Source organism: Streptomyces sp. NPDC048603, from assembly GCF_043199475.1.
Classification (GTDB): domain Bacteria; phylum Actinomycetota; class Actinomycetes; order Streptomycetales; family Streptomycetaceae; genus Streptomyces.
Genome location: NZ_JBICVY010000002.1, coordinates 55,907 through 279,909 on the forward strand (window position 1 = coordinate 55,907; position 224,003 = coordinate 279,909).

General features: G+C 72.6%; 201 protein-coding genes, 1 tRNA gene, 2 pseudogenes and 2 riboswitches (1 of these 206 cut by a window edge). Of the genes and pseudogenes, 112 read left to right on the forward strand and 92 right to left on the reverse strand.

All coding sequences use genetic code 11. The features are described 5' to 3' along the window. The first annotated feature begins 123 nt into the window (after positions 1-123). Positions 124-522, forward strand: a complete 399-nt coding sequence (locus ACGFQ9_RS03975) for a hypothetical protein (RefSeq protein ID WP_393570928.1) — start codon at positions 124-126, stop codon at positions 520-522. 19 nt (positions 523-541) lie between these two features. On the opposite strand, the gene ACGFQ9_RS03980 is transcribed toward ACGFQ9_RS03975, so the two are convergent. Continuing rightward, the gene (locus tag ACGFQ9_RS03980; protein ID WP_393570930.1) at positions 542-2,821 is read right to left on the reverse strand and encodes an MMPL family transporter; all 2,280 of its coding nucleotides are present in this window, start codon (positions 2,819-2,821) and stop codon (positions 542-544) included. 175 nt (positions 2,822-2,996) lie between these two features. On the opposite strand from ACGFQ9_RS03980, the gene ACGFQ9_RS03985 reads away from it, so the two are divergent. The 7 genes from ACGFQ9_RS03985 (at position 2,997) to ACGFQ9_RS04015 (ending at position 9,880) form a co-directional block, all read left to right on the forward strand. After that, complete coding sequence (locus tag ACGFQ9_RS03985) at positions 2,997-4,169, forward strand: sensor histidine kinase (RefSeq protein WP_393570932.1); 1,173 nt, start codon at positions 2,997-2,999, stop codon at positions 4,167-4,169. After that, positions 4,144-4,806, forward strand: a complete 663-nt coding sequence (locus tag ACGFQ9_RS03990) for a response regulator (protein WP_393570934.1) — start codon at positions 4,144-4,146, stop codon at positions 4,804-4,806. The genes ACGFQ9_RS03985 and ACGFQ9_RS03990 overlap by 26 nt, the downstream gene beginning before the upstream one ends. A 135-nt stretch (positions 4,807-4,941) precedes the next feature. Next, positions 4,942-5,769 carry an inositol monophosphatase family protein gene (locus tag ACGFQ9_RS03995; protein WP_393570936.1) on the forward strand — a complete coding sequence of 276 codons (828 nt, stop codon included), beginning with the start codon at positions 4,942-4,944 and terminating at the stop codon, positions 5,767-5,769. 79 nt (positions 5,770-5,848) lie between these two features. Beyond that, a complete protein-coding gene (locus ACGFQ9_RS04000) occupies positions 5,849-7,267 on the forward strand; it encodes a phytoene desaturase family protein (RefSeq protein WP_393570938.1) in 1,419 nt (472 codons plus the stop codon). A gap of 16 nt (positions 7,268-7,283) precedes the next feature. Then, positions 7,284-7,796 (forward strand): O-acetyl-ADP-ribose deacetylase, encoded by a 513-nt coding sequence (locus ACGFQ9_RS04005; RefSeq protein ID WP_393570940.1) that lies wholly within the window; start codon positions 7,284-7,286, stop codon positions 7,794-7,796. A 124-nt stretch (positions 7,797-7,920) separates the two neighbouring features. Then, the gene (locus ACGFQ9_RS04010; protein ID WP_393570942.1) at positions 7,921-8,736 is read left to right on the forward strand and encodes a DUF427 domain-containing protein; all 816 of its coding nucleotides are present in this window, start codon (positions 7,921-7,923) and stop codon (positions 8,734-8,736) included. 136 nt (positions 8,737-8,872) lie between these two features. Further along, a complete protein-coding gene (locus ACGFQ9_RS04015) occupies positions 8,873-9,880 on the forward strand; it encodes a MerR family transcriptional regulator (RefSeq protein ID WP_393570944.1) in 1,008 nt (335 codons plus the stop codon). A 4-nt stretch (positions 9,881-9,884) separates the two neighbouring features. On the opposite strand, the gene ACGFQ9_RS04020 is transcribed toward ACGFQ9_RS04015, so the two are convergent. The 7 genes from ACGFQ9_RS04020 to ACGFQ9_RS04050 all read right to left on the reverse strand — a co-directional run bounded on the left by ACGFQ9_RS04020 (position 9,885) and on the right by ACGFQ9_RS04050 (position 17,911). Continuing rightward, a complete protein-coding gene (locus ACGFQ9_RS04020) occupies positions 9,885-10,733 on the reverse strand; it encodes a DUF1295 domain-containing protein (RefSeq protein WP_393570946.1) in 849 nt (282 codons plus the stop codon). Further along, positions 10,730-12,154: a class I SAM-dependent methyltransferase gene (locus ACGFQ9_RS04025; RefSeq protein ID WP_393570948.1), complete on the reverse strand. Its 1,425-nt coding sequence runs from the start codon at positions 12,152-12,154 to the stop codon at positions 10,730-10,732. The genes ACGFQ9_RS04020 and ACGFQ9_RS04025 overlap by 4 nt, the downstream gene beginning before the upstream one ends. After that, positions 12,151-12,900 carry a DUF1365 domain-containing protein gene (locus tag ACGFQ9_RS04030; RefSeq protein ID WP_393570950.1) on the reverse strand — a complete coding sequence of 250 codons (750 nt, stop codon included), beginning with the start codon at positions 12,898-12,900 and terminating at the stop codon, positions 12,151-12,153. Before ACGFQ9_RS04030 ends, ACGFQ9_RS04025 begins: the two co-directional genes overlap by 4 nt. Beyond that, positions 12,897-14,192 (reverse strand): NAD(P)/FAD-dependent oxidoreductase, encoded by a 1,296-nt coding sequence (locus ACGFQ9_RS04035; protein ID WP_393570952.1) that lies wholly within the window; start codon positions 14,190-14,192, stop codon positions 12,897-12,899. The genes ACGFQ9_RS04030 and ACGFQ9_RS04035 overlap by 4 nt, the downstream gene beginning before the upstream one ends. Next, positions 14,189-14,785, reverse strand: a complete 597-nt coding sequence (locus ACGFQ9_RS04040) for an RNA polymerase sigma factor (protein ID WP_393570954.1) — start codon at positions 14,783-14,785, stop codon at positions 14,189-14,191. Before ACGFQ9_RS04040 ends, ACGFQ9_RS04035 begins: the two co-directional genes overlap by 4 nt. Positions 14,786-14,953: 168 nt before the next feature. Continuing rightward, a complete protein-coding gene (locus ACGFQ9_RS04045; RefSeq protein WP_393570956.1) occupies positions 14,954-16,327 on the reverse strand; it encodes a cryptochrome/photolyase family protein in 1,374 nt (457 codons plus the stop codon). Between the two features lie 78 nt (positions 16,328-16,405). Continuing rightward, the gene (locus ACGFQ9_RS04050; RefSeq protein WP_393570958.1) at positions 16,406-17,911 is read right to left on the reverse strand and encodes an SDR family oxidoreductase; all 1,506 of its coding nucleotides are present in this window, start codon (positions 17,909-17,911) and stop codon (positions 16,406-16,408) included. A 268-nt stretch (positions 17,912-18,179) separates the two neighbouring features. Here ACGFQ9_RS04050 and ACGFQ9_RS04055 point away from each other — a divergent pair, with 268 nt between their 5' ends. From ACGFQ9_RS04055 to ACGFQ9_RS04075, 5 genes are all read left to right on the forward strand, one after another. Then, positions 18,180-19,175, forward strand: coding sequence for a polyprenyl synthetase family protein (locus tag ACGFQ9_RS04055; protein WP_393571834.1), 996 nt, complete (start codon positions 18,180-18,182; stop codon positions 19,173-19,175). Positions 19,176-19,303: 128 nt separating this feature from the next. Beyond that, positions 19,304-19,942: a toxin gene (locus tag ACGFQ9_RS04060; RefSeq protein ID WP_393570960.1), complete on the forward strand. Its 639-nt coding sequence runs from the start codon at positions 19,304-19,306 to the stop codon at positions 19,940-19,942. Next, a complete protein-coding gene (locus ACGFQ9_RS04065; protein WP_393570962.1) occupies positions 19,939-21,150 on the forward strand; it encodes an MAB_1171c family putative transporter in 1,212 nt (403 codons plus the stop codon). Before ACGFQ9_RS04060 ends, ACGFQ9_RS04065 begins: the two co-directional genes overlap by 4 nt. Further along, complete coding sequence (locus ACGFQ9_RS04070; RefSeq protein ID WP_393570964.1) at positions 21,144-22,094, forward strand: DNA-binding protein; 951 nt, start codon at positions 21,144-21,146, stop codon at positions 22,092-22,094. Before ACGFQ9_RS04065 ends, ACGFQ9_RS04070 begins: the two co-directional genes overlap by 7 nt. 12 nt (positions 22,095-22,106) lie before the next feature. Next, on the forward strand, positions 22,107-22,589 hold the full coding sequence (locus ACGFQ9_RS04075) for a DUF3574 domain-containing protein (RefSeq protein WP_393570966.1): 483 nt from the start codon (positions 22,107-22,109) through the stop codon (positions 22,587-22,589). Here the strand turns inward: ACGFQ9_RS04075 and ACGFQ9_RS04080 are convergent. Further along, a complete protein-coding gene (locus ACGFQ9_RS04080; RefSeq protein ID WP_393570968.1) occupies positions 22,523-23,563 on the reverse strand; it encodes a GlxA family transcriptional regulator in 1,041 nt (346 codons plus the stop codon). The genes ACGFQ9_RS04075 and ACGFQ9_RS04080 overlap by 67 nt on opposite strands. A 113-nt stretch (positions 23,564-23,676) precedes the next feature. Between ACGFQ9_RS04080 and ACGFQ9_RS04085 the strand changes: the two genes are divergently transcribed. Continuing rightward, complete coding sequence (locus ACGFQ9_RS04085; RefSeq protein WP_393570970.1) at positions 23,677-24,276, forward strand: cysteine hydrolase family protein; 600 nt, start codon at positions 23,677-23,679, stop codon at positions 24,274-24,276. On the opposite strand, the gene ACGFQ9_RS04090 is transcribed toward ACGFQ9_RS04085, so the two are convergent. Then, positions 24,249-24,491 (reverse strand): hypothetical protein, encoded by a 243-nt coding sequence (locus ACGFQ9_RS04090; protein ID WP_393570972.1) that lies wholly within the window; start codon positions 24,489-24,491, stop codon positions 24,249-24,251. The genes ACGFQ9_RS04085 and ACGFQ9_RS04090 overlap by 28 nt on opposite strands. Here ACGFQ9_RS04090 and ACGFQ9_RS04095 point away from each other — a divergent pair. Next, the gene (locus ACGFQ9_RS04095; protein ID WP_393570974.1) at positions 24,490-24,795 is read left to right on the forward strand and encodes a chorismate mutase; all 306 of its coding nucleotides are present in this window, start codon (positions 24,490-24,492) and stop codon (positions 24,793-24,795) included. The genes ACGFQ9_RS04090 and ACGFQ9_RS04095 overlap by 2 nt on opposite strands. Positions 24,796-24,877: 82 nt before the next feature. Here ACGFQ9_RS04095 and ACGFQ9_RS04100 read toward each other — a convergent pair whose 3' ends face one another. Next, complete coding sequence (locus tag ACGFQ9_RS04100) at positions 24,878-26,026, reverse strand: glycerate kinase (RefSeq protein WP_393570976.1); 1,149 nt, start codon at positions 26,024-26,026, stop codon at positions 24,878-24,880. A 331-nt stretch (positions 26,027-26,357) separates the two neighbouring features. Here ACGFQ9_RS04100 and ACGFQ9_RS04105 point away from each other — a divergent pair, with 331 nt between their 5' ends. Both ACGFQ9_RS04105 and ACGFQ9_RS04110 read left to right on the forward strand, forming a co-directional pair. Beyond that, on the forward strand, positions 26,358-26,873 hold the full coding sequence (locus ACGFQ9_RS04105) for an NUDIX domain-containing protein (protein ID WP_393570978.1): 516 nt from the start codon (positions 26,358-26,360) through the stop codon (positions 26,871-26,873). A 46-nt stretch (positions 26,874-26,919) separates the two neighbouring features. Then, positions 26,920-27,348, forward strand: a complete 429-nt coding sequence (locus ACGFQ9_RS04110; protein ID WP_393570980.1) for a hypothetical protein — start codon at positions 26,920-26,922, stop codon at positions 27,346-27,348. A 41-nt stretch (positions 27,349-27,389) separates the two neighbouring features. Here the strand turns inward: ACGFQ9_RS04110 and ACGFQ9_RS04115 are convergent, their stop codons facing one another. Further along, positions 27,390-27,905 carry a methylated-DNA--[protein]-cysteine S-methyltransferase gene (locus tag ACGFQ9_RS04115; protein WP_393570982.1) on the reverse strand — a complete coding sequence of 172 codons (516 nt, stop codon included), beginning with the start codon at positions 27,903-27,905 and terminating at the stop codon, positions 27,390-27,392. Between the two features lie 44 nt (positions 27,906-27,949). Next, positions 27,950-29,437 (reverse strand): AlkA N-terminal domain-containing protein, encoded by a 1,488-nt coding sequence (locus tag ACGFQ9_RS04120; RefSeq protein WP_393570984.1) that lies wholly within the window; start codon positions 29,435-29,437, stop codon positions 27,950-27,952. Between the two features lie 156 nt (positions 29,438-29,593). Between ACGFQ9_RS04120 and ACGFQ9_RS04125 the strand changes: the two genes are divergently transcribed. Then, positions 29,594-30,367, forward strand: coding sequence for a YqjF family protein (locus ACGFQ9_RS04125; RefSeq protein WP_393570986.1), 774 nt, complete (start codon positions 29,594-29,596; stop codon positions 30,365-30,367). Positions 30,368-30,434: 67 nt separating this feature from the next. On the opposite strand, the gene pssA is transcribed toward ACGFQ9_RS04125, so the two are convergent. From pssA to ACGFQ9_RS04170, 9 genes are all read right to left on the reverse strand, one after another. Further along, positions 30,435-31,322, reverse strand: coding sequence for a CDP-diacylglycerol--serine O-phosphatidyltransferase (gene pssA / locus ACGFQ9_RS04130; protein WP_393570987.1), 888 nt, complete (start codon positions 31,320-31,322; stop codon positions 30,435-30,437). Then, positions 31,309-31,965 (reverse strand): phosphatidylserine decarboxylase, encoded by a 657-nt coding sequence (locus ACGFQ9_RS04135; RefSeq protein ID WP_365102566.1) that lies wholly within the window; start codon positions 31,963-31,965, stop codon positions 31,309-31,311. Before ACGFQ9_RS04135 ends, pssA begins: the two co-directional genes overlap by 14 nt. A gap of 177 nt (positions 31,966-32,142) precedes the next feature. Then, positions 32,143-33,348 (reverse strand): acyl-CoA dehydrogenase family protein, encoded by a 1,206-nt coding sequence (locus tag ACGFQ9_RS04140; RefSeq protein ID WP_365102569.1) that lies wholly within the window; start codon positions 33,346-33,348, stop codon positions 32,143-32,145. 2 nt (positions 33,349-33,350) lie between these two features. Next, entirely contained in the window at positions 33,351-33,863 is a 513-nt protein-coding gene (locus ACGFQ9_RS04145; protein ID WP_136212900.1) for a MaoC family dehydratase, read from the reverse strand. A 3-nt stretch (positions 33,864-33,866) separates the two neighbouring features. Then, complete coding sequence (locus tag ACGFQ9_RS04150; protein ID WP_393570990.1) at positions 33,867-34,841, reverse strand: HpcH/HpaI aldolase/citrate lyase family protein; 975 nt, start codon at positions 34,839-34,841, stop codon at positions 33,867-33,869. Next, the gene (locus ACGFQ9_RS04155; protein ID WP_393570991.1) at positions 34,838-36,898 is read right to left on the reverse strand and encodes a protein meaA; all 2,061 of its coding nucleotides are present in this window, start codon (positions 36,896-36,898) and stop codon (positions 34,838-34,840) included. Before ACGFQ9_RS04155 ends, ACGFQ9_RS04150 begins: the two co-directional genes overlap by 4 nt. 42 nt (positions 36,899-36,940) lie before the next feature. After that, a complete protein-coding gene (gene ccrA, locus ACGFQ9_RS04160; protein WP_393570993.1) occupies positions 36,941-38,278 on the reverse strand; it encodes a crotonyl-CoA carboxylase/reductase in 1,338 nt (445 codons plus the stop codon). A 553-nt stretch (positions 38,279-38,831) separates the two neighbouring features. Next, positions 38,832-39,683 (reverse strand): TetR family transcriptional regulator, encoded by an 852-nt coding sequence (locus ACGFQ9_RS04165; protein WP_393570995.1) that lies wholly within the window; start codon positions 39,681-39,683, stop codon positions 38,832-38,834. A gap of 178 nt (positions 39,684-39,861) precedes the next feature. Further along, the gene (locus ACGFQ9_RS04170; protein ID WP_393570997.1) at positions 39,862-41,679 is read right to left on the reverse strand and encodes a 3-hydroxyacyl-CoA dehydrogenase family protein; all 1,818 of its coding nucleotides are present in this window, start codon (positions 41,677-41,679) and stop codon (positions 39,862-39,864) included. Positions 41,680-42,678: 999 nt separating this feature from the next. Here ACGFQ9_RS04170 and ACGFQ9_RS04175 point away from each other — a divergent pair. From ACGFQ9_RS04175 to ACGFQ9_RS04185, 3 genes are all read left to right on the forward strand, one after another. Next, positions 42,679-43,230: a HEAT repeat domain-containing protein gene (locus tag ACGFQ9_RS04175; RefSeq protein WP_393570999.1), complete on the forward strand. Its 552-nt coding sequence runs from the start codon at positions 42,679-42,681 to the stop codon at positions 43,228-43,230. Positions 43,231-43,390: 160 nt separating this feature from the next. Beyond that, positions 43,391-43,672, forward strand: coding sequence for a pyrimidine/purine nucleoside phosphorylase (locus tag ACGFQ9_RS04180; protein ID WP_393571001.1), 282 nt, complete (start codon positions 43,391-43,393; stop codon positions 43,670-43,672). 62 nt (positions 43,673-43,734) lie between these two features. Then, complete coding sequence (locus tag ACGFQ9_RS04185) at positions 43,735-44,232, forward strand: hypothetical protein (RefSeq protein WP_393571003.1); 498 nt, start codon at positions 43,735-43,737, stop codon at positions 44,230-44,232. 66 nt (positions 44,233-44,298) lie between these two features. On the opposite strand, the gene ACGFQ9_RS04190 is transcribed toward ACGFQ9_RS04185, so the two are convergent. Both ACGFQ9_RS04190 and ACGFQ9_RS04195 read right to left on the reverse strand, forming a co-directional pair. Next, positions 44,299-47,577 carry a DNRLRE domain-containing protein gene (locus ACGFQ9_RS04190; protein ID WP_393571836.1) on the reverse strand — a complete coding sequence of 1,093 codons (3,279 nt, stop codon included), beginning with the start codon at positions 47,575-47,577 and terminating at the stop codon, positions 44,299-44,301. A 265-nt stretch (positions 47,578-47,842) separates the two neighbouring features. Continuing rightward, a complete protein-coding gene (locus ACGFQ9_RS04195; protein WP_393571005.1) occupies positions 47,843-48,478 on the reverse strand; it encodes a GNAT family N-acetyltransferase in 636 nt (211 codons plus the stop codon). 34 nt (positions 48,479-48,512) lie between these two features. On the opposite strand from ACGFQ9_RS04195, the gene ACGFQ9_RS04200 reads away from it, so the two are divergent. Further along, positions 48,513-49,274 carry a hypothetical protein gene (locus ACGFQ9_RS04200; protein WP_393571007.1) on the forward strand — a complete coding sequence of 254 codons (762 nt, stop codon included), beginning with the start codon at positions 48,513-48,515 and terminating at the stop codon, positions 49,272-49,274. A gap of 1 nt (position 49,275) precedes the next feature. Here the strand turns inward: ACGFQ9_RS04200 and ACGFQ9_RS04205 are convergent, their stop codons facing one another. The 4 genes from ACGFQ9_RS04205 to ACGFQ9_RS04220 all read right to left on the reverse strand — a co-directional run bounded on the left by ACGFQ9_RS04205 (position 49,276) and on the right by ACGFQ9_RS04220 (position 54,172). Further along, on the reverse strand, positions 49,276-51,294 hold the full coding sequence (locus tag ACGFQ9_RS04205; RefSeq protein WP_393571009.1) for a prolyl oligopeptidase family serine peptidase: 2,019 nt from the start codon (positions 51,292-51,294) through the stop codon (positions 49,276-49,278). Further along, positions 51,294-52,703: a M20/M25/M40 family metallo-hydrolase gene (locus tag ACGFQ9_RS04210; RefSeq protein WP_393571837.1), complete on the reverse strand. Its 1,410-nt coding sequence runs from the start codon at positions 52,701-52,703 to the stop codon at positions 51,294-51,296. Before ACGFQ9_RS04210 ends, ACGFQ9_RS04205 begins: the two co-directional genes overlap by 1 nt. A 1-nt stretch (position 52,704) precedes the next feature. Further along, complete coding sequence (locus tag ACGFQ9_RS04215; protein WP_393571011.1) at positions 52,705-53,538, reverse strand: M55 family metallopeptidase; 834 nt, start codon at positions 53,536-53,538, stop codon at positions 52,705-52,707. A 184-nt stretch (positions 53,539-53,722) separates the two neighbouring features. Beyond that, positions 53,723-54,172, reverse strand: a complete 450-nt coding sequence (locus tag ACGFQ9_RS04220; protein ID WP_393571013.1) for an SRPBCC family protein — start codon at positions 54,170-54,172, stop codon at positions 53,723-53,725. 288 nt (positions 54,173-54,460) lie between these two features. On the opposite strand from ACGFQ9_RS04220, the gene ACGFQ9_RS04225 reads away from it, so the two are divergent. The 7 genes from ACGFQ9_RS04225 to ACGFQ9_RS04255 all read left to right on the forward strand — a co-directional run bounded on the left by ACGFQ9_RS04225 (position 54,461) and on the right by ACGFQ9_RS04255 (position 61,863). Continuing rightward, positions 54,461-54,730: a hypothetical protein gene (locus ACGFQ9_RS04225; RefSeq protein WP_393571015.1), complete on the forward strand. Its 270-nt coding sequence runs from the start codon at positions 54,461-54,463 to the stop codon at positions 54,728-54,730. Between the two features lie 109 nt (positions 54,731-54,839). After that, positions 54,840-56,414 (forward strand): alpha/beta hydrolase, encoded by a 1,575-nt coding sequence (locus ACGFQ9_RS04230; protein WP_393571017.1) that lies wholly within the window; start codon positions 54,840-54,842, stop codon positions 56,412-56,414. Positions 56,415-56,493: 79 nt separating this feature from the next. Continuing rightward, complete coding sequence (locus ACGFQ9_RS04235; protein WP_393571019.1) at positions 56,494-56,904, forward strand: RidA family protein; 411 nt, start codon at positions 56,494-56,496, stop codon at positions 56,902-56,904. Between the two features lie 491 nt (positions 56,905-57,395). Continuing rightward, a complete protein-coding gene (locus ACGFQ9_RS04240) occupies positions 57,396-58,313 on the forward strand; it encodes an arginase family protein (RefSeq protein ID WP_393571021.1) in 918 nt (305 codons plus the stop codon). 63 nt (positions 58,314-58,376) lie between these two features. Continuing rightward, positions 58,377-60,338: a DUF5107 domain-containing protein gene (locus ACGFQ9_RS04245; RefSeq protein ID WP_393571022.1), complete on the forward strand. Its 1,962-nt coding sequence runs from the start codon at positions 58,377-58,379 to the stop codon at positions 60,336-60,338. Positions 60,339-60,482: 144 nt separating this feature from the next. After that, positions 60,483-61,052 (forward strand): PadR family transcriptional regulator, encoded by a 570-nt coding sequence (locus ACGFQ9_RS04250; RefSeq protein ID WP_393571024.1) that lies wholly within the window; start codon positions 60,483-60,485, stop codon positions 61,050-61,052. Beyond that, a complete protein-coding gene (locus ACGFQ9_RS04255; protein WP_393571026.1) occupies positions 61,039-61,863 on the forward strand; it encodes an SGNH/GDSL hydrolase family protein in 825 nt (274 codons plus the stop codon). Before ACGFQ9_RS04250 ends, ACGFQ9_RS04255 begins: the two co-directional genes overlap by 14 nt. Before the next feature lie 82 nt (positions 61,864-61,945). Here the strand turns inward: ACGFQ9_RS04255 and ACGFQ9_RS04260 are convergent, their stop codons facing one another. Then, positions 61,946-62,776 carry a methyltransferase domain-containing protein gene (locus ACGFQ9_RS04260; protein WP_393571028.1) on the reverse strand — a complete coding sequence of 277 codons (831 nt, stop codon included), beginning with the start codon at positions 62,774-62,776 and terminating at the stop codon, positions 61,946-61,948. Positions 62,777-62,990: 214 nt separating this feature from the next. On the opposite strand from ACGFQ9_RS04260, the gene ACGFQ9_RS04265 reads away from it, so the two are divergent. The 3 genes from ACGFQ9_RS04265 to ACGFQ9_RS04275 all read left to right on the forward strand — a co-directional run bounded on the left by ACGFQ9_RS04265 (position 62,991) and on the right by ACGFQ9_RS04275 (position 66,269). Further along, on the forward strand, positions 62,991-63,575 hold the full coding sequence (locus ACGFQ9_RS04265; RefSeq protein WP_393571030.1) for a TIGR03086 family metal-binding protein: 585 nt from the start codon (positions 62,991-62,993) through the stop codon (positions 63,573-63,575). A gap of 173 nt (positions 63,576-63,748) precedes the next feature. Next, entirely contained in the window at positions 63,749-64,996 is a 1,248-nt protein-coding gene (locus ACGFQ9_RS04270) for an aminotransferase class I/II-fold pyridoxal phosphate-dependent enzyme (protein ID WP_393571032.1), read from the forward strand. A gap of 82 nt (positions 64,997-65,078) precedes the next feature. Continuing rightward, on the forward strand, positions 65,079-66,269 hold the full coding sequence (locus tag ACGFQ9_RS04275) for an MBL fold metallo-hydrolase (protein ID WP_393571034.1): 1,191 nt from the start codon (positions 65,079-65,081) through the stop codon (positions 66,267-66,269). A gap of 7 nt (positions 66,270-66,276) precedes the next feature. Here the strand turns inward: ACGFQ9_RS04275 and ACGFQ9_RS04280 are convergent, their stop codons facing one another. The 3 genes from ACGFQ9_RS04280 to ACGFQ9_RS04290 all read right to left on the reverse strand — a co-directional run bounded on the left by ACGFQ9_RS04280 (position 66,277) and on the right by ACGFQ9_RS04290 (position 68,805). Continuing rightward, a complete protein-coding gene (locus ACGFQ9_RS04280) occupies positions 66,277-67,059 on the reverse strand; it encodes a hypothetical protein (protein ID WP_393571035.1) in 783 nt (260 codons plus the stop codon). Between the two features lie 82 nt (positions 67,060-67,141). Beyond that, entirely contained in the window at positions 67,142-67,747 is a 606-nt protein-coding gene (locus ACGFQ9_RS04285; RefSeq protein WP_393571839.1) for an NAD(P)H oxidoreductase, read from the reverse strand. 47 nt (positions 67,748-67,794) lie between these two features. Then, complete coding sequence (locus ACGFQ9_RS04290) at positions 67,795-68,805, reverse strand: NADP-dependent oxidoreductase (RefSeq protein ID WP_393571037.1); 1,011 nt, start codon at positions 68,803-68,805, stop codon at positions 67,795-67,797. 223 nt (positions 68,806-69,028) lie between these two features. Between ACGFQ9_RS04290 and ACGFQ9_RS04295 the strand changes: the two genes are divergently transcribed. From ACGFQ9_RS04295 to ACGFQ9_RS04310, 4 genes are all read left to right on the forward strand, one after another. Next, positions 69,029-72,523 (forward strand): BTAD domain-containing putative transcriptional regulator, encoded by a 3,495-nt coding sequence (locus tag ACGFQ9_RS04295; protein WP_393571039.1) that lies wholly within the window; start codon positions 69,029-69,031, stop codon positions 72,521-72,523. 109 nt (positions 72,524-72,632) lie between these two features. Beyond that, positions 72,633-73,328 (forward strand): VanZ family protein, encoded by a 696-nt coding sequence (locus ACGFQ9_RS04300; protein WP_393571041.1) that lies wholly within the window; start codon positions 72,633-72,635, stop codon positions 73,326-73,328. Between the two features lie 9 nt (positions 73,329-73,337). Then, entirely contained in the window at positions 73,338-74,033 is a 696-nt protein-coding gene (locus ACGFQ9_RS04305) for a response regulator transcription factor (RefSeq protein WP_393571042.1), read from the forward strand. Beyond that, positions 74,026-75,105 carry a sensor histidine kinase gene (locus ACGFQ9_RS04310; protein ID WP_393571044.1) on the forward strand — a complete coding sequence of 360 codons (1,080 nt, stop codon included), beginning with the start codon at positions 74,026-74,028 and terminating at the stop codon, positions 75,103-75,105. The genes ACGFQ9_RS04305 and ACGFQ9_RS04310 overlap by 8 nt, the downstream gene beginning before the upstream one ends. A 35-nt stretch (positions 75,106-75,140) precedes the next feature. On the opposite strand, the gene ACGFQ9_RS04315 is transcribed toward ACGFQ9_RS04310, so the two are convergent. Next, positions 75,141-75,764: a DedA family protein gene (locus ACGFQ9_RS04315; protein ID WP_393571046.1), complete on the reverse strand. Its 624-nt coding sequence runs from the start codon at positions 75,762-75,764 to the stop codon at positions 75,141-75,143. A gap of 33 nt (positions 75,765-75,797) precedes the next feature. Further along, the gene (locus tag ACGFQ9_RS04320; protein WP_393571048.1) at positions 75,798-76,574 is read right to left on the reverse strand and encodes an MBL fold metallo-hydrolase; all 777 of its coding nucleotides are present in this window, start codon (positions 76,572-76,574) and stop codon (positions 75,798-75,800) included. A 157-nt stretch (positions 76,575-76,731) separates the two neighbouring features. On the opposite strand from ACGFQ9_RS04320, the gene ACGFQ9_RS04325 reads away from it, so the two are divergent. From ACGFQ9_RS04325 to ACGFQ9_RS04345, 5 genes are all read left to right on the forward strand, one after another. Then, positions 76,732-77,136, forward strand: a complete 405-nt coding sequence (locus ACGFQ9_RS04325) for a hypothetical protein (RefSeq protein WP_393571050.1) — start codon at positions 76,732-76,734, stop codon at positions 77,134-77,136. Between the two features lie 173 nt (positions 77,137-77,309). Beyond that, positions 77,310-79,442 carry a phage holin family protein gene (locus ACGFQ9_RS04330; RefSeq protein WP_393571052.1) on the forward strand — a complete coding sequence of 711 codons (2,133 nt, stop codon included), beginning with the start codon at positions 77,310-77,312 and terminating at the stop codon, positions 79,440-79,442. 75 nt (positions 79,443-79,517) lie between these two features. Beyond that, positions 79,518-80,930 carry an amino acid permease gene (locus ACGFQ9_RS04335; protein WP_393571054.1) on the forward strand — a complete coding sequence of 471 codons (1,413 nt, stop codon included), beginning with the start codon at positions 79,518-79,520 and terminating at the stop codon, positions 80,928-80,930. Positions 80,931-81,041: 111 nt separating this feature from the next. Further along, positions 81,042-82,103, forward strand: coding sequence for an ATP-binding protein (locus ACGFQ9_RS04340; RefSeq protein WP_393571056.1), 1,062 nt, complete (start codon positions 81,042-81,044; stop codon positions 82,101-82,103). Further along, the gene (locus tag ACGFQ9_RS04345) at positions 82,100-83,935 is read left to right on the forward strand and encodes a hypothetical protein (RefSeq protein ID WP_393571058.1); all 1,836 of its coding nucleotides are present in this window, start codon (positions 82,100-82,102) and stop codon (positions 83,933-83,935) included. Before ACGFQ9_RS04340 ends, ACGFQ9_RS04345 begins: the two co-directional genes overlap by 4 nt. Here ACGFQ9_RS04345 and ACGFQ9_RS04350 read toward each other — a convergent pair. Continuing rightward, positions 83,932-85,521, reverse strand: a complete 1,590-nt coding sequence (locus ACGFQ9_RS04350) for an RNA polymerase sigma factor (protein WP_393571060.1) — start codon at positions 85,519-85,521, stop codon at positions 83,932-83,934. The two genes, ACGFQ9_RS04345 and ACGFQ9_RS04350, sit on opposite strands and share 4 nt — an antisense overlap. 367 nt (positions 85,522-85,888) lie before the next feature. After that, positions 85,889-85,982, forward strand: a riboswitch (ZMP/ZTP riboswitch). A gap of 57 nt (positions 85,983-86,039) precedes the next feature. Between ACGFQ9_RS04350 and ACGFQ9_RS04355 the strand changes: the two genes are divergently transcribed. Both ACGFQ9_RS04355 and ACGFQ9_RS04360 read left to right on the forward strand, forming a co-directional pair. Continuing rightward, positions 86,040-86,900, forward strand: a complete 861-nt coding sequence (locus ACGFQ9_RS04355; RefSeq protein ID WP_393571062.1) for a bifunctional 5,10-methylenetetrahydrofolate dehydrogenase/5,10-methenyltetrahydrofolate cyclohydrolase — start codon at positions 86,040-86,042, stop codon at positions 86,898-86,900. Positions 86,901-86,988: 88 nt separating this feature from the next. Continuing rightward, positions 86,989-87,747: a 4'-phosphopantetheinyl transferase family protein gene (locus ACGFQ9_RS04360; RefSeq protein WP_393571064.1), complete on the forward strand. Its 759-nt coding sequence runs from the start codon at positions 86,989-86,991 to the stop codon at positions 87,745-87,747. Here the strand turns inward: ACGFQ9_RS04360 and sbnA are convergent. Continuing rightward, positions 87,690-88,673: a 2,3-diaminopropionate biosynthesis protein SbnA gene (gene sbnA, locus ACGFQ9_RS04365; protein WP_393571840.1), complete on the reverse strand. Its 984-nt coding sequence runs from the start codon at positions 88,671-88,673 to the stop codon at positions 87,690-87,692. The genes ACGFQ9_RS04360 and sbnA overlap by 58 nt on opposite strands. 432 nt (positions 88,674-89,105) lie before the next feature. On the opposite strand from sbnA, the gene ACGFQ9_RS04370 reads away from it, so the two are divergent. Genes ACGFQ9_RS04370 through sbnB form a run of 4 tightly spaced genes read left to right on the forward strand, consistent with a single transcriptional unit; the run spans position 89,106 to position 96,210 of the window. Then, positions 89,106-91,649, forward strand: a complete 2,544-nt coding sequence (locus ACGFQ9_RS04370; RefSeq protein ID WP_393571066.1) for a Pls/PosA family non-ribosomal peptide synthetase — start codon at positions 89,106-89,108, stop codon at positions 91,647-91,649. A gap of 38 nt (positions 91,650-91,687) precedes the next feature. Further along, the gene (locus ACGFQ9_RS04375) at positions 91,688-94,114 is read left to right on the forward strand and encodes an amino acid adenylation domain-containing protein (RefSeq protein ID WP_393571068.1); all 2,427 of its coding nucleotides are present in this window, start codon (positions 91,688-91,690) and stop codon (positions 94,112-94,114) included. A 21-nt stretch (positions 94,115-94,135) separates the two neighbouring features. Continuing rightward, a complete protein-coding gene (locus tag ACGFQ9_RS04380; RefSeq protein ID WP_393571070.1) occupies positions 94,136-95,161 on the forward strand; it encodes a TauD/TfdA family dioxygenase in 1,026 nt (341 codons plus the stop codon). Next, a complete protein-coding gene (sbnB, locus tag ACGFQ9_RS04385) occupies positions 95,158-96,210 on the forward strand; it encodes a 2,3-diaminopropionate biosynthesis protein SbnB (RefSeq protein WP_393571072.1) in 1,053 nt (350 codons plus the stop codon). The genes ACGFQ9_RS04380 and sbnB overlap by 4 nt, the downstream gene beginning before the upstream one ends. Positions 96,211-96,421: 211 nt before the next feature. On the opposite strand, the gene ACGFQ9_RS04390 is transcribed toward sbnB, so the two are convergent. After that, positions 96,422-96,958 (reverse strand): hypothetical protein, encoded by a 537-nt coding sequence (locus tag ACGFQ9_RS04390; RefSeq protein ID WP_393571074.1) that lies wholly within the window; start codon positions 96,956-96,958, stop codon positions 96,422-96,424. 747 nt (positions 96,959-97,705) lie between these two features. Between ACGFQ9_RS04390 and ACGFQ9_RS04395 the strand changes: the two genes are divergently transcribed. Next, on the forward strand, positions 97,706-98,122 hold the full coding sequence (locus ACGFQ9_RS04395; protein ID WP_393571076.1) for a hypothetical protein: 417 nt from the start codon (positions 97,706-97,708) through the stop codon (positions 98,120-98,122). Here ACGFQ9_RS04395 and ACGFQ9_RS04400 read toward each other — a convergent pair. Together ACGFQ9_RS04400 and ACGFQ9_RS04405 are read right to left on the reverse strand one after the other, a co-directional pair. After that, a complete protein-coding gene (locus ACGFQ9_RS04400) occupies positions 98,108-98,911 on the reverse strand; it encodes a helix-turn-helix domain-containing protein (RefSeq protein ID WP_393571077.1) in 804 nt (267 codons plus the stop codon). The two genes, ACGFQ9_RS04395 and ACGFQ9_RS04400, sit on opposite strands and share 15 nt — an antisense overlap. Positions 98,912-98,945: 34 nt before the next feature. Then, entirely contained in the window at positions 98,946-100,760 is a 1,815-nt protein-coding gene (locus ACGFQ9_RS04405) for an FAD-dependent oxidoreductase (RefSeq protein ID WP_393571079.1), read from the reverse strand. Between the two features lie 184 nt (positions 100,761-100,944). Here ACGFQ9_RS04405 and ACGFQ9_RS04410 point away from each other — a divergent pair, with 184 nt between their 5' ends. Together ACGFQ9_RS04410 and ACGFQ9_RS04415 are read left to right on the forward strand one after the other, a co-directional pair. After that, complete coding sequence (locus tag ACGFQ9_RS04410; protein ID WP_393571081.1) at positions 100,945-101,250, forward strand: 4a-hydroxytetrahydrobiopterin dehydratase; 306 nt, start codon at positions 100,945-100,947, stop codon at positions 101,248-101,250. Further along, positions 101,250-102,041 carry a class I SAM-dependent methyltransferase gene (locus ACGFQ9_RS04415; RefSeq protein WP_393571083.1) on the forward strand — a complete coding sequence of 264 codons (792 nt, stop codon included), beginning with the start codon at positions 101,250-101,252 and terminating at the stop codon, positions 102,039-102,041. Before ACGFQ9_RS04410 ends, ACGFQ9_RS04415 begins: the two co-directional genes overlap by 1 nt. Before the next feature lie 10 nt (positions 102,042-102,051). Here the strand turns inward: ACGFQ9_RS04415 and ACGFQ9_RS04420 are convergent, their stop codons facing one another. Continuing rightward, entirely contained in the window at positions 102,052-102,957 is a 906-nt protein-coding gene (locus tag ACGFQ9_RS04420; RefSeq protein ID WP_393571085.1) for an MBL fold metallo-hydrolase, read from the reverse strand. Positions 102,958-103,078: 121 nt separating this feature from the next. On the opposite strand from ACGFQ9_RS04420, the gene ACGFQ9_RS04425 reads away from it, so the two are divergent. Continuing rightward, a complete protein-coding gene (locus tag ACGFQ9_RS04425) occupies positions 103,079-104,014 on the forward strand; it encodes an AraC family transcriptional regulator (protein WP_393571087.1) in 936 nt (311 codons plus the stop codon). 79 nt (positions 104,015-104,093) lie between these two features. Here ACGFQ9_RS04425 and ACGFQ9_RS04430 read toward each other — a convergent pair whose 3' ends face one another. From ACGFQ9_RS04430 to ACGFQ9_RS04455, 6 genes are all read right to left on the reverse strand, one after another. Continuing rightward, the gene (locus ACGFQ9_RS04430; RefSeq protein WP_393571090.1) at positions 104,094-104,531 is read right to left on the reverse strand and encodes an RICIN domain-containing protein; all 438 of its coding nucleotides are present in this window, start codon (positions 104,529-104,531) and stop codon (positions 104,094-104,096) included. 14 nt (positions 104,532-104,545) lie between these two features. Next, a complete protein-coding gene (locus ACGFQ9_RS04435) occupies positions 104,546-105,352 on the reverse strand; it encodes an aldo/keto reductase (protein WP_393571842.1) in 807 nt (268 codons plus the stop codon). Positions 105,353-105,512: 160 nt separating this feature from the next. Next, on the reverse strand, positions 105,513-106,271 hold the full coding sequence (locus tag ACGFQ9_RS04440) for an ABC transporter ATP-binding protein (protein ID WP_393571092.1): 759 nt from the start codon (positions 106,269-106,271) through the stop codon (positions 105,513-105,515). Next, the gene (locus ACGFQ9_RS04445; RefSeq protein ID WP_393571094.1) at positions 106,268-109,459 is read right to left on the reverse strand and encodes an ATP-binding cassette domain-containing protein; all 3,192 of its coding nucleotides are present in this window, start codon (positions 109,457-109,459) and stop codon (positions 106,268-106,270) included. The genes ACGFQ9_RS04440 and ACGFQ9_RS04445 overlap by 4 nt, the downstream gene beginning before the upstream one ends. Positions 109,460-109,477: 18 nt before the next feature. After that, complete coding sequence (locus ACGFQ9_RS04450) at positions 109,478-110,749, reverse strand: ABC transporter substrate-binding protein (protein WP_393571096.1); 1,272 nt, start codon at positions 110,747-110,749, stop codon at positions 109,478-109,480. A gap of 145 nt (positions 110,750-110,894) precedes the next feature. Continuing rightward, positions 110,895-112,754, reverse strand: coding sequence for an AMP-dependent synthetase/ligase (locus tag ACGFQ9_RS04455; RefSeq protein ID WP_393571098.1), 1,860 nt, complete (start codon positions 112,752-112,754; stop codon positions 110,895-110,897). A gap of 287 nt (positions 112,755-113,041) precedes the next feature. Between ACGFQ9_RS04455 and ACGFQ9_RS04460 the strand changes: the two genes are divergently transcribed. After that, a complete protein-coding gene (locus ACGFQ9_RS04460) occupies positions 113,042-113,740 on the forward strand; it encodes a hypothetical protein (protein ID WP_393571100.1) in 699 nt (232 codons plus the stop codon). A gap of 306 nt (positions 113,741-114,046) precedes the next feature. On the opposite strand, the gene ACGFQ9_RS04465 is transcribed toward ACGFQ9_RS04460, so the two are convergent. Beyond that, the gene (locus ACGFQ9_RS04465) at positions 114,047-114,919 is read right to left on the reverse strand and encodes a LysR substrate-binding domain-containing protein (RefSeq protein ID WP_393571102.1); all 873 of its coding nucleotides are present in this window, start codon (positions 114,917-114,919) and stop codon (positions 114,047-114,049) included. A 246-nt stretch (positions 114,920-115,165) separates the two neighbouring features. Here ACGFQ9_RS04465 and ACGFQ9_RS04470 point away from each other — a divergent pair, with 246 nt between their 5' ends. The 3 genes from ACGFQ9_RS04470 (at position 115,166) to ACGFQ9_RS04480 (ending at position 117,493) form a co-directional block, all read left to right on the forward strand. Beyond that, entirely contained in the window at positions 115,166-116,206 is a 1,041-nt protein-coding gene (locus tag ACGFQ9_RS04470) for a bile acid:sodium symporter family protein (RefSeq protein WP_393571104.1), read from the forward strand. Continuing rightward, positions 116,206-116,640 (forward strand): (2Fe-2S) ferredoxin domain-containing protein, encoded by a 435-nt coding sequence (locus ACGFQ9_RS04475; RefSeq protein WP_393571105.1) that lies wholly within the window; start codon positions 116,206-116,208, stop codon positions 116,638-116,640. The genes ACGFQ9_RS04470 and ACGFQ9_RS04475 overlap by 1 nt, the downstream gene beginning before the upstream one ends. A gap of 325 nt (positions 116,641-116,965) precedes the next feature. After that, on the forward strand, positions 116,966-117,493 hold the full coding sequence (locus ACGFQ9_RS04480; RefSeq protein WP_393571106.1) for a hypothetical protein: 528 nt from the start codon (positions 116,966-116,968) through the stop codon (positions 117,491-117,493). 27 nt (positions 117,494-117,520) lie between these two features. Here ACGFQ9_RS04480 and fdhD read toward each other — a convergent pair whose 3' ends face one another. Continuing rightward, on the reverse strand, positions 117,521-118,372 hold the full coding sequence (gene fdhD, locus ACGFQ9_RS04485; protein ID WP_393571844.1) for a formate dehydrogenase accessory sulfurtransferase FdhD: 852 nt from the start codon (positions 118,370-118,372) through the stop codon (positions 117,521-117,523). Between the two features lie 238 nt (positions 118,373-118,610). Here fdhD and ACGFQ9_RS04490 point away from each other — a divergent pair, with 238 nt between their 5' ends. Continuing rightward, positions 118,611-119,561 carry a beta-ketoacyl-ACP synthase III gene (locus tag ACGFQ9_RS04490; RefSeq protein WP_393571108.1) on the forward strand — a complete coding sequence of 317 codons (951 nt, stop codon included), beginning with the start codon at positions 118,611-118,613 and terminating at the stop codon, positions 119,559-119,561. Positions 119,562-119,681: 120 nt separating this feature from the next. Here the strand turns inward: ACGFQ9_RS04490 and ACGFQ9_RS04495 are convergent, their stop codons facing one another. Beyond that, positions 119,682-120,857, reverse strand: a complete 1,176-nt coding sequence (locus ACGFQ9_RS04495; protein ID WP_393571109.1) for a low temperature requirement protein A — start codon at positions 120,855-120,857, stop codon at positions 119,682-119,684. 238 nt (positions 120,858-121,095) lie between these two features. Between ACGFQ9_RS04495 and ACGFQ9_RS04500 the strand changes: the two genes are divergently transcribed. Then, positions 121,096-121,183 (forward strand) — tRNA-Leu (locus tag ACGFQ9_RS04500). A gap of 79 nt (positions 121,184-121,262) precedes the next feature. On the opposite strand, the gene ACGFQ9_RS04505 is transcribed toward ACGFQ9_RS04500, so the two are convergent. The 3 genes and pseudogenes from ACGFQ9_RS04505 to ACGFQ9_RS04515 form a co-directional block, all read right to left on the reverse strand. Next, positions 121,263-122,063, reverse strand: coding sequence for a class I SAM-dependent methyltransferase (locus tag ACGFQ9_RS04505; RefSeq protein ID WP_393571111.1), 801 nt, complete (start codon positions 122,061-122,063; stop codon positions 121,263-121,265). A 423-nt stretch (positions 122,064-122,486) separates the two neighbouring features. Then, positions 122,487-123,230 (reverse strand): annotated as a pseudogene (locus ACGFQ9_RS04510) (IclR family transcriptional regulator C-terminal domain-containing protein); the annotation flags it as partial. An 899-nt stretch (positions 123,231-124,129) separates the two neighbouring features. Further along, on the reverse strand, positions 124,130-124,675 hold the full coding sequence (locus ACGFQ9_RS04515) for an RNA polymerase sigma factor (protein WP_393571113.1): 546 nt from the start codon (positions 124,673-124,675) through the stop codon (positions 124,130-124,132). A gap of 304 nt (positions 124,676-124,979) precedes the next feature. On the opposite strand from ACGFQ9_RS04515, the gene metG reads away from it, so the two are divergent. Then, the gene (metG, locus tag ACGFQ9_RS04520; RefSeq protein ID WP_393571115.1) at positions 124,980-126,695 is read left to right on the forward strand and encodes a methionine--tRNA ligase; all 1,716 of its coding nucleotides are present in this window, start codon (positions 124,980-124,982) and stop codon (positions 126,693-126,695) included. Between the two features lie 213 nt (positions 126,696-126,908). Next, complete coding sequence (locus tag ACGFQ9_RS04525; RefSeq protein ID WP_393571116.1) at positions 126,909-128,420, forward strand: hypothetical protein; 1,512 nt, start codon at positions 126,909-126,911, stop codon at positions 128,418-128,420. Here the strand turns inward: ACGFQ9_RS04525 and ACGFQ9_RS04530 are convergent. The 3 genes and pseudogenes from ACGFQ9_RS04530 to ACGFQ9_RS04540 all read right to left on the reverse strand — a co-directional run. After that, a pseudogene (locus ACGFQ9_RS04530) lies at positions 128,375-129,055 on the reverse strand (DUF4232 domain-containing protein); the annotation flags it as partial. The gene ACGFQ9_RS04525 and the pseudogene ACGFQ9_RS04530 sit on opposite strands and share 46 nt — an antisense overlap. A gap of 83 nt (positions 129,056-129,138) precedes the next feature. Further along, positions 129,139-129,822: a response regulator gene (locus tag ACGFQ9_RS04535; protein ID WP_393571117.1), complete on the reverse strand. Its 684-nt coding sequence runs from the start codon at positions 129,820-129,822 to the stop codon at positions 129,139-129,141. Next, positions 129,810-131,096, reverse strand: coding sequence for a sensor histidine kinase (locus ACGFQ9_RS04540; protein WP_393571119.1), 1,287 nt, complete (start codon positions 131,094-131,096; stop codon positions 129,810-129,812). Before ACGFQ9_RS04540 ends, ACGFQ9_RS04535 begins: the two co-directional genes overlap by 13 nt. Before the next feature lie 105 nt (positions 131,097-131,201). On the opposite strand from ACGFQ9_RS04540, the gene ACGFQ9_RS04545 reads away from it, so the two are divergent. From ACGFQ9_RS04545 to ACGFQ9_RS04555, 3 genes are all read left to right on the forward strand, one after another. After that, positions 131,202-131,621: a DoxX family protein gene (locus ACGFQ9_RS04545; protein WP_393571121.1), complete on the forward strand. Its 420-nt coding sequence runs from the start codon at positions 131,202-131,204 to the stop codon at positions 131,619-131,621. 119 nt (positions 131,622-131,740) lie between these two features. After that, positions 131,741-132,898 (forward strand): hypothetical protein, encoded by a 1,158-nt coding sequence (locus tag ACGFQ9_RS04550; protein ID WP_393571123.1) that lies wholly within the window; start codon positions 131,741-131,743, stop codon positions 132,896-132,898. A 52-nt stretch (positions 132,899-132,950) separates the two neighbouring features. After that, positions 132,951-133,724, forward strand: coding sequence for a hypothetical protein (locus tag ACGFQ9_RS04555; protein WP_393571125.1), 774 nt, complete (start codon positions 132,951-132,953; stop codon positions 133,722-133,724). A gap of 79 nt (positions 133,725-133,803) precedes the next feature. On the opposite strand, the gene ACGFQ9_RS04560 is transcribed toward ACGFQ9_RS04555, so the two are convergent. The 4 genes from ACGFQ9_RS04560 to ACGFQ9_RS04575 form a co-directional block, all read right to left on the reverse strand. After that, positions 133,804-135,243: an NAD(P)/FAD-dependent oxidoreductase gene (locus ACGFQ9_RS04560; protein ID WP_393571127.1), complete on the reverse strand. Its 1,440-nt coding sequence runs from the start codon at positions 135,241-135,243 to the stop codon at positions 133,804-133,806. Then, on the reverse strand, positions 135,240-136,433 hold the full coding sequence (locus tag ACGFQ9_RS04565; protein WP_393571129.1) for an MAB_1171c family putative transporter: 1,194 nt from the start codon (positions 136,431-136,433) through the stop codon (positions 135,240-135,242). The genes ACGFQ9_RS04560 and ACGFQ9_RS04565 overlap by 4 nt, the downstream gene beginning before the upstream one ends. A gap of 88 nt (positions 136,434-136,521) precedes the next feature. Next, entirely contained in the window at positions 136,522-137,079 is a 558-nt protein-coding gene (locus tag ACGFQ9_RS04570; protein ID WP_393571131.1) for a toxin-antitoxin system, toxin component, read from the reverse strand. 65 nt (positions 137,080-137,144) lie between these two features. Then, complete coding sequence (locus ACGFQ9_RS04575; protein ID WP_393571133.1) at positions 137,145-137,822, reverse strand: helix-turn-helix domain-containing protein; 678 nt, start codon at positions 137,820-137,822, stop codon at positions 137,145-137,147. A gap of 236 nt (positions 137,823-138,058) precedes the next feature. On the opposite strand from ACGFQ9_RS04575, the gene ACGFQ9_RS04580 reads away from it, so the two are divergent. From ACGFQ9_RS04580 to ACGFQ9_RS04595, 4 genes are all read left to right on the forward strand, one after another. Next, positions 138,059-139,042 carry a helix-turn-helix domain-containing protein gene (locus ACGFQ9_RS04580; RefSeq protein ID WP_393571135.1) on the forward strand — a complete coding sequence of 328 codons (984 nt, stop codon included), beginning with the start codon at positions 138,059-138,061 and terminating at the stop codon, positions 139,040-139,042. 115 nt (positions 139,043-139,157) lie between these two features. After that, the gene (locus tag ACGFQ9_RS04585; RefSeq protein WP_393571137.1) at positions 139,158-140,510 is read left to right on the forward strand and encodes a 6-phospho-beta-glucosidase; all 1,353 of its coding nucleotides are present in this window, start codon (positions 139,158-139,160) and stop codon (positions 140,508-140,510) included. Positions 140,511-140,618: 108 nt separating this feature from the next. Continuing rightward, entirely contained in the window at positions 140,619-141,293 is a 675-nt protein-coding gene (locus ACGFQ9_RS04590; RefSeq protein ID WP_393571139.1) for a GPP34 family phosphoprotein, read from the forward strand. Positions 141,294-141,320: 27 nt separating this feature from the next. Continuing rightward, positions 141,321-141,794, forward strand: a complete 474-nt coding sequence (locus ACGFQ9_RS04595) for a hypothetical protein (protein ID WP_393571140.1) — start codon at positions 141,321-141,323, stop codon at positions 141,792-141,794. Between the two features lie 14 nt (positions 141,795-141,808). On the opposite strand, the gene ACGFQ9_RS04600 is transcribed toward ACGFQ9_RS04595, so the two are convergent. The 4 genes from ACGFQ9_RS04600 to ACGFQ9_RS04615 are packed head-to-tail and all read right to left on the reverse strand — an operon-like array spanning position 141,809 to position 143,812. Next, positions 141,809-142,297: an NUDIX hydrolase gene (locus ACGFQ9_RS04600; RefSeq protein WP_393571142.1), complete on the reverse strand. Its 489-nt coding sequence runs from the start codon at positions 142,295-142,297 to the stop codon at positions 141,809-141,811. After that, a complete protein-coding gene (locus ACGFQ9_RS04605; protein WP_393571143.1) occupies positions 142,294-142,947 on the reverse strand; it encodes a cupin domain-containing protein in 654 nt (217 codons plus the stop codon). The genes ACGFQ9_RS04600 and ACGFQ9_RS04605 overlap by 4 nt, the downstream gene beginning before the upstream one ends. Before the next feature lie 52 nt (positions 142,948-142,999). After that, positions 143,000-143,299, reverse strand: a complete 300-nt coding sequence (locus ACGFQ9_RS04610) for an SHOCT domain-containing protein (protein ID WP_393571145.1) — start codon at positions 143,297-143,299, stop codon at positions 143,000-143,002. A 57-nt stretch (positions 143,300-143,356) separates the two neighbouring features. After that, positions 143,357-143,812 (reverse strand): DUF6325 family protein, encoded by a 456-nt coding sequence (locus ACGFQ9_RS04615; protein ID WP_393571146.1) that lies wholly within the window; start codon positions 143,810-143,812, stop codon positions 143,357-143,359. Positions 143,813-144,057: 245 nt separating this feature from the next. Here ACGFQ9_RS04615 and ACGFQ9_RS04620 point away from each other — a divergent pair, with 245 nt between their 5' ends. The 3 genes from ACGFQ9_RS04620 (at position 144,058) to ACGFQ9_RS04630 (ending at position 147,192) form a co-directional block, all read left to right on the forward strand. Beyond that, the gene (locus ACGFQ9_RS04620) at positions 144,058-144,897 is read left to right on the forward strand and encodes a class II glutamine amidotransferase (RefSeq protein WP_393571148.1); all 840 of its coding nucleotides are present in this window, start codon (positions 144,058-144,060) and stop codon (positions 144,895-144,897) included. A gap of 41 nt (positions 144,898-144,938) precedes the next feature. After that, complete coding sequence (locus ACGFQ9_RS04625) at positions 144,939-145,589, forward strand: HdeD family acid-resistance protein (protein WP_393571150.1); 651 nt, start codon at positions 144,939-144,941, stop codon at positions 145,587-145,589. Positions 145,590-145,752: 163 nt separating this feature from the next. Next, the gene (locus tag ACGFQ9_RS04630; protein WP_393571151.1) at positions 145,753-147,192 is read left to right on the forward strand and encodes an NAD(P)-binding protein; all 1,440 of its coding nucleotides are present in this window, start codon (positions 145,753-145,755) and stop codon (positions 147,190-147,192) included. Here the strand turns inward: ACGFQ9_RS04630 and ACGFQ9_RS04635 are convergent. Next, positions 147,179-148,150: a helix-turn-helix domain-containing protein gene (locus ACGFQ9_RS04635; RefSeq protein WP_393571846.1), complete on the reverse strand. Its 972-nt coding sequence runs from the start codon at positions 148,148-148,150 to the stop codon at positions 147,179-147,181. The genes ACGFQ9_RS04630 and ACGFQ9_RS04635 overlap by 14 nt on opposite strands. Before the next feature lie 220 nt (positions 148,151-148,370). On the opposite strand from ACGFQ9_RS04635, the gene ACGFQ9_RS04640 reads away from it, so the two are divergent. Continuing rightward, complete coding sequence (locus ACGFQ9_RS04640) at positions 148,371-149,438, forward strand: saccharopine dehydrogenase NADP-binding domain-containing protein (RefSeq protein WP_393571153.1); 1,068 nt, start codon at positions 148,371-148,373, stop codon at positions 149,436-149,438. 32 nt (positions 149,439-149,470) lie between these two features. Here ACGFQ9_RS04640 and ACGFQ9_RS04645 read toward each other — a convergent pair whose 3' ends face one another. Continuing rightward, positions 149,471-150,586, reverse strand: coding sequence for an ATP-dependent DNA ligase (locus ACGFQ9_RS04645; protein ID WP_393571155.1), 1,116 nt, complete (start codon positions 150,584-150,586; stop codon positions 149,471-149,473). Positions 150,587-150,661: 75 nt separating this feature from the next. Here ACGFQ9_RS04645 and ligD point away from each other — a divergent pair, with 75 nt between their 5' ends. Further along, positions 150,662-151,687, forward strand: coding sequence for a non-homologous end-joining DNA ligase (gene ligD, locus ACGFQ9_RS04650; protein ID WP_393571157.1), 1,026 nt, complete (start codon positions 150,662-150,664; stop codon positions 151,685-151,687). Between the two features lie 143 nt (positions 151,688-151,830). Continuing rightward, the gene (locus ACGFQ9_RS04655; RefSeq protein WP_393571159.1) at positions 151,831-152,760 is read left to right on the forward strand and encodes an alpha/beta hydrolase; all 930 of its coding nucleotides are present in this window, start codon (positions 151,831-151,833) and stop codon (positions 152,758-152,760) included. Between the two features lie 49 nt (positions 152,761-152,809). Here ACGFQ9_RS04655 and ACGFQ9_RS04660 read toward each other — a convergent pair whose 3' ends face one another. Then, complete coding sequence (locus ACGFQ9_RS04660) at positions 152,810-153,502, reverse strand: TetR/AcrR family transcriptional regulator (protein ID WP_393571160.1); 693 nt, start codon at positions 153,500-153,502, stop codon at positions 152,810-152,812. Between the two features lie 117 nt (positions 153,503-153,619). On the opposite strand from ACGFQ9_RS04660, the gene ACGFQ9_RS04665 reads away from it, so the two are divergent. Together ACGFQ9_RS04665 and ACGFQ9_RS04670 are read left to right on the forward strand one after the other, a co-directional pair. Beyond that, positions 153,620-154,426, forward strand: coding sequence for a VOC family protein (locus ACGFQ9_RS04665; protein ID WP_393571162.1), 807 nt, complete (start codon positions 153,620-153,622; stop codon positions 154,424-154,426). A gap of 59 nt (positions 154,427-154,485) precedes the next feature. Then, complete coding sequence (locus ACGFQ9_RS04670) at positions 154,486-154,740, forward strand: WhiB family transcriptional regulator (RefSeq protein ID WP_393571164.1); 255 nt, start codon at positions 154,486-154,488, stop codon at positions 154,738-154,740. 13 nt (positions 154,741-154,753) lie between these two features. Here the strand turns inward: ACGFQ9_RS04670 and ACGFQ9_RS04675 are convergent, their stop codons facing one another. The 5 genes from ACGFQ9_RS04675 to ACGFQ9_RS04695 all read right to left on the reverse strand — a co-directional run bounded on the left by ACGFQ9_RS04675 (position 154,754) and on the right by ACGFQ9_RS04695 (position 158,528). Next, complete coding sequence (locus ACGFQ9_RS04675) at positions 154,754-155,371, reverse strand: hypothetical protein (RefSeq protein ID WP_393571165.1); 618 nt, start codon at positions 155,369-155,371, stop codon at positions 154,754-154,756. Next, positions 155,368-155,988, reverse strand: a complete 621-nt coding sequence (locus ACGFQ9_RS04680; RefSeq protein WP_393571167.1) for a hypothetical protein — start codon at positions 155,986-155,988, stop codon at positions 155,368-155,370. Before ACGFQ9_RS04680 ends, ACGFQ9_RS04675 begins: the two co-directional genes overlap by 4 nt. Next, on the reverse strand, positions 155,985-157,139 hold the full coding sequence (locus tag ACGFQ9_RS04685) for a hypothetical protein (protein WP_393571169.1): 1,155 nt from the start codon (positions 157,137-157,139) through the stop codon (positions 155,985-155,987). The genes ACGFQ9_RS04680 and ACGFQ9_RS04685 overlap by 4 nt, the downstream gene beginning before the upstream one ends. Next, a complete protein-coding gene (locus ACGFQ9_RS04690) occupies positions 157,132-157,467 on the reverse strand; it encodes a hypothetical protein (protein WP_393571171.1) in 336 nt (111 codons plus the stop codon). The genes ACGFQ9_RS04685 and ACGFQ9_RS04690 overlap by 8 nt, the downstream gene beginning before the upstream one ends. Before the next feature lie 89 nt (positions 157,468-157,556). Next, entirely contained in the window at positions 157,557-158,528 is a 972-nt protein-coding gene (locus ACGFQ9_RS04695; protein WP_393571173.1) for an acyl-ACP desaturase, read from the reverse strand. Positions 158,529-159,003: 475 nt separating this feature from the next. Between ACGFQ9_RS04695 and ACGFQ9_RS04700 the strand changes: the two genes are divergently transcribed. After that, entirely contained in the window at positions 159,004-159,240 is a 237-nt protein-coding gene (locus ACGFQ9_RS04700; protein WP_393571174.1) for a hypothetical protein, read from the forward strand. 80 nt (positions 159,241-159,320) lie between these two features. On the opposite strand, the gene ACGFQ9_RS04705 is transcribed toward ACGFQ9_RS04700, so the two are convergent. Both ACGFQ9_RS04705 and ACGFQ9_RS04710 read right to left on the reverse strand, forming a co-directional pair. Beyond that, complete coding sequence (locus ACGFQ9_RS04705; RefSeq protein WP_393571176.1) at positions 159,321-160,976, reverse strand: ABC-F family ATP-binding cassette domain-containing protein; 1,656 nt, start codon at positions 160,974-160,976, stop codon at positions 159,321-159,323. Positions 160,977-161,234: 258 nt separating this feature from the next. Continuing rightward, positions 161,235-161,651 carry an SsgA family sporulation/cell division regulator gene (locus ACGFQ9_RS04710; RefSeq protein ID WP_393571177.1) on the reverse strand — a complete coding sequence of 139 codons (417 nt, stop codon included), beginning with the start codon at positions 161,649-161,651 and terminating at the stop codon, positions 161,235-161,237. 540 nt (positions 161,652-162,191) lie between these two features. Here ACGFQ9_RS04710 and ACGFQ9_RS04715 point away from each other — a divergent pair. After that, the gene (locus ACGFQ9_RS04715) at positions 162,192-163,241 is read left to right on the forward strand and encodes a WD40/YVTN/BNR-like repeat-containing protein (protein WP_393571848.1); all 1,050 of its coding nucleotides are present in this window, start codon (positions 162,192-162,194) and stop codon (positions 163,239-163,241) included. A 616-nt stretch (positions 163,242-163,857) separates the two neighbouring features. On the opposite strand, the gene ACGFQ9_RS04720 is transcribed toward ACGFQ9_RS04715, so the two are convergent. Further along, on the reverse strand, positions 163,858-164,640 hold the full coding sequence (locus tag ACGFQ9_RS04720; protein ID WP_393571179.1) for a hypothetical protein: 783 nt from the start codon (positions 164,638-164,640) through the stop codon (positions 163,858-163,860). A 309-nt stretch (positions 164,641-164,949) separates the two neighbouring features. On the opposite strand from ACGFQ9_RS04720, the gene ACGFQ9_RS04725 reads away from it, so the two are divergent. Beyond that, a complete protein-coding gene (locus ACGFQ9_RS04725; RefSeq protein ID WP_393571181.1) occupies positions 164,950-166,062 on the forward strand; it encodes a nitrous oxide reductase family maturation protein NosD in 1,113 nt (370 codons plus the stop codon). A gap of 522 nt (positions 166,063-166,584) precedes the next feature. Here ACGFQ9_RS04725 and ACGFQ9_RS04730 read toward each other — a convergent pair. Next, positions 166,585-166,884, reverse strand: coding sequence for a YciI family protein (locus tag ACGFQ9_RS04730; RefSeq protein ID WP_393571182.1), 300 nt, complete (start codon positions 166,882-166,884; stop codon positions 166,585-166,587). Positions 166,885-166,910: 26 nt separating this feature from the next. Between ACGFQ9_RS04730 and nfi the strand changes: the two genes are divergently transcribed. Next, complete coding sequence (gene nfi, locus ACGFQ9_RS04735; protein ID WP_393571184.1) at positions 166,911-167,588, forward strand: deoxyribonuclease V; 678 nt, start codon at positions 166,911-166,913, stop codon at positions 167,586-167,588. A 42-nt stretch (positions 167,589-167,630) separates the two neighbouring features. Here nfi and ACGFQ9_RS04740 read toward each other — a convergent pair whose 3' ends face one another. Beyond that, on the reverse strand, positions 167,631-168,881 hold the full coding sequence (locus ACGFQ9_RS04740) for a saccharopine dehydrogenase family protein (protein WP_393571185.1): 1,251 nt from the start codon (positions 168,879-168,881) through the stop codon (positions 167,631-167,633). 95 nt (positions 168,882-168,976) lie between these two features. Between ACGFQ9_RS04740 and ACGFQ9_RS04745 the strand changes: the two genes are divergently transcribed. Continuing rightward, the gene (locus tag ACGFQ9_RS04745; RefSeq protein WP_393571187.1) at positions 168,977-169,372 is read left to right on the forward strand and encodes an MmcQ/YjbR family DNA-binding protein; all 396 of its coding nucleotides are present in this window, start codon (positions 168,977-168,979) and stop codon (positions 169,370-169,372) included. Here the strand turns inward: ACGFQ9_RS04745 and ACGFQ9_RS04750 are convergent. Then, on the reverse strand, positions 169,366-170,613 hold the full coding sequence (locus ACGFQ9_RS04750; RefSeq protein ID WP_393571189.1) for an FAD-dependent monooxygenase: 1,248 nt from the start codon (positions 170,611-170,613) through the stop codon (positions 169,366-169,368). The genes ACGFQ9_RS04745 and ACGFQ9_RS04750 overlap by 7 nt on opposite strands. A gap of 314 nt (positions 170,614-170,927) precedes the next feature. On the opposite strand from ACGFQ9_RS04750, the gene ACGFQ9_RS04755 reads away from it, so the two are divergent. The 5 genes from ACGFQ9_RS04755 to ACGFQ9_RS04775 are packed head-to-tail and all read left to right on the forward strand — an operon-like array spanning position 170,928 to position 177,683. Next, on the forward strand, positions 170,928-172,049 hold the full coding sequence (locus tag ACGFQ9_RS04755; protein ID WP_393571191.1) for a CaiB/BaiF CoA transferase family protein: 1,122 nt from the start codon (positions 170,928-170,930) through the stop codon (positions 172,047-172,049). Continuing rightward, complete coding sequence (locus ACGFQ9_RS04760) at positions 172,049-173,074, forward strand: LLM class F420-dependent oxidoreductase (protein WP_393571193.1); 1,026 nt, start codon at positions 172,049-172,051, stop codon at positions 173,072-173,074. Before ACGFQ9_RS04755 ends, ACGFQ9_RS04760 begins: the two co-directional genes overlap by 1 nt. Before the next feature lie 14 nt (positions 173,075-173,088). Then, positions 173,089-174,231, forward strand: a complete 1,143-nt coding sequence (locus ACGFQ9_RS04765; protein ID WP_393571195.1) for an acyl-CoA dehydrogenase family protein — start codon at positions 173,089-173,091, stop codon at positions 174,229-174,231. Positions 174,232-174,252: 21 nt separating this feature from the next. Next, on the forward strand, positions 174,253-175,467 hold the full coding sequence (locus ACGFQ9_RS04770) for an acetyl-CoA C-acetyltransferase (RefSeq protein WP_393571196.1): 1,215 nt from the start codon (positions 174,253-174,255) through the stop codon (positions 175,465-175,467). 47 nt (positions 175,468-175,514) lie between these two features. Then, positions 175,515-177,683: a 3-hydroxyacyl-CoA dehydrogenase NAD-binding domain-containing protein gene (locus ACGFQ9_RS04775; RefSeq protein ID WP_393571198.1), complete on the forward strand. Its 2,169-nt coding sequence runs from the start codon at positions 175,515-175,517 to the stop codon at positions 177,681-177,683. A gap of 83 nt (positions 177,684-177,766) precedes the next feature. On the opposite strand, the gene ACGFQ9_RS04780 is transcribed toward ACGFQ9_RS04775, so the two are convergent. Further along, on the reverse strand, positions 177,767-178,024 hold the full coding sequence (locus tag ACGFQ9_RS04780; protein ID WP_393571200.1) for a hypothetical protein: 258 nt from the start codon (positions 178,022-178,024) through the stop codon (positions 177,767-177,769). A gap of 309 nt (positions 178,025-178,333) precedes the next feature. Between ACGFQ9_RS04780 and ACGFQ9_RS04785 the strand changes: the two genes are divergently transcribed. Both ACGFQ9_RS04785 and ACGFQ9_RS04790 read left to right on the forward strand, forming a co-directional pair. Next, the gene (locus ACGFQ9_RS04785) at positions 178,334-179,239 is read left to right on the forward strand and encodes a hypothetical protein (RefSeq protein ID WP_393571202.1); all 906 of its coding nucleotides are present in this window, start codon (positions 178,334-178,336) and stop codon (positions 179,237-179,239) included. 34 nt (positions 179,240-179,273) lie between these two features. Next, positions 179,274-179,858, forward strand: coding sequence for a YceI family protein (locus ACGFQ9_RS04790; RefSeq protein ID WP_393571204.1), 585 nt, complete (start codon positions 179,274-179,276; stop codon positions 179,856-179,858). 80 nt (positions 179,859-179,938) lie between these two features. On the opposite strand, the gene ACGFQ9_RS04795 is transcribed toward ACGFQ9_RS04790, so the two are convergent. Further along, the gene (locus ACGFQ9_RS04795) at positions 179,939-180,676 is read right to left on the reverse strand and encodes a MerR family transcriptional regulator (protein ID WP_393571205.1); all 738 of its coding nucleotides are present in this window, start codon (positions 180,674-180,676) and stop codon (positions 179,939-179,941) included. Positions 180,677-180,767: 91 nt separating this feature from the next. Here ACGFQ9_RS04795 and ACGFQ9_RS04800 point away from each other — a divergent pair, with 91 nt between their 5' ends. Next, positions 180,768-182,606: an AMP-dependent synthetase/ligase gene (locus ACGFQ9_RS04800; RefSeq protein WP_393571207.1), complete on the forward strand. Its 1,839-nt coding sequence runs from the start codon at positions 180,768-180,770 to the stop codon at positions 182,604-182,606. Positions 182,607-182,744: 138 nt separating this feature from the next. Here ACGFQ9_RS04800 and ACGFQ9_RS04805 read toward each other — a convergent pair whose 3' ends face one another. Both ACGFQ9_RS04805 and sph read right to left on the reverse strand, forming a co-directional pair. Further along, the gene (locus tag ACGFQ9_RS04805; RefSeq protein ID WP_393571208.1) at positions 182,745-183,533 is read right to left on the reverse strand and encodes an aminotransferase class IV; all 789 of its coding nucleotides are present in this window, start codon (positions 183,531-183,533) and stop codon (positions 182,745-182,747) included. A gap of 79 nt (positions 183,534-183,612) precedes the next feature. Further along, complete coding sequence (sph, locus tag ACGFQ9_RS04810; RefSeq protein WP_393571210.1) at positions 183,613-184,596, reverse strand: sphingomyelin phosphodiesterase; 984 nt, start codon at positions 184,594-184,596, stop codon at positions 183,613-183,615. A gap of 142 nt (positions 184,597-184,738) precedes the next feature. Between sph and ACGFQ9_RS04815 the strand changes: the two genes are divergently transcribed. After that, positions 184,739-185,626, forward strand: coding sequence for an oxygenase MpaB family protein (locus tag ACGFQ9_RS04815; protein ID WP_393571850.1), 888 nt, complete (start codon positions 184,739-184,741; stop codon positions 185,624-185,626). Positions 185,627-185,668: 42 nt separating this feature from the next. On the opposite strand, the gene ACGFQ9_RS04820 is transcribed toward ACGFQ9_RS04815, so the two are convergent. Beyond that, positions 185,669-187,213 carry a M1 family metallopeptidase gene (locus tag ACGFQ9_RS04820; protein ID WP_393571852.1) on the reverse strand — a complete coding sequence of 515 codons (1,545 nt, stop codon included), beginning with the start codon at positions 187,211-187,213 and terminating at the stop codon, positions 185,669-185,671. Positions 187,214-187,778: 565 nt separating this feature from the next. After that, on the reverse strand, positions 187,779-187,985 hold the full coding sequence (locus tag ACGFQ9_RS04825) for a hypothetical protein (RefSeq protein ID WP_393571212.1): 207 nt from the start codon (positions 187,983-187,985) through the stop codon (positions 187,779-187,781). A gap of 315 nt (positions 187,986-188,300) precedes the next feature. Between ACGFQ9_RS04825 and ACGFQ9_RS04830 the strand changes: the two genes are divergently transcribed. Continuing rightward, complete coding sequence (locus tag ACGFQ9_RS04830) at positions 188,301-188,804, forward strand: NUDIX domain-containing protein (RefSeq protein WP_393571214.1); 504 nt, start codon at positions 188,301-188,303, stop codon at positions 188,802-188,804. A 118-nt stretch (positions 188,805-188,922) separates the two neighbouring features. Here ACGFQ9_RS04830 and ACGFQ9_RS04835 read toward each other — a convergent pair whose 3' ends face one another. After that, positions 188,923-189,393, reverse strand: coding sequence for a flavodoxin family protein (locus tag ACGFQ9_RS04835; RefSeq protein ID WP_393571853.1), 471 nt, complete (start codon positions 189,391-189,393; stop codon positions 188,923-188,925). Positions 189,394-189,595: 202 nt separating this feature from the next. Between ACGFQ9_RS04835 and ACGFQ9_RS04840 the strand changes: the two genes are divergently transcribed. The 4 genes from ACGFQ9_RS04840 to ACGFQ9_RS04855 all read left to right on the forward strand — a co-directional run bounded on the left by ACGFQ9_RS04840 (position 189,596) and on the right by ACGFQ9_RS04855 (position 194,515). Next, positions 189,596-190,459, forward strand: coding sequence for a hypothetical protein (locus ACGFQ9_RS04840; protein WP_393571216.1), 864 nt, complete (start codon positions 189,596-189,598; stop codon positions 190,457-190,459). Between the two features lie 138 nt (positions 190,460-190,597). Then, positions 190,598-193,060, forward strand: a complete 2,463-nt coding sequence (locus tag ACGFQ9_RS04845) for a Tex family protein (protein WP_393571218.1) — start codon at positions 190,598-190,600, stop codon at positions 193,058-193,060. A 124-nt stretch (positions 193,061-193,184) separates the two neighbouring features. Continuing rightward, positions 193,185-194,000, forward strand: a complete 816-nt coding sequence (locus tag ACGFQ9_RS04850) for an SDR family NAD(P)-dependent oxidoreductase (protein ID WP_393571220.1) — start codon at positions 193,185-193,187, stop codon at positions 193,998-194,000. 29 nt (positions 194,001-194,029) lie between these two features. After that, positions 194,030-194,515: an NUDIX hydrolase gene (locus tag ACGFQ9_RS04855; protein ID WP_393571222.1), complete on the forward strand. Its 486-nt coding sequence runs from the start codon at positions 194,030-194,032 to the stop codon at positions 194,513-194,515. 147 nt (positions 194,516-194,662) lie between these two features. Here the strand turns inward: ACGFQ9_RS04855 and ACGFQ9_RS04860 are convergent, their stop codons facing one another. The 4 genes from ACGFQ9_RS04860 to ACGFQ9_RS04875 form a co-directional block, all read right to left on the reverse strand. Beyond that, positions 194,663-195,256 carry a hypothetical protein gene (locus ACGFQ9_RS04860; protein WP_393571224.1) on the reverse strand — a complete coding sequence of 198 codons (594 nt, stop codon included), beginning with the start codon at positions 195,254-195,256 and terminating at the stop codon, positions 194,663-194,665. After that, positions 195,253-196,449, reverse strand: a complete 1,197-nt coding sequence (locus tag ACGFQ9_RS04865; RefSeq protein ID WP_393571226.1) for a hypothetical protein — start codon at positions 196,447-196,449, stop codon at positions 195,253-195,255. Before ACGFQ9_RS04865 ends, ACGFQ9_RS04860 begins: the two co-directional genes overlap by 4 nt. A gap of 2 nt (positions 196,450-196,451) precedes the next feature. Continuing rightward, positions 196,452-197,198 (reverse strand): ATP-binding cassette domain-containing protein, encoded by a 747-nt coding sequence (locus tag ACGFQ9_RS04870; RefSeq protein WP_393571227.1) that lies wholly within the window; start codon positions 197,196-197,198, stop codon positions 196,452-196,454. Positions 197,199-197,350: 152 nt separating this feature from the next. Then, positions 197,351-198,988, reverse strand: a complete 1,638-nt coding sequence (locus ACGFQ9_RS04875; protein WP_393571229.1) for an ABC-F family ATP-binding cassette domain-containing protein — start codon at positions 198,986-198,988, stop codon at positions 197,351-197,353. Positions 198,989-199,095: 107 nt separating this feature from the next. On the opposite strand from ACGFQ9_RS04875, the gene ACGFQ9_RS04880 reads away from it, so the two are divergent. Further along, positions 199,096-200,121, forward strand: coding sequence for a GlxA family transcriptional regulator (locus tag ACGFQ9_RS04880; RefSeq protein WP_393571231.1), 1,026 nt, complete (start codon positions 199,096-199,098; stop codon positions 200,119-200,121). 109 nt (positions 200,122-200,230) lie between these two features. Continuing rightward, entirely contained in the window at positions 200,231-200,866 is a 636-nt protein-coding gene (locus ACGFQ9_RS04885) for a DJ-1/PfpI family protein (protein ID WP_393571233.1), read from the forward strand. On the opposite strand, the gene ACGFQ9_RS04890 is transcribed toward ACGFQ9_RS04885, so the two are convergent. Then, on the reverse strand, positions 200,853-201,614 hold the full coding sequence (locus tag ACGFQ9_RS04890) for an enoyl-CoA hydratase/isomerase family protein (RefSeq protein WP_393571235.1): 762 nt from the start codon (positions 201,612-201,614) through the stop codon (positions 200,853-200,855). The genes ACGFQ9_RS04885 and ACGFQ9_RS04890 overlap by 14 nt on opposite strands. Before the next feature lie 196 nt (positions 201,615-201,810). Between ACGFQ9_RS04890 and ACGFQ9_RS04895 the strand changes: the two genes are divergently transcribed. Then, positions 201,811-202,416 carry an HdeD family acid-resistance protein gene (locus ACGFQ9_RS04895; RefSeq protein ID WP_393571855.1) on the forward strand — a complete coding sequence of 202 codons (606 nt, stop codon included), beginning with the start codon at positions 201,811-201,813 and terminating at the stop codon, positions 202,414-202,416. Between the two features lie 94 nt (positions 202,417-202,510). Continuing rightward, on the forward strand, positions 202,511-203,005 hold the full coding sequence (locus tag ACGFQ9_RS04900; protein ID WP_393571237.1) for an ATP-binding protein: 495 nt from the start codon (positions 202,511-202,513) through the stop codon (positions 203,003-203,005). Positions 203,006-203,030: 25 nt separating this feature from the next. Here ACGFQ9_RS04900 and idi read toward each other — a convergent pair whose 3' ends face one another. Together idi and ACGFQ9_RS04910 are read right to left on the reverse strand one after the other, a co-directional pair. Then, positions 203,031-203,630, reverse strand: a complete 600-nt coding sequence (idi, locus tag ACGFQ9_RS04905) for an isopentenyl-diphosphate Delta-isomerase (protein ID WP_393571239.1) — start codon at positions 203,628-203,630, stop codon at positions 203,031-203,033. Between the two features lie 183 nt (positions 203,631-203,813). Beyond that, the gene (locus ACGFQ9_RS04910) at positions 203,814-205,067 is read right to left on the reverse strand and encodes a GNAT family N-acetyltransferase (RefSeq protein ID WP_393571857.1); all 1,254 of its coding nucleotides are present in this window, start codon (positions 205,065-205,067) and stop codon (positions 203,814-203,816) included. Positions 205,068-205,532: 465 nt separating this feature from the next. On the opposite strand from ACGFQ9_RS04910, the gene ACGFQ9_RS04915 reads away from it, so the two are divergent. The 15 genes from ACGFQ9_RS04915 to ACGFQ9_RS04985 all read left to right on the forward strand — a co-directional run bounded on the left by ACGFQ9_RS04915 (position 205,533) and on the right by ACGFQ9_RS04985 (position 222,933). After that, entirely contained in the window at positions 205,533-207,365 is a 1,833-nt protein-coding gene (locus tag ACGFQ9_RS04915) for a DUF5941 domain-containing protein (RefSeq protein WP_393571241.1), read from the forward strand. Continuing rightward, positions 207,362-208,114: a sugar phosphate nucleotidyltransferase gene (locus ACGFQ9_RS04920; protein ID WP_393571243.1), complete on the forward strand. Its 753-nt coding sequence runs from the start codon at positions 207,362-207,364 to the stop codon at positions 208,112-208,114. The genes ACGFQ9_RS04915 and ACGFQ9_RS04920 overlap by 4 nt, the downstream gene beginning before the upstream one ends. Beyond that, positions 208,102-209,163, forward strand: coding sequence for an iron-containing alcohol dehydrogenase family protein (locus ACGFQ9_RS04925; protein WP_393571244.1), 1,062 nt, complete (start codon positions 208,102-208,104; stop codon positions 209,161-209,163). Before ACGFQ9_RS04920 ends, ACGFQ9_RS04925 begins: the two co-directional genes overlap by 13 nt. Continuing rightward, positions 209,141-209,920, forward strand: a complete 780-nt coding sequence (locus ACGFQ9_RS04930; protein WP_393571246.1) for a CDP-alcohol phosphatidyltransferase family protein — start codon at positions 209,141-209,143, stop codon at positions 209,918-209,920. Before ACGFQ9_RS04925 ends, ACGFQ9_RS04930 begins: the two co-directional genes overlap by 23 nt. Positions 209,921-209,955: 35 nt before the next feature. After that, positions 209,956-210,801 (forward strand): glycosyltransferase family 2 protein, encoded by an 846-nt coding sequence (locus ACGFQ9_RS04935; protein ID WP_393571859.1) that lies wholly within the window; start codon positions 209,956-209,958, stop codon positions 210,799-210,801. 116 nt (positions 210,802-210,917) lie between these two features. Next, the gene (locus ACGFQ9_RS04940) at positions 210,918-211,847 is read left to right on the forward strand and encodes an ABC transporter permease (RefSeq protein WP_393571248.1); all 930 of its coding nucleotides are present in this window, start codon (positions 210,918-210,920) and stop codon (positions 211,845-211,847) included. Further along, the gene (locus ACGFQ9_RS04945) at positions 211,840-212,619 is read left to right on the forward strand and encodes an ABC transporter ATP-binding protein (protein WP_393571250.1); all 780 of its coding nucleotides are present in this window, start codon (positions 211,840-211,842) and stop codon (positions 212,617-212,619) included. Before ACGFQ9_RS04940 ends, ACGFQ9_RS04945 begins: the two co-directional genes overlap by 8 nt. A 315-nt stretch (positions 212,620-212,934) precedes the next feature. After that, entirely contained in the window at positions 212,935-213,903 is a 969-nt protein-coding gene (gene hpnC / locus ACGFQ9_RS04950) for a squalene synthase HpnC (protein ID WP_393571861.1), read from the forward strand. Continuing rightward, the gene (gene hpnD, locus ACGFQ9_RS04955) at positions 213,900-214,850 is read left to right on the forward strand and encodes a presqualene diphosphate synthase HpnD (RefSeq protein WP_393571252.1); all 951 of its coding nucleotides are present in this window, start codon (positions 213,900-213,902) and stop codon (positions 214,848-214,850) included. The genes hpnC and hpnD overlap by 4 nt, the downstream gene beginning before the upstream one ends. Before the next feature lie 31 nt (positions 214,851-214,881). Continuing rightward, positions 214,882-216,255 carry a hydroxysqualene dehydroxylase HpnE gene (hpnE, locus tag ACGFQ9_RS04960; protein WP_393571254.1) on the forward strand — a complete coding sequence of 458 codons (1,374 nt, stop codon included), beginning with the start codon at positions 214,882-214,884 and terminating at the stop codon, positions 216,253-216,255. Further along, positions 216,252-217,394, forward strand: a complete 1,143-nt coding sequence (locus ACGFQ9_RS04965) for a polyprenyl synthetase family protein (RefSeq protein WP_393571256.1) — start codon at positions 216,252-216,254, stop codon at positions 217,392-217,394. Before hpnE ends, ACGFQ9_RS04965 begins: the two co-directional genes overlap by 4 nt. A 115-nt stretch (positions 217,395-217,509) precedes the next feature. Next, positions 217,510-219,777: a squalene--hopene cyclase gene (gene shc, locus ACGFQ9_RS04970; RefSeq protein ID WP_393571258.1), complete on the forward strand. Its 2,268-nt coding sequence runs from the start codon at positions 217,510-217,512 to the stop codon at positions 219,775-219,777. Beyond that, positions 219,777-220,511 carry a 1-hydroxy-2-methyl-2-butenyl 4-diphosphate reductase gene (locus ACGFQ9_RS04975; protein ID WP_393571260.1) on the forward strand — a complete coding sequence of 245 codons (735 nt, stop codon included), beginning with the start codon at positions 219,777-219,779 and terminating at the stop codon, positions 220,509-220,511. The genes shc and ACGFQ9_RS04975 overlap by 1 nt, the downstream gene beginning before the upstream one ends. A 5-nt stretch (positions 220,512-220,516) precedes the next feature. Next, a complete protein-coding gene (gene hpnH, locus ACGFQ9_RS04980) occupies positions 220,517-221,545 on the forward strand; it encodes an adenosyl-hopene transferase HpnH (RefSeq protein ID WP_393571262.1) in 1,029 nt (342 codons plus the stop codon). Then, positions 221,542-222,933: an aspartate aminotransferase family protein gene (locus ACGFQ9_RS04985; RefSeq protein WP_393571264.1), complete on the forward strand. Its 1,392-nt coding sequence runs from the start codon at positions 221,542-221,544 to the stop codon at positions 222,931-222,933. Before hpnH ends, ACGFQ9_RS04985 begins: the two co-directional genes overlap by 4 nt. A 39-nt stretch (positions 222,934-222,972) precedes the next feature. Here the strand turns inward: ACGFQ9_RS04985 and ACGFQ9_RS04990 are convergent, their stop codons facing one another. Beyond that, a complete protein-coding gene (locus ACGFQ9_RS04990) occupies positions 222,973-223,779 on the reverse strand; it encodes a tyrosine-protein phosphatase (RefSeq protein ID WP_393571266.1) in 807 nt (268 codons plus the stop codon). Positions 223,780-223,996: 217 nt separating this feature from the next. Continuing rightward, positions 223,997-224,003, forward strand: a riboswitch (cyclic di-AMP (ydaO/yuaA leader); it runs 189 nt beyond the window's last position.

Consider the following 224,003-nt stretch of genomic DNA (forward strand, 5'->3'; position numbering starts at 1 on the left):
TGGAGGCTTCCGTCCCGCCGGAGTGATCTCCGTGCACCGAACGGCCCCCGTGCGCGCGGGTTGTGTGCGAGGCTCTCCCCGGTGCCGCCCGCCACGGTGACGCGGGCGCCGGAGGGGGCAGGAATGCTGGTGACCATCGGGGTCGCGGATCCCGAAGAGGCCGACGTGCTGCGGGACTTCTACCGGTGGCTGCAACAGGAGGAAGTCCCGCCCGGCGAGGTCCGCCTCGTCGGCGAGCGCACCCCCGGGGCCATGGGAGGCGGCCTGGAGGTCGTCAACGTGGCGCTGACCCACTCCCTGTCCCTGGCCAACCTCGCGCTCGTCTACGCCGGCTGGCGCCGCGCCCGCCGGCCCCGCGGCGCGCTCACCTTCACCCGGGCTTCCGACGGCCTGTCGGTGACCGTGGAGGAGGGCTCGGAGGAAGCCGTACGGGTGACCCTCCAGGCCCTGGCCGACGTCGACCGGGACGGGGACCGCGACGGGAGCGGGAACAGGGGAAGGGTCGCGCCGGGGGCGGCCTAGGACGCGTATCGGAGTTGAGTCAACGGTCAACCAGCCGTGGACGAGGGGTCTCACCCGTGGATTCCGCGTCGGCGTCGTCGGTGTCGTCGGTGCCGACCGGGCCGCGGGGAAGCATCCGGTCCAGCCACTTCGGCAGCCACCAGTTGGTCCGGCCGAGGAGTGTCATGGTCGCCGGTACCAGCACCATGCGTACGACCGTGGCGTCGATGAAGATCGCGGTGGCCAGGCCGAGCCCGAACATCTTGGTGGAGGGGTCCTCGGCGACGGCGAAGGACAGGAAGACCGCCACCATGATGAGGGCGGCCGAGGTGATGATCCGGGCGGTGCGTGAGACGCCCTCGACGATCGCCGTGCCGTTGTCGCCGGTGCGCAGGTACTCCTCGCGTACGCGGGAGAGGAGGAACACCTCGTAGTCCATCGACAGGCCGAACAGGATGGCGAAGAGGAACATCGGGATGAACGACACGATCGGAACCGTCGCTTCCAGCCCGATGAGTGCGCCTCCCCAGCCCCACTGGAAGACCGCGACCATGATGCCGTAGGCCGCGCCGATGCTCAGCAGGTTCAGCAGTACCGCCTTGAGCGGTACGAGTACCGAGCGGAAGACCAGCATCAGCAGCAGGAACGACATCGCCAGCACGGCGGCGACGAACGCCGGCAGACGCTGGCTGGTGCGTTGGCCCACATCGGACAGGCTCGCGGCGGCGCCGCCGACGTGGGCCCTGGCCGGGCCGTGCCCGACCGCCGTGGGCAGCACGTCGGTGCGCAGCCGGGCGATGGTGTCGGCCGTGGCCTTGTCCTGAGGGCTGGTGGTCGGGAACACCACGAGGGTCGCGATGCCGGTGGCCTGATCGATGTGCGTCGGCGCGACGGATGCGATGCCCGGATCCGCCGCGACCGTTGCGGCGAGTCGGTCCAGCACTCCCGGATCACCGGCGGGGGCCACGGCGATGACGAGGGGACCGTTGGTGCCCGGGCCGAACCCCTCGGCGACGAGGTCGTAGGCCCGGCGCTCGGTACGGCTGTGGGGCAGTGAGCCGTCGTCGGGCAGGCCGACGCGCAGGCCGAGCACGGGCAGCGTCGCGGTCAGCAGCAGCCCCGCCGCGCCGATCGCGTACAGCACCGGGTGCCGGCTGACGTGCCCGATCCAGCGCCGCCAACCGGCCGCGGGAGCGGCGCCCGCCACCGTGTCCCGCCGCCGTGCGAGTCGGCCCGGCTTCCCGGTCTGCAGAGCCCGGCCGATCCGGCCGGCCCGGGCCAGGCGCGGGCCGGCGGCGCCGAGGAAGGCCGGCAGCAGCGTCACCGAGGCGAGCACCATCGTCAGGACGACGATCGAGACGGCAACCCCGCCCACCGTCATGAACGGCACGTTCGCGACCGCCAGGCCGAGGATCGACACGACGACGACTACGCCGGCGAAGACCACGGGCCTCCCCGCCGTGGCCACCGCTCGCCCCGCCGCCTCGCGGGGATCGAGCCCGCGCGCGAGGTACTCCCGGTGCCTGGCGAGCACGAACAGCGCGTAGTCGATGCCCACTCCGAGCCCGACCATGCTGCCCAGGACGGGGGCGAAGGCCGGGACGTCCGTCACCCCCGCCAGTACCGTCATCGTGGCAACTCCGATGGTCAGCCCGAAGACCGCCATGCCGATCGGCAGCGCGGCGGCGACGAGCGAACCGAACGCCAGGAACAGGATCGCGGCCGCGGCGAGGATGCCGATCAGCTCGCTCACGCCGCCGTCGGGGTCGGAGAAGGCGTAGAAGAGGCTCCCGCCCATCTCGATGCGCAGGGGCAGTTCGGCGCGCAGCCGGTCGCCGAGATCGACGAGGGCGTCGAGGTCTTCGGCCGACAGCCGGCTCTGGTCGGGATACTGCACCCGGACGACTGCGATCCGCCCGTCGGCCGAGACAAGGCCGCCGCGCACGGCGGTGTCCCCGCGTGCGTCGAGTGCCCCCGCCGGGTCGCTCGTGCCGAGCACGTGCGGCAGCCGCTTCACCTCGGTCTGCAGCCGCGTGAGAGCGGTGCGCGCGCTGCCGTGGTCGAAGAACGTCGCACCGCCGTCGAGGGGGGTGACGACCACTTGGGCGGTCATCCCCTCCTGGCCGGTGCCGGCCCGCTCGATCAGTTCCGCGGCCCGTTGGGAGTCCAGCCCCGGAGCGGTCATCGAGTCCGCGGTCCGCCCGCCGAAGGCGATCGCGGCGAGGACGGCAAGCGTGGCGGCGATCAGCCATGCCGCGATCACCCGCCAGGGATGGCGGGCGGCGCTTGCGCCCAGGCGCAACAGGGCTTTCGAGAGCATCGGGTCCTCCAACCACCTCGCCGGCCGTCCTTGTACGGCCGCCGATGTCGAGGCTCGTCGCCACGGCGCTCTGCGGCATCGGCTCGCGGGCCGCGGATCCGTCGGCCCCGGGGCGGAGTGACGAACCGTCCTTTCGGCCGATGCGCGGCACGCCGCGGTCCCTAGGCTGAGAACCGTGCTCCGAGACGACCTGCGAACCCTGTGGACCGAAGCCCGTCCGCCCGACGCGCCCGCCCGGGTGCGGCGGGACTGGGCGCTGCTCGCCGCGAGCCTTGCCGGTGTGGCGCTGGAGGCCACCCTGCGCGAGAACGTCGTGTGGCGGCCGGTGGCGGTGGTGTTCGCCGTATGGCTGTGCCTGCTGCCCCTGTGGCGCCGGACCCGCCCGCTGGCGACGGTGACGCTGGCATTCGGCTCGGTGATCCTGCTTCAGGTGGCCTCGCTCGTCGCCGCTGCGCGCGAGCCCGTCGGCCTGTACACCGGCGCGCTCGTGCTCGTGCTGGTGTACGCGCTGCCCCGGTGGGGATCGGGACGCGAGATCGTGCTGGGCGGCGCGGTGATCCTCGTGGCCGGCGCGCTGTGTTCCGTCACGGACGAGACCCCGTTCGTCGAGAACCTCGTGGGCTTCGCCTTCCTGCTGCTGCCCGGCGTGGTCGGGGCTGCCGTGCGGTTCCGGGTGACCGCTCGCGAGCGGCAGTTGGAGCAGGTGCGCTCCCGCGAGCGCGAGCAGCTCGCCCGGGAACTGCACGACACGGTGGCCCACCACGTGTCGGCCATGGTGATCATCGCCCAGGCGGGCCGGGTGCTCGCGGGCGCCGACCCGTCCGCCGCCGTCGAGGCACTGGAGGGGGTCGAGGAGGAAGGGGCGCGCACGCTGGAGGAAATGCGCGCCATGGTCGCCACGCTGCGCGACCGGGGGGTCGGCGCCGAGCTGGCGCCCCCTGCCGGAGTCGCGGATCTGGAGCGCCTGGTGCGCACCCCGGGTGGTCGCCTCAGGGTCGACCTGGGGCTCGACGGCGAACTGGAGGCGCTGCCCCCGGCCGTGGACGCGGCCGTCTACCGGATCGTGCAGGAGTCGGTGACCAACGCGCTGCGCCATGCGGTCGACGCGACCGAGCTCGTCGTGCGGGTCGCCGCGGAACGGCACACGGTACGGGTGAGCGTGCGCGACAACGGCCGGCGCACCGGCCGGGGTCGCGACGGATACGGACTTACCGGACTGCGCGAGCGTGCGACCCTGCTCGGCGGCACACTACGAGCCGGCCCGGTTACCGACCGGGGCTGGCATGTCGAAGCCGAACTGCCGAGAGCGAGGAGCGAGAGCGGTGTCCATTCGCGTCCTCGTCGCTGACGACCAGACGATCATCCGCACCGGGTTGCGGATCATACTGAACGCCCAGCCCGGCATCGAGGTGGTCGGCGAGGCCGCCGACGGGCGGGAAGCGGTACGTCTGGCCCGCGAACTACGCCCCGACGTCTGCCTGTTCGACATCCGCATGCCCGTACTCGACGGACTCGAGGCCACCCGGCTGATCGCCGGCCCGGGCGTCACCGACCCGCTGGCCGTGGTCGTCATCACCACGTTCGACCTCGACGAGTACGTCTACGGCTCACTGCGTGCCGGCGCCCGCGGATTCCTCCTCAAGGACACGGGACCGGACCTTCTGGCCCAGGCCGTACGGTCGGCGTCCGACGGTGAGGCGCTCATCGCGCCCAGCGTCACCGTCCGTCTGCTCCAGGCATTCGCAGACCTGCCCGCCGGCCGGCCCGTGGCCCAGCCGGTCTCCCCCGTCACCGCCCGCGAGGAGCAGGTGCTCCTTGCCGTCGCCCGCGGGCTGACCAACACCGAGATCGCCGATGCACTGCACATCAGCCTCAGCACGGTGAAGACGCATCTGGCCAGCCTGATGGCCAAACTCGGCGCCCGCAACCGCGTCGAGATCGCGATGTGGGCCTACGAAACGCGCCGCATCCTCCCCGGAACCTGAGCCGGGTGCCGGGCCCTGTCCCATGAGTCCCCGCCCGGACATGATGGCCGGCCCGAGGCCTGAAGGTGACGGTCTTCACCCCCCGTCCACCCGGGCCGGTGGGGAATGTCGGCCCGGCATGGTGAGATGGACGGCATGATCGATGAGTTTCTGGCACACCAGCTGTCCGATGTCGAGGAGGCCGTCCGCGAGGCCGCGGCGGTCGAGATCATGCCGAGGTTCCGGCAGCTCGCCGAGCACGAGGTGGACGAGAAGAGCGGTCCCCACGACCTGGTGACCATCGCCGACCGCAGTGCCGAGGAACACCTCACGGCCTCCCTCACCAAGCTGCTGCCCGGCTCGGTGGTGGTCGGCGAGGAGGCCGTGCACGCCGACCCCGCCGTCTACGGGGCCCTGCGCGAGGACGCCCCCGTATGGATCGTGGACCCGGTCGACGGCACCCGCCAGTTCGTGAACGGGGAGCCGGCCTTCTGCACCCTGGTGGCGCTCGCGCAGCGCGGCGAGATCCTCGCCTCCTGGACGTACGCGCCCGCGCTGGAGGTCATGGCCACGGCTGTGCGCGGGCAGGGGGCGTACGTGAACGGGGAGGCCATCCGCAGCGGATCCCCCGAGCCGGGCGCCGAGTTGCGGGTCGCCATGGCGCACCCCCTCTACACCAGCGAACATGACAAGAACGTGCTGTCCCGGCTGGACGTCCCCGGAGTGGCCGCCCGGCCCTGCGGCTCGGCCGGTCTGGAGTACCTGAGGGTGGCCCGCGGCGAGGTCGACGCACTGGCCTTCACCTGGCCCTCGGCCTGGGACCACGCGGCCGGACTGCTGCTGGTCGCCGAGGCGGGCGGGGCCCAGACCACGGTGGCGGACGAGCCCTTCCGGGTCGACCGGGACAACGCCCTGCCGTTCAGCGTGGCCCGGGACGAGCCCACCGCGCGGCGCATCATCGGCCTGCTTCGGGGCGAGCGGTAATACCCTGCGGTATGCACCGCGGCCATACCCTGGAGGGCCGGTTCGGCCGCGCAGCCGAAGGAGACGAAGGAGGCGCAAGGTGCCGTCGATTCTCGATGCAGTCGTCGTGGGGGCGGGGCCCAACGGGCTGACGGCCGCCGTCGAACTGGCCCGGCGGGGCTTCTCGGTACAGGTCTTCGAGGCCGCCGACACCGTCGGCGGCGGCGCCCGTACGCAGGAACTGACCCTGCCGGGCTTCCGCCATGACCCCTGTTCGGCGGTGCACCCCCTCGGCATCGGCTCGCCCGTCTTCTCCACCATGCCGCTCGGCCGGTACGGCCTGGAGTGGCTGCACCCGCCGCTGCCCATGGCGCACCCCTTCGACGACGGCACGGCCGCGGTGCTGTCCCGTTCCGTCGCCGAGACCGCGGCCTCGTTCGGGCCGCGCGACGCCGGGGTCTACCGCCGCCTCGTGGCCCCCTTCCACGGCCGGTGGGACACCCTGGTCAGGGACTTCATGTCGCTGCCGTCCACCGCCCTGCCCCGGGACCCGGTCACCCTCGCCCGGTTCGGGCTGGCCGGTCTGCCGCCCGCCACCTGGCTGCTGAACCGCTTCCACGAGGACCGGGCCCGCTCCCTCTTCGCCGGGCTCGTCGCCCACGTCATCAGCCCGCTCGGCGGTATCGCCACCGGCGCCGTCGGCCTGGTCTTCGCCCTGGCCGCGCACGCCAACGGCTGGCCGATGCCGCGCGGCGGATCGCAGGCCGTCCCCGACGCCCTGACGGCCTACCTGAAGGACCTCGGAGGCATCGTCCACACCGGCTTCGAGGTCAAACGTCTGGATGACCTCCCGCCGGCCCGCGCCTACGTCTTCGACACCTCGCCCACCGCGCTGGCCAGGATCGCCGGGCTCGGACAGGCGTACCGCGGCTACCGGTACGGCGCCGCCGCCTTCAAGATCGACTACGCCCTGTCCGGTCCCGTCCCGTGGACCGCCACCGAGGCGCGCCGGGCCGGCACCGTGCAGATCGGCCCGCACACCCGGGACATCGACGCCGCCCTGCAGCTCGCGACCTCCGGCCGCGCCCCCCGCAACCCCTTCCTGATCACCGCCCAGCCCAGCCTGGTCGACCCCTCGCGGGCCCCCGAGGGCAAGCACGTCTTCTGGGCGTACGGCCACGTCCCGCACGGCTGGGACGGGGACCTCACCGAGGCGATCGAACGCCAGCTGGAGCGCTTCGCCCCCGGATTCCGCGACCTGGTGCTGGCCCGGGCCACCGCCGGCCCGCCCGAACTCGCGGCCCGCAACCCCAACTACGTCGGCGGCGACATCGCCTGCGGCGCCGCCTCCGGCCTCCAGCTCCTGCTGCGCCCGAAGCTCACCGCGTTCCCGTACGCGACGGCACACCCGGCCGTGTTCATCTGCTCCTCCGCCACCCCGCCGGGCCCCGGAGTGCACGGTATGTCGGGGCACAATGCGGCCAAGGCCGTCTGGCGCCGGCTCAGGTCGGCGCGCTGAACCGAAGGAGACCCCGATGGTCCGGATCACCCTCGTCCAGGGGGACATCACCGAGCAGCAGGCGGACGCGATCGTCAACGCCGCCAACTCCTCCCTCCTCGGTGGCGGCGGGGTCGACGGGGCCATCCACCGCCGCGGCGGCCCGGAGATCCTGGAGGCGTGCCGGGCCCTGCGCGCCTCGCAGTACGGCAAGGGCCTGCCCACCGGCCAGGCCGTCGCCACCACGGCCGGCCGGCTGCACGCCGACCACGTGATCCATACCGTCGGGCCGGTCTGGTCCCGCGAGGAGGACCGCAGTGCGCTCCTCGCCTCCTGCTACCGCGAATCGCTCCGCGTCGCCGCAGATCTGGGCGCCCGGTCGGTCGCCTTCCCCGCCATCTCCACCGGCATCTACGGCTGGCCGATGGACGACGGAGCCCGCATCGCCGTCGAAACGGTCCGCACGGCCTCCGCCGCTCCGGTGGCGGAGGTCCGCTTCGTGCTCTTCGACGACACGGCCTACGAGGCGTTCTCCCGCCAGGTCGCCTGACCGCCGCCCCATCCGTTCCCTCCCCGTCGACTTCCTCCGCATCCGTTTCCTCCGCTCCGGCCGAAGAGGAGATGAGCGGGGAACGGACCGGGCGGGGCGGGGCAGGGCGGGGCGAGGAGGACGGATGACGGACCGCAGCCGGTGGGAGCCGGCGCCCGACGGCGGGAAGCCGGAGAGACGCACCTGCACCCACCTCGACCTGCCGGCGGACCCGGCCGACGCGCTCCGCACGCCCGCCGATGCCTGCCGGCCGTGCCTGCTCCGCGGCTGGAGCTGGGTGCGGCTGCGCCGGTGCCTGACGTGCGGGCACATCGGCTGCTGCGACAGCTCGCGCGGCCGTCACGCGTACGCCCACCACGTGTCGAGCGGCCATCCCGTCGTGGTCTCGCTCGCCCCCGACGAGGACTGGGCCTGGTGCTACCCGGACGGAACCTTCCTGGTCCGGACGGGCCAAGAGGAGGGCCCGCAGGCAGTGGAATCGGTGTGGGACTACCCGCGCCCGCCCCGGATCGACCCCGATACCCGGCACGTGGTGGTGCGGCACGGGGGAGTGGTCCTCGCCGACTCCCGCCGCTGCCTGCGGGTGCTGGAGACCAGCCATCCGCCGGGGTTCTACGTTCCGCGCGCGGACGTGCGCACCGGGCTCCTGTCCCCGTCGCGGCACCGCACCGTCTGCGAGTGGAAGGGCACGGCCACCTACTGGGACCTGAGGGGGTCCCCCGGCCGTCCACCCGTGCCCGGGGCCGCGTGGAGCTATGAGGCACCGGCCCCCGGCTACGAGCCGATCGCCGGCCACCTCGCCTTCCACCCCGATCGTGTGGACGCGTGCACGGTCGACGGAGAGCCGGTCAGGGCACAGCCGGGAGGCTTCTACGGTGGCTGGATCACCGGGGAGATCACCGGGCCGTTCAAGGGCGCGCCCGGGACCTCCGGCTGGTGACGGGGGCGCGTCACGCATCCGGGAGCGGCCCGTTGACCGAAGAGCGGGCGGAGCCCGTCCGGAGGAAGCGGTCGCCCGTCCCGGGCCCTTCCCCGTCCGCGCAACGCGCAACGTCCGTGCTCGTCAAGGTGGTGACATGACTGATACGCCGTACCGCATCACGACCGGGGCCGTGGCCAGACGGCTCGGGGTCTCGCCCTCCACGCTCAGGTCCTGGGAGCGGAGGTACGGCATCGGCCCGGCGGCGCGGGAGGACGGACGGCACCGCCGGTGGGCCCCCGCCGACATCGCGATGCTGGAGGACATGTGCCGGCTCACCACCTCCGGTGTGCCCCCGGCCGAGGCGGCCGGCGTGGCACTGGCCCGCGCCGGCCGGCCTGCCGCGGCGGGTACCGCACCGGCAGCCCCCTCGGGCCGCCCGCGACCGGCCCGAGGCCCGGGATCGGGCAACGGGCTGCTGCTCGGCGACGTACGCCACGAGTTCCGGGGCCTGGCCCGGGCCGCCGTACGCCTGGACAGTCCCACCATGGACGAGCTGCTGGCGGAGATGGTCGCCGCACACGGACTGGTGACCGCCTGGGAGGAGGTGATGGCGCCGACCCTGCACGCGGTGGGCCGCAAGTGGGAATCCTCCGAGGACCGTTACGTCGAGGTGGAGCACCTGCTGTCCTGGCACATCTCCACGGCCCTGCGGCGGCTCGTCGGCGACGCCCCGCCCGGCGGGCGGGAGACCGCTCCGGTGCTGCTGGCCTGCGTTCCCGGGGAACAGCACACCCTCCCCCTGGAAGCGCTCGCCGCCGGCCTCGCCGAAAGCGGTACGCCGACGCGCATGCTGGGTGCCGCGGTCCCGCCCGAGGCCCTGAACGCGGCGGTGCGGCGGCTGGGCCCCTCCGCCGTCGTCCTCTGGTCCCAGTCGCGCGACACCGCCAGCCACGCGCTGGCCCGCCACGTCGTGGACACCCGCTTCGGGGTCAAGGGCGCCCGGACCCGGCCGCTGGTGCTGCTGGCGGGCCCCGGCTGGGGCACCCGGGCCCTCGCCCGGGGGATGCTCCGCCCCGGCGGGCTGCGCGAGGCCCTCGACGTCCTCGCCCGCCACTGCGCCGCACCGCCCGGGGCCGGACCGGCCCCGGGGCGAGCCGGCTGAGCGTTCACCGGGTCCCGTCGGAGGGCCTGGCGGAGGGCCCGGCGGAGGAGGGGCCCCGGCGTGGCGGCCGGGGCAGGAACCCGCTGGTGCGGGCCTTGTAGTCGGCGTAGCCGGGGCGGCCCGCCATATGGGCCTCCAGGAGCCGCTTTCCGCTTCCCCAGACCAGCAGTCCGGTCATCACCAGCGGCGAGACGAGGGTGAGGGCCGCGGTCGCCCACGTCGCGCACGCCGTCAGGTACAGGCCCCACCAGACGAGGAAATCGCCGAAGTAGTTGGGGTGCCGGGTCCAGGCCCAGAGCCCGCGGTCCATGATCCGCCCCCGGTTCGCGGGGTCGGACCTGAACCGCGCGAGCTGGTGGTCGCCCACTGCCTCGAACCCCACACCCACGGCCCACAGCCCGAGGCCGAGCACCAGCAGGGCGTCGACACCGGCGGTCAGGTACGCCGCGGCCTGCACCGGCAGCGAGACGAGCCACACCAGCGCGCCCTGGAGCAGGTAGACCTTGCGCAGCGCGTACCGGGCCGGGCTGCCCGGAGCACGCGCGAGCATCCTGGCGTAGCGGGGGTCCTCGCCGTGGCCGCGGGCGCGGCGGGCGATGTGCAGCGCCAGCCGCAGCCCCCACACACAGGTGGCCAGGGTGACGGCGAGCCTGCGGACGTCGTCCCCCTGGCCCGCGGACAGGACCCAGCCGACCAGGGCGACGGCTGCGAACGCGATGCCCCAGGCGATGTCGACGATCCGGTGGACCCCCTTGCGGAGGGCGACCGCGAAGGTGGCCAGCATCACCGCGAGGGCCGCTCCGGCCGAGGCGGCCAGATTGACCGCGAACGCGCTCCAGCTGATCGTGGTCATCGCGGACCTCCCGCTGCGGGGCCGTCGGCGACCAGCCGGAGCTGGCGCACGTCCAGGTACCGGGAGCGGAATCCCGCCTCGGAGTAGGCCAGGTACAGCTCCCACATGCGCCGGAACACCCGGTCGAAGCCGAGGGCGGCGACCGCTGCGGACTCCCGGAGGAACTTCTCCCGCCACAGCCGGAGGGTCTCGGCGTAGTGGTCGCCGTAGCCGGTGTCGTCGGTGATGCGCAGACCGGCCGCGGCGCTCTCGCGGGCGATGGCCTCCCGGGACGGGATGAGCCCGCCGGGGAAGACGTATTTGCCGATCCAGGTGTGCGTGCGGGCCGTGGCCCTCATCCGCTCGTGCGGCATGGTGATGGCCTGCAGGGCCACGCTGCCGCCCGGCGCCAGCAGCCGGCGCAGCGCAGCGAAGTACGCCGGCCAGTACTCGGCACCGACCGCCTCGATCATCTCCACGCTGACGACCGCGTCGAACCGGCCCTCGATCCGGCGGTAGTCGCGCAGCTCGACGGTCACCCGGTCGGACACCCCCGCGGCGGCGATCCGCCGCACGGCCAGGTCGCGCTGCTCCTCGGAGAGGGTGACGGTCAGGACGTCCGCGCCCCGGTGCGCGGCGCGGACGGCCAGTTCGCCCCAGCCGGTGCCGATCTCCAGCAGGCGCGTCCCCGGGCCAGCCCCGGCCAGGTCCAGGATCCGGTCGATCTTGCGGTGCTGGGCGGCCGTGAGGTCCTCCGGCGTGGCGGGGAGCGTGTCGAAGACGGCCGAGGAGTAGGTCAGGCCGGGGTCGAGGAAGAGGGCGAACAGGTCGTTGGACAGGTCGTAGTGGCGGTGGACGTTGTCGCGGGCCCCGGCGGGGGTGTTGCGCTCGCGGGCGGGGCGCCGGTGCACCCAGGCACCGCGGAGCCGGCGCAGCGGCGCCGGTACGAGGCCGTCGACGTGGGAGGCGAGGACGGTGAGGGCCGCCACGAGGTCGTCGGCGTCCCACTCGCCGGCCATGTACGACTCGCCGAAGCCGATCAGGCCGTCCGCGCCGATCCGGCGGTGGAACGCGGCCGGGGCGTGCAGGGTCAGGCTCGGGGGTGGGAAGGCCGGAGCACGACGGCCGGCAGGTCCGGCGGGTCCGGTGGGTCCGGTGGGTCCGGTGGGTCCGGTGGGTCCGGGGATGATGCCGCCGGCCGTCCCGGAGTGCCGTACGCGCAACGGGAGGCCGCCCAGGGCGTGTCCGACGACCCGCCGGGCGACGGCCGTCCGCAAGGCCGAGGCGCGCGGGAGGCGGGCGACATCGGGCCAGCGCACCGGGTCGACGGCCGCATCGACAGCCGGATCGACGGCTGCCTCGACGGCCCGGCCGATGGTGGAGCCGATGGCGGGTGCCACGGCCGGGCCGGCGGCGGGGACGGGCGGCGGGGAGGCGGTCACAACATGCCCTCTCGGGTCGGGGGAGCGGGCCGGGGCCGGACGGGCAGCCCCTTGAGGTACAGGCGGATGCCGTGCCACCGGATGCCGAGGGTGACGGCGAGCGTGGACCACGGGTGCCCCAGCGCTACCCGGAGCAGGGAACCCGCCCGGGCCGGCCGGCGCCCGCCGCGGACCGTCGCGGTCAGGGGCCGGGTGCCGTCGTCCCGGCGGAGCTGCACGGTCAGGTCGAGCCGGTCGCCGGGCAGCGGCAGCCGCATCCGGTAGGAGCCCCGGACGTCGAAGAACGGCGATACGTAGAACTCCTTGGCCACGTCGGCCCGTCCGTCCGGGTCGGGCCGGAGCAGGTAGCAGTGCCGTTCGCCGTAGGTGTTGTGCACCTCGGCCACGACACACACCGGGCGGCCGGTGCGGTCGTGGCACCAGAACAGGGTCAGGGGGTTGAACACGTGGCCGAACACGCGGGCGTGGGCGAGCATCAGCGCCCGGCCGCCGGCGTCCGTCACCCCCCGGGCGGCCAGGAACGCGTCCAGGCCGGCCCGGAGGCTGGGCGCCCCGCCGCCGAAGTGGTCCCGGGCCTCGAAACGGGCGAGCGGCCGCAGTGCGCGGGGCAGCCGCGGCAGGTCGTCGACGTCGACCAGCCACAGGTAGGTCCGCCGGCGCAGCGCGTGGCGCACGGGGTGGACGCGGACGTGGACGACCTCACAGGGATAGAGCGAGGGGACCGGGGCCGTGGGAGGAGAGATCACCAGCGCACCCCCAGGGACCGGGCCGCTTCGACGCCGGAGCGGCAGCCGTCCTCGTGGAACCCCCAGCCGTGGTAGGCGCCGGCGAACGCCGTCACGGACGAGGCGAGGCGGGAGAGTTCGTGCTGGGCGGCGACGGACCGGCGGGTGTGGACGGGGTGTTCGTACACCATGCGGGCGAGGACCGTGCTCTCGTCGATGAGGCCGTCGCCGGGGTTGAGGGTGACGATGTGGGGTTCGTCCGTGTCGAGCCGCTGGAGACGGTTCATGTCATAGCTGACCTGCACGGATCCGGGACGTGCCGTGCAGGCCGGGATCCGGTGGTTCCAGCAGGCCCGGGCGTGCGGCGAGACGGGGAGCACGGACAGGTCCCGGTGGAGCACGGTCGGGTTGCGGGAGTACGTGAACGCTCCCAGGAGCCTGCGCTCGTCGGGGGTGGGGTCGGCGAGGATGCGCAGCGCCTGGTCGGGGTGGACGGCGATGACCACCGCCGCGTGCTCGGTGGTGTCGCCGTCGCCGGTGGTCACGCGGGCGCGGTCCGCCCCGCGCACGACCGCCCGCACGGGGGTCGCCGTACGGACCGCGGAGAGTCCCTTGGCGGCCTTCTCGACGTAGGAGGCGGAACCGCCGGTGACCGTCTTCCACTGCGGGGATCCGGTGACGGACAGCAGGCCGTGGTGGTCGAGGAACCGGAAGAGGTACGCCGCGGGGGAGCCGAGCGCGGCGTCCGCGGCGCACGACCAGACCGCGGAGACCAGCGGGACGGCGAAGTGCCCCGTGAAGTACGGGGTGAATCCCCCGCGTTCCAGGAAGGTGCCGAGGGTGGCGGTGTCGTCGCCGGAGGCGAGCAGCCGGCGGGCGGCCCGGTGGAAGCGCGGGACCTCGGCGAGCATCCGCAGGTGCCGGCCGCGCAGCAGGTTGCCGCCGCCGAGGAGGCCGCGCGGGCCGCGGGCACCGGCGTACTCCAGGCCGCAGCCGTCGCAGCGGACGGACATGCTCATCTCCGCGTCCCGGGTGACCACACCCAGCTCGCGGAAGAGGCGCAGCAGATGCGGATAGGTGCGTTCGTTGTGGACGATGAAGCCGGTGTCGACCCGGACGGTGCGGCCCGCGCGGCCGGCCGGTTCGTGGGTGTGGGCATGGCCGCCGAGCCGCTCGTCCGCCTCGTACAGGACCACGTCGTACCTGCGGGACAGCACGTGGGCGGCGGTCAGGCCGGCGACGCCCGATCCCACCACGCCGACGCTGGGCCGGTTCGGCCGGTTCGGCCGGTTCGGCCGGTCAAGCCGGTTCATGACGTCCCCCTCGTGCTCGGGGCGAGGCGTACGCGCAGCCGCAGCAGCCCGCGGCGGCAGTGGGCCTTCACGGTGCCCAGCGGCATGCCGGTCCGCCGTGCGATCTGCACCTGCGTCAGGTCGCCGAAGTAGGCGAGTTCCAGGACGTCCCGCTGCGCCCGTGGCAGCCGCTCCAGTTCGTTCGTGACCACGACCCGGTCGAGGAGCCGGTCGGGGTCACCGCCCGGGGCCGCGGGGATCCGCGCTCCGTCGGTGGCCGCGGCCACGAGTTCCAGCCTGCGGGTACGGTCGGACAGCGCGTCGGCGATCTTGTACCGGGCGATGCCGACCAGCCAGGCCCCCACCGGTCCCCGGTCGGGGCGGTAGCCGGTGCGGCCCCGCCAGGCGGCCAGGAACACCTGCTGGGTGACGTCCTCGGCCTCCAGGCGGTCCCCGATGGTGCGGCTCGCCAGCGCGTGGACGAGCCTGCCCCAGCGCAGGTAGGCCAGCTCCAGACAGCGTTCGTCACCGGCTGCGAGCCCGGCACCGATCTCCTCGTCGGTCGCCTCGCCCGGGGACGGCAGGACCGCGCCCGCCGATCGCGCTTCCGTCATGACGATTCCTCCTCATGCCCGGGGCGGGGTGCGCCCGGCCCTCTCAGCCTCCGCCGGGCGAAATCGTCATTTCAAGTCGCATCGTTTGTGCATAGGTTTGCCCTGAGGCGCTGCGAGGGGCAGTGCGGCCGGGGGAGGCCGGGGGGCGGCCGGGTGCCGGGCGGTGGCTCAGTCCCGGCCGCGCGCGTGCCGGAAGCGTTCCAGGCCCTCGGCGAGCGTGACGATCGGGTCGGGATAGTCCCGGGAGGCGAGCTCCAGGCCGCCGAGCCGCCACGGCTCGTGCACGAACGGAGGCTCCAGACCCTCCAGTTCGGGAACCCAGCGGCGGACGTAGCGTCCGGCGGGGTCGTACTTCCGGGCCTGCAGAACGGGGTTGAGGACCCGGTTCGGCCGGGTGTCGGTGCCCGTGCCCGCCACCCACTGCCAGTTCAGCTGGTTGTTGGCGACGTCGGCGTCGACGAGATGGTCGAGGAAGTGGCGGGCACCCTCCCGCCAGTCGATGTAGAGCGTCTTGGTGAGGAACGACGCCACGAGCAGCCGGCCCCGGTTGTGCATCCAGCCCTCGTGGAGGAGCTGACGCATGGCGGCGTCCACCACGGGATATCCGGTGCGGCCCTCCTTCCACGCCCGCAGGTCCGCCTCGGCCTGCTTCCCGCGCCGCCAGCGGTCCTGCCGCGGCCGGTAGTCCGCCCAGGCCACCGCCGGCCGGGCGCTGAGCACCTGGTGGTGGAAGTCCCGCCAGCACAGCTGGCGCAGGAAGGCCTCCGCGCCCGGGCCGCCCCGCGACCGGGCGCGGTACGCGGCCTCGGTCGCCGACACGGCCCCGAAGTGCAGGTACGGGGAGAGGCGGGAGGTGGCGTCGGCCGCGAGATCGTCGTGCACGTCCTCGTAGGAGTCGGCATGGCGGGACAGCCAGGAGGTGAGCCTGCGGCGACCGGCCCGCTCGCCGCCGGTCACCAGCGCCTCCGCGGTGCCGGCGACACCCGCCCGGGAGGGGACCTCCTCGGACCGGACACCGTCGGGCAGGGACACCGCGCGCGGGGCCGCCAGCGGAGCGCGCAGCGGCCGCGCCGCCCACCGCCGGTGGTACGGGGTGAACACGGCGAAGTGGTCGGAGCCGGCGGGCGTGACCTCCCCGGGCGGAACCGCGGTGAGCACCCCCTCGTGGACGTAGAGGCGGCGACCCTCGGATTCCAGCGCGTGGCGCAGCCGCTGCTCCCGGTCGTGGGCGAAGGCGCTGTACCCGGCCGACATGTGCACCTCGTCGGCGTCGGCGGCGCGCGCCACGGCGCAGACCTCCGCGACCGTGTCGCCGTGCCGCACCACGAGCCGGCCTCCCCGCTCCCGCAGCGCGGTGTCGAGGTCGGTCAGGCAGTCGGCGAGGAAGGCGAGCCGGTTCGGGGCGGCGAAGCCGGCCCGGTCGATGGCCGGGTCGCGTACGAACAGCGGTACGACCCGGGGCGATGACGCCAGCGCCGCCCGCAGCGGCGGATGGTCGTGGAGGCGGAGGTCCGAGGTGAACAGGACGACCGAGACGTTCACGGAGCCACTCCGGGGGTCGGGCACCGCCGCGTGTTGCTTCGGTGCGGGCGTTGTGCGGGGTTTCGGCCCGTCGGGCCGTCACGGATGCATCCGTTCCGCGGTCTGGGCGATCCTGCGGGCCATCCCGCCGAACACGACGGAGTGGAAGGGCGCCACGCTCCACCAGTAGAGGTGCCCGGCCAGGCCGTGGGGATGGAACAGGGCCCGCTGCCGGTAGCGCGCACCGCCGTTCCCGTCGCTCTCTGCGCGCATCTCCAGCCAGGCCAGTCCCGGCAGCCGCATCTCGGCGCGCAGCCTGAGCATCCGGCCCCTCTCGATCTCCTCCACCCGCCAGAAGTCCAGGGCGTCGCCGACCCTGAGCCGGGACGCGTCGCGACGACCCCGGCGCAGGCCCACCCCGCCGGCGAACCGGTCCAGCCAGCCGCGTACCGCCCAGGCGAGCGGGAACGAGTACCAGCCGTTCTCACCGCCGACCCCCTCGATGACGCGCCACAGGGCGGCGGGGCCGGCGGCGACCTCCTGTTCCCGCTCGTCGGTGTAGAGGCTGCCGCCGGCCCAGTCGGGGTCGGTGGGCAGGGGGTCGCTGGGGGCTCCGGGCAGGGAGGCCGAGGACCACCGGGTGACCACCTGGGCGTCGCGTACGCGCTGCAGGGCGAGGGCGAGGGCCTCGTCGAAGGGGAGGGGCGTGCCGGGCGGGTCGGGCACGTGGGCGGCGATGTCGTGCCCGTCGCACACCACCTCGCACCGCAGCGACTCGGCCAGCGGGCGGGCGAGCGCGGCGGGCACGGGGGTGACCAGGCCGATCCAGTGGCTGGACAGGCGCGGGGTCAGCATGGGCACGGGCAGGATCAGACGACGGGGCAGGCGGGCGACGGCGGCGTAGCGCTCCATCATCTGCCGGTAGGTGAGGACGTCGGGCCCGCCGATGTCGAAGGCCCGGCTGACCTCCGAGGGCATACGGGCGCTGCCGACGAGGTAGCGCAGGACGTCGCGGACGGCGATCGGCTGGACCCGGGTGCCGACCCAGCTCGGGGTCACCATGACGGGCAGGCGTTCGGTGAGGTAGCGGAGCATCTCGAAGGACGCCGAGCCGGATCCGATCACCACGGCCGCACGCAGGACGGTGGTCGGGACCCCGGAGTCGAGCAGGATGCGGCCGACCTCGGCCCGGGAGCGCAGGTGGGGGGAGAGTTCCCGGTCGGGGACGCCGGCGGGGGTGAGGCCGCCGAGGTAGACGAGGCGGCGGACCCCCGCCGCGCGGGCCGCGTCGGCGAAGGTGCGGGCCGCGAGCCGGTCCTTCTCCTCGAAGTCGCGCCCCGCGTTCATGGAGTGCACCAGGTAGTAGGCCACCTGCACGTCCCGCAGCGCGGGGAGCAGGCTCCGGGCGTCGGTGACGTCACCGCGGACCACCTCGACGCGGTCCGCCCAGGGGTGGTCGCGGAGGTTGGCGGGGGTGCGGGCGAGACAGCGGACGCGGTATCCGGAGTCGAGCAGTTCGGGGACGAGCCGGCCGCCGATGTAGCCGCCGGGGCCGGTGACCAGACACCGTTCACCGGTGGGCGGGGTGAGAGAACCGGTGGGCATGGGATGGGACTCCTCCTCCGGTGGTGGGGAAGGCCGCCCCGCGAAGGAGACGGATCCTCGTGTGTCTTCCGGTCACCCAGTCTTCTGGTGTGAGGCCCGGGACGGATGCGGCCGCGCCGAGGCGATCACGCCGGGGCGATCGCGTCCCGGCCGTGTCCGGAAAACGCTCTGGATCGGCTCCGCCCGGAATGATCGAATCTTGGCCATGGCGCCGCCGCACCGGCGCCCACCTCACATCTGAACAGGGGGAGCGGTCGGGTTGGACTCCATGACGTACGAGGACCTGCACCGCGAGGTCTCGGCGGACATCGACGCGGAGATCGACTCCGCGCTCCTGGGCCTCGGCCCGGCCGCGGACGGGGTGCGTGCCGCGATCCGCAGGCTCCTCGACCACCAGAAGTTCGCGTATCCGCTGTCCGTCCTGCCGATGCTCGTCCACGGGGTCGAAACGGGTGCCACCGCGCCGGCCGCCCCGCTTTCCGCGGTGCACGTGCTGTGGTGGACGGCGGCCTGCTACCTCGACGACCTGGCCGACGGGCACGGCGCCTCTCCCGCTTCCCACCTCGATGCGAACGAAACGATACTGGCATCGGTGATCTGCGGAAATGCGCTTCCCGTCCGGCTGATTCAGTCCCAGCGGCTTCCGGATCCCGTGCGCGGCGCACTGATCGCGGAACTCATGAATGGCTGGATCACTGCCGTCGAAGGGCAGTTGGCCGACATGCGCGGAGACATCACCCGCGCGACCCGGAAGTCGGTCGCCGCGGCATACCGCGCCAAATCCGGCGGACCGCACGCGATGATAACCGCCATGGCCGCCATATTGGCCGGCAAGGACATCCGGAGAACGGAACTCTGGCGCGATTTCGGCGATGTCTTCGGCATCCTGTGGCAGATCTTCAACGACCAGTGGGACATCACCGCCGGACGCAACGAGGACCTGCGGAACGGCACCGTGACCTATCTGCTCGCCTCCCTCCTCGACGACGCGTCCCCCCGGCTGCGACGGAACGTACTGGAGCTGTCTGAAGCGGCACGGGCCTCCGCCGGGGCGCGGTCGGAGCTCCTGGCCCTGCTGCTCGCACCCGCCACCCTCGACCGGTACTGCGAGGGCGTCGAGGCGCACCGCACCCAGGCGCACCGCATTCTCGACGAACTCGGCGGTAACGAACGCCATTCGGCCGCGTTGCGCCGGCTCGTCGACATGTCGGCGCAGATGCTCCTCACCGCCGGACCCCATTCCGCCGAGGTCCGGGCCGGCTGATCCCGGCGCCGCCCGCTCAGCACCGAAAGATAATGGCCGAATGGAACTCGGCCTATCCGTTCACCTGTTGGGCGTATGGCATCATGACCGCGCGAGGGCGGCCGCTGGGGTTCGCCGGAGGACTGAGAATGAAGTTACCTGGCTCTGCGACACCGGCCTCGGAGGACCGGCTGCTCAGGCGTCGCCTGAAGAAAGTACGCCGCGCCTGTGAGGAACTGCTCGCGGAGTGGGGTATGGAGCACGGCTGCGGTATCGACGAACTCCACCGGTATCTGAGCGAAGAGCGCGGGCGCCCCATCCATCTGGTCCCGACTTCCTTCCCCGAACGCCATCTCTTCGGCATATGGCTGAAATTGGACGACTTCGACGTCGTCGCATTCGAGAAGTCCGCCTCGCCGTCACACAAAGAACACATCATCGCCCACGAGCTGTCGCACATCGCCTTCGAGCACCGGGGCTCGGTGCAGCCGGACGGCGGTGATCCGGGCCGCGGGCTGACGGACGTCGACCCGGCTGCCGTACGGGGGATCCTCATGCGCTCCCGCTACAGCGACGACGAGGAGCAGGAGGCCGAGACGATGGCCTCGCTGATCCTGGCCAGGGCGACCAAGCGCTGGGTGGAGCCGGTCTGGGCCCTCCCGGATGAGGCGGCCGACATCGTGGCCCGCATCGAACACGGCATCGGCGGCAACAGCAGCGGCGGCAACGGCAGCAGCAGCAACGGCAACGGCAGCGGCAACGGAAACGGCAAAGCGGACCACACGTGACCCTGATCTACGGAATCCTCGCCTGGGTATGCGCCTTCGTCGGTCTCGCGGCCTTCGCCTACCGCCTCCCCGACGCACTGCGCCGCAAGGGAGACATCGCCCTCTGGGCGCTGTGCGTCTACTTCCTGTGCTCCGGCATCAGCTTCCTCGTCGACCTGGACCTCCTCCGGCTGCACATCTCCGCCTTCTTCGGACTGCCGAACATCACCTCGCTCATCACCCAGGTCGCCGTCGTCGTCCTCACCGCCGCCCAGCAGGTCGTCCTCGTCCACTGGTCCTCGCCGCCCGTCGAAGCCCGCCGTGAGGCCCGCCGCCGCGTGCTCTTCTTCGGCGTCCTGCTCGTCGTCCTGGTGATCGCCTCGATCGCCGTCGGCCCGGTCACCAAGGCGGAAACGGCCACCTCGACGATCCTGCTCAGCATCCAGGACGGCCGCTACGCCCTCTACATGACCTTCTACCTGCTGATCTGCGCCATCGGGCAGTTCGAGACCGTGCGGCTGTCGCTCCGTTTCACCAAGATGGCCAACCGCCAGTGGCTGGCCGTCGGCATGCGCACCGTCACCGTCGGCGCCGGTCTCATCCTGGTCTACTGCGTCACCCGGGGCATCCAGATCGCCGGCACCCGGTTCCACTACGACGGCGCGGTCCTCGACCCCGTCCAGTGGTCCTGCGGCAGCATCGGCGCCCTGCTCCAGGTCACCGGCTGGACGATCCCCTCCTGGGGCAACCACATCTCCCGGACCGCCGGCTGGATCCGCAGCTACCGCTGCTACCTGCGGCTGCGCCCCCTGTGGTGGGCACTGCACCAGGCGACCCCGGACATCGCCCTGGACCCGCCGCGGTCCTGGCCGCGCGACCTCGTGCCGCCCCGGGACCTGCACTACCGCCTCTACCGGCGGGTCATCGAGATACGCGACGGCCAGCTGATGCTCCGCACCTCGCTCTCCCTCGCCGAGTTCTCCGACCTGGCCCGCTCCCTGGAACTCCCCGAGGACCCGACCTCGCCGCTCGGGGAAGCGCTCCAGCTGCGCGCCGTCCTCGGCCGCCCGGCCGAGGAGCGGGCCGAGCGCGCGGAAAGCGGCGAGGAGTCCGACATCCCCGCCCGCCCGCCGCACGAGGACTTCCGCGACGAGGTGGAATGGCTGACCAAGGTCGCCTCCTCCTTCTCCTCCCTGGCCGGGCAGGGCGCGAGGACCGGGGCATGGTGACCGGCCCGACGCCCCCGACCCCGCCCCCGCTGTCCGCCCCGGACCTGATGCGCGTCACCGGGCACCTGCTGGCCCTCGACGCCGGGCCCGGCGCGACCACCGCGGTCCGCGCGGCCCGCGAGGCGGTACGGAACGTCCCCGAGCTCACCACCGACCCGGCATACCCGCGCGGGGCCGACACCGACCGGACCGCCGCCCTCGCCGAACTCTGCGAGGTCATCGGCTGGATCCTGTTCGACGCCGGACTCCACCGGCAGGCCGCCCGGGCCAACGCCCGCGCCCTGGCCCTCGCGGAGCTCTGCGGCGACCACCGGACGGCCCGGCTGGTGCTGCTCAACCACAGCATGCTGCAGACCCACACCGGACACGCGCGGGCCGCCCTGAGGTCCGCCGCCCGGGTCGTCACGCCCCGCACCCCCCACCGGGTCGGCACCCTCGTCCTGATCCGCCGCGCCCATGCCACGGCCGTGCTGGGCGGACACGCCGAACCCCTGGACCTGATCGCCCGCGCCCGCGCCCGCTTCGAGGACGGCATCTCCCGCCACGACCCCGCCTGGGCCTGGTGGATCGACGAGGCCGAGCTGACCGGCCACGAAGGCTGGGTGCACGCCCGGCTGCGGCGGTGGGACCGGGCCGTCCCGCTCCTGCACGAAGCGGCCACGGCCCCCGGGCCCGCCTACCGGCACCTGTTCACGGCGGAGCTCCTGTCCGCCCTGGCCCGGGCCGGGGCCTGGACCGAGACGGCCGACCTGATCGCGGACATCGCACCGCGCGTCACCGGCATCGGCTCCGTACGGACCCTCGAAACCCTCGGCAGGACGGCGGCCGGCCTGCGCCGGCACCCCCGTACTCCCGCACCGCTGCGTGATGCGGCGGTCCACCTCCTGGAGTCCCTGCCCGCTCCCGCGGCCCGCACCGCCGCCTCCGCCCCACACGACCGATAGGAACCCGACACCATGCGCCAGATACGCATCACCATGCCCGCGGCGGCCGTCCTCCTGGCCTCCGCGCTCGTCCTCACCTTCGGGAGACCCGTCTCCGAGGTCGCCTTCGGCACGCCCGCAGCCTCCGCCTCCGCCGCGGACCGGGAGACGGCCGCGCAGGCGGGCGCGCCGTGGATCTCCACGCACCTCTACTTCGGCACCGGACGGCACAACGGCCACCCGCCCATCACCGACGAGGAGTTCAACAAGTTCGTCGCCGAGGTGATCACGCCGCGCTTCCCGTCCGGTCTGACCCTCCAGGAGGGCCGCGGCCAGTGGCGCGACCGCGAGGGCGACATCAACCGGGAGAAGTCCTGGGAACTGACCGTGATGTACCCCACGGCGGAGGCCCACCGCAGGAACGCCGACATCGAGTACATCCGCGACCGCTACTGCGACCTGTACGAACTGGAGTCCGTCGGCCGCGCCGACGTCCGGGCACTCGTGGACTTCTGACCCGGCGCCGGCTCTTCCCGGCCGCGCGCCGCCGCCCGGTAGGCGCGCGGACCGGAGCCCACCGCGGCGGAGAAGTGCTGGCGGAACGTCACCTCGCTGCCGAACCCGGCCCGCCGGGCCACCTCGGCCACCGGATGGTCGGTCCGTTCCAGCAGCCGCCGCGCCTCGTCGAGCCGCCGGTCCAGCAGCCAGCGGTGCGGGGTGGTGCCCGTCTCCGCCCGGAAGTGCCGGGCGAAGGACCGCGGTGACATCCCGGCCCACGAGGCCAGCGTCGCCACGTCCGGCGGCTCGTGCAGCCGCCCCAGCGCCCGGGCCCGTACGGCGGCCAGCGCCTCGGCCGTACGGGCCGCGGCCGGCACCGGGCGGTCCAGGTACTGGGCGGTGGCACCGGTCCGGAACGGGCCGGTGACCATCGTCCGGGCCACCGCGGCCGCCACCTCGGAGCCGTGCGCCTCCCGCACCAGGTGCAGACACAGATCGATCCCGGAAGCCACCCCGGCCGAGGTCCACAGCCCGCAGTCCGCCACGAACAGCGCGGCGTCCTCGACCAGCACCGCCGGGTGCCGTTCCTTCAGTTCCGCGAGCAGCGACCAGTGGGTCACCGCCCGCCGCCCGTCCAGCAGCCCCGCCTCGGCCAGCACGAACGCCCCCGCGCACAGGGCGGCGATCGGTGTCCCGCGCCGGTGCGCCTCCCGCAGCGCCTCCAGCACCGCCCCGTCCGTCGGCCCGGCCGGATCGGAGAGTGCCGGTACGACGACCAGATCGGCCCCGGCCAGCCAGTCCAGCCCCCGGTCCGGCGTCAGCGTCAGCCCGTCGGCCAGCGGCAGCGGATCCGGCCCGGCCGCACAACGGCGCAGCTCGAAGGCGGGCACCCCCGGCCGGACACGGCCCGGCGGTCCACCCCACACCTCGTTGATCACGGCGAGGTCGAAGCTGCGGACCCCGGGCCGGGCGACGAGTGCGACGCGCTGCATGCCCCCATCCTGCCAGCCGCTCCCCTGCCATCCTGCCAGCCGGGCAGGATCCCATCGGTTCCCGTCCGGAGCACCGCTGTTTCCGGCCGCCGGCCTTCACCAGGATGGGACCCATGACGACGACAACGGACGGCATCGCCCTCGACCCGAACGCGGCCCTGGTGGTCATCGACGTGCAGCAGGGCTTCGAGGACTCCGCCTACTGGGGCCCGCGCAACAACCCGGGAGCCGAGGACAACATCACGGCCCTGCTGGACGCCTGGCAGCGCACCGGCCGCCCCGTGGTCCTGGTCCGCCACGACTCGGTCCACCCCGACAGCCCGCTGGCCGCCGGCACCCCCGGCAACGCCTTCAGGGACTTCGTGGAGAAGCGGCGCGCCGACACCGCCCTCCTGGTCACCAAGACGGTCAACTCCGCCTTCTACGGCACCCCCGACCTGCAGGAATGGCTGACGGCGGCGGGCATCGGCCAGCTGGTCCCGGTGGGCATCCAGACCAACATGTGCGTGGAGACCACCGCCCGGATGGCCGGCAACCTCGGCCACCGGGTCCTCCTCCCGCTGGACGCCACGCACACCTTCGACCTGGCCGGCCCCGCCGGGCTGCACCTGACGGCGGACGAACTGGCCACGGCCACCGCCGTCAGCCTGCACGGCGGAGGCTTCGCCCAGGTCGTCACGACGGCTCAGCTGCTCGCGGCCACGGCCGAGTAGTCACGCACCCGGACCGGCTCGGTCCGGGTGTTCTCCGGCGCGCCGGCCGCGAGCATGTCCAGGACCTCCTGGGTCGGCGCCAGCATGAAGAACCGCTCGGCGCCCTCCCGCCCGAGAGCCTGGTGCTCCGCCACGTAGCCGCGCATCTCCCGCTCGTAGGCGGCGAACGCCGCCGCGTGGTCCCCGCCGCACTCGGCCGGCGAGAATGGGATCATGACATCGACCACGCCAACGTACGGATCCCTGAACGAAGTTCGCACCGGCATCGACGCGATCGACGCCGAGCTGGTCGGCCTCCTGGCCCGCCGCCAGACCCTGGTCCGGGCAGCGGCCGGATTCAAGAAGGACGAGGACGCCGTACGAGCCCCCGACCGGGTGGAACGCGTCGTCGCCGCGGCCCGCGCCAAGGCCGAGGCCGAAGGCCTGGCCCCGGAGGTCGCCGAAGCGGTCTGGCGCGCCATGATCACGGCCTTCATCGACCTCGAACTCACCGAACACCGCGCCACGACCCCCCGCTGACGCGCCGGAGGCCCGGATCCGGGGGAATCCCCGGCCCGGGCCTCCGTGCGTGCCGTACGGCGGCGTCAGCCGTGCGCCGGTGTCAGAGGACGTCGGCGGCGATGTTCGCCGCGACCTGCTCCAGCAGCGGACCCGCGTCGGCGATGCACTTCGCCGTGTCCGGCTCGATCTCGGTCAGCGGGTACGCGCGGCGGATGCCCGCCGCCTGCAGGGCCTCCTGCTGCAGGAGGAGACGGCCGCACACCGCCACCACCGGCTTGCCCGCGGCCCGCGCGGCCGCGGCCACGCCCGCCGGGGCCTTGCCGTGCAGGGTCTGCTCGTCCAGCGAACCCTCGCCCGTGATCACCAGAGTGGCCCGCTCCAGGGCCGGCGCGAAGCCCAGCACGTCCAGCATCAGCTCGATGCCGGGGCGGAAGCTCGCACCGAGCAGCAGCGCGCCGTAGCCGATGCCACCCGCACCGCCCGCGCCCGGGGAGGCCGCCAGCTCGGTGGCCTTCGGGCCGATCGCCTTCGCCAGCACCTGGGCGTAGTGCCCCAGTGCCGCGTCGAGCGTCGCCACGTCCTCCGGCGAGGCGCCCTTCTGCGGGCCGTACACCGCGGCGCAGCCCTTCGGGCCGGTCAGCGGGTTGTCCACGTCGCTGGCCAGGACGAACTCCACGTCCGCGAAGCGCGGGTCCACACCCGACAGGTCCGCCGACGCCAGCTCGGCCAGCGCACCGCCGCCCGGGCCGACCGGCTCGCCGTTCCCGTCCAGGAACACCGCGCCCAGCGCCGCCAGCATGCCCGCGCCGCCGTCGGTGGTCGCACTGCCGCCCACGCCGAACACGATCGTGCGGGCACCCGCGTCCAGCGCGGCCTTCAGCACCTCACCCGAGCCGTACGTGGTCGCGGTCAGCGCGGCGAAGACCCCCTTGGGCAGCAGCTGCAGCCCGGACGCCTCCGCCATCTCCACCACGGCGGTGCCGTCGCGCAGCGCGAAAGCGGCCGTGACCTGCTCGCCGAGCGGGCCGGTGACCCGGACCTCCCGGCGTTCGAAACCGGCCGCCACAGCAGCCGCGACCGTGCCGTCGCCGCCGTCCGCGACGGGGAGGGTCTCGACCTCCACGCCCGGTACGGCCTTGCGAAGACCCGCCGTCACCCGCTCCGCGACCTGTACGGCCGTGAGCGAGCCCTTGAATTTGTCCGCGGCGATAAGAACGCGCGCGGCCTCAGTTACTGCTCCGTCCGTCACCTTGCTTGATCCCTTGCTATCGAACGTGCAGTCGCGCCAACCCCGAGGGTATCCGGAGGATCCTCCTATGCGCATGGGTGGCCTGGGTCACGCCACGCCCTGACCCGGCGCACCATACCGCTAAATGGGGAAAATCCGTCCCATAGTGGGGCCGCATGAGTGCGGAATCACGGGAACAGTCACGTCCGGTCGACCCCACCGCGCCCCGAGACGGGCCGGCGGGCGACGCTCCCGACCGCATCGTGGCCGCCGCCGTGGCGGCCGCACCGGCCGTGGTTGCCCACAGGGTCCGGCCCGGGAACCGGCCTGCCGGGCCCGTTAGGGTGGCCGGGTGACCACCACCGACTCCGCCGCAGCCGCAGCCTCCTACGCCGCCTACCTCGCGAGTCTGCCCCGGGTGCTCGCCGGGGCCGCCGCACTGTTCCGGGACGACGCGGGCCGGGTCCTCCTCGTGGAGCCCAACTACCGTGAGGGCTGGGCCCTCCCCGGCGGCACCATCGAGTCCGACGAGGGCGAGACCCCGCGCACCGCCGCCCGCCGCGAGACCGCCGAGGAGATCGGCCTCGACGTCCCGATCGGCCGTCTCCTCGTCGTCGACTGGTCGCGCGACCCCGGCCGCCCGCCGTTCGTCTCGTACGTCTACGACGGCGGCGTGCTCGACGAGGCACAGCTCGCCGCCATCGAGCTGCAGGAGGCCGAGCTCATCTCCTGGAAGCTGGTCGAGCCCGCCGAGCTCGGCGCCTACCTCCCCGCCTGGCTCCGCAGCCGCATCGAAGAGGCGTGCCGGGTCCTGGAAACGGGCGCGGGCACCACCGAACTCGAGGACGGCCGTCCGGCCCTTGCCTAGCCCGGCAGTGACACGGCGCCTACACCGAGCAGGACAGAATCAGCACATGATCACCATGTACGCCTGGCCCAGCACCGCCGACGGACCCGATGCCCTGCCGATGGTCCACTTCACCACCGAGGAACAGTCGGGCGGCGAGGTCACCCCCGACGGCCAGCCCGTCTGGCTCTTCGACGCCGCCATCCGGGAGGGCGGCTGGGCCCACTTCACCGACTACGACGGCTGGTCGCAGGCCGCTCCCGGCTGGATGGCCGAGTACCGCCGGCACGACGACGTCCTGCTGGTCAGCGGCCCCGGCGCCTGCGAGGGCTGGTACCAGGGCACCATCGGCGCCACCCCGGAGTGGATCACGGCCGCCGCCACCCAGCAGAGCATGGTCATCATGGCGGCCCCCGTTCCGCACCCGTCGATGTACAACTACGCCGTCGAGATGGGCGTGGGCTTCGCCCTGCTCGTCCCGGTGAACGTGGTCTAGCGAGCGAAGCCCGGGCCACGCGAGACCCGCCGGCCGGCCCCTCAGCCCGCCGGCAGGGTCCGCTCGCCCGCCTCGAAGGCGAGCAGCCGCTGCTTACGGTCCAGCCCGCCGCCGTAGCCCGTCATGCTGCCGGACGCCCCGATCACCCGGTGGCACGGCACGATGATGGTCACCGGGTTCTTGCCGTTCGCCAGCCCCACCGCCCGGGACGCGTTCGGCTTGCCCAGCCGTTCGGCCAGCTCCCCGTACGACCAGGTCTCGCCGTACGGGATCCGCTGCAGCTGCGCCCACACACTGCGCTGGAAGTCGGTGCCCTCCAGGCGGAGCGGCAGGTCGAACTCCGTCAGCCGTCCGGCGAAGTACGCCTCCAACTGCCGCACCACCTCCGGGAACGGCTCCTCCGAGGCCGCCACCCGCTCACCGAAGGACTCCTCCGACGGCCGGTGCCGCTGCCCCTCCATGTACATGCCGCTCAGGACCCCCTCGGTGGCCACGAGGGTCAGCGGCCCGTACGGACTGTCGACGACGGTGTACTGCCTGCGCTGCGTGCTGTTCACGATGCTTCTCCGTGGATCGGGAACTCGGGAAAGAAGGAAGGGGGTCAGACCGGAAGCCGGTTGATCGGATGGTCGTCGGTGGCCCACAGGTACTGGACCGCGTACGCCCGCCACGGCCGCCAGCCCGCCGCCCGCGCCGTCAGCGCGGCCGGTGACGAGGGCAGGCCCAGCCCGGCCGCCGCCCGCCGCACCCCCAGGTCGGAGGGGAGGAACGCGTCCGGATCACCCAGCGCGCGCATCGCGATCACCTCGGTGGTCCAGGGACCGAAACCGGGGAGCGCGGACAGCCGCGCCCGGGCCGCCTCCCAGTCGCTGTCGATGCCCAGCGGCAGCGAGCCGTCGGCCAGCGCCCCGACCAGGGTCATGAGGGTGCTCCGGCGGCTGCGCGGCAGCGCGAGCGTCTCCGGGTCGAGTCCGGCCAGGGCCTCGGGCGAGGGGAACAGGTGGGTCAGCCCGCCGTCCGGGTCGGGGTCCGCCACCGCCTCACCGTGCGCGGCGACCAGCCGGGCCGCGTGCGTCCGGGCGGCCGCGGTCGACACCTGCTGACCGAGCACCGCCCGTACGGCGAACTCGGCCGCGTCGACCGTACGCGGCACCCGGCGCCCGGGAGCCTTGTCCACCAGCGGCGCCAGCAGCGGATCGGACCGCAGCTGCTCGTCCACCGCCTCCGGGTCCGCGTCGAGGTCCAGCATCCAGCGGCACCGGCTGATGGCGATGGTCAGGTCCCGCAGGTCGGTCAGCGCCAGCTGGCACCCGATGTGGTCCGGCTGCGGGGTGAGGGCCACCACCCCGGTCCCGTACGGGAGCCGCAGCGTCCGGCGGTACGCACCGCCGCGCCACTCCTCCACACCCGGGACCGCGGTCGCGACGAGGTGCCCGAACAGGTTGTCGGGGTTGAGCGGGGCCCGGTACGGCAGCCGCAGCGAGAGCACGCCGGGCGTCAGCGGCCGGGAGCAGCCGCCGCTGCGGGCCGCCGCCCGGGTCCGCAGCTCGCCGGGCGTCAGCGCGAACACCTCGCGCACCGTCTCGTTGAAGCTGCGGATGGACGAGAACCCGGCGGCGAAGGCGATGTCGCCCATGGGCAGCGCGGAGGTCTCGATCAGCAGGCGCGCGGTCTGCGCGCGCTGCGCCCGGGCCAGGGCCAGCGGGCCGGCGCCGAGCTCCGCGCTGAGCTGCCGCTCCACCTGGCGGGTGGAGTACCCGAGCCGCGCGGCGAGCCCCGGCACGCCTTCGCGGTCGACGACCCCGTCCCGGATCAGCCGCATGGCGCGCGCCACGGCGTCGGCCCGCGCGTTCCACTCGGGCGATCCCGGGCTGGTGTCGGGCCGGCACCGCTTGCAGGCCCGGTAGCCGGCCTGCTGGCAGGCGGCGGCACTGGGCAGGAAGGTCATGTTCTCGACCTTGGGCGGTACGGCGGGGCAGCTGGGCCGGCAGTAGATCCGGGTGGTCCGGACCGCCGTGAAGAACCAGCCGTCGAACCGTGCGTCCTTGGACTGCACGGCCCGCACGCAACGTTCGGTGTCGGTGTACATGGCTCCAGCATCGGGGTGGGGGGAGGGGTCCGGCTGGCGGTTTTCCGACATCAAGGGTACGGCGGGGCCGGGCTCGGAGGCCCGCTCGGCGGAGCCCCGCCGCCGGGCCCGCGCCGGTTGGCCGGGGCGGGGGAGGAGGCGTTCGGGCGGACTGGGATGCTGTCCGGCGTGACGCTCACACCGGTAGAACCGATAACGGCCGATCCACCCCACTCCATCCGGATGCCCCTGCTCACCCAGTCCTGGCTGGACCTGGCCTTCCTGCACTGGGCGGCCGATCCGGCCGACGTCGCTCCACTGCTTCCGCCCGGCACGGTCCCCGACACCCTGGACGGGGTGACCTACGTGGGGCTGGTGGCCTTCAGGATGCACCGCGTGGGGTGGTTCGGTCTGCCCGGCGTCCCGTACCTCGGCACGTTCCCCGAGACCAACGTGCGCCTGTACTCGGTGGATGCCCACGGGCGCCGGGGTGTGGTCTTCCGCTCGCTGGACGCCTCGCGGCTCATACCCGTGGTGGTCGGGCGAGCCGCGTTCCGGCTTCCGTACCTCTGGTCCCGGATGTCCGTCCGGCGGGACGGTCCCACCCTCACGTACACGAGCAGCCGGCGCTGGCCGGGCCCGAGCGGCGCACGGAGCCGGATCGCGCTCCGGGTCGGCGAGCACGTCGGGGAACCGTCCGAGCTGGAGCACTTCCTCACCGCCCGCTGGGGTCTGCACACCGCCTTCTTCGGGCGGCCGCTCTACCTGCCGAACGTCCACCCGCGCTGGCCACTGCACCGCGCCGAGCTGATCGAGTACGACGAGGACCTGGTGGTCGCGGCCGGGCTGCCCAGGCCCGCGGGCGATCCGGTCAGCGTGCTGTACTCGCCCGGGGTTCCGGTCAGGTTCAGCCGGCCACCGCGCCGCCCCGCGGGGATCCCCACCCCCTGAGCGCACGCGAGAGGGCCCCGGATGCCTTATGGCATCCGGGGCCCTCTCGTTGCGTCCACGGCGGGAGCTACGGCAGCTGTGCCGCCCGCGCCTCGCGGCGGTTGTGCCGGAAGGTGTTGACCCGGCGGGTGGTCGCGAACAGCGGGATGGTCGCGGCCAGGACGATCTGCAGGGCGCAGCCCGTCTGGAGCAGCAACTGCCCGCCCGGGGCGTCGAACGCCCACGCGGCCAGCAGGCCCATCGCGCTGACGATCCAGCTCAGCATCGCCACGGCCAGCACGCCCCGCGGCTTCGGGTACTCGACCCGGCTCACCATCAGCCACGCCACCCCGATGATCGCCAGCAGGGTGGGCGGGAAGGGGAGCTCCAGCAGGACGATGGAGACGACCGTCAGGGCGCCGAAGGGGCTCGGCATGCCCTGGAACATGCCGTCCTTCATCGTCACACAGCTGAATCTCGCGAGTCTGAGCACGACCGCCAGCAGCACCACGATGGCCGCCAGTGCCGACACGCGCTGGTGGGCGTCGTCCGCGACCATGCCGTACACGAGTACGAAGTAGGCCGGGGCGAGACCGAAGCTGATCAGGTCGGACAGGTTGTCCAGTTCCGCACCCATCGGCGAGCTGCGCAGCTTGCGTGCCACGAGCCCGTCGAACAGGTCGAAGACCGCGGCGAGCAGCATCAGTATGACGGCGGTCGCAGCGCTGTGACGCGCCATGCCCGTCTCGTCACTGCCGGTGAGGTGCGGGATCAGGATCCCGGTGGTGGTGAAGTACACCGCCATGAACCCGCAGGTGGCGTTGCCGAGGGTGAGGGTGTCCGCTATCGACAGCCGCAGCGAGAGGGGCATCTCCTCGCCGTCGGCCTCCTCCTCCGCCGCCACCTGGGGAACCCACTCGGATCCGTCCGGGTCGGCCTTCGGTTTGGTGCGTGATTCGGGATCAGTCACGGTCAATGCGAGTCACCCCCGCGGTCGTGGCCTGACCGACCTCGACCGCGACCTCGACGCCCTCGGGGAGGTAGATGTCGACGCGCGAGCCGAAGCGGATCAGACCGATCCGTTCGCCCTGCTCCACCTTGGTGCCGGCCGGCACGTAGGGCACGATCCGACGGGCGACCGCGCCGGCGATCTGGACCATCTCGATATCGCCGAGCTCGGTGTCGAAGTGCCAGACAACGCGCTCGTTGTTCTCGCTCTCCTTGTTGAACGCCGGGACGAACCCACCGGGGATGTGCTCCACGGACGTCACCGTGCCCGCCAGGGGCGCGCGGTTGACGTGGACGTTCAGCGGGCTCATGAAGATCGCGACCCGGGTCCGTCCGTCCTTCCACGGCATGATGCTCTGCACCACACCGTCGGCGGGCGAGATGACCCGGCCCTGGGCGATCTCTCGCTCGGGGTCGCGGAAGAACCACAGCATGCCCGCCGCGAGGGCGGTGGTGGGCACGGCCGCCGCGGCCCAGCGTCCGGACTTGCGGGCCCGGGTGAGGCTGAGCGCCGCGGTGGCGACGGTCGGCAGAAGCCACGGCGATGCTCCGCGCGCGAGGCGTACGCCGAGGAGGCTGTCGCGAGGTGCAGAGGTTTGGCTGTGGGGCATGGATGACCTTCGTAGCGGGTGATTGCCGCGCCGCAAACGGGGGGACGGGACGGCGGCTTTACTGGAATGCTATCGGTTGCGCGCAACAACTGGGCAAGCCAGAAGCCGAGTCGAGTCCCTCTGGCCAGTGACTGGATGTGACCCTTTTCGCTCCCAAACGGGAGCGAATTGGGACATTCAGCTCTGGACCCGGTACTCCTCGAGCAGGCGTCGCCCAATGATCATTTTCTGGATCTCGGCGGTACCTTCACCGATCAGCAGCATCGGCGCCTCCCGGTAGAGCCGCTCGATCTCGTACTCCTTCGAGAACCCGTAGCCGCCGTGGATACGGAAGGCGTCCTCCACCACCTCCTTGCAGTACTCGGAGGCGAGGTACTTCGCCATCCCTGCTTCGAGGTCGTTTCGTTCCCCGGAGTCCTTTTTGCGTGCTGCGTTGACCATCATGGCATGAGCGGCCTCGACCTTGGTAGCCATCTCGGCCAGCTTGAACTGGATGGCCTGGTGCTGGGCGATCGGCTTGCCGAAAGTGTGACGTTGCTGGGCATATCCGACACCCAGTTCGAAGGCACGCTGCGCGACGCCGCAGCCACGCGCCGCCACGTTGACGCGGCCGACCTCCACGCCGTCCATCATTTGGTAAAACCCTCGGCCGGTGACCCCGCCCAGGACCCGATTGGCCGGAATGCGCAGTCCGTCCATGATGAGCTCGGTCGTGTCGACGCCCTTGTAGCCCATCTTGTCGATCTTGCCGGGGATGGTCAGGCCCGGACGGACCTCGCCGAAGCCGGCCTCCTTCTCCACCAGGAAGGTCGTCATCGACTTGTGCGGGGCCGTGCCCTCCGGGTGTCCTTCGTCACTCCGGACCAGAACGGCCACCAGCGTGGAGGAGCCGCCGTTGGTCAGCCACATCTTCTGGCCGTTCAGGACGTACTCGTCGCCGTCCTTCACCGCCTTCGACGTGATCGCCGACACATCGGAGCCCAGTCCCGGCTCGGACATGGAGAACGCGCCCCGCACCTCGCCCAGCGCCATCCGGGGCAGGAAGTGGTCCTTCTGCTCCTGGGTGCCGTGCTGCTTGAGCATGTACGCGACGATGAAGTGCGTGTTGATGATGCCGGAGACCGACATCCAGCCGCGGGCTATCTCCTCCACGCACAGCGCGTAGGTGAGCAGCGACTCACCCAGGCCGCCGTACTCCTCGGGGATCATCAGCCCGAAGAGGCCGAGCTCCTTGAGGCCGTCGACGATCTGCTGCGGGTACTCGTCGCGGTGCTCGAGCTCCGTCGCGACCGGGATGATCTCCTTGTCCACGAACTCGCGGACGGTCTTGACGATCTCCTGCTGGACCTCGGTGAGGCCGGCGGTCTGGGCGAGTCGTGCCATGACTACTTCCCCTGTTCCTTGAGCTGGGGGCGGCCGGGCTGCTCGCCGCCGCGCTCCTTGATGTACGTCTCGGTCGGGACCATCACCTTGCGCCGGAAGACGCAGACCAGGGTGCCGTCCTGCTTGTAGCCCTTGGTCTCCACGTAGACGATCCCGCGGTCGTTCTTCGACTTCGACGGGGTCTTGTCCAGGACCGTGGTCTCGCCGTAGATGGTGTCGCCGTGGAAGGTCGGCGCCACGTGCCGCAGCGACTCGATCTCCAGGTTGGCGATGGCCTTGCCGGAGACGTCCGGCACGGACATGCCGAGCAGCAGGGAGTAGATGTAGTTGCCCACGACCACGTTCTTGCCGAAGTCCGTCGTGTTCTCGGCGTAGTTCGCGTCCATGTGGAGCGGGTGGTGGTTCATCGTGAGCAGACAGAAGAGATGATCGTCGTACTCGGTGACGGTCTTCCCGGGCCAGTGCTTGTAGACCGCCCCGACCTCGAACTCTTCGTACGTGCGTCCGAACTGCATGGGTCAGGCCTCCGGGATCTCGAACTTGCCGGTCCGCTGCATGCCGGCGGCCCGCCCCTTGCCCGCGATGACCAGGGCCATCTTGCGGCTGGCCTCGTCGATCATCTCGTCGCCGAGCATCGCCGAGCCCTTCTTGCCGCCCGCCTCGGACGTGCACCAGTCGTACGCGTCCAGGATCAGCTCGGCGTGGTCGTAGTCCGCCTGGGAGGGGGAGAAGACCTCGTTGGCCGCCTCGACCTGGCCCGGGTGCAGTACCCACTTGCCGTCGAAGCCCAGCGCCGCGGCACGGCCGGCGACCTCGCGGTAGCCGTCCACGTTCTTGATCTGCAGGTAGGGGCCGTCGATCGCCTGGAGGTCGTTGGCGCGGGCCGCCATCAGGATCTTCATCAGGATGTAGTGGTAGGCGTCCGCCGGGTAGCCGGGCGGCTGCTCACCGACGACCAGCGACTTCATGTTGATGGAGGCCATGAAGTCGGCCGGGCCGAAGATGATCGTCTCCAGGCGCGCGGAGGCCTGCGCGATCGCGTTGACGTTGTTCAGGCCCTGCGCGTTCTCGATCTGCGCCTCGATGCCGATCTTGCCGACCTCGAAGCCCATCGTCTTCTCGATCTGGGTCAGCAGCAGGTCGAGCGCCACGACCTGCTCCGCGTTCTGCACCTTCGGCAGCATGATGCAGTCCAGGTTCTGGCCCGCACCCTCGACGACGGTCACCACGTCCCGGTAGGTCCAGTGGGTGGTCCAGTCGTTCACGCGCACCACGCGGGTCTTGCCGGTCCAGTCACCCTCGTTCAGGAACTTGACGATGGTGTGCCGGGCCTCCGGCTTGGCCAGCGGCGCGCAGGCGTCCTCCAGGTCCAGGAAGACCTGGTCGGCCGGCAGGCCCTGGGCCTTCTCCAGGAACCGGGGGTTCGAGCCCGGGACCGCGAGGCAGGAGCGGCGCGGCCGGAGCCGGTTCACCGGGGCAGAGGGCGTGGTCATGCGGGGACCTCCGTGCTGATGAGGGGGTTGAGCTTGTTGGCTTTGCGGATCTCGTCGACGATACGGCCGATGATCTCCGTGATACCGAAGTCCTTCGGGGTGAAGACGGCGGCCACACCGGCGGCCTTGAGTTCCTCGGCGTCGGCATTCGGAATGATGCCGCCGACGATGACGGGCAGGTCTGCCGCCCCCGCGGTGCGGAGGCGTTCCAGCACGTCCGGCACGAGCGCGCTGTGCGAACCGGACAGGATGGACAGTCCCACGCAGTGCACGTCCTCGGCCAGTGCCGCCGACGTGATCTGCTCCGGGGTCAGCCGGATGCCCTGGTAGACCACCTCGAAGCCGGCGTCGCGGGCCCGTACGGCGATCTGCTCGGCACCGTTGGAGTGCCCGTCCAGACCGGGCTTGCCCACCAGCAGCCGCAGCCGCCCGGCGCCCAGCTCCTCCGCGGTCCGCGCGACCTTCTCGCGGACCTCGGCCAGCGGGGTGCCCGGCTCGGCGGTCACCGCGACCGGGGCCGAGGAGACCCCGGTCGGCGCGCGGAACTCGCCGAACACCTCGCGCAGCGCGCTCGCCCACTCGCCGGTGGTGACGCCCGCACGGGCGCACTCCAGGGTGGCCTCCATGAGGTTCTCGGTCCCGGCGGCGGCCTCCTTCAGCCGGTCCAGGGCCTGCCCGGCGGTCGGGAAGACGAACGGGTCGCCGTTGCCCTGCCGGTCGGTGGACTCCTGCCGCTCGGTCCGCCAGCGGCCGATGCGCTCGACGGTGAGCGCCTCCACCGCCCCGTCCACCGTCATGATGGCGCCGTCCAGGTCGGCGGTCAGCGGGTTCGGCTCGGTCTGCTGGAAGCAGTTCACGCCGACGATCTTGTCCTCGCCGGCCTCGATCCGGGCCCGCCGCTCGGCGTGCGAGGAGACCAGCTGAGACTTCAGGTAGCCGGACTCGACGGCGGCCATCGCCCCGCCCATCTCCTGGATCCGGTCGATCTCGGCCAGGCAGTCGGCGACCAGGGAGTCGACTTTGGCCTCGATGACGTGGGACCCCGCGAAGATGTCCTCGTACTCCAGCAGGTCGCTCTCGTGGGCGAGGACCTGCTGGATGCGCAGCGACCACTGCTGGTCCCAGGGCCGGGGCAGGCCCAGCGCCTCGTTCCAGGCCGGCAGCTGCACCGCCCGCGCACGGGCGTCCTTGGAGAGGGTGACCGCCAGCATCTCCAGGACGATCCGCTGGACGTTGTTCTCCGGCTGGGCCTCGGTGAGCCCGAGCGAGTTGACCTGGACGCCGTACCGGAAGCGGCGCTGCTTGGCGTCCTCGATCCCGTACCGCTCCCGGGTCACCCGGTCCCAGATGCGGCCGAAGGCGCGCATCTTGCACATCTCCTCGATGAAGCGGACACCCGCGTTCACGAAGAAGGAGATCCGGGCGACCACCTCGCCGAACCGCTCCTGCGGCACCTGCCCCGAGTCGCGGACCGAGTCCAGCACCGCGATGGCGGTGGACATCGCGTACGAGATCTCCTGGACCGGAGTGGCCCCCGCCTCCTGCAGGTGGTAACTGCAGATGTTGATCGGGTTCCACTTCGGGATGTTGTTGACCGTGTACGCGATCATGTCGGTGGTCAGCCGGAGGGAGGGCCCCGGCGGGAAGACGTGCGTCCCGCGCGAGAGGTACTCCTTGACGATGTCGTTCTGGGTGGTGCCCTGGAGCTTGGAGATGTCCGCTCCCTGCTCCTCGGCGGCCACCTGGTAGAGCGCCAGCAGCCACATGGCGGTGGCGTTGATCGTCATCGAGGTGTTCATCTGCTCCAGGGGTATGTCCTGGAACAGCCGTCGCATGTCGCCCAGGTGGGAGACCGGGACCCCGACCCGGCCGACCTCGCCGCGGGCGAGGATGTGGTCGGGGTCGTAGCCGGTCTGCGTCGGCAGGTCGAACGCGACCGACAGGCCGGTCTGGCCCTTGGCGAGGTTGCGGCGGTACAGCTCGTTGGACGCCTCGGCCGTGGAGTGGCCGGCGTACGTCCGCATGAGCCACGGACGGTCCTTCTGGCGCTCTGTCATCTCAGGCGTTCCCTTTGGCCCTCAGACGGATCTCGGCGGATCTCAGACGTTGCGGAAGCGGTTGATCGCGTCGATGTGCTTGGCGCGCATCTCGGGATCGCGGACGCCCAGGCCCTCCTCGGGGGCCAGGCAGAGCACGCCGACCTTGCCCTGGTGGGCGTTGCGGTGGACGTCGTGGGCGGCCTGCCCGGTCTCCTCCAGGGAGTAGACCTTCGACAGGGTGGGGTGGATCTTGCCCTTGGCGATCAGGCGGTTGGCCTCCCACGCCTCGCGGTAGTTGGCGAAGTGCGAGCCGATGATCCGCTTGAGCGACATCCACAGGTAGCGGTTGTCGTACTCGTGCATGTAGCCCGAGGTCGAGGCGCAGGTGGTGATGGTGCCGCCCTTGCGGGTGACGAACACGGAGGCGCCGAAGGTCTCGCGGCCCGGGTGCTCGAAGACGATGTCGATGTCCTCGCCGCCGGTCAGCTCGCGGATCTTGGAGCCGAACCGCTTCCACTCGCGCGGGTCCTGGGTCTGCTCGTCCTTCCAGAACTTGTAGCCCTCGGCGTTGCGGTCGATGACCGACTCGGCGCCCATCTTCCGGCAGATCTCCGCCTTCTCCGGGGAGGAGACCACGCAGATCGGGTTGGCGCCGCCGGCCAGGGCGAACTGGGTGGCGTACGAGCCGAGGCCGCCGCTGGCGCCCCAGATCAGGACGTTGTCGCCCTGCTTCATGCCGGCGCCGTTGCGGGAGACCAGCTGGCGGTAGGCGGTGGAGTTGACCAGGCCGGGGCTGGCGGCCTCCTCCCAGCTGAGGTGGGCGGGCTTCGGCATCAGCTGGTTGGACTTCACCAGGGCGATCTCGGCGAGGCCGCCGAAGTTGGTCTCGAAGCCCCAGATGCGCTGCTCGGGGTCGAGCATCGTGTCGTTGTGGCCGTCCGAGGACTCCAGCTCGACGGAGAGGCAGTGCGCGACGACCTCGTCGCCCGGCTTCCAGCTGTTCACGCCGGGGCCGGTGCGCAGGACGACGCCCGCCAGGTCGGAGCCGATGATGTGGTACGGCAGGTCGTGGCGCTTGGTGAGCTCGCTGACCCGGCCGTAGCGCTCCAGGAAGCCGAAGGTGGAGAGCGGCTCGAAGATCGAGGTCCACACGGAGTTGTAGTTGACCGAGGAGGCCATGACGGCCACCAGGGCCTCGCCCGGGCCGAGTTCGGGGACCGGGACCTGGTCGAGGTGGAGGGACTTGCGGGGGTCCTTCTCACGGGTGGTGAGCCCGGCGAACATCTCCGTCTCGTCCTTGTGCACGGTGATCGCGCGGTACGAGTCGGGGAGCGGCAGGGCCGCGAAGTCGTCGGCCGTAGCGGCCTGCGACTGGATCGCGTCCAGGATGTCCTTCACGGTTTTGCCTCCTGCGAGCGCTGGATGAGGGTGCGCTGAGGGAATCGCGGTGCGGTGGGAGTGGTGGGTGTGCCGTCGGTTCGGCGGTGCGTCATGCGGTGCCCGATGCGTTGCGGTGCCCGAGGTGGTGCTCGATGCGTTGCGTTTGACCGATGCGGCGCGTGATGCGTGGTGGTGCTGTGGCGGCGCCTGTGGTGGGGCGCGGGAGGTGCCTGTGACGCAGGCGTCCGGGGCGCGTTCCTCGCCGGGTAGGGCTCGGACCGCGGGGACATCCGGACGGCTTCAACGTATGGCACCGCGTGTCACTCGACAAGGCACCGCGTGCCAAAACTTTCTCTCATTTGCCGATTGACCTGCGCAGATGAGCGATGATCGATCAGAGTTACCCGCGAGTAGGGGCAAGCTGGACATACGACAGCGGCCGCCCCCCGGATCGGGGGGCGGCCGCTGTGGCGGGTGTGACGAGCATCGCGCGGGCGTCTCGGATACCGGTCACCCGGAGCCGTGCTCCGAGCGCGCCGCGACGCGTCCCGGCCGCTCGTGCTCCGGCCGGCTACCTGTTCTTCAGAGCGTCCTCGATGGTCCGCATGACCTCGTCGAGCGGGGCGTCGGTCCGCGCCACCGCCACCAGCACCTCGCCCTCGGCACGCACGGCGGCCGGCGCCGGCCCGGCGTGGGCGGCGGCCTGTGCCGCGACCGGGGAGCGGCCCGCGTTGATCCCGGTGCCGAAGGTCTTCCGGACGATCGCGAAGGCATGATCCAGCTGCGCTTCCACGTCCCCCTGGCCGCCGGCCCGCAGCCAGCGGCGCAGCACGTGGTTGTGGGCCGTGACCACGGCCGAAGCGGCCACCTCGGCCAGCAGCGGATCGTCGTTGCCGTCGTGGTGGTCCTGCTCGTCGAAATGGGCCAGCAGATAGCGGGTGAACAGCCGCTCGTAGCGGGCCACCGAGGCGATCTCGCGCTCCCGCAGCGCCGGAACCTCACGGGTCAGCCGGTACCGCTCCACCGACACCGCCGGCGAGGCGGCGTACATCTTCATGACTTCCTTGATCCCGCGGCAGACCGTGTCGAGCGGGTGCTCGTGCGCCGGAGCGGCGTCCAGCACCGCCTCGGCCCGGATCAGGGTGTCGTCGTGGTCCGGGAAGATCGCCTCTTCCTTGGACCGGAAATGCCGGAAGAACGTGCGCCGGGCCACCCCGGCGGTCGCGGCGATCTCGTCTACGGTCGTCGCCTCGTACCCCTTCGTCGCGAACAGCTCCATCGCCGCGGCGGCGAGCTCGCGGCGCATCTTGAGCCGCTGTGCGGCGGCCCGGGAACCGGCGGCGCTCTCCGTGCCGTCGGAAGAGGCCGCGACGGGGCGGGCGGGGGTCTTGGCGGGCTGGGACATAGTGCGAACGTACTGCATGCGCGCCGGAGAGCGCGCCTGAGGTCCGGCGGCGGCCACACCTTGAGACGGGGGCGGGGATGGATGCGGGGGAGGGCCCGCACTGTGCTCGGGAGGGTTCCCGCGCCGTGAGGGTCCGGCGGGGCCGAGCAGCCCTCCCCACGCATCCGGCTCATGTGCCCGTGGGTGCCCGCCGGCGTTACCGCCGGGCGTACTCACGGAATCCGCGACCGGTCTTCCGGCCCAGGCAGCCCGCCGCCACCAGATGCTCCAGCAGCGGGGACGGCGCCAGGCCGGGGTCGCGGAACTCCTTGTGGAGGACCTTCTCGATGGCCAGGGAGACGTCCAGGCCGACCACGTCGAGGAGCTCGAACGGGCCCATCGGGTAGCCGCCGCCCAGCTTCATCGCGGCGTCGATCTCGTCGACCGAGGCGTAGTGGGTCTCCACCATCTTGATCGCGTTGTTCAGGTACGGGAACAGCAGGGCGTTCACGATGAAACCGGCCCGGTCGCCGCAGTCCACGGCGTGCTTGCGGACCTTGGCACACACCTCGCGGACCGTCGCGTGGACGTCGTCCGCGGTCAGCACCGTACGCACCACCTCGACCAGCTTCATCGCGGGCGCCGGGTTGAAGAAGTGCATGCCGATCACGTCCTGCGGACGCGAGGTCGCGCGGGCACAGGCGATCACCGGGAGGGAGGAGGTGGTCGTGGCCAGCACGGCACCTGGCTTGCAGATCTTGTCCAGGGCGGCGAACAGCTCCTGCTTGACCGCCAGGTCCTCGGCGACCGCCTCCACCGCCAGGTCGACCTCGGCGAAGGCCTCCAGCGAACCGGCCGGGGTGATCCGCGCCAGGGTCCCGTCCGCGGCCTCCTGCGTCAGCCGGCCCTTGGCCACGGCCCTGCCCAGGGACTTCCCGATCGCCGCCTTCGCGGCCGCCGCCTTCTCGTCGCTCCGCGCCGCCAGCACCACGTCGTAACCGGCCTGCGCGAAGACCTGCGCGATGCCGCTCGCCATGGTGCCGGAGCCGGCCACGCCGACGGAGGACACCGCACGGCCGGCGACCGAGGCGGCCCCCTCCAGCGGCGTGTGCGCGTCACGGACGACCGCGGCACTGCCCGGCGCCTCGTAAGAGTAGAAGCCGCGCCCCGCCTTGCGGCCGGTCAGCCCGGCTTCGGTGAGGTGGCCGAGGATCGGCGCGGGGGCGTGCAGCCGGTCGCCGGAGGCCGCGTACATGGCCTCCAGGACGGTGCGCGCGGTGTCCACGCCGATCAGGTCGAGCAGCGCCAGCGGCCCCATGGGCAGACCGCATCCCAGCCGCATCGCGGCGTCGATGTCCTCCCGGGAGGCGTACTTCGACTCGTACATGGCCGCGGCCTGGTTGAGGTAGCCGAAGAGCAGGCCGTCGGCGACGAACCCGGGCCGGTCGCCGACCGCGACGGGCTCCTTGCCGAGGGCACGGGCGAGCGCGGTGACGGCCTCGACGGCCGTCGGGGCGGTGAGGACCGAGGAGACCACCTCGACCAGCTTCATGGCCGGCGCGGGGTTGAAGAAGTGCAGGCCGAGCACCCGCTCCGGGTGCTGCGACCCGGCGGCGAGCCGGGTCACCGACAGCGCGTTGGTGCCGGTGGCCAGGATGGTGTCGGGCCGGACGATCGCGTCCAGGTCCCGGAACACCTGCTGCTTGAGCGCGTAGTCCTCGGGGACCACTTCGACGACGAGATCGGCGTGCACGGCCGCCTGCAGGTCGGTGAAGGTGCGCAGCCGGGCCAGGACGCTCTGCCGCTCCTGCTCGGTCAGCCGCTCCTTGGCGACGGACCGGGCAGTGGCGGCCTCGAGGGCGGCGGTGCAGGCACGGCCCGCGGCCTCGCTGACGTCGATGCCGATCACTTCGTGACCGGCCCGGGTGAGGACCTCGGCGATACCGGTGCCCATGGTGCCGAGGCCGACGACGGCGACGGTCTGGAGGGCGGACGGGGTGGGCTGGGCGGAACTGGACGTGGACGGACGGTCCATCGCGGGACTCCAGTGAGGGTGAAAGGGGTGACGGCTGAGGGAGCGCGGAGCACAGGGCGCAGGGGTGCACGGGGTACGGGTGTGCGTGGAGCGCAGGGGTGCACAAGTCCGCGGCAAGACGCCGACGAGCGGCGCCGGGCCACGACTACGGATGCTCCGCGTGCATGCCGCGCGTCGCACAGCGCGGCGGAATGCGGATTACCGAACACGGCGAACTGAGGGAAACGGCCAAGCCCTGTCCCGGGGCACAGGCCGCACAGCATGCCGAACCGACCAACACGAGCGGGGCTGCGTCACCAGGCCACGCCCGTAATCCGGTCCCCGAGCCACTGCTGTCGGGCCCAAGGACACGTTGGTGCGAGATTAACCGGTGAGTAACTGCTTGGCCAGACCAGGGGAGATGTGATCTGCACGATGGCCCGAAACGGCGAGGGCGCCGTGCGGCCGTGCGGCCGTGCGGATCAGCCTTGGCTGTCCGCCGTACCGGTGGGAGCGTGTGTGTGATCGCCGCTGTCCGGTAGGCCTGTGTGGCGATCGTGGGCGCCATCCGCCCAGCACCTGACGACCCGCACTCGCCGACAAGCAGAAGCGCGTAGCGATCTGATGCGCCTGGGCCGAGCCTGCTCACGTAGATCTGATCGACTTCGATTCCGCGTCCGCCCGAACGGGCGGCTGGCCGAGCGAAGCTGCGGCTCGTGCCCGCCGAAGCCAGAGCCTCACGACCCGTAGGTCCCCCTATGCCGTTCCCCCGGGGGCCGCCCGACAGTCCTTGTCGTTCCGGGACGGACGTCGGGGTCAAGGGTGGCCCGAAGGGCCATCGCCGGAGGCGACGCGACAACGTCGCGCCCTTGACGCCGACGGCCGGCACGGAAAGACACTGGGACTGACGGGCAGCCCCCGGGCACCCTCTCGTTCCCGACCCAGCGGAGCTCGCTGCCAGAGCGTGGTACTCCCGGTGAAACTCGGCGGGCCGGCGTCCCGCCCCCCTACGCTGGGCGGATGACTGTGCTTGAGCGGCTGCGGAGCGAAGCCGGCGGGGCGGCGGGGGAGTACGAGCGGCTGGTGGCGGCCGGGAGTGACGAGCTGGCCGAGGCGCTGACCTCCGGTGCGCTTCCCCTGTGGGCCCGGGAGCTCGCCGCCTATCGCCTCGGTCTCGCCGGGGACCGTCGTGCCTTCGAGGCGCTGGTGCTCCTGCTCAACCACCGCGACCCACCCCGCTGCGCGGCGGCCGCCGAGGCGCTCGCCGGCCTCGGTGACCCCCGTACCGCCCGCGCCGCCGCGGCCCTCGCCACCAACGAGCTGCGCGTCGCCTACGCCCTGGAGCCGGTACGGCTCCTTGCCGCGCTCCGCGCCCCGGAATCCGTACCGGCGCTGATGACCACCCTGGACCGGCGGCTCACGCCGCACGACCCGTACTGGCGGGTCGCCCTCGCCTGCGTCGAGGGGCTCGGGGCCCTCGGTGATCCGCGGGCCCGCGAGCTGCTCGTCCGTGCCCAGTCCCACCCGCGGCTCGCCGTCGCTGCGACCGAGGCGATCAAGGCGTTGTCCTGACGTGAATTCGGCGCCTCGCCGGGGTGGCCCGGCCCGGTCACTTCCAGGCCGGTATGATCGCCGGCAATGCGGTTGCCTTACCGCAATGCAATTGCCCTACCGGTAGTCAGCGCGAGACGAGCCGGCCTCCCTTCTCCGCTCGATTCCCAGTGAGGATTCCATGTTCAAGGTCAACGAGTATTTCGACGGTACGGTCAAGTCCATCGCCTTCGCCGGCGAGGAAGGCCCGGCGACGATCGGCGTCATGGCTCCCGGCGAGTACGAGTTCGGCACCGACGCCCGCGAAATCATGCACGTGGTCAGCGGAGCCCTGATCGTCAAGCTGCCCGGCGCCGACACCTGGGAGACCTTCGCGGCCGGCCGGCAGTTCGACGTCCCGGGCAACAGCAAGTTCCAGCTCAAGGTCGAGGTAGAGACCGCCTACCTTTGCGAATACCGCTGAACAACGCCCTGATCCGGAAGTAGTCGCGTCTGCGACTCGGCCGACAACGTGTGAGGTTCCCCTTGAGCAGGCTGCTGGATTCTTGTCAGACCACGGTTTCTCCGAGTTATCGCATCTTTGGGCTGGTTGATACGAGCGTCGACACGTATTCACCACATGCGGACCGCGCGAGATGGCTCCTCTCCGCCCCCGGCATGGTCTATCTGCAGGTGCCGCCCCAGGTGATCCGGGCATCGGTCCGGTTGGAGAGCTGGTCGACGGTCCCTCCGGCGAGCGATGCTCCGTGGTCCGGCTCGGAGGAAGTGGAAGTGGAGCTTCCAGGAGGCGACCTCGCACTGGAGACCGTCGACGGCGGGCAGCGGGAACTCCCCCTGATCCTGCCTTCGCCCGGTCTGTACGGGATGCGGTGGCAGTGGACGTTCAATCGTGAAGGCGGTCCCTTCACCTCTCCGTTGGAGGGACTCCCGGAGCCCTTGCCCATGCCGACGGGTCACGAAGAGGAACTGAACGGCGCAGATCAGTACTGCCTGATTCAGATCTGGCGGGCAGCCGCCGCGTGACACAGGAGCGGGGCCGGTCCATCGGACCGGCCCCGCGGCATGAGCGACTCAGGCCGGGTTCTCCGGTCAGTCGCCGATCACGATGATGAACGGGTCATGGCTCAGGATCCGGTCGTTGTCGTACCAGGCGCCGAGACGCCGCCCGGCTTCCTGGTTCTCGTCCGAGTCGATGTAGCGGACGGAGAAGTCGTCCCGGTACGGCTCTCCCTCGTACTGGTAGCGCGCGGCCCCCTGATAGCTGGAGGCGAAGGGGAATTCGTCGCAGTCGCGGCGCTCTCCCGCCGTGGGCTTACCCGGCACGGAGGCGTTGTTGCACGTGCTGGAGACGACGGAACGGTTGGCGTCGTAGCGCGCCTGCTCGAACGCCCCGACGCCCGGCACGAGGCGGTACAGCGGGTCCACGGCGCTCCCGCCGGGAATCTTCTTGTCGCTCTTCGCCGGGAATGTCCCGCCCGGGTTGGCGAGGGCGTCGCCAATGTGGTCCGCGACCGCGGCCACTCCGTAGTACGGCTCCACGGGAGCGGCGGGGTCCGACGTGTCGCTCCGGTCGTAGCGCAGGGCGGGTGTGGCGTCGGGAAACACGGAACCCGACTTGGCCCGTACGTTGTAGGCGGCGCTGTCGAATCGGATTTCGCCCTGCTCACCCTCGGAGGGGATGAGCTGGGAGTAGCCGGGAAGCGTGAACTCGAGGACCGGAGTGAACAGGCCCGTGGCGATCTGATCGCCGTTGGCGACATCGGGCAGCTTCGGCGCCAGCGACCACAGATCGAACTTGGTGTCACCGTTGTATTTCCACTCGCTGGGTGAATCGGTGCGGCCCGTATAGACGCCCGGCTGGCAGGCGTCCTCCGCTGTGGGGTTGCCCGGAACGCCGATGGCCCAGTCCCCTTCACACTCCAGCTTCGCCTCCAGCTTGGCGCCGACCTTGCCGAAATCGCCGGTGGATATGAAAACGTCCACGTTGAAGTCGAATTCGGCGAACCGGGTCAGATCGCTGCCGTTCAGGCCGCCTATCTGGCCCCGGCCTATGAGGGTGTTGGTCGAGATGAAGGTCCCGTGCAGGTAGCAGCCGGGGGGCCACAGGCCGCACCTGACCGCCGGCATCACCGTCAGGGTCTCCTGGCAGTACGAGAACCGGTTCTTGATCCACCCGGCCGCGTTGTCCGAGTCATCGGCGTTGTGGCATTCGTCGACGTCGGCGATGTACTCGTACGGGTCCTTGCCGTTGTTCTCGGGCTTGCGGCCGCGGTTGAACCGCTGGCTGGGAACGGTGTACGTCCGCTCCCAGGCAGCCATCGCCCCGGCAGCCGGCGCCCCGGTCGGCCCCTGGGCCGGACCGGCGGGCGCCGCCTCCGCCGTCGCGGACTGCGCACCGGACTGCGTCGAGGCCTGCCCGGCGGAGGGCCCGGCGCGCGGCGTGATGCCGAGCGCTTCCAGATTGCCGTCCCTGTTCAGGACCTCCTCGACCCGGGCGGGGTCGGCGATCAGCGCGGGATCGCTGATCGTGTAGGTGTCGCCGGGCTGGAGCTTGGTGGGGGCACCGGCGGCGGCGGTCTCCACGACGAACGACCGCCACGGGGACCAGCCCAGGTTGTAGTGGGTGCCGTCGTAGGCGTTGGTGCGGAACTTGTACATCCTGCCGTCGACGAGCTGCCCGTCCGGGACCTGCACGGTCGCCCACTCGCCGGGCGTGACGAAGCCGGATACCAGCACGCCGTCTCCGGCCGGTGTGGTGATCGGCGCGTTGGTTTCCGCGTCGTAGACCTGGAAGGTACCGCTGACCTTGTCGCCGTCCGCATCCGCGAACGTATCCCTGAGTGTCGGCGTGAGGGTGTTGACCGCCCACACGTCGTTGTAGGTCCTGAAGGGCGGACCGGCCTGCTGTGCCGTGCCGTCGGAGGGACGGTAGTTGTAGGTCACGGTCAGCTTCGGCTGGTTCGCCGTGGCGTTGCCGGAGTTGACGCGCTTCCAGGCGCGGATGTCGTCGGTGGCCGCGCGCAGACCCATGTGGCCGCGGGTGGCCTTGGCGGACGCCCAGGTCTGGACGAGGGTGTCGACGTCGGCGTTGACCCAGCCGTCCGGCTGGGCGGCGCAGCCCGGGTTGCCCTTGGTCTCGGCCGAGGAGTGGTACTGCTGGTTCCACGCGGGCTGCGCGGTCCAGCGCGAGGAGGTGGAGGGGGCGCCGGTGCCCCAGACGGTCCAGGACTGGGCGCTGCAGTCGGTGTTGCCGGAGTGGAAGTTCCACAGCGCCAGGTTGGTGTCGACGATCAGCGCGTCCTGGATCGGGGTGGTGTTCCACGTGATGAAGGAGCGCGCCGTGCGCGGGGTGCCGTCGGGGTTCTTGGTGCCGGGGTTGCCGAAGTCGAGTTCGACGTCGTTGGACCAGTCGACCGTCTCGCCCTGCTGGACGTAGGTGTCGAAGGTGTTCCCCAGCGCGGAGGTGGAGGGGTCGACGGTGACCGGGTACCGGGTCGTGGGGTCGGCGAGGAAGCTCTCGTCCGGACTGACGACCAGGTCGATCGATCCGGCGCCCTTGTCCACGACCTGCATGGCGACGCGGGCCCGGCGGGTGTGCTCGCCGGACCGCTCGTCCACCGAGGCGTCCCACATGACCGGGGCGGGCATCGTCGCGCGCTGTTCACCGGTCCCGGCGTCGGTGAACGTCACCGACCCGTCCGCGTTCGCCTTCGCCTTCAGTCCCTTGGCCTTGACCGGCAGGGTGTAGGAGTAGCCGCCGGAAGGCTTCTCGCCGATCTCCACGAACTGCTCGAACCCGGTCCGCGTGGCCTCGACGATCACGTCGGCGCCGGGCACGGCCTCCCGGTACCGGGCGGTGGTGCCGTTCAGCTCCGGATCGGGAAGGCCGCCCTTCCACTGGAGCGTCACCGCCTGGTCGCCGGTGCCGAGGGTGACGAGATCGCGCGGGGCGGCGTCCTTGGCGGCCGCCGAAGAGCGCGGCGCGGAGCCGCCCTTGCCCGACAGGCGCAGCCCGTGGGGGTGCTCCTTCGCCTGCACGGTTCCGTCGGCGGCCCTGGTCAGGGTGGCGTCGACCGTACGCCACTCACCTGCCCGCCAGACCCGTTCGGGCCCGGCGGTGAGCTCGGTGGTGAGGGTGCCGTCGGGGTTGGCCACGGTGTGGGAGGTGGCCGTCGTCTCGTCGGAGGCGACGACCTTCTTGCCGGTCTTCTTCGCCTGGGCGACGGCCCAGCCCTTGGAGCCCTTCGCGTGCCTGGCCGCCCCGGCCGCCCCGGCCGCCCCGGCCGGGCCGGTCCCGTTCCCGGACGGGGACTTGGCCGCCGGCGGGGTGGGCCCGCCCGGTGCCGCGACGGCTGTCTGGCCGGACATCAGGGCGGCTTCCGCCGCCAGCACCAGGGCTGATGCCAGGGCGATCCGCCCTCTGTGCCGCCTCGGGCGGGAGCGCCCGGCCGTGTATGTGGACACGGATGTGTATCTGGACACGGATGTGTCATCCCTTCCGATCCTGCCGGTCGGCAAGATCAAGAAGGGAATCTAAAGCTGGATCATGTCTCGTTTAGGTCCGGAATATACAATTCCGGGTGATCGTGAACACGGTTGCCCGCAGGGGCATGGGGAACCTGTGAGGGCTCCGCTACGACCGTGGTGATCCTGTGGAGACCTGGTCGCTGCCGGACTGCCGACTGCCGTTACGGGGGCTGGAGTTGTCTCCTCCCGTGATCGCCCAGCGTTCGTGGTCGCGCCAGGCGCCGTCGACGAAGAGGAAGTCCGGGGACAGGCCCTCCAGACGGAAGCCCCGCCCGCGGACCAAGGCGATCGAGGCGGTGTTCCCCGGCTGGATGTTCGCCTCCAGGCGGTGGAGGCCCAACTCCCCGAAGGCGTGGTCGATCAGCAGGCCCAGGGCCTCGGCCATCAGGCCCCGGCCCGCCGCGTGAGCGAAGGCGCCGTAGCCCAGGGCGCCGCACCGGAAGGCGCCCCGCACGATGTTGTTGATGTTGATGAAGCCGGCGATGGCGCCGGGGTCCCGCCCGTCTCCGCCCTCCCGTTCGCAGACCAGGAAGCCCGCCCGGCCCGGGTCCTCCCCGGTCAGCCGGCGAGCGTAGGGCTCGTACTCCTCCGGCGTCGTGGGCGGGAACAGCCACGGGTGGTGCAGCTCCCGGCTCTCTCTCGCGCGGGCCGTGAACTCCGGGCCGTCTTCGGGGCGGAAGGGCCGCAGGCCCACCCGGGGCCCGGTGCACACGAACTCCGCCTTCGCGTCGGAAAAGATCATCTGCTCAGCGTAGGGCTGTGTGAGTATCGCGTGCGTGAACGACGATGATGACGCGAGGGCTGCCGCCCTCGCCGCGCGGAACAATGCCGCCTGGTGCGACGCGGTCAGCCGGGCGCACGGCCTGGAGCCGCGGGCCGGTGACCGGCTGTGGGCTTCCGGCCGCCGGACCCCGCCCCTGTATCCCGATGCCGTGACCCTCGACGCGCAGGTCACGGAAGGCGAAGTACTGGCTCTCGTCGACATCGCGGAGCCGTGGTGCTCGGTCAAGGACAGTTTCGCGCGGCTGGAGCTCGGTGCGGCGGGGTTCGAGGTGTTGTTCGACGCCCGGTGGATCCACCGCCGACCCGCACCGGCGGAGGGCGCGGCCGCCTGGTCGCGGGTGCGTACGGCCGAGGCGCTGGCGCGCTGGGAAGCGGCCTGGGGCGGGGCCGAGGGGGTGTTCCGGCCGGAGCTGCTCGCCGATCCGGACATCGCCTTCGTGTTCGGCGTGGACGGCGCGGCCGACACGTACGGCATGGCTGACGCCCACGGCATGGCCGACACGCACGGCATGGACGGCGCCGCTCCCGGCAGCCGGCGGCCGGTCTCGGGGGCGGTGCTCAACCGGGCCGCGGGTGCGGTCGGCGTCTCGAACGTGTTCGGGGCCGGCGCCTGGCCCCTCGTGCTGTCCGCCGCGGCCGGGCTGTGGCCGGAACTGCCGCTCGTGGGCTACGAGTCCGGAGAGGATCTCACCGCAGCGGCCCGGCACGGGTTCACCCCGGTCGGGCCCCTGCGGATCTGGCTCCGGAGCGAGTGACTCAGCCGGAGCCCAGCTCCAGCCGCTCCACGTCATCGCGCCGCAGACCGAACACCTGGACGTACAGTGAGAGTTCGGCCTCCAGCGCGCGGATCATGGTGTCCGCTCGCCGGAAGCCGTGCCCCTCGCCGGGGAAGGGGATGTACGCGTGCGGGACCGCGTGCCCCCGGAGGGCCCGGAGGAAGCGTTCCGCCTGGGCCGGCGGGCAGACCGCGTCGTCCAGTCCCTGCAGCAGCACGAACGGGGCCTTGATGCGGTCCGCGCGCGCGGCCGGGGAGCGCTCCCGGTTGCGGACCGCCAGCGTGTCCGGGGGGCCGGCCAGGCCGTCGATATAGCGGGACTCCAGGTCGTGGGTCTCCTCGGCGAAACCCTGGAGGTCCAGTACGGGATAGATGACCGTGCCGCAGGCGTACAGGTCGGTGCCGGCCAGCGATGCCGCGGCCGTCCAGCCGCCCGCACTGCCGCCCCGGATCGCCAGCCGGGCCGGGTCCGCCGTGCCCTCCGCCGCCAGGGCCCGGGCCACCGCCGCGCAGTCCTCCACGTCGACCACGCCCCACTGTTCGCGCAGCCGTTCCCGGTAGGCGCGGCCGTAGCCGGTGGAGCCGCCGTAGTTGACCTCCACCACGCCGATGCCGCGCGAGGTGAAGTACGCGATGTGCAGGTCCAGTACGGGCGGCACGTGGTCGGTGGGGCCGCCGTGCGCCCAGACGACGTACGGCGGGAGCTCGTCGGCGGGGGCGCGGCGGGCCGGGTGGTGCGGCGGATAGACGTGAGCGTGGATCTCGCGGTCGTCCGGGCCGAGGAAGGTACGGCTCTGCGGTTCGGGGTAGTACGCCGGGTCCACCCGGTCCACGGCGTGTGCGCCGACCGCCCGGGCCCGGCCGGTGGAGGTGTCCAGTTCGACCACCTCGTACCCGCTGCGCGGGCTCGCCGCGACCCCGTACACCCGGGAGCCGTGCACCGCGAGGGTCGGCTGCCAGGCCGTCCACGGACCGGCCACGTCGACGAGGTCGCCCGTCTCGGGGTCGAGTATCCCCAGCACGGACGAGCCGAGGCCGTGCAGGACGGCGACCGGCCCCGAGGCCAGCGGTGCCAGCCAGGCCAGCCCGGTCTTCCACAGCGGGCCGCCGAACTCCTCCTCCCGCGGGCAGAGGTTCACGGCGCCCCCGCTGTCGGGGTCCACGCGGTACGGGTTCCACCAGCCGCAGCGGTCGCTGACCGCCAACAGGCTGCCGTCGGCGGCCCATTCGGTCTGGGCGACGGACTCCTCGGGTCCGCCGAGCACCGTCCTGACGCCGGTCAGCGACCCCTCGGCGGCGACCTCGGCCACCTTCAGCTCCGTACCGTCCCACGGCATCCGCGGGTGGTCCCACGCCAGCCAGGAGGCCCGCCGCCCGTCGGGGGAGAGCCGAGGCCCGGTGCAGAAACGGTGCCGGTCGTCGGTCAGTTCACGAACCCGTGACCGGTCCTCGGCGGCCGATCCGTCCAGCGGTACGGCGGCCAGCACGCGGCGTACGCCGGTCGGGGACGGTCCGGTGAACTCCTCCATTACGCACCACACTTCACCGCCGCGCAGTACGGGATCGGCCCAGCGCAGCCCCCGGCCCACCGTCCCGAGCGGGGTCAGCGGCCGGGGCTCCCCGCCCGCATCGGGTTCGTACAGGTACAGGCGCTGGTCGGCGAAGTGGGCGAAGACCAGCAGGGGGCCGCGCTCGCCCCGGGCCGCGGTCCAGGGCCGGCCGCCGTACTCCACCACCCGGCTGCGCACGTTCCACGGCGCCGGCAGCACCGTCTCCTCCGGGCCCCCGCCGGACCTCAGCCGGACCAGGGCCCGGCGGCCGCCCTCGGACGGCCGTGGTTCCGTCCACCAGACCTCGTCGCCGACGGTGCCGACGTACTCGGGTCGCCCGTCCAGCGAGGCGGTCAGGGAGGCCTCGATCGGGGACGGCCAACACCCGTACGGTTCCGTGGTGTTGGCGATGTGTTCCGCGGTCGCGGGTGGGGCCGCCGGGGTCTCCATCACAGCGCCCGCAGGGCGCGGTCGAGGACCCGGACCCCGAAGTGCAGGGCGTCGACGGGCACCCGCTCGTCCACGCCGTGGAACAGCGACCAGTAGTCGAAGCCGGGCGGCAGCTTCAGCGGGGAGAAGCCGTAGCCGGTGATGCCGAGCCGGGAGAACTGCTTGGCGTCCGTGCCGCCGGCCATGCAGAACGGCACCACGTGCCCGGCCGGGTCGAAGTGCTCGACCGACTCCCGCAGGATCGCGTACGTACGGCCGTCGACGGGGGCTTCGAGTGCCACCTCGCGGTGGTGGAACTCCCATTCCACGTCAGGACCGGTGAGCGCGTTCAGGGTGCTGATGAACTCCTGCTCGCCGCCCGGCAGCATCCGGCCGTCCACGTACGCGGTGGCGTGGCCCGGGACCACGTTCAGCTTGTAACCGGCGCTCAGCATGGTCGGGTTGGCGCTGTTGCGGACGGTCGCCTCGACCAGCATGGCGGCCGGTCCGAGCTTCCCGAGGACCTCGTCCAGATCGAACTCGCGGGCGCGCGGATTCACCGACAGCCCTTCCAGGGCGGCGAGTTCGGTGATGCAGGCGGTGACGGTGTCGGTGAGCCTCACCGGCCACTCGTACTCGCCGATCCGGGCCACGGCCGCCGCCAGCCGGCTGACCGCGTTGGCCCGGTTCGGCTTCGACCCGTGCCCGGCGGTGCCGTGGGCGGTGAGCTTGAGCCAGGCCGTGCCGCGTTCCCCGGCGGCGATCGGGTAGAGCGTCCGTCCGGGCGCGGTGTGCAGGGTGAAGGCGCCGGACTCGCTGATGCCCTCGGTGCAGCCGTCGAACAGGCGGGGGTGCTCGTCGGCGAGGAAGCCGGAGCCGTCGACGGCGCTGTCCTCCTCGTCGGCGGTGAAGGCGATCACGATGTCCCGGCGCGGCCGGATGCCGTGGCGGGCCCAGGCCCGTACGACGGCCAGCACCATCGCGTCCATGTTCTTCATGTCGACGGCGCCACGGCCCCACACCACTCCGTCGCGGACCTCGCCGGAGAAGGGGTCGGTGCTCCAGTCGGCGGCCTCGGCCGGGACCACGTCGAGGTGGCCGTGGACCAGCAGGGCCGGGGCGGACGGGTCGGTGCCCTCGATCCGGGCGACGACGTTGGTGCGGCCCGGGGCCCGCTCCAGCAGTACGGGCTCCAGCCCGGCGCCGGCCAGCCGCTCGGCCGCGTACTCGGCGGCGGGGCGTTCGCGGCAGTCGCCGCCGCCCCGGTTGGTGGTGTCGATGCGGATCAGCCCGGAGGTGAACTCGACCACCTCGTCGAGAGCGGTCCGGTCGACGGGCGTGGCGTCATGGGCTTCGCGAGCCGCGCCTTCCTGGGTTTCTCTGGCGTCTCTGGCGTCTCTGGCTTCCGGGGTCTCCGGAGTGGTGTGCATGTCAGCCATACTGCTCCTCCACGGCCGACGAGACGATCGTCGTGACCGCCTTGAAGGTCCGGATCCCCTCGTACATCGTCTCGCTGGTGTACGCGACCCGGCGTTCGCCGGCCCGGTCGACGCCCGGGACCACGGTCGCCGACAGCGACAGGTGCTCGGCGTCGAACTCCAGCTCCACGGTGAACGGCCCGCCGGACACCGGATCGTGCCGGACGGCCAGGGCGGCCGCCTCCTTGGCGGCGGCCCGGATGTCGGCGGCGGTCCGGGCGGGCGGGCGACAGACCGCGGCGTAGCGCGAGACGTGGTCCTTGACGGCGACGGTCCGGGCGCGGGGCGCGTACCCGGCGGCGTCGGCGCAGGTGAGGTCGTCACCGGTGACCAGGACGACGGGGACCCCGTACTCGGCGACCACGTGCGCGTTGAGCAGGCCCTCACTGGCGCGCACCCCGTTGACCCACACCCCGGTGATGGAGTTGGCGAGGTACGTGTGCGCCAGGACGCCCTCGGTGCCGGCCCCGGTGTGGTAGCCGACGAAGGCGATGCCGTCGACGTCACCGTGCTGGACGCCCTCGACCATGGAGAGGGACTTGTGGCGGCCGGTGAGCATCTCGACGCGTTCGTCGAGCTGCTCCAGCAGCAGGTTGCGCATGGACCAGTGCGCCTCGTTGATGAGCACCTGGTCGGCACCGCCGTCGAAGAAGCCCTGGGCGGCGGCGTTGACGTCGGAGGTGAACATGGCCCGGCAGCGTTCCCATTGGGGGGTGCCGGGAAGCACGTCGGCGGGCCAGGTGACGCCGGTGGCGCCCTCCATGTCAGCGGAGATGAGGATCTTCATCGGGCCCCCGTCGCGGCGTCGCGGTGGTGTCTGCGCTCCACCCTATCCAGCGGGACGTACGGGGCCCAGGCCGCCGACGGCGTGGCGTGCGGCCCGGACCGGCCGGGCCGCGAAATCCACTCGAACCGGTGAGGGCGGCGCGGCCCGGTCCCCACCGGACGCCCAGCCCTGGTCCGGCCCTGGTTCAGCCCTGCTTCTCGACTTCCTCGGCCAGGTTGGCGAGCAGGGTGTCGTAGATGCGGGCGAGGCCCTTGGGGGCGAAGGTGCGCTCGAAGAAGCCGCCGACGCCGCCGGCCCCGTTCCAGACGGTGGTCACGACCGCCCGGGACTTGCCCTCGCCGGCCGGGGTGACGGTCCAGGTGGTGACCATCGAGGAGTTGCGGTCCTTCTCGACCAGCTGTCCGTCGGAGGGCTCGGTGACCTCCAGCAGGCAGTCGCGGACGCGCTTGCTGGTGGCCTGCAGCTTCCAGTGCACCAGGGTGCCCTCGCCGTCACCGCCCTCGCGCACCTCGTACTCGCTGAAGTGCTCGGGGAGCAGCTTGCCGCGGGAGTTGCTGTAGTCCGCGAGCGTGTCGAACACCGTCTCCGCGTCGGCCGCGATGATCCGCTCCGTGGTGGCCTCGACCTGCGCCATACCTGTTCCTCCAGCAGTCGTGAACGCTCTTGCGGCGGCAAGCCAATCACTCTCCGGGGCGGGGGCCCAAATCGGGTCCGGGGGACCGGCTGCGGGGTTGAGCGCCCAGACCCGCGCGGGGCCGCGCCCAGACGCCGATGGGGCCGCGCCCCGGCCCCCGCGCGGGGCGCGGGAGCGGCGGGTCAGGCGCCGCGGTGCCAGGGGCGGCCGGCCTCGCGGCGGATCTGGGGCAGGATATGCAGTAGTGGCACGTGCTGCCAGTTTGGACGGCGGGCCGGTCCCTCCTCCGTGACACCCCTGGTACTCCATCTGCGGCCCGGCGCCCGCGAGTGGTTCACCACCCGACAGGCCGGGCACCACCCCCTCCTCGTCCCGCCGTACGAACGGACGTACGCGGGCGGGCCGTACGCGCCGGCCCGGTACCGGCGCCGGATCACCCGCCAAGTCCACTACCCCGTCGTGGAATTCGACATCAGCCCGGCGGGCGCGGGCCGACCCCCGACGTCGCGCCGCCCGAGCGGCCGGCCCGACCCCTCCCGGACGCTCACCCTGCTCTGACCCGCCGTGAAGAGGTCACCAGATCGGGCCATAGGCCTGGGCAATCCCAGCTTCCGGCCCCGGGTTCCGGGACGATTCCGCCCAGAACCCTCTGCCGGGAGAACCGAAGATGCCCAAGATCGCCCTCACGAAGCGCGCCGCCGTCCTGCTCTCCACCGCCACCGCCGCGGCAGCCGCCGCGACCGCGCTGGCAGCCGCGCCGGTCACCGCCGCCGCACCGGCGGAGTCCGCCGCCGGCCTGCGCTGGACCGAATGCCCCACCACGAAGTACCCCACCCTGCAGTGCGCCTCCCTGAGCGTCCCGCTCGACCACGCACAGCCGGGCGGCCGGACGATCTCCCTGGCCCTCACCCGGGTGCCGCACACCGCCGCCACCTCCCAGGGGCCGCTGCTCGTCAACCCCGGTGGCCCCGGCGGCAGTGGCCGCAGCCTGGCCGGGTTCGTGGCCTCCGCGCTGCCCGCGGACCTCGCCGCCCAGTACGACGTCATCGGTTTTGATCCCCGAGGGGTGGGCAAGAGCGAACCCGCCCTCGACTGCGGACCCGGCCACTTCACCCCCGTCCGGCCGGACTCGGTCCCCTACCGGGAGGCCGACGAACGCGCCAACCTGGAGAGGGTCCGTTCCTTCGCCCAGTCCTGCGCCACCCGGCACGCCGACGTCCTCCCGCACATCGGCACCGTCGCCGCCGCCCAGGACCTCGAACTGCTCCGGCAGGCCCTGGCCGCACCCCGGATCAGCTACTTCGGCTACTCGTACGGCACCTACCTGGGCGCCGTCTACGCCAAGCTCTACCCCCAGCGCGTACACCGGCTCGTCCTCGACTCCGTCGTCGACCCCTCCGGCGTCTGGTACGAGGACAACCTGGCCCAGGACGTGGCCTTCGACGCCCGCCACAAGGCGTTCATGGCCTGGGTGGCCAAGCACCACGCCACCTACCGGCTGGGCACCGACCCGACCGCGGTCGAGAGCCGCTGGTACGCGATGCGCGAGGCGCTGCGCACCGCCCCGGCCGGCGGCAAGGTGGGCCCCTCCGAACTGGAGGACACCTTCATGCCGGGCGGCTACTACAACGGCTACTGGCCCAGCCTGGCCGAGGCGTTCGCCGCCCACACGCTCCGCGGCGACGCGAAGCCCCTGGTCGCCGCGTACGAACGGTTCGGCGCGGTCGACCCGGCGGCCGGCAACAGCTACAGCGTCTACACGGCGGTCCAGTGCCGGGACTCCGCCTGGCCCAAGGACTGGAACACGTGGCGCGCCGACATGTGGCGCACCCATGCCAAGGCCCCCTTCATGACGTGGAACAACGCCTGGTACAACGCCCCGTGCGCGTTCTGGCCGACCGAACCCCTCCAGGCCCCGGACGTCACCAACGCCGACCTCCCGCCGGCCCTGCTGGTCCAGGCGACGGAGGACGCGGCCACCCCCTATGACGGGGCGATCAGCATGCGGCAGAAGCTGGCCGGCTCGTCACTGCTGGTCGAACAGGGCGGCGGCAACCACGGCGTGGCGCTGAGCGGCAACAAGTGCCTCGACGAGAAGGTCGCGGCGTACCTCCGCACCGGCCGGGCGGCCGACGCCACCTGCGCGGCCCCGCCCGCCCCCGAACCCACCCCCGCCACGCGTGCCCTCCCCGCTTCCTCCGGGGGCGCCGCCCTCCACGGCCTCCTCGGCTTCCGGGGCTGACGTGTAGGGCGGGCTGAGCGTAGGGCCGGGAGGGGGCGGGCGCCCGCGGGCGGGCGGCGGGGCTGACAAGATCATGCACATGACCGACACGACCGATCATGTCACCCGCATACCCGCCCCCGAGGGCGTCGCCCCGGGCACCGGCTACAGCCATGTCGCCTGGGGCACCGGCCGGTTCATCGCCGTATCCGGCCAGTGCGCCATCGACGAGAACGGCGCCATCGTCGGCCCCGGCGACCCCGCCGCCCAGGCCCGGCAGGTCTTCGAGAACCTCCGCCGCTGCCTGGCGGCGGCCGGGGCAACCTTCGACGACGTCATCAAGTTGACGTATTACATCACCGATGTGGGCGACCTCCCGGCGGTGCGCGCGGCCCGCGACGCCGTCATCCCCGCCGACCGCCTGCCCGCCTCCAGCGCGGTCCAGGTCTCAGCGCTGTTCCGCCCGGAACTCCTCCTGGAGATCGAGGCCTTCGCAGTCATCCCCGCCTGACCGGAGGGCGGGGCCGGGGGCACCAGCCTCCGCCTGAGGCCGACCGGCCAGGGCAGGGACTGGGGCATAACCAGCTTCCGCCCGAGGCCGATCGGCCGGTGGGGCGGGGGTGGGGGGTGGGGTGTGCCGGGGCTCCGCTGGGTCGGCGTCACGGGGGTGCCCGGGCACCCTCTCGCTCCCGACCGAGCGGAGCTCGCCGCCGGAGCGCGGCAGGGATCCGGTGGGGCGATTCCCCCCGCCCTTCCCGCAACTGAGGCTCCGCCCCAGCCCCGGACGGCGCTGCGCCCGACCCCCTTCGGAGTTTCGCCCGACCCCGTTGCGGGCTCCACCTTGCTCCCCATCGGGTCCTTGTACCCAGCTGCGCGATAGTTGTCGCGTACGGGACGGGTGCACACGCCTCCACGCATCCATGCCTGCATGCCCGCACGCCCGCCCGCCCGCGGCGTTGAGTATCCGGCGTCGGCCGCACCGTCCTGCGGCACAGTGGAGCCATGAGATCGATAGTGCTCCTCGACGCGCCGTCCAACCTCGGCCTGCGGCCGCCGGCTCCGGGTACCGTCCCCGGCGTCTACAAGCTCGCCGGGGCCCTGCGGGAGCAGGGGATCGCCGCGCGGCTCGGGGCCCGTGAGGGCGGGGTCGTCGTGCCGCCCCGGTACGACCTGTCGGGCTGGCGGGAGGGGGACGGCGTGTTCCACGCCGCCGAACTCGCCGCGTACACCACCGCCCTCGCCGACCGGATCGAACGCCACCTGCGGGACGGGGAGTTCCCCGTCGTCCTCGGCGGGGACTGCTCGATCCAGCTCGGCGCCTCGCTGGCCATGCGCCGGCTCGGACGCTACGGGCTTGCGGCCATCGACGGCTCGGCCGACTTCCGGCACCCCGGGAACGCGGCCGTCAACGGGCCGGTCGGTGCGGCCGCCGGAGAGGAGCTCGCCCTCGCCACCGGCCGCGGCCAGTCCGCCCTGGCCGACCTCGAAGGGCTGTCGCCGTACCTGCGCGACGAGGACATTCGCCTCTTCGGGCTCCGGGACGGCGACGCCGACCTCGCCGAACTCGGGAGTCTCGGCATCAGGACGGCCACCGTCGGGGACATCCGCGAGCGCGGCGCCGCAGCCGTCGCGCGGGCCGCACTGGACGGGCTCCACCCGCCGGTCACCGAGGGCTTCTGGGTGCACCTCGACGCGGACGTGCTCGACCCGACCGTGATGCCGGCCGTGGACAGCCCCGACCCCGGCGGCCTCTTCCCGGCCGAACTGGCGGGACTCCTGCGGACGTTGCTGGCCTCACCGCGCTGTGTCGGGCTCAACGTCACCATCTACGACCCCGATCTCGACCCGGACGGGACCGCTGCCGCCCTGCTCACCGACCTGGTGGTGGGTGCCGTGGCGGACCCCTCCAGCATTCCCTGACGCGAAACCCTCGATTCCGCAAAACCGCTGTGGACCGGCCGCCATGGCGTGTTCCATTCCTCCATGGCCACTACCGTCCGTCGCACCACCGTCACCCTCCCCGCCGCCCCGCTGGGCGCGGAGAACCCGCTGCCGCCGCTCCGCGCCCCGGGCGACGCGCACGTGCTCGACGAGCGCACCAGGGCCGGTCTCCCGCGCGACATGGCCCGGCAGATCGGGTACGCGCCGCTGCGCTCCCTCCTGCCCGTGCGGCTCCGCGACGGTTACGGGCGGCAGCGGGCGGACACCGCGATCGACGCGGTCGTGCTGGAGAACGACCACCTGACGGTGACGGTCCTGCCCGGCCTCGGCGGGCGGGTGCACTCCCTGGTGCACCGGCCCACCGGGCGGGAACTCCTCTACCGCAACCCGGTGTTCCAGCCGGCCGCGTTCGCCCTCAACGGCGCGTGGTTCTCCGGCGGCATCGAGTGGAACATCGGCGCCACCGGCCACACCACCCTGTCCTGCGCACCTCTGCACGCCGCGCTCGTCCCCGCCCCGGACGGCGGGACCATGCTCCGCCTGTGGGAGTGGGAACGGCTGCGGGACCTCCCCTTCCAGGTGGACCTGTGGCTCCCGGACGGCTCGGAGTTCCTCCACGTCGGGGTGCGCGTGCGCAACCCGCACGAGCGGCCCGCGCCCGTCTACTGGTGGTCCAACACCGCCGTCCCCGAGGACAACGGCACGCGCGTGCTCGCCCCGGCCGACGAGGCGTGGCACTTCGGTTACGAGCGGGACCTCCGCCGCATCCCCGTCCCCGGGTCCGCCGGCGCGGACCTGACGTACCCGCTGCACAGCGAGTTCCCGGCGGACTTCTTCTACGAGCTGCCGGAGGGCACCCGCCCGTGGATCGCCGCGCTCGACGGTGACGGCCGCGGCCTGGTGCAGACCTCGACCGCGCGGCTGCGCGGCCGGAAGCTGTTCGTGTGGGGCGCGAGCACGGGCGGGCGCCGCTGGCAGGAGTGGCTCACCGAGCCCGGCACCCCCGGCTACGCCGAGATCCAGGCGGGCCTGGCGCGTACCCAGCTGGAGCACGTACGCCTGGATCCGGGCGCGGAGTTCAGCTGGCTGGAGGCGTACGGACCGCTGGGCGCCGACCCGGCCGCGGTGCACGGGCCCGACTGGGCCGCGGCCCGGACCGCCACGGAGCAGGCGCTCGCCGCGGCTCTGCCCCGTGAACGGGTGGAGGCGGCGTACGCGGCCTGGCTCCCGTACGCCGACCGGGAACCGGGGGAGCGGCTGGCGGCCGGCTCGGGCTGGGGAGCCCTGGAGGTGCTGTGCGGCGGGATCGCCCTGCCCGGCACCCCGTTCGACGAGTCGATGCTCGGCGAACCGGAGTTGCCCTGGCTGGAGTTGTGGCGCAGCGGCGTGTTCCCGGCGCCGCCCGGGGCAGTCCCGCCCGGGCCGAGCCTGGTCGCCCCGCACTGGCGGGACATGCTGGAAACCGCCCCGGCGGATCCGCTGACGGAGTACCACCTCGGCGTCGCGCAGTGGCACGCGGGAGACATCGCCCAGGCGGTCCGCAGCTGGGAGCGCGGACTGCCGCAGGCCGCCTCCCGGTGGCCGCTGCTGCGCTGCCTGGCGGCGGCGGACGCGCTGGCGGGGGACGCCGGGCGGGCCGCGGACCGGTACGCGGAGGCGTTCGCGGACCTGATGGCCGGGAGTCCGGGCGCGGGACCCTGGGCGGCGGCGGAATCGGCGCTGGGGAAGGAGGCGCTGGCCGCACAGCTGGCGGCGGGCCGGGTCGCCGAGGCCCGGTCGGTGTGGGAGCGCCTGCGGCCCTGCCTGCGCGAGGAGGGGCGATTCCGGCTGCTCGCTGCGCGGCTGCTGGCGGCGGAGGGGCATGTGGTCGCGGCCCGGCGGCTGTTCGAGGACGGGATCGAAGTGCCGGACCTGCGCGAGGGCGACGAGGTCCTGGGGGAGGTGTGGGCCGGCCTGACGGACCGGCCGGTTCCGGCCCGCTACGACTTCCGCATGCGGCCGTGAGTCCCTCGCGGTCCCTGTTTCTTCGGTAGTCATGGATCTGATTAGTCAGTTTTTTGAGTATGGTGGGGGTGGTGTGAGGTGGCATGACGTGAGGCGGAGCCCGCGGGGCGAGCCGGCGTCCGGAGACGGAACGGAGGCGTCCGCATGGCCCTGCGGCATGCCGTGCTCGCGGCGCTGCTGGACGAGGAACTCAGCGGCTACCAGCTGGCCAAGGCGTTCGGCCTGGGCGTGGCCAACTTCTGGCACGCCCTGCCCCAGCAGGTGTACGCCGAACTGGCGAAGCTGGAGGCGGACGGACTGGTGGCCGGCCGGGAGGTCGTCCAGGACACCCGGCCGAACAAGCGCATGTTCCACGTGACGGAGGCCGGGACCGCCGAACTGGAGCGGTTCGCCGCCGCCTCCGCCAAGCCTTCCGCCCTCCGGGACGATCTGGCCGTCATGGTCCAGGCCTCCGACCTCATCGACGCCGGGGCGGTCGTCGGCCGGCTGGAGGAACGGGCCGCCTTCGCCCGCGCCAAGGCGGAACTCTTCGAGGGCCTGCTGCGGAAGTTCCGCGGCGGGCTCGACGAGGAGGAGTTCCTGCACCACGGCAAGCGCATCGGCCCCTATCTGACCTGCCTGCGCGGCCTCGCCTTCGAGCGGGGCAACCAGGAGTGGTGCGAGCGGGTCGCCGCGGTACTGGAGGAAAGGCGGTCGGCCCGTGCCGGACAGTGAGCGGCAGCACCACCGGTACCTGCGCTACGTCGCCCTCGGCGACAGCCAGACCGAGGGGCTCGGGGACGGCGACGACACCGCCGGCCTGCGCGGGTTCGCCGACCGGTTCGCCGAGCGGCTCGCCGTGCACAGCCCCGGCCTGACCTACGCCAACCTCGCCGTGCGGGGCCGGCTCGCCGGGCAGGTCCGCGCCGGCCAGCTCGACGCCGCGCTCGCCCTCCGCCCCGACCTGGCCACCGTCGTCGCCGGTGTCAACGACATGCTCCGGCCCTCCTTCGACGCCGACGAGGTCGCCGGCCACCTGGAGGCGATGTTCGCCGCACTCACCGCACAGGGCGCCCGGGTCGTCACCGTCACCTTCCCGGACATCACGCGACTGGTCCCGCTCGCCCGCCCGCTCGGTGCCCGCGTGCACGCCCTCAACGAGCGCATCCGGGAGGCCGGGGGACGGCACGGGGTCGTCGTTGCCGACACCGCCCCGTACCCGGTCGTCACCGACCCCCGGCTGTGGAGCCCGGACCGCCTGCACGCGAGCCCGCTCGGGCACGAGCGGATCGCGGAGGCCCTCGCCGCCGCGATCCGCCTGCCCGGCAGTGGCGACGCCTGGACGCACCCGCTGCCCGCGCCGCCGGTTCCCGCGCCCACCGGCCTGCGGGCGGCCGCGGCCGAGCTGCGCTGGGCGGCCGCGTTCCTCGGCCCCTGGCTGGGCCGCCGGCTGCGCGGCCGCTCGTCCGGCGACGAGCGCACGGCCAGGCGGCCGAGCCTCCTCCCGGTCAGGCTCCCGGCGGTGCAGGCACCACCGGGAGCCTGAGGCTCACGGCGGCGTGTGAACGCCCGGCGGCCGGTGTCCCCGGGCGCCCCGTCCCGCCCGCCTGCCCGGCCCCGGCTCGGGCTCAGACCCGGGCCAGGATCTCGCCGTTCAGCACCGAGAACCAGGCGTCGGGGTCGGCACCCCACGCACGCCAGGCCGCGGCCGCCGCCTCCAGCAGCTCGGCCGTGGCGTGGCCGCCGGCCACCGCGATCCCCGCGTACCCCGAGGCCGTCGTACGGTCCGCCCACAGCTCCGACCACCAGGCGACGTCCTCCGGCGCGGCGAAGCACCAGGTATCGGCCGAGCAGCGGACGTCCTCGAAGCCGGCCTCCCGTGCCCAGGCCTTCAGGCGCCGGCCCGCGTCCGGCTCGCCCCCGTTGGACCGGGCCACCCGCCGGTACAGGTCCAGCCACTCGTCCAGTCCGGGCTGCGCCGGGTACCAGGTCATGGCGGCGTAGTCCGCGTCCCGGACCGCCACGACGCCACCGGGCCGGCACACCCGGCGCATCTCCCGCAGGGCCCGCACCGGATCGCCCACGTGCTGCAGCACCTGGTGCGCGTGCACCACGTCGAAGGTGTCGTCCGGGAAGTCCAGCGCGTGCACGTCCGCCACGCCGAACTCGATGCCGTCGACCCCGCGCTTCGCCGCGTACGCCCTGGCCTGCTCGACCACGTCCCCGGCGGCGTCCACCGCCACCACCCGTCCGGGGGCGACCAGTTCGGCCAGGTCCGCGGTGATGGTGCCGGGGCCGCAGCCCACGTCCAGCACGGACATACCCGGCCGCAGCTCTCCGATCAGGTAGGCGGCGGAGTTCTGCGCGGTGCGCCAGCGGTGCGACCGCAGCACCGACTCGTGGTGCCCGTGCGTGTAGACGGCGGTCTCGCGGGCGGGTGCGCCCTGGGCGTCGTTCATCGCGTCACTCCTCTTCGTCGAAGGCTTGCGGTCTGCCGGTGTGCGGCCTGCGTCCACCGTAAGGGATCTTGTCGAGATGTGAGATAGCCGTTTTGGAATGTGGACACGACCCTTGCAGTGAAAGGGGATTCGGGGTGTCGCTGGCAGGGCGGGCGGGAGGCGAGGACAGTGGGCCGCAAGGGGGCCGGAGCCACGGGAGAGGACGGTGGGATCCATGGGAGACAGCCGGACGGACTCGTTGCTGGAGTGGCACGCCAAGGCCCTGGAGCTGTTCGGCGAGCGGGTGCACGCCGTCCGCGAGGACCAGTGGGGCGCGCCGACGCCGTGCACCGAGTGGAACGTGCGGGACCTGGTCAACCACGTCACCGGGGAGCAGCTCTGGATACCCCCGCTGCTCACCGAGGGCCGCACCGTCGAGGACGTGGGGGACGCGCTCTCCGGAGACCTGCTCGGCGAGGACCCGGTGGATGCCTGGGACCGGGCCGCGGCCGCAGCGCGGGCCGCGTTCGTCGCGCCGGGAGCGCTGGACCGGACCGTCAAGCTGTCGTACGGGCCCGCGCTCGGGTCGGCGTACTGCTCGGAACTGACGGCCGACTGCGTGGTGCACACCTGGGACCTTTCCCGGGGCATCGGGGCGGACGACCGCCTGCCGGACGACCTCGTCGAGTTCACGATCAAGGAAGTCATGCCGTACGCGGACGGGCTGGCGGCCGGCGGACTGTTCGCCCCGCCGGTCGAGGTGCCGCCGGGCGCGGACGCCCAGACGCGGCTGCTGGGGATGGTCGGGAGGGCGCGCTAGAGCGCCGCACCTTATAAAGGGCAGAGCGGGGGTCGGAGCGCGCAGGGCAGGGAGGGCAGCGCAGGACGCCGTACGGCAAGGCAGGGAACCGCAGGACAAGGCAGGGAACCGCAGGGCGAGACAAGGAACCGCAGGGCAAGGCGGAGGACGAGGAGACGGAGACGGTGGAGGGGATGCAGCGCACGGCGCCCGAGGGCCGCGGGCCGGTCCGCTACGGCCCGCCCGCACCCGAGCCGGGGCTGCCCGCCCTCCCAGAACTGCGGGCCGTGCTGGCCGCGGCCGCCGGTACCTCCGAAGCCGAGCCGCCCGGTGGCGGCCCGGCGGTCCGCGAGGCCGCCTGCCGCTACTGGGAACGGCGCGGCCTGCCCACCGCCCCGGACGAGGTCGCCGCCGGGCCGGGCGCGCCCGCGCTGCTGCTGGCCCTGCTCGGCGCGGCCGGGGGCGACGTGCTGCTGCCCCGGCCGTGTCCCGCCTGGTGGACCCCGCAGGTAAGGCTGCTCGGGCACCGCGCCCACCACGTCCCGACCCCCGCCGAGTGCGGCGGCGTACCGGATCCGTGGGCGCTCCTGGAGACCGTGCGGCGGGCCCGTGCCGAAGGCGGCGACCCGCGCCTGCTGCTGCTCAGCACGGCGGACGATCCCACCGGCACGGTGGCGCCGCCCGAACTGCTGCACGAGGCGTGCGAGGCCGCGCAGTCCGAGGGGCTGCTCGTGGTCTGCGACGAGACCTGGCGGGACACCCTGCACCGGCCGTCCGAGACGCTGCTGGTCAGCCCGGCCGAAATGGTCCCGGGGCAGGTCGCGGTGCTGGTGGACCTGGCCGGGTCGCTGCTGCCGGCCGGCTGGCCGGCGGCCGTGGCCCGGTTTCCCGGCGGCCCGCACGGCACCCGGCTGCGGGCCCGCACCCTGGATGTGCTGACCGCGACGGCGGCCGTGATCGCCGGACCGGTGGCCGCGGTCGCGGCGCACGCACTGGAGGAGCCGGAGGCGGTGGCCGTACGGGCCCGGGCGGAGGCGGCCCTGTACGGCGTGGTGGCGGCCGAGGCGCACCGGCGGCTGCTGGCCGCGGGCGCCCTCTCGAGGCCTCCGCAGGCCGGACGCCATCTGTATGCCGACCTGACCCCGCTGCGGGCGGGACTGGCCCGGCGCGGGGTGACCGACGCCATGGAGCTGGAGGACTGGCTCGGCACCCGCCTCGGCGGCTCGGCACCCGGCGGGCAGAGGTTCGCCGACGAACTGGGCGCACCCCGCTTCCGGCTGGCGACCGCACCCCTGCTCGGCGCCACGGAGGAGGAGCGGCTGGCCGCGCTGACGGCACGTGACCCGCTCGCCCTGCCGTACGTACGGCAGGCGCTGGAGACGCTCACGGAGGTGCTGGCCGAACTGGCGGACCCCTCGCACCTGGTCGACGCACAGCTGTGAGACCGCCGCCGGAGCCACCGTGCCGGCCGTAGCGCGGTGGTGTCGGCCCCCAGCCCCCTGTGACGTGAACGGAGCCACGCAGATGAGGGAACAGGCCGGCCGGCGCGACACCCTGAACCGTGCGGCGGTACGCCCGGCCACCCCCGACCAGGGACCGGACGAGCGGCCGGACGAGCGGCCGGACGAGCGGCCGGACCAGGGCCCCGCCACCTCGGGTGCCACCGCCGTCGGCGTCCCGGACGCCGCCCCGGACGCCGCCCCCGCGGCGGCGGCCCCGCGCCGGTCCGGGGTCCGCGGCCGTACGGCACCGCCGCGCGGGGTGGTACGGGCCCTGGCCGAAGTACGGATGTGGCCGAGGTCGTTCGCGGACCGGCTGACCTCCCCGCTGCCCGGCATGCGGGAGTTCGCGCGGCTCGCCCGCGAAGGGGCCCTCCGGCCGACCCCGGAGGGGCTCCACGGGATCCCCGACCTGCCGTACGAACCGGGGCCGCTGCCGGAGGCGGGCCCCGGCACGGTGGCCGTCACCTGGGCCGGGCACGCCAGCTGGGTGGTCCGGATCGGCGGCCTGACCGTTCTCACCGACCCGGTCTGGTCCCGGCGGATCCTCGGGACACCGGCCCGGATGACCCCGGTCGGCGTCCGCTGGGAGGACCTGCCACCGGTCGACGCCGTGGTGATCAGCCACAACCACTACGACCACCTGGACGCGCCCACGCTCAAGCGGCTGCCCCGGAACACGCCGCTCTTCGTGCCGGCCGGTCTCGCCCGCTGGTGCCGGCGCCGCGGATTCACCACGGTCACCGAACTGGACTGGTGGGAGGCGGTGGAACTGCGCGGTGTCCGCTTCGGTTTCGTCCCGGCCCACCACTGGTCGAGGCGCACCCTCCTCGACACCTGCCGGTCCCTGTGGGGCGGCTGGGTGCTCACGGACCGGGCGGGCGCCACGGTGTACTTCGCCGGGGACACCGGTTACGGGCACTGGTTCGGGGAGATCGGCCGACGGCACCCGGGGATCGACCTCGCGCTGATGCCGATCGGCGCGTACGCACCGCGCTGGTGGCTGCGGGACGTGCATGCGGACCCGGAAGAGGCCGTACGGGCCTGCCAGGACCTCGGCGCGCGGCGGATGGCACCGATGCACTGGGGGACCTTCGTGCTCTCCGCGGAGCCGGTCCTCGAGCCGCTGCTGCGGGTACGCGCGGCGTGGGCGGGGGCCGGACTGGACCGGGCGGACCTGTGGGACCTTCCGATCGGGGGCTCGGCGAGGCTGTGATGTCCGGTCAGGACGCCGACGCCTGCCGGTCGGACTTCCGCTCCACGTCGGTCACGTCGCTCTCGCTACCGGTGTTCGGGATCCCGAACGGTTCGACGGTCACCCCGTTGGCGGTGGAGGTGACCTCCAGGCCCAAGTAGCCCGCCATGAAACGCAGATCGACGCGAGTCCGGGGTGCGCCCGCATGATCCGGCATCCGGTGTATCCGCGCCGTCGGGTAGCCGAGGTCCGTCAGCTTCTTGTGCATCACGTCGTGGCCGGTCGTCTCCGTGTTCTTGAACGATTCCACGATGCGCTTCGCGTGCTCACGGCCCTCACACGTCTCGAGCTCGTCCAGCGGTACCTCCTTGACCTTCGCGGGGGTGGGGGCCGGCCCCGGTGGCGGCGGGGGAACGTCCGAGGGAAGGGGGACAGGTACCTCCACGCTGGTGTCCGGAGCACCCGGCGGGGTCTCGCCAGGCGCGTCCCGCGAGGGGTCCAAGCCTGCCAGACCGGGCATGTCCTCTGGTCTGAACGGCATTTCGGGGGAACCGAGTCGGAGCGTGTCCTCCGGATCGCAGATCTTCAAAGTGCGCATCTTCAGGTCGAGGAACCGCATCTCCTGCTGGTCACCGCTCAGTGGAGTGGCCGACGCGGGCGGTGCCGTGGGCGACGCCGCCACGGGCGACGCCGTCGCGGCACTGCCCGCGGGGACCTGGTCGGTGCCTGCGGTCCTGGTGCCGCAGGCGGAGAGGAGCAGGCTGCCGAGTACGGCTGCCAGCACGGGCTTCGGAAGGGATCTCGGTCTCATGCCCGAATCGTGCAGCGGGGGTGATCGCGGCCACATGAGTACGCGTACTCACCCCCTGTGCGCTCTTCAACTCCCCCGTCGGTCAGTGCCCTTCAGCGGTTCCGCAGAAGGTGTCCAGGATCCCGTCGGCGGTCTTGACGGCCGTCTCGCCGGCGGTCAGCGAGTCGTGGACGAAGCCGACGGACGCGTCCTCGATGCCGCAGTAGGCGGCGATGCCCGTCCGGAGGAGGCGCGAGACCGTCTCCTCCCAGCCCCGGGCGGCGAACGGTTCCGCGCCGTAGGCCGCCACGCCCAGCCACAGCAGCCGCTTGCCGCCGAGCCGGCTCGAACCGCTGCCGTCGCCGTAGGCGAAGCCGTGGTTCCACACCCGGTCGATCCAGCCCTTGAGGATGGCCGGGAGCCCGAACCACCAGACCGGGAAGACCACGACGACCGTGTCGGCGGCGTCGAGCCGCGCCATGTGGGCCCGGACCTCCGGGGAGTACGTCTTGCCCGGGTCGGCCCAGTCCGGTTCGTCGGCCGGGGTCATCCGCGGGTCGAAGTCCTCGGCGTGCAGGTCGAGTACGTCGACCTCGTGGCCGGCGGCGGCCAGCCGGTCCCGGGCCCGCCCGGCGAGGGCGGCGGTGAGGGAGTCCGGGCGGGGATGCGCCACGACCAGCAGGGCGCGCCGTGTCCGTGTCTGTGCCAGTGCCTGTGGGTGCGGCTGTGTCTGTGTCTGTGTCCGGACAGTCATAGTCACTCTCCGCCCAGTCGGACCAGCATCTTGCCGGTGTTGGCGCCGCGCAGCACGCCCAGCAGGGCCTCGGGCGCCTGCTCGATGCCGTCGACCACGGTCTCCCGGGTGTGCAGGCTGCCCTCGGCGAGCCAGCCCGCCGCCTTGCCGATCCACTCGGGGAACAGGTCGAAGTGGCTGGAGACGAGCATCCCGCGCAGCGTCACCTCCCGGGCGGCGGCCAGGAACAGGTTGTCTGGACCGGGGGCCGGGGTGGTGTCGTTGTAGCCGCTGACGGCACCCACCAGGGCGATCCGCCCCCCGTTGCGCATGGCGCCGATCGCCGCCCGGAGGTGGTCGCCGCCGACGGCGTCCAGGTAGACGTCGATCCCGTCCGGTGCGGCTTCGGCGAGCTGAGCGGGCAGGTCGCCCGCACGGTAGTCGACGGCGGCGTCGTAGCCGAAGGTGTCGAGCAGGGCACGGGTCTTGAGCGGACCGCCGGCCGAGCCGATGACCCGGGAGGCGCCCAGCCGGCGGGCGAGCTGGCCGGCGACGCTGCCGACGGCACCGGCGGCGGCCGAGACGAAGACCACGTCGCCCTCCCGGACCGGCGCGGTCCGGGTGAGCGCCGCGTAGGCGGTCAGGCCGGTGGTGCCGAGTGCGCCGAGGTAGGCCGGGGCCGGGGCGAGGGTGGTGTCCACGACGGTGGCGGCCGCCGCGTCCAGCACGGCGTACTCGCGCCAGCCGAGGAAGTGGGAGACGGTCGAGCCGACCGGGACCCCTGCGGCGCGGGAGGCGATCACCTCGCCGATCGCGCTGCCGTCCAGGGCGGTGCCGAGCGCGAACGGGGGGATGTAGGACGGTCCGTCGTTCATGCGGCCCCGCATGTAGGGGTCCACCGACATCCAGGTGTTGCGGACCACGATCTGTCCCTCGGCGGGCTCGGGGACCTCGGTGGTGGCCAGGGCGAAGTCCCCGGGGCCGGGCTCGCCCACGGGGCGGGCGGCGAGGCGGATCTCACGGGAGAGGGTCATGGCTGCGGTGCCTTTCGAAGCGGTCTGATCCGAACCGGACGAGAAGAACGATGCGGGGCACCGCGCACGGCTTCCTGACGGTCCGCGCACGGCGGCGCACGGCGGCGCACGGCGGTGCGCGGTGGCGGACGGCGGTGCGCGGTGGCCCGTGCGTCCGCGTGCGGCTGTCCGTTCCGTCCGCCGCGCCCGGTGGCGTACGAAGATCGCGGGTTACGGTGATCGCATGCGATTCGAGGTGCTGGGGCCGGTGACGGTGCGCACGGAGGACGGCCGTCCCGTCGCGGTGCCCGAGGCGAAGGTGCGGGCGCTCCTGGCCGACCTGCTGGTGCATGGCGGCCGGCCGGTCGCCGCGGACCGGCTCATCGACGACCTCTGGGGAGAGAACCTCCCCGGCAATCCCGGCAACACCCTGCAGACCAAGGTCTCCCACCTCCGGCGCGTGCTGGCGGCGGCCGAGGACGGCGGCCGCGCCCTGGTCGCCCACGGACCGGCCGGATACGCGCTGCGCGCCGGCGCGGAGGCGTTGGACGTGGAGCGGTTCGCGGGGCTGACGGACCGGGCGCGGGCCGAAACCGACGCACGGGAACGGGCCGCGCTGCTGGGTCGGGCGCTGGGACTGTGGCGCGGGGAGGCGTATGCCGACTTCCGCGACGCCGCCTTCGCGCAGGCGGAGATCGCCCGCCTGGAGGAACAACGGCTCACCGCCCACGAGGACTTGGCGGAGACCCGTCTGCAACTCGGGGAACACGCGGCTCTCGCGGACGAGTTGGGTGCCCTGGTCGTGGCACATCCGCTGCGCGGCCGGATCCGCGGGGCGCACATGCGCGCCCTGTATGGGGCGGGCCGCGCGAGCGAGGCACTGGAGTCCTACGCGGACCTGCGCCGACGGTACGCGGACGAACTGGGCCTGGACCCGGAGCCCGAACTGGCCGAGCTCCACGCGGCGATGCTCCGCCAGGACCCGGCGCTCCGCCGTGCGGCGCCGGACCCGTCCGAAGGCCGTGCGCCGGGTCGCTCGTCGGACGAGGCTCCGGACCGGGCTGCGGACCGGGCGGCGGGTCCGGCGGGAGACGGCGTCGGGGTGGCGCCGGAGTGGGCTGGGACCCGGCCCCGTACGAACCTGCCCGCGTCGGTGAGCACCCTGGTGGGCAGGCAAGAGGCCGTCGACGGGGTGTATGCCCTGCTGGACGCGGGGCGACTGGTCACGCTGACCGGACCGGGCGGCGTCGGCAAGACCCGCCTCGCGCTGGAAGCGGCCCAGCGGCTGCTGGCCGGCGGGGGATTCCCGGACGGGGTCTGGCTGGTGGAACTCGCGGGGACGAAGGGTGAGGTCGCCGAGACGGTGGCCGCGGCCCTGGGGATCCGCGAGGAGGGACCTGGCCAGAGCGGGCCGCCGGAGGCCGGCTTCGTGCACCCGGAGTCCGATCTCGCGCTCGCGGAGCCCGGCTCGGAGACAGCGGCGTACGCCGGCTCCACCGGCCCGGTCACGGCCACCCGCGGCGGCCCCCTGGGCGCCCCGCCCGGCAGGCCTGCGCCGGACACGCTCGCCGAGGTGCTCGCGGAGGCGCTCGCGGTCCGTCGTGCGCTCCTCGTCCTCGACAACTGCGAACACGTCCTCGACGCCGTCGCCCCGCTCGTCGGCCTGCTGCTGCGCCGGGCCCCCGGCCTGCGGGTCCTCGCCACCAGCCAGGAGCCCCTGGCCGTGGCCGGTGAGGTGCTGCACGCCGTGCCTCCCCTGGCCGGAGCCGAGGCGGTGGAGCTGTTCGCCGCCCGGGCCGCGGCAGCTGCCCCGGGCTTCACCGTCACCCCCGACAACCACGAAGCCGTCGCGCTGATCTGCCGGCGCCTCGACGGCATCCCGCTCGCCCTCGAACTCGCCGCCTCCCGGGTCCGTGCGCTCGGTGTGCACACGCTCGCCGACCGGCTCCACGACCGGTTCCGGCTGCTCAGCCAGGTCCGCCGGGACGCGCCGGCCCGCCAGCGCACCCTGCGCGCGGTGATCGACTGGAGCTGGGAGCTCCTTCCCGACGCGGAACGGGCCGTGCTGCGCCGACTGGCCGTGTTCTCCGGCGGGTTCACCCTGGAGTCCGCCGAAACGGTGTGCGCGGGCACAGCGGAAGACGGCAGCGGTGGCAGCCACGACAACGACGGCAGCGGCGGCTACGACGTGCCGGACCTGGTCGCCCGCCTGGTCGACCGCTCCCTGGTCGTCGCGGCGTACGAGGAAGGGACCGGCGGGGGCGGGGGCGGAGACGTCCGCTACCGGATGCTGGAATCGGTGATCGCGTACGGGCTGGAACGGCTCGACGAGGCCGGCGAGACACGGACCGTCCGCGACCGGCACGCCCGCCACCACATCGGGCTCGCCGAACGGGCCGCCGCCGGACTGCACGGACACGGCCAGCGCCGTTGGCTGGCCGTGCTCGACGCCGAGACGCCCAACCTGCGCGCCGCCCTGGACCATGTCACCGGCCCCGCCCGCGACCCGGAGTCCGGCCTCCGCCTGGGCAACGCGCTGACCTGGTACTGGTTCCTGCGCGGCCGGCTCGGCGAGGGCGTGCGCTCCCTCGACCGGGCACTGGAGGCCGCCGGCGCGGCCGACGCCCGCGCCGCGGACCCCGGCGCGCCGGGCCGTACGCCGGATTCCGGGGCGGCGGCGCGCACCGCGCGGGCCCACCGGGCCGCGTTCACCCTGCTCACCGGCGACGACTCACGGCTCGCGGAAGCCCACGACGACGCCGGTCCGCGGAGCCGCTGGCTGCTCGCCTACGCCCGCTGCGGCTTCGGCGAAGTGCCGGACGGGGACGCCCCGGACCGGCTGCCGGAGGAGTTCCGGCAGCTCGGCGACCGCTGGGGCGAGGCGGCCGCCGTCGGCATGCTCGGCACCCGGGCGATGTACCGCGGGGACCTGGACGGGCTGCGCCGCCACGCCGGGCACAGCGCCCGCCTGTTCGGTGAACTCGGCGACCAGTGGGGCCGGTTGCAGGCGTCCGAACTCCTGGGCGTGCTCGCCGAGATCGCCGGGGACTACGAGGCGGCCGCCCGCCTGCACGGCGAGGGGGTGAGCGGTGCGCAGGAGCTGGAGATGTGGACGCACGCCTCCTTCCGGCTGGCCCGGCAGGGCCGGATCGCGCTGCTCACCGGGGACGACGCGGCGGCCACGGAGTTCCACGAGCGGGCCCGGCGGCTGGCCGTGGAGCAGTCGCACCGGTCGGCCGAGCAGTTCGCGGAGACGGGACTGGCCCTCGGTGCCCGGCGGCGCGGCGATCTGGACACGGCCGAGGCCCTCCTCAGGCCGTGGCTGGCCTGGAACCGGCGGATGCGGGTCGACACCGGAACCGCTCTGGTGCTGGCACAGCTCGGGTACGTCGCCGAGCAGCGCGGAGACGCGGAACGGGCGGAGGCGCTGCACCGCCAAGGCCTCGCGGCGGCCCGCCGCACGGGCGACCCGCGCGCGCTGGCCCTGGCGTACGAGGGGCTGGCCGGCGCCCGGTCGGCCGGCGGCCGGCACGAGGACGCGGCGCGGCTGCTCGGGGCCGCGGCGGCCCTCCGCGAATCGGTCGGCATGCCGCTCCCGGCAGCGGAACGGGCGGACGCCGACCGCGCCGCCGCCCGAGCCCGAGCCGCCCTCGACGAGCCCGCCTACGCCGCTGCCTTCGCCCGGGGCCGCGGCCCGACCCCCCACCTCGACCTGCCGGACCTGCCGGACCTTGCCTGACCGAACCTCACGTCACCTGCCGCAGCCGGGACACCGGGGAGCCCGTGTATCGCGGGCGTATCGAAAATCGCATACGCCACCGCAACGGCACGCCGTCTTTCATGGGGGCATGAACCACGACGCACCCCTGTCACCACCGTCCCGCCGCACACGCGGGGCCGTGCTCCTCGCCCTGTCGGTCCTCGGCGTGTCGGGCGCGTTGTCCGTCGTGCGCGGGCCGCTGATGATGGCCGCTCCGCGGTGCGTGGCAGGGCGGTGGCACGGGTGCTTCGACACGTTCAACGGCGTGGTGCTCATGACGCTGGTCACGATGCCGTTGAGCCTGCTGGTGGTGTGGGCACTGGCGTGGCGCCGGCGTACCGCCGGTGTCGCGTCGGCGCGGCGCCTGTCGCTGGCCGAGGTGGGCATGGTCCACGGGACGGTGCCGTGGGTGTGGATGACCATGATGCCGGGTTCCGGGGCCGGCATCGTCCCGGGCCGGGTGAGCCTGGTGCCGCTGCGGGACCTGGTCACGATGGGGCCGCTCGGGATCGGCGGCAACCTGCTGGTCTTCGCGTCGCTGGGGTTCTTCGCCCCGATCCGGTGGGCGGCACTGGCGTCCGTGCCGCGGGTCCTGGCGCTCGGCGCCGGCTGCTCGGTCCTGGTCGAGACCGCCCAGTACGTCTTCCGGCTGGACCGGGTGTCGTCCGTGGACGACGTCCTGGTCAACGCCACCGGCGCCGCTCTCGCCGCGCTGGCGTCGCGCCGCTGGTGGCGCACCACGGCGGAAGCCGCGCACACGTCGGCGGCGGATCGGGTTGCCTAGGCTTCGCACATGCGCGTACTGATCGTGGAGGACGAGCCCTACCTGGCCGAAGCCGTCCGGGACGGCCTGCGGCTGGAAGCGATCGCCGCCGACATCGCCGGCGACGGCGACACCGCCCTGGAACTGCTCAGCGTCAACTCCTACGACCTCGCGGTCCTCGACCGCGACATCCCCGGCCCCTCCGGCGACGAGGTCGCCCGGCGCATCGTCGCCTCCGGCAGCGGCATCCCGATCCTCATGCTCACCGCCGCCGACCGGATCGACGACAAGGCGTCCGGGTTCGCGCTCGGTGCCGACGACTACCTCACCAAGCCGTTCGAGCTGCGGGAGCTCGTCCTGAGGCTGCGGGCCCTCGACCGCAGGCGCGCGTACGCCCGGCCCCCGGTCCGCGAGATCGCGGGCCTGCGCCTCGACCCGTTCCGCCGGGAGGTCTTCCGCGACGGGCGGTACGTGGCGCTCACGCGCAAGCAGTTCGCCGTGCTCGAGGTACTCGTCGCCGCCGAAGGCGGGGTCGTCAGCACCGAAGAGCTGCTCGAAGGGGCCTGGGACGGGAACGCCGACCCCTTCACCAACGCCGTCCGCATCACCGTCTCCGCATTGCGCAAGAGGCTCGGCGAACCGTGGATCATCGCCACGATGCCGGGCGTGGGCTACCGCATCGACGCCGGTCCCGGCACCGCCGACCCCGGTGGCACCCATGACTAGACGTCCCGGGCTCAGCGTCCGGCTGAAGCTCACCCTCAGCTACGCCGGGTTCCTCGCCGTCGCCGGTGCTCTCCTGCTGGCAGTGGTGTGGGGTTTCCTGCTGCGCTACGTACCCGACAACGAGCAGGGGCTGCTCGGCGTCTCGCCCAACCGCTACCTCCTCGTCCGCACCTTCTTCCCCGCCGCGGCCGTGGCGATGGCCTTCCTGCTCCTGTTCGGCCTCGTCGGAGGATGGGTCCTGGCCGGCCGGATGCTCGCACCGCTCACCCGGATCACGGCGGCGGCGAGGACCGCCGGGAGCGGATCGCTGTCCCACCGGATCCGGATGGAAGGCCGCCGGGACGAGTTCCGTGAACTCGCCGACACGTTCGACACCATGCTCGAACAGATCGAGTCGCACGTCACCGAGCAGCAGCGGTTCGCCGCGAATGCCTCCCACGAACTGCGCACCCCCCTGGCCATCTCACAGACGCTGCTCGACGTCGCCCGCAGGGACCCCACACGGGACCGGGAGGAGCTCCTCGTACGCCTCCAGGCCGTCAACACGCGCGCGATCGACCTCACCGAGGCCCTCCTGCTGCTCAGCCGCAGCGACCGGGGGACCTTCACCCGCGAGGACGTCGACCTGTCCCTCGTCGCCGAAGAGGCCGCCGAGACCCTGCTCCCGCTCGCCGAACAGCGCGGGACCACGCTCGACGTCACCGGCGGAGCGGCACGGACCCGGGGCTCCGCGGAGCTCCTGCTGCGCATGGTGACGAACCTCGTCCAGAACGCGATCGTCCACAACCTCCCCGCCGGGGGGACCGTCACCGTCCACACCGAGGAGCAGGGCGGCACGAGCGTCGTACGGGTCGAGAACACGGGCCGTCCGGTGCCACCGGAACTGGTCCCGACCCTCACCGAACCCTTCCGGCGCGGGACGGAACGCGTACGCACCGGCGAGCACGCCGGCGTCGGCCTGGGCCTCGCCATCGTGAACGGCATCGTCCGCGCCCACGACGGAACCCTCGACCTCGAACCCCGCCCCGCCGGCGGTCTCCTCGTCACCGTCCGGCTTCCCGGAACCCCGTAGGCGCCCTCCCCGGGCGGTGCCGGCGCAGCCCCCGCCTACCGTCGGATCCGCCGCCAGAGCGCCGGCGTACCGCTGATCACCAGGGTCAGGGCGATCGCCGCCGCCACCCCCTGCCAGGGCTCCGGGAACAGCGACCCGCCCAGGATGCCGATCAGCCCGTACGCCGCCGCCCAGGCCAGGCACGCCGGGGCGTTGCCCCGTACGAAGCGCCGCAGGGGCAGCTCCGCCAGCAGGCACGCCAGCATCACCGGGATCCGTCCGGCCGGCACCAGCCGGGACAGCACCAGGACCGTCACCCCGCGTTCGTCCAGCTGCCGCTGCGCCTGCGTCAGCCGTTCCGGCGTGGCCCGCCCGCGCAGCGTCGACAGCCAGCGCGAGCCGTTCCGGGAGCGCACGCCCCGCTGTCCCAGCCAGTACAGCGTCGTGTCGCCGACGAACGCGGCCACCGCCGCCACGGCGAACACCAGCAGCAGCGCGACCGGGGGCAGCGACTGGTGCAACGCCACCACGGCCGCCGAACTCACCAGCGCCCCGGTCGGGATCACCGGGACCAGTGCCCCCAGCGCCACCAGCAGGAAGAGCGCCGGATAGCCGACCGCCTGCCGGGTGGACTCGGGCGGCACCTGCTGTACCTGCTCCACCGCTTCGTGAAGGATCATCACCTGGTCATCACCTGGGTCATCACCTGGTCATCACGGCACGCTCACCCGCTCCCCGTGCCCCGGCAGCCGCACCGCCACCTTCGGCGCGAGCCGGGCCGCGTGCCGGACGAACTCCTCGCCCGGAGCGTGGAACTCGTGCGGGCGCACCGCGTCCATCCCGATGGGCCAGTACGTGCCGTAGTGCACCGGCACCGCGGCCGCCGGCGCCAGCGCGGCCAGCGCGTCCGCCGCCCGCGCCGCGTCCAGGTGTCCCGGTCCCAGGTACGGGCCCCAGCCGCCCACCGGCAGCAGCGCCACGTCCACCGGGCCGACCTCCTCCGCCATGGCCGGGAACAGCCCGGTGTCCCCGGCGAAGTACGTGTCCGCCGCGCCGTGGACGACGTACCCCAGCGCCGGCGACAGGTGCGGGCCGAACGGCAGCCGCCGTCCGTCGTGCCGCGCGCTGACCGCCCGTACCCGGACGCCTCCCCGTACGCAGACCTCCTGTCCCGGCACCACCTCGGTCACCGCCAGCTCCCGCCGCCCCGCGATCCGGGCCAGCCCCGGCACCGCCCGGCGCGCTCCGTGCGGCACCAGCAGCCGGGTGCCCGGAGCCAGCCGGGCCAGCGAGGGGAGGTGCATGTGGTCGGCGTGCAGATGGGACACGAGGACGACGTCGGCCTCGGCGGCCTCCGGGGGCGGCACGGCTCCGCGGCGGCGGCGCAGATGGGCCAGCCGGCCGGCGAACAGCGGGTCGGTCAGCAGCCGTACCCCGGAATCCTCGACCGTACACGTGGCATGACCCCACCAGGTGATGTCGACCGGCACGCGGCCCCTCCCTCCGGCGGACGGGAACTCTCCCCACCGAGCCTAGGGCAGTGCGGACGATCTGCGGGCACGACATATGAGAGGCCCGTATGACATAAGACGTAGTGGCTGATCACCCCCTCCTCGCGGAAGGCCGATCAGAGTAGGGTCGGGCGGCATGGATGAGCTGCGGGTGGCCGCGATCGCCAGTCTGGTCCCGCTCGAACAACTGGACGCCGATCCGTTCGTGGTCGACACCCGGAGCCAGCAGGCCATGTGCGCCCGCTGGGCCGCCGACCAGGGCTACGTCGTCACGAGGCAGTTGCTCTTCTACGGCATGCGCACCGACCACTGCGCCCTGTGGACCGACGTCGACGCGGGCCAGGTCGACCTCTTCGTCGCTCCCAACCAGCGGGTGCTGCGGCGGGCCCTGAGGTCCGTCGAGGAGTTCACCGCCGAGTGCGAGCGGCGCGGGGTCCGCCTGGAGACCGCCGGCCTGGACGAGCCCTGCTACACCTCCGCGATGAAGGCCGAGGTCCACCGCAGGCTGTCGATGCCCACCGCCGGCTACGACGGCACCTGAGCCCCTGCCCGGGCTCCGCTCCGTGCGCGCCCGGCCCCGCTCGTGCTCCGCTCGCGCCCTGTTCGAACCCCGTCCGCCCCCTCCGTGTCGGCCGGTCCGTCCGGCCGCCCTGTGCGAGGCTGGGAAAGGGGCCCGCGGACGGGGCGCGGGCCGGGACGTGAGGCGGGTGCGGCGTGCTCCACGGGCGTTGGCGGACCACGAGCCGCGCGGTGCTGCGGGTCCTGGTGGTCTGGGCGGTGTCGACCCTCACCATGCTGGTGCTGGCGGGCGCCCTGCCCGACTTCAGGCTGCAGTCCGACGACGGGGACAGCCTCACCGAGATCGCCCTCACCGCGGCCTGGGCCGCCGGGGCCTTCGGTGTGCTCACCGCCCTGGTGTGGCCGCTGATCGTGCGCGCCCTGCTGCTCGTCCCGGCCCTGGTCCTCGGCCTGTTGGTGTTCTTCCTCAACGGCTCGCTGCTGCTGATCGCCCTCGACCTGATCCCCGACGGGCGCGGCGAGGCCGCCCCGGAGACCGCCGTCGTGGTGGCCGCCGTGATGTCGGCGGTCGCCTCCGCCACCTCCACCGCCCTCGCGGTCCGCGACGACGAGGCGTACCGCAGGAGGCTCTACCGGCTGGCCGACCGCCGCCGGCGCCGCCGCGGCAGGGACCGGCCCGGCGCGACCGGCCGGGCCACCCCCGGCCTGGTCTTCCTCCAGCTGGACGGTGTCGGGTACGAGGTGCTCCGGCACGCCGCCGCCGACGGGCTGATGCCGACGGTCGCCGGCTGGCTGGGCGGCAGCCACCGGGTCACCGCCTGGCGCACCGACTGGTCCAGCCAGACCGGCGCCAGCCAGCTGGGCCTGCTCCACGGCTCCAACTTCGACGTGCCCGCCTTCCGCTGGTACGAGAAGGACACCGGTGCGGTGATGGTCTGCAACCGGCCCACCAGCGCCGCCGAACTGCAGCGGCGTGCCGTCGAGCGGACCGGGCACGGCGGACTGCTGACCCCGGACGGGGCCAGCCGGGGCAACCTGTTCGGCGGCGGCGCGCACCAGCTGGCGCTCGTCCTGTCGGTCGCGGCCCGGCGCGGCCGGGCCAACCGGTCCAGGGCCGGCTACTTCGCGTACTTCTCCGACCCGGCCAACGCCGTCCGCACCGCCGTGTCCTTCGTGGCCGAGGTGTTCCGCGAGATCGGGCAGTCACTGCGCGCCCGCTGGTCCGCCGACGGCGGTCCGCGGGTGGCGCGCGGCGGGCTGTACCCCTTCGTCCGGGCCTTCGCCACCGTGGTGGAGCGGGACGTGGTGGTGGCCGCGGTGATCGGCGACATGCTGGCCGGACGCACCGCCGTCTACGCCGACCTGGTCGCCTACGACGAGGTCGCGCACCACTCCGGGCCGCGCGGCCGGGACACCGACCGGGTGCTGGCCCGGCTCGACCGGAGCCTGTCGCTGATCGCCCGGGTCGCCGAGCACGCGCCCCGCGACTACCGGATCGTGCTGCTGTCCGACCACGGGCAGAGCCCGGGGGAGACCTTCCTCGGCCGCTACGGCCTGACCCTCAAGGACCTGGTGCGGGCGGGCTGCGGGCTGCCGGTGTCCCGCCGGGCGGGCCGCACCCGCAGCGGCGCCGAGGCGCGGACGGCGGTCCGGGCGGCCCTGCACCGGCCCGTGGAGGAGGAACCGGAGGAGGTGCGCGACCGGGGCGAACGGGTCTTTGACCCGGTGGTGCTGGCCTCCGGGAACCTCGGCCTGGTCTCCTTCCCCGACCTGCCCGGCCGGGCCACCCGGGAGGAGATCGACCGGGCCCACCCCGCCCTGCTGGCCACCCTGGCCAACCACCCGGGCATCGGGTTCCTGCTGGTCGACGGAGTGGTGCTGGGGCCGGACGGGGCGGAGGCCAGGCTGGACGAGCCCGGCCGGGCGGAGGCGCTGCTCACCGCGTACGGGCCCGGCGCGGCGGACGCGGTGCGGCGCACCGACACCTTCCCGCACGCCGCCGACATCATGGTCAACTCGATGTACGACCCGGCCACCGGCGAGGTGCACGCCTTCGAGGAGCAGATCGGCTCGCACGGCGGCCTCGGCGGCGAGCAGACGCATCCCTTCCTGATGTGGCCCACGGTGCTGCGGCCGCCTCCCGCGGACCTGGTGGGCGCGGAGCAGGTACACGAGGTGCTGCGCGGCTGGCTGCGCACGGACCCGGCGGGCCGGGCGCATTCCCGGCCGGAGGCGGGCCGGGCAGGGCCGGAGGATCACCGGCCGAAGGCCGGTCAGGAGGGAATCCTTCCTTCCGTCCCCGCCCTCGCGCCGGACGAAAATCGCTGATTTGGCGCAGTCCCCGCAGTGCCGCACGATGTGGCGACCGTCCACGATGTGAAACACCCGTAAGGCGCACCACCAGTGAGCACCACCGTCCGCGAGGCCGCGCAGACCACCGTCCGGCAGGCCGACCAGACCCCCGTACCGCCGCCCGGCGCCGGCCCGCAGGGCTCCACCGGCCCGCACGCCCGCCGCTTCGGCCTCCCGATCGCCACCTGCCTGGTCATGGGCAACATCATCGGCGGCGGCATCTTCATGCTGCCGGCCTCCGTCGCCCCCTTCGGAACGATCAGCCTGGTCGCCTTCGGAGTGCTCTCCGCCGGTGCGATCGCCCTCGCGCTGGTCTTCGGCCGGCTCGCCGAGCGCCACCCGCGCACCGGCGGCCCGTACGTGTACGCCCGCGAGGCCTTCGGTGACTTCGCCGGCTTCCTCGCGGCCTGGAGCTACTGGATCACCGCCTGGGTGTCGAACGCGGCCCTGGCCGTCGCGGCCGTCGGCTACCTCTCGGTGCTCTTCCCGGCCGTCGGCGAGCACAAGCTCGCGATGTGCCTGTCCGCGCTGGCCGTGCAGTGGCTGCCGGCCGCCGCGAACCTGGCCGGCACCCGGTACGTCGGCGCCGTCCAGGTGGTGGCCACCGTCCTGAAGTTCGCCCCGCTCCTGCTGGTGGCCGTGGGCGGCCTCTTCTTCTTCGACCCGGGCAACCTGGGCCCCTTCCTCGCCGACGGCCACACCGCGACCGGCGCGATCTCCGCCTCGGCGGCGATCCTGCTCTTCAGCTACCTGGGCGTGGAGTCCGCGGCGGTCAGCGCCGGCGAGGTCAGGGACCCGCGCCGCAACGTCGGCCGGGCCACCGTCCTCGGCACGGCCGGCGCCGCGCTCGTCTACCTGCTCGGCACCGTCTCGGTCTTCGGCCTGGTCCCGCACGACAGGCTGACCGGCTCGACGGCACCCTTCACGGACGCCGTGAACGCCATGTTCGGCGGCACCTGGGGCGGCACCCTGGTGGCGGGCGCGGCCGTGGTCTCGATGGTCGGCGCGCTCAACGGCTGGACCCTGCTCAGCGCGCAGACCCCGTACGCGGCGGCCCGCGACGGCCTCTTCCCGAAGGTCTTCGAGACCCGGCGGCGGGGCGTCCCGGTCGCGGGCGTGATCGCCACGGTGCTGCTCGCCTCGGCCCTCACCGTCTACAACTTCACGGCGGGCTCGCAGCGCGTCTTCGAGGTCCTGGTCCTGGTCACCACCTTCACGGCCACCGTCCCCTACCTGCTGTCCGCCGCCGCACAGATCCACTTCCTCGCCGCCGGGCAGACCGACCGCGTGGACCGGGGCCGCCTGGTCCGGGACGGCGTGCTCGCGGTACTGGCCCTCGGGTTCTCGATGTGGCTGGTGGCCGGCTCCGGCTACGTGGCCGTCTACCAGGGCGTCCTCTTCCTCTTCGCGGGCGTGCCGGTGTACGCGGTGCTGGCGGCCCGCCGGAAGCGCACCGCCGCCTGACCCGGAAAACCGGGTGCCGGGCAGGGCCGGCGTGGGGTCTGATGGGCGTACCCGGCCGCCGAACGCGCGACCGGGCGCCCTGCGATCGCCTACCCCGAGGACCCCGCCCACGTGCACGCCGCCGTCACGGTCACCCCCGCCCAGATCCCCGAACTCCTCCTCGGCCTCGCCACCGTCCGGCCCGTGTTCCTCTGGGGCGCGCCGGGCATCGGAAAGTCCTCCCTGGTCCGGAAGTTCGCCGAGTCCCTCGGCCTGGAGTGCGTGAGCCTGCTCGGCACCCAGCTCGCTCCCGAGGACCTGATGGGCGTGCCCCAGATCCGGGACGGCCGTTCCGTGTTCTGCCCGCCGGAGGCCATCGCCCGCGACGAGCCGTACTGCCTGTTCCTCGACGAGCTCAACGCCGCGACCCCGGACGTCCAGAAGGCCTTCTACTCCCTCATCCTGGACCGCCGTATCGGCGCCTACGAACTCCCCGCCGGCTCCATCGTCATCGGCGCGGGCAACCGGGCCACCGACAACGCGCTCGCCCGGCCCATCGCCTCCGCCCTGGTCAACCGCCTCACCCACGTCCACCTGCGGGCCTCCGCCGCGGACTGGCTGACCTGGGCGGGCGAGTCGGGCATCCACCCGTGGGTGACGGACTACCTCACCGACCGTCCCGACCACCTGTGGTCGCAGCCGCCCAAGACCGAGGAGCCGTTCTCCACCCCGCGCTCCTGGCACATGCTCTCCGACGCCCTGCACTCGTTCGGACCGGGACTCGACGAGCCGACCCTGAAGGTCCTCGCGCACGGCACGCTCACACCCGCCCACGCCGTCTCCTTCTGCGGCTACGCCAAGATCGTCCGGCACAGCTTCGGCATCGAGGCGATCATCAAGGGCGACGCCTCCTGGCCCACCCGCCCGGCGGACCGCGATCTGCTCTACTACCTGGCGGAGGCCTTCCGGGGGCGGCTGATCAAGGAGCTCCCCGACCGCAAGGAGCACGTCTCGCCCGCCATGCGGCAGACCGCCTACCGCGCCAAGTCGCTGCTGGTCCAGCTCGCCGAGATCTCCGTCGAGGTCGCCCAGACCGTCATCGCCGACGACGCCGACGGACAGCCGGTGCTGCCCGCCTGGTTCCTGGTGGAGGCCGCCCGCGACATGCCGCGCCTGGTCGAGGCCCGCCGGTGACGCAGCACAACGGGAAGGCCGGCCATGGCGCCAAGGGCGGAAAGCGTGGCCAGGGCGGCAAGCACAAGAAGCCCGACCCGGCCGCGGAGGCGTACGAGGCCGGGCGCGCCAAGGTGCGCCGGAACCCGGCCTTCGCCGCCCTGGAGTCCGAGTTCTGCCGCAGCCACGACTGCCGCCTGTGCCCCCGCAGCGGCCTCGTCGTGATCGATTCCAACGGGGTCCTGCACGCCCACCCCACCCGCCAGGCCGAGCCCGCCGAGTGGGCCTGGGCCATCGCCCACGGCCTGCTCCACCTCGGCTTCGGCCACGTCCCCGCCGCCACCGCGGACCGCCGGGAGCAGCCTGACGAGCACGATCTCGCCGCCCGCTGCGTCGTCGTCAACCGCTTCCTGCAGACCGTCCCGTTCGGCCACACCCCCGAGCACCTGCCCGCCGTCTACCCCGGTGGCGACGAGGAGCAACTGGCCGCCCGCTGGCGCCGGGACGGCCTGCCCGCCGCCTACCGGGACTGCGGTACGGCCGGGACCGGCCCCGACCAGTTCCTGCGCCCCTGGCGGCACTGGAACGACCCGGCCCCCGACTGGCAGACCGCCTTCGCCGCCGCCCTCACCCGCAGCGTCTCCGCCGCCATGGACACCGCCGGCGGCCGGGAACCGGGCACCCGGCGCCACCCCTGGGACCTGGCGCTGAACTGGTTCGTCTCTGCCTACCCGCTGCTCGGCGGCCTCGCGGCCGGCCTGACCGTCGTCGCCGACGCCGAGCTGGCCCGCGCCCGGGGCATCTCCATCGCCGCCGTCTCCGCCCGGGCCGGTGAGATCTACGTCAACCCGCTGCGCACCTTCACCGACGAGCAGTGGCGCTTCATCCTGGCCCACGAGATGCTGCACGCCGCCCTGCGCCACGGCGAGCGCCGTGGTCCCCGCGACCCGTTCCTGCACAACGTGGCAGCCGACTACGTGGTCAACGGCTGGCTGGTGGAGATGGCCGTCGGCGAGATGCCCGAAGGGCCGCTGCACGACCCGGAGCTGCGCGGGCTCTCGGTGGAGGAGGTCTACGACCGGATCGCCGTCGACCTGCGCCGGATGCGCCGGCTGGCGACGCTCTGCGGCAAGGGCGTCGGCGACATCCTCGGCGAGCCGCTGCCGCACGGCGCGGCCCGCCCGTACACCGACCTCGACGAGTTCTACCGCCGCGGCCTGGTCCAGGGCCTGGACCTGCACCGGGCCGGGGACCGCGGACTGCTGCCCGCCGGGCTGATCGAGGAGATCCGGGCCCTGTCCCATCCGCCGGTGCCCTGGGACGCGAAGCTGGCGCGCTGGTTCGACGAGTACGTGTCCCGGCCCGAGCCGGTACGGACGTACGGGCGCCCGGCGCGCCGGCAGGCCGCCACCCCGGACATCCCCCGCGCCGGCCGGTACTTCCCGCCGGAAGAGGTGGCCCGCTGCACCTTCGGCGTGGTGCTCGACACCTCCGGTTCGATGGACCGGGCCCTGCTCGGCAAGGCGCTGGGTGCCATCGCCTCGTATGCGGAAGCCCGCGACGTACCGGCCGCCCGCGTCGTGTTCTGCGACGCGGCGCCGTACGACGCGGGCTATCTGCCCCCGACCGGGATCGCCGGCCGGGTGAAGGTCCGGGGCCGTGGGGGCACCGAGCTCCAGCCGGGCATCGACCTGCTCCAGCGGGCGGAGGACTTCCCGCCCGGAGCGCCGGTCCTGGTGATCACGGACGGGTGGTGCGACACCCTGCGGATCAGGCGCGAGCACGCCTTCCTGATCCCGCAGGGTGCCTCCCTGCCGTTCACGCCCCGGGGCCCGGTGTTCCGCCTGGCCTAGTCGAGGTAGTCGCGCAGCACCTGCGAACGGGACGGGTGGCGCAGCTTCGACATGGTCTTGGACTCGATCTGGCGGATCCGCTCACGGGTGACCCCGTAGACCCGGCCGATCTCGTCCAGCGTCTTCGGCTGGCCGTCGTTGAGGCCGTAGCGCATCGAGACCACGCCCGCCTCGCGCTCCGAGAGCGTGCCCAGGATGGACTGGAGCTGCTCCTGGAGGAAGGTGAAGGACACCGCGTCGGCCGGCACGACCGCCTCGGAGTCCTCGATGAGGTCACCGAACTCGCTGTCGCCCTCCTCACCCAGCGGGGTGTGCAGGGAGATCGGCTCGCGGCCGTACTTCTGGACCTCGATGACCTTCTCGGGGGTCATGTCGAGCTCCTTGCCCAGCTCCTCCGGAGTGGGCTCACGGCCGAGGTCCTGCAGCATCTGCCGCTGCACACGGGCGAGCTTGTTGATGATCTCGACCATGTGGACGGGGATGCGGATGGTGCGGGACTGGTCGGCCATGGCGCGGGTGATCGCCTGCCGGATCCACCAGGTGGCGTAGGTCGAGAACTTGAAGCCCTTGGTGTAGTCGAACTTCTCCACCGCGCGGATCAGACCGACGTTGCCCTCCTGGATCAGGTCCAGGAAGAGCATGCCGCGGCCGGTGTAGCGCTTGGCCAGCGAGACCACGAGACGGAGGTTGGCCTCCAGCAGGTGGTTCTTGGCCCGGCGGCCGTCCTCGACCAGGATCTCCAGCTCGCGCCGGTAGGCCGGCTTGAGGTCTTCCTCCTCCTCGAGCTTGTACTCGGAGAAGAGGCCGGCCTCGATCCGCTTGGCGAGCTCGACCTCCTGCTCGGCGTTGAGCAGGGGCACCTTGCCGATCAGCTTCAGGTAGTCCTTGACCGGGTCGGCGGTGGCGCCGGCCACCATGACCGTCTGCGCCGGGGCGTCGTCGTCGTCCTCGTCGGACAGCACGAAGCCCTGGCCGGGCTTGGCCGGCTCCTCCTCGTTGTCGTCTTCGAGGTTCTCGAACAGCTCGTCGTTCTCGACGTCCACGGCCTCGTCGCCGTCGGCGTCCTTGGCGGTCTTCTTCGCCGCCGTCTTCTTGGCGGTGGTCTTCTTCGCGGTCGTGGTCTTCTTCGTCGCGCGCTTCTTCGGTTCGGCGGCGACGGCGGCGGTGGCAGCGGCCTCCTCGGTGACGGCCTCGGCGGTCGCCGCGGTCGGCTGAGCCGATATCGCCGCAGCGGGAGCCGGAGCCGCGACCGCCGTCTTGCGCGCGCCGATCGGGCGCGGCGGGGCGGCGGTCTTCTTCACCGTGGTGCGGGCCGGAGCCGCCGCGGCCTTGCGGGGCTTCTTCGCGGCCGTCTTGGCGGCGGGCGCGGCGCTGACGTGCAGGGCCACGCCCTCCTCGTCCAGGACCTGGTTCAGGCTGCGCAGGACCCGCTTCCACTGGTCCACCGGGATGCGGCCGGCCTCGAAGGCCAGGCGCACGTCATCACCGTTGATGTGACCCTGCTCGCGGCCACGCTCGACGAGCGCGACCAGGGCCTCGGATTCGGCGATCTCCGGAGGGAACGTACGGGACGGGCTGAGCGACACAAGGAGCCTCTCGTTGCGAGCAGATAAAGGACGGGCGGGACATCATCGCGCGGACTTCCGGAAACATCCCACCGGGGGTCGGTATTCCGGCGCCGCGCGAGGACACCTGTCGGTTCATCGGCCGCCCGAGTCGATTCGTTACGCGCGGAATTGAGTGACCTGCGCCACGCTGTGTGCGCCACGGCGTGTGTGCGGGGGCGCGTGGGGCTCGAAACCCGGGCGTGGCGGGGCCCTGGGCGCCCCAGGCGGGGGATCGATCGGGCTTGCGGGCCCCGATGGGAAGTGCGCGGTGTGCGCCGCTTGTCGGGCCGGTCGCGGTCCGGTCGCGGTCCGGTCGTGGACCGGACCGACGGCTCGACTACAGTGGGCGCCGGGCCGTGACTGGCGTTCGGGTGGATCACCACCGGGGAGCGGCCCGGCGTACGACCGTACGCCGATTGCCGCGCGCCTGGGCGAAACCGCGAACCGCGTACCGCGAATCCGTACCGCGAATCCGCAGCGACGTTCAGGAGACCCCTATGACGACTGCCACCGCCCGCCTGATGGACGGCACCGCCCTCGCCCGCCGGATCAGCGAGCAGACCGCCGCCCGTGCCGCCGCGGTCACCGAGCGCACCGGGAAGGCCCCCTGTCTGGCCACCGTGCTGGTCGGCGAGGACCCGGCGTCCGTGACCTACGTCCGCATGAAGCAGAACCGTTGCGCCAAGGCCGGCATCACCTCCCGGCACGTGGCGCTCCCCGCGGAGACGACCACCGAGGAACTGGTGGCGGTGATCACCGGCCTCTCCGAGGACCCGGAGATCAGCGGCATCCTGCTCCAGCACCCCGTGCCGCACCACATCGACGAGCGCGCCGCCTTCGAGGCCATCGCCCCCGGCAAGGACGTGGACGGGGTCACCATGCACTCCTTCGCCGCCATGGGCTTCGGGCTGCCGGGATTCGTCTCCTGCACCCCCGGCGGCATCATGCGGCTGCTGGAGGAGTACGAGGTCGACCTGACCGGCAAGCACGCGGTGGTCGTGGGCCGCAGCGCGATCCTGGGCAAGCCGGCGGGCATGCTGCTGCTGGAGCGCAACGCCACCGTCACCTACTGTCACTCCCGCACGCAGGACCTCTCCTCGATCGTCCGCCAGGCGGACGTCCTGGTCGCGGCCGTCGGCAAGGCCGAGTTCATCCGGGGCGAGGACATCAAGCCCGGCGCGGTCGTCCTGGACGCCGGCTACAACGAGGGCAACGTCGGCGACGTCCACTTCCCCTCGGCCGCCGAACGCGCCTCCCTGATCACCCCGGTCCCGGGCGGGGTCGGCCCGATGACGATCGCGGTGCTGCTGGAGCAGACGGTGGCGGCGGCGGAGACCCAGGCGGGCCTGGCGCACTGAGCGGGGCGGGGCGGGGGGTGCCGCTCGGCCGGCCGCCCATTCGGCCAGCCGCCCATTCGGACGGACGCCCGGTTCGTACCCTTTGTGAATGATGGCGGATGCGGGTGCGGTGCGGAGGCCGGTCGAGCTGAGGGACGGCGGGTGGGAGCAGCCGCCGGCGTCGGCGGGGGAACCAGGGCTGTGGCTGGTGCGGGCGGAGGCGTTCAGCCCGGTGGTGGCCCGTCTGGCCGATTCGGTGCTGGACGGGGCCGAGAAGAGGCGGGCCGCGGCCTTGCGGGTGGCCGGGGACAGGGGCACGTACCTGGCGGGGCATGTGGGGCTGCGTTTGCTGCTGGGCGCGTACCTGGGTGTTCCGCCTGTCGATGTCCCGCTTCGGCGGTCACCGTGTCCGTTGTGCGGGCAGCCGCATGGGCGTCCTGCGGTGCCCGGCAATCCGGTGCATTTCTCGCTGTCCCGCAGCGGCGGGCTGTGCCTGCTCGCGTTCGCGCGGGTGCCGGTGGGCGTGGACATCGAGGCGGTGCCGGCTCTTGATGTGGCGGAGGAGGTCGGGGCATGCCTCCATCCGCGGGAGGTGGCGGAGTTGAGCGGGCTTCGCGAGGTGGGCAAGCCCGCGGTTTTTGCCCGGGTCTGGGCGCGTAAGGAGGCCTATCTCAAAGGGCTGGGGACGGGGCTGGGGCGCTCGATGTCACTGGACTACCTGGGTACGGCGCCGGATGGGGTGGCGAAGGTACCGGGCTGGACGATCGGGGACGTGCCCGTGGATGACGGCTATGCCGCCGCGGTCGCCGTTCAGGACGCCGGGCCGGTGGCGGGGACCGTCTCGGGCCGGAGTGCGTCCTCGCCGTAGAGGTCTTGCACCCAGTTGGACTGGTAGACGGTTTCGAGGTACCGCTCGCCGAGGTCGGGGGCGATGGCGACCGCGGTCACCTGTTGCTCCTGCTGATCCAGCCACTGGGTGGCGCCCCTGACCGCGGTGCCGGTGGAGCCGCCGAAGACGAAGCCGTGCCGGGCCAGTTGGCGGCAGGTCCGAATGGTCTCGGGTTCGCTGACGTGTACCACCTCGTCGACGTAGGAGGTGTCGAGGAGCGGGGGGCGGATGCCGGCGCCGAGGCCGGGGATCATGCGGCGGCCGGGTGTGTGCCCGAAGGTGGCGGAGCCTTCGGTGTCGATCGCGACGATGCGTACCGGGCGGTGCCAGGTGCGGAAGTAGCGGGCGCACCCCATGAGGGTCCCGGTGGTGCCGGCCCCGATGAAGAGGACGTCGAGGTCGGGGAAGGCTCGGGCGATGGCCGGTGCGGTGGAGCGGTAGTGGGCAATGTGGTTGTTGGGGTTGGTGTACTGGTTGAGCCAGACGTAGCGGTCGTCGGAGGCGCACAGGGCGCGGACATGGTCGATGCGGGCGCCGAGCAGGCCTCCGGTGGGGGAGGGCTCCGTGATGATGTGGACCTGGGCGCCGAGGGCCTCCATGAGCAGGCGGGTCGGCAGGTTGCAGCGGGAGTCGGTCACGCACACGAACCGGTAGCCCTTGCCGGCCGCGATCATGCTCAGGGCCACGCCGAGGTTGCCGGAGGAGGACTCGACCAGGATCGAACCGGGGGTGAGCAGTCCGTCGCGTTCGGCCGCCTCGACCATTGCCGTTGCGGCTTTGAGTTTGACGGACCCGGCGAAATTGAATCCCTCGCATTTGAGGAACAGCCGGTGTCCGGTGATCGCCTCCAGGTCGACGTACAGGTCGTCCTGATTGAATTCCTGGGGGGTGGATATGACCTTCACGGCCACCTCCTTGTATGCGCTCACGGCGGCGTTTGCTGCCGTTGCCCTGTGCGGGAGCGACTTGGGGTAGCCGTCGCCTGTCGCGACGGCTTGGCGCCCCTCCAGTACGCGGGATGACCATGGCTCTGTCATGACACTGGATGTCGGGGCTTGACGACGGTCGCGGTCGCGGATATCCGAGCGGTCGTGGTTGCCCGAGGGCCCAGTCCCTGACGCAAGGTGACTGATTTCTTACCCTTCGAAGTGTGCCGGTGGGTCGCGCGCCGTTTATCCCTGCGGGTTTGTGGTGTCAAGTCACGACATTCAGTGGCGTGCCTGGCTTGCGTCGGCCGGGCCTACTGGAGGGGCGGCAACACGAGTCCGCCTTCACCCCATATCCGACGACCGGACCGCAGCGCTTCTGCTGCGCGGGAGCGGCAGAAAGGGACTGACATGGCAGGGAATTCCACCGACACCTGGACGGGCAGTCCGTCCGGTCTCTCGACGCTCTCCGGCAATAGGTCCGAGGACGGCCCGACGGTTGAGACCGCACGGATCCTGGCCGATGTGCTGGCCGATGTCGTGGGTGTGGAGCACGTGTCGGGCGACAGCGATTTCTTTGATGACCTGGGCGCTGATTCCATGGTCATGGCTCGGTTCTGCGCCCGGGTGAGGAAGCGGGCGGACTTGCCGCCCGTATCGATGAAGGACGTCTATCGGCATCCCACGGTCAATGGCCTGGCCTCCGCGCTCACCGGGGCCGCACCCGCGGCCGCCCCGGCGTCGCGGCCGGCGTCTGCTCCGCCGCGCACGACGGCGGCGCGAGCGGGCACGGGACGGTACCTGCTGTGCGGAATGCTGCAGTTCCTGCTGTTCCTCGGCTATTCCTGGCTCGCTGCCCTGGCCGTGGTCCGGGGTTTCGAGTGGGTCGCCGGCGGCGCGGGTGCGCTCGATGTCTACCTGCGCTCCGTGCTGGTGGGCGGCGTCGGCTTCGTCGTCATGTGCACGGTGCCGATCGTGGCGAAGTGGACCCTGATCGGGCGTTTCACGCCCCGGGAGTTCCCCGTCTGGAGCCTTGGCTACGTGCGCTGGTGGCTGGTCAAGACCCTGATCCGCACGAGCCCCGTCCGTCTGTTCACCGGGTCGCCGTTGTACGTGGCGTACCTCAGGGCGCTGGGCGCGAACATCGGGCGTGATGTCGCGATCTTCTCCACGCACATCCCTGTCTGCACCGATCTGCTCACGATCGGTGACGGAACGGTGATCCGGAAGGATGTGCTCCTTTCCTGCTACCGGGCGCACGCCGGCCTCATCCAGACGGGTCCCGTCACCCTCGGCAGGGACGTCCTCGTCGGCGAGCAGACCGTCCTCGACATCAACACCTCGATGGGCGGCCAGGCCCAGCTCGGGCACGCCTCCAGCCTGCACGCCGGTCAGACCGTGCCCGCCGGTGAGCGCTGGCACGGGTCGCCGGCCGAACCCGCCGGCACGGACTTCCGCAGGGTCGGTCCCGCCGAGTGCTCCACCGCCAGGAAGGTCCGCTACACCATCGGCCAGCTACTCGTTCTGCTGCTGGTGTCCCTGCCGCTGGCCACCGGCGGCGTCACCGTGCTGCTGGCCGGACTGCCGCAGCTGGACACACTTCCCGGGGCGGGCGCACCGGCCTTCACCAGTGGGGCGTTCTATCTGGACGCACTGGTCGCGTCCTTCGTGCTGTTCTTCGGTGCCGCTCTCGCCGGGCTGGTCATCGTGGGCGTGGTACCCCGCCTGCTCCGTCGGGCGGTCAAGACGAACACGGTCTATCCGCTCTACGGCTTCCACTACGGAGTGCAGCGGGCCATCGCCCTCCTGACCAACAGGAAGTTCTTCACCGCGCTGTTCGGGGACAGCTCCGCGATCGTCCACTACCTGCGCTGTCTGGGCTACGACCTGTCCGGTGTCACTCAGACCGGTTCGAACTTCGGTACCGAAGTGAAGCACGACAGCCCGTTCCTGAACTCGGTGGGCGACAAGACGATGGTCGCCGACGGCCTGTCGCTCATCAATGCCGAATTCTCCAACACCTCGTTCAGGATGTCCCGGGTCTCGATCGGAGCCCACAGCTTCCTCGGCAACCGCATCGCCTATCCCTCGCAGGCCAGGACGGGTGACAACTGTCTGCTGGCGACGAAGGTGATGGTCCCGGTCGACGGAGAGTTGCGGGAGAACGTGGGGCTGCTGGGTTCGCCTCCCTTCGCCATTCCGCGCACGGTGATGCGGGACACCCGGTTCCAGGACCTGGAGAGCGGCAGCGAGCTGCGCCGGCGCCTGGCCGCCAAGAACCGGCACAACGCCGTCACGGCGGGGCTGTACCTGATGGCGCGGTGGATCCACATCTTCGGCATGACCCTTCTCGCCCTGGGTGCCAAGGCCCTCCACCCCTCGCTGGGCGCCTCGGCGTTCGCGCTGGCCAGTGTCCTCGGACTGCTGTTCACCGTCGTCTACTTCGCGCTGATCGAACGGGCCGCCACGGGATTCAGGGACCAGAAGCCCCTGTACTGCTCGATCTACGAGCCTTCGTTCTGGCGGCACGAGCGTTTCTGGAAGATGGCGTCGGTCGACTACGCGCAGATCTTCGACGGGACCCCGTTCAAGAACGTCGTCTGGCGGATGCTGGGCGCGCGGATCGGCAAGCGGGTCTTCGACGACGGCAGCTTCTTCCCCGAGCGGACCCTCGTCACCGTCGGGGACGACAGCACGCTGAACGCGGGCACGGTGGTCCAGTGCCACTCGCAGGAGGACGGCGCGTTCAAGTCCGACCGCACCACCATCGGTGACGGCTGCACCCTCGGAGTCGGTGCGTTCGTCCACTACGGCGTGACGCTGGCGGACGGCGTCGAGCTCGCCTGCGACTCCTTCCTGATGAAGGGCGAGCAGGTCCCGTCGCGGTCCGGATGGGGAGGAAACCCGGCCAGGCCGATGCACGACGACACCCCCCATCCGCTCGGCGGAGTCTGACGCCCATACACATCAGTACCAGCACAGGAGAGATCCTCATGGCAACGACCAGTAGCTTCACCCCCCTTCCCCGCTGGACCCGGACGCCGGTTGCGGGAGTGGCCGAGTACGAGGCGCCGGTCCCGGCCGGCCGGGCCACGGCATTGCGCCGACTGGCGGAGGACCTGGAGGTGCCGCTGAACTGCGTGCTGCTGACCGCGCACGCGAAGGTGCTGGCTGCGCTGAGCGGCGAGCAGGAGGTCACCACCGGTTACGTCGCGGCTGCCGGCGGCCGTCCGCTGCCGTGCAGGCTGACGACCGGCCCCGGCTCATGGAGGTCCCTGCTGCTGCACACCCGCGACCTCGTCGGAGGGCGCGAACTCGGCCCGGTCGGAGCGGCCTTCGAGACCGTGCTCGACCCCACCGGCGCCGACGGCGCCCCGGCCGGAGACACCGTGCTGTGGGTGGGCGTCGCGCACCACGACGACGGTCGGCTGATGCTGCGGCTGCGCTACCGCACCGAGGTCCTCGACGCGGACGCCGCCGCCCGGATCGCCGGATACCACCTCACCGCGCTCGCCCTGATCGCTGACGACGCCGATGCCGACCACACGGGTCGGAGCCTGCTCTCGGCCGAGGAACTCCGCTTCCAGCTCCATGAGCTCGCCGGGCCGCGCCGGGACCTGCCCGAGCGTCGCGTGCACGAGCTGTTCGAGGAGCGCGTACGGCAGCACCCGGACGCCGTCGCCGCCCGGCACGGCGACCGGCAGTGGACCTACCGGGAGCTCAACGCCCGCGCCAACCGGCTGGCCCGCGCCCTGCGGGCCCGAGGACTGCACCGTGAAGGGGTGGTCGCGGTGGCCACGGAAAGGAACCTGGACTGGCTGGCCGCCGTCCTGGCCGTCTTCAAGGCCGGCGGCGCCTACCTGCCCATCGAGCCGCACCTGCCGGCCGAACGCATCAAGGCCATGCTGACCCGTGCCGGATGCGGGCTCGTGGTGACGGAACAGGCCGGCAGCACCACCCTCCGGCAGGCCCTCGCCTCCCGGCCGGCGGTGCGGACGCTGTCCGCCGACACCGCCTGCGACGAGGAGCATTCCGGGACCGATCTCGGGATCGAGGTCGCACCCGACCAGCTGGCCTACATCTACTTCACCTCCGGCTCGACGGGCGAGCCCAAGGGCGCGATGTGCGAACACCAGGGCATGCTCAACCACCTGTACGCCAAGATCGACGACCTCGGGATCGGCGAAGGACAGGTGGTCGCCCAGACCGCGCCCCAGTGCTTCGACATCTCGCTGTGGCAACTGATCGCCGCGCTGCTGGTCGGCGGGCAGACCCTGCTGATCGAGCAGGAAACGATCCTCGACGCCTCACGGTTCGTCGACACCATTGCCCGCGGCCGGGTCGGCGTGCTGCAGGTCGTCCCCTCCTACCTCGACGTCGTCGTGTCCCATCTGGAGCAGCACCCCCGGACCCTGCCGGACCTGCGGTACGTGTCGGTCACGGGTGAGCCGCTGAAGAAGGAACTCGCCCGGCGCTGGTTCACCGCCCAGCCCCACATCAAGCTCGTCAACGCCTACGGGCTGACCGAGACCAGCGACGACACCAACCACGAGGTCATGGACCGGGCACCGGACACCGACCGGGTCCCGCTGGGCCGGCCCGTCAACAACGTGCAGCTCTACGTCGTCGACGAGCACCTCAACCCGGTGCCGCTCGGTGCGCCCGGCGTGATCGCCTTCTCCGGGGTCTGCGTCGGCCGCGGCTACGTCAACGACCCCGAGCGCACCCGGCCGACCTACCTGGCCGATCCGCACCGTGAGGGCAGCCGCCTGTACCGCAGCGGCGATGTCGGCCGGTGGCTGCCCGACGGCAAGCTGGAGTTCCTCGGCCGCCGCGACAACCAGGTCAAGATCCGCGGTTTCCGCATCGAGACGGGCGAGATCGAAAGCACCCTGCTGCGAGCCCCCGGGGTCCGCGACAGTGCCGTGGTGGTCGCCGAACGGCCCGACCACAGTGCCTGCCTGGTGGCCTTCTACACCGCCCCGCACCCGCTCGAAACCGGCCTCCTGCTGGATCGGCTGGGTGCGTCACTGCCCGGGTACATGATCCCTTCGGCCGTCCACTGGCAGGAGAGCCTCCCGCTGACGGCCAACAGCAAGGTCGACCGGAAGGCCCTGACGGCCCTGGCCGTGCAACTCCACGCCACCGGGGACGAGGTCCAGGCGCCGGGTACGCCCGCCGAGCAGCGGCTGGCGGCCGCGTGGGCGAGTGTGCTCGGCATTCCACAGGACGGGATCGACCGGCGCGACAACTTCTTCGACCGGGGCGGTACCTCCCTGTCGGCCGTGAAACTCGCCATCACCCTGGACCGCGCCGTGTCCCCGGCGGACATCACCCGGCACCCCGTCCTCACCGATCTGGCCGGCTTCTTGGACGCCGCACCCCACCGACTCCCCACCGCACAGCAGTCCTCCCTCTGACCACCGATAAGGACAAAGACCATGTCGTTCACCACCCCCGCCCCGATCACCACCCCCGCCCCGATCAGCACCGGCCCCGCGCCCGCTTCCGCGCACCAGGTGGACCTGCGCCCCGGCAAGCCCCCGGTACTGCACGTCCCCACCCCCGCCCCGGCAGATCCGCCGGCCTGGGCCGCCGACCACCGCCACACCCTGCGCGGCCTCGTCACCGAACACGGAGCCGTACTCGTCCGCGGGCTGGGCCTGAGCGACACCGGGCAGGTCGGCGCCGTATTCGGCCAACTGGCCCCCACCCTGATGACCGAAACGGAAGCCTTCGCCCCCCGTCAGGCCTACACCCGCGGCGTGTACTCCTCCACGGTGTGGCCGGCCAACCAGCCTATGTGCATGCACCACGAGCTCAGCTACACCCACAGCCCTCCCGGTCTGCTGCTCCTGGCCTGCCTGACGGCGCCCACCACGGGCGGAGCCACCGCCCTCGCGGATTCCGCCGCCGTCCTGGACGCGCTGCCGCCGGAACTCGTCCAGCGGTTCGAAGAGGAAGGCTGGCTGCTCACCCGCACCTACAGCGAGGACATCGGTGCCTCCTGGGCCGAGGCGTTCGGCACCGACGACCCCGCGGTCGTCGAGGAGTACTGCCGTGCCAACGCCATCGAGTACGCCTGGCAGGACGACGGCGGACTGCGCACCCGTCAGCGCCGCCCCGCCGTGGTGCGGCATCCGGCCACCGGCCGGCGCTGCTGGTTCAACCAGATCGCGTTCCTGAACGAGTGGACGCTGGAGCCCGAGGTACGGGAGTACCTCGTCGAGGTCTACGGCCCCGAAGCCCTGCCGTTCAACACCCGCTTCGGAGGCGGCGACCCCATCGGCGAGGACATCGTCGAGCTGATCAACACGGCCTATGCCGAGCACACCATCCGCGAACCGTGGCAGTCCGGAGACCTGATGCTCATCGACAACGTCCGCACCGCGCACAGCAGGGAGCCCTTCGAGCCCCCGCGCGAGGTCCTCGTCGCCATGGCCGGCTCCGAGGGGAGCATCCGGTGACCCCCGACGCCGGGACACCGCCGGTCACGGTGCCCCCGTTCGCCGTGATCCCCGGTGCCCAGGTACAGCACACCCTCCAGGGCCAGGAACACCGGATCGTGGAGCTGGTCGAGGCCACCTACCGGCTCCACGCCGAGGGGGAGTCGGTGAACCCGCCGTCGTACTTCCTGCGCTTCCCCGACCGCCCGACCGCCCGCATCATCGCCCTGCCGGCGTCGATCGGCGGAGAGGTGCGGGTGGACGGCCTCAAGTGGATCTCCAGCTTTCCCGACAACGTGGAGGCCGGCATCCCCAGGGCCTCGGCGGTGCTGATCCTCAACGACCACGACACCGGCTACCCGTTCGCCTGCCTGGAAAGCTCCATCATCAGTGCCACCCGAACGGCCGCGATGGCCGTGTCGGCGGCCGACAGGCTCAGCCGGCACCGCCGGACCCGCCCGACCCGCGTCGGATTCTTCGGAACGGGCCTCATCGCCCGCTACATCCACACCTTCCTGAGCGCAACCGGCTGGTCCTTCGACGAGATCGGCGTGCACGACACCAGTGCCGACAGCGCGGCCGGTTTCCACGGCTACCTGCAGGCCGCCCGGGCGGCCACCCGGATCACCGTGCACGACAGCCCCGAGCAGCTGATCCGCACCAGCGACCTGGTCGTCTTCGCCACCATCGCCGGCCGGCCCCACATCACCGACGCGGCATGGTTCGACCACAACCCCGTGGTCCTGCACGTGTCACTTCGCGACCTCGCCCCCGAAATCCTCCTCGCCTCGACCAACATCGTGGACGACGTCGAACACTGCCTCAAGGCCGACACCTCGCCCCACCTGGCCGAACGGCTCACCGGTAACCGCGACTTCCTCACCGGCACGCTGCACGACGTCACGACCGGCCGCGCGGCGGTCCCGGAAGACCGGCCGGTGGTGTTCTCACCCTTCGGCCTGGGCGTGCTCGACCTCGCCATCGGCAAACACGTCTACGACGAGGTCACCCGCACCGGGCAACTGCACGTCATCGACGACTTCTTCCACGAACTGCGCCGATACGGATAGCCGCCGAACAGACGTCCGCCGACCCTCTGGGCGGCACCTGCGTCGATGTAGGTGCCCAGGCGGACGTATCCACGTGACTCCATGGCCAGTTCGTCCACGACCGTGGAGAGCGTCATGCCGTGCATCAGCGCGTGCTCCCTCATCACGCGCACCCCCTTCTGCGAGCTTGTGGGTGGGAGCGAGAGCAAACGCAATTAAATCAGAAGGGGGGTCAGAATCTTGGTGCGAGGTATTTACATTCCTCAATTCCGACCTTCTCGATCTGGGACCGGAAGCGGTTTGATGCCTCCTTCGCCGCTTCCAGATGCTTCGGTGTTGCATTGCCCTCTTCGGTCCTCTTGCCCATCTCGGCGAGCGCGTCACCCAACCCTGTTCCGGCCAGCAGCAGAGATTCGATTTCTTTATGTGAATCATTCGGCTGTTCCAGTGCCCGCCATTTTCCGACTAGGCGCTCCTCGGCGTCACCGGCTTGGGTAATCGCGACGCCTGCAGCGATTCTGGAATCCTCGCTCTCGAGATTTTTCGTTGCATCCCTAACCTTAAGGAAGGTGCTTCGCACGTCTGCCATCTCCTGCTCGCATGCCGCGTTGGCTTGAGTTTTCCATTCGGTCAATGTCGGTCCAGTGTTTGAGCATTGCGCCAAAATAAAGGCGAGGATTCCGACCATGGCAGAAATGATGCCTATCCACCATCCAAGGTGTTTGCGCAGCTTTTCGGCTTTTGATTCCGCTGAAGCGTTGCTGCTCATAAGGGCCTCCACGGTCAGGTATATTTTCCGCCCGCTCTCACGCACCCGCATTTGGACACGTTCACTGGTTGGACCTTGGAAAATTGAAGGTTGATTCATGTGCCCACGCGACCGAGCTGACTAGCCAGGGGTGGCCACTGTGCCGCCGCTCATGAGCGCGCGGCGAACCGAGAGTGCGAGTGGTGGCAGCTGACTGGGATGGGACTCTTTCGGCATCGTGAGCTGCAGGAGTGCCTAGCCTTACGCTCTAGGCCCACGTTTTCCGAATAGCGAAATGGCGCCCTCTGTGTCGGCCCAGTGCAAGGCGAATCCGTGACTTCCTTCTTCGCTGAGGGATTTGTCCTGTGTGGCGGACGGCGTGGGCGGGAGCCTGGGCGGGCGACAAGCGTCGACCAACTACGACGTCCGCGATTCCGGTGCAGTCCGACGACGTGGGGCGCAGGTGGCTAGCGCCGCCCTTGGTTCCTGCGCAACGGGAACCAAGGGCGGAGAACCTGGGAGCCAAATCGGGAGCCGCCGTCGGCAGCCCGGGGCGGATCCGGGCCGACTGGCATGGACTGCCGGCAGGTGGAACTGGTGGGCGGCGAGGGCGCGCATGCACCTCCGTGGAGGGGGCTCATTACCCGGCAGGTAATCGACCCCCGGCCGCCTCCGCGGCATCGTTGGGGCATCGGGTTCCGGGGCCGCGCACTCGGTCTCGGGGCCCGGTCGACCAGCACTGTTTCCAGACTCAGGAGGAGGGTTCCCATGTCCGCGACCCTGTTGAACGGTATTGCCCGCACCACCGAGCCGCGGGTCGCGCTGCGGCGGTTCCTCGCCCTGGACGCCGTGGTGACCGGGGCCAACGGGCTGGCGTACGTGGCGTTCGCCGGGCCGGTCGGGAAGCTGATCGGGGTGGGGGAGGGCCTGCTGTTCGAGCTGGGGCTCCTGCTCGTCGCGTACGCCGCCGGAGTCGGATGGCTGGCTTCGCGGCGGACGCCGGCGGCCGGTGCGGTGAAGGCCGTCGTGGAGACCAACTACCTCTGGGCCGTGGCCAGTCTGGTGGCGCTGGTCGGGTGGTTCTCGCCGACCGCGGCCGGGATGGTCTGGATCCCGGCGCAGGCCCTCACCGTCGCCGGGTTCGCCCTCGCCCAGCAGCTCGCCCTGCGGTCAACCACCCAGTGAGCGGAGGTACTTCACCGTCGCCGGGTCGGCCGGGAGCATCGTCTCGATGGCCAGCTCGGCGACGGTCACGTCCATCGGGGTGTTGAAGGTGGAGATGGACGAGACGAAGGAGAGCACGTGGCCGTCGTGTTCGATGACGCACGGGAGGGCGAAGTACGGGACCGGCTCGGCCGGTTCCGTGTCGCCCGGGCGGTCCGGAACGGGGTAGGCCGCGACCTCGTCGTACAGGGCGCGCAGTGGTTCGGAGCGGGCCAGCGCGATCTGGCGTTCCATCTGGGCGAGGAGGTGCCCGCGCCATTCCTTGATGTTGAGGATCCTGGTGGCCAGGCCCTCGGGATGCAGGGTGATCCGCATGGCGTTGAGCGGCGGGGCGAGCAGGTGCTCGGGCAGGCCGTCCAGCAGCATGAGGATGCCGCGGTTCGCGGCGATCACGTTGTACGTGGCGTCCACGACCAGCGCCGGATAGGGCTCATAGCCCGACAGCAGCCGTTCCAGGCCCTCCCGCAGGGTGCCCATCGACGGGTCGTCGAGCGGGGTGTGCGCGTACCGGGGTGCGTAACCAGCAGCCAGGAGCAGGGAGTTGCGGTCGCGCATCGGTACGTCGAGGTGGTCGGCGAGCTTCAGCAGCATCTCCTCGCTGGGCCGCGAGCGGCCCGTCTCGATGAAGCTGATGTGGCGGGAGGAGGAGTCGGCGCGGCCCGCCAGCTCCAGCTGGCTGATGCCGCGCCGCTCGCGCCAGGTGCGGAGCATCGTCCCTACGGGGGCGGGGCCTGCGATGGCAGTCGTCATGGACGCGACGTTAGCCGAACCGGGTCGTACCAGGTCAGCCCACGTCGAAGGCGTTCCGCAGGCCGAGACGGTAACGCCACCGGTCGTGCCGCTTGAGCGCCTCGACCTCCGGCGCCCGGTACAGCTTCCGGATCGTGCAGCGGGCGGCCGGCGAACCGTCCCGCTCCAGCAGGGCGTTGACCGCGGCCCGGGCGGAGGCGTTCGCGCCCTCCATGGTGGCCAGGTCGATGTCCACGGCCACGTAGTCGCCGCTGAGGAAGAAGTTGGGGATGCGGGTCCCGGCCGTCGGACGGTTGTGGAACGTGCCCACGGGGTGGATCAGCAGCTCGTCCTCGTTGACCGGGTTCGGGGTGCCGAGCCCGTCGACGCCGGGGTCCAGGAACCACGAGTGGAGCGCGGAGTCCTTCAGTACGGTGCGGCCGGTGTCGTTCAGCGAGGCCTTCAGCTGCGCCCACACCTCCCGGGCCACCTCCTCCCGGGTGCACTGCTTGGCCGTCTTGCCGTACAGGATCCCGGGTTTGTCCCACTCCGAGACGTCCACCGACAGGCAGTCCACCGCGGTGCCGTCGCCGTAGTCGGCGGGGAAGGCGCGGGCCGGCCAGTGTTCGGCCTGCTGGATGGCGGTCAGCGACCACGGGGAGTCGATGCAGTTGAGGTGGCCGTGGACGAGGGGCGCCCGCTCGGTCAGGTAGAACTGGATGCCGGTCATCCAGTCGGTCTGCAGCTCGTCGCAGCGGCCCAGCATCGGGTCGGCGGCGCGCAGCGCAGCGCCCCAGGTGCGGCGGGCGTGCTCGACCGGCATCGCGGAGACGTAGTGGTCGGCGGTGACCGTCTGCCGGGTTCCGGCCGGGTCGGCGACCACGACCCCGCTGACCCGGCCGTCGGCGTACCGGACCTCGTGGACGGTCCAGCCGATCCGGAACTCGACGCCGAGGGAACGGAGATGGTCCTCCCACGGGTCGATCCAGGCCTCGTTGGTGGGCAGGTTGAGGATCCGGTCCGGCGGGCCGTCGGCCCCCCGGCCCAGCGCGTTGAAGACGAAGGCCTCACCGAGCGTTCCGACGGTCCGGGTGGAGGCTTCCTCGGCTTTCGTCGCGACGATGTTGCGGGTGACCCCGATCGCCAGGATCCGCTGGTACTCGGTGGACATCCGGGCGGCCCGGGTGAACTCCCACCACGGGGTCCGCTCCCACACCTCCTCGCGCCGCTCGTCGCAGCTGGTGAGGAAGACGAGCGCGCGGTCGACGAAGTAGGCCGTCTCGTGCAGCGGGAGATGGGCGAAGGTCTCCACGAAGCCGGTGAGCATCCGGCGGATCTCGTCCAGGGTCAGCGCGGCGGGGGTGTGCCCCGGCCAGGGGATGGGGCCGCGGAGGTCCTCGCGGCCGGCGGCCCGGGCGAACATCATCTCGCGCGGGGCGACCAGGTTGTCCCACACCCCGTTGGCGTTGCCGGGGAAGGGGATGCGCCGCATCGTGTCGGGCAGGTTGTGGTAGATGCCGGGGATGAAGCGGAAGCCGTGCTCGGCGGGCAGCGGCCGGCGGCCGCCGCGCGCGCTGCGGGGCACGTCCATGCTGCGGGCCTTGCCGCCGAGCGCGCGGCGCTCGTACACGGTGACGGCGTAGCCGCGCTCCGCGAGCTCGTGCGCGGCGGTCAGCCCCGCCACTCCGCCGCCGAGTACGGCGACGCGCCGGGCGCCGGCGCCCCCGGCCGCGTTGCCCGCCGGAGCGGTCGCCGGGCCCGCGGGCGAGGCGGCGGCCGGGGGAGCGAGGGCCCCGCCGGCGGCCAGTGTTCCGGCCGCGCCGGCCGTGCCCGCGAGGAACGTACGCCTGGAGTTGCCTGTGCGCGCCATGTCGGTGCCCCCTTATTACCGCCGGTAACAGTCACGTCCGGCGCAGGAGCATAGGGGCGGCCCCGTGGCCACGGAAGGAGCAGAAGAACCCGCGCGCACTATGGCGCGAAAGCCTCCCTCCGGTGTGCGCTGTGGGAACCTTGACCGCACGTCATGGAAACGGCCGTGGAGAAGGAGCCGGTGGATGCCGAGTGAGCCGCTGTCGCAGAAGGAGATCGAGGACCGGTTGCGGGAGCTGCCGGGGTGGGCCTTCGAGGACGACCACATCCTGCGCACCTACCGGCTGGGCACGCACATGGCGGCGAGCGCGCTCGTCGCCCATATCGCCGTGGTGCAACAGGAGTTGAACCACCACTCCGACCTGACCCTCGGCTACAACACCGTCCGGCTGTCGGTGAACACCCACAGCGCGGGCGGCACCGTGACCGAGACGGACTTCGAGCTGGCCCAGCGGGTCGAGGACATCGCCCCCGCGCACGGGGCGAGTTGATGCCCGCGGCACCGATACCGGCAGCGGTGCCGGCACGCGGCCTGCGGACCGGGCCGCTCGTCGACTACGACGCCGAGGCCGACGCGTACGACGCCACGCGCGGCGGGGTCCCGCGTGCCGAGGCGGCCGCCGCCGCGGTCCTCGGCCTGCTCCCGCCGGGTACCCGCACCCTGCTCGACCTCGGCTGCGGCACCGGCATCGTCACCGCCCGGCTGCACCGGCCGGGGCTGCGCGTGCTCGGTCTGGACGCCTCGTCCGGCATGGCGGCGATGGCCTCGGCGCGCGGGGTCCCGGTGCTGCTCGGCACCGGGACCCGGCTGCCCTTCCGGACGGGCTCGCTGGACGCCGTCACGGCCGTGTGGCTGCTGCACCTGCTGCGCGAACCGGGCACCGTCGCGGCGGTGGTCGCCGAGGCCGGACGGGTCCTGCGGCCCGGCGGGGTGTTCGTCACCACGGTCGACAAGGACGCGGCGCACGACGTCGGATGCGACATCGACGAGGTGCTGGCCGCGCACCTGACCGAGCGGCCCTCGGACGAGGCGGCCGAGGTCACCGCGCGGGCCGCCGCGGCGGAGCTGCACCCGCACGGCCGCGCCCGCTTCACCGGCCACGGCCAGGGCCGCAGTCCGCGCGGTGCCGCGGAGGCCCTGCTGGCCGGCCGTTACGCTTCCCGCGTCGTGCCGCGCGGCATCACCGCGGCCGAACTCGCGGCCCGACTGGAGGCACTCCCCGAGCCCGGCGTGCCGCGCGGTGAGCCGACGTACGAGCTCCGCTCCTTCGTCCGTACGTGAACCGTTCCGGTCAGGCCGCCGCCCACCGCCCAAGCGCGAAGCCGGCGCCCGACCGGCGGACCTCCACCGCGCCCGGCCCGCCGAAGTGGGCCGGGACCACGAGCTCCCGCTCGCCCGCGGCCCGTTCGAGGATCCGGCGGCGGCTGGCCACGGCCTGCTCCGGGTCCAGGCAGAAGCAGCTGTTGCAGGACGGGCTCAGGATCTGCACCGGACTGTGCAGCAGGTCCCCGGCGAACACGGCCCGATCGCCCCGCGAGGCCACCCGGAGCACGGACGAACCGGGGGTGTGGCCGGGCGCGGACTCCAGCACCAGGTTCTCGTCGATACGGTGCTCGCCGTCCCACAGCACTGCCTGCCCGGCCCGGTGGACCGGCGCGATGCTGTCCTCGTAGACCAGCCGGTCGTCCTCCTGCCGGCCCTGCCCGTACCCGTTGTCCGGACCGAAGTGGAAGTCGTCGGCGGCCGGTACGAGGTACTGCGCCCCGGGGAACGTCGGCACCCAGGCCTCCCCGTCGGCGGTCGTGTTCCAGCCGACATGGTCGGCGTGGACGTGCGTGTTCACCACCACGTCCACGTCCTCGGGCCGCACCCCGGCCCGTGCCAGCAGCCCCGGGAGATCACTCTGCCGCCGGTGGAACAGCGGCGAGCCGGGCCGCTCGCGGCCGCTGCCCACCCCCGTGTCGACCAGGACGGTCCGCCCGCCGCTGCGCACCACCCAGCTCTGCAGCGCGGCCACCGCCAGGTCACCCGCCGGATCCCAGTGGTCCGGCGCCAGCCAGCCCTCGTTCTCCTGCCACAACCCGGCCGTGGAGTCCGGGACCAGGTCCCGGGCGGCCGCGAACGGCCCCTGCCACTCGGTGATCCTGAGGACCTCGACGTCCCCCAGCACGATGCGCTCTACGTGTTCACTGGTCATGCCGTCGACGCTACGGAGGGGCCGCCGAGCGTCTCAATGCCGCTGGTGCTCAGGAGAATACGCGTGCGTCTCAATGCCGATGTGTCAGATACCGATACGGATTGCCGGATACCGTGGTCCGATGGACGTGGTGAGTGACGCGATCTCCGCCGTGCGCATCGGGCGGCCCTCCTCCGACCGGGTCCGGATCGGCGGACGCTGGTGCACGCGGCTCGCCCCGTACGAGGGCGCCGGCTTCCACGTCGTCCTGGAAGGCGGCTGCTGGCTGCTGCCCGACGGCGGCCCACCGGTCACGCTCGGTCCGGGGGACGCCGTCCTGCTGCCCCACGGCACCGGGCACGTGATCGCCGACTCGTTCGCGGACGCCGGCACCGTGGCACGGGCCGTGCCGTTCGAGGCGTGGCAGGAGCGGCTCCGTCCGCGGGCGCCGCAGGTGCCGCATGCGGCCGGGACCGGCGGGACGGAGATGCTGTGCGGGAAGTACCGGCTCGACCGCAGCCGGGAGCACCCGCTCATGGCGGAACTCCCGCAGGTAGTCCACCTGCCGCACCGGGTGGGAGACCGGCCCGAACTCCGGGCCGCCATCGACCTGTTGGGCCGTGAACTGGAGGCCGCCGAGGCAGGAGCCTCGATCGTGGTGCCCAGCCTGCTCGACCTGCTCCTCGTGTACATGATCCGGGCCTGGACGGCCGGGAGCGGGGCCGGCGCCTGGCCGGCCGCGCTCGCGGACCCGGTGGTGGCCTCCGCCCTGCGCGCCCTGCACGCGGATCCGGCCGCCCCCTGGAGCAACGACCGGCTGGCCGCGGAGGCCGGCGTCTCGCGCCCCACCCTGGCCCGCCGGTTCACCGCTCTCGTCGGACGGCCGCCGATGGCGTACCTCACCTGGTGGCGGCTGACCTCCGCCGCCGCCCTGCTCCGGGACACCCGGGACCCGCTGGCCTCGATCGCCCGCCGGGTGGGGTACGGCAGCCCGTACGCGTTCTCGCACGCCTTCGGCCGGGAGTTCGGCACCACCCCGGGCCGCTACCGTGCCTCGGCGGACACCGGGACGGCGTGAGCCCGCCCCCGGCGGGCGGGCCGGCCACCGCCCGGTCGCACGGCCCCGTCATCTGACGGGCCCGTACGACGCGCCGCCCTCAGACGGGCTCCAGGCGCCAGCCCTGGGTGGGGGCGTCGGTCTCCTCCCACTGCCGGGCCCAGCCGTCCCCGTCCACGTCCAGCGGCAGGCCGCTGATGCACGCGATCAGCGACACCACTCCCGGGGCGTCGAGGTGCTCCTCGACCAGCCACTCCTGCGCGCCGAAGCCGTTCGCCTTCCACAGCTGGACGCGGGTGCCGCTGTCCACCGACGCACCGGCCACGTCCAGCCGCTTCCCGCTCGCCTCGTGCACCACGTGGAACATGGCTCCGCCGCTGTGCACCGGCACGAGCCGCCACCGCTGGGCCTCCGGGCTCGCGGGCGGACCCTGCGGTCCGACCCTCACCCGCGCACCGCTGCCCGTACGGCCGCCGTCCACTTCAAGAACCTGCCCGCTCGCCGCGTTACGGAGCAGATACACACCTTCCGCCGGCATGCGCGGCCGCCCCTTCAGACGTCGAAGACGGCCGGGTCCGGACCGATCCGGCGGCCCGCCGCGGTCCCGCCCAGCGCGTCCAGCGCGGCCACGTCCCCGGCGTCCAGCTCGAAGCCGAACACGTCCAGGTTCTCCTCGATCCGGGAGGGGGTCACGGACTTCGGGATCGCGATGACACCGTGCTGGAGGTGCCAGCGCAGCACCACCTGCGCCGCCGTCCGCCCGTGCTTCTCAGCCACCGCCGCGACCTCCGGCAGGCCCAGCAGCTCCTTGCCCTGGCCGAGCGGGGACCACGCCTCGGTGGCGATGCCGAGCTCGGCGTGGACCGCGCGGAGCTCCTCCTGCGGGAACAGCGGGTGCAGCTCCACCTGGTTCACGGCCGGGACGAGCGGGCTCACCTCGCGCAGGCGGCGCAGGTCCTGGGGGCGGAAGTTGGACACGCCGACGGCCTTGGCCCGGCCGCTCTCCGCGATCTCCTCGAAGGCCTGCCAGATGGCCAGGTAGTCCTCGCGCATCGGACGCGGCCAGTGGATCAGGTACAGGTCGACGTGGTCGAGGCCGAGCTTGGCGAGGGAGGCGTCGAACTCGCGCAGCACGTTGTCGCGCTTCCACGTCTCGGCCGGGCCGTTCCACAGCTTGGTGGTGACGAACAGCTCCTCGCGCGGCAGCCCGGACGCGGCCACGGCCCGGCCGGTGCCGGCCTCGTTGCCGTAAACCGACGCCGTGTCGATGCTGCGGTAGCCCGCCTCCAGCGCGGCTCCGACGACCCGCTCGGCCTCGGCGTCCGGAACCTGCCAGACGCCGAATCCGAGCTGGGGCATGAGCGTGCCGTTGTTGAGGGTGATGGTGGGGACCTGGGGCGCCTGGTTCACGGCGGGTCGTTCCTCCGGGTGCGGTCGGGCGGGACGTGCGTACCGAGGCGACAACCGGCCAGGACAGCCGGATATTCCGGTACGCCGGCACCGGGCGTCCGCCGTTCCTTCACGCGGTCCCCAGGTACGCCTCCCGGACCAGCGGGTTCGCGCGGACCTCAGCCGCGGTGCCCTCGGCCAGGACCGTGCCGAGGTCCAGCACCACCACGCGCGCGCACAGCTCCATCACGAAGGCCACGTTGTGCTCGACCAGCAGCACCGCACAGCCCTCGTCCTCGGCGAGCCGCCGCACCACGGCCGCGAGCCGCTCCCGCTCCGGCGCGGACATGCCCGAGGCCGGCTCGTCGAGGAGCAGCACCCGCGGCGGGTCGGCCACCGCCCGGGCCAGCTCCACCATCCGGGCCCGGCCCACCGGCAGGCCCGCGGCGTACGCGTTCCCCAGCGCGGTGAGCCCGCACCCGGCCAGAACCTCGGCGGCCCGGGCCCGCCGCTCCCGGTCCCGGCCGCGCCGGCCCCGGAACCCGGCGCCGCGCCATTCCTGCGCGACGAGCAGGTTCTCCGCCACGCTGAGCTGGCCGAACAGCTGCTGCCGCTGGAAGGTGCGGCGCATGCCGTGGCGGGCCCGCCAGACGGGGGAGCGGCGGGTGATGTCGGCCCCGTCGAGGAGCATCCGGCCGCCGTCGGGCCGCCGGATCCCGGACAGCACGTCGAACAGTGTGGTCTTGCCTGCCCCGTTCGGCCCGATCAGCCCGCACACCTCCCCGGGGCGCAGCCCCAGGGAGACCCCGGTGAGGGCCCTGACCCCGCCGAACCGGACGCTGATCCCGGCGGCCTCCAGTACGTACGCTCCGCGGTCAGGGCTGCTCATCGGCTCATCCCCAGGTACGCCTCGGTGAGCCGGTCGGCCTCCACCTCGGTGCGGGGACCGCACCAGGAGATCCGGCCCTCGGACAGGTAGGCGACGGTGTCTGCGATGCCGAGGATCTCGGCGGCCTTCTCCTCCACCAGGAGCAGGGCGGTGCCGGCCGCCCGGAGCTCGGTCAGGAGCGCGTGGACCTCGTCCACGATCCGCGGGGCGAGGCCGAGGGAGGGCTCGTCGGCGATGAGCACCTCGGGCGGCCGCTGGAGGAGCGGGGCGAGGGCGAGCATCTGCTGCTCTCCGCCGGAGAGCGAACCGGCGGGGACGGACCGGCGTTCGGCGAGCCGGGGGAAGCGGTCGTAGACGGCGGTACGGGCGGCGGCCTCGCCAAGGTACAGGGCGAGGTTCTCCTCGATGGTGAGGGAGGGGAAGATCCCGCGGCCCTCGGGAGCGAGCAGCACCCCGGCGCGGGCACGGCGTACGGTCCCGTCGCGGGTGGCGTCACGGCCCGCGACGCGGACGGTGCCGGCGGTGGCGGGCAGCAGCCCGGCCGCGACCCGGCAGGCGGTGGTCTTCCCGGCCCCGTTGGGGCCGAGCAGCGCCAGGATCTCGCCCCGCCGCACGGCCAGGTCGACCCCGTGCAGCACCACCCCACCGTCGTACCCGGCACTCACCCCGCGCAGCTCCAAGGCCGCGGGCGCGCCACCGTCCCGCTGCGCGGAGCCACCCCCCACCCCGCCGTCCCCCGTGCTTCGCCGGGGTGACCCCCATCCCGAAACCGGGCGCTCCGCCCCCGGCCCCCCTCGGGGCTCCGCCCCGGTCCCCGCACGGGGCTGCGCCCCGGCGCTCGTACGTACCGCCTCGCCGCCGGTGGCGGCACGGGGGCCCGGGGGCGGGGCCCCCGCCAGGTCCGGGGCGGAGCCCGGTGTCGGGTCCGGGGCGGAGCCTGGCGTCGGGTCCGGGGCGGAGCCTGGCGTCGGGTCCGGGGCGGAGCCTGGCGTCGGGTCCGGGGCGGAGCCTGGCGTCGGGTCCGGGGCGGAGCCCCGTGTGGGGTCCGGGGCCTCGGCCCCGGTTTCGGGAAGGGGCGGGGTGGGGGAATGCCCCACAGGGCCCCCCGCCCCCGCCCCCGCAGCCGGTCCGGACCCCCGGCGCGGCAGTGGCACCGCTCCGGGAGCGGCCGGCACCGCCCCAAGAACAGCCGGCACCGCCCCGCGAGCCCGCACCGCCCCCGGCGCAGAAGCCGGAAGACCCGGTCCCGCGGAGCCCGTGCCCGGCCCCCGGCCGCCCGCCAGGGCCCGGCGCCGGGCCAGCCGGACCGGGACCGCCGCACAGTAGCCGTCCGGGTCGTTCGCCAGGGCCAGGCCCGCCAGGCCGAAGAGGATCACCGGCAGGTGCACGGACTCCGTCAGGTAGTCGGCGAACAGCGGTGGCGCCACCGCGAACACCAGCCCCGCCACCACCGCGTACTGGGGCCGCCGCAGCCCCGCCGCGACGGCGACCGCCAGCCACACCAGCCCCGTCATCGCCGTGAAGTCGGTGGCCGTGATCCGCGTGTTGTACGAGGCGTACAGCACGCCCCCGAACCCGGCCAGCCCCGCCGACACCGTGAACAGCAGCAGCTTGGTCCGCAGGACCGACACCCCCGAGGCCATCGCCGCCGCGGGCGCGGAGCGCACCGCCAGCATCGCCCGCCCCATCGGCGAGCCCCGCAGCGCGCTCAGGCCGGCCGCCGCCACCGCGGCGACGAGCACCAGCGCCACCCCCAGGGCCCGGTCGTCCCCGAGGTCCACGGGTCCGAGCACCGGCCGCGGTATCTCCCACCCCGAGTCGCCGTTCCGCAGCCAGCGCAGCTGGAACAGCACCTGGTCCGCCAGGAACGCCAGGGCCAGCGTGGCCAGCGCCAGGGAACGCCCGCCCAGCCGCAGCGCCGGCAGCGCGACCAGCGCCCCCAGCAGCGCCGCGACGCACGTGCCCACCGCCAGCGCGGCCACGAACGGCCAGCCCCGGCTCATCAGCAGCCCCGCCACCAGCGCCGCGCCCGTCACGAAGGTGGCCTGGGCCAGCGACACCATCGCGCCGAGGCCCGTCACCACCGTGAAGGACATGAAGACGAGGCCGATCGCCAGGCCCTGGGCCAGCAGTCCGCTCCAGAAGGGGGTCGTCACCGTGTAGAAGGCAGTGGCCAGGAGCGCCGCGGCCACCGCCCACACCCCCCACCGCCGCCCCCACGAAGCCCCGGCCAGGTGGTCCAGCGGTGGCGGGTCGGAGGCCGCCGTACCGGCGGCGCGGGCCCGCCGGGTCAGGACCAGCAGCCCGCCGAAGAGGATCAGGAACGGTACGGCGGTCCGGAAGCCGGTGATGTCCTCCGCGAAGGAGGCGTACCCGGCCACCAGGTTCTGCAGCACGCCCAGCCCCAGGCCGCCCGCGAAGGCGAGGGGCACCGAGGCGAACCTGCCGATGACCGCCGCCGTCGCCGACACGAACAGGAACAGGGTGAAGTCGTGCGCGGACAGGCCGAGCAGCGGGGTCGCCAGTACGCCGGCCAGGCCGGCCAGCCCGGACGCGATCATCCAGGCCACCGAGGACAGCCGGTCCGCGCTGATCCCGCGCAGCTCGGTCAGCGAGCGGTTGTCCACGGCCGCGCGCAGCCGCAGCCCGAGCCGGGTGTGCCGGAGCAGCACCCACAGCGCGGCCGCCACCACCGCCGTCACCACCCAGGTGATGAGCTGGTCGGAGTCGATCCCGACGCCGTCCGTGAGCTGCCAGGACTTCGCCGGGCTCGGCCCGACCCCGGGCAGCCCGAACTGGTTCTCCGCCGGCAGGACCGGCGCCCCGGCGTCCGCCAGCAGCTCCACCACCCACAGTCCGGCGGCGGGCAGTGCCACCAGCAGGCCGATGGTGGCCACGATCTGCGCGGTCTCACCGACCCGCGCCAGCTTGCGGAACATCAGCCGGTCCAGCGCCCGGCCGAGGCCGGGCGCCAGCACGAGCACCACCAGCAGGGCGGTCGGCACGGCGGGCCAGCCCAGCCCCGAGTGCAGCTCGTAGTAGACGAGCGCGGACAGGTACGCGGTGGCCCCGTGCGCGAAGTTGAACAGCCCGGACGCCGAGTAGGACAGCACCAGGCCGGTCGCGAGCAGGGCGTACAGCGCGCCGGAGACCAGGCCGCTGAGCACGAAGACGAGCAGATCCCCCATACCGGTGACCCTGCCCCGCTACTGGAAGGGGATGGGCCGGTGGCACTTGAACGGTACGGACACCTCGTACGTCCCGTTCCTGAGCTGGACCAGTGCCCCGCAGCCGAAGCTGTCCTTCTGCCCCTTGGGCAGGGCGCGGTCGCCGACCAGGGTGCCGGTGTCGGAGAAGTCCCGTGCGGCGTTCTGGAAGTGGGTGACGGTCAGGTCCTTGCCGGCCTTCCCGGCGATGGCGAGGAACAGGTCGGCCGACATGTAGCCGGTGAGCATGTGCATGTTGAGGGGCACGTCCTTGCCACCCGCCGCGGCCTTGATGTCGGCCTTGAACTGCTCCATCGCCGGGGTCTTCGACTCGAAGGGCTCGAACTGGAGCAGGACGTGCACCCCGTCGAGGGCCTGCCGGGTCGTGTCCTTGGCGAGCAGTCCGGGGTCGTAGTCGGTCGGGTCGGAGAGGACCCCCTTGTACCCGGCCCGCTTGAGGGCGGTGAACAGGCCGATGTTGTTGGGGGTCTGCATCACCGAGATGACCGCGTCCGGTGCCTTGCCGCCGTTGCTGGACATGATGTCCTTCACGTACGCCGCCCAGTCGCTGGGCACGGCCGTCGCGGGCACACTGGCCTTCGCGTACGCCACCTCGAACCCGGCGGCGGCGAAGCCCTGCCGGAAGGTGCGGATGCCGAACTTGCCGGCGTCGCTGTCGTTGGCGATGACGGCCACCGACTTGCCCTTGGCGCCGCCCAGGACGGTGGCGATGCCCTCGGGCCAGGTCTGGTTGATGGTCCCGCCGGGGCTGGGCACCAGGCAGCCGTTGAACCCGTAGATGTAGGAGGGCCCGCAGAACGAGGGCAGGGTGCCCCAGCCGAAGGTGGGGACCTGCTCCTGCTGGAGGAAGTCGGCGCCGGAGAAGGTGACGGAGCTCATCGGCGCGATCGCGAACACCTTGTCCTGCTGGACGAGTTTGCGGGCCGCGGCCAGGTTCTTGGCCGGGTCCTGGCCGTCGTCCTCGGCGCCGATGTAGTCGATCTTGCGTCCGTTGACGCCGCCCTCGGCGTTGGCCCTCAGGTAGCGGGCCCGGGCACCGAGGTCGGTGTCCTTCTTGCTGTAGCCGCTGCTGCTGGTCATCGAGACGATGCCGCCGACCTTGATCGAGTCGTCGGTGACGCCGCGGTAGTACTGACCGGAGGACGACCCGCCCTTGCCGGGTTCCGTGCCGTTGCTCGAGGCGGAGTTACAGGCGGAGACGAGCGCCAGGGCCGCCGCCGCGGCGGCCAGGGTGCGGATCGGTCGCAACATGTCGGGTACACCCCTCGGGTCGGAATTCCCCGCATTCTGTGCGTGACCTGACGGACCGTCAAGAAGTTGCGCAGCCTGGAATGACGATCCGTCAGAAACCGTTATCCGTGTGACCGGGATCGTCTATCCGTGTGACCGGGGACCGTCAGCGACGACGGTCGGCGGCATCGGCGCCCCTGCCCGCCGACCGGTACAGCGCCGTGACCTCCGCCTCGTACGCCTTCTCGATCGCCCGCCGCTTCAGCTTCAGCGACGGGGTCAGCAGCCCCCGCTCCTCGGTGAACTGCTCCGGCAGCAACCGGAAGTCCCGGATCGACTCCGCCTGCGAGACCAGGGTGTTCGCCGCCACCACCGCCCGCCGCACCTCCGCCACCAGCTCCGCGTCCTGCACCAGCTCGGCCGGGGTCATCTGCGGACGTCGCCGCATCGACAGCCAGTGCGCCACCGCCTCCGGGTCCAGGGTGACCAGCGCGGCGACGTACGGCCGGTCGTTGCCGACCAGGACGCACTGCGACACCAGCGGATGCGAGCGCACCCGCTCCTCCAGCGGGGCCGGCGAGATGCTCTTGCCGTTGGACGTCACCAGGATGTCCTTCTTCCGGCCCGTGATCGTCAGGTACCCCTGCGCGTCCAGCCGCCCCAGGTCCCCGGTGGCCAGCCAGCCGCCGTGCAGCACCACCTCCGTCGACCGCGGGTCGTTGAGGTACCCCGAGAACACGTGACGGCCGTACAGCCACACCTCCCCGTCCTCGGCGATGTGCACCGAGGACCCCGGGATGGGCAGGCCGACCGTGCCGTACTTCGTCGCGCCCGGCGGGTTCGCGGTCGCCGCCGCGCAGGACTCGGTCAGCCCGTACCCCTCGAACACGGAGATCCCGGCCCCCTCGAAGAACAGCCCGAGCCGCCGCGACATCGCCGAACCCCCCGACATCGCGTACCGCACCCGGCCGCCCAGAGCGGCCCGCACCTTCCCGTACACCAGCTTCTCGAACAGCTGGTGCTCCATCCGCAGTGCCGCAGAAGGCCCCGGCCCCGTCCGGAAGGCCCGCTGCTCACGCGCCTCCGCGTACCGTACGGCCGCCTCCACGGCCCGCTCGAACGGACCGCCCCGCCCCTCCGACTCGGCCGTGCGGCGCGCCGCCGCGAAGACCTTCTCGAAGACGTGCGGCACACCCAGGATGAACGTCGGCCGGAACGCGGCCAGGTCAGGCAGCAGCTCCGCGGCCGCCAGCACCGGCTGGTGCCCCAGCTTGACCCGCGCCCGTACGGCGGCCACCTCCACCATCCGCCCGAAGACGTGCGCGAGCGGCAGGAACAGCAGGGTGGACGCCTCCCCGCCGGGCCCGGCGGCGAACACCGACTCCCACCGCTTCACCAGCGTGTCCGCCTCGTACATGAAACTGCCGTGGGTCAGCACGCACCCCTTCGGCCGGCCGGTGGTCCCCGAGGTGTAGATCACCGTCGCCACGGAATCCGGCGTGACCGCCCGCCGGTGCCGGTGCACGACCTCCTCGTCCACCTCCGCCCCGTCCGCGACGAGCTGCGCCACCGCACCGGTGTCCAGCTGCCACAGCCGCCGCAGATGCGGCAGCCGGTCGATGACCGAGCCGACGGTCATCGCCTGGTCCTCGTCCTCGACCACGCAGGCCACGCACTCCGCGTCCCGCAGGATCCAGTGCACCTGCTCGGCGGAGGAGGTGGGATAGACCGGCACGGGCTGCGCGCCGATCGCCCACAGCGCGAAGTCGAACAGGGTCCACTCGTACCGGGTCCGGGCCATGATCGCGACGCGCTCACCGAAGCGCACGCCCTGCGCGAGCAGCCCCTTGGCCAGCGCCAGTACCTCCGCGCACAGCTGACCGGAGGTCACATCCAGCCAGACCCCCTCCGTCTTCCGGCCGAGCGCCACCCCGAACGGGTCCTGCCGGGCATGCTGGAAGACGGCGTCGGCCAGCCCTCCGGCGGGCGCCGCAGTGACCACGGGTGGAACGCTGTACTCGCGCAAGGCCCCCGGCTCCTCTCCGCATCGGACCGGTGACGCTATCGGCATGCCCGCCTCCACCAGCAGCGTTCGGCAAAAACCTCCACGAGATCCACTCACCGCGGCCCGCGTCATGTCATCTCGGTGGCCCCTCGGTGTCTTCGCCCCTTCGCCGGCGGCTCCGTGCGCACGGCCGCACGAGTGATCGGTGCGGCCGTCCGGCCCCCCGCACGGCCCCGCCGACCGGGCCGCCGCCGGCCGCCGTGGTCGTCTGGCGGCAGTCCCCTAGCCGATCCGAAAGGTGATCACCGGTGAACCGAGCCCGCACCCTCGCCGCGGCCGCCGTCGTCCCGTGCCTGCTCGCGACCGTGGCGGCGGGCACGGCCGCCGGGGCCGCCCGGGCCGATGCCCCCGCTCCCGTCGCCGCTCCGGCCGAGAGGCCTTCCGTCCCGCACTGCATCACCATGGACGGCACGGACCTGAACGAGTTCTACGACGTCAAGTACCGCATCATCGGCCCGTCGACCTGCCGGACGGCCGTCCGGGGCGAGAAGTGGGTCCGGACCGTATCGCCGTGGTTCACGGCGCCCGGCGCCGCCGGGGCCGTCTACCCGGAGGGCTACCGGCCGTCCCGCCCCGCCCCCATCGACGACTTCAACTCCAAGTTCGTCAGCGCCACGTACGTCCAGGACCGGGGCACGGATCAGGAGAAGAGCATCACCTTCAAGAAGAAGGAAGTCCTTCGGACCGGCTTCACCGACCCCACCGGGCTCCCGTTCTCCACCGTCGTGTCCGCGCCGCTGAAGTCCCTGGACGTCGGCCCGCACACCTCCACGGTCCTGTTCACGCTCAAGGCCGAGCACTGCGACGGCCTCGGGACCGTCCGCGAGGAGAACTGCCTTCCCGCGGGAACCTTCCTGTGGGCGGTCGACACCCCCTTCGAGGTCGTACCGCGTCCGGGACAGGCAGCCGCTCCCGCGAAGCACGCCGCCGCACCGCGGCGAGGCTGAGGCCGGGGCCGACGCAGCGGGAGCGGCGCGGCCCGCCCGGCGGCGGCGGGGCTTCGACGAGCGCGTCGACGGCCCGCCCGGCCCGCACCGGGCCGCCGCCCCGGCCCTGACGTCCCAGTGGCGTCCGGCCGACGGCGTCCGGCCCGCGCCGCCCGGCGCCGCACCTGTTCCCCTGGTCCTGCGGGCACGGGGGTGCCCCGGCGTTGCCGGATCACCCGAGTGCGTCCGGTCCCCGGGCGACCCCCGCCCCCCGACGAGCGACGCCGGACGCCGCGGGCTGATCCGGCCTGATCCGGAAGACACGGCCTAAGCGGGCCTGCTGAGCCGGTCCCCGCCCGACAGGATCGCCGCGGCCAAGGCCTCCGCGGCCAAGGCCTCCGCGGCCGCGCCGCCCGCACCCCCCGGCCCGCGCAGCAGCGCGAACTCCACCGGGCCGAGCTCCGGCAGTCCCGGCACCCGGACCAGGCCCGGCGGGATCAGGCCCCGGGTGTGCGCCATCACGCCCAGCCCCGCCCGGGCCGCCGCGACCAGCCCGTTCAGGCTGCCGCTCGTACACGCGATCCGCCAGGCCCGCCCCTCCTGCTCCAGCACCTCCAGCGCCCGTGCCCGGGTGATGCCCGGCGGCGGGAAGAGGATCAACGGCACCGGCCGGTCCGGGTCCAGCCGGAACCCCTCCGCCCCGATCCACACCATCCGGTCCCGCCAGACCAGCCGGCCCCGCTCGTCTCCCGGCCCGCGCCGCTTGGCCAGCACCAGGTCCAGGCGTCCCTCGTCCAGCCGTTCGTGCAGCGTGCCCGACAGCTCCACCGACAGTTCCAGGTCCACCTCGGGGTGCTCGTGCCGGAAGCCCTCCAGGATCTCCGGCAGCCGGGTCAGCACGAAGTCCTCCGACGCGCCGAAGCGCAGCCGCCCGCGCAGCCGGGTACCGGTGAAGAACGCCGCCGCCCGCTCGTGCGCCGCCAGGATGGTCCGGGCGAACCCCAGCAGCGCCTCGCCGTCCTCGGTCAGCTCCACGCTGTGCGTGTCCCGCAGGAACAGCGGCCGCCCCGTCGCCTCCTCCAGCCGCCGCACGTGCTGGCTGACCGTGGACTGCCGAACGCCGAGCCGCACGGCGGCCTGTGTGAAGCTGAGCGTCTGCGCCACGGTGAGGAAGGTGCGCAGCTGAACCGGGTCGTACATACCGCCCAGCCTAGGCCGGTCATCGCGATCCGTGATGGCAGTCAGAGCCGTGAACGGGGTTCCCGATCACAGCCCGCCCCGCGACCATGGAGAGGACCCGACCCACCCACGGAGCACACGCCGCCCCGGGGCGGCACCGGCCCGGCCGGACGGTGTGCCCACCCGCGGCCGCCCGTCCCCCGCCGCCCGCGCCCGCCACCCGCCGCGGGTGGCCCGCTCCCCGACCGGATGAGCTGAGCACCTCATATGCGCCGCCCGCAGATCCCCGCCTGGCTGCCGCTGGACCCGTACATCCTGGCCCTCGTCGGCACCGTCGGCCTCGCCGCGCTGGTCCCCGCGACCGGAGCCGCGGCCGGCTTCGCCGGCGCGGCGGCCACCGGCGCCGTCGCCCTCCTGTTCTTCCTCTACGGAACCCGGCTCTCCACCCGCGAAGCCCTCGAGGGACTGCGCCACTGGCGGCTCCACCTCACCGTCCTCGCCTGCACCTTCGTGGTGTTCCCGCTCCTCGGGCTGGCGGCCGCCGCATTGGTCCCCGGGCTGCTGGACGGCCCCCTCCACAACGGGCTGATCTTCCTCTGCCTGGTCCCGTCGACCATCCAGTCCTCGATCGCCTTCACCTCGATCGCCCGCGGCAACGTGCCCGCCGCCATCTGTGCCGGCTCCTTCTCCAGCCTGGTCGGCATCGTGCTCACCCCGCTGCTGGCGGCCGCCGTGCTCGGCCGCAGCGCGGGCGGCTTCTCCCTCGACTCCCTGCTGAAGATCGTCCTCCAGCTGCTGCTGCCGTTCGTCCTCGGCCAGCTGCTGCGCCCCTGGCTCGGCGGCTTCGTGACCCGCAGGAAGAAGATCCTCGGCTACGTCGACCGCGGCTCCATCCTGCTCGTCGTCTACGCCGCGTTCAGCGCGGGCATGGCCGCCGGGGTCTGGCGGCAGGTGAGCCTCGCCAAGCTCGGCGGACTCGTCCTCGTCGAGGGCGTGCTGCTCGCCGTGATGCTCCTGGTCACCTGGTACGGGGCCGGGCGCCTCGGCTTCGGCCGGGAGGACCGCATCGCCATACAGTTCGCCGGTTCCAAGAAGAGCCTGGCCGCCGGACTCCCCATGGCCAGCGTGCTGTTCGGGGCACAGGCCGGCCTGGCCGTGCTCCCGCTGATGCTGTTCCACCAGATGCAGCTGATGGTCTGCGCCGTACTGGCCCGCCGCCGCGCCCAGGACCCGGAGGCCGCCGGACCGGACTTCCAACTCCCGCCCCGCAGGGACCCGGAGGGTACGGCAGCCGCTACCGTTCGGTAGTGACCTGGATACGCCCCCTCGCCGCGCACGGCCCGCGCCCCTGCACCCTGGTGATCTGCCGCGGCTGCTGCTGCGGAACCGACCGCAAGAACCCCGGCACCGACCACGCCGCCCAACTGGCCCGCCTCCAGGCCGCAGCGGCTGCCTCCGACGGCCGCCTGGCGGTCCGTGCGGTCGACTGCCTCGGGCCGTGCGCCCAGGCCAACGTGATCGTGGTGCAGCCCACCACCGAGGCACGGCGGCGGGGGGCCCGTGCGGCCTGGTTCGGCTGGGTCCTGGACGAGACCGCCACGGACGAGATCATCGACTGGGCCCTCGCCGGCGGCCCCGGCACCGCCACCCCGCCCCCGGCCCTGGACCTGCACCGCATCGACCCGCCCACCCCGGCACCCGCGCCGGACCGCCCGAAGAGGCAGCGCCGCAAGGGCCGTTGAGCCTAGGATCGGAGGATCCCGGCCGCAGGGAGGTGCCCGCACGGTGGAGTACGCAGAGACCTCCGAGATGCAGAGCTACCGACGGACGGGGCGCTGTCCCCGGTGTGACCGGAGGATCCTCCGGGTCCCTCCGGGGCTGCCGGCCGGCCTCACCGGGCTGCAGCAACCGGTCTTCCGGTTCAGCTTCACCGAGCGGAACGCCCTGCTGCCGATCGGTGCACCCGTGACCTACCAGCCCCCGGGAAGCCTCCGGTGCGGACACTGCGGGGGGAGCTGGGCCGTACGAAGGTCCTCCTTCCGACAGATCGTCTTCGGGACCAGAGTCGTGCAGGGTGTCGCCCCCACCACGGCGGCGCCGCGGACGCCGCCCCGCCCGCCGGACGCGGAGCAGCTCAGGTTCGGCGGGGTGGTCGAGTCGCCGCGGCGGGACGTGTTCGTCCGTACGGATCGCAAGATCGCGAGGAACAACAGCTCCGCGACGGTGACGGACACGGAGGAGTTCTCCTGGACGGTGTCCCGCTCGGTCACCGTGGAGCACCAGCGGGCCGCGGTGCACGGCACGACCGCCACCCTGACCCTCCCCGTGCTGCTCTCACTGGGGCAGACCCTGCAGCGGGAACTCCGCAGCACCTACGCGCTGGCCACGGAGGCCACGCTCACCAGGACGAAGACCGTGTCCGTCGAGATACCGCCGCACTCCTCGATCGAGCTCGAACTGACCTGGAAGATCGTCCGACAGCCGGGCTTCGGCCGGTTCACCGACACGGGAGGCCTGAAGGTCGACCTGCCCTACGAGGTCGACATGGAGATCGAGCTGGACTGGCGGACGAACGACATCGCCGGCCCTTCCTGAGGCCGTCCGGACCCCCGACCGCCCCGCTCAGGCGGAAGGCTGCGCCTGGGCGAGCAGGATCCGCTGCTCGCCCGCGTAGATGTTCATGTCCCCGCCGCGCAGGAACCCCACCAGGGTCAGCCCGGTCTCCAGCGCCAGGTCGACGGCCAGCGAGGACGGCGCGGACACCGCCGCCAGGACGGGTATCCCCGCCATCACCGCCTTCTGCGCCAGCTCGAACGAGGCCCGGCCGGACACCAGCAGGACCGTCCCCGCCAGCGGCAGCCGGCCGTTCCGCAGCGCCCGCCCGACCACCTTGTCGACCGCGTTGTGCCGGCCCACGTCCTCGCACAGCTCCAGCAGCTCGCCCTCGGGCGTGAACAGGCCCGCAGCGTGCAGCCCGCCCGTGCGGTCGAAGACCTTCTGCGCGGCCCGCAGCCGGTCCGGGAAGCCGCCCAGCCGCTCCGCGCCGACCTGTACCGGGTCCTCGGCCAGCCCGCCGCCGAACCGGGTCGCCGTACGCACCGCGTCCAGGCTGGCCTTGCCGCACAGCCCGCACGAGGAGGTGGTGTACACGTTCCGCTCGAGCGAGATGTCCGGGACCGGGACCCCGTCCGCGAGACGCACGTTGACCACGTTGTACGTGTTGGACCCGTCCTCGTCCGCGCCCTCGCAGTAGGTGACGGCCGCGACGTCCGAGGAGGCCCCCAGCACGCCCTCGCTCACCAGGAAGCCCACCGCCAGCGCGAAGTCGTCGCCCGGTGTGCGCATGGTGATGGCCAGCGGCCGGCCGTTGAGCCGGATCTCCAGCGGCTCCTCCGCCACGAGCGTGTCGGGGCGCACCCCGACGGCTCCGCCCCGGACGCGCACCACGCGCCGGCGTTCGGTGACCCGTCCCATGGCGATCAGTCCGTCCGTTCCCTCGTAGCACGTCATCGGGCGCGGGCAGCGGCCGTCACGGCCCGCAGGACCTGCCGACCGGCGCCGCTCCCCGGACCCATTGTCCTTTACGCCACGAAGCACCTCGGGACTCTCCAAATTCGGGTGGTCGAATCCTGTCGGTTCACACGCACCCTTACCCGCCGGTAGCCGGTCAAGCTGGACCATCCTGACAGTCGTACGAGGGGGAATTGCGCCCATGACCGGTTCACGCGTGGTGGCGTTGGGGCACTACCAGCCAGCGAAGGCGCTGACCAACGAAGACCTCGCGGTTCTGGTCGACACCAGCGACGAGTGGATCAGGTCCCGCGTCGGCATCAAGACCCGGCGCGTCGCGGGCCCCGACGAGCCGGTCGACGAGCTCGCCGCCCAGGCCGCCGGCAAGGCCCTGGCCGGCGCCGGCCTCGGCCCCGACGACGTCGACCTCGTCCTCGTCGCCACCTCCACCGCGATCGACCGGTCCCCGAACATGGCCGCCAGGGTCGCCGCCCGCCTCGGCATGGGCGGAGCGCCCGCCGTCATGGACCTCAACGTGGTCTGCTCCGGCTTCACCCACGCCCTCGCCACCGCCGACCACGCCATCCGGGCCGGCTCGGCCACCCGCGCGCTGGTGATCGGCGCGGACAAGATGACCGAGGTCACCGACTGGACCGACCGCACCACCTGCGTGCTGACCGGCGACGGCGCCGGCGCCGCCGTGGTCGAGGCGTGCCGCCCCGACGAGGCGCCCGGGATCGGCCCCGTGCTGTGGGGCTCGGTCCCCGAGATGGGCCACGCCGTCCGCATCGAGGGCAGCCCGCCGGTGTTCGCCCAGGAAGGCCAGTCCGTCTACCGCTGGACCACCAGCCGGCTGCCGGCCCTCGCCCGCAAGGTCTGCGAGAAGGCCGGCACGGCCCCGGAGGAGCTCGCCGCGGTGGTGCTGCACCAGGCGAACCTGCGCATCATCGAGCCGCTCGCCGCCCGCATCGGCGCCGTCAACGCGGTCGTCGCCAAGGACGTCGTGGACTCCGGCAACACCTCGGCGGCCAGCATCCCGATGGCACTGTCCAAGCTGGTCGAACGCGGCGAGATCCCGTCCGGAGCGCCGGTCCTGCTGTTCGGCTTCGGCGGCAACCTGTCGTACGCCGGCCAGGTCATCAGCTGCCCCTGACCCGCCGCCCCGCCGCCCCGCCGCCCCACCGCCCCACCGCTCCACCGCGCCTGATCCGGCCGAGCGGGCCGTCGTACGCGCACCACCCGGGCGCACGTACGACGGCCCGCGGCACCCCGGCTACCGTACGGACGCCCGGGCGGTGGCCCGACCCTCCGCCAGCAGCGCACCGACCAGCACCAGCACCAGCGCCACCAGCTGCGACGCACCGTTCACCCGCATCCCGGCGGGCACCGTGGCCAGGACGAGCACCAGCGCGGCGGCCCGGTACCGGACGGCGCCGATGCCCAGCACCCGGCGGAACAGGATGTCCCCGGCCAGGAAGAGCGCCACCCCGCCGGCCAGGGCCACGGCCGGACCGGCGTGCAGGTGCTCGGCCAGGTGCCCGATGGTCTTCTTCACCCCGGCCGCGAACACGGCGATGCCGATGAGCACGGGCAGGAAGGCGTAGTAGTACGCCAGCATCGCCAGCTTGAAACGCCGCTCCGGCTGCGTCTCGGCGAAGACCTCCTCCGCGCGGCCCTCGTCGCCCACGAAGTACATCCACCACAGCGACGCGGTCACCGCCAGCGCCAGGAAGGCGCCGCCCGCGATCCCGAAGGTCAGCGGCAGCCCGCCCACCCCGATGCCGATCGCGATCACCGACTCGCCGAAGACGATGATCAACAGCAGCCCGTGCCGCTCCACCAGGTGCCCGGCGCTCATCCCGCCGAGCTGCTCGCCGACGGTCTCCCCGCCCGCCTCCTGCCCGTCCTGCCCGTCCTGCCCCTCCTGGCCGCCCTGGCCGGGCGCCGTGACCCGCCGCACGATCACGGGCGTCGCGAACTGGAGCAGCAGCGCCAGCATCCACAGGGCGAAGACCGGCCACCCGTCGAACGCCCCGGCCACCGTCACGGCCAGCGCGCACAGCACATTGGGCAGCGCGAACCACACCACCCCCCGGCCGTGCGCCTGCGTGAACAGCGCTCCGTGCACGAGGACGACCAGCAGGTAGCCGAGCCCGAACGCGACCCCGCCCGCCCCGAACGCGGTCGGCACGGCCAGGGCGCACACCAGGAACGCGCCCATCGCCACCATCAGCGCCACCCGCCGGCCGGTCCGGTCCGGCGGCACCTGATTCGTCAGGTGCGCGTAGCCGCCATACATCCAGAACAGCACGGTGAAGATCAGTACGACCTGCCCGAAACCCCGGAAACTCAGGTCATCGGCGAGCAGCACCGTCAGCTGGGTGACGGTGAACACGAACACGAGGTCGAAGAACAACTCCAACGTGCTGACGCGGTGCTCGGTTTCCACCGGCGACTCCCCCCGAATCGATCCGCGGCCCTGTGCGGGCCATCTGACCGGCCCACCACCCCCCGTGTCCACACGATCCCAGAATCCGGGCGGCCGGGGCTCCGGAGCGAAGAAATCGGAACCACAACCCGCACTGGACCCGCCGCAGGCACCTGACCACGGGATATGTGGTCGAGGACCACCTGAAACCCCTGCTATTGTTGTCCATGTCGCCGCGGGAAACCGGGGCCGACCACCGGTCCGGGTGGCGGAATGGCAGACGCGCTAGCTTGAGGTGCTAGTGCCCTTTATCGGGCGTGGGGGTTCAAGTCCCCCCTCGGACACCAACAGGAACCCCAGCTTCGGCTGGGGTTCCTTCGCGTTCCGGCCCATACGCCGCCCACCCACCACCATCACCGACCGCCATCACTTCCGTCCCCGTACGGCGATGTGCGCGATGGGAAAGGACACGTGGGCCGGATCGACCAGCTCGGCGAGGGCCGCCTCGATCTCCGCCTCGCTGAGCAGGCCGCGTTCCACCAGCGCGGGGGTCTGCCTCATCAGGGACAACCGCCAGAGCTCGGAGACCGGGGCGTCCGGAGTGGTTGCCGGCAGGGTCGCCTCCGCCGACACGTCGCGGTAGCCGGACCGGTGGAGGACCGACGGGGCCCGCGTCCCCCAGTTCGCTTCCATCCCGTACGAGGAGCTGAGCAGCCCCCACGCGACCTCGATGCCCCGGCGAAGCGCCGAGGTCTCGGACATGCCGGCACAGGGGAAATTGGACAGCTCCTCCAGCAGCACGGTCCCGCCGGGAGCCAGCCACCGGCGCATCCGCTCCACCACCTGCTCGCGCTCCGGCAGGTGCATCAGCACGCACCGGGCGTGGATCAGATCGAAGGACCCCTCGGGGAAGTCGTCGGCGGTGACGTCGTGGCGCAGGACCCGCAGGTTCCCCGGCCCGCCCCGGGGCATCAGGCTGAGATCGAGATCGGTGGCGGTGATCCGGCCCTCCGGGAACCGCCCGGCCAGCCAGTGGGCCGTCGTCCCGCTCCCCGCCCCCACCTCGAGGCAACGCGCCGACGCCGGCAGCCGCAGCGCCCCGATCCGCCGCTCGGTCTCCGGATCGAACGCATCGGCAAGCGCCTTGAGCCGCGCCGCCTCCAGCGGATCGACATGACCGAGCTGATCGGCGTAATGGCCCGTAGCACGGGTGTCGCCCTGGGACATGTCCCGGACGCTACGCCCGCGGCTCGCCCGGAGCGTGGCCGACCGGGCCGGACGTCGGCCGCTTCACCCGGCCGGGTCCGGCACGGCGGCTGTCTTTGCGTGCCGCCCCCGCGAGGATGATCCCCGCGGGGGCGGGGCTCACATGCCCAGGACGAGCAGGTGCTCGGAGTGTTCGTACGGGGCGAACGGGGTGAAGGTGTGCGGGAGGGCCAGGGCGGGGGACTCGTCGGTGCCCGGGTTCGGGGCGTCGAAGAGGTAGGCCGTTTCCGAGGCCGGGTCGCTCACCAGGTGGGGGCCGTGGGGGCCTCCCGCGGCCGAGGGTGCCCGCGCCGTCAGCGGCGTACGGAAGACGCTGCGGAGGTGGCGGAGGGCGTCCGGGCCGGTCCGGGCGGCGGGGGCTCCGTCCGGGGGTAAGGCGCCGGTCAGCAGGAGGGCCAGAAGGACCGGCACCGTCTTGCGGCGCAGGGCACCCGTGGCCTCGTGCAGGCGGTGGGCGTGGGCCGCGGGCAGAGAGAGCGCCAGGCAGCCGGCCTCGCCGCCGGTGGCGATCGGCACCGCCGAGCAGACCACGCCGGGGGAGTACTCCAGCAGGTCGAAGACGGGGTCACCGGGGGCCACCGCGTCCAGCGCGGTGAAGAGCACCTTGCTGTCGGTGATGGTCCGGGGGGTGAGCCGGGCCGGCTTGTGGCGGGCCACGTGGTCGGCCCGGCCGTCGTGGTCGAGCTGGGTGAGCAGGCACTTGCCGACCGCGCTGGCGTGCGCGGCCATCCTGAAGTCGAACCACTCCTCGACCGGTGGCGCGGCCGGTCCGTCCGCCATCTGGGTGATCCGTACTTCACCCTCGGCGTACCGGCTCAGGTACACGGCGGCCCCGGTGCTGTCCCGGGCCAGCGCCAGGGTGTGCTGGAGCTGGGCCGCAAGTCCGTGGCCGCCGGGGGCGGCCAGCCGGTTCAGGGCCGGCCCGGGGGCGAAGATCCCCTCCGGGGTGCGGTGGGCGAACTGCTCCTCGCACAGCATGGCCAGCATCCGGCCGAGTTCGGCCCCGGTGAGGCCGGCCTCCCGGCCCAGCCGGTCTCCGCGTACGCCCCGGGGGTGGCGCTGCAGGGCGTGCACGAGCTCCAGCGCGCGCCGGGCCTCCTCCGCCGCGCGGGTTCCGCCGTCGCTCACCGAGGTCCGCCGCGCCGCGGCCGTCAGGGCCGGGTGCCGCAGCGGGCCGGGGGAGTGCCGGGGACGCGGGGGACCGGTGTGCCTGGGGCGTTTGGCGCCGGTGGGGGCGGGAGCGGGTGGCGTCGGTCCTGTTGCCGGTTCGGTCTCCGTTCCTGTTCCTGTTCCTGTTGCAGGTCCTGTGGTCGTTGCTGTTGCTGCGGGGGCTGGGATCAGGGCCGACAGGGCCCGTTCCAGGCCGCGCCGGGGCAGTGGTACCGGGCCCAGGTCGGCGTCGTCGAGCTGGATGACGTACCGGCGGACCGCGGTCTGGCCGTGGACAAGGGGTTCACGTGCCTCGCGGGTGGCGGGCGGGGTGAAGCCGCCGCGCACCAGCTCCCGTGCCCAGACGCCGGCGTCGTGGTGCTCGCCGCGCCGCGAGTGGTCGAGGAACAGGCAGTACGCGCCCTGCTCGCTGCCGGATCCGGCGGTGTACTGCCACCAGAACCGGGCCCCGTCCCGCAGCCCCGCCAGGTGCAGCAGGCAGGCGAAGACCTGGGCTCCGGCCAGGTCGGTGTGCCCGCCGGTGACGAACGCGGCCAGGGCGGACTCGGCCCCGGGCGCGCACACGGTGGCCATGCCGATGGCCTTCAGGTCCCGCCAGGCGCGCTCGGCGTCCACCGGCGTGTGCTGCGCCGGGTCGCTCCAGGCGGCCCGGGCGGGGTCCGGGCCGGGACCGGCGCCGGGGTCGGAACCGCCGGAGAGGCGCGCGCAGGACCCGGGCCGGCCGGCCCGGGCGCGCAGCAGCCGCGCCTCTGCGGCGGCGAGATCGTAATGCGGGTAGCGGTCGCGGACTCCCGCCCGGGCCAGGAACTCGGCGAGCGAGCGCGGCCGGGGGGCGCCGTGCGGCGGGTACCGGTCGCTCATGACTCCTGCTCCTCGCCCCGCACCCCGGAACCGGGTGTGTCGAGCAGTCGTGCGAGCCGCCGGAGGGCCTGGCTGAGGTGGGAGCGGAGAGTGGCCTCCTCCACGCCCATGACCGCGGCCGCCTCGCCGGTGGTGCAGTGCAGTCCGTACCGGAGCAGTACGGCGTCACGCTGGCGCTCGGCCAGGCGGGACACCGCCGAGTAGAACCGGATGGTGTCGGTCAGCACCTCGTACGGATCGACGACCGCCTCCTTCAGGGCCGCCTCGAAGGCGGTGATGTCCATCGGCGCCGCACGCCGGTTCCGTTTGCGTTGCTGGTCGACGATCCGGTGTTTGAGCACCGTCCAGGCGTAGGCCTCCAGTCGGTCCATGTGCAGCATCCGCAGCCACTCGTTCATGATCGCTTCAAACGTGGCGTCGACCACGTCCTCGGCATCCGCGTCGGAGCCGAGCTGGAGATACGCGAATCTCATGTACGCGGGCCGCCGATCCGTGTGGAAGGCCCAGTACGACAGTCGTGCGCTCGGCTGCCACTGACTCATGGGCGTGGGCTGCCGCTGTTGTCGTCGGCTGGGCAAACCCACGGCCCCACTGGACTCCTCCGGTCCGCCATCGGTCAACGTTCCACCTTCCCCTCGGGGCACGGGAGGCATAGGCCTCCACCATTTCAACGCTCGGGGGTCACGGAGTGTGCGGTGAAGAACACTGGCGCCATTACGTTCGGTGATGATCGCTCGATGACCGGTTCCGACCGGTGGACCGCGGACCGCCGCAGTCCAGCGGTTCGATACGATGAGTCCCTTCGCGACCGGTAACACACCGCATATATGAATGGAGCATCCGAGGATGGCTCGACACCTGATCACCAGCGCGCTTCCCTACATCAACGGGATCAAGCACCTGGGCAACATGGTCGGGTCGATGCTTCCGGCGGATGTGTACTCCCGGTACCTCCGCCAGCGCGGCCACGACGTCCTCTACATCTGCGCCACCGACGAGCACGGCACCCCCGCCGAGCTCGCCGCCAAGGAGGCCGGCCTCTCCGTCGCCGACTTCTGCGGGCAGGCGCACGACGCCCAGAAGGCGGTCTACGACGGCTTCGAGCTGTCCTTCGACTACTTCGGCCGCAGCTCCTCGCAGCAGAACCGCGAGATCACCCAGCACTTCGCCCGGCAGCTGCAGGAGAACGGCTTCATCGAGGAGCGCGCGATCCGGCAGGTCTACTCCCCGGTCGACGGCCGCTTCCTCCCCGACCGCTACGTCGAGGGCACCTGCCCGCACTGCGGCTACGACAAGGCCCGCGGCGACCAGTGCGAGAACTGCACCCGCGTGCTCGACCCGACCGACCTCATCGACCCGCGCTCGGCGATCTCCGGCTCCACCGAGCTGGAGGTCCGCGAGACCAAGCACCTCTTCCTGCTCCAGTCCAAGCTGCAGCACGAGGTCGAGGCGTGGGTCGCGCAGCACGAGGACGAGTGGCCGCAGCTGGCCTCCTCCATCGCCCGCAAGTGGCTGACCGAGGGCCTGCACGACCGGGCGATCACCCGCGACCTCGACTGGGGCGTCCCGGTGCCGGCCGACACCTGGCCTGAACTGGCCGCCGAGGGCAAGGTCTTCTACGTCTGGTTCGACGCGCCCGTCGAGTACATCGGCGCGACGAAGGAGTGGTCGGACGCCGACCCCGAGAACCGCGACTACAAGAGCTGGTGGTTCGAGGCCGAGGACGTCCGCTACACGCAGTTCATGGCCAAGGACAACGTCCCGTTCCACACGGTCATGTTCCCGGCCACCGAGCTCGGCGTGCGCGAGCCGTGGAAGATGGTCGACTACGTCAAGGCCTTCAACTGGCTGACGTACTACGGCGGCAAGTTCTCCACCTCGCAGAAGCGCGGCGTCTTCACCGACCAGGCGCTGGAGATCCTGCCGGCCGACTTCTGGCGCTACTTCCTGATCGCGAACGCGCCCGAGTCCGACGACTCGTCGTTCACGTGGGAGCACTTCACCACCACCGTCAACAAGGACCTCGGCGGCACCCTCGGCAACTTCGTCAACCGTGTGCTGACCTTCTCCCGCAAGAAGTTCGGCGACGAGGTCCCGGCCGGCAGCCCCGCGGGCGAGACCGAGGCGAAGCTGGGCGAGCAGATCGCCGAGCTGCTGGCCGAGTACGAGGGCCACATGGACGCCCTCCAGTACCGCAAGGCCGCGGCCGCGCTGCGCGCCCTGTGGTCCGCCGGCAACGCCTACCTGGACGAGAAGGCCCCCTGGCTGGAGGTCAAGACCGACCTCGACGGCGCGGCGCTCACCCTGCGCACCGCCATGAACCTCATCCACCTCTACTCGGTGGTCTCCGAGCCGTTCATCCCGGCCTCGGCACGCGCCATGCGCTCCTCGTTCGACCTGTCCGGCGACACCGCGACGTGGGTGACCCCGGAGCAGGCCAAGGCGCTGGACGCGGTTCCGGCGGGGACCCCGTTCACCGTGCCGCCGGTGCTCTTCGCCCGGATCGCCGAGGAGGACCTGGAGTCCTACCGCGAGCGCTTCGGCGGCGCCGAGGCCGGCTGACGCCGTACCGCACCGACCCTTGCGGGGGCGCGACCCGGACTCCGGGCCGCGCCCCCGCGGCGTTCCCGGCCGTGCGGCCCTCCGGCCCCGTCCCGCAAGGGAGTTGAGGGCGGTGGCCGCGGTTGCCGTTCACCGGAGGTAGGGGAAACCCGACCCCCAAGTGTCCACCTGGGTGTGCAGACCGGGCCGGGGCCCGGCGGCTGCAATGGGCCCATGAATTCCTCCCGTTGCTCCCGGCGCCCGTACCGGGCCCTCGGCTGGCTGCTCGCGGCCGGGTGGGCGCTGTCCTTCCCCCTCGTCTCGGAGCTGCCGCCGCACCGGCTGTGGGGCTGGTGCGCGGGTACCGGATACCTGGCTGCGGCCGGCGCTACCCTGTTGCGCCGTCCCCGGGCCGCGGTCGGGCTCGCGCTGACCGGTGCCGTCGCCGTACCGCTGCTGTACCTGGTGCTGAGCGGGCAGGGGCAGTCCGAGGTCGCCGTCATCGAACGGTCCGGGAGGCTGATGCTGGAGTCCGGCAGCCCGTACGTGGACCGGCCCGAGCGGGTCGCGGACTACAACCCGTACCTGCCGGGCATGGCCCTGCTCGGCCTGCCCCGGGCCGTGCTCGGTACCGACGGCTGGGTGCCGCGGCTGCTGGGCGACGCCCGGATCTGGTGCGCGGCGGCGCTGTTCGGCGGGATGTGGGGCGGGCGGCGACTGCTGGGCGGGCGGGAGGCCGGTCTGCCGGGGTCCGGTCCGCTGGGGTCCGGTCTGCGGGGGTCCGGGCCGCCGGGGTCCGGTCTGCGGGCGGCCGCCCCCGTGCTGGTCGCCTCGCCCGTGGTGGCGCTGCCGCTGGCGGTCAGCGGGGTGGACCTTCCGCTGGCCGGGCTGTGCTGCCTGGCGCTGGCCGCCGCCGCGGCCGGGCGCCCGGTGCTCGCCGGAGCCGTGCTGGCCGGGGTGTGCGGGCTGAAGTGGACCGCCTGGCCGGCCGTTCCGGTCGCGGTGGCGCTGCTGTCCGCGGTGCACGGGAGGCGTGCGGCGCTGCGCTGCGCGGTGCCTGCGGTGGCCGGGACGGCCGTACTGGTACTGCCGGCGGTGCTGCAGCAGCCGCGTGAGCTGGTACGCCAGGTGTTCGCGTTCCCGACCGGGCGGGCCGACGTGCCGACGCCGGCGAGCAGTCCGCTGCCGGGCCGTCTGATCGCCGAACTCGTGCCGCACGGATGGTGGCTGACGGTAGGTCTGCTGGCACTGGGCGGGACGGTGGTGGCGCTGTCGCTGCTGCTGCGGCCGCCGCGGACCGTGGTGGCCGCGGCCGACCGGCTCGCGGCCGGGTTGACGGTGGCCTTCCTGCTGGCTCCGGCCGGACGGTTCGGCTACCTGGTGTTGCCGGTGTTGCTGGTGCTCTGGGGGCGCTGGTCCTGTGGCGCCGGCGGAGCCGGTGGGGCCGATGGGGCAGGTGGGGCCGTCGGAGCGCCCGGCGCGAGGGTTTCCCGGGTCGTCGCCCGTGGGGCGGTCCGCGGGACGGCGGGTCAGGCCGGGCGGAAGGCCGTGGCGCGAACGGTGGTGCCGCAGAGTGCGAAGTTGCCGCCGTCGTCGGGGGCGATCTGGAGCAGGCCGCCCGCGACACCCACGACCATCGAGGGCGCGGCGAACGGTTCGGCGCCCGAGGCGCAGTACCCGTCGGCTTCGCCGAGGACCGGGGTGAAGGAGACGGTGGTCGCGGCCGTGCCCCCGACGGGCAGCTGAACGGGGCGGGCCGTGCCCTGACGGATCACCCGGAGGGGTTTGTTGCGGTCGGGTGAGCCCTGGCCGGCGAGGGCGAGGGTGGGATGGCCCTTGAGGGTGCAGGGGGTGGGGCCCTCGTTGATGACGGTGATCCGCCAGCCGGTGGCGCCGAGGCGTTCGGCGCTGTTCGCGACGAGTTGGGTGTGGCGGCAGGGCGGGGCGGGGGCGGCTTCCTGCGCGGTCGCCGTCAGGGCCGGTCCGGCTGTGGCCATGGAGATCGCCAGGGTGGAGGCTGCGAGGAGGTGGCGGGCCTGGTGGGCGGCACTGCTCGTGCGTGCACGGGTCATGGCTCTTCTCCACGGGGGTGAGGGGAACCGGCCCGGGCGCCGGCCACGGCTCAGCGCACGCGGGTGGCGCCGCGCCGGGCGGTCGCCGTGGGACTCGCGGTGGCGACGTCCTTTCCAGCCTGGCACCGTCAGGCGCGGCCTGCGCGTTGGGGGCGCTGCGCGGCGCGGCCGCTGAGCGGGGGCTTCGGCGGGCGGCGCCTGGGTGAAGCGGGGCTTCGGGTGGACGGGGTACATCCGCTGGGCGGGGTGTCCCGGTGTGCCCACCCTCCCCCAAGCTCTCGACTTCGCTCGAGCAGGGGGGACCCCCATCGCCCTGCGGGACGCCTGCCCACACCGGGTGGGGCGGGAGGCCTGCCCACACCGGGCGGGAGGCCTGCCCGCACCGGGGCTGGTCAGTCGGGCGTTGAGTCGCGCAGGTGGGCGAGGACGGCCAGGACGCGGCGGTTGCCCTCGGCCGGGTCGAGGTCCAGCTTGGTGAAGATGCTGCTCGCGTGCTTGACGACGGCGGCTTCGGTGACGAACAGGCGGGACGCCACGGCCTGGTTGTTGAGCCCTTCGGCCATCAGGGCCAGTACCTCGCGTTCGCGCGGGGTGAGGCGGGCCAGGGGCTGTTCCGCGGAACGGTGGCCGATCAGCACCCGGACCACCTCCGGGTCGAGCACCGTCTGCCCGGCGGCCACCCGCTCCAGCGCGTCGAGGAACTCGTCGACCTCGCCGACCCGGTCCTTGAGGAGGTAGCCGAGCCCGCCCGCGGAGCCCGCGCCGCCGGATCGGCCCGTACCGCCGCCGAACAGCCGGGCCGCGTACGCCGTCGCCACGTACTGGGAGAGCACGAGCACCGGCAACGCCGGTTCTGAGGAGCGCAGTTCGAGGGCGGCCCGCAGTCCCTCGTCCCGGTAGTCGGGCGGCATCCGGACATCGGTGACGACCACGTCGGGCCGTTCCGCCGCCACCGCCCTCTTCAGTGACTCCGCGTCACCGACCGCCGCGACCACCTCGTGTCCGCTACGGGTCAGCACCTCCGCGAGACCGGCCCGCAGCAGTACGGAATCCTCGGCCAGGATCAGCCGGAGCACGGAACCTCCACACGCAGTACCGTCGGCCCGCCCACCGGGCTCGACACCACCAGTCTGCCCCGCAGCACCGCCAACCGGTCGGCCAGGCCCGCCAGTCCGGCCCCGGTGGCCGGATCGGCGCCGCCGCGACCGTCGTCGGTGACGGTGAGCGTCAGCGTGCCGCCCGCCACCCGGCCGTCGACCTCGACCCTCGACGCGCCACTGTGCTTCGCCGCGTTGGCGAGCGCCTCCGTCACCGTGAAGTACGCCGTGGCCTCGACCGGTGCGGGGAGCCGCGGCACCCGGTCCAGGTCGACCGTGACCGGCACCGGATGCCGCAGGGCCACCTCCGCCACCGCCGCCGCCAGCCCGTGGTCGGACAGCACCTGCGGATGGATGCCCCGGACCAGGTCCCGCAGTTGGGCCAGCGCCTGCTTGGCCTCGGCCCGGCCGCGGGCCACCAGCTCGGCGGCACCGGCCGCCTCCGGCACCCCGCGCAGCTCCCGCTCCGCCAGGCCCAGCGTCATGCTCAGGGCCACCAGCTGCTGCTGCGCACCGTCGTGCAGGTCCCGTTCGATCCGCCGCCGTTCGGCTTCGAAGGCGTCCACCAGACGCACCCGGGACCGGGTCAGTTCCAGCACCCGGGCGTCCTCCTCGCGCGGCCCGAGCAGGGCCCGTGCCACCCCGGTCTGGGCACCCGCGAGGAGCGCGGCCGCGTACGCCGCGACCACCAGTCCCAGCAGTCCTGCGGCGGTGCCGGCCAGCCCCTCCAGGGGCCCCGAGACGGCCCGGCCGGGAATCAGCATCACCGGCTCCGGGGCGAGGGCCCACACGATGACCGGGGTGGCGGTCAGAATGGCGGAGAAGACGAGCAGCACGGCCACCCCGGACCCGGCCGGGCCGAACACCACCCCCAGCAGGGCGGCGTATCCCAGTTCCCGCCAGGTGGCCCGTTCCCGCAGCCGGGTCCGCAGCCAGGCCACCGGCCCGGCCCCGGCGAGCGAGGCGTGCGGGTCCGGCACCGGCTCCCGGTCGACCAGCCGAAGCCGTCTCCGCTCCAGCGCGCCCACCGGCACCGCGCCCGCCACCGCGGCGGTGAGGAGCAGCAGTCCGATGCCCAGCGGGGACAGCAGCAGCCCGGCGCCGACCAGGACGGCCAGCGCGGTCAGCACCACGTACCCGGTCACCGCGCCGGAGACCAGCAGGCCCCAGCACCGCAGTGGCCAGGAGGACAGCAGGAACCGGCGGGGCCCGCTCCGCAGTACCTGCCCGAGCTCGACGGGCGGTTCGGGCATCCGTAGGGTCCTTCGGTGCGGCGGCAGGGGCATGCAGAGCCTACGTCACCCGGACGGGTGAAATGCGGCAGAACGGGCACACGCACGGTGACATCGGAGGTTGCGATGGACATCGTCGTACTCATCGGGCGGGTGCTCTTCACGGTGCTGTTCCTGGCCTCGGCCATGGGGCACCTGACGCAGACCAAGGCCATGGCCGGATACGCCGCCTCCAAGGGCGTCCCGATGCCCGCGGCGGCCACCCTGGGGAGCGGCCTGCTGATGGCGGCGGGCGGACTGATGGTGCTCCTCGGGGTGTGGGCGGACCTCGGCGCGCTGGCGCTTGCCGCGTTCTGCTTCCCGACGGCCCTGGTGATGCACGCCTTCTGGCGGGAGAGCGATCCGCAGAACCGGATGACGGAGCGGATCCACTTCCTGAAGGACATGGCGCTGGGCGGCGCGGCACTGGTGCTGTTCGCCTTCTTCGCGTACGCCGGGCACGACCTGGGGCTGATGCTCACGGGCCCGCTCTTCTCGATCAGCTGAGCGGACGACCCGGGCATGACCCCATCCGGGGTGGGGTGCGTGTCGTCGTGCCGCTGTGATCGTTTCTTCACCGGGAGGGACCGTTCGGCAGGGGTTCCGAGGAGACGGGTGGACGCGCGGTGACCGCTTGGCGGCTGTGGGCCGGGACGGGTCTGGCGGTGCTGCTGTGCCCGCTGCACGGGTTCGCGGCGGCCGCCGCGGAAGGTGACGGAGACCCCGGCGGTACCCCGGTCGCCCGCCCGGACGCCATCGCCCGCCCGGACGGCACCGCCCGTCCGGACCGCACCGTCGCCGTGGTCGCGCCCGGCCGGGTGCGGGTGTCCACGGGCGGACCCGCGGGGGGCACGTGCGTGGCGGTGGACGAGCGTTCGCGGGCGGGTGGCGGCTGGTCGCTGGGCCAGGGCGTGCTGGTGTACCACCGGCCGCGCCCGGCGGCGGCGACGGCTCCGTCCCGCCCGGCAGCCTCCGCCGCTTCCGCCACTTCCACCGCTTCTGCCCTCTCCGTCCCCGGGGTGTCGACGCGACTGTCCGATTCGTGGCACCCGGCGGTCGCGGGGGCCACGGACGCCGCGTGGCGGACGCCGGCCTCCCAGGGCCCCGCCGTGGCGGAGCCCGCGCCCTGCGCCGCACCCGTGGCCGACGCCCCCGTGGCCGACGCCCCCGCTCCCATCCCGGCCCCCCTACCCCCCGTACCGTCGCCGGCCGGCCCGCCGGAACCGCCCGTGCCCCCCGAGGCCCCGGCGCCCCCCGAGCCCGGTACCGACGGCGTCGTCGACGTCGGCGTCGCTCCCGGGCGGGTGACGGTGAACGTGTCCGGGCCGGAAGGGTCGGTCTGCGCCGCCGTGGGCGAGGGCCCGGCGGTGGGGGCTTGCCGCCCCGGCGCGGGCCCGGACACTCCGTCCGTCGTCGTGGGCGTCCCCGCCCCGGTGGTGCCGCCGCGCGTTCCCGCCCGTGTCCCCCCGGAGCCACCCGCCCCCGAACCCCTCCCCGCCGAGCCCGACCCGGCCCCGGAGCCCGTGCCGGCCCGCGCCCTGCCCGGCGTACCGGCGCCCGGGGTGCCGGCCCCCGCCGTCTCCGCCCCCGCCGTCTCCGCCCCCGCCGTACGGCCCGAGGCGCGGCCCGCCCGGGAGCTGTGGCGCCCCTACTACCGTTCCGTCGCGCTGCAGCGCCACGGTCCCGACGGCCTGTCCACCGTGATGCTCATGGTCGTCGTCACCACCCCGGCCGTGCTGGCGGCCGCGGCCCTGCGACCGCGCTCGAAGAGCCGCGGCGCCTGAGCCCGGCGCCCCAGCCACCCCGGCCCCCACCCCCAAGAACAGGAGTTCTCCCGTGTCCGAATGGCTGGTCCTGGCCATCGCCATGGTGCTCGGCTGCGCCCTCGTCCTCGCGTTCACCACGATCCGGCACCGCCGGGTCGCCGAGGAGGAGGACACCAGCGAAACCCCCGACGTCATGGAGTACATGACGATGATGGTCGGGGTCGTCTACGCGATCGTGCTCGGACTCGCCATCGCCGGGGTGTGGGAGGCACGCAGCGCCGCCGAGGACAGCGTGCGCCGCGAGGCCCAGTCGCTGTACGAGGTCACCCAGCGCGCCGACGTCTACCCCGAGGCCGTACGCGACCGGATCCGCGGGGAGGTGGACGCCTACGTCGCCCACACCGTCTCCGTGGACTGGCCCCGGCTGACCTCCGGGCAGAACCTCTCGGACGAGGGGGCCGCGCTGCTCGCGAAGCTGCGCACCGACGTCACCCACCAGGCCCCGGCCACCGAGCTCCAGGCCCAGACGTACCAGCCGCTGCTCGACCACATCGCCTCCGCCGACGACGCCCGGCACTCCCGCAGTTCGGAGCAGACGCTGCCGGGCGTGGTGTGGTTCGGGCTGCTCACCGGGGGAGTGGTGACCATCGGTCTGATCTTCACGCTGCAGATCCGCAAGTCCGGCCGGGAGCTGCTGCTGGCCGGACTGTTCACCGCGCTGATCGTGTTCCTGCTGTTCCTGGTGTGGAGCCTCGACGCTCCCTACGGCCGGGACGGAGTCGATTCGGCGGCTCCGTTCCAGGACCTGTTCCCGGCCGCGGCCCAAGCCCTCGGCGCCCGGTAGCCCGGCCGCCCCGCAGTCCCGCAGTCCCTCGCCCCGACCCCCGCCCCCCGACCCCCGACCCCCTCTGTCCCCGGTCCTCTCAGGCCCCGGTCTCCTCGGGCACTGCCTCCGTACGCTCCAGGCACCGCCGTTCGCCCTCGGTGAGCGGCGGTCCCGCGAGCGGCTCACGGCGCGGTCCGCGCGCCACCGCCAGCGCCACCTCCGGCCGCAGCAGCGCCTGCGGAGGCGCGGACAGGGTCATCACGTCGAACAGGGTCCTGGTGACCAGCGGCCGACTGGTCGCCGTCAGCATCAGCCGGTCCATGTAACGCCGGAGCAGGGCGCTGGAACGCCCCGGCTGCTTCCCCTTGGCGCCCGGGTAGAGGATGTCCGTCGCGGTCGCCAGGTCCCAGGCGGTGGCCACCGGACGGGCTATCGCCCGCTGCATCCGGCGGGCGAGCCCGGGAGCACCGAGGCCGGAGCGGACCAGTTCCTCGCGCATCGCCAGGGCGCCCTTCGCGGCCACCGTCATGCCGTGCCCGTAGACCGGGTTGTACGTGGCGACCGCGTCGCCGAGCACGACGAACCCGTCGGGCCAGTCCGCAACCCGCTCCAGGAAGTGGCGCCGGTTGACCGTCGACCGGGTCACGACCACGTCCGTGAGCGGTTCGGCCCGCGCGATGAGTTCGCCCACGACGGGGTGGCGCACCCCGCGCGCGAAGGACTCGAACTCCTCCGCCGATGCGGTCGGCTGGCCACCCCGCGTGCCGGAGAGCGTGACCAGCCAGCGCCCGCCCTCGATCGGAATGATCGTCGCCGTCTGCCCGGGAACCGGAACGCGGGCGTCCGACTGGACGTTCACCAACGGGTAGTCCTCGGTACCCTCGGGCGCGCGGAAGATCCGACTGGCGTAGGCGAGCCCGGAGTCGACCTCCTCGCTCTCCACCGGGCCGACGCCGAGTTCCCGCAGCAGCTGCGGGGCGCGCGAGCCGCGCCCGCTCGCGTCGACCACCAGGTCGGCGTCGAGCACCCGTTCCGTGCCGTCCTCCTCGCGGATCCGGACGCCCGTGACGCGCCTGGCATCGCCCCTCAGCTCCAGCAGTTCGGAGCGCTGCAGGACCGTCACCGAGGGCCGGTGCACGAGCTGCTCGCGGACGGTCCAGTCGAGCAGGTCGCGGCTGCACGCGATGAGGAACTGCATCTCGGGGAAGCGGCGGAGCCAGCCGGAGGCCGACATGGAGACCAGCCCGGTGGGCAGCGGGATGCGCCGTGCGCCGGCCCCGGTCCAGCGGTCCACGGTGCCGGGGAGCAGCTCCTCGATGGCCCGGGCGCCGCCCGACCACAACAGGTGGGCGTGGTGTGCCTGCGGGAGACCGCGGCGTGGTTCCGGTACGTCGGGCAGGGCGTCCCGGTCGACGACCGTCACCCGGTCGGCGTGTCCGTCGAGGGCGGCGGCGGCCAGCATGCCGGCCAGTCCGCCGCCTATCACCACGGCGTGGCGGGCGGTCCGGCCGTCGTGGCCTCTGCTTGCGTCGGTCATCGAAGGTTGCTCCCTGCCATGGCCGCTCTGCTGCGGACCGTTGCTACTACCGGTGAATGCCGCAGAGCGTGCGAAATACGAACGAGGTCGCGAGGGCCGTCGGCGATATCGAGCCCATTGTCCTGGCTCGATCCTATGATCTTGCCCTCGGGGTCGGCCGCGGACGCCATGACGGCCGCCGCGACCATGGCGGCGTCCGCGACCGCGCGGGCGGTCGCCTCGTCGGCTCCGGAGCCGACGGCCTGCCGGAGTGCCCAGGCCCGCTGCTCCTGGTCGAAGTAGGGGCCCAGCTGGAGGAATCCGTCATGGATGTCGGACTCGCGCTGGATCACGCGCAGTTCGGCCGGTGACCACCAGGACATCCGGACGCCCGCGGTGGCCGTGGCGGTCGGCCCGGCGGCCCGCAGCTCGCGCCACAGGGTGCCGAGCCGGCAGTACGTGGACCAGGCCCGCCAGTTGTCGGCCAGGTGCTGGCACAGCAGGGGCAGTACGAAGCCGATGGCGCTGATGAGCGCCCCGGCCGAGGCGATCGGCGGGGCGACGTACGTGCTGAGCGCGTCCAGGTCGTAACCGGCCCAGCGGGCGAAGACGGCGGTGAACTTGGTGACGTCGTAGCCCAGGTTGAAGAGGTACCCGATGACTATGACCGTCAGGCCCAGGCGCAGCCAGCCGCCCACCCGCAGCGACCACCGCCAGCACATGGCGGTCATCACCACGGCGGCGACCGTGTGCGCGACGAGGTACAGCACGATCATCTCGCCGATGAAGGGCGTCTCCGCGTAGTACGTGTCGAGGTCCCGCAGCCGCTCCACCGGCGCCTCGCCGAGCGCGAACAGCACGACCAGCGCCACGATCACGCAGCCGTAGCCGAGGATCCAGCGCCGGGAGACCCGGCGGGTGCGTTCGGGCGGTCCGCCGCGCCAGTTGACGATCAGCACCAGGCAGGACGCGCTGAAGGCGGTGATGAGGCAGTACACCAGCGGGGCCGAGAAGTTCGAGATCCCGGTCCAGCTGTTCACCGCCGCGATCGTCGGAGGCGCGGCGAAGGTGAACACCGCGGCGGCGAGCACCAGCAGGGCGCACACGGACCGCAGCAGCGGGTCGCGCCAGTTGTGGCGCAGAGCCGGCAGTTTGAAGAACAGCGAGACCGCCAGGGCCACGGCGGGTATGTAGTAGTCAGCGCCTGTCATCACCGGGCGGCGCCCCTGACCGGGGCGGTGCCGTCCACCGGGACGGTGCCGTTCGGCGGGATCGTGCCGTTCACCATGGTCGTTTCGTTCAACGGTCGGACCTGGGACCCCGGTAGCCGAGCGAGGCCTCGATCCGTCCCGCGAGCTCGTCCCGGCGGCCCGGGGCCCGGTGGCTCGCGGACCCGGCCAGCCAGGGACGGCACTTGCTGCCCAGGAGCAGGCCGAAGGTCTCGGCCTCGGTCTCCTCGCGGACGTCCGCACGGGTGCGCGCAGCGACCCGGCGGACCGTCTCGGTGAGGTCGGTCTCGGCGGACAGCAGGCGCGCGGCGACGGCCGCCCCGTCCACGTGGTGGCTGCAGTGCCCGGCCTTCATGTGCCACAGCTCGTGGCCGAGGATCACCAGCTGGTGGTCGGGCGCGGTGCGCTCCTCGATGACGACCAGGTCCCGGTCCGCCATGTCGAGCCAGAGGCCGCTGGCCGTACCCGGGGGGAAGGAGGCCATCCGGAAGTCCACTCTGCGCCCGCGGTGCCGGCTCATGCCCTCGCACAGGGCGGCGTAGAGGTCCACCGGTTCCACGGGAGCGGACAGCCCGATGCCGGCAACCAGCTCCCCGCACAGCCGCCGCTGCTCTCTGCCTATGCTCACCGTTCTCCCCGTCGGAGCGGATCCGGATCAGGACTTGAAGGATCAGACCCAGACGTTCGACTGGGTCACGACTCGGTCGATTTCACGCTTTCCAGAAGCAGGTCCAGCCACTCGGTCACCTTGTCCCGGTGTTTGTCGCTGGGCAGTTGGGCCGCGCGCCAGGCGATGCCCCGGACTCCGTGGTTCTGCAGCAGCCGGGCCAGCGGGTCGTCCGCGGCCCCGGAGGCGGCGGCGCGTGCCGACTCCCGTTCCCGCTCGCGGTCCGCGAAGTCCTGGAGCAACTGCTGCTCGGTGCGGAGCAGCGCGTCGGTGAGGGCGTCGGCGTCGTGCGCGGTGAGGAAGCCGGCATGGACCCCGAAGAAGCGCTGGATGGCGTCGCAGTGCTCCATCGTGGGGCGCCGGTCGCCGTTGATGAGGGCGCCCGCCTGCTGGCGGGACATGGCCGCCCCGTCGGCGATCTCCTGCTGGGTGTACCGGCGGCCGTTGGGTTTGACCCGGGTGCGCCGGAGCAGGTCCAGGCGCTGCAGGAACCGGGTCTGCAGATCTGGTTCACCGGCCGGCCTGCCGTCGAGCAGGGCCTTGACCACGTCGGCCGGTACTCCGGACGCCTCCGAGAGCCGACGCAGGTCGAAGACCTCGGCCTGATCGCGCCGGAGTTTGTCCGCGAGTTCGGCGACGCGCGCGGCGGTGGCTGCCAGAGGCACGGTGGCCACCGCTCCGGGAGCCGGGAAGCCGTCTGTCACCAGTGGTTCTCCTAGATCGCGCGAGGTCGGTACGGACACGTGGTTGGCCCCTGGAGGCTAGCCGGTCAACCATCCTAGGACTAGAACTTGCCACAGCTGTGGCGTGATTCTGCTGTCAAGGGGCTGGAATTGCCACAATAGTTGACACTCGAATGACGTGGGTAGCAGGATCGCCACACGGAAACGAAGATCCAGACCGCGAGAAGGGGGAGCTCTCGGTGCCACATCTCGCAGCGGTGAGCCCATCCAACGGCCTCTCCCACACCCGGACAGGTGAGGACATCCCCCCGGGCGACGAGCCCGTACGGGGCGCAGTGCGGCTGGAACGCCGCAAGGAGATCTTGCGCCGGCGCCGCGAGGAACTGGGGCTCAGCCAGGAGGACGTGGCCTCCCGCCTGCGCATCAGCGTGCGCGCGTACGGCAACTGGGAACGCGGACTCGTCAAGGAGTGGACGGACCGCAAACTGCTCGCCCTGGCCGAGGCGCTGGAGATGAGCGAGCGCCAGTGCTTCTGGCTCTTCCGCGTGATGGTGGACCGCGACCCGCCCCCGACCTGGCGCGCCCCGGAGGAGAACCGCCTCCCCGAGGACCCCGTCCAGCGCGACTACCTGCGCGACTACGCCGCCCTCATGGAATCCGTCCCCTACCCGTCCTTCCTGGTCGACCACCGCTGGGACGTCGCGCTCACCAACTCCGCCTTCGACCAGCTGTTCCAGGCCGTCCGCCCGCACCCCACCGCACTGCCGGACGACAACTTCCTGCGGTTCGTGCTCTTCCACCCGGACGCGGCCGCCGTGCTCGAGGACCACGAGCCCTCCTGGTGCGTGCCGCTGCTCGCCCAGTTCGCCACCGCGCTCGCCGCCGCCCCCGAGGACGAGGGTCTCCGCAGCATCCGTCAGGAGGTGGCCCGCGACCCGTTCATGGAGGCCGCCTACCGGTACGGCGTGCCGCACTGGCTGAGCACGTACGGCCCCGAGGCCGCCGAGCGCGACGGTGCCGTCCTCGCGGTGCGCCACCCCGACCCGCGCCGCGGCGTGGTCCGCTGCCGGGTGGTGTGCGAGAACAGCCGGATGCTGGACGCCATGGGACTCACCCGGATCACCCTGGTGCTCTCGGCCCCGCAGGGCACCGCCCCCGGCCCGGCCCCGATCACCCCCCACGGCGCGCCCCAGCAGCCCGGACCCCGGCTGCGCGCCGTACCCCCGCTCGCCGACCACTGACCGGGTCCATGGGCGAGACTGGTGCCCCCGCCGCCCCCGGTCCTGACTGCGGAACCGGGCGGACGGCACGGAGGACACCGGACACGCGGGCTGTCGACGAAGGGTGGTAGGGACCGTGCGGCTGACGATCCTCGGCGGGGGCGGATTCCGGGTCCCGCTGGTGTACCGCGCCCTGCTCGGCGACCGGGCGGAGGGGCGGATCAGTCACGTCACCCTCTACGACCAGGATCCCGCCCGGCTCGCCGCCATCGCCCGGGTCCTCGCCGACCAAGCGGCAGGAGTGCCCGACGCGCCCGAGGTGACCACCACCGGCGACCTCGACGAGGCCCTGCGCGGCACCGACTTCGTCTTCTCGGCCATCCGGGTCGGCGGACTCGACGGGCGCGCCACGGACGAGCGCGTGGCCCTGGCCGAAGGAGTGCTGGGCCAGGAGACGGTGGGCGCGGGCGGGATCGCGTACGGCCTGCGGACCGTGCCGGTCGCCCGGGAGATCGCCCGGCGGATCGCCCGGACCGCCCCCGACGCCTGGGTCATCAACTTCACCAACCCGGCCGGACTGGTCACCGAGGCCATGCAGGAGACCCTGGGAGACCGGGTCATCGGCATCTGCGACTCACCCGTGGGCCTGGGCCGCCGGATCGCCCGCGCGCTGGGCGCCGCCCGCCCCGCCGAGGCGTGGATCGACTACGTCGGCCTCAACCACCTGGGCTGGGTACGCGGCCTGCACATCGGGGGCCGCGACCGGCTGCCCGCCCTGCTGGCCGACGACACCGCGCTGGAGTCCTTCGAGGAGGGCAGGCTGTTCGGCGCGGAATGGCTGCGCTCGCTCGGCGCCGTCCCGAACGAATACCTCCACTACTACTACTTCAACCGCGAGACGGTCCGCGCGTACCAGCAGGTCAAACAGACCCGCGGGGCGTTCCTGCGCGACCGGCAGCGGGCCTTCTACGCCGGCGCGGACCGGACGGACCTCGCGGCCGGCGAGGCCCTGGCAGCCTGGGACCGCACCCGCGCCGAACGCGAGGCCACCTACATGGCCGAGAACCGGGATGCGGCCGGCGCGGGCGAGCGGGAGGCCGACGACCTGGAGTCCGGCGGCTACGAGCAGGTGGCCCTGGCGCTCATGCGGGCCATCGCGCGGGACGAGCGGGCCACCCTGATCCTCAACGTCCGCAACCGCTCCGCGCTGGGCGTGCTGGACGAGTCGGCGGTGATCGAGGTGCCCTGCCTGGTGGACGCGAACGGCGCCCATCCGGTGTCCGTCGCACCGCTGCCGTACCACGCGGTGGGCCTGGTGACCGCCGTCAAGGCGGTGGAGCGGGAGGTGCTGGAGGCGGCCCGCGGCGGGTCCCGGGCCACGGCCGTCAAGGCGTTCGCGCTGCACCCGCTGGTGGACTCGGTCGGGGTCGCCAGGCGGCTGCTGGACGGCTACCTGGCGGGTCACCCGGAGCTGGCCTACCTGCGCTGACGGGGAACCCGTCAGCGGCGCGGGCCGGGAGAAGGGAACCCATGACCCGCGACGCCCGTCTGAACAAGTGAGCAACAGTCAGTACGGGAACGAGCCGGGGAGCCGCACATGACCGACGCACGGGTCACACTGGCCGAGGAGATCATGCTGCTGTCGCTGGACGACGAGTCCGGATGGGCCCGTTCGCGGCAGGCGGCGGGCTGGGCCGTCGCGGCAGCCCTGCTCCTGGACCTGGTCATGGCGGGCCGGGTGGCGGTCAGCGGCAAGTACCTGGAGGTCGTGGACGACACGCCGACCGGTGACCCGCTGCTCGACGGCCGGCTCGGTCTGCTGCGGACCTGGATGCGGGGCCGCAGCAAGCGGCGCATCACGGACTGGCTGACCAAGGACAGCACCAAGGCGGTGGGAGCCGCCCTGGAGCGGCTGGCCGGGCGCGGACTGGTGACCGAGGAACGCCGCAAGGTGATGGGCCTGTTCCCGGTCCGCCGCTACCCGGAGGCGGACGGCTCGGTGGAGCGCGAACTCCGCGCCCGGCTGAAGGCGGCCGTGCTCGGCGACGCCGCGGAACCGGACGGCCGTACGGCCGGCCTGATCGCCCTCCTCCACTCGGCGAAACTTCACGGCCTGGCGTTCCCCGGCGTACCGCGCAAGCAGGTGGAGCCCCGGATGGCCGAGATCGCCGCCGGCCAATGGGCCGCCGAGAGCGTCCGCCTGGCCATCCAGGCCATGCAGGCGGCGGTGATGGTCGCCGGCGCCGCGGCCGCGGCGGCAGCCGTGTCCTGACCGGAGCCGCTGTGTAGGGTCGGACGGATGAGCGACATCCACGAACTGCAGGTGACGGTCGACCTGCGCGACGGGCTGTCCGGACAGGAACTCGCCGAACTGCGCTGGCACCTGGGCCTCGGCCCGGAGCCGGAGCAGCTGACGGTCATCACCGAGTTCCCGTTCGTGGTGGTCGACGACGACGGGAACCCGCGGATCGAGAACGAACCCCGTGCGCTGCTCGCCGGCAGCGGACCCGCCTGGAAGGTGGGCGGCACCCTCGGCTCGTCCCTCACCGCCCGGACCGGCCTGCCCGGCGGGGGCTGGTCGCTGACCTCCCGGACCGAGCTGCACCCGGACGACACGGAGCAGGTCGGGGAGCTGCTCCGTTGGCTCGCCCCGCGCGTCCACGACACCCACGTCCACCCGGACGGCACGGTCCGCCTCGGCCACTGCAGGTGGTACGAGGACCCGGAGCCGTATTCCCTCGAAGTCAGGGACGGGCAGCTCAACCTGCCCTGACGCGTGGACACCCCCTATGCGGTGGGGTAGTGGTGCGAGGCCACGTCGGGCAGGGAGGTCAGGTCGGGGCGCCAGGTGCGCAGGACGCCGGCCGAGGGGGCGTACAGGGCGTCCGGGATGTCCTCCGGAGCGAACCAGTCCCAGCGGGCGATCTTGTGGGGCTCGGTGACGGCCGGCGTGCCTTCGGCGGAGTCGGTGACCGCGGCCGCCGTGAGCCGGGTCGTCCCGGACGCGGCGTCGAGCCGTACGGCGAGCACCCGGACCGCCGACGGGTCCGTACGCAGGCTCGTCTCCTCGGCGAGCTCGCGGGCGGCGGCCTGTTCGAAGTCCTCCCCGGGGTCCACCTTGCCGCCCGGCAGTTCCCAGCGGCCGTCGTGCGCCTGGCCGAGCAGCACGCGGCCGTCGGAGCCGACCACGATCAGGCCGACCCCCACCACGGCGTTGGGCCGTGGCACGGCCCGCTCGGGGCGCTCGTGCTCCGGGAACTTCGGTGCGGTGGTCATCGTGGTCCTTCCGTCCGATCGCGGTCCTTCGGACGGGCCCGGACGTGCATGCGCTCGCCCTGGGGCCCGAACAGGCTGAGGAACTCCACCGGCTGCGACCCGGCGTTGAAGAATATGTGCGGGGTCCTGGTGTCGAACTCGGCCGCCTCGCCCGCGGTCAGCTCCAGGTCGTGCTCGCCCAGCAGCAGGCGCAGCCGCCCGGAGAGCACATACAGCCACTCGTAGCCCTCGTGCACCTGCTGTTCGGGCAGCGGTGCACCGGGGGGCGCCGGCGGCAGGATCGTCTTGAAGGCCTGCATCCCGCCCAGGCTGCGGGTCAGCGGCACATGCGTCCGGCCGTTCCGGACGAACGGCTTCGCACGGATCCTGGGATCCCCGGTCTCGGGCGCGCCGACCAGCTCGTCCAGCGCCACCCGGTGTGCCTTGGCCAGCGGCAGCAGCAGCTCCAGGGTGGGCCGCCGCTGTCCCGACTCCAGCCGGGACAGGGTGGAGAGCGAGATACCGGTGGCCTCGCTGAGCTGGGCGAGCGTGGTGCCGCGCGCCCGGCGGAGGGCCCGCAGCCGCGGACCCACCGCGGTCAGGACCTCGGCGAACCCTTCGTCCCGCGCATCGTCAGCCCGACCGTCACCCGCCCGCGCATCATCAGCCATGATCCCATTTGCCACTCCGGCAAGCCGGTGTGTCAACCGCGGGGGTGCCGGGTCAGCTGCTGAGGATGCGGGCCTTCTGGGCCGCGAACTCCTCCTCGGTGAGGATGCCCTGCTCCTTGAGCTCCGAGAGCTCCTTGAGCTGACCGATCTTGTCGTCCATGCCGACCGCGGCGGGTGCGGGTGCGGCTGCGGGCGGCGGGGCTTCCGGCGCGGGCGGGGCGGCGGCAGCGGTCTGCTGGGCCTCCTGCTGAGCCCAGCGGCCCGCTTGCCGGCGGGAGACACGGTTGGAGACGGCGGTGGCCGTTCCGGCGATGACGGCGGTGCGTGCGACGCCGCGAAGGAGTCCGGGCATGGTGTCCTGCCTAGGTCGGGAAGCGTACGGACGGGAGGGCGAAGGCGGGGGCGTGGCTCAGGCCGCGTCGTCGAGGGCGTCCAGCGCCTCGATCACGTCCTGGACGGGAATGCGCCCGCTCGCGATCATCCTGGCGTCGGCGCGGCGCAGCGCGGCGGCCAGGGGCGCGGCCCACAGGTTCTCGTAGAGGAGCACGGCAGCGGAGTCCCCCGGCTGGAGGAGGGATCCGGCCTCGGCGAGGTCGTCCTCGCCGATGAGCCCCGAGGAGACCCCTTCGAAGACGGTGAGGTCGAGGTTCCCGTCGCCCGTCACATCGGCGATCTCCAGGCCGCGCACCGAGCCGTCCGCGTCCTTCACGAAGAAGGCCAGGTCGAGGATCCGGATGATGCCGCGGTCGACCAGGTCGACCAGCAGGGGCATCCCCTCACCCGTCAGGTGGCTGCCGGGGAACTCGACAACCAGGTAGTCGATGGGACCCAGCTCGTGGCGCCGGTCGTTGGTTTCACTGGTCACGTCAGCTCCTGTCGCAAGGCCCGGCGATGCGGGTACGGGGCGGAGTTCGCGCACGATCGTAGGCACCGGCCCGGCGCCGGGGGATCACCCCCGGCGGGTGATGCACCGTACGGGTCGCGTACCGATGCTCGAAGGACCGGAGGCCCTCGCGGGACCCGGGACCGTCACGCCCGGTGAGGGGTGAGGCCCGGTGCACCCCAGACCGCGGACCGTGCCCCACGACCACGGAAGAGGAGTGATCGATCATGTGCCGGTGGCTCGCCTACTCGGGAACACCCCTGCTCCTCGACTCGATCCTCTACCGGCCCAAGCACTCCCTGATCGACCAGAGCCTGCACGCGCGCATGGGCGTCGAGACGACCAACGGAGACGGGTTCGGCATCGGCTGGTACGCACCGGAGTCCGGCAACGACACCCCGGCGATCATGCGGGACACCGGCCCCGCATGGAACAACCGGAACCTGCACGAGATCGCGCAGCACGTGAAGTCCCCCATGTTCTTCGCCCACATCCGGGCCTCGACGGGCACGGCCGTGCAGCAGACCAACTGCCACCCCTTCCGGCACGGCCGCTGGATGTGGATGCACAACGGCTCGATCGCCGGCTTCCACGAGATGCGCCGGGAACTGTGCCTGGCGGTCGACCCCGCGCTCTTCCTGGACATCGAGGGCACCACGGACTCGGAGATGATGTTCTTCCTCGCCCTGACCTACGGCCTGGAGGACGACCCGCCGGAGGCGGTGGCCCGGATGGTCGGACTGGTGGAGCGCACCGGCCGCGAGCACGGTGTCCCCGCCCCCATGCAGATGACCGTCGCCGTGACGAACGGTACGTCGCTGTGGGCCTTCCGCTACGCCAGTGAGGGAACCGCCCGCTCGCTCTTCTACAGCACCAGGGTGGATTCCCTGCGCGCCCTGCACCCCGAAGTCTCGATCCTCCAGGGTCTGTCCGAGGAGACCCGGCTCGTCGTGTCGGAGCCCCTCGGTGACCTTCCCGGCGCCTGGCATGAGGTACCGGAGCACAGCTACGGAATCGTGGCCGCCGGCCAGGACTCCCTGCATTCGTTCGCCCCGCTGCCGGCCTGACGCCCCTGACGGGGGCGGGCCGGACCTGAGGAGGAGCAGCCATGACCATGCCCAGACAACCCGAGCCCGGGCAGGGGCCCGGACAGGGGCCGGAACAGCCGCCCGAACGAGCCTTCGAGGAAGTGGCCGACGCCGTGCGGGGCGACCCGCTCGACAGCCTGTCGCTGCTGGGCGCCTCCTGGAAATGGGCCCTGGGCTCGGCGCTCGTGACGCTGGTCGCCGGTGTCCTCGTCCTGGTGTGGCCGAACGAGACCCTGCACGTCCTGGCCATCCTCATCGGGCTGTACCTGCTGGTGGCAGGCGTGTTCCGGTTCGTGTCGGCGTTCTCCCGGCACGAGCACGGGGAGCGGTGGCCGACGCTGCTCGCGGCGGTGGTGTTCGTCGTGGCAGGCGTGCTGTGCCTGCGCGGGCCCGAGAAGACCATCACCTTCCTCGCGCTCGTCGTCGGCGTGGTGTGGCTCGTCTCCGGCATGCTCGGCGCCTGCCGGGCCGTCGTCGACAAGGACCTCCCGCACCGCGGCTTCACTTTCGGCGTCGCACTCCTGGGCGTGGTCGCGGGCATCGTCGTGCTGTGCCTGCCGATCGAGTCCGCCGTCGCCCTGACCCGGCTGCTCGGCCTGTGGCTGGTCCTGCTCGGGGTGGCAGAGCTGGTCGGCGCGTTCGCCGTGCGCTCCGCGATCCGCCGGGGCTGAGGTCCTCGCGGGAGCGGCGGAGGACGGGGAGGGCGGGGGAGGGGCGCCGTACGGCGGCCGATGCTCACTCGCGGGTTTCGGCCACCATGGCGGAGCGCAGGCTCTGGGCGGTCGGATCGTCGTACGGCCCGGGGCACGCCCAGGGCAACAGGGGGGAGACGCCATGGCACACCTGCTCGTCATCGGAGGCGGAGTGGGAGGGCTCGCCACCGCGCTGCTCGGCGCACGGCACGGGCACACCGCGGAGCTGTTCGAGCGGGATCCCCGCGCCCCGGGCGCCGCACTCGACCGGGACTTCTTCGGCTGGCGGCGGACGGCCGTCCCCCAGGCCGTCCAGCCGCACGTGATCCTCGGCGCCGCCCGTAACGTGCTGCGTACCGAACTCCCCGACGTCCACGCCGAGATGATCCGGCTCGGAGCGACCGAGCGGCACGAACTGGACTGGTTCGACCAGCGGCCGCCCGCCCGCCCCGGCGACGATGACCTGGTCATGCTGCAGGCCCGCCGCATCGTGCTGGAGAGCGCACTCGTCTCCGCCCTGCGCGCCGAACCCGGTGTGATCATCCGCCACGGAGAGCCGGTCGAAGGCCTGTTGACGGCCGTCACGCAGACCACCGGGGCCCAGGGCGCCGGGGCCCAGGGCGTCGGGGTCCAGGCCGGCGGGGTCCAGGTCACCGGGGTGCGCACCGCCGGCGGTGCCTACGCCGGAGACCTGGTCGTGGACGCCGCGGGCCGGCGCGGCGGGGCCGACCGCCGGCTCGCCGACATCGGCTGCCGCCCGGCCGTCGTGGAACGGCACCGCACCGGACTCGCCTACTTCTGCCGCTGGTACCGCCTCCCTGCCGGACGCACGGAGGGCCCGCGCCGGCCCTGGGCGGTCACCGGCGGCACCTTCGCCGGCTGCGCGGTGTTCCCGGCGGACAGCGGGGTGTTTGCCGTCACCCTGATCGTGCACACCGAGGACCCGACCCGTTCGGCCCTCCGCGACCCGGCCGTCTTCGAGGCGGTCGCCCGCACCTTCCCGCCCGGCGCCGCCTGGCTCGGACTCGGCGCCGAGGCGCTGTCCGGCGTACGGGCCACCGCCAGCCTGGACAACCGGTGGAGCGCACTCGTCGACGAACAGGGCCCCGTCGTCAGCGGGCTCGTGCCGGTCGGCGACACCATCACGCACACCAACCCGACGCTCGGGCAGGGAATGTCGCTGGCGCTGTGGGCGGCGCAGAGGGTCGCCCGTACCGCCGGCCGGGATCCGGGGACGGAGCGGTACGCGGCCGACCACCACGCATGGGCGGTACGGACCCTCAAGCCGTGGTTCGACTTCCAGGTCACGGCCGACGCGGCGATCGGGGAACGGTGGACGGCCCGGACCGTACGGGCCGGCGCGGCGCGCGAGCGGGCCGCGCTGTTCGACTGCGCCCTGGACGACCCCGAGGTGATGCGGGCCCGGGCCCGGGTCCGCCACCTGATCGAGACGCCCGAACGCGCCTACGCGGACCCGGACATCCGTGCCCGGGTGGCACGCTGGCTGGCGGCCAGGCCCGGCTACACGCCGAACGCGGGCGGGCCGAGCCGCACGGAATGGGAGAAGCTCACGGGGTGCTGAGGAACTGCTCCCGGTTCCGTGAGCGGAAGGTCCGGCGGTAGGTGTCCGGCGGGACGCCGACCGTGCGGTTGAAGTGCCGGCGCAGGGTCGTGGCGGTGCCCATGCCGGTGGCCGCCGCGATGGTGTCCACGCCGTCGTCGGTGGTTTCCAGCAACTCCTGTGCGTGGCGGATCCGTTGGGTCAGCAGCCACTGCAGCGGGGTCGTGCCGGTCACCGACCTGAAATGGCGGCCCAGGTGGCGTGAGCTCATCCGTGCCCGGCGGGCCAGGTCCTCCACGGTCAGCGGGCGGTCCAGCCGTTCGAGCACCCACGGGAACAGGTCGGCGAGCGGGTGGTTGTCCGGGGCGGGCACCGGCGTCGTGACGAACTGGGCCTGACCCCCGCCCCGGTGCGGCGGCACCACCAGCCGGCGGGCGAGCACGTTCGCCACCGAGGAGCCGTGGTCGAGGCGTACGAGGTGCAGGCACAGGTCCATGGCCGCGGCCTTGCCCGCGGAGGTGAGCACGCTGCCGCTGTCCACGTAGAGGACGTCCGGGTCCACGCGGACCAGGGGATGGCGGTCGGCCAGGGCGGGGGCGTGGGCCCAGTGCGTGGTGGCCCGCCGGCCGTCCAGCAGGCCGGCGGCGGCCAGGACGAACGCGCCCGTACAGAGGGAGGCCACGCGTGCGCCGGCCTCGTGGGCCGCCCGGACGGCGTCGACGAGGTCGGCGGGCGGGGGCGCGTCGACGTCGGCCCAGCCCGGCACGATCACGGTGTCCGCGCACGGGAGTTGGCCGAGGCCGTGGTCGGGATCCAGCCGGAAGCGGCCCACCCGCACGGAGTCCGGTCCGCACACGACGGTGCGGTACCAGCGGCGAGGGTCCGTACCGAGCGGGGCACGGCCGCCGAAGACCTCCTGCGCCATGGCCAGTTCGAAGTGCAGCATTCCGTCCGTGACGGCCAGTGCGACGGTGTGCACGGCCTCGGTCTCGGTCTGGATCCCGGTCTCGGTCTCGGTCTGGATCCCGGTTTCGGCCCGGGTCGCGGCCCGGGTCTCGGTCCGGCTGGTTCCGGTCTTCGCGGCGACGGAGTTCACGTCCGGAATTGTACGCGTCATGTCGTTCCGGACACTCGTGCCGGACAGTGGCCCCCGCCAGGATGAATGCGAGCGATCAAGCGACGGTACGGAGGAGGAACCGATGGGAACGGGGCTCAGGGTTGCGGTGTTCGGCGCGTACGGGCACACCGGGCGTTTCGTGGTGGCAGGGCTGCGGGAGCGCGGTTTTGAACCGGTGCTCTCGGGCCGGGACGCCGGCAGGCTGAAGGAGCTCGCGGAGGACTTCCCCGGTTCGGACGTCCGGCCCGCGTCGGTCGGAGACCCGGCCGCGCTCGACCGGGCACTGGAGGGGGTGGCGGCCGTGGTCAACTGCGCCGGGCCCTTCGCCACGACGGCCGCTCCGCTGATCGAGGCGGCCCTGCGCGCGGGCATCCCGTACGTGGACGTGGCCGCCGAGATCGAGGCCAACGCCGACACCTTCGCGCACTTCACCGACCGGGCCCGGGCCGCGGGCGTGCCGGTCCTGCCGGCGATGGCCTTCTTCGGCGGGCTCGGCGATCTCCTGGCCACGGCCGCGATGGGGGACTGGACGACGGCGGACGAGGTGCACGTCGCGTACGCGCTGAGCAGTTGGCACCCCACCGCCGGGACGCGCGCGGCGGGCGCGGTCTCCCGGCAGCGGCGGGAGGGCCGGCGCGTCCGGTTCGCCGACGGGCGGCTGGAGTACCGCGACGACGCCCCGCCGGCCCAGAAGTGGGAGTTCCCGGACCCGATGGGATCCCGCGCCGTCATCGGGGAGTTCTCGATGGCCGACGTCGTCACGGTGCCCAGCCACCTGCCCGTGCGGGACGTACGCACCTACATGACGGTGGAGGCGGTCAAGGACCTTGCGGCCCCGGACACCCCGCCGCCGGTCGCGGCCGACGAGCACGGCCGGTCCGAGCAGACCTTCCTCGTCGACGTCGTCGTACGCTCCGGTGGGAGCGAGCGGCGGGCCGTGGCGAGCGGCCGGGACATCTACGCCGTCACCGCGCCGCTCGTGGTGGAAGCGGTGGACCGGATCCTCACCGGGCGGGTGAAGGCGGCCGGGGACGCCGGGGCTGCCGGGGCTGCCGGGGCCGCCGGGGTCATGTCCGCGGGAGCGCTCTTCGACGCCGCCGGATTCCTGCGGGCGCTGTCCCCGCACATCACCCTGGAGCTGCGTCCGTAGCGGGACCGGCGAGGCAGGCAGCCCCCGCGGCCCTACGCGCCGCCCGTGCCGGCCGTACCGTCCGCGCCGTCCGTGTCGTCCGCGCCGTCCGTGCCCAGGATCTCGGACAGGTCGTACCGGATGACCTCCTCCAACTGGCCGTACGTACAGCTTTCCGGCGTGCGGTCCGGGCGCCAGCGGCGGAACTGCGCGGTGTGCCGGAACCGGTCGCCCTCCATGTGGTCGTACGCGACCTCGCAGACCCGCTCGGGACGCACCGGCACCCACGACAGGTCCTTCTTGCCGGTCCAGCGGCTCTGCGCGCCGGGCAGCCGGGCGCTCTCGTGCGCGGCCTCCTCGGCCCAGGCAGCCCAGGGGTGGCCGTCGGCGTCGGCCATCCGGAGGGGTTCGAGCTCCTCGACGAGTTCGGCCCGGCGCTTCATGGGGAAGGCGGCGCAGACACCGACGTGCTGGAGCGCGCCGCGCGCGTCGTGAAGGCCCAGCAGTAGCGATCCGACAATCGGACCGCTCTTGTGGAAACGGTAGCCCGCGACCACGACGTCGGCCGTACGTTCGTGCTTGACCTTGAACATGAGGCGGGCATCGGGCCGGTAGGGGAGATCCAGGGGCTTCGCGATCACCCCGTCCAGCCCGGCGCCCTCGAAACGCTCGAACCACTCCTGCGCGAGGGCGGGGTCGGTGGTGGCGGGCGCGAGGTGCACGGGGGGACGGGCGGTGGACAGGGCTTCCACAAGGGCGGCGCGGCGGTCGGCGAGCGGGGTGTCGAGCAGCGCCTCGTCGCCGAGCGCGAGCAGGTCGAAGGCCACGAAGGAGGCCGGGGTGGTCTCGGAGAGCAGCTTCACGCGGGAGGCAGCGGGGTGGATGCGCTCGGTCAGCCGGTCGAAATCGAGCCGGTCGTCGTGGACGATGACGATCTCCCCGTCCACGACGCAGCGCGCGGGCAGGTTCTCCCTGACCGCTTCCACGAGCTCCGGGAAGTACCGGGTCAGCGACTTGCCGGTGCGGCTCCCGAGCTCCACCTCGTCACCGTCCCGGTGGACGATCGACCGGAAGCCGTCCCACTTGGCCTCGTACTGCATGCCGGGCGGGATCTTCGCCACGGATTTGGCGAGCATCGGCTTCACGGGAGGCATCACCGGCAGATCCATGCCCCCGATTCTGCGCCGTTCCCCGCGCGCCCGCCCGGTGTGCGAGCGGTGCCGGACCCGCCTACCGTGGCGGTCATGGGTGCTGCCGGCAATGCCATCGAGCTCGACGCGGGTGGGCGGCCGGTGCGGCTGTCCAACCCGGACAAGGTGTACTTCCCGCAGCGCGGACTCACCAAGCTCGACGTGGCCCGGTACTACCTGTCCGTTGCCGACGGCATCATCCGGGCCCTGCGCGACCGTCCGACCACCCTGGAGCGCTACCCGGACGGGGTGGAGGGCGAGTCCTTCTTCCAGAAGCGCGCCCCCAAGAACCTCCCCGACTGGATCCCTACCGCCCACATCGCCTTCCCCAGCGGCCGTACCGCCGACGAGATCTGCCCCACCGAGCCGGCCGCCGTCCTGTGGGCCGCCAATCTGGGCTGCCTCACCTTCCACCCGTGGCCGGTGCGCCGAGAGGACACCGACCACCCGGACGAGCTGCGCATCGACCTGGACCCGCAGCCGGGCACCGACTTCCACGACGCGGTGGCCGCCGCCCACGAGTTGCGCGACCTGCTGGACGGGCTGGGCCTGCGCGGCTGGCCGAAGACCTCCGGCGGGCGCGGGCTGCACGTGTTCGTGCCGATCGAGCCGCGCTGGACCTTCACCGAAGTCCGGCGCTGCGCCATCGCCATCGGCCGGGAACTGGAACGGCGCATGCCGGGCCGGGTCACCACCGCCTGGTGGAAGGAGGAGCGCGGCGAGCGGATCTTCGTCGACTACAACCAGACGGCCCGCGACCGCACGATCGCCTCCGCCTACTCGGTCAGGCCCCGCCCGCACGCCCCGGTCTCCGCCCCGCTGCGCTGGGACGAGATCGACTCGGTCGGGCCCCGCGACTTCGACATCGTCACCATGCCGGCCCGTTACGCCGAACTGGGCGATCTCCACGCGGACATGGAGGAGCACGCCTTCACGCTCGACCGGGTGCTGGAGCTTTCCGAGCGCCACGAGCAGGACCACGGCCTGGGCGACATGCCGTATCCGCCGGACTACCCGAAGATGCCCGGCGAACCCAAGCGCGTCCAGCCGAGCCGCGCGAAGCGCGACCCGAAGGACTGACGCGGCCACCGGCCCGTTCGCGGCCCCGCTCGCCGAGGCGGCGCGCCGCGGCCGCGCGTACCCATGACCCCATAACTATACGAACGATCGTGCTAACATCTCCTCATCATCCTGCCACCCTGAGGAGATCCGGAGAGCCGGGCATGCGTCCCATCGCCGCTGCAGTCCTGAGCACCACCCTCAACTTCACCTCGTACCTCCCACCCGGCCTCGCCGGCCGGGTCGCCTTCCGGGCCTTCATCCGGCCGCTCGGCCGCCCCCGGGTGCGGCCTGCCGAGGAGCCGCTGATGGCGCGGGCCGCCATAAGACGGGTCACGGTGAACGGCGAGGAGGTCACCACCTACCGGTGGGGCGACGGACCCCGGCCGGTACTGGTCGTGCACGGCTGGTCCTCGCGCGCCTCCCGGTTCGCCGGCCTCATCGAGGCGCTGCGCGCACAGGGCCACACCGTCGTGTCCTTCGACGCGCCCGGCCACGGAGCCTCGGAGGGCACGGCGGCGTCGGTCTTCGACCTGCGCGCGGTCATCCTCCGGCTGCACGCCGAACACGGGGACTTCTCCGCCGTCGTCGCCCACTCCATAGGCGGGCTCGCCACCTTCTTCTCCCTGCGCGACGGCGTTCGCGCCGACCGCGTCGCCGCCATCGGAGGTGTGGCGTACTTCGACTACCTCCTCGACCGGTTCTGCGCCGGCCTCGCTCTCAACGGCCGCGTCCGCGCAGCCCTGCGCCACCACGTACAGCACCGGCTCGCCCGCGGCGAGACCGACATCTGGGAACGCCTGGACGCCCGACGGCACGCGGAGGGCATGCCGGCGCCGGTCCTGCTCGTGCACGACACACAGGACGACACCGTCTCCGCCGACCAGTCCCGCGCCATCGCCGCCGCCTTCGGCCCGCGCGCCCGCCTCGTCGTGACCACCGGCCTCGGCCACCGCCGCATCATCGCCGACCCCGAAGTCATCGCCCGGGTCGTGGAGTTCGTCGGGACGCGGTCCGCGACGTCAGCGACCTCGGCAACGGGCACGGCGACGGCCTCGGCAACGGCCTCGGTGGCGGAACCGGGCGCCGTCTGAAGTCCGGGGGTGACGACAGCCGCGAGCCGCGCCGGGCGGCCGTCGCCGGTCAGGAAGCCGCGGCGGAGGACGTGGGTGCCGCCGTGGGGCCGTCGATCGCCGGCGGCCGTTCCGGGAGCTCGTCCGGGGCGGCCGCGACCGACCGCAGCCGGGCGAGGATTCCCCGCCCGGCCCGCTCGTACGCGGAACCGTCCTCGAACAGCACGGAATGGGCGTTCGCCAGCTCCATCAGAGCGATGATCTCGAAGGCGAGCTGCGGAACCTCGTCCGCGCCCGAACCCTGCCGGAAGCCGCCCGCCGTACGGGCCTCGTCCAGCACCCGTTCGATGTAGCGGGTCCAGTCGGCCCGCGCCTTTGCGATCTCGTCGCGGACGGGGCCGGGGCGTGCGTCGTACTCGGCGGAGACCCCGTAGAAGAAACAGCCTCCTGGGAAGATCCGGTGCCCGGAGTACTCCAGCCACAGCTCGCACAGCCGCCAGGCCTTGGTGAGCCCGGCGGGCTCCTCGCGGACGGGCCGCACGACCCGTTCGACGAACACCTCCACGGCGGCGCGGACGGTCGCCAGCTGCAGGTCTTCCTTGGAGCCGAACAGCGCGAACACGCCGCTCTTGCTGAGCCCGAGGTCAGAGGCGATCTTCCCGAGCGAGAGCCCCTCCAGGCCGTCCACGGACGCGATGCTCATCGTCCGCTCCAGCACGGTCCGCCGGGTCTGGTTCCCACGCTCCACGCGTCCGTCTGCCATGCGGCCATCCTACCGAACGCACGGTCGTTCACTCTGTTGACGGCGGTGCCCGCCCCCCGTTGTCAGTCCCGGGTGCCATGCTCGAAACAGCGGGATGGACTCGGGAAGGAGCGGACCATGCTGACCACGGACTACAAGGACGGCGCACCCAACTGGGTCGACGTGGCTGCGCCGGACATCTCCCGGGCCGCCGGGTTCTACCGGGAGCTCTTCGGCTGGGACTACCACCCGGGCGGCGCCGGGATCGACGGCTACGGCACCTTCCGGCTGTACGGCGCCAGGGTCGCGGGCGGCATGACCATGCCCGAGGACCAGACCGAAGGCGCCTGGACGGTCTACTTCCAGAGCCGGGACGCGGACGCGACGGCGGAAGCGGCGAGGCGCGCCGGCGGCACGGTGGTGCTCGCACCGATGGACGTCACCGGCCACGGCCGGGCGGCGGTCCTCACCGACCCGGCGGGCATCGGCTTCGGCGTCTGGCAGCCCGGCCGTACGAAGGGCCTGGACGCGGTGGCGGAAAGGGGCACGCTGTCCTGGACGGAGCTGTACACGCCCGACGTGGCCGCCGCGGCAGAGTTCTACCGAGCGGTGCTCGGCTGGCAGATCACCGAGGCCGAGCTCGAAGGCGGCACGTACACCTTCGCCAGGCCCGCCGCTTCCGCCCCGACGGCCGACACGGGCTTCGCCGGCATCGTGTCCGTCCACGCCGACCCGGCGGAGGACACCGGACGCCCGTACTGGACCCCGTACTTCGAGGTCACCGACTGCGACGCGACCGCGGCGCACGCGGAGGAACTGGGCGGCAAGGTCCGGCTCGCCCCCGTGTTCATGGAGGGCGCGGGGCGGTTCGCGAAGCTGGCGGACCCCGACGGGGCACGGTTCGCGGTGATAGCCAGCGCCGACGCGCCGAAGGCGGGGGCGTGATGGACAGTTGTTGATCAGACGTTGATGAGACGTACATCCGGGGCGGCGAGCATCTCGGTATGCCGATGAACACGACCGCTGCGGAGGCAGCGCCACGCACTGCCTGGTACGAACTCGCCCTGTGCGCCGAGACCGGCGCGGACTTCTTCTTCCCGGAGCCGGGCACCTCCCTCCGGGACGCGAAGCGCCTGTGCGGGGCCTGCGAGGGCAGAGCCGGCTGCCTGGAGTACGCCCTCGCCAATGACGAGCGCTTCGGCGTGTGGGGCGGCCTCTCGGAGCGAGAGCGCTCCGCGCTACGCCCCCGCCGCAGCTGACCGCCCCTCCCGGCTAGGTCTGAGTCCCCTTCCCACTACGCCGCCGCACGAGCCCGACGCGCACCGCCAGCGCATCGGGCTCGTCCCCGTTCCCACCCCCACCACTCCACCGCCCCTCAGGCATCCTGTGCGGCACGACCCGCACGGGGTAGTGGCCTCCGACGGGTGACACGACGCCGCCGTAGCGGGGGTCCCCTGCGAACCAGACGCGGTCTGGGTGGGCGTTTTCCTTTCGGGCGAGGTCCAAGGGGTAGGGGAAGAGCCGGAACTGAGGTGTATATGACGCGTCGAAGCCGATACGGATGAGCGTTGCGTCTGTACTCGAATCCGCTCTTGAGCTGTACTCGCACTGGCGGTCTTGCCATGGGTAGGCGCGGAGTACAGCCAAGATCCGAATTCGACGCACATAGAGCAGAGCCATGAGCAGCAGCATTGGTCCGTTCAGCAGGACCGTAGCGACGAACGCGAGGTATTGGCTGCGCTCTGAGGAGTGGATCAGCGGCACCATCAGCGTGACGAACGTGGACGCGCTGAACACCGCGAGCCACACGGCGCGGCGACGGACGAGGTTTTGGTATCCGGCTCGGGTGGGCGGATGTGTCCATGCGGCCTTGGTGACGGAAAGGGTCACGTCAGCTCCTGGATACGTGAAACGGGGGCCGATTGCGGGGGGACCGGGTTGATGAACGTGATGGTATGAGCGATGCCCTCCAGGATGGCGCTGTACTCGGCTGAATGCTGCACCGATGCGCTGGTTAGGTCAGCGACGACAAGCTGCCCCGATTCTGCATGGGCGAGTGCGACCCGGGCTTGGAACAGTGGTACATCAACACCCGGCAGGGACAAGGTGCCTGCAACGAGGCCGCAGGGGGCGGTTGATGGGAGGCTTAGCAACTTCACTTCAGAGCATCGCAACAGAGGCGATCGTTCCATGGCTAGCAATGCCCTTACCACGGTGATCGATGGGGTGTGCTGCCCTGTGGGACGAAGGGCCAGTGAGAAGACAGAGCCCGCCACCCCAGTGGGTTGTTCTGGATGCAGGCCGATCGATGTATGGATCAGATGCTGGTCTGTTAGCCGTTCCAAGAGCCGCATGAGGTCGTCAAGATCACGCCGTGCCGCGGCAGCCTCGTGATCCTCCGCCAGGAGTTCGATGATGTCGTCGAGGCGATCGCAGTCGTCGAGGCACACGTCGTGGAAGCCCGGCGGTAGGCGGAACCACATGGGCGGCGTGGATCGCTGGGTCATGGCCTCACCAGCGACCACAAATGGGATGTTCGGGCGAAAGCGGTCGGGGCGTCATCCACAACGCCACGGACACCGTCTGCTGTTGTCGCCGACACGTTGTGTGCCTCGGATTTGTCCGGCAGGTAGTCGAGTGTGGCTGTGGTCGCCCCCGCCGTTGGCATGGCGACGCGAGCGGCCTTCTGAACGTTGGGGTGCGTGCTCCGCAAGCCCCATGTGAGCAGCGGGTTTTCGACTCGTTCTAACGATTGGGCAGATGACCACGCAGTGCGGGCGGCTGTCCCGGCCGCAGAGCGGATCTGAACCGCTGTTGTGGCTTCCGCTCCTGCTGCACCTGCCCTGACGGCGGTCGTGCCGGCCTTGGCACCAGTTGCCAGGACACCAAGGGCTGGCACCGACCCTAGGCTGTCCCCCAGCAAGGTCACGCTGCTCTTCCAGAAGTCGGCGTCGAATTCACCTTTCGTGAAGCCATCCTTCAACGGCTTGCGGAACTTTGGGTCGGACGTGTGCATCGCCAGGGCAGCCAGACTCAGAGCGCTGGCACCGATCATGATCGCCGCACCGGCTGGTGGGCAGATCGCAGCAGCCACCAGCCCGATTGCGCCGAGCACGGCAGCAGAGTTCGATAGGGCATCCGCCGGGTCGTCGACGATCTCTCGCCAGATCCGCTGCAACGCCCCCGGTTCCTTCGGCGCCAGCCGGTCCGTGGCCGAATTCAGCGCCTCGGCGATCCGGCGCGCGTCCGCCGCGTGCTGGCCGCGGAGTTCCTGGCCCAGCCGCCGCGCGTCGGCCAGCTCGTCGGGGGTGGTGGCCGCGGCCGCCAGTGATTCGTAACGCGCGGCCAGGGTCTGGTGTGCGAGCAGGGTGTCGTGCCAGGACGTGAGGCGGCGCCCCGCCTCGGCCAGGGATTCGTGCGCCGAGCGCAGGTAGCGGGGAAGGTCGTCGGACAGGACCTCGCGAAAGGCGGTCGCGGCCTCGCCCTGCCATCCGTCGCTCCGCGACACCAGCGCGTCGACCACCCGGGCCGCCTCGCCCAGCGACGCGGCCGACGTACGCAGCTTCGCCGCGAGGGCCTGGACCGCCGGCGGGGAACCCGGAGCGGGGTCAAAGCCGAGCGCGCCGCCGACGCCGCCCGCGCCCGCCGCGCTAGCCATGCCTGGCCTCCCCGCCGGCCGCGCCGGCCGCGGCGGCCGTGCCGGCGCGTACGAAGGCGTCGCGGATGGCCGTGTCCAGCGCCCGGTACTCCGCCGCGCTGCCCTTCACGCCCTCCCGGACCGCCTTCACCCGCTGCGAGAGCTGTTTCGCGCCGTACGCCCACCGGTCCTGGAACCGGTCGCAGGCCCCGTCCAGCTCGGCGGTGCCCAGCTGGTCCTCCCTGACGTGGTCGAGGGCCCGGCGGGCGTCCCGCAGTGCGGTCAGAGAGGTGTCCAGGGACTGGGTGAAACGGGTGAGCTGGTCGTAGTCCGCCCGGAGAGTGGTCATGGCCGTGAAGCCTGGCAGAGCCGCGGGCCGACGCGGGAATCCCCGTCACCCCCAAGGGGGACGGGGATTCGGCCAGGTCAAAGCCGCTGTCAGCCCTTGCGCGCCGCCAGCCGGGCCATGCGCGCCGCCAGCTTCTCGTCGAACTTCTTCGCCTCGGCGTCCAGGCCGTCCATGTACAGCCCGAGCTCGTCCTGAGCCTGCTGGCCCTCCGGGCCGAGGTCGGCGATCTCCATGACCTTGAGGAAGCGGAGCACCGGAGCGAGCACGTCGTCGTGGTGGATGCGCAGGTTGTAGACGCCGCCGATAGCCATCTGCGCGGCCATCCGCTCGAAGCCGGGCATGCCGTGTCCGGGCATCCGGAAGTTGACCACCACGTCCCGGACGGCCTGCATCGTCAGGTCCGGCGCGATCTCGAAGGCCGCACCGAGCAGGTTCCGGTAGAAGATCATGTGCAGGTTCTCGTCGGCCGCGATGCGCGCCAGCATCCGGTCACAGACCGGGTCGCCGGACTGGTGGCCGGTGTTCCGGTGCGAGATGCGGGTGGCGAGCTCCTGGAAGGCCACGTACGCGATCGAGTGCAGCATCGAGTGCCGGTTGTCGGACTCGAAGCCCTCCGACATGTGCTGCATCCGGAACGCTTCCAGCTTGTCCGGGTCCACGGCGCGGGAGGCGAGCAGGTAGTCGCGCATCACGATGCCGTGGCGGCCCTCCTCGGCGGTCCAGCGGTGCACCCAGGTGCCCCAGGCGCCTTCGCGGCCGAAGAGCGTGGCGATCTCGTGGTGGTAGCTGGGCAGGTTGTCCTCGGTGAGGAGGTTCACCACCAGGGCGATCTTGCCGATCTCGGTCACCTTGGACTGGCTCGGGTCCCAGGCCTCGCCGTCCTCGAAGAATCCGGGGAAGTTACGGCCGTCGCCCCACGGCACGTACTCGTGCGGCATCCAGTCCTTGGTGATCTTCAGGTGGCGGTTGAGTTCCTTCTCCACGACCTCTTCGAGCGCGTACAGGAGCTTCGCGTCGGTCCACGCCTCCGAGCTGCCGAGGTGGGGAGAGGTGATCGTCACGGGTGCTCCTGGGGGGACAAGCGAATTACCTACGGTTCCGTAGCCTACGAACCCGTAGGTTAAGCATGGCGTCAAGGGCGGCCAAGTCCGGCCCGCCACTATGCCCCTTTACGTTCAGTTATGTATGCAGGTGAGAGGGCATTTGGACGGGGGAAAATGAGACGCGCCCGACCCGTCCACCGTTCGTACCCGGCGGTCACCCGTTGGTAGCCGTATGTGGTCATCCTGAGGTTGTCGTATGTGGTCATCCTGAGGTTGTCGTAGGGTCACCGGGGGGTCACCCGGCGGTCATGACAGTAGGTGGTCCGCCTCGCCGGCCTTCACCGCGAAGATCAGCGCGCGAAGCGCCTCGGCTTCATGTCCGAGTCCAGCAGCATCGAGCCGTGTGACGTGTCCAGCCGGCGGATCGCGGCCACCGCATACGTGAAGGACTGGTCCCACCTGCGCGACCCCGCGGCCCTCGCCGGAGAAGGAGATGCTGCTGAAGATCCGCCGGCGTTTCGACGCGCTGCGGATCGTGCTCTACGTCCAGCACCCCGCGCACTCCTCGCCCGAGCGGAGCGAGGAGTGCCGACAGCGGCGCAGCCGTGCGATGTGGCTGCCGGCCGCAGCCGCCGAGGCGGGCGGGGGTGACTGGGGACTGACCTCGGTGCTCACCCCGATGCGTGGGACCAAGTCCTGGGTCCTACTGCCCGGTCAGGGGCAGGTGTAACGCCGTTGGTTCAGGTGTGATGGCGGCTGGCTGTTCAGGTGTGTTGCCGCCTGGGCAGGTGTGTTGCCGGCCGGCCGGGTTCAGTCCTCCCACAGTGATGCCCGTACGTCCTCCGCCGTCGTCGGCCGGAGCCCGCCGTCGAGCAGCAGCCATCGAGTGATGCCGATCGACTCAAGGAACGGCACGTCATGGCTGGCCACTACGAGCGCCCCTTCGTAGGACTCCAGCGCGTCCGTCAACTGCCGTACGCTCGACAGATCCAGATTGTTCGTCGGCTCGTCCAGCATCAGCAGCTGGGGTGCGGGGTCCGCCAGCAGCAGCGCCGCCAGCGTCGCCCGGAACCGCTCGCCGCCCGAGAGGGTGGCCGCCGGCTGGTCCGCCCGGGCGCCCCGGAACAGGAAGTGCGCCAGGCGTGCGCGGATCCGGTTGTTGGTGGCTTCGGGGGCGAACCGCCTCACGTTGTCCACCACCGACAGCCCGTCGTCCAGCAGGTCCAGCCGCTGTGGCAGGAACCGTGCCGGGACGTGCGTCACCGCCTCGCCCGACACCGGTTCGAGGAGCCCGGCGATCGTCCGGAGCAGGGTGGTCTTGCCCGATCCGTTCCGTCCGACCAGGGCGATCCGCTCCGGTCCGCGCAGGTCCAGCTCGCCCGGGACGGCCCGTACGCCGCCCGCGTGCGCGAGTTCCAGCTTGCTCAGGGTGAGCACCCGCCGGCCTGTCGGCACTGCCGTGGCCGGCAGCTCGATCCGGATCGCGTCGTCGTCCCGTACCGCCTCGACCGCCAGGTCCAGCCGCTCCCGGGCCTCGGCCAGCCGTTCCGTGTGCAGGGTGCGGTGCTTTCCGGCCGACTCCTGGGCGGACCGCTTGCGGGCGCCCGCGACGATCGGAGGGACGCGGCCGTTCTCCTCCATCTTCTTGCCGTAGCGCTGGCGGCGGGCCGACTTCATGTGGGATTCCGCCAGTTCGCGCTTCTGCCGCTGTACGTCGGCCTCGGCGACGCGGACCATCCGCTCGGCTGCCGCCTGCTCGGTCGCGACGAACTCCTCGTAGGCCGTGAAGTTGCCGCCGTACCAGCGGACTTCACCCTCGCGCAGCTCGGCGATCTGGTCGACCCGTTCCAGCAGCTCACGGTCGTGGCTGACCACGACCATCACCCCGGACCAGGAGTCCACCGCCTCGTAGAGCCGCTGCCGGGCGCTCAGGTCCAGGTTGTTGGTGGGCTCGTCGAGCAGGAGTACGTCCGGCCGTGCGAGCAGCAGCGCAGCCATGCGGAGCAGTACGGATTCGCCCCCGGAGAGGTCCCCGACGATGCGGTCCAGGCCGATCCGGCCCAGGCCGAGCCGGTCGAGCGCGGCGTGCGCACGCTCCTCGACGTCCCAGTCGTCGCCGACCGCGGCGAAGTTCGCCTCGGTGGCCTCGCCGGCCTCGATGGCGTGCAGGGCGGACCGGGTGTCGGCGATGCCGAGCACCTCGTCCACGCGGAGGGCGGTGGAGGCGTCGAGGGCGATGCCCTGGGGGAGGTAGCCGATCGTGCCGGCGACGGCGGTCCGGCCGTCGATCGGGCGGAGTTCACCGGCGATGAGCTTCAGGAGGGTGGATTTGCCGCACCCGTTGAGCCCGATCAGACCGGTGCGGCCGGGGCCGACCGTGAGGTCGAGACCGTCGAAGACGGAAGTCCCGTCGGGCCACTCGAAGGAGAGGGAGGAGCAGGTGACAAAGGTTTGGGCGTGACTCATGGAGGTCTCCAGTTGCGTGAAGGGTGAACTGCAACGTGGGGAGACACCGGTGGTGGAGGGTGGTGTCTCGAACCTCAGAAGAGCAACGTCCTACTCCTGTCGAAGGCGGGGGTGATGGGCTCCTTCGAAAGTACGGGCGGCTTGTGGCCGCCCGCAAACGGTTTATGGGGAGGAGGGGGCGGGCGGGTGGGTTGGGCTGAGCTGAGCTGGTTGGGCTGGGCTGGGCTTGTTGGGTCGAGCTGGGCTGGTCGGGCTGGGTCAGCAGGAGCCTCGCATCAGTTCGGCCAGGCTGTGGTCCATGTCCAGGTAGAGGTGCTCCATGCCCGGAGGGACCACCGTGCACGAGCGGTCGAGGAAACGTCGCAGCTCGGCGGTGTCCATCAGCACGATCGCCACGCCTTCGGGGGCGTGGAACTCCACCACCGTCCGACCGCCTCCGTACGGCCGTACGCGCACGTCGCCATGGCCGGCAGCGCGGTCCAGGCCTGCGGTCAGCAGGTCGCGCGCGAAGGTCCAGGACACCTCGATGCCCTCAAGGGTCGCGGGGGCGGGGAAGGACATGCGGAGAGCGAACGGGTCCGACCGGTCGTAGCGGAGAGTGACGGGAACGGTCTCGACCTTCGGCGCGGTGGCGACCAGACGGGCCTCCACGGCCTGCTCGATGACAGTGATCATGGCTCGCTCCCTTGCAGCGGATCGGCTCCGGGCGCGTGGGGTGGGGCCCGGTATCCGGATAGACGCTCGATCCACCGGATCCGTGCATGCAAGGGGTGCGTGACCTGCGTCACCGAATGGCTGGATGTTGCCGGTTTGGTTACGTTGGGTAGTCGTGGGGTGGCTGGATCGGGCGCCAGTGCTGGGGGAGGGGCGGGGGAGGGGGTACGGGAGGCGCCTCGCAGTACGGCCGATTCGCGATCACTCCACAGGCCCAAGGATCACTCCACAGGCCCAAAGTGGTGTCCGGGGAGGGTGGGCGGGCGCCTGTGGGGAGCCGTAGGCACCCTGGACGGCGATCTCCGGCGTGCGTTAGCTTCCGGCGCCATGAGACTTTCGGGAGTTGGGGTTGGCATGTGCGCGGCAATGCTGACCGTGGGGCTGCTGGCCGTTCCTGCAGCACAGGCGGAGGAAGGGGCGAAGGGAAGGGGCCAGGGGTCCGAGCGGAGTGCCGAGCGGACTTCCGAGCGGACTTCCGAGCGGACTTCCGAGCCGGGAGGCATGCAGGGCCCTGCGCAGGATCTGGCGGACGGATTAGCCGTCGGGGGGCGTGGCGCGGGCGTCGGGTGGGCCCTGAAGGGGACGGGAACGGATGCCCGCTTCCGCGGACTGGCGGCGGTGAGCAGGTCCACGGCATGGGTGTCTGGTTCCAGGGGCACCGTGCTGCGCACGGTGGACGGTGGGCGGAGCTGGCAGAACGTGTCACCGCCGGGTGCTCAGGACCTGCAGTTGCGCGACATCGAGGCGTTCGACGCGCGCCGCGCCGTCGCGCTGTCCATCGGCGAAGGCGAGGACTCACGGATCTTCCGTACGGAGGACGGGGGCGCGACATGGACGGAGGCCTTCCGCAATCCTGACCCGAGGGCCTTCTACGACTGCCTGACGTTCTTCGATGCACGGCACGGCCTGGCCATGAGTGATCCGGTGGACGGCAAGTTCCGCATCCTGTCGACGCGCGACGGCGGGCGCAGCTGGGACGTCCTCCCGAACACCGGCATGCCCGCCGCCCTGCCGGGCGAGGCGGGCTTCGCGGCGAGCGGGCAGTGCCTGGTGAGCTCGGGCCCGCGGGACGTGTGGCTGGCCACGGGCGGCGGGGCGGTCGCGCGCGTCATGCACTCCCGTGACCGGGGGCTCACGTGGACGGTCAAGGACGCGGCGGTGCCGGGCGGGGACCCGGCGAAGGGGGTGTTCGGACTGGCGTTCCGCGGCGGACGGGGGCTGGCGGTCGGCGGTGACTACCGTACGGGCGAACCGTCGCCACAGGCTGCGGCGAGGACGGCCGACGCGGGCCGGACCTGGCGGCCGTCGACGGCACCGCCGGCCGCGTACCGCTCGGGCGTGACCTGGCTTCCGTTCCCGCAGCCGGCCGCACTGACGGTGGGTCCGACGGGCACGGACGTCACGCTGGACGGCGGAAAGACATGGCGCCCGCTGGACGAAGGCTCGTTCGACACGGTGGATTGCACGGGAGCCGACCACGACCGCCTGGCGGACGCTGCGTGCTGGGCGGCGGGGGAGCTGGGGAGGGTGGGGAGGTTGGAGGTGCGCTGAGGGTGGGGTTGGGGGGCTCTCCCCCAACCTGACTGGTCTGGGGGGCGGGGCTGCGGAGGGCAGACACCCTTGGACGGCGTCTGGGGGGTGCCCGGGGGCTGCCCGTCAGTCCTGATTGTCTTTCCGTGCCGGCCGTCGGCGTCAAGGGCGCGACGTTGTCGCGTCGCCTCCGGCGATGGCCCTTCGGGCCACCCTTGACCCCGACGTCCGTCCCGGAACGACAAGGACTGTCGGGCGGCCCCCGGGGGAATGGCATGGAGGGACCCAGGCTCCTTTGGCGGTGGCGTTGGCGGGCACGAGCGGCGGCTGCCGCTCGGCCAGCCGCCCATCCGGGCGGGCGCAGGACCGAAGTCGATCAGATCTACGTAATCCAGCTCGGCCCACGCGCACCAGATCGCTACGCGCTTCTCTTTCTCGGCGGATGCGGGCCGTCCGGGGCCGAACATAAGCCGCCCACGATCGCTACGCGCTCCTGTCTTTCGGCGGATGCATGCCGTCAGGGGCCGGAGGACGTGAGAGGACCGCAAGAGGACCGCTGCGCACTGCCGTCGGGTGGCGGCTGGTGAACCGTCTCGACACGGTCTCCGGACGGAGGTGACTGCGGAGGGGGAACGGGTCAGGGGTGGGTGCTTCCGTCCGGCGTGCTGAGTTCGGAGCGGATCAGTTCGAGGAGGTGGGGGAGGCGGGACTTCCAATACGGAGAGACGGGGTGGGCGTAGTGGAGGGGGGAGCCGCCGGTGGAGAGGAGCGCTTCGGTGAGTTCGGGGTGTCGGGCGATTCTCGTGCGGAGGAGGTCGGCGAGTACCGAGAGTCGGGTGCTGGGGGAGTGCTCCTGGGCTCTTGCCAGCAGATCGGCGACGTCGAGGTCGGGGAGGGCGACGGTGTGTGGCGCGGGTGGAGTGGGGCGGGGTTCCTCCGCGCGGATGAAGTAGTCGAGGGTCTGCTGGTGCATGAAGGCGGTGACCACGGGGCCGTCGCCGTCGACGGCTTGTCCTATGTCGGTGGTGAGGATGCGGAGAGGGCGGTCCTGGCGGTCCATGTCACCGAGTACGTGGATCCGGAGGTGTGGGGGCACTTTCAGATAGGCCGCGCGCAGCGCGAGGCGGTGGGGTTCCGTGGGGTCGTCGCGGTAGCAGAGGATTGCGTCCCAGCAGCGGTTCGTGCTGGTAGGACGGTTGTTGAGTGCCTCTATCCGGTCCATGACCTCCAGGAGGAATCCTTCCGGCGTGAGTGGCGCGGCGCGGCGGGAACGCCATCGCGTCGGTTCGGGCGGCAGGTTGCGGTGGGCCGGGTCGGTCGGTGAGATGCGGCCGGAGAGCAGGAGGCGTTTCAGGCCGGACGTGTCGGTGAGCCCCTCACACCGGATGGTGCCGTCCGCGAAGACGAACAGATCCTCCACCAGATACGCACTGCCCCACGCGCGACGCCACACGTGGCACCACTCGCCCTCGGATCTCTCCCCGTCGACCAGCCGATATGTAGGTCCCCGCCACCTCATGGGTGCACGGTATCCCCGCCCCGTGCCACCCTGGCGGCGCAGTGCCATTTCCCGCCACGGCTGTTCTCGTATGGGGCACTTGCAGGTGTCCGATCGCTCGTGGGGAGGACGCGGAGCCCGTGATGGGTGTCGCGGGACACTCCGCTGTCGCGGTCGTGCGTACGTTGGCCCCCGGGGGCCCCACGGAACCGCACGGGAGCGGAATCGCAAATGGCAATGCCACTCATCCGGACGGCTGCCCACCTGGGCATCAGCCTCCTCACCGCACTCGCCTGGCAGCTGGCTCCGACCCCGGCGGCAGCCGTCGGGCCGCACGACCTGGTGGTCCCGAGGGACTACTCGACCATCCAGGCGGCGGTCGATGCTGCCGCGCCCGGCGGGCGGATCACCGTACGGCCCGGCGTCTACCGTGAGCAGGTGGTGATCGACAAGGACGTGTCGATCACCGGCTACGGCCGGCAGAAGACCACGATCCTGGCCCCCCGGACCCTGGCAACCGGCTCCGACGGCGACACCTCGATCGTCGAGATCCGCAACGGCGCGTCCGCCTCGATGTCAGGACTGACCGTCAGCGGACCGGGGTCCGGAACGTGTGACGAGGGCGCGCTCGGCTCCGGCATCCGGGTGCTCGGGGGTGCCCGTCTCGACCTCGACCACGCCGCCGTCGCCCACATCACGGACACCCCGGCCGCCCCCTGCTTCCACAGTGCGACAGCCGTCCTCATCGGGGACGTGCCGACGAGCACGGGCTCGGCGACCATCCGCGACACGAAGATCACCGGCTATCAGGGCGCCGGGGTGGTCGTCCTCAACGAGGGTTCCACCGCAGTCGTCGAACGCAACACCGTCACCGGACACCCGAGCCTGTCGACCGACGGCATCGAGTTCGTGGCCGGCGCGGTGGGACGTATCACCGGGAACACCGTGAGTGAAAACGCATGCCGCGAGCCCGATCCGGACTGCGGCCCGGACTTCTTCAACGAGTTCCAGCACGCAGGAATCGTCGCCGACGGGCCGGGCACCGTGGTGCGGGACAACCGGCTCGTCGGCAACCAGGTCGGCATCTATCTCGCGGGCGGATCGATCGACGTCGGCGGCAACGACATCCGGCGCAGCTCGTACGTCGGAATCGCCCTCCAGGACGGCCCGTTCACCGTGCGGAACGATCGGATCGATGGCGGCGTCCACGGGGTTGCCGTTGTCGCGGCCTTCGCCGATACGAACGCAGTGCTGGAGGGCGTACGGATCCGACGAACGTCCGGCGCGCCGGTACAGACCTTCGAGTGCTGCGGCTTCACCGCCACCGCGACGGTCAGGGAGTAGCCGATGCGGGCTCGTCCGGCGTCCGTCTGCCCACCTCCTGACGGCATGCATCCGCCGAAAGACAGGAGCGCGTAGCGATCGTGGGCGGCTTATGTTCGGCCCCTGGCGGGCCGAATCCGCTGAGAAAGGAGAAGCGCGTAGCGATCTGGTGCGCGTGGGCCGAGCTGGCTTGCGTAGATCTGATCGACTTCGACCCTGCGTCCGCCCGGATGGGCGGCCGGCCGAGCGGCAGCCGCCGCTCGTGCCCGCCAACGCCCCGGCCAAGGGAGCCTGGGTCCCTCCATGCCATCCCCCCCGGGGGCCGCCCGACAGTCCTTGTCGTTCCGGGACGGACGTCGGGGTCAAGGGTGGCCCGAAGGGCCATCGCCGGAGGCGACGCGACAACGTCGCGCCCTTGACGCCGGCGGCCGGCACGGAAAGACACTGGGACTGACGGGCAGCCCCCGGGCGCTCCCGTGACGCCGTCCAGGCGAAGCCGTGGCACACCCCAGCCCACCCCACCCCAGCAGCCCAGCCCCCCCCTCAAACCGTCGGCGTGTCCCTGACCGTCGAAAGGTCCGACGACGTCCTCGTCGCGATGAATTCCGTGATGCGGTAGGTGCAGACGTTCGCCACCACGAAGGGGTCCTCCGCCGCGATCTTCTCGATCTCGGCCCGCGAGACGCCGCCCGCCAGGATGATGCCGCCGTCCCTCGGGACCTTGCGGCCCGAGGCGAGGAAGATGCCGGCCGCGTAGTGGCCGTCGAGCCACATCACGTGGGCGTCCATCTCCTCCTCGACGGATTCGATGGGGGCGGTGTAGGTCAACTCCATTACGAACATGATCGTCAGGCTACTCTCGTCGCATCATGACGAGCGTGAAAACCCCCGCCGACGAGGCCGAGGCCCGAGCGATACAAGACCAATTGCGTAGTCAGGTGATATTCGACGAGGACGGCCCGGCCGTGGGCCTGGGGCTCGTCGCCGGGGTGGACGTCGCCTACGACGACGAGCGGGACCTGGTCGCGGCCGCCGCCGTGGTCCTCGACGCCGCGACCCTGGACGTCGTGGAGGAGGCGACGGCCGTGGGGCACGTCAGCTTCCCCTACGTCCCGGGACTGCTCGCGTTCCGCGAGCTGCCCACCGTCCTCGCCGCGCTCGACGCGCTCACCGTCACCCCCGACCTGGTCGTGTGTGACGGCTACGGACTCGCCCACCCGCGCCGGTTCGGACTGGCCTGCCACCTCGGGGTGGTGACCGGACTGCCCGCCATGGGAGTGGCGAAGAACCCCTTCACCTTCACCTACGAGGAGCCGGGCGAGCAGCGCGGCAGCACCTCGCCCCTCCTCGCCCCCGACGGCGCCGAGGTGGGCCGGGCCGTGCGGACCCAGGACGGCATCAAGCCGGTCTACGTGTCCGTCGGACACCGCGTCTCGCTCGACAGCGCCTGCGCGCACGCCCTGGCGCTCAGCCCCCGCTACCGGATCCCCGAGACCACCCGCCTGGCCGACTCCCTGTGCCGGAAGGCCCTGCGGGAAGCAGGCTGAGCACACAGCACCGCGCACCCAGCCGCCCCGGGCGGAACGGCATCAGCCCCGCACGTCCGCCGCGTTCCGCACGTCCGCCAGATCCCGCGCATCCGCCACCCGGAACCGGATCCCCGCCCGCTGGAGCCGTTCCAGCAACGCCTCGCCCATCGCCACCGCCGTGGTCAGCTGGCCGGCGACGGCGGGCAGGTCGTCGTACGCGAGGCAGAGCGCCGACTCGGCCAGCATCTTCGCGGTCTCGCCGTAGCCCGGGTCGCCTCCCGACACCTCCGTGAACACCCGGCGTCCGCCGCCCGCGCCGACGAACCGGACGCGGAACCAGCTGCGTGCCCGGCGTTCCGCGTCCGGACCCTGGCCCGGCTCCCAGCGGTCCATCAGCCAGCGCCGGGCCGGCGGCACCTGGGCGAGCGCCGCCACCGCGCCGACCGCGGCCACGCCGCCCAGGGCCACCGGCAGGTGGGCCACCGAGGCGTAGTGCCGGTACCGGAAGTCGGGTCCGTAGCACTCCAGGGCGGCCGCCGACCGGGTGACGATCCGCGGGTCGAGGGTGGGCAGCGGCAGGGCCCAGGTGCCGGTCTCCCGGCTGAACCGCGGGGCGCCGACCGGCCCCCGGGCCCGGCGGCCCAGCAGCCGGGGCTCGTGCAGCCGCCGTTCCCGGGCCGCGGTCACGGTCTGCGGGCCGCGGCCGAGCGCGGTGAGGGCCGAGGCGAGGGTGCCGCCGGAGAACAGGCCGCCGCCGCTCATGAAGCCGTCGACGGTCAGCGGGACGCCCTCCGGCAGCTGACGGACGGTGAAGTACGCGCCCAGGTCGGCAGGGATGGAGTCGAAGCCGCAGGCGTGCACGATCCGGGCGCCGGTCTCCCGGGCCCGCGCGTCGTGGGCGACGTACGTCCGGTCGACGAACTCCGGTTCGCCGGTGAGGTCCACGTAGTCGGTGCCGGCCTCGGCGCAGGCCGCGACGAGCTCGTTGCCGTACCAGACGTACGGGCCCACGGTGGTGGCCAGCACCCGGGTGGCGGAGGCCAGTTCCCGTACGGCTTCCGGGTCGGTGGCGTCCGCGCGCAGCAGCGGGAGCTTCGCGCAGTCCGGGAACCGCTCGGCGAGCCGGTCGCGGAGGCGTTCCAGTTTCTTCGCGTCGCGGCCGGCGATCGCCCACCGGCAGCCGGCCGGTGCGTGCTCCGCGAGGTACTCGGCGGTCAGCGCTCCCACGAATCCGGTCGCCCCGAAGAGCACCACGTCGTAGGCGCGTTGTGGCGCTTCCTGAGCGCGTTGTGGCGCGTCCTGCCTGTTCATCCCCGCTCCTCCCAGCTGGTGTCGGTGGCTGAGGCTAGCGTGAGCTCAGGCTGTCCGTGCGAGCAGGTGTGACCTGCGGTAAGTGGGAGGCGTCGATGAAGGCAGCGGTGCGCAAGTGGGAGAAGGTCCGGGAGTTTGCGCTCGGGCTGCCCGAGGCGGTGGAGGAGTTCCCCTGGGGTCCGGAGGACTGCGTGGTGAAGGTCAACAAGAAGATCTTCGTCTTCCTGGGGAACACGGACGGACCCGAGCCGCCCGGCCTGTCCGTGAAGCTGAAGGACGAGGCGCTGCACGGGCACGCGATGACCGCTCCCGGGGCCGAGCCGACCGGCTACGGACTGGGCAGGGCCGGCTGGGTGACCGTGCCGCTGGGGGAGAAGGGCGCACCCGGTGCCGAGGTGCTGTGCGAGTGGGTGGAGGAGAGCTACCGGACGGTGGCCCTCAAGCGCCATGTGAAGGAGCTGGACGAGCAGCGCGCCGCGCCGCCTCAGTAGGTCTTGAGGTCGATCGCGTTCGCAGCGCGCTGGATCGGCTCCAGGACCTTCGTCATCATGCGGTCCTTGCCGGGCATGAGCTGGAGCAGGCGCAGCATCAGCATCGAGATCCGGACCTGGACGCGGCCCGCCATGACCATGCGCTTGACGTTGGCCGGGCCGAGCTTCTGGTTTGCCTCGGCGAAGGGGCGCAGGGCGCGTTCGTACGCGGCGAGCCCGTCGGCGGCGCCGTCCGCGGCGGCCAGCTCGCCGGCGAGGACGTACGCGCCGACCATCGCGAGGCTGGTGCCCTGCCCGGAGGCGGGGGAGGCGCAGTACGCGGCGTCGCCGACCAGGGTCACCCGGCCCGTGGACCAGGTGTCCATGTGCACCTGGCTGAGGGAGTCGAAGTAGAAGTCGGGTGCGTCCGGCATGGCCTGGAGGAAGCGCGGCACCTCCCAGCCCTCGCCGGCGTAGGCCTCGGCCAGCAGGCGCTGCTGTGCGGCGAGGTCGGGCCGGTCGTCGCCCGCGCCCGCGCTTGCGCCCGTTCCCGCGTCCGTGCCCCGGCGGGAGGACCACAGGAACATGGCCTTGGCGCCGGTGTCCCGGGCGGTGGTGTAGGTGAGGGCGGTGCGTCCGGGGCCCACGTAGGTCAGTTCCTCGCGGTCCAGCCCGAGGTGGTTGGGGACGCTGAAGATCGAGACGTGGTATCCGAGGTCGCGGACGTAACTCTGCTCGGGGCCGAAGGCCAGGGCGCGGGTGCGGGAGTGCAGGCCGTCCGCGCCGACGACGTAGGAGAAGGTCTCGGTGCGGCCGCTCTCGAACGTCACCCGGACGCCGTCGGTCTGCTGCTCCAGCCGGGCGATGGAGTCACCGAAGCGGTAGTCGACGGTGTCCGCGGTCAGGCCGTACAGGATGCGGGTGAGGTCGCCGCGCATGATCTCCGCGTCCCCGTGCACCCGGCCGCCGAAGCTGTCGGCGTCCATGCTCTTGACCCGGGTGCCGTCTGCGTCGACGACGGCGGCGTCGCGGACGTCGGTGCGGTTGCGCCGGATCTCGTCCAGGACGCCCATCCGCTCGGCCACCTTCAGGGCCGCCCCCCGGATGTCGATCTTGTAGCCGCCGGGGCGGACCGAGGACGCCTTCTCGACGACGACGGGGGTGAACCCGTGCTGCCGGAGCCAGTACGCGAGCGTGGTGCCCGCGACGCTCGCTCCGGAGATCAGGACCTTCTGGTTCCGCTGGTTCGGCTGGTTCCGCATGTCTCCCCCTCGGTGGTGTCGGTCGCGGCCCGGCGGGCCCGTCCCGATGTCGTGGCTACACCGTACCCACGATCTGTACGGTTGTGCAATACAGTTGTCTAATACGGTTGTTCAAAGAGGGTGCGACTCGCCCCGAGGGCTTGTGCTGAATGGAACGTGTTCCTAGCATCACCGGTGTTACATCGGTTGTGTCACATACGCGGCTACCTGGGGGCCCGATGGCAGTGACAGGGAACGGCACAGGAACCGGCGCAGGAACCGGCACAGGAACCGGCGCAGGAAACCGCACGGCGAACGGCGGCCCCCTCGCCGGCGTGCGCGTCGTCGAGCTCGCAGGCATCGGCCCCGGACCGTTCGCCGCCATGCTCCTCGCCGACCTCGGCGCCGACGTGGTCCGTGTGGACCGCCCCGGCGGCGGCGGACTCGCGGTCAACCCCGCGTACGACGTCACCAACCGCGGCAAGCGCTCCGTACTGCTCGACCTCAAGTCCCCCGAGGGCCCGGCCCGGGTGCTCGACCTGGTGGAGCGCGCCGACATCCTGATCGAGGGCTTCCGCCCCGGCGTCGCCGAGCGCCTCGGTGTCGGACCGGCCGAGTGCCACGCCCGCAACCCCCGCCTGGTGTACGGGCGGATGACCGGCTGGGGCCAGGAAGGCCCGCTCGCCCGCAGCGCCGGCCACGACATCGCCTACATCGCGGTCACCGGCGCGCTCGGCATGATCGGCAACCCGGGCGAGCCCCCGGCCGTCCCCGCCAACCTGGTCGGCGACTACGCGGGCGGCTCGCTCTACCTGGTCGTCGGCGTCCTCGCGGCCCTCCAGCACGCCCGCACCCCCGGCGGCACCGGCCAGGTCGTCGACGCCGCCATCGTCGACGGCACCGCGCACCTCACCGCCATGATCCACGGAATGATGGCCGCCGGCGGCTGGCAGGACCGGCGCGGGGCCAACCTGCTCGACGGCGGCTGCCCCTTCTACGGGACGTACGAGACCTCCGACGGCGGGTACATGGCGGTCGGCGCGCTGGAGCAGCAGTTCTACGACACCTTCACCGAGCTCCTCGGCATCGCCGACCAGGCCCCGGCCCGCAAGGACCTGGCCCGCTGGGGCGAGCTGCGGGAGGCTGTCGCCGCCCGCTTCAGGACCCGTACCCGGGACGAGTGGACGGCGGTGTTCGAGGGCACGGACGCCTGCGTGGCGCCGGTGCTCTCGCTCCGTGAGGCCCCCGCGCACCCGCACCTGGCCGCCCGGGGCACCTTCACCGAGGCCGCGGGGATCGTGCAGCCCGCCCCGGCGCCCAGGTTCTCGGCCACCCCGGCCGCGGTGACCGGCGGCCCGGCGCTGCCCGGCGCCGACACCGGGGCGGTCGCGCGAGACTGGGACGTGCCGGCGCTGGCCGTGACCGGCGCCGAGGCCGAGCCCGGGAAGGACGCCTGATGGAACTGTCCATGCTGCTCGACTACGCCGGCGACCCGCGCCGTGCCGCCGACGAGGCCGCCGCCCTGGAAGCGGCCGGCCTGGACGCCGTCTGGGTCGCCGAGGCCTGGGGCTTCGACTCCCCGACGATCATGGGCTACCTCGCCGCCCGCACCGAGCGGATGAAGATCGGCTCGGCGATCGTCAACGTCTACTCCCGTACGCCCGCCCTCATCGCGCAGACCGCGGCCGGACTCGACGCGCTCTCCGGCGGCCGCGCCCTGCTCGGCCTCGGCGCGTCCGGGCCACAGGTGATCGAGGGCTGGCACGGCAAGCCGTACGACCGCCCGCTCGGCCGGACCCGCGAGACCGTCGAGCTGTGCCGACGGATCTGGCGCCGCGAGACCATCGACCACCACGGCATCACCGACATGCCCCTGCCGCCGGAGAAGGGCGGCCGGCACGGCAAGCCGCTGAAGATCCTCACCCGGCCCGTCCGGGACGCAGTCCCCGTCTACATCGCCTCGCTCGGCCCGGCCAACGTCGCGCTCACCGCCGAGATCGCCGACGGCTGGCTGCCCACCTTCTTCCTGCCCGAGAAGGCCCGCGAGGTCTGGGGTGCGGCCCTCGCCGAGGGGGCCGCCCGGCGCGACCCCGCCCTCGGGCCGCTGCAGACCGTGGCCGGCGGCCTGCTCGCCATCGGCGAGGACGCGGCCGCAGCGCGCGACCTGGCCCGCCCGCACATCGCCCTGTACGTGGGCGGGATGGGCGCGGTCGGCAAGAACTTCTACAACGACCTCGCCGTCGCCTACGGCTACGGCAAGGAGGCCCGGACCATCCAGGAGCTGTACCTCTCCGGGCGCAAGCGGGACGCCGCGGCGGCCGTCCCCGACGAGTTCTGCGAGCTGATGACGCTCTGCGGGCCGGAGGGGTACGTACGCGAGCGCATCGAGGCGTTCCGGGAGGCGGGGGTCACCATGCTCAACGTCTCCCCCGTCGGGCCGGATCCGGCCCGGACCATCGAAACCGTCAAGAACTGGTTGTAAGGGGCAGGGGACACATGAAGCGCCAGATCTTCGACGCCGAGCACGAGGCGTTCCGGGCCACCGTGCGCACCTTCATCGCCAAGGAGGTGCTGCCGCACTACGAGCAGTGGGAGAAGGACGGCATCGTCAGCCGGGAGGCCTGGCTCGCGGCCGGCCGACAGGGGCTGCTCGGCCTGGCCGTGCCGGAGGAGTACGGGGGCGGCGGCAACACCGACTTCCGGTACGCCGCCGTGATCGCCGAGGAGTTCACCCGGGCGGGCGCCGCCGGGCTGGCCATCGGCCTGCACAACGACATCATCGGCCCCTATCTGACCTCGCTGGCCACCGAGGAGCAGAAGCGCCGATGGCTGCCCGGTTTCTGCAGCGGCGAGACGATCACGGCCATCGCGATGACCGAGCCGGGTGCCGGATCGGACCTCCAGGGCATCCGTACGACGGCCGAGGACCGCGGCGACCACTGGGTGCTCAACGGCTCCAAGACGTTCATCTCCAACGGGATCCTGGCCGACCTGGTCATCGTGGTCGCGAAGACCACCCCCGAGGGCGGCGCGCACGGCCTGTCCCTGCTGGTCGTCGAGCGCGGCACGGAGGGCTTCGAGCGGGGCCGCAACCTCGACAAGATCGGACAGAAGGCGCAGGACACCGCCGAGCTGTTCTTCAACGACGTCCGCGTGCCCAAGGAGAACCTGCTCGGCGAGCTCGACGGGGCCTTCCTGCACCTGATGGGCAACCTCCCGCAGGAGCGGATGGGCATCGCGATGGCGGGGATCGCCGCGGCCGAGCACCTGCTGGAGATCACCACCGAGTACGTCAAGGAGCGGGAGGCGTTCGGCCGGCCGCTGTCCAAGCTGCAGCACATCCGCTTCGAGATCGCGGAGATGGCCACCGAGTGCGCCGTCACCCGTACGTTCCTCGACCGGTGCATCGTCGACCACTCCAACGGCGAACTGGACCACGTGCACGCCTCGATGGCCAAGTGGTGGGCCACCGAACTGCAGAAGCGGGTCGCCGACCGCTGCCTCCAGCTCCACGGCGGCTACGGCTACATGACCGAATACCGGGTCGCGCGGGCCTTCACCGACGGCCGCATCCAGACCATCTACGGCGGGACGACCGAGATCATGAAGGAGATCATCGGTCGTTCCCTGCTCGGCTAACCCCATCCGAAAGGCTTGACAGTGAGCAGCGAAGCTTACGTATACGACGCGATCCGCACCCCGCGGGGCCGCGGCAAGGCCAACGGCGCCCTGCACGGCACCAAGCCGATCGACCTGGTCGTGGGTCTCATCCAGGCCCTGCGCGAGCGGAACCCCGGGCTGGACCCGGCCGCCATCGACGACATCGTGCTCGGCGTGGTCGGCCCCGTCGGAGACCAGGGCTCCGACATCGCCCGGATCGCCGCGATCGCGGCCGGGCTGCCGGACACCGTGGCGGGCGTGCAGGAGAACCGCTTCTGTGCCTCCGGCCTGGAGGCAGTCAACCTGGCGGCGGCCAAGGTCCGTTCCGGCTGGGAGGACCTGGTGCTGGCCGGCGGCGTCGAGTCGATGTCCCGGGTGCCGATGGCCTCCGACGGCGGTGCCTGGTTCGCCGACCCGATGACCAACCACGTCGTCAACTTCGTGCCGCAGGGCATCGGCGCCGACCTGATCGCCACTCTCGGCGGGTTCACCCGGCGCGACGTGGACGAGTACGCCGCCCTGTCCCAGGAGCGGGCCGCGAACGCCTGGAAGGACGGCCGGTTCGCGAAGTCCGTCGTCCCGGTCCTGGACCGCAACGGCCTGGTGGTCCTCGACCACGACGAGCACATGCGCCCGGGCACCACCGCCGACTCCCTCGCCAGGCTGAAGCCGTCCTTCGCGGACATCGGCGACCTCGGCGGCTTCGACGCGGTGGCGCTGCAGAAGTACCACTGGGTCGAGAAGATCGACCACGTGCACCACGCCGGGAACTCCTCCGGCATCGTCGACGGCGCCTCGCTCGTCGCGATCGGCTCCCGCGAGGCGGGCGAGCGCAACGGACTCACCCCGCGCGCCCGGATCGTCTCGGCCGCGGTCTCCGGTTCGGAGCCCACCATCATGCTCACCGGCCCCGCCCCGGCCACCCGCAAGGCACTCGCCAAGGCCGGGCTGACCATCGACGACATCGACCTGATCGAGATCAACGAGGCGTTCGCCGGCGTCGTGCTGCGGTTCGCCGCGGACATGGGCATCGGCCTGGACAGGATCAACGTCAACGGCGGTGCCATCGCCCTGGGCCACCCGCTCGGCGCGACCGGCGCGATGATCCTGGGCACCCTCGTCGACGAACTGGAGCGCCAGGACAAGCGGTACGGGCTCGCCACCCTCTGCGTCGGCGGCGGCATGGGCGTCGCCACCGTCGTCGAGCGCATCTGACCGGCCCCGCCCCGCCCGCCCGCGAACACTCAACGGAGAAGACCCGCATGAGCAGCAACAGCACCATCCGCTGGGAGCAGGACGAGACCGGCGTCGTCACCCTCGTCCTGGACGACCCCAACCAGTCCGCGAACACCATGAACCAGGCGTTCAAGGACTCCATCGCCGCCGTCGCCGACCGCGCCGAGGCCGAAAAGGACTCCATCCGGGGCATCGTCTTCACCTCCGCCAAGAAGACCTTCTTCGCTGGCGGAGACCTCAAGGACATGATCCGGCTCCGTCCCGAGGACGCGCAGCTCGCCTTCGACACCGGCAACGCCATCAAGGCCTCGCTGCGCCGCATCGAGACCCTCGGCAAGCCGGTGGTCGCCGCCATCAACGGCTCGGCCCTCGGCGGCGGTTACGAGATCTGTCTGGCCTCCCACCACCGGATCGCGCTGGACGCCCCCGGTTCGAAGATCGGCCTGCCCGAGGTCACCCTCGGCCTGCTCCCGGCCGGCGGCGGCGTCACCCGTACGGTGCGCCTGATGGGCATCGCCGACGCCCTGCTGAAGGTGCTGCTGCAGGGCACCCAGTACAACCCGCAGCGCGCCCTGGACAACGGGCTGGTCCACGAACTGGCGGCCACCCCCGAGGAGATGCTCGCCAAGGCCCGCGCCTTCATCGACGCGAACCCCGAGTCGAAGCAGCCGTGGGACGTGCCCGGCTACCGGATCCCGGGCGGCACCCCGGCGAACCCGAAGTTCGCCGCCAACCTGCCCGCCTTCCCGGCCAACCTGAAGAAGCAGCTGAACGGCGCCCCCTACCCGGCCCCGCGCAACATCCTCGCGTGCGCCGTAGAGGGCTCCCAGGTCGACTTCGAGACCGCCCTCACCATCGAGGCCCGCTACTTCACCGAGCTGGTCACCGGCCAGACCGCGAAGAACATGATCCAGGCGTTCTTCTTCGACCTCCAGGCCGTCAACGCCGGCCGCAGCCGCCCCCAGGGCGTGGAGCGGCGCAAGGTCACCAAGGTCGCCGTGCTCGGCGCGGGCATGATGGGCGCGGGCATCGCCTACTCCTGTGCCAGGGCGGGCATCGAGGTGGTCCTCAAGGACGTCACCGCCGAAGCCGCGCAGAAGGGCAAGGCGTACTCCGAGAAGCTGCTCGACAAGGCGCTGGCCCGGGGCCGTACCACCGAGGCCAAACGGGCGGAGCTGCTGGCCCGCATCACCCCGACCGGGGACGCCGCCGACCTGGCGGGCTGCGACGCCGTCATCGAGGCCGTCTTCGAGGACACCGCCCTCAAGCACCGGGTGTTCCAGGAGATCCAGGAGGTCGTCGCGCCCGACGCGCTGCTCTGCTCCAACACCTCGACCCTGCCCATCACCGGCCTCGCCGAGGGCGTTTCCCGGCCCGCCGACTTCATCGGCCTGCACTTCTTCTCGCCGGTCGACAAGATGCCGCTGGTGGAGATCATCAGGGGCGAGCGGACCGGGGACGAGGCCGTCGCCCGCGCCTTCGACCTGGTCCGGCAGATCGCCAAGACCCCGATCGTGGTCAACGACTCGCGCGGCTTCTTCACCTCACGGGTCATCGGCCAGTTCATCAACGAGGGCGTGGCGATGGTCGGTGAGGGCATCGAGCCGGCCTCCGTCGAGCAGGCCGCCGGGCAGGCCGGCTACCCGGCGAAGGTGCTCTCCCTGATGGACGAGCTGACCCTCACCCTCCCGCGGAAGATCCGCAACGAGAGCCGCAAGGCCGTCGAGGCGGAGGGCCGGGCCTGGACCGAGCACCCGGCGGACGTGGTCATCGACCGCATGGTCGACGAGTTCGAGCGCCCGGGCCGCAGCGGCGGCGCGGGGTTCTACGAGTACACGGACGGCAAGCGGGACCGGATCTGGCCGGGGCTGCGCGAGCACTTCACCAAGCCCGGCTACGAGATCCCGTTCGAGGACATGAAGGAGCGGATGCTCTTCGCCGAGGCCCTGGACACCGTCCGGTGCCTGGAGGAGGGCGTCCTCACCTCGGTCGCCGACGCCAACATCGGCTCCATCATGGGCATCGGCTTCCCGGCCTGGACCGGCGGCGTGCTCCAGTACATCAACGGCTACGAAGGCGGCCTGCCGGGCTTCGTGGCCCGCGCCCGCGACCTCGCCGCCACCTACGGCGAGCGGTTCACCCCGCCGGCGCTCCTGCTGGAGAAGGCCGAGCGGGGGGAGACCTTCACCGACTGACGGCCGCGTTCACCGGGTGCGGTCACCGGGCGTCTGCACCGGGCGTCCGCACCGGGTGTCCGCACCGGGCGGGGCCCGCGGCCTCAGGCCGTGGTGCCCCGCAGCACCGCGAACACCCCGCGCTCCGCGGTGCCGTCGGGCGCCGTCCAGCCCGCGGTGACGTGGCCCAGCGCGCCCGCCTCCGTGTCCTCGGGCGCTCCGGGCCGCAGCAGGCGGGTCACCTCCAGGGTCAGCGGGCCGCCCGCCCCCTCCGCCACCACCGCGATCGCGGTCCCGCCGGCCGTGTGCGACACGGCCGGCGCCGCGCCGGGAGCGTCGGTGAGGCCAGGGCCCCCGGACACCCCGGTGACCGTGGGGTCGGGGGTGTCGGACTCGCTGGGTCCTCCAGCCGGAAGCCGCCGGCCTTGGCCGGCTCCGGCGCGGCCCCGCCCTCGTACCAGGGTTGCGCCGGGAGCCATGAGGCGATGAGCTCCAGCTTGCCGGGTTCCATGGTGGTCCTGTGGATGACTGCCATGTCCGCCAACCTACAGCCGGGATGCGAAGCAGCCGGACCCGGCGCACGATGGACTGGCACGCGTCCATTTCCCGGGCGTGCACGGCTTGGGGGATCACCTGCAGCACCTGTTCCTGTGTGAAGAACGGGGAGAATCATGAGGAAATCCCTGGTGGCCGGCCTTGCCACGGCCACGCTGGCCGTCACGCTGACAGCACCGGCGACACCTGCGTCCGCCTCGGCGTTCTGCGACCGGACCACCCCGAACACATCCCTCTTCTTCTACAAGAAGAGCAGCGGCGAAGCGGGAACCGGCACGCTGTCGGCCGGCCGCTGGCGCTACAGGGGTGCACTGAGCCTCCCCGCCGGGTACACGCACGCCGCCGCGAGCCGCGACTCGCTGCTGCTGTACGACGCGAACACCGGGGAAGGGGAGAGCGGCACGTTCACCGGAGGCCGCTACCGGCGGGTCCAGACGTACGACAACTTCTCGACCGGATGGACCCAGTTGGAGGCGTCCGGCGACTCGGTGCTCGCCTACAACTCCGCCACCGGCCACGGAGGAACGGGCACGCTGAAGGGCGGCAGGTACCAACAGGTCCGCACGTACGACGACTTCAGCACCGGCTGGGCGTCCATGGCCGCTTCCTGCGACACGCTCGTGGCCACGACGGCCAGGAAGGGCTCGACCGAGTTCCCCGAGAGCAACGTCGGGTTCGGCACGCTCCAGGGCGGCGTCTACACCAACACCGGCAACAGGGACGGGGACGTGTTCCTGGGAACCCTGGTCGCGACCCGGGACTCGGTCATGGGCCTCGCGAAGACCAGCAGCACGCAACTCCGGTACCAGGTCACCACGGCGTCCGACGGCGACGTCGGCCAGTTCGAGGACGTCGGCACGTCGGGCGTGTGGAACACGGTGGGCCGGACGGCGGACAGCCTGTTCTTCTACAAGACCGACGGCACGGCCTGGATCTCGACCCTCACCAACGGCAACTACCGCAACGTCGGCCCGCTGAGCGACGTCTCCTCGGGCTGGTCGATCATCGAAGGCGGTGTGTGAGCCCGCAGGACGTTCACAACCATGAGGAAGCGCCATGGCCATGACCACATGGTTCTTCGAGCCCGGCCACAGTGCGGCCGAGTTCCGCGCCCGGCACATGATGGTCGCCCTCGTGCGGGGGCAGCTCAAGAACATGCACGGCCGGCTGGAGGTCGATCCGGACGCGCCGGAGACGGCCCGCGTCCAGGCGACGGTCGACGCGACCCATGTGTACACCGGCGAGCCCCAGCGTGACGCCCACCTGCGCAGTGCCGATTTCTTCGATGTCGAGCACCACCCGACGTGGACGTTCACCGGGACGGACGTCCGGCAGATGAGCGGAACCGAGTTCCGGGTCATCGGGGACCTCACCGTCCGCGGGGTGACGCGTTCGGTGTGCTTCGACGTCACGTACCTGGGGCAGTGGAACACCCCCTGGTGGGAGGACGGCCGGAACCTCGGCCCGCGACGCCGCGCCGGATTCACCGCCACGACCCGGATCAACCGCCATGACTTCGGGGTGAGCTGGAACGACGTGGTCGACCGGGGCGGTGTGGTCGTCAGCGACGAGATCGATGTCGTCGTCGACGTCGAGGCGGTCCTGGAGCCCGGCGGGACGGCCCCGGGCGAGGCGCGGTAGGTCCCCGGAGACGCGGTCAGTCCCCGGGAGGCGCGGTGGGTCCCCGGGAGACGCGATGGGTCCCCGGGAGGCGCGGTAGGTCAGTCCTCGCCGGCGAACGCCGCCCGCAGTTCGTCGCGCAGCGACCGCTGGAAGGAGGTCACCAGGGCCTGCACCACGAGCGGCTGCATGTGCGCGGACAGCGCCTTCATGGACTCCACCCGCTCCGGGTCGTCCTCTCCCTCGGTGAACGGGCCCCACACCTCGTCCCGGAACAGCGCCGTGAGCTCGTGCGCCGTCGCCCGGGCGTGCTCCATCAGAACCTTCCGGGCGGCCAGGATCGTCTCGTGCGCGATCGGCACGTCGAGCAGCGCCACCCCCAGCCGCAGCAGCGCCGGGTCCACCCGGAAGCCCTCGCCGGACGGGCCGATCACGTTCATCGCCGTCAGCCTGCGCACATCGGCGTCCGACAGGTTCCTCCCGGCCCGCTTCTCCAGTTCCGCCCGCGAGGTCTCCTGCTCCGGGTCGGGCGCCCAGCTCGCCACCAGCGCCCGGTGAATGGCCAGGTCGTGGGCGCTCAGATCGTCCGGCAGGGCGTCCAGGTAGCGCTCGATCGCCGACAGGGTCATGCCCTGCAGCTGGAGCTCCTCGATCAGCGCCAGCCGCGACAGGTGCTCCGGGCCGTAGTGCCCCACCCGACGAGGTCCGATCACGGGAGGGGGCAAAAGCCCGCGCGTGCTGTAGAACCGTACGGTACGGACGGTGACACCCGCTCGCGCGGCGAGTTCGTCCACGGTCAGCGTGAGCGTGGGCGTGGGCTCCTGCGCCTGGCTGCTCATCGGCTGTGCCTCGCTCTCGCTCTCTGATCTGCGCCTCAGGTTCAACAGTATTGCTGTCGCACCAACGATGTGAAACGGCCAGGAGCTGCCCATGACGACGAACCTGCGACTGCCCGCCCCCGCCGACGCGCTCACCCTGCCCGCCCTGCTCGCCCGCAACGCCGCCGACCACCCCGAGCTGCCCGCCCTGTCCTGGCGTACCGGCGCCGGCGGGGAGTGGTCGACCCTCACCTGGTCCGAGGCCCGCCACCGGGTCGCCGTCCTCGCCGCCGGCTACGCCGCCCTCGGCGTCGAGCGCGGCGAGCACGTGCTGATGATGATGGGCAACCGGCCCGAGCACTGGCTCACCGACCTGGCCCTGGTCCACCTCGGCGCCGTCCCCGTCACGGTCTACGGCACTTCCGCCCCCGAGCAGATCGCCCACATCGCCCGGCACAGCCGGGCCCGCTTCGCCGTCGTCGAGGGCACCCGGGAACTGGCCCGCTGGGAACCGCTGCTGGCCGACCCCACCACCCGGCTGGAGCGGCTGGTCGTGGCCGAGGCCGCGGAGGCCGGCGGGCACGGCACGTACGCCTCCCTGTACGCGAGCGGTGCCCGGCTGCACCGCTCCGAGAGCTTTGAGAAGTCCTGGCAGGAGTCCCGGCCCGAGGACGCGCTCACCGTCGTCTACACCTCCGGCACCACCGGCGACCCCAAGGGAGTCCGGCTCACCCACCGGAACATCGTGCTCCAGGCCGTCCGGCTGGACCGGAACACGGAACTGCCCGAGCACGCCGAGCACATCAGCTACCTGCCGCTGGCCCACATCGCCGAACGCATCCTCGGCATCTACCTGCCGCTGCTGCGCGCCGCGCACGTCCGGCTGTGCGCCGACCCCACGGCCGTCGCCGGAGCCGTACGCGAGCTGCGCCCCGTCCAGTTCTTCGGCGTGCCCAGGGTCTGGGAGAAGCTCGCCGCGTCGGTACGGGCCGTCCTGGCCAAGCTCCCCGAGGACCAGCGCAGCGCCATCGAGGCCGCGAACGACCTGGCCCGCGCCCGGGCCGCGCACCACGAGCGCGGCGAGGAGGTCCCGGAGGCGACGGCCGCCGCGTACGCCCGCGCCAAGGAGCGCGTACTCGACCCGCTGCTGGCCCTGGCCGGGCTCGACCGGCTGGTCTGGACGGCCAGCGCCACCGCTCCGATGCCGATCGACGTGACCCGCTTCTGGGCGGGCTGGGGCATCACCATCATGGACGCGTGGGGCCTCACCGAGACCTCCGGCGTCTGTACCGTGAACAGCCCGGACGCGTTCCGGCTCGGCTCGGTGGGCCGCCCCATCGAAGGCCTGGAGCTGCGGATCGCCGAGGACGGGGAGATCTTCACCCGGGGCGCCACCGTGTTCGACGGCTACCTGCAGCCGGACGGTTCGGTGGCGAGCGCGGGCGACGCCGAGGGGTGGTTCCCCACCGGGGACATCGGCCGGCTGGACGAGGACGGCTTCCTGTGGCTGACCGACCGCAAGAAGGAACTCATCATCACCTCCACCGGCAAGAACGTCGCGCCGGCGCTGGTGGAGAACACCGTCAAGGAGCACCCGCTGATCGGCCAGGCCCTGGTGCACGGCGACGGCCGCTCCTACCTGGTCGCCCTCCTCGTCCTGGACCCGGAGCTGGCCCCCGCCTGGGCGGCCGCCCACGGCATCGAGGACACCTCACTCACCGCCCTCGCCGCCCACCCCCGGATCCGGGAGGAGATCGCCCGCGCGGTCGAAGCCGCCAACGCCCGGCTGAACCGCACCGAACAGATCAAGAAGTACCGCGTCCTGACGGAGGAATGGGGCCCGGAGACCGGCGAACTGACCCCCTCCCTCAAACTCCGCCGCCGCGTGGTCCGCGCCCGCCACGCCGACCTGATCGACGGCATGTACGAACAGGATGCACCCGCGTCCTGACCCGTTGTCAGAGGCGTGGCGGCGAGCCCCGCCCTCCTGGCCACCGGTACGTCCCGGCCCGGCTGCCGCAGACCGCGACAGCCGGTGCCGGACCGGAGGTCCGCATCGGGCCGGCGGTTCCGGGTGACGGTGTGCCGGTCAGACGGTGTCCCAAGGGACCCCGGCCCAGGCGGTGGTGAGGACATCGATCAGGGCGCCACCGTCGTCGGAGAAGGCGATCCGGTCGATGGCGGCCAGTGGTTGGCCGGGGCAGTGGGAATTGGTCGCCGCGGCGGCCCGCAGTGCCGGAAGGTCGCCGGTGGTCAGCCGACGGGCCGACCACGGCACGCCGCTGCGGGTCAGGGCGGCCTGCAGCAACTGCATGGTGATGCCGGGCAGTACGGGGGCCTCGGGCCACAGGACCTGTTCCCCGTCCCAGAACGCCGCGTTCCACACCGAGCCCTCACGCAGGAACCCGTCCCGGCCGACGAACAGGACGTCGTCGAAGCCCGCCTCCCGGGCCTGGAGCATCCGGTGGGTGAGCCCCATCGTCGCCGCGTGCTTTAGGTGCGGCAGGTCGCGCTCGTACGTGACCGTGCGCACCCGCAGGGCCGGACGCGGGGTGTCGGCGACGGGATCGGAGACCGACACCATGACGTCCGTGCGCGATGACGAGCCGACGGCGGGGACGATGCTCACCCGGACCGACGCGGCAGGCTGATCGCCCAGTCCGTGCCGGATGAGTGCGCGGATCCGGGCGTCATCCTGTTCGGCGGCCCCGCCGAAGAGCTCACGGGAGGCACCCGCCAGCCGCCGGAGGTGCAGCTCCAGGCCGCGCACCGCCCCCTCGCGGACTTGCATCGACGTGAAGTGCCCGTAGTTCCACGTGGCCACCCGGTGCACGTCCGCGACCTCTGCGGGCCGGCCGTTGATCTCTATGGTCAGCATTCGCGCCATGCTACGAAAGCGCACTCTCCCGCCGACCCCGCCGGGGGCCCTGGAGAAACGGGCCCCGCGGCGGCTGCCTTCAGCGGCCGATCACCGGGTAGTGGTCGCTGAGGTTGGTGTACGTGTAGGACGTGCCCCAGCTGGAGACCGTCCAGGGGGCCGACTGCTCCTTGACCACGTTGTTCTCCCAGCCGGCCGGGCGGGCGTGGCCGACGCGGTGCAGGACGTAGTCGAGGTCCTCGCGCGGGTCCGTCGGGTAGCGGTCCTTCGCGATGGAGTTGTCCGCGGTGTCGAAGGAGTAGGTGTGGCCGGTGCGCGAGTCGGCGGAGGCCAGGCCCGCGTCGGCGAGCATCGAGGCGTACTCCGGGGTGCGGGAGTCGACGTTCATGTCGCCCGCGACGATGACCTGCTCGTTCGCCGGGATGTTCTTGGCGTCGAGGAAGGCGTCGATGTTCTTGAACTGGCGGCTGCGCATCTGGGCCGCCTCGCCGGCGCCGCAGCCCGGGTCGGTGGACTGGGCGTGGGTGCCGACCACGTGCACCTTGGAGCCGTTGACGTTCAGCACCACGTACGCGAAGCCCTTGTTGGACCACCAGTCCGCGCCGCATGCGTCCTTGTAGACGTACTGCTCCTTGCGGATGATCGGCCACTTGCTGAGGATCGTCACCCCGCCGTCCTCGGGGGTGGTGGCGGAGTACGCGCCGCCGGTGGCGTCCCAGCCGCTCTTGCTGCGGCCGACGATCGGCGTCTGGTACGGGTACTGCGCGGCCGAGTTGGCCTTCAGGGCGTCGGAGGCGGAGTTGTCGAACGCCTCCTGGAGGACGACCACGTCGTGGCCCTGGTAGAAGGAGGTCTTCGGTATCTCCGCGGCCCGGTGGTCCTGACCCCAGTTCGGGTACAGGTTCTTGCTGAACAGGAACACGTTGTACGTGAGGACGCTGAGGTCCGGGGTCGCGGTGGGCTCCGCGGCGGCCGGGGTGGTGGTGACGGCGAGGGCGGCGGTGGCGACGGCCGCGACGGCCGTGGCGGCGGCCCGGTTGCGGAACTGCTCGGTGAGCGGCATGCGGTCTCCATCATTCCTGTGGGGAAGAGCGACCGCGCCATACAAGCAGCCGCAGTTACCTTCGGGTAACACCCGTGCACCGGGAATCTTGACGAGCCATGGCCATACTGGAGGTGTGAAGATCGAACCGGGGAGCGCAGTGATGAGGGACGGCCGTGGGAAGGATCCCGAGCCGGGCCGGAAGGATCCCGAGCCGCCGGCGCCGGGCGGAGTGCTCTGGACGATCTCCGGTGACATCCGGCAGCTGCTGATGCTGCCCGCGGCCTTCACCATGCAGGTCGCGCACCCGGCCATCGGCGCCGGGGTCGACCAGTACTCGGTCTTCCGCACCGACCCGTGGGGGCGTGGGGAGCGCTCGCTCCGGTCCGTCCAGCTCTGGGTGTACGGCGGCGAGGAAGCCGCCGAGGAGGGCCGCCGGGTGCGCCGGCTGCACAAGGACATCCAGGGCACGGACACCCGCGGCCGCCGCTACCACTCCCTGGACCCGGCCTGCTACTCCTGGGTGCACGCCACCGGCTTCCCCGTGTACGAGCACGCCGCCCGCTACCTCTACCGGCCCTTCACCCCGGCCCAGAAACGGCAGCTCTACCGCGAATGGCTCCAGGTCGGCCGCATCCTCGGGATCCGCGACCGGGACATGCCGCAGACGATCGAGGAGTTCCGCCCCTACTACCGGCGGATGCTGGCGGAGGAGATCGAGAACACCAAGGTGGCGCAGGAACTGCTCGCCACCGACGTGCCCCTGCCCCGCCCCGAGGGCGGCCCGCTGCCGCTGCGGGTGCTGACCCGGCTGGCCTGGCCGCTGCTGCGCACGCTGTTCCTGCGGCTGCGCGCCTTCGTCACCGTCGGCTACATGCCGCCCGACGCGCGGGCCGCGATCGGCCTGGAGTGGAGGGAAGCCCAGGAGCGCCGGCTCCGCCGGTTCAGCTTCGCCGTACGGCACCTCGTACCGCTGCTGCCGGAACGGTGGCGGTACCTGCCGCTGGCCCGGGAGGCCCGGGCGCGGTGGCGCGCCGCCGGCGCCCGCTGAGGGGCGGGCGGCGGCGCACCACCTCCGTACCTGCCCGTACGGTCAGTGGCCGTGCCCGTCACGGCCGGCGTGGCCGTCGTGGTCGTGCACGGTGTTCGTCGCGGAGATCTTCTTCCACGACCTGGGCTCGGCGGAGGGCTTCGCCGGGGCGGCGTACGAGCGCCCCTTCGGCGGCTTGTTGCCCTTCGCGACCGGGCCGGTGGCCGGCTTGCCCGCGGTGTACAGCCAGGTGTCGAACAGTGCGCCGAGCTTCTTGCCGGAGATCCGCTCCGCGTACCGCACGAAGTCGCCGACCTTGGCGTTCCCGTACTTCCGCTCGGTCGGCCAGCCCTTCAGGATCGCGAAGAACTTCTCGTCGCCGACCTCGTTCCGCAGCGCCTGCAGGGCCAGGGCACCGCGGTCGTAGACGGCGAGGTGGAACTGGTTGTCCGGCCCCGGGTCGCCCGGCTTGACCTGCCAGAACGGGTCCTCGGCCGGGCGGGTGGCGTACACCCAGTCGGCGAGTTCCTGCGCGGTGCCCTCGCCCTCCTTCTCCGACCACAGCCACTGGCTGTAGCGCGCGAAGCCCTCGTTGACCCAGATGTCCTTCCAGTTGTCCACCGACACGCTGTCGCCGTACCACTGGTGGGCGAGCTCGTGGACGACCACCGACACGTTCGCGCCGTTCGCGAACTGGCGCGGGCTGTAGAACGGCCGGGTCTGCGTCTCCAGCGCGTAGCCGCTGGTCACGTTGGGTACGTAGCCGCCCAGCGCGTTGAACGGGTACGGCCCGAACACGCCCTCCAGCCACTCCGCGACCTCACCGGTCCGCTCGATGCTGGCGCGCGCCGCGCCGTCGTTGTCGCCGAGGTCCTTGCTGTAGGCGTTGAGGATCGGCAGGCCGTTCGCCGTCTTGTCGGTGGTGATGTCGAACTTGCCGATGGCGAGCGTGGCGAGGTACGTGGCCTGCGGCTTGTTGGACCGCCAGTTGTAGCGGGTCCAGCCCAGCTTCGAACTCTGCGACTGCAGCACGCCGTTGCTGATCGCCTGGGTGCCGTTCGGGACGCTGACCGAGACGTCGTAGGTGGCCTTGTCGAGCGGGTGGTCGTTGCTCGGGAACCACCAGACGGCGGAATCCGGCTCCTGCGCGGCCACACCGCCGTCCGGCGTACGGTGCCAGGCGGTCCAGCCGTCCACCTTCAGCTCCGAAGGCTTCCCGGCGTACTTCACCACCACCGTCACCGGCTTGTCCTTCGCGAGCGGCGCCGCCGGGGTCACCTCCAGCTCGTGTGCTCCGGAGGCGGCGAACTTCGCCTTGGCCCCGTTGACCCGCACCTCGCTCACCTTCAGCCCGAAGTCCAGGTTGAAGCGGGAGAGGTCCTGCTTCGCGGTGGCCAGCAGGGTGGCGGTCCCCTCCAGCAGGTCCGTCTTCGGCTCGTACTTCAGCCTGAGGTCGTAGTGCGAAACGTCGTATCCGCCGTTGCCGCTGGCCGGGTAATAGGTGTCGCCGAGGCCCGACGCGCCCGGACCGGCACTCGCCGCCGACGCCGGGATCACCAGCAGAAGGGAGGCGGCGAGCACGCTCGGGGCGATGACTTTGCGGTGCACGAAGAGCTCCAAGGGGTAGAGGGCGCTGTTCCGTTCGACCGTATTCACCGATCCCGACCCAGGTCATGTCCATGGCCCCTGCTGTCACACGATCGCCATCCGGCCGCAAGGAGTCGTACCGGGCGCGCTGACCGGCGACATGACGGGACGCCAGGACGGCCGTCGGAATCCGGACATGATGAAGCCCCCGCCACGTACGTGACGGGGGCTTCATCATGGTCCTGCGCCGGGGCCCGGATCAGGGCCCGGATCAGGTCCCGGACCCGTGCCGATCTCTGCACGCCCGTCGCGCAGCCGCAGCGGAGGTGGTGATTTCCGGCCGATTCCATCCGCTCCTGCCGCCCCCTCACGGATGACGAACGTTGGCCGGGCCGCAAGGAGGTTCAGGGCCGCATCAGGACGCAAGATGGCCCGATCGCATTACCTGCGGCGCGTCGCCTGCGGGACCGCACGGCCGGAGATATGCGAAGTGCCGACACGGCAGAGAGCCCCCGCGGAATGCAGGGGCTCTGCTGTGTTTCCGGTCCGGTCGGTCGCGCACCGTTGCTTGCGGGCAGAGGGGCCGTCAAGTGAGCGGCTGCCTGCTCCCGTCGGGCAGCGCGCACCTTTCGCCGCCGTAGGGGATCAACACGATCTGTCCGCCCTGGGCCGTGCACTCTTCTCTGGTGATCGTCGGAGACGCGGCGGCCTCGGCGCTGACAGCACCGACGGCGCCCATGCCGGCAAGGGTTGCCGAGGCCAGGGCGAGGCCCAGCATTCTTCGCATACGCATGGCCTGCTCCTCTCGGGCGCCCCCGTCCGGTCTTTCGGAGGACGACGTCTCAGGCCTACGGGCGCCCTACTCTCAGCATGGGCGATGCGCAGGAGCCGCGCGAGGCGAGCCCGGCGACACGGCGACACGGCGACACGGCGACACGAGGGCGCGGGGGCGCGGGGGTGTCCGGAACGGAGGACGCTCGTTGGTCCGGGCATGACGATCAAGAAGACCTTCGCCGTAACTCTCGCCGTCGCCCGCGCCGACGGAGCCCCGGCGGAAGGAATCCTGGTGGAGCAGGCCCGGACCGGCGCGATCGGCGGCTGAGCGGGCATGGCCGGAACCTGGCTGCCGCCCGAGGAGTTCGCCGAGACCCTGCCGAAGGCCACTGCCTTCGGGTGCGTGTTCTTCACCGACGAGTACGACCGGCCGGTCCAGCTGCGGGCGGTGTACTCGCAGAGTCATCCCTGGCAGTGGCCCGGGGGCTGCATGGACCCGGGGGAGCGGCCGTGGGAGACCGCGCTGCGCGAGTGCCGTGAGGAGACCGGCATCGTGTACGAGGGGTCCCCGCGGCTGCTGGCCGCCGTGTTCGGCCTGCCCGGGAAGACCTGGCCGCTGAGCACCGTCGGGTTCGTGTTCGACGGCGGCCGGCTCACCGACGCGCAGCTGCGGGACATCGTGCTGAACCCGGAGGAGCACGACGAGGTGCGGGTGCTGCCGCTGGAGGAGTGGAGTCCGCTGATGCCCCCGCGGGACTTCGCCCGGCTGGAGGCCGTGATGCGGGCACGCAGGGACGGGAGCACCGCCTACTTCGACTGCTGGGACTGGGGGGACTGACTGGCCGGGGCGGCCCTGCGGGCAGGGTCCGGCATCGGGCCGGGTCCCTGCATCAGGACTCGGCCCGCCGGTGTGCCGAGCCGTTCGGGGAAGGGTGGAGGCCCCGGCGCGGCACGTGTCAGGACAGCGGCCCCCGCCCCTCCCGCAGCCGCTCGGCGAACTCCCGCGCGGCGGCCAGGTCTCCGGCGTCGGGCCGCTGCTTGTTGATACCGCCGACGAGCTTGAAGGGTGCCCAGGTATCGAGCGCCCGGCACGAGAAGTTCCCGTCCACCTCGAAGCCCTTGCCTTCGAGGAGTCGGACCAGGGGACGGGTGAAAGGCGCCCGCGGTGCTTCGGGGCGCCCGCTGGTGGCGAACACGAACGCCCGGCCCCGGCCGGCGGGAAGTGCCTTGACGAAGTCGGTCAGCCGGCGGTGGAGCCTGCCGTAGAAGACGCCCGAGCCGAATCCCACGAGGTCGGCTCCGGCGAGCTCCGCCGGGTCGGCCTGCTCGGGGGAGACGACCTTCGCGCCGAGGACCCGGGCCATGGCGTCGGCGACACGACGCGTATTGCCGTGCGACACGGAGGCGCACACGATGACGGTCTTCATCCTCACGATCCCTTCTCTCGCTCCTGCAGCGAGGACAGCGGAGCGGCGTCGGATGTGACACCGCTCGAATGTGACGGCGGCCATACCTCGGGGGGAGCGGCGGCAGCGCGGCAGGCGGCGGCCGAGCCGGTCGGGCCGGAGCCGGCCGCCCGTACCGAGCAGCGCCCTTCACGGCCGACTAAGCAGTCGGTAACCTGCGGCCATGACTGTTGATCCGCGAGCCGCGCGCCGTGTCTGGCACGGAGCCGTCAACCCGCTGCACGCCACTGTCTACTTCTCGCCGGACAGTGCCGCCGTGTTCGGCGGCCTCGGCATCACCGACCGCGTCGCGCAGAACCTGGCCGCCCGCTCCGCCGCCATGGGCGCGGTCGGCGCCGGCACCGTCGCCGCGGCCTTCTACAACTACCGCTACGACCTCATAGCCCGGCACCTCCCGGCGGTCTGGGACACCGCCACCCCCGAGCAGGTCCTCGCCGCGCGCCTGCGCGCCGTCGACGCCACCCTGCGGCGGCTGCTCGGCGCCGAGGCCCTCGCCTCCGCCGAGATGGCCGAGGCCGCCGAACTGGCCCTGCGGGCCGCCGAGGGCTGCACCCGGCACGGCCGCGTCCTCTACTCCGCCCACGCCGACCTGGCCCTGCCCGAAGAAGCCCACCTGCGGCTCTGGCACGCCACCACCCTGCTCCGCGAGCACCGCGGCGACGGGCACCTCACCGCCCTGCTCACCCTCGGACTCGACCCGCTGGAGGCCCTGGTCAGCCACAGCGCCACCGGCAAGGGCTTCTCCCCGAAGTGGCTGAAGGCCACCCGCGGCTGGGACCAGGAGGACCTGGAGGCCGCGGCCGGCCGGCTGCGCGAGCGCGGCGTCCTCGACGAGTCCGGCGAGCTGACGGTGGCCGGCAAGGAGCTCCGCGAGGAGCTCGAATCGCAGACCGACCGGCTGGACGCCGCCCCGTACGCGCACCTCGGCGCGGCCGGCCTGGAACGCCTGGGCGAACTGGGCGGCGCGTTCGTGATGACCGCCTTCGCCGCCGGGGCCTTCCCCGCCGACCTGTTCGGCAAGGTCTGACCCGGCACGCACCCTTCCCCACGCGACCGGACGCGACCGGACGCGACCCGACCCACCCGGGGGCGGGGCGTCCCCCGTCCGTCAGTGCCACCTGCCACAATTGACGGCCTCAGGCACAGACGAAGGCGGGACCGAGACGTGACCACGTCCATCGAAGGCAGGATCGCCGAGGAACTCGGCGTACGGGAGCGGCAGGTCAAGGCCGCCGTCGAGCTGCTCGACGGCGGCTCCACCGTTCCGTTCATCGCGCGCTACCGCAAGGAAGCGACCGAGATGCTCGACGACGCCCAGCTGCGCACCCTCGAGGAGCGCCTGCGGTACCTGCGCGAGCTGGAGGACCGGCGCGCGTCGATCCTGGACTCCGTACGCGAGCAGGGCAAACTCGATGCCGAGCTGGAGGCCCGGATCAACGCGGCCGACACCAAGGCCCGGCTGGAGGACATCTACCTCCCCTTCAAGCCCAAGCGGCGCACGAAGGCCCAGATCGCCCGCGAGGCCGGGCTGGAGCCGCTCGCCGACGGACTGCTCGCCGACCCGTCCGTGGAGCCGGCGGCCGCGGCGGCCGCCTTCGTCGACGCCGACAAGGGCGTCGCCGACCCGGCCGCCGCGCTCGAAGGCGCCCGCGCCATCCTCACCGAGCGGTTCGGTGAGGACGCCGACCTGATCGGCGAGCTCCGCGAGCGCATGTGGGGCCGTGGCCGGCTCGCCGCGAAGGTCCGGGAGGGCAAGGAGGAGGCCGGCGCGAAGTTCGCCGACTACTTCGACTTCGCCGAGCCCTTCACGGCCCTCCCCTCGCACCGCGTCCTCGCCATGCTGCGCGGCGAGAAGGAGGACGTGCTCGATCTGACGCTGGAGCCGGAGGACGCCGAAACGGCGGCCGTCCCCGGCCCGTCCACCTACGAGGGCATGATCGCCCGGCGTTTCGGCGTCGGCGACCGCGGCCGCCCCGGCGACAAGTGGCTCGCCGACACGGTCCGCTGGGCCTGGCGCACGAAGATCCAGGTGCACCTGGGCATCGACCTGAGGCTGCGGCTCCGCCAGGCCGCCGAGGACGAGGCGGTCCGGGTCTTCGCCGCCAACCTGCGGGACCTGCTGCTCGCCGCCCCCGCCGGCACCCGCGCCACCCTCGGCCTCGACCCCGGTTTCCGCACGGGCGTCAAGGTCGCCGTGGTCGACGCCACCGGCAAGGTGGTGGCCACCGAGACGATCTACCCGCACGTGCCCGCCAACAAGTGGGACGAGTCCCTCGCCACCCTCGCCCGGCTGGCGAAGCAGCACGCCGTCGAGCTGGTGGCCATCGGCAACGGCACGGCCTCACGGGAGACCGACAAGCTGGCCACCGACCTGATCGCCCGGCACCCGGAGCTGCAGCTCACCAAGGTGATGGTCTCCGAGGCGGGCGCCTCCGTGTACTCGGCCTCCGCCTTCGCCTCCCAGGAACTGCCCGGCCTGGACGTGTCGCTGCGCGGCGCGGTCTCCATCGCCCGGCGGCTCCAGGACCCGCTCGCCGAACTGGTCAAGATCGACCCCAAGTCGATCGGCGTCGGCCAGTACCAGCACGACCTGTCCGAGGTGAAGCTGTCCCGCTCCCTCGACGCCGTGGTCGAGGACTGCGTCAACGGCGTGGGCGTCGACGTCAACACCGCCTCCGCACCGCTGCTCGCCCGGGTCTCGGGCATCAGCACCGGGCTCGCCGAGAACATCGTGGCGCACCGCGACGCCAACGGCCCGTTCCGCAGCCGCAGGTCCCTCAAGGACGTGGCCCGGCTCGGCCCCAAGGCGTACGAGCAGTGCGCCGGCTTCCTCCGGATCCGCGGCGGCGACGACCCGCTGGACGGCTCCAGCGTGCACCCCGAGGCGTACCCGGTGGTCCGGGCCATGGGGAAGAAGGCGGGTGGCGAGGTCGCCGCGCTGATCGGCAACACGTCGGTGCTGCGCTCGCTGCGCCCCGAGGAGTTCGTCACGGACTCCTTCGGTCTGCCGACGGTCACCGACATCCTGCGCGAGCTGGAGAAGCCGGGCCGCGACCCGCGCCCCGCCTTCAAGACGGCCACCTTCAAGGAGGGCGTGGAGAAGATCGGCGACCTGGCCGCCGGGATGATTCTGGAGGGCGTGGTCACCAACGTGGCGGCGTTCGGCGCCTTCGTCGACATCGGCGTCCACCAGGACGGCCTGGTGCACGTGTCGGCCATGTCGAAGACCTTCGTCAAGGACCCCCGGGACGTGGTCAAGCCCGGTGACATCGTCCGCGTGAAGGTGATGGACGTCGACATCCCGCGCAAGCGGATCTCGCTCTCGCTCCGGCTGGACGACGAGGCGGACGGTTCGGGCACCGGCGGCGGGCAGAAGCCGCGCCAGGACCGCCAGGACCGGCAGGACCGGCAGGACCGGCAGGACCGGCAGTCGCGCCAGGAGGGGCAGGGACGCCGGGGCGGCGGCCGCCCGCCGCAGCAGCGCGGCAACGGCGGCGGCAACGGCGGTGGCAACGGCGGTGGTGGCGGCCGGTCCCGGGACACCGCCCCGGCCCCGGTGAACAGCGCGATGGCCGACGCCCTCCGCCGTGCCGGCCTCACCGGCGGCGGAGACCGCAAGCGCGGCTGACGGGTGGCCGGATCAGGCCCCCGCCCCCGGAACTCCTTTGCTCCGGGGGACCGGGATCGGTAGTCATGGCGGTACGCCCGTCCGCCGTCCGGCGGACGGGCCCACGCCAGGAAGTGACGCTGCCTTGACCACCGTTCTGATCACCGGCGCCAGTGCCGGACTCGGCGCCGCCTTCGCGCGCGGCTTCGCCGCGAAGGGGTGCGACCTGATCCTGGTCGCCCGCGACACCGGCCGGCTGAAGGCCGTCGCGGACGAACTGGCCGCCGCCCACGGCACCCTCCCGGAGGTCCTGCCGGCCGACCTCCTCGACCCCGAGCAGTGCCGCGCGGTCGCCGAACGCCTCGCCGACCCGGCCCGGCCGGTCGACATCCTGGTCAACAACGCCGGGTTCGGGCTCCCCGCGCCCTTCCCGTACAGCCCGGTCGAGGACGAGGAGCGGATGCTCGACCTGCTGGTCAAGGTCCCGCTGAAACTCACCCACGCGGTCGTGCCCGGTCTGCGCGAGCGGCGCCGCGGAGCCGTGCTGAACGTCTCCTCGGTGGCCGGCCTGCTGCCCACCGGCACCTACGGCGCGGCCAAGGCGTGGACCACCGCCTTCAGCGAGTCCCTGCGGGTGGACCTGGCACCGTACGGGGTCCGGGTCCTGGCCGTCGTCCCGGGCTTCACCCGGACCGAGTTCCAGGAGCGCGCCGGCATGGACGTCAGCGCACTCCCGGACTCCGTCTGGCTGGACGCCGACGCGGTGGTGGCCCGGGCCCTGAAGGACCTGTCCCTGCGCCGCCCGCTCAGCATCACCGGCCTCCGCTACCGCCTCTACGCCCAGGCCGTCCGCCACCTCCCGCGCACCTTCGTGGCCCGCAAGATGGCCCGCGACCGCCGCCCGCCCGCTCAGGCGCCCGAGCAGGCGCAGAACGCCGCACGCCCGGAGGCGGCCCGGTGAAGGGGACTGCCGGTGCGGGAGGGGAGGACGTGGAGCCGCCCACGCCGCTGCGGCCCGCCGCTCGGGTCGTCTGCGTCGACGCCGCCGGCCGCGTACTGCTGCTCCGCTGGCGGGATCCTTCGGACGGATCGCTGCTGTGGGAGCCGCCCGGCGGCGGCATCGAGCCCGGTGAGACGCCGCTGGCCGCGGCACGCCGCGAACTGGCCGAGGAGACCGGGCTCGACCCGGCCGCCGTCCTGGACCGCTCGGTGCCGGTCGACCGTGACATCCGGTGGAACGGCGGGCGGTACGTCGGCCAGGAGCACTTCTTCGCCGCCCGGTTCGCCGGGGAGCAGCCCGAACCAGTCCGGACCGGCCTGCTCCCCGACGAACAGGCCAACATCCAGACCCACGCCTGGGTTCCCTGGTCCGAGCTGCGCGCACTGCCCGATCCGCTCGAACCTCCCCACCTGCTCGCCGTACTCGCGGCCCTGCTGCCGGACGGTCCCTGGAACGGCGGCCGTCTTCGGGGGTGAGAGCGGGTCCCGTCCCCGGAGCAGGCCGGGGACGGGACGAAGGTGTCAAGGGGCGAGCAACTCGGCCTGGAGGAACGGCACTCCCGACGAGCGCCCCCAACCCCGCTCGCGCGCCGACGCCCAGTCGCAGGGCTCGGACGACCGGGGTCAGTGTCCTGGAGTCCGCGGCGGACGCAGCAGGCCCAGGGCGCAGCCCGCCGCGGTGAGCCCGACGGCCGCGGCGAAGGCGCCCGCATGGGTCCCGGGCCACAGCACCAGCGCCCAGGGATCCGCCCCGCCCGCGGTGGAACCGGCGGCACCGCACACCATCGGGAAGGCGACGGTGAGCGGGGCGGCCGCCCGGTGTCCCACCAGCGGGACGAGCAGCAGCGCGAGGCCGAAGTACAGGGCGGTGTTCCGGCCGGTGGCGAGCGCGATGCCCGCGGCGCCGGCCCCCGCCTCGTGTCCCGCCACTCCCAACGCGAGGGCGAAGGCCGCCGGTCCGGCCGCGGCCAGGGCGTCGTACCGGTGCACCGGACGCACGGCCGTCGCCTCCGTCACCGGTCCGATCCGCCCGGTCATGGCCACCCACAGCACGGCGGGCACCACGGTGCTCATCCCGGCGAGCACGAAGACCCCGGTCCCGGACCGGAAGGCGGGCAGCGGAAGCTGGGTGTCACCGACCGCGATCCCGGCCAGTACGGTCAGCAGGGTGACGGCCGTCAGCAGCGCAAGGGCCCGGGAGCGCGCCCACCAGATCACCGGACACCACTCCGGCCGCAGTCGGTGAGGCTGTCCCGCCCGGCCCGGAACCATTCCGACTGTGCCGCCCGTGGCTGCTCCAGCACCGCCCGCACCCTGGCGTCGGACGGCGGCTCGCCGGTCGCGACGGCCGTCAGCCAGCCCAGCAGAGGTTCGCGGGCGGGCTGTTCGCAGCCGAGCGGCGCGGGCAGCAGGGCGGCGGCGGTGGTACGGGTGACCTCCTCGGGCGACAGCTCGCCCGTCCGGCCCAGTACACCTGTGTCCGGGCCGCCCGCCGGGTCCTGGGTGAGGGCCGCGGGCACCGGGACCCCGGCGGCGCCGAGCCGCCCCGTCTCGGTGCGGATCTGCGCCACGACCGCGGTCCGTCCCGGCGTCTCGGGCCACAGGCAGACCCGCGGGCGGGCCGAGGCGTCACAGGCCAGCTCGGCCGCGGCGCGCGGAACCGTCCCGTCGTAGCCCATCCGCTGGCCGAACCCGGCGGCGAGCGTGGTGCCCAGGGCCAGGACGGCGACCGCGGTGACGGCGGTGCCCACTGTCGCCCGGTGCGCCGTCAGCAGCGCGGCGGCGCACGCGGCGGCCGTGAAGATGCCCGCTGCCCACAGGGTGTCCGGTGCGACCGCCTGACCGACGCCGCAGCAGCCTGTGATCGGGTTCCCGACCAGGTGCCGGGGCCAGGGCGTCTGCCAGGAAGCCGGGAAGGCCATCACCCAGAACGCCCCGACCAGGGCGACCGGCCCGGCGGCCAGGCGGGGCAGCACGAGCCCGGCGAGGTACCCGGTGAGCGTGGCGGCCAGGAGCAGCAGCGCCGCCACGGCGGGGATCGGGGGACGGGAGAGGTCGGGGGCCGTGCCGTCGGCGGCGACGGCGGCCATCACCAGCGCGACCGCGTAACCGCCCAGGCCCATCAGCCAGACCGGTGCCAGGACCGGCAGCGCGATGCCGAGCCGGCCCCGGGCCGGAGCCTGCTCGAAGACCCGGCCCTGCTTCAGCCGGCCGCCCTCCCAGGCCGCGCTCCCCGCGCAGGCCGCAGCGATGTACGGCAGGGCGGAATGGGCCGCGGTGAGCACGGACAGGCCGTAGCCGGGGACCGGGTGGAGGGTTCCGTCCGCCCGCAACAGCAGGACGACCAGGCCGGCCAGCAGAGGTGCCAGGACCACCGCCGAGGAGGACCGCAACAGGGTGCGCAGCCGCATCGTCAGACCTCCCGTCCGACGAGCCGGCCGTAGGCGGCCTCCGCCCGCTCCCGGCCGGAGCCGGACGTGCCGTCGGGGGCCAGCGCGTGGAACTCCGCCGGGCTGCCCCGGAACCGTACGGCGCCCCGGTCGAGGACCACCACCCGGTCGTACAGGTCGGCCAGGTCCTCCGTCTGATGGGTCGACACCACGACCTGCACGGTCCGGGACAGCTCGGCCACCAGCTCGCGGAACACCCGCCGCTGCACCGGGTCCAGCCCCGCCGTCGGCTCGTCCATCAGGATCAGCTCGCTGCTGTGGCACAGGGCTCCCGCGATCCCCGTCCGGCGCAGCTGCCCGCCGCTCAGCCGGTTGCTCCGGCGCCCGGCCAGGTCCGCCAGCCCGACCCGCTCCAGGGCCCGGCCGGACGCCTCCCACGCCGCCCGCCGGTCCATCCCCTTCAGCCAGCCCGCGTACGCGACCTGCTCGCGCACGGTGAGCCCGGGGACCGGGGTGATCTGCTGCGGGATCCAGGCCACCCGGCGCCGGTAGGCGGCCAGGCCGCGCCGGTCGGGACGGGCTCCGCCGAAGGAGACCGAGCCGCGCGCCGGGGACAGTTGGGAGGCCGCCAGTCCCAGGAGCGTGGACTTGCCCGCTCCGTTGGGGCCCAGCAGCACGGTCGCGGACGCGTCGGCCACCAGCCCGAAACCGGAGAACACCGGAGTGCGCGCCGAGTACCCGAAGGTGATGTCATCGAGAACCAGAACCATGATCTGTGCCGACGCGACCCCGCCCCGGAAGGTTCTCCTCCGCCGGCGTGCGGCCGGAAACGGCCGGTATGCGCCCCATCATGTCGCGTTTACCCCCGCTTTCCCCCGCCCCCGTTGGCGTACACGGCGGCGGGGTGTGGGGAGCGCGGCGGCTAGAGCTCGGTGACCTTGCCCTCCGAGACCTCCAGGCGGCGCGTGGTGCGGACGGTGTCGAGCATGCGGCGGTCGTGGGTGACCAGCAGGAGGGTGCCCTCGTAGGACTCCAGGGCCGATTCCAGCTGCTCGATCGCCGGGAGGTCGAGGTGGTTGGTGGGCTCGTCGAGGACCAGCAGGTTCACGCCGCGGCCCTGCAGCAGGGCCAGCGCGGCGCGGGTGCGCTCGCCCGGGGAGAGGGTGGCGGCCGGACGGAGGACGTGTGCGGCCTTCAGGCCGAACTTGGCCAGCAGGGTGCGCACATCGGCCGGTTCGGTGTCCGGGACGGCCGCGCAGAACGCCTCCAGGAGGGACTCCTCGCCGAGGAACAGACCGCGGGCCTGGTCGACCTCGCCCACCAGCACCCCGGAGCCGAGGACCGCCGAACCGGAGTCCAGCGCGAGCCGGCCCAGCAGAGCGGCCAGCAGGGTGGACTTGCCCGAGCCGTTGCCGCCGGTGATCGCGACCCGGTCCGCCCAGTCGATCTGCAGGCTGACCGGGCCGAACCGGAAGCCCCCGCGCAGGACTTCGGCCTCCCGCAGGGTGGCCACCACCGAGCCGGAGCGCGGCGCCGCCGCGATCTCCATGCGCAGCTCCCACTCCTTGCGGGGCTCGTCGACGACCTCCAGGCGTTCGATGGCCCGCTGGGTCTGCCGCGCCTTGGCCGCCTGCTTCTCGCTCGCCTCCGAGCGCAGCTTCCGGCCGATCTTGTCGTTGTCGGTGGTCTTGCGGCGGGCGTTGCGGACGCCCTTGTCCATCCAGTTGCGCTGCATCAGGGCACGGCCTTCCAGGGCCGCGCGCTTGTCGGCGTACTCCTCGTAGTCCTCGCGGGCGTGCCGGCGCGCGGTCGCCCGCTCCTCCAGGTAGGACTCGTAGCCGCCGCCGTAGAGGTTCACCTGCTGCTGGGCCAGGTCGAGTTCCAGGACCTTGGTGGCCGTACGGGCGAGGAACTCGCGGTCGTGGCTGATGACCACGGTGCCCGCGCGCAGCCCCTTCACGAACCGCTCCAGCCGGTCCAGGCCGTCCAGGTCCAGGTCGTTGGTGGGCTCGTCGAGCAGGAAGACGTCGTACCGGGAGAGGAGCAGGGAGGCCAAGCCGGCGCGGGCGGCCTGCCCGCCGGAGAGCGCGGTCATCGGGAGGTCGAGGCTCACGGCGAGGCCGAGCTCGTCGGCGGTCTCCTGCGCCCGGTCGTCCAGGTCCGCACCGCCCAGGTTCAGCCAGCGGTCGAGCGCCGCGGCGTACGCGTCGTCGGCGCCCGCCACCCCGTCGACCAGGCCCTGGGTGGCCGAGTCCAGGTCCGCCTGGGCGGCCGCGACCCCGGTGCGCCGGGCCAGGAACTCGCGTACCGACTCACCGGGACGGCGCTCCGGCTCCTGCGGCAGGTGGCCCACGGCGGCGGTCGGCGGGGACAGCCGGAGCTCGCCGTCCTCCGGGGCGTCCAGGCCGGCCAGCAGCCGGAGCAGGGTGGACTTGCCGGCGCCGTTGACGCCGACCAGGCCGATGACGTCCCCGGGCGCGACGACGAGGTCGAGCCCGGAGAAGAGGGAGCGCTCACCGTGACCGGCGGCGAGGTCCTTGGCGACGAGGGTTGCAGTCATGATCTGACGATCCTAGGCGGTCGGGGCGGGGCGGCCGGGCGGTGCGTGGCAGGAAAGGTGGGATGCCCGTCATTGCAGACACCGGACGGCGCGCACAGGATGGAGTCATGCCGCTGCGAAACGTGCTGGTCCTCCTCTACGACGGGGTGCAGAGCCTGGATGTCACCGGTCCGGTGGAGGTGTTCGCCGCGGCCGCCCGCTTCCCGTCGGCGGACGGCGGCTACCGCATCCGTACCGTCGCGCCGGGCGGCGGGCCGGTCCGCACCAACAGCGGGCTGTGCCTCGTCCCGGACGGCGCGCTGGAGGACGTGCCGGACGCGGAGGTGGGGGAGGAGACCACCCTCCTGGTGCCCGGCGGGCAGTACTCGGGGGACTTCGATCCCCGCCTCACCGGCTGGCTCCGCGTGCACGGGGGTCGTGCGGGCCGGCTGGTGTCCGTCTGCACCGGCGGGCTGCTGCTCGCCGAGGCGGGACTGCTCGACGGGCACCGGGCGACCACGCACTGGTACTCCTGTGAGCGGATGGCCCGGGACTACCCGGAGGTCACGGTGGAGCCGGACCCCATCTTCGTCCGGGACGGGAAGGTGTCCACCAGCGCCGGGGTCACGGCCGGGATCGACCTGGCCCTCGCCCTGGTGGAGGAGGACTTCGGCGGGGACCTCGCCCTGTCCATCGCCCGGCACCTGGTGGTGTTCCTGCGCAGGCCGGGCAACCAGGCGCAGTTCAGCGCCCAGCTGTCGGCGCAGACCGCACGCCGCGAACCCCTGCGGGAGGTCCAGCACTGGATCGCCGAGCATCCCGGGGAGGACCTCAGCGTCGAGGCGCTGGCCGCCCGCGCGCGGCTCTCGCCGCGGCACTTCGCCCGCGCCTTCCAGGCGGAGACCGGCGTCACCCCGGGACGGTACGTCGAACGGGTGCGGGTCGAGCACGCCCGTCGGCTGCTGGAGGAGACCCGGGAGGGCGTGGCGCAGGTCGCCCGGTCCTCCGGCTACGGCACCCCCGAGGCGCTGCGGCGGGCCTTCGTCCGCGCCCTGGGCCAGCCCCCGGCCGAGTACCGGCGCAGGTTCGGCCCCGAGCGATCCCGACCCGGACCGCACCCCGCCGAGCCCTCGCCGCGGACCCCTCACCTCTGACCGCTCACCTCTGACCGCTCAGCCCTGACCGTTCACCCCTGGGCACTCACGCCCGACCACCGGGCACGTAGCGCTGACCAATCGCCACACTCATCACCCTGGAGGAAACATGCAGATCGCCATCCTGCTCTATGACCGCTTCACCAGCCTCGACGCCGTCGGTCCCTCCGACACCCTCGGCTACATGCCCGGTGCCGAGATCGTGTTCGTCGCCGAGCGCCCCGGGCCCGTACACAACGACTCCGGCGCCCTCGCGATCGTCGCCGACAAGGCGCTCGACGAGGTGACCCGCCCCGACATCGTCGTCGTCCCGGGAGGCCCGGGGCAGAGCGACCAGATGGAGAACACCGTCCTGCTGGACTGGCTGCGCGCGGTCGACGTGACCTCCACCTGGACCACGTCCGTCTGCACCGGCTCGCTGCTGCTGGCCGCGGCCGGGCTGCTGGAGGGCCGCCGGGCGGCCAGCCACTGGCTGGCCCTGGAGGAGCTGCGGAAGTACGGTGCCGAGCCGACGGCGGAGCGGGTGGTCACCGACGGCAAGTACGTCACCGCCGCGGGCGTCTCCTCGGGCATCGACATGGGGCTCACCCTGGTCGGGCGGATCGCCGGGGACCGCGTCGCCCAGAGCGTGCAGCTGCTCACCGAGTACGACCCGCAGCCGCCCTACGACGCGGGCTCGCCGCAGAAGGCCCCGGCCGACCTCGTCGAGGAGTGGCGGGCCAAGAGCCGCTTCATCCTCGAGTAGGTTCCGCGCCCCCGGTCCAGGTGAAGACCGGGGCCCGGCGTTCCAGGAACGCGGCGACCCCCTCGGCGTGGTCGCCGCTCTCCTCCATCTCCGCCGCCCAGTACGCGTCGCGGTCCGTTCGCCCGTCCGCGAACTCCTTCGCCGCCGCCTGGGTGAGCAGCGAGCGCGAGGCCAGTACCGCCGCGAACCCGGCGACCCGCTCGTCCAGGCCGTCGGCCGGGTGCACCTCGTCCACCAGGCCGGTGCGCAGGGCCCGCTCCGCGTCGATCAGCTCCGCGGAGAACAGCAGGTACTTGGCGGCGGCCGGCCCCACCAGCCGGGCCAGCCGCCGGGTCGAGGCCGACGGGTAGACGATGCCGAGCCGGGCCGGGGTCACCCCGAACAGCGCCCCCTCCGCCGCGAACCGCAGGTCGCAGGCAGCGGCCAGCTGGGTGCCGCCCCCCACGCAGTGCCCGCGGACGGCCGCCAGCGTCGGCTTGGGGAAGGCGGCCAAGGCCTCCTCAGCGGCGAGCGCCAGGGGCTTGGGGTCCTCCTCGCCGGTCAGTGAGGTGATGTCGGCCCCCGCGCAGAAGGTGCCGCCGGCCCCGGTCAGTACCACCACCCGTACGGCCGGGTCGCGCGCGAACCCGTCCAGCAGGTCCGGCAGCGCCCGCCACATGGCCGCGGTCATGGCATTGCGCCTCGCCGGGTGGGAGATGGTGACCGTGGCGACCCCGTCCGCGACGGAGGTCAGCAGCTGCGCGTCCATGCCGCGAATCCTATGATCAAAGGGATGTCCGGGGGATGCCGGCGGGGGGTGCTGGAGGTGCACGCCCATGGGCGCAGACGGGACCGACCGGACCGGCGGAACCGGCGGGACCAACGGGAAGAGCCGTGACGGCGGCACGGGCCGTGGCGGCGAGCCGAAGCAGGGCCGGGACAAACTCAGCCGCCACTACGGGTGGATGGCCGTACTCGGTGTGATCCTGGTGCTGGCCGGCCTGGTGGGCCTGGTCTACGCCGGCTTCGCGACCCTGACCACCATGTTCCTGTTCGGCTGTCTGCTGCTGATCGGCGGTGTGGTCGGGCTGCTGCAGGCGTTCCAGTCCCGCAAGAGCAACTACTTCTGGCTCGCCGTGATCATCGCCGCCATCAACATCGCGGCCGGGCTGGTGATCCTGGCCCGTCCCGAGGCCAGCGCCGAGGCGCTCACCATGTTCGCCGCGCTGTTCTTCCTGATCGGCGGGCTGTTCCGGCTGGCCGGCGCCGTGGTGGTGCGGGGACCCGATCTGGGGCTGACGCTGGCGCAGGGCGCCTTCGGGGTGCTGCTCGGCCTGCTGATCCTGTGGGAGTGGCCCGGCAGCAGCCTCTACGTGATCGGTACGTTCTTCTCGCTCGCCCTGCTCTTCGACGGGCTGGCGCTGATCGCCCTCGGTGTGGGGGCGCGGCGCATCCTCGGCCTGGTCAGCGAGGAGGAGACGGCACCGGCGGGGCCTGCGGGCGGTGGGCGGGCCGCCGTGGACGGAGCCGGAAAGGGTCCCACGGAAGATCAGGAACAGTCCAACAACTGACGCTGTCATAAACCAGCGGTCAGAAAGTGCCCGAATGACGCTGACTTGTGGTCAGCGGTCCGGTCCGGACCAGCGCATTCCCCACCCTTGACGCGTGGAGACGATCGAGCGCGAAGACGGGGGCCGGAAGATGGACGCGGACGTCAGCGGGACGGCGCCGCCGGCCCGGTACGAAGGGGTGTGGAGGTTCACCGCCCCCGCGGTTGAAGAATCCGTTCCGCAGGCCCGCCGGGCCGTCCGCGACCTGCTCGGGCGGCAGGGTGTGCCGGCCGACCGGGACCTGGTCTACACCCTGCTCCTGATCGTCTCCGAGCTGGTCACCAACTCGGTGCGGCACGCCGCCCTGCTCTCGCCCGAGGTCGCGGTCGAGGTGGCCATCGGCCGGGACTGGGTACGGGTGGCGGTGGAGGACAACCACCCGTACCGCCCCAAGGCGCTGGAGGCGGACTTCGGCCAGACGGGCGGGCGGGGCCTGCTGCTGGTGCGCGAGACCACCCGGGAGGCCGGCGGGGTCTGCGACGTCGAACACACGGCGGGCGGCGGCAAGGTGATCTGGGCGGCCCTGCCGCTGGTCCCCGCCCCGCGCTGACCGGCGCGGTACTGCCGGCCGGCGACTACCAGCCCGCGGCGTCCCCGGTCAGTTCACGGATCGCCGGCCGGGCCGCGTCCAGCACGGTCATGAACCAGGCCGAGAACGGCTGCTCCGCGTGCCGCTTGGCGAGCTCCTCCGGCGTGACGAAAGCGGTGTCGCCGACCTCCTCCGGATCGGGCCGCAGCGCGGCCTGCGCGAGTCCCACGAAAAGGTGGTTGTACTCCTGCTCCACCAGCCCCGACGCCGGGTCCGGGTGGTTGTACCGGACCGTGCCCGCCTCCGCGAGCAGCGAGGGCGACACCCCCAGCTCCTCGTACGTCCGCCGGGCCGCGGCCGCGAAGGGGGACTCCCCGGGATAGGGGTGCCCGCAGCAGGTGTTCGACCAGACGCCGGGGGAGTGGTACTTCCCCAGGGCGCGCTGCTGCAGCAGCAGTCTTCCCTGGCCGTCGAAGAGGAAGACCGAGAAGGCCCGGTGCAGCTGTCCGGGAGCCTGGTGCGCGGCGAGCTTCTCCGCGGTGCCGATGGTCCTGCCTGCCTCGTCGACCAGTTCGAGCATGATCGGTTCCTGCGGGGCGGTGCCGTTGGACGCGGGGTGCGCGGCGGTGGCTGGTGTGATCGGCATGACCATCCTTCGCTTCGGAATACGGCTTCCAGTCTGACGCACAAATGCCGCTTGTCCGCACTTCGTCCGTCCGCGCATGTCCGCCGCCCGTCCCGTGCTATGGGTCACGGGACGGGCGGCGGACGGAGAGCGGCCGGACGGCCTGTCAGACCCCGAGCTGCCTGTCAGACCCCGGACGGCGGGTCAGACCCCGAACGGCGCCGGATACGCGATCGTGCCCGCCGGAACGGCCGCGGAGCCGTCCAGGACCAGTGCCATCAGCGCCTCGTCCGGCACCTCGAAGGGCGCCCGGATCCCGTACCGCGAAGCCGGCACGAAACCGAAGCGCGGGTAGTACTCCGGATGGCCGAGCACCAGCACCAGCGCCTCACCGCGCTCCCGCGCCGCCTCCAGCAGCGCGCGTACGACGGCACTGCCCGCCCCCGAGCGCTGCACCGCCGGGTCGGCGGCCACCGGGGCCAGCGCCAGCGCCGGCACCCCGTCCACCGTGCAGCGGGTCAGCAGGGCGTGCGCCGCGACCGTGCCGTCCGGCCCCTCGGCCACGAACGACAGGCCCGGCAGCCAGGACGGGTCCGTGCGCAGCGCGTCCACCAGGTCCGCCTCCAGCGGTGTGCCGAAGGCAGCCAGGTTCACCGCCCGTACGGCACCGGTGTCGGCCGGGGTCTCCGGCCGGGCCGGCCAGGACCGGGCCGCCGCGCCCGTTCCGGCGGTGGCCGGGCGCAGCACGTAGCCCGTGTACCCGTACTCGTGTCCGTGCCGCTCCCGTACGGCGATCTCCTCGAGGGTCGCGGACAGCGCGGCCGCCATCCCGGGGGCGTCCTCAATCCGACGGGGCTTCGCCGCGGCGGCGCGGGCGGCCAGCGGGCCGTAGTACTCGTCCCAGTCGGAGCCGGGCTGCGGGAACACCCCGAGCACCCGGTAGCCGGCGGCCTGGACGGCGGCCAGGTTCCCGGCGCCGGTGCGCAGCGCGTAGTGCCGGTCCCAGAACGCTCGGACGGCGGCCGAGGGCTCCTCCGCCGTCCACTCGCACTCGGTCAGCACCAGGGTGCCGCCGGGAGCGAGCAGCCGCCGCCATGCGGCCAGCGCGGTGTCGAAGCCGATCGCGTAGGCGGAGCTCTCCGCCCAGATGAGGTCGAAGGACCCGTCGGCGAAGGGGAGCGCCCCCATGTCGGCGTGGACGGGACGGATCCGGCCGGCCAGGCCACGGGCCTCGGCGGCCTCCCGGAGCTCGTCGAGGAACTCCTCGTGGAGATCGACGGCGGTCACCTCGGCGAGGCCGGCGCCGCCCGCCTCGGCGGCGAGCAGCAGGGCGCTGCGGCCGGGGCCGCAGCCGAGGTCCAGGACCCGCGGCCGCTCCGGGAGCGGCCCGGCCAGGGAGAGCAGCCGGCGGGTGGTCGCGTCGGAACCGGGGCCCTGCCGGGGCAGGCCGCGGTGCAGGGTGAAGAACGCCTCACGGAATGCGTGCGGATCCCGCGCATCGTGAAGGTCGTGAAGGTCGTCGAGAGAAGTGTGGTCGGTCAACGTGAACCCTTGAACGGGGGCTCCGGCCGACGGGGCGGCTGCGGACGGTCAGTGGAAACCGTTCGGTCAGGCCCGGCCGGACGCCCGGAGGAAGTCGGGGATGTACCGGATCTCGCCGCGCTCGGCAGCGATCACTGCGACGGTCATCAACCCCACCCCTTCCCGATTTGTCCGGCCTGTGACGTCCGTACGGCCTTTACGGAGCTCGTACGCGTCTGCGCCCACCCTAACATCCAGGCGGTTTGTGGGCCGAAGCCCGGATCATCAATGATGATCAAGCGGCGGACGGTCGGGGTGTGAACAGGGGGTGAACCCCGGCTTCCATTCATCCGATAGCCTCTGCCGACGTGCTGCCGCCCCACGAGGCGCCCGTTCCAAGGAGTGAGTTCGTCGCCGACCGCCATCCTCACCGGCCCACCGGTCCCCGGATCACCGATCGAAGGCGACCTCCGCACCCTCGGCTTCGAGGTCACCACCGCCGACGGCCCGGCCGGAGCGGCGGCCGCCCTGGCCGCCGTACCCGCCGACCAGCGGGTGGCCGTGGTGGACAGCGCCTTCGTCGGGCACCTTCACGCACTGCGCCTGGCCCTCACCGACCCGCGCTTCGACGCCTGCGCCGTCCCCGGCGCGCTCACCGTGCAGCCGGCCGCCCGGGCCGCCCTCATCCGCGCCGTGAGCCGCGTCACCGTCCCCGAGACCGCCCCGGCCGACGCGTCCGCGCGGGCCGGCCGCGACGGGGACGGCCCGTACGCGGGCCGGCTGGCCGACGTACTGGAGGCGGACGGCACGGCGGTGCAGCGGCCCGAGCTCGGCAGCCTGGTCGCCGCCGTGCCCGCCGGCCCGGCCGAGCGCGCCGAGGCGGTTGCCGCGGTCGCCGCGGTGGACGACGAGGCGGTCCGGCTGCGCTCCGCCGTGAAGTCCCGCGACGGGTTTTTCACCACCTTCTTCATCAGCCCGTACTCGCGCTACATCGCCCGCTGGTGCGCGCGCCGCGGCCTCACCCCCAACCAGGTCACCACCGCCTCGCTGATCACCGCGCTGATCGCGGCGGGCTGCGCGGCCACCGGTGACCGCTGGGGCTACGTGGCGGCCGGCGTGCTGCTGCTCGTCTCCTTCGTCCTGGACTGCACCGACGGGCAGCTCGCCCGCTACTCCCTGCAGTACTCGACGATGGGCGCCTGGCTGGACGCCACCTTCGACCGGGCCAAGGAGTACTCCTTCTACGCCGGTCTGGCGCTCGGCGCGGCCCGCAACGGCGACGACGTCTGGGCGCTCGCGCTCGGCGCGATGATCCTCATGACCTGCCGGCACGTGGTCGACTTCGCCTTCAACGAGGCCAACCACGACGCCACCGCCAACACGAGCCCCACCGCCGCGCTCTCGGACCGGCTGGACAGCGTCGGCTGGACGGTCTGGGCCCGCCGCATGATCATCCTGCCGATCGGCGAGCGCTGGGCGATGATCGCGGTGCTCACCGCCGCGACCACCCCGCGGATCGTCTTCTACGCGCTGCTGGTCGGCTGCGCCCTCGGTGCTCTCTACACCACCGCCGGCCGCGTCCTCCGCTCCCTGACCCGCAAGGCGCGGCGGACGGACCGGGCCGCGCAGGCCCTCTACGACCTCACCGACTCCGGCCCGCTGGCCGAGTTCCCGCGGCGCCTGCTGAAGGCCCGCAAGCCCGCCGCGACCTCGGTGCTCGTCGCCGGTGTCGCCACCGTCGCCATGATCGGCCTGGCCCTTTCCAGGCCCTTCGGGGACCCGGTGCTGATCGCCGTCGCCGTGCTCTACGCCGTGGCCGCCGGAGAGGCCGTCTCCCGCCCCCTCAAGGGCGCCCTGGACTGGCTGATCCCGCCGCTGTTCCGCGCCGCCGAATACACCACGGTGCTGATCCTGGCCGTCAAGGCGGACGTGAACGGAGCCCTTCCGGCGGCTTTCGGGCTGGTGGCGGCCGTCGCCTACCATCACTACGACACGGTGTACCGCATCCGCGGCGGCACCGGCGCGCCCCCGCACTGGCTGGTGCGGATCACCGGCGGTCACGAAGGCCGGGTCCTGGTGGCCGTGGTCCTGTCCGTCGTCCTCGCGCGCGCTGACTTCCCGGTCGCGCTCACGGCCCTCGCCGCGTTCGTGGCCCTCGTGGTGCTCGTGGAGAGCATCCGCTTCTGGGTGTCCTCCGGAGCACCCGCCGTACATGACGAAGGAGAACCAGCATGATCGGCCTTGTCCTCGCTGCCGGTGCCGGACGCCGTCTGCGTCCGTACACCGACACCCTCCCCAAGGCCCTCGTGCCCGTCGGCCCCGAAGGTGACGAGGAGAGCCTCACGGTCCTCGACCTGACCCTGGGCAACTTCGCCGAGGTCGGCCTCACCGAGGTCGCGATCGTCGTCGGCTACCGCAAGGAGGCCGTGTACGAGCGCAAGGCCGCCCTGGAGGCCAAGTACGGCCTGAAGCTCACGCTGATCGACAACGACAAGGCCGAGGAGTGGAACAACGCCTACTCCCTGTGGTGCGCCCGTGACGTCCTGAAGCAGGGTGTGATCCTCGCCAACGGGGACACCGTCCACCCGGTCTCGGTCGAGAAGACGCTGCTCGCCGCCCGCGGCAACGGCCAGAAGATCATCCTCGCCCTCGACACGGTCAAGCAGCTGGCCGACGAGGAGATGAAGGTCATCACGGCAGACGGCCAGGGCGTCCGCAAGATCACCAAGCTGATGGAGCCGGCCACCGCGACCGGCGAGTACATCGGCGTCACCCTGATCGAGCCGGAGGCCGCCGAGGAGCTGGCCGACGCGCTCAAGGTGACCTTCGAGCGCGACCCCGACCTCTACTACGAGGACGGCTACCAGGAACTGGTCAACCGCGGCTTCACCGTCGACGTGGCCCCCATCGGCGACGTCAAGTGGGTCGAGATCGACAACCACGACGACCTCGCCAAGGGCCGGACGATCGCATGCCAGTACTGACGAGGCTCATTCCCTCCCCGGTCGTCGTCGACATCAGCAACGGGGCGATGGACAAGCTGGACGGCATCCTCGCCGACCAGCGGATCTCCGCCTCCGGCAAGCTGGCGATCGCGATCAGCGGCGGCTCCGGCCGGGCGCTCCGCGCCCGGCTGGCCCCGGTCCTGCCCTACGCCGACTGGTACCCGGTCGCCGACGGCACCATCGACTCGGCGGTCAAGCTCGCCGATGACATAAAGGGCCGCCGCTACGACGCCGTGGTGGGTCTGGGCGGCGGCAAGATCATCGACGTGGCGAAGTACGCCGCGGCGCGGGTCGGGCTGCCGATGGTGGCGATCGCCACCAACCTCTCGCACGACGGGATCTGCTCCCCGGTGTCCATCCTGGACAACGACAACGGGCGCGGTTCCTACGGTGTCCCCACCCCGATCGCCATGGTGATCGACCTCGACGTGATCCGCGAAGCCCCCACCCGGTTCATCCGGGCCGGCATCGGGGACGCGATCTCCAACATCTCGTCGATCGCCGACTGGGAGCTGTCGCACAAGATCACCGGAGAGGCCGTGGACGGCCTGGCCGCCGCCATGGCCCGCACCGCCGGCGAGTCGGTGCTGCGCCACCCCGGCGGCTGCGGGGACGACGAGTTCCTCACGGTGCTCGCCGAGTCCCTCGTCCTGACCGGCATCGCCATGTCGATCAGCGGGGACAGCCGGCCGGCCTCCGGCGCCTGCCACGAGATCAGCCACGCCTTCGACCTGCTCTACCCGGGGCGCTCCGCGCTCCACGGCGAGCAGGTGGGCCTCGGCGCCGCCTTCGCGATGCACCTGCGCGGGGCCCGGGAGCAGTCCGGGCTCTTCGTGGAGGTGCTGCGCCGGCACGCACTGCCCGTGCTGCCCGAGGAGATCGGGTTCAGCGTGGACGAGTTCGTCGCGGCCGTCGAATACGCCCCGCAGACCCGCCCGGGACGGTTCACCGTCCTGGAGCACCTCAACCTGTCCGAAGCCGACATCAGGGACGCGTACGCCGACTATGCCAAAACCATCCGTAGCTGAGCTCCGCCCGGTCGTCCATCCGGCGGGCGTGAAGGACCGGCGCAGCGGAGAGCACTGGGGCGGCCGCCTGTACATGCGCGAGGTCTCCCTGCGCATCACCCGCCTGCTGGCGAACACCAAGGTCACGCCGAACCAGCTGACCTACCTGATGACGCTGTGCGGCGTGCTGGCCGCCCCGGCCCTGCTGATCCCCGGGATCTGGGGCGCCGTCCTCGGTGTCGTCTTCGTACAGCTCTACCTGCTGCTCGACTGCGTCGACGGCGAGCTCGCCCGCTGGAAGAAGCAGTACTCGCTGTCCGGGGTCTACCTGGACCGGGTCGGCGCCTACCTGTGCGACGCGGCCGTCCTCACCGGCTTCGGCCTGCGCGCCGCGGACCTGTGGGGCGAGGGGCGCGTCGACTGGCTGTGGGCCTTCCTGGGCACCCTCGCCGCGCTCGGCGCGATCCTGATCAAGGCCGAGACCGACCTGGTCGGGGTGGCCCGCCACCAGGCCGGAATGGCCCCGGTCCAGGAGGCCGCGGCCGAGCCCCGCTCCTCCGGCGTGGCGCTCGCCCGCCGGGCCGCCGCCGCGCTGAAGTTCCACCGGCTGATCCTCGGCATCGAGGCCTCCCTGCTCATCGTGGTGCTGGCGGTGCTGGACCAGATGCGGGGCGACCTGTACTGGTCCCGGGTCGGCGTCGCCGTACTGGCCGCCATCGCGCTCCTGCAGACGGTGCTGCACCTGGTGTCCGTCCTCGCCTCCAGCAGGCTCAAGTGACCGCCCCGCTGCGCATCGGCGCGGTGATCATCACCATGGGAACCCGGCCCGACGAGCTCAAGGCGCTCCTGGAGTCGGTGGCCCGGCAGGACGGCGACCCGATCGAGGTGGTCGTGGTCTGCCAGGGCGTGAAGCTGGACGGGCTGCCCGAGGGCGTCCGTACCGTCGAGCTCCCGGAGAACCTCGGCATCCCCGGCGGCCGCAACGTGGGCATCGAGGCGTTCGGCCCCGGCGGCCGCGACGTGGACGCCCTCATGTTCCTCGACGACGACGGACTGCTGGAGCGCACCGACACCGCGGAGCTGTGCCGGCAGGCGTTCGCCGAGGACCCGCGGCTCGGGATCATCAGCTTCCGGATCGCCGATCCGGAGACCGGCACCACCCAGCGCCGGCACGTGCCGAGGCTGGGCTCCTCCGACCCGATGCGGTCCTCGCGGGTGACCACCTTCCTGGGCGGCGCCAACATCGTCCGGACCCGGGTGTTCCAGGAGATCGGCGGCCTGCCCGACGACTTCTTCTACGCCCACGAGGAGACGGACCTGGCCTGGCGGGCCCTGGACGCGGGCTGGATGGTGGACTACCGGGCCGACATGGTGCTGCTGCACCCGGCCACGTCGCCCTCCCGGCACGCCCAGTACCACCGGCTGGTGGCCCGGAACCGGGTGTGGCTGGCGCGGCGGAACCTGCCCCTCCTCCTGGTCCCCGTCTACCTCGCGGTGTGGGTGCTGCTCACCCTGGTCCGCCGTCCGTCGAAGTCCGCCCTGGCGGCGTGGTTCGCGGGATTCAAGGAGGGGTGGCAGACTCCCTCCGGGCCCCGGAAGCCGATCAAGTGGCGCACCGTATGGCTGCTGACCCGGCTGGGGCGACCGCCCGTCGTCTGACCGGCCGGGGCTCTGCGACCATGGACGCTCTGGGACCATGGAACGTCGTACCCGGAGCCGGTGCCCTGAGCCCGACGCCCACACCTGCCGCATCTTGAAGACGAAAGTTTCAACTTGTGAGTGACACAACCCACGACGGCGCCCTCGCCACGAGCACGCCGCCGTCCGCCGATGTGGGGCTGACCCCCTCGCAGCTCGCTGCCAAGTACGGGCTCTCGGTGAGCGGGGCCCGGCCAGGGCTTGCCGAGTACGTGCGGCAGATCTGGGGCCGGCGCCACTTCATCGTGGCCTTCTCGCGGGCCAAGCTGATGGCCCAGTACAGCCAGGCCAAGCTGGGCCAGATCTGGCAGGTGGCGACGCCGCTGCTGAACGCGGCCGTGTACTGGCTGATCTTCGGCGTGATCCTCGGCGCGGGCAAGGAGATGCCCTCCGGCGTCTACGTCCCGTTCCTGATGATGGGCATCTTCGTCTTCACCTTCACCCAGAGCTCGCTGATGGCCGGTGTCCGGTCGATCTCCGGCAACCTGGGTCTGGTCCGGGCCCTGCACTTCCCCCGGGCCACCCTGCCGATCTCGTTCTCGCTGCAGCAGCTCCAGCAGCTGATGTACTCGATGATCGTGGTGTTCATCATCGCGATCGCCTTCGGCAACTACCCGAAGCTCTCCTGGCTGCTGGTGATCCCGACGCTGGCGCTGCAGTTCGTCTTCAACACCGGTCTGGCGATGGTCTTCGCGCGGATGGGCGCGAAGACCCCCGACCTGGCGCAGCTCATGCCGTTCATCATGCGTACCTGGATGTACGCCTCCGGCGTGATGTTCCCGATCGCGGCCTACCTCGAGGACCAGCCGGCCTGGGTCAGTGACCTGCTGCTGTGGAACCCGGCGTCGATCTACATGGACCTCGTCCGGTTCGCGCTGATCGACGAGTACGGCGCGAGCAACCTGCCGCCGCACGTCTGGGCCTTCGCCGTCGGCTGGGCCGTGGTGATCGGAGCCGGCGGGTTCATCTACTTCTGGAAGGCAGAGGAGCGTTACGGCCGTGGCTGACAATTCCCAGGGGCGCATCCCCACGGTCATCGCCGACGACGTCCACATCGTCTACCGGGTCAACGCCGGTGGCGGCGGCAAGGGCAGCGCCACGTCGGCGATGAGCAGAATACTCCGGCGCAAGGGCGAGCAGCCCGGCGTGCGCCGGGTGCACGCCGTCCGCGGCGTCACCTTCACCGCGTACCGGGGCGAGGCCATCGGCCTCATCGGTACCAACGGCTCCGGCAAGTCGACCCTGCTGCGGGCCATCGCCGGCCTGCTGCCGACCGAGTCCGGCAAGGTCTACACCGACGGGCAGCCCTCGCTGCTCGGTGTGAACGCCGCGCTGATGAACGACCTGACCGGTGAGCGCAACGTGATGCTCGGCGGCCTGGCCATGGGCATGTCCCGTGAGGAGATCCTCGGCCGGTACCAGGAGATCGTCGACTTCTCGGGCATCAACGAGAAGGGCGACTTCATCTCCCTTCCCATGCGCACGTACTCCTCCGGCATGGCGGCGCGCCTGCGCTTCTCCATCGCGGCCGCCAAGAACCACGACGTGCTGATGATCGACGAGGCGCTGGCCACCGGTGACCGCAAGTTCCAGATCCGCTCCGAGGAGCGGATCCGCGAGCTGCGCAAGGAAGCCGGCACGGTGTTCCTGGTCAGCCACAGCAACAAGTCGATCCGGGACACCTGCGACCGGGTGCTGTGGCTGGAGAAGGGCGAGCTGCTGATGGACGGGCCGACCGAAGAGGTCGTCCGTGCTTACGAGAAGGAGACCGGGCGCTAGGGGCGACACGCCCGGCCCGGCTCGTTCGGCGGGCCCCCGACGCACCCGGGTGCGTCGGGGGCCTCGTCGTGTGGCGTCCGGCGGGTGGGACGGGCGCGACATCCCGCAACGCCGCGTGTACCCGCGCGCTCGGCCCGGCGTTGTACAACGTAAGCTGGACCGGTCCTGAATCGCGGGCGGCGTGTCCGAAATGGGATGTATTGGGATGGCGTGTAGAACGGGAGATGTGACGGCAATGGCTACGGGAGACCTCCGGACACCGGGCGGACCGGCCGTCCCCGCCCCGGGCGGCGGGCGGTGACCCCGGGGCCCGGCATCCGGCCCGACGCCACCCCGCACGCCACGCCGGCGACCGAGCCCGCGACGCACGCCACGCCCGCCGGCCACGCCGGAGACCTCGCGCACGTCACGCACGCCACGCTCGGCAAGGCCGCGGCCGAGAACTTCCCGGTCGCCCCCGCCTTCCTCCCGCGCGCCTGGCGCGAGAGCCTGATGGCCGTCTACGGCTACGCCCGCCTGGTCGACGACATCGGCGACGGCGACCTCGCCCCCGGCGGGGCGGACGCCGCCCTCCTGGGTCTGGACCCGGCCGCCGCCGAGGACCGGCTCGCCGCCCTCGACGCCTTCGAGGCCGACCTGCGGCGCGTCTTCCACGGCACCCCGCGCCACCCGCTGCTGGCCTCCCTGCAGCCCGTCGTACGCGCCCACGGACTCACCCCCGAGCCCTTCCTCGGCCTGATCGAAGCCAACCGGCAGGACCAGCGGGTGGCGCGCTACGCCACGTACCGGGAGCTCGCCGGATACTGCGAGCTGTCCGCCAACCCCGTCGGCCGCCTGGTGCTCTCGATCACCGGGACCGCCACCCCCGAGCGGATCCGCCGCTCCGACGAGATCTGCACCGCCCTGCAGATCGTCGAGCACCTCCAGGACGTCACCGAGGACCTCGGCCGCGACCGGATCTACCTGCCCGCCGAGGACATGCGGCGCTTCCACGTCACCGAGGCCGACCTGGCCGCCCCCACCGCGGGCGCGGCCGTCCGCTCGCTGATCGCCTACGAAGCCGAACGGGCCCGGCACCTGCTGGACGCCGGCACCCCCCTCGTCGGCAGTGTGCACGGCAGGCTCCGGCTGCTCCTCGCGGGGTTCGTCGGGGGCGGGCGTGCCGCACTCCGCGCGATCTCCGCCGCCGGATTCGACGTCCTTCCCGGCCCGCCCGGGCCCACCAAGACCGGCCTGCTCCGCGAGGTGGCCGCCGTACTGCGCCCAGCGCCGAGAAAGGGGTGAGCCCCACCGTGGAGGGCACCCACGCGTCCGCACCGGTAGCCGCCGCCTACAGCTACTGCGAGGCCGTCACCGGCGCACAGGCACGCAACTTCGCGTACGGCATCCGGCTGCTGCCGACCGACAAGCGGCAGGCGATGTCGGCGCTGTACGCCTTCTCCCGGCGCGTCGACGACATCGGCGACGGCACGCTGCCGGCCGAGGCGAAGCTGACCCGGCTGGAGGAGACCCGCGCGCTGCTCGGCCGGATCCGCGACGGCCGCGTCGAGGAGGACGACACGGACCCCGTCGCGGTCGCCCTCGCGCACGCCGCGCGCCGGTTCCCGATCCCCCTCGGCGGCCTCGACGAGCTGATCGACGGCGTGCTCATGGACGTACGCGGCAAGGAGTACGAGACCTGGGAGGAGCTCAGGGACTACTGCCGCTGCGTGGCCGGAGCCATCGGCCGGCTCTCGCTCGGCGTGTTCGGCACCGCCCCCGGGGCGCGCGACGCGGCCCGCGCCTCCGAATACGCGAACACGCTCGGCCTCGCCCTGCAACTCACCAACATTCTCCGGGACGTCCGCGAGGACGCCGCCAACGGCCGTACCTACCTGCCCGCGGAGGACCTCGCCAAGTTCGGCTGCGCCGAGGGCTTCGACTCCGGCCGCGCCCCGGCAGGCTCGGACTTCCCGGGCCTGGTCCACCACGAAGTACGGCGCGCCCGGGCCCTGTTCACCGAGGGCTACCGGCTGCTGCCCATGCTCGACCGGCGCAGCGGCGCCTGCGTGGCCGCGATGGCCGGCATCTACCGCCGGCTCCTCGACCGCATCGAGCGCGAGCCGTACGCCGTCCTGCGCGGCCGCGTCTCGCTCCCGGTCCGGGAGAAGGCGTACGTCGCCGTGCGCGGCCTGTCCGGCCTCGACGCGCGCACCATCTCCCGCCAGAGCGCCAGGAGGCGGCCACTGTGACCTCCGCACACCACCAGGACGGGGAGGACGCGTGAACGACCACCGTGCCGTCGTCGTCGGCGGTGGCCTCGCCGGGGTCACCGCCGCGCTCGAACTCGCCGGGGCCGGGCTGGACGTCACCCTGCTCGAAGGGCGGCCGCGGCTGGGCGGGCTCGCCTTCTCCTTCAAGCGCGGCGACCTGACCGTCGACAACGGGCAGCACGTCTACATGCGCTGCTGCACCGCCTACCGCTGGTTCCTGGACCGGATCGGGGGCACCGCCCTCGCACCGCTGCAGGACCGCCTCGACGTGCCCGTCCTGGACGTGGCGCACCCCCAGGGGCCCCGGCTCGGCCGGCTGCGCCGCGCCGCGCTGCCGGTCCCGCTGCACCTGGCGGGCTCGCTGGCCCGCTACCCCCACCTGTCTCTCGCCGAGCGCGCGGCCGTCGGCCGGGCCGCGCTCGCCCTGCGCCGGCTCGACCCCGCCGACCCGGCCCTGGACGGCGTGGACTTCGCGACCTGGCTCGGCCGCCACGGCCAGTCGGCCCGTACCGTCGAGGCCCTCTGGGACCTCGTCGGCATCGCCACCCTCAACGCCACCGCCGGGCACTGCTCGCTCGGGCTGGCCGCCATGGTGTTCAAGACCGGTCTGCTGTCCGAGCCCGGCGCCGCCGACATCGGCTGGGCCCGGGTCCCGCTCGGCGACCTGCACGACACCCTGGCCCGCAAGGCCCTCGACGCGGCCGGCGTCCGCACCGCCGTGCGCACCCGGGTCACCGGCATCTCCCGCACCCCGGACGGGGACTGGCAGGTCGGCACGGAGGGCGAGAGCCTGACCGCCGGGACCGTGGTCCTGGCCGTCCCGCAGCGCGAGGCGCACGGACTGCTGCCGCACGGTGCCCTCGACGACCGGGACAAGCTGCTCGACATCGGCACCGCGCCCATCCTCAACGTGCACGTCGTGTACGACCGGAAGGTCCTCAGGCAGCCCTTCTTCGCGGCGCTCGGCTCCCCCGTCCAGTGGGTCTTCGACCGCACCGACGCCTCCGGTCTCACCGACGGCGGCCAGTACCTCGCGCTGTCCCAGTCCGCCGCGCAGGCCGACATCGACGAGCCCGTCCAGGTGCTGCGCCGCAAGTACCTGCCCGAACTGGAGCGGCTGCTCCCGGCCGCGCGCGGCGCCAAGGTCCGGGACTTCTTCGTCACCCGGGAGCGGACAGCGACGTTCGCACCCACCCCCGGCGTCGGCCGGCTGCGGCCCGCGGCCCGCACCGACGCGCCCGGCCTCTACCTCGCGGGTTCGTGGACGGCCACCGGCTGGCCCGCGACCATGGAGAGCGCCGTCCGGAGCGGTCTCGGCGCGGCGCACGCCGCTCTTGCCGTGCTCGGCCGCCCCCGCGAGAACCGACTTCAGGAGGCGGCATGACCCTCACGGGCACCACCGGCACCACCAGCAAGACCGGCACCACGACAGCACGTACAGGAACAAGAGGAGAGCCAGTGAACCCGGGGAACCATACGGGCAACGTCGCGAAGGCGGACACGCTCGCGCTGCTGGAGCGCGGACGCGCGCTCTCGACCCCGGAGCTCCGTGCGGCCGTCGACCGGCTCGCACCGCCCATGAACACCGTCGCCGCCTACCACTTCGGGTGGATCGACGCCCAGGGCAACCCCGCCGACGGGGACGGCGGCAAGGCCGTCCGTCCCGCGCTGGCCCTGCTCTCCGCGGAGGCCGCCGGCGCGTCGCCCGAGGTCGGCATCCCCGGCGCCGTCGCCGTCGAGCTCGTGCACAACTTCTCGCTGCTGCACGACGACCTGATGGACGGCGACGAGCAGCGCCGCCACCGCGACACCGTCTGGAAGGTGCACGGCCCCGCCCAGGCCATCCTGGTCGGCGACGCCCTGTTCGCCCTGGCCAACGAGGTGCTGCTGGAGCTCGGCACCGCCGAGGCCGCCCGCGCCACCCACCGGCTGACCATCGCCAGCCGCAAGCTCATCGACGGCCAGGCCCAGGACATCTCCTACGAGCACCGCGAGCGCGTGAGCGTCGAGGAGTGCCTGGAGATGGAGGGCAACAAGACCGGCGCGCTGCTCGCCTGCGCCGTGTCCATCGGCGCGGTGCTCGGCGGCGCCGACGACCGTACGGCCGACAAGCTGGAGGAGTACGGCTACCACCTCGGCCTCGCCTTCCAGGCCGTCGACGACCTGCTGGGCATCTGGGGCGACCCGGAGTCCACCGGCAAGCAGACCTGGAGCGACCTGCGTCAGCGGAAGAAGTCCCTGCCGGTGGTCGCCGCCCTCGCGGCCGGCGGCGAGGCCTCTGAGGAACTCGCGCGGCTGCTCGCCGAAGACGCCAAGAGCAGCGACTTCGAGAACTTCTCGGAGGCCGAGTTCGCCCACCGCGCCGCCCTCATCGAGCAGGCCGGCGGCCGTCAGTGGACCGCCGACGAGGCGCGCCGCCAGCACGCCGTGGCCGTCCGGGCCCTGGAGGACGTGGACATGCCGCAGCGGGTCCGCGAACAGCTCGTGGAGCTGGCCGACTTCGTGGTCGTCCGCAAGAAGTGAGCACCACCCGTACGGGCATATGACCCGCGAGTCGCCGGCCGGCGCCGGCAGCCCGTAGCGCGCCGGCCGACGGCATACCCCAGCACAGCAGAGGACACTGCACGAAGGGGAAGCCATGACAGCGACGACGGACGGACCCGCCAACCCCGGCGGGGATCCGACCAGCGGAAACACCGAAGCCGCGGCCGGCGGGCCCCAGGAGGTCCCGCACGGCGGCGGCCCGGGGCCCGGGGCGCCGACCGGCTCCGTCCGGTCCCGGTCCCGGTCCCGCTCCCAGGCCGGCCCGGCCAGGCGCGGAGCGGACGGCGAACCCGCCACGGCCGGACGGCCGGCCGGCGGCCGGCCCGGGGCGCCGAGCCCCGTCGAGGACGCCGTCGCACGGGCGACGGCCCACCTGCTCACCCGCCAGGACCCCGCCGGATGGTGGAAGGGCGACCTGCAGACCAACGTCACCATGGACGCCGAGGACCTCCTGCTGCGGCAGTACCTCGGCATCCGGGACGAGCCGACCACCCGGGCCGCCGCCCTGTTCATCCGCGGCGAGCAGGGCGCGGACGGCACCTGGGCCACCTTCCACGGCGGACCGCCCGACCTCAACGCCACCATCGAGGCGTACGTCGCCCTGCGGCTGGCCGGGGACCCGCCCGACGCCCCGCACATGGTCCGCGCGTCGGCGTGGATCCGGGCCCGCGGCGGCATCGCCTCCGCCCGCGTGTTCACCCGGATCTGGCTCGCCCTGTTCGGCTGGTGGAGCTGGGACCACCTGCCCGAACTCCCGCCGGAGCTCGTGTTCCTGCCGCCCTGGGTGCCGCTGAACATCTACGACTTCGGCTGCTGGGCCCGGCAGACCATCGTCCCGCTGACCGTCGTGTCCGCGCACCGGCCCGTCCGGCCCGCCCCCTTCGCCCTGGACGAGCTGCACACCGACGCCCGCGATCCCCACCCGGCCAGACCGCTCGCCTCCGCCGGGAGCTGGGACGGCGTCTTCCAGCGCATGGACAAGGTGCTGCACCTCTACCGCAAGGTGGCCCCGCGCCGGCTGCGCGGTGCGGCCATGCGTTCCGCCGCCCGCTGGATCATCGAACGGCAGGAGAACGACGGCTGCTGGGGCGGCATCCAGCCGCCCGCCGTGTACTCGGTGATCGCCCTGAGCCTCCTCGGGTACGACCTGGAGCACCCCGTGATGCGGGCGGGCCTGGAGTCCCTGGACCGGTTCGCGGTCTGGCGCGAGGACGGTGCCCGGATGATCGAGGCGTGCCAGTCCCCGGTCTGGGACACCTGCCTGGCCGCGATCGCGCTCGCCGACGCGGGCCTGCCCGCCGATCACCCCGCCCTGGTCGCCGCGGCCGACTGGATGCTCGGCGAGGAGATCACCAAGATCGGTGACTGGGCCGTTCGGCGGCCCAGGCTCGCCCCCGGGGGCTGGGCCTTCGAGTTCCACAACGACAACTACCCGGACATCGACGACACCGCCGAGGTCGTGCTCGCCCTGCGCCGCATCAGGCACCCCGACCCGGCCAGGATGGAGGCCGCGATCGCCCGCGGCGTCTCCTGGAGCCTCGGCATGCAGTCGGGCAACGGCGCGTGGGGCGCGTTCGACGCGGACAACACCAGCCCGCTCCCCAACCGGCTGCCGTTCTGCGACTTCGGCGAGGTCATCGACCCCCCGTCGGCCGACGTCACCGCGCACGTGGTGGAGATGCTCGCGGTGGAGGGCCGGGCGGGCGACCCGCGCACCTGGCGGGGCATCGAGTGGCTGCTGGCCGAACAGGAGCCGGGCGGTGCCTGGTTCGGACGCTGGGGCACCAACTACGTGTACGGCACCGGGTCGGTGCTGCCGGCCCTGGCCGCCGCCGGGATCCCCGCCTCGCACCCCGCGGTGCGGCGTGCCGTGGCCTGGCTGGAGTCCGTACAGAACGACGACGGCGGCTGGGGCGAGGACCAGCGCTCCTACCGGGACCCGGAGCGGTGGGCCGGCCGCGGCGACTCCACCCCCTCGCAGACCGCGTGGGCCCTGCTCGCGCTGCTGGCGGCGGGGGAGCGGGACGGCAAGGCCGTGGAACGGGGCATCGGATACCTGACCGACACCCAGCGGGAGGACGGCTCCTGGGACGAGCCGCACTTCACCGGCACCGGCTTCCCCTGGGACTTCTCCATCAACTACCACCTGTACCGGCAGGTGTTCCCCCTCACGGCCCTGGGCCGCTACCTGCACGGCGAGCCGTTCGGCTCCCCGGCAGGGCCGTCGGGCCCCGCCGCCGGGGCGTCCGCCACGGCGTCCTCCGGCACCGGCGGGGGTTCCACCGCCCCGGCGGCAGCGCCCGCGGCGGCCGACGCGTGGAGCGCCGCCTCGGACCCGGTGGATCCCCTGGGGGAGGCGTGATGGCCGCGCAGCGGGCCGGCCGGGCGGCCGGGGCCGCGGCGGCGCCGGACGGGGCAGCGGCCCCGCCGGGCGCACTGATCGTGGCCTGCGCGCTCGGTATCGAACGCCTCGCCCTGGGCCGGGCCGACCGGCCGGGAGCGCCCGATCCGCTGGCGGTGATCCGTACCGGGATGGGCCCGCGCGCCGCCGAACGGGCCGTCGGCGCGGCGCTCGCCGCACCCGGCATGGACGGGGCGGCCTTGGTCGCCACCGGCTTCTGCGCCGGGCTCGTGCCGGGCATGCACCCCGGCGACCTGGTGGTCGCCACCGAGACCCGGGACCCGCGCGGCACCGTCCTGTGCGACGGTACGGCGCTGCTCGCCGAGACACTGGCCCGGTTGCTGCCCGGCCGTACCGTCCACACCGGCCCGCTCACCGGCGCCGACCACGTCGTACGCGGGAACGAGCGCGCCGAGCTGCGGGCCGCCACCGGCGCGGTCGCCGTCGACATGGAGTCGGCGGCCACCCTGTGGGCGGCAGCACGGCTCCGGACGCCGGCCGGCGAACACGCTGCCGGGCCGGGCCCGGCCGGGAGGCCGCCCGTTGCCGCCGTCCGGGTGATCGTGGACGCCCCCGAGCACGAGCTCGTCCGTATCGGCACGGTGCGCGGTGGAATATCGGCCTTCCGTGTTCTCCGTGCCGTACTGCCCGCTTTTTTCGACTGGCACCGTTCGTTGCTGCTCCCCAGGAGGTGAGCCAGATGGCCATGCCGCTGCGACAGTCCATCAGGGTCGGGACCTATCTCTTCGAACAGAAGCTCCGGAAGCGCGAGAAGTTCCCTCTGATCGTCGAACTGGAGCCCCTCTACGCCTGCAACCTGAAGTGCGAGGGCTGCGGAAAGATCCAGCACCCCGCCGGGGTGCTCAAGCAGCGCATGCCGGTCGCCCAGGCGGTCGGCGCCGTCCTGGAGTCCGGCGCGCCGATGGTGTCCATCGCCGGCGGCGAGCCGCTGATGCACCCGCAGATCCACGAGATCGTCCGCCAGCTGGTGGCCCGCCGGAAGTACGTCTTCCTCTGCACCAACGCCCTGCTGCTGCGCAAGAAGCTCGGCGACTTCACCCCCTCGCCGTACTTCGCCTTCGCCGTCCACATCGACGGTCTGCGCGAACGGCACGACGAGTCGGTCGCCAAGGAAGGCGTCTTCGACGAGGCGGTGGCCGCCATCAAGGAGGCCAAGCGGCGCGGATTCCGCGTCACCACCAACTCGACCTTCTTCAACACCGACACCCCGCAGACCGTCATCGAGGTCCTCGACTACCTCAACGACGACCTCCAGGTCGACGAAATGATGATCTCACCCGCCTATGCCTACGAAAAGGCACCCGACCAGGAACACTTCCTGGGCGTCGAACAGACCCGCGACCTCTTCCGCAAGGCATTCGCGGGCGGCAACCGGCGGCGCTGGCGCCTCAACCACTCGCCGCTGTTCCTGGACTTCCTGGAGGGCAAAGCCGATTTCCCGTGCACGGCCTGGGCCATCCCGAATTACTCCCTCTTCGGATGGCAGCGCCCCTGCTATCTGATGAGCGACGGCTACGTGCCGACGTACCGGGAACTCGTCGAGGACACCGACTGGGACGCGTACGGCCGCGGCAAGGACCCGCGCTGCGCGAATTGCATGGCGCACTGCGGCTACGAGCCGACCGCGGTGCTCGCGACGATGGGATCGCTGAAGGAGTCCCTGCGCGCCGCCCGCGAAACCGCCTCGGGGAGCAGGGAGAAGCGGTGACCGGCAGCCCGGGGTTCGACCTCCGCGCCCTGCTGGCCGAGCGGGGTGCGGAACGGTACGAACTGCACGCCAGGCACCTGAACCACCAACTTCCGCGCATGCTGCGCACCATCGGCTTCGACAAGGTCTACGTCCGGGCCGAGGGCGCCCACTTCTGGGACGCCGAGGGCAACGACTACCTGGACATGCTGGCCGGGTTCGGGGTGATGGGCCTGGGCCGCCACCACCCCGTGGTCCGCCGCGCCCTGCACGACGTCCTGGACGCCCAGCTCGCCGACCTCACCCGGTTCGACTGCCAGCCGCTGCCGGGGCTGCTCGCCGAGAAGCTGCTGTCGTACAGCCCGCACCTGGACCGGGTGTTCTTCGGCAACAGCGGGACGGAGGCGGTGGAGACCGCGCTGAAGTTCGCCCGGTACGCCACCGGCCGGCCCAGGGTGCTCTACTGCGACCACGCCTTCCACGGGCTCACCACCGGCTCGCTCTCGGTCAACGGGGAGGGCGGGTTCCGGGACGGCTTCGCCCCGCTGCTGCCCGACACGAAGATCGCCCTCGGTGACCTGGCCGCGCTGGAGCGGGAGCTGCGGAAGGGCGACGTGGCGGCCTTCGTGGTGGAGCCGATCCAGGGCAAGGGGGTGCACGCGGCACCGCCCGGATTCCTCCGGGCGGCCCAGGAACTGCTGCACCGGCACAAGGCCCTGCTCATCGCGGACGAGGTGCAGACCGGGCTCGGACGCACCGGGGACTTCTACGCGTACCAGCACGAGAAGGGCGTGGAACCGGACCTGGTGTGCGTGGCCAAGGCGCTCTCGGGCGGATACGTGCCGGTCGGGGCCACCCTCGGGCGGGAGTGGATCTTCCGGAAGGTCTACTCGTCCATGGACCGGGTGCTCGTCCACTCGGCCAGCTTCGGCTCCAACGCGCAGGCGATGGCGGCGGGCCTGGCGGTGCTCTCGGTGATGGAGGACGAGGGGATCGTGGACCGCGCCCGGGCGACGGGCGACCTGCTGCGGGGGCGGCTCGCCGCGCTGGTGGACGAGTACGAGCTGCTCTACGAGGTCCGCGGGCGAGGGCTCATGATCGGCATCGAGTTCGGGCGCCCGTCCTCGCTCGGGCTGCGCAGCCGCTGGGCGATGCTGCAGGCCGCCCGGAAGGGGCTGTTCGCCCAGATGGTGGTGGTTCCGCTGCTGCGGAAGCACCGGATCCTCACCCAGGTCTCCGGGGACCACCTGGAGGTCATCAAGCTCATTCCGCCGCTGATCGTCGACGAGCGGGACGTGGAGCGGTTCGTCACCGCGTTCCGGGACGTCATGGACGAGGCGCACCAGGGCGGCGGGCTGATGTGGGAGTTCGGCCGGACGCTGGTGAAGCAGGCCGTCGCCAACCGGTGACGGCCCGCTCCGGCCTGCCGGCGCGTCAGACGTCGTGCGTCAGACGAGGAGCCGCGTGCGCAGGGTGTCGAGGGTCCCGGGCGTGAGCCCGAGGCCCCCGGCCAGGTAGCCGTCCACGCCGCCCCAGGTCTCCTCGATGGTGTCGAACGCGGCCGTGAGGTACTCGGCGCGGGCGTCGAACAGCGGGGCGAGCAGTTCCATCACCTCGGGCGAGCGGGCTTCCGGGGTGTCGCCGCTGCGGCGGATCCGGTAGCGGCGGTGCGGGGCGTTGGATTCCAGGTAGTCCGCCAGGATCGCCTCACGCCCGACGCCGAGCGCGAGCAGGGTGACCGCGACGGAGACCCCGGCCCGGTCCTTGCCTGCCGCGCAGTGCAGCAGGGCGGGCACGCTGTCCGCGGCCAGGGCGTGCACCACCCGGCTGTGCTCGGCGGTCCGGGTCAGGACCGACTGCCGGTAGGAGCGGGTCATGCGTTCCGCGGCCCGGCCCTCGCCGAGCAGCGCGCGCAGCTGGGTCAGGTCGCCGTCGCGGACCATCCTCCAGAACTCCTTGCCGTCCGCCGGGTCGGAGAGAGGAATGTTGACATTCCGGACACCCGGCAGCTCGACGTCGGGGCCCTCCAGTGCCCGGTCCGCGGCGTTGCGGAAGTCGAAGATCGTGTGGAGTTTGAGCGATGCGAGAAACTCTGTATCGGTTTCGGTGGCATGCGCCAGATGTCCGCTTCGGAACAGAACTCCCGATCTGACCCTCCGTCCATCGGAGGCTGACAAGCCGCCCACATCACGGAAGTTGCGCACTCCGGACAGTTCGGGCTCAGTGGACGGGGTGCCGGGTATCTGCTGAGTCACACGCACTCCTCCGCGTCGGTGGTGCTCGTGAGCAGGATCATACGGTGACGTTGAGTGGCTGACCGCGGAACTCCAATTCCCTACTCCGTAAGGGTGTTGCGGATGCGGAATGGACGCAGGGTGACCGGAATTCCGTTGATCCATTGCCCCGGTGATTCATTCGCGGAAATTCGCAGCTTGTTCGGTGCGCCCGAACTGCATTACGGTCAGCCCCGATCCGGGTG

Bases quoted from the DNA above. Each gene is read 5' to 3' on its own strand.
- ACGFQ9_RS04175 (WP_393570999.1), top strand. From the start codon at position 42,679: ATGACTGTGCTTGAGCGGCTGCGGAGCGAAGCCGGCGGGGCGGCGGGG.
- ACGFQ9_RS04465 (WP_393571102.1), bottom strand. From the start codon at position 114,919: ATGTACGACCCGGTTCAGCTGCGCACCTTCCTCACCGTGGCGCAGACG.
- ACGFQ9_RS04645 (WP_393571155.1), bottom strand. From the start codon at position 150,586: ATGGATCTGCCGGTGATGCCTCCCGTGAAGCCGATGCTCGCCAAATCC.
- ACGFQ9_RS04235 (WP_393571019.1), top strand. From the start codon at position 56,494: ATGACCGACACGACCGATCATGTCACCCGCATACCCGCCCCCGAGGGC.
- ACGFQ9_RS04420 (WP_393571085.1), bottom strand. From the start codon at position 102,957: ATGACCAGTGAACACGTAGAGCGCATCGTGCTGGGGGACGTCGAGGTC.
- ACGFQ9_RS04060 (WP_393570960.1), top strand. From the start codon at position 19,304: ATGAAGTTACCTGGCTCTGCGACACCGGCCTCGGAGGACCGGCTGCTC.
- ACGFQ9_RS04415 (WP_393571083.1), top strand. From the start codon at position 101,250: ATGCCCGCGGCACCGATACCGGCAGCGGTGCCGGCACGCGGCCTGCGG.
- ACGFQ9_RS04165 (WP_393570995.1), bottom strand. From the start codon at position 39,683: ATGCAGTACGTTCGCACTATGTCCCAGCCCGCCAAGACCCCCGCCCGC.
- ACGFQ9_RS04210 (WP_393571837.1), bottom strand. From the start codon at position 52,703: ATGCACACCACTCCGGAGACCCCGGAAGCCAGAGACGCCAGAGACGCC.
- shc (WP_393571258.1), top strand. From the start codon at position 217,510: ATGACAGCGACGACGGACGGACCCGCCAACCCCGGCGGGGATCCGACC.
- nfi (WP_393571184.1), top strand. From the start codon at position 166,911: ATGACGAGCGTGAAAACCCCCGCCGACGAGGCCGAGGCCCGAGCGATA.
- ACGFQ9_RS04470 (WP_393571104.1), top strand. From the start codon at position 115,166: ATGCGCCGCCCGCAGATCCCCGCCTGGCTGCCGCTGGACCCGTACATC.
- ACGFQ9_RS04440 (WP_393571092.1), bottom strand. From the start codon at position 106,271: ATGAGCAGCCCTGACCGCGGAGCGTACGTACTGGAGGCCGCCGGGATC.
- ACGFQ9_RS04775 (WP_393571198.1), top strand. From the start codon at position 175,515: ATGAGCAGCAACAGCACCATCCGCTGGGAGCAGGACGAGACCGGCGTC.
- ACGFQ9_RS04830 (WP_393571214.1), top strand. From the start codon at position 188,301: ATGGCCGGAACCTGGCTGCCGCCCGAGGAGTTCGCCGAGACCCTGCCG.
- ACGFQ9_RS04840 (WP_393571216.1), top strand. From the start codon at position 189,596: ATGACTGTTGATCCGCGAGCCGCGCGCCGTGTCTGGCACGGAGCCGTC.
- ACGFQ9_RS04325 (WP_393571050.1), top strand. From the start codon at position 76,732: ATGGATGAGCTGCGGGTGGCCGCGATCGCCAGTCTGGTCCCGCTCGAA.
- ACGFQ9_RS04745 (WP_393571187.1), top strand. From the start codon at position 168,977: ATGAAGGCAGCGGTGCGCAAGTGGGAGAAGGTCCGGGAGTTTGCGCTC.
- ACGFQ9_RS04680 (WP_393571167.1), bottom strand. From the start codon at position 155,988: ATGACCCAGCGATCCACGCCGCCCATGTGGTTCCGCCTACCGCCGGGC.
- ACGFQ9_RS04595 (WP_393571140.1), top strand. From the start codon at position 141,321: ATGAGCGACATCCACGAACTGCAGGTGACGGTCGACCTGCGCGACGGG.
- ACGFQ9_RS04725 (WP_393571181.1), top strand. From the start codon at position 164,950: ATGGCAATGCCACTCATCCGGACGGCTGCCCACCTGGGCATCAGCCTC.
- ACGFQ9_RS04195 (WP_393571005.1), bottom strand. From the start codon at position 48,478: ATGATCTTTTCCGACGCGAAGGCGGAGTTCGTGTGCACCGGGCCCCGG.
- ACGFQ9_RS04410 (WP_393571081.1), top strand. From the start codon at position 100,945: ATGCCGAGTGAGCCGCTGTCGCAGAAGGAGATCGAGGACCGGTTGCGG.
- ACGFQ9_RS04125 (WP_393570986.1), top strand. From the start codon at position 29,594: ATGCTGTCCGGCGTGACGCTCACACCGGTAGAACCGATAACGGCCGAT.
- ACGFQ9_RS04750 (WP_393571189.1), bottom strand. From the start codon at position 170,613: ATGCGGAACCAGCCGAACCAGCGGAACCAGAAGGTCCTGATCTCCGGA.
- ACGFQ9_RS04050 (WP_393570958.1), bottom strand. From the start codon at position 17,911: ATGCCCACCGGTTCTCTCACCCCGCCCACCGGTGAACGGTGTCTGGTC.
- ACGFQ9_RS04825 (WP_393571212.1), bottom strand. From the start codon at position 187,985: ATGCGTATGCGAAGAATGCTGGGCCTCGCCCTGGCCTCGGCAACCCTT.
- ACGFQ9_RS04790 (WP_393571204.1), top strand. From the start codon at position 179,274: ATGGCCATGACCACATGGTTCTTCGAGCCCGGCCACAGTGCGGCCGAG.
- ACGFQ9_RS04540 (WP_393571119.1), bottom strand. From the start codon at position 131,096: ATGCCCGAACCGCCCGTCGAGCTCGGGCAGGTACTGCGGAGCGGGCCC.
- ACGFQ9_RS04245 (WP_393571022.1), top strand. From the start codon at position 58,377: ATGGCCACTACCGTCCGTCGCACCACCGTCACCCTCCCCGCCGCCCCG.
- ACGFQ9_RS04710 (WP_393571177.1), bottom strand. From the start codon at position 161,651: ATGATCACTGTCATCGAGCAGGCCGTGGAGGCCCGTCTGGTCGCCACC.
- ACGFQ9_RS04055 (WP_393571834.1), top strand. From the start codon at position 18,180: ATGACGTACGAGGACCTGCACCGCGAGGTCTCGGCGGACATCGACGCG.
- ACGFQ9_RS04375 (WP_393571068.1), top strand. From the start codon at position 91,688: ATGGCAACGACCAGTAGCTTCACCCCCCTTCCCCGCTGGACCCGGACG.
- ACGFQ9_RS04450 (WP_393571096.1), bottom strand. From the start codon at position 110,749: ATGTTGCGACCGATCCGCACCCTGGCCGCCGCGGCGGCGGCCCTGGCG.
- ACGFQ9_RS04835 (WP_393571853.1), bottom strand. From the start codon at position 189,393: ATGAAGACCGTCATCGTGTGCGCCTCCGTGTCGCACGGCAATACGCGT.
- ACGFQ9_RS04515 (WP_393571113.1), bottom strand. From the start codon at position 124,675: ATGAGTCAGTGGCAGCCGAGCGCACGACTGTCGTACTGGGCCTTCCAC.
- ACGFQ9_RS04270 (WP_393571032.1), top strand. From the start codon at position 63,749: ATGCAGCGCACGGCGCCCGAGGGCCGCGGGCCGGTCCGCTACGGCCCG.
- ACGFQ9_RS04505 (WP_393571111.1), bottom strand. From the start codon at position 122,063: ATGTCCCAGGGCGACACCCGTGCTACGGGCCATTACGCCGATCAGCTC.
- ACGFQ9_RS04095 (WP_393570974.1), top strand. From the start codon at position 24,490: ATGACATCGACCACGCCAACGTACGGATCCCTGAACGAAGTTCGCACC.
- metG (WP_393571115.1), top strand. From the start codon at position 124,980: ATGGCTCGACACCTGATCACCAGCGCGCTTCCCTACATCAACGGGATC.
- ACGFQ9_RS04930 (WP_393571246.1), top strand. From the start codon at position 209,141: ATGCCAAAACCATCCGTAGCTGAGCTCCGCCCGGTCGTCCATCCGGCG.
- ACGFQ9_RS04135 (WP_365102566.1), bottom strand. From the start codon at position 31,965: ATGCCCCACAGCCAAACCTCTGCACCTCGCGACAGCCTCCTCGGCGTA.
- ACGFQ9_RS04870 (WP_393571227.1), bottom strand. From the start codon at position 197,198: ATGGTTCTGGTTCTCGATGACATCACCTTCGGGTACTCGGCGCGCACT.
- ACGFQ9_RS04120 (WP_393570984.1), bottom strand. From the start codon at position 29,437: ATGTACACCGACACCGAACGTTGCGTGCGGGCCGTGCAGTCCAAGGAC.
- ACGFQ9_RS04875 (WP_393571229.1), bottom strand. From the start codon at position 198,988: ATGACTGCAACCCTCGTCGCCAAGGACCTCGCCGCCGGTCACGGTGAG.
- ACGFQ9_RS04080 (WP_393570968.1), bottom strand. From the start codon at position 23,563: ATGCAGCGCGTCGCACTCGTCGCCCGGCCCGGGGTCCGCAGCTTCGAC.
- ACGFQ9_RS04630 (WP_393571151.1), top strand. From the start codon at position 145,753: ATGGCACACCTGCTCGTCATCGGAGGCGGAGTGGGAGGGCTCGCCACC.
- fdhD (WP_393571844.1), bottom strand. From the start codon at position 118,372: ATGGGACGGGTCACCGAACGCCGGCGCGTGGTGCGCGTCCGGGGCGGA.
- ACGFQ9_RS04380 (WP_393571070.1), top strand. From the start codon at position 94,136: ATGTCGTTCACCACCCCCGCCCCGATCACCACCCCCGCCCCGATCAGC.
- ACGFQ9_RS04935 (WP_393571859.1), top strand. From the start codon at position 209,956: ATGGGAACCCGGCCCGACGAGCTCAAGGCGCTCCTGGAGTCGGTGGCC.
- ACGFQ9_RS04370 (WP_393571066.1), top strand. From the start codon at position 89,106: ATGGCAGGGAATTCCACCGACACCTGGACGGGCAGTCCGTCCGGTCTC.
- ACGFQ9_RS04315 (WP_393571046.1), bottom strand. From the start codon at position 75,764: ATGATCCTTCACGAAGCGGTGGAGCAGGTACAGCAGGTGCCGCCCGAG.
- ACGFQ9_RS04525 (WP_393571116.1), top strand. From the start codon at position 126,909: ATGAATTCCTCCCGTTGCTCCCGGCGCCCGTACCGGGCCCTCGGCTGG.
- ACGFQ9_RS04005 (WP_393570940.1), top strand. From the start codon at position 7,284: ATGGTCCGGATCACCCTCGTCCAGGGGGACATCACCGAGCAGCAGGCG.
- ACGFQ9_RS04565 (WP_393571129.1), bottom strand. From the start codon at position 136,433: ATGACAGGCGCTGACTACTACATACCCGCCGTGGCCCTGGCGGTCTCG.
- ACGFQ9_RS04700 (WP_393571174.1), top strand. From the start codon at position 159,004: ATGCTGCTGAAGATCCGCCGGCGTTTCGACGCGCTGCGGATCGTGCTC.
- ACGFQ9_RS04015 (WP_393570944.1), top strand. From the start codon at position 8,873: ATGACTGATACGCCGTACCGCATCACGACCGGGGCCGTGGCCAGACGG.
- ACGFQ9_RS04265 (WP_393571030.1), top strand. From the start codon at position 62,991: ATGGGAGACAGCCGGACGGACTCGTTGCTGGAGTGGCACGCCAAGGCC.
- ACGFQ9_RS04590 (WP_393571139.1), top strand. From the start codon at position 140,619: ATGACCGACGCACGGGTCACACTGGCCGAGGAGATCATGCTGCTGTCG.
- ACGFQ9_RS04890 (WP_393571235.1), bottom strand. From the start codon at position 201,614: ATGGACGCGCAGCTGCTGACCTCCGTCGCGGACGGGGTCGCCACGGTC.
- ACGFQ9_RS04205 (WP_393571009.1), bottom strand. From the start codon at position 51,294: ATGGAGACCCCGGCGGCCCCACCCGCGACCGCGGAACACATCGCCAAC.
- ACGFQ9_RS04760 (WP_393571193.1), top strand. From the start codon at position 172,049: ATGGAACTGTCCATGCTGCTCGACTACGCCGGCGACCCGCGCCGTGCC.
- ACGFQ9_RS04170 (WP_393570997.1), bottom strand. From the start codon at position 41,679: ATGGACCGTCCGTCCACGTCCAGTTCCGCCCAGCCCACCCCGTCCGCC.
- ACGFQ9_RS04085 (WP_393570970.1), top strand. From the start codon at position 23,677: ATGACGACGACAACGGACGGCATCGCCCTCGACCCGAACGCGGCCCTG.
- ACGFQ9_RS04295 (WP_393571039.1), top strand. From the start codon at position 69,029: ATGCGATTCGAGGTGCTGGGGCCGGTGACGGTGCGCACGGAGGACGGC.
- ACGFQ9_RS04655 (WP_393571159.1), top strand. From the start codon at position 151,831: ATGCGTCCCATCGCCGCTGCAGTCCTGAGCACCACCCTCAACTTCACC.
- sph (WP_393571210.1), bottom strand. From the start codon at position 184,596: ATGCCGCTCACCGAGCAGTTCCGCAACCGGGCCGCCGCCACGGCCGTC.
- ACGFQ9_RS04660 (WP_393571160.1), bottom strand. From the start codon at position 153,502: ATGGCAGACGGACGCGTGGAGCGTGGGAACCAGACCCGGCGGACCGTG.
- ACGFQ9_RS04445 (WP_393571094.1), bottom strand. From the start codon at position 109,459: ATGGGGGATCTGCTCGTCTTCGTGCTCAGCGGCCTGGTCTCCGGCGCG.
- ACGFQ9_RS04070 (WP_393570964.1), top strand. From the start codon at position 21,144: ATGGTGACCGGCCCGACGCCCCCGACCCCGCCCCCGCTGTCCGCCCCG.
- ACGFQ9_RS04670 (WP_393571164.1), top strand. From the start codon at position 154,486: ATGCCGATGAACACGACCGCTGCGGAGGCAGCGCCACGCACTGCCTGG.
- ACGFQ9_RS04075 (WP_393570966.1), top strand. From the start codon at position 22,107: ATGCGCCAGATACGCATCACCATGCCCGCGGCGGCCGTCCTCCTGGCC.
- ACGFQ9_RS04040 (WP_393570954.1), bottom strand. From the start codon at position 14,785: ATGACGGAAGCGCGATCGGCGGGCGCGGTCCTGCCGTCCCCGGGCGAG.
- ACGFQ9_RS04865 (WP_393571226.1), bottom strand. From the start codon at position 196,449: ATGCGGCTGCGCACCCTGTTGCGGTCCTCCTCGGCGGTGGTCCTGGCA.
- ACGFQ9_RS04625 (WP_393571150.1), top strand. From the start codon at position 144,939: ATGACCATGCCCAGACAACCCGAGCCCGGGCAGGGGCCCGGACAGGGG.
- ACGFQ9_RS04240 (WP_393571021.1), top strand. From the start codon at position 57,396: ATGAGATCGATAGTGCTCCTCGACGCGCCGTCCAACCTCGGCCTGCGG.
- ACGFQ9_RS04155 (WP_393570991.1), bottom strand. From the start codon at position 36,898: ATGACAGAGCGCCAGAAGGACCGTCCGTGGCTCATGCGGACGTACGCC.
- ACGFQ9_RS03995 (WP_393570936.1), top strand. From the start codon at position 4,942: ATGATCGATGAGTTTCTGGCACACCAGCTGTCCGATGTCGAGGAGGCC.
- ACGFQ9_RS04360 (WP_393571064.1), top strand. From the start codon at position 86,989: ATGATGGCGGATGCGGGTGCGGTGCGGAGGCCGGTCGAGCTGAGGGAC.
- ACGFQ9_RS04150 (WP_393570990.1), bottom strand. From the start codon at position 34,841: ATGACCACGCCCTCTGCCCCGGTGAACCGGCTCCGGCCGCGCCGCTCC.
- ACGFQ9_RS04390 (WP_393571074.1), bottom strand. From the start codon at position 96,958: ATGAGCAGCAACGCTTCAGCGGAATCAAAAGCCGAAAAGCTGCGCAAA.
- ACGFQ9_RS04140 (WP_365102569.1), bottom strand. From the start codon at position 33,348: ATGGCACGACTCGCCCAGACCGCCGGCCTCACCGAGGTCCAGCAGGAG.
- ACGFQ9_RS04795 (WP_393571205.1), bottom strand. From the start codon at position 180,676: ATGAGCAGCCAGGCGCAGGAGCCCACGCCCACGCTCACGCTGACCGTG.
- ACGFQ9_RS04435 (WP_393571842.1), bottom strand. From the start codon at position 105,352: ATGCCCCAGCTCGGATTCGGCGTCTGGCAGGTTCCGGACGCCGAGGCC.
- ACGFQ9_RS04620 (WP_393571148.1), top strand. From the start codon at position 144,058: ATGTGCCGGTGGCTCGCCTACTCGGGAACACCCCTGCTCCTCGACTCG.
- ACGFQ9_RS04975 (WP_393571260.1), top strand. From the start codon at position 219,777: ATGGCCGCGCAGCGGGCCGGCCGGGCGGCCGGGGCCGCGGCGGCGCCG.
- ACGFQ9_RS04300 (WP_393571041.1), top strand. From the start codon at position 72,633: ATGAACCACGACGCACCCCTGTCACCACCGTCCCGCCGCACACGCGGG.
- ACGFQ9_RS04110 (WP_393570980.1), top strand. From the start codon at position 26,920: ATGATCACCATGTACGCCTGGCCCAGCACCGCCGACGGACCCGATGCC.
- ACGFQ9_RS04305 (WP_393571042.1), top strand. From the start codon at position 73,338: ATGCGCGTACTGATCGTGGAGGACGAGCCCTACCTGGCCGAAGCCGTC.
- ACGFQ9_RS04090 (WP_393570972.1), bottom strand. From the start codon at position 24,491: ATGATCCCATTCTCGCCGGCCGAGTGCGGCGGGGACCACGCGGCGGCG.
- ACGFQ9_RS04800 (WP_393571207.1), top strand. From the start codon at position 180,768: ATGACGACGAACCTGCGACTGCCCGCCCCCGCCGACGCGCTCACCCTG.
- ACGFQ9_RS04355 (WP_393571062.1), top strand. From the start codon at position 86,040: ATGACGACTGCCACCGCCCGCCTGATGGACGGCACCGCCCTCGCCCGC.
- ACGFQ9_RS04280 (WP_393571035.1), bottom strand. From the start codon at position 67,059: ATGAGACCGAGATCCCTTCCGAAGCCCGTGCTGGCAGCCGTACTCGGC.
- ACGFQ9_RS03975 (WP_393570928.1), top strand. From the start codon at position 124: ATGCTGGTGACCATCGGGGTCGCGGATCCCGAAGAGGCCGACGTGCTG.
- ACGFQ9_RS04685 (WP_393571169.1), bottom strand. From the start codon at position 157,139: ATGGCTAGCGCGGCGGGCGCGGGCGGCGTCGGCGGCGCGCTCGGCTTT.
- ACGFQ9_RS04260 (WP_393571028.1), bottom strand. From the start codon at position 62,776: ATGAACGACGCCCAGGGCGCACCCGCCCGCGAGACCGCCGTCTACACG.
- ACGFQ9_RS04290 (WP_393571037.1), bottom strand. From the start codon at position 68,805: ATGACCCTCTCCCGTGAGATCCGCCTCGCCGCCCGCCCCGTGGGCGAG.
- ACGFQ9_RS04220 (WP_393571013.1), bottom strand. From the start codon at position 54,172: ATGGCGCAGGTCGAGGCCACCACGGAGCGGATCATCGCGGCCGACGCG.
- ACGFQ9_RS04215 (WP_393571011.1), bottom strand. From the start codon at position 53,538: ATGAAGATCCTCATCTCCGCTGACATGGAGGGCGCCACCGGCGTCACC.
- ACGFQ9_RS04665 (WP_393571162.1), top strand. From the start codon at position 153,620: ATGCTGACCACGGACTACAAGGACGGCGCACCCAACTGGGTCGACGTG.
- hpnH (WP_393571262.1), top strand. From the start codon at position 220,517: ATGGCCATGCCGCTGCGACAGTCCATCAGGGTCGGGACCTATCTCTTC.
- ACGFQ9_RS04560 (WP_393571127.1), bottom strand. From the start codon at position 135,243: ATGACCGACGCAAGCAGAGGCCACGACGGCCGGACCGCCCGCCACGCC.
- ACGFQ9_RS04610 (WP_393571145.1), bottom strand. From the start codon at position 143,299: ATGCCCGGACTCCTTCGCGGCGTCGCACGCACCGCCGTCATCGCCGGA.
- ACGFQ9_RS04020 (WP_393570946.1), bottom strand. From the start codon at position 10,733: ATGACCACGATCAGCTGGAGCGCGTTCGCGGTCAATCTGGCCGCCTCG.
- ACGFQ9_RS04250 (WP_393571024.1), top strand. From the start codon at position 60,483: ATGGCCCTGCGGCATGCCGTGCTCGCGGCGCTGCTGGACGAGGAACTC.
- ACGFQ9_RS04400 (WP_393571077.1), bottom strand. From the start codon at position 98,911: ATGACGACTGCCATCGCAGGCCCCGCCCCCGTAGGGACGATGCTCCGC.
- ligD (WP_393571157.1), top strand. From the start codon at position 150,662: ATGGGTGCTGCCGGCAATGCCATCGAGCTCGACGCGGGTGGGCGGCCG.
- ACGFQ9_RS04405 (WP_393571079.1), bottom strand. From the start codon at position 100,760: ATGGCGCGCACAGGCAACTCCAGGCGTACGTTCCTCGCGGGCACGGCC.
- ACGFQ9_RS04190 (WP_393571836.1), bottom strand. From the start codon at position 47,577: ATGTCCGGCCAGACAGCCGTCGCGGCACCGGGCGGGCCCACCCCGCCG.
- ACGFQ9_RS04965 (WP_393571256.1), top strand. From the start codon at position 216,252: ATGACCCTCACGGGCACCACCGGCACCACCAGCAAGACCGGCACCACG.
- ACGFQ9_RS04640 (WP_393571153.1), top strand. From the start codon at position 148,371: ATGGGAACGGGGCTCAGGGTTGCGGTGTTCGGCGCGTACGGGCACACC.
- ACGFQ9_RS04880 (WP_393571231.1), top strand. From the start codon at position 199,096: ATGCCGCTGCGAAACGTGCTGGTCCTCCTCTACGACGGGGTGCAGAGC.
- ACGFQ9_RS04490 (WP_393571108.1), top strand. From the start codon at position 118,611: ATGACCGGTTCACGCGTGGTGGCGTTGGGGCACTACCAGCCAGCGAAG.
- ACGFQ9_RS04885 (WP_393571233.1), top strand. From the start codon at position 200,231: ATGCAGATCGCCATCCTGCTCTATGACCGCTTCACCAGCCTCGACGCC.
- ACGFQ9_RS04705 (WP_393571176.1), bottom strand. From the start codon at position 160,976: ATGAGTCACGCCCAAACCTTTGTCACCTGCTCCTCCCTCTCCTTCGAG.
- ACGFQ9_RS04600 (WP_393571142.1), bottom strand. From the start codon at position 142,297: ATGACCACCGCACCGAAGTTCCCGGAGCACGAGCGCCCCGAGCGGGCC.
- ACGFQ9_RS04310 (WP_393571044.1), top strand. From the start codon at position 74,026: ATGACTAGACGTCCCGGGCTCAGCGTCCGGCTGAAGCTCACCCTCAGC.
- ACGFQ9_RS04730 (WP_393571182.1), bottom strand. From the start codon at position 166,884: ATGTTCGTAATGGAGTTGACCTACACCGCCCCCATCGAATCCGTCGAG.
- ACGFQ9_RS04145 (WP_136212900.1), bottom strand. From the start codon at position 33,863: ATGCAGTTCGGACGCACGTACGAAGAGTTCGAGGTCGGGGCGGTCTAC.
- ACGFQ9_RS04690 (WP_393571171.1), bottom strand. From the start codon at position 157,467: ATGACCACTCTCCGGGCGGACTACGACCAGCTCACCCGTTTCACCCAG.
- ACGFQ9_RS04275 (WP_393571034.1), top strand. From the start codon at position 65,079: ATGAGGGAACAGGCCGGCCGGCGCGACACCCTGAACCGTGCGGCGGTA.
- ACGFQ9_RS04925 (WP_393571244.1), top strand. From the start codon at position 208,102: ATGCCAGTACTGACGAGGCTCATTCCCTCCCCGGTCGTCGTCGACATC.
- ACGFQ9_RS04715 (WP_393571848.1), top strand. From the start codon at position 162,192: ATGCAGGGCCCTGCGCAGGATCTGGCGGACGGATTAGCCGTCGGGGGG.
- idi (WP_393571239.1), bottom strand. From the start codon at position 203,630: ATGCCGATCACACCAGCCACCGCCGCGCACCCCGCGTCCAACGGCACC.
- ACGFQ9_RS04765 (WP_393571195.1), top strand. From the start codon at position 173,089: ATGAAGCGCCAGATCTTCGACGCCGAGCACGAGGCGTTCCGGGCCACC.
- ACGFQ9_RS04740 (WP_393571185.1), bottom strand. From the start codon at position 168,881: ATGAACAGGCAGGACGCGCCACAACGCGCTCAGGAAGCGCCACAACGC.
- ACGFQ9_RS04035 (WP_393570952.1), bottom strand. From the start codon at position 14,192: ATGAACCGGCTTGACCGGCCGAACCGGCCGAACCGGCCGAACCGGCCC.
- ACGFQ9_RS04805 (WP_393571208.1), bottom strand. From the start codon at position 183,533: ATGCTGACCATAGAGATCAACGGCCGGCCCGCAGAGGTCGCGGACGTG.
- ACGFQ9_RS04395 (WP_393571076.1), top strand. From the start codon at position 97,706: ATGTCCGCGACCCTGTTGAACGGTATTGCCCGCACCACCGAGCCGCGG.
- ACGFQ9_RS04895 (WP_393571855.1), top strand. From the start codon at position 201,811: ATGGCCGTACTCGGTGTGATCCTGGTGCTGGCCGGCCTGGTGGGCCTG.
- ACGFQ9_RS04545 (WP_393571121.1), top strand. From the start codon at position 131,202: ATGGACATCGTCGTACTCATCGGGCGGGTGCTCTTCACGGTGCTGTTC.
- ACGFQ9_RS04920 (WP_393571243.1), top strand. From the start codon at position 207,362: ATGATCGGCCTTGTCCTCGCTGCCGGTGCCGGACGCCGTCTGCGTCCG.
- ACGFQ9_RS04785 (WP_393571202.1), top strand. From the start codon at position 178,334: ATGAGGAAATCCCTGGTGGCCGGCCTTGCCACGGCCACGCTGGCCGTC.
- ACGFQ9_RS04430 (WP_393571090.1), bottom strand. From the start codon at position 104,531: ATGCCGGCGGAAGGTGTGTATCTGCTCCGTAACGCGGCGAGCGGGCAG.
- ACGFQ9_RS04180 (WP_393571001.1), top strand. From the start codon at position 43,391: ATGTTCAAGGTCAACGAGTATTTCGACGGTACGGTCAAGTCCATCGCC.
- ACGFQ9_RS04010 (WP_393570942.1), top strand. From the start codon at position 7,921: ATGACGGACCGCAGCCGGTGGGAGCCGGCGCCCGACGGCGGGAAGCCG.
- ACGFQ9_RS03980 (WP_393570930.1), bottom strand. From the start codon at position 2,821: ATGCTCTCGAAAGCCCTGTTGCGCCTGGGCGCAAGCGCCGCCCGCCAT.
- ACGFQ9_RS04425 (WP_393571087.1), top strand. From the start codon at position 103,079: ATGGACGTGGTGAGTGACGCGATCTCCGCCGTGCGCATCGGGCGGCCC.
- ACGFQ9_RS04230 (WP_393571017.1), top strand. From the start codon at position 54,840: ATGCCCAAGATCGCCCTCACGAAGCGCGCCGCCGTCCTGCTCTCCACC.
- ACGFQ9_RS04605 (WP_393571143.1), bottom strand. From the start codon at position 142,947: ATGGCTGATGATGCGCGGGCGGGTGACGGTCGGGCTGACGATGCGCGG.
- ACGFQ9_RS04815 (WP_393571850.1), top strand. From the start codon at position 184,739: ATGAGGGACGGCCGTGGGAAGGATCCCGAGCCGGGCCGGAAGGATCCC.